Source organism: Xanthomonas sp. 3498, assembly GCF_014199795.1.
Lineage (GTDB): Bacteria > Pseudomonadota > Gammaproteobacteria > Xanthomonadales > Xanthomonadaceae > Xanthomonas_A > Xanthomonas_A rydalmerensis.
In genome coordinates this window covers 56,827-281,086 of sequence record NZ_JACHOH010000002.1, presented here as the reverse complement: position 1 = coordinate 281,086, position 224,260 = coordinate 56,827, and the positions used below count along the sequence as shown (strand labels likewise).

The following is a 224,260-nucleotide window of genomic DNA, read 5'->3' as shown; positions in this document are numbered from 1 at the left end:
CGCTGTGCGCTGCCGTTGCCGCATCCGCCGGGCTGCGCCGCAGCGCGCGCCGCACCAGCACGAAGAACAACGGCACCAGCAACACCGCCAGCACGGTGCCGGTGACCATGCCGCCGATCACGCACACGCCGATCTCGCGGCGGCTGGAGGCACCGGCGCCAGTGGACAGCGCCAGTGGCAGCACGCCGGCCACGAACGCCAGCGAGGTCATCACGATCGGCCGCAGGCGCAGCCGCGCGCCTTCCAGCGTCGCTTCCAGCAACGGCCGCCCGGCACGCTGTCGCGCCTCGGCGAATTCGACGATCAGGATCGCGTTCTTCGCCGACAGGCCGATCGTGGTCAGCAGGCCGACCTGGAAATAGATGTCGTTGACGAAGCCGGCCAGCGTGGTTGCCAGCACCGTGCCGACCACGCCCAGCGGAATCACCAGCAACACCGCCACCGGGATCGACCAGCTCTCGTACAGCGCCGCCAGGCACAGGAAAATGAACAGGATCGAGGCGGTGTACAGCCACAGCGTCTGGTTGCTGGACAACTGCTCCTGGTAGGACAGCCCGCTCCACTGCAGATCGAAGCCCTCCTGCTTGGCCACCAGCGCCTGCATGCGCTGCATCGCCTCGCCGGAACTGCTGCCGGCCGCCGCCCCGCCCTGGATCTGCGACGCCGGCAGGCCATTGAAACGCTGCTGCAGCTGCGGGCCGCGGGTCCAGTGGGTGCTGGCGAAACTGGCGAACGGCGCCATCTGCCCGCCGCTGCCGCGCACGTACCACTGCGCGATGTCCTCCGGCAGCGCGCGGTACGGCGCGTCGCCCTGCACGTACACGCGCTTGACCCGGCCGCGGTCGATGAAGTCGTTGACGTAGCTGCCGCCCCACGCAGTGGCCAGGGTCGTATTGATGTCGCTCTGCGCCAGGCCCAGCGCGCTGGCCTGGGCATGGTCGATGTCCACCTGCAGCTGCGCCTTGTCGCCCAGGCCGTTGAGCCGCACCGCGGTCAGCTGCGGATCGTCGCCGGCGGCCTTGAGCACCTGCTGCTGCGCCTTCAGCAGCGCTGCGCGGCCGGCGCCGTCGCTGTCGCGGATCCACAGCTCGAAGCCGCTGGACTGGCCCAGGCCGCGCACCGCCGGCGGCGACAGCACGCTGATCTTGGCGTCGCCGACGCCGCGGAAATGCGCGTTGGCGCGGTCGATGATGGCCTGCGCGGTGTTGTCGCGGTTGCGCTCGCCCCAGGGTCTGAGCGCCACGAACGCCTGGCCGGCGTTCTGCCCGGTGCCGGCGTTGTTGCGCCCCACCACCATGAAGATCGCGGTGAGATTGGCCTTCTCGTGGGTCATGAAGTAGTCGCTGATGCGCTTGCCCAGGGCCTGGGTCTTGGCCAGCGGCGTGCCTTCCGGGGTGGTGAACTGGATCTGCACCTGGCCCTGGTCCTCCACCGGCAGGAAGCCGGTGGGCATGCGCATGTACAGCACGACCATCGCCAGCACCACCAGCGCATACAGCGCCATCCAGCGCCGCGGCCGCTGCAGCACCGTGCCGAGGCGGCGCTGGTAGGCCTGCTGGCCGCGCTCGACGCTGCGGTTGAACCACTGGAAGAAGCGGCCGAGCTTGCGCTCCTGCTCCACTGGCTTGAGCAAGGTCGCGCACAGCGCCGGAGTCAGGGTCAGCGCGACCAGCGCCGACAGCGCCATCGCCGAGGCGATGGTGATGGAGAACTGCCGGTAGATGATGCCGGTGGAGCCGCCGAAGAACGCCATCGGCAGGAACACCGCGCCCAACACCACGGTGATGCCGATCAGCGCGCCGGTGATCTCGCCCATCGAGCGCTCGGTGGCCTCGCGCGGCGGCAGGTGTTCCTCGTGCATGATCCGCTCGACGTTCTCCACCACCACGATGGCGTCGTCCACCAGCAGGCCGATCGCCAGCACCATCGCGAACAGGGTCAGCGTGTTGATGGTGAAGCCGGCCGCGGCAAGGATGCCGAAGGTGCCCAGCAGCACCACCGGCACGGTGATCGCCGGAATCAACGTGGCGCGGGCGTTCTGCAGGAACAGGAACATCACCACCACCACCAGCACGATGGCCTCGGCCAGGGTGTGCACCACGTTCTCGATGGAGATGCGCACGAACGGCGTGCTGTCGCGCGGATAGGCCACGTCCAGGCCCGGCGGGAAGGTCGGCTTGAGCCGTTCGATGGTGGTGTGGATCGCGTCGGAGGTGGCGATCGCATTGGCGCCGGCGGACAGCGTCACCGAGAAGCCGGACGCCGGGTGGCCATTGAGCGTGGCGTTGTTCTGGTAGTTCTCCGCGCCGATCTCCACCCGCGCCACATCGCCCAGGCGCACGCTGGAGCCGTCCGCACGCGTGGCCAGGATGATCTGCCGGAACTGCTCGGGGGTCTGCAGCCGCGACTGCGCGGTGACCGTGGCGTTGAGTTCCTGTTCGGCGCCGGTGGGCAGCGCGCCGAGCTCGCCGGCGGTGACCTGGGTGTTCTGCGCCAGGATCGCGCTGCGCACGTCGCCGGGCATGAGTTGGTAGGCGTTGAGCTTGTGCGGGTCCAGCCACACCCGCATCGCGTACTGCGCGCCGAACACGTTGATCTCGCCAACGCCGTTGATGCGGCTGATCGGGTCCTGCAGGGTGCTGACCAGGTAGTCGGAGATGTCGACGTTGTCCATGCGGTCGGTGCGGTCGTAGATCGCCACCGCCATTAGGCTGTCGCCCTGCGACTTGGCCACGGTCACGCCCTGCTGCTGCACTTCCTGCGGCAGACGGTTGAGCGCCTGGTTGACCGCGTTCTGCACCTGCACCTGGGCGATGTCGGGATTGGCCGCCTGGTCGAAGGTGATGCTGATCCGCGCCTGTCCGGACGAAGAACTGGTCGAGGAGAAGTACAGCAGGTGGTCGATGCCCTTGATCTGCTGTTCGATCACCTGGGTGACGCTGTCCTCCACGGTCTGCGCCGAGGCACCGTTGTAGGTGGCGGTGACATTGACCGAGGGCGGCGCGATGTCCGGGTACTGCTCGATCGGCAGGGTGAACACGGCGATGGCGCCGGCGGCCATGATGCAGATGGCCAGGACCCAGGCGAAGATCGGGCGGTGGATGAAGAAACGCGGCAGCATGCGGCTCAGCCCTGGCTGGCGGCAGGCGCGGCCGCGGCGGCGGCCTTCACCGTCACCTTGGCACCATCGCTGAGGCCTTGCCGGCCCGCCACCACCACCCGTTCGCCGGGCTTCAGGCCATCGCCGACCAGCCAGCGATCGCCCACCGCGCGCAGCGTGGTGAACTCACGCTGGCGCACCACGTTGTCGGCACCCACCACCCAGGCGACGGCTTCGCCACGCGGGGTGCGGTCCACCGCCGCCTGCGGCACCAGCAGCGCCTGCTGGCGCACGCCCTGCCCCACCAGCGCGCGCACGTACATGCCCGGCAGCAGTTGCGCATCCGGATTGGGGAAACGCGCGCGCAGGGTCACCGCGCCGGTGGTTTCCTCCACGTCGAGGTCGGCGAACTCCAGCGTGCCCGGCAACGGGTACGCGGTGCCGTCGGACAGGGTCAGCCGCACCTGCGTGCTGGCCGGCTGCACGCCACCGGCGGCGATCGCCCGGCGCAGCGCCAGGAACTGGTTGCCGGACTGGGTGATGTCCACGTTCATCGGATCCAGCTGCTGGATCTTGGCGATGGCATCGGTCTGGTTGGCGGTGACCAGCGCGCCCGGGGTCACCCGCGCGCGGCCGATGCGCCCGCCGATCGGCGCCACGACCGTGGCGAAGCGCAGTTGCGTGCGTGCGGTGTCCAGCGCCGCGCGTTGCGCGTCGCGGCTGGCCAGCGCCTGCTTGTAGGCGGCCTGCGCATCGTCCACGTCCTGCTGCGCGGCCAGCCGGGTCTTGCCCAGCGTGCGGTAGCGCTCGGCACGCAGCGTGGCGGCGGCGAGCGTGGCCTCGGCGGTGGCCAGATTGGCCTGTGCCTGGTTGGCCGCGGCCTGGTACAGGGTCGGCTCGATCTGGAACAGCGGCTGCCCGGCCCGCACCGTGGCGCCCTCTTCGAACAGGCGCTGGCGCAGGATGCCGCTGACCTGCGGCCGCACCTCCGATTCTTCCGAGGCCACCGTGCGCCCGGCCAGTTCAACGCTCAGCGGCACGCTCTGCGGCTGCAGGGTCAGCACCTCCACCGTTTTCGGCGCCGGTGTCTGGGCGCTGCCCCCGCCCTTGCAGCCGGCGAACGCGAGCACGACGACGGTCAGCAGCAACGGCAGCGCGCGGCGGCGCTGGACGAGAGGCGCGGGCATGCGCTTGATCCTGGGGACGACGAAGGGGAGCGTCTAATTTATCAAAGACAAGAAGGCCCTGATGAAGGTGCCCTCACCCCTTCGCCGTCACGGCGCAAGGCGGGCATCAGGCGCGGGCCGGGCGTACGCCGGCGGGCGACGGGGGCGCGGTTGCGAGCCCCGCACGCTGGAAAACCTCACGCCTCGCCCGAATCGCGCGCCGGACCGCGCCATCAGCGCCCGGACCGACAGCCTGAGCGCACGCGCCGGCCCTGCTCAGGAACTGCAGGACAGCATCGAACAGCCGGCCCGGCTCCGCGCCCAGTCCGGCCGCTTCGCCGCGAAGGCCTCGCGCCCGGGCTGTTCGTCGTAGGGATGGCGCATCACCTCCAGCAGTTCGTCGATGCCGCCGGTGTCGCCCTGCTCGGCGCGGTCGATCGCCTGCTGCGCCAGGTAGTTGCGCAGCACGTAGCGCGGATTGGCCGCACGCATCCGTGCGACGCGGGCGGCGGCAGGCAACGGATCCTGCTGCAGGCGCTGCGCGTAGCGCGCCAGCCAGGCCTCGAACGCCGGCGCCTGCGTCGCCAGCCGGGCCGGGTCGTAGAAGGCCTCGGCCTGCGCCGCCAGGGCCTGCGCCGGCGTCCACGGCTGCAGCGGCAACGCACTCAGCCCGCGGAACCACAGGGTCATGTCGACCTCGCCCTGCTGCAGCAGGTCCAGCCCATCGCGCATCAGCGCCACATCGTCGTCGGCGCAGGTCGCCAGGCCGAGCTTGGCGGCGATGTTGTCGCGCTCGGCCTGCGCATACTCGGCGCGGAACCGCTCCAGGCCGTCGTGCAGCGGCGCGACGTCGTCGTCGAACAGCGGTGCCAGCGCCTGCGCCAGCCGCCCCAGATTCCAGTACGCGACCTGCGGCTGGGTGCCGAAGCGGTAGCGACGGCCCTGCGCATCGGTGGTGTTGGGTGTCCAGTCCGGGTCGTAGTCGTCGACCCAGCCATAGGGGCCATAGTCGATGGTCAGCCCCAGGATCGACATGTTGTCGGTGTTCATCACCCCGTGCACGAAGCCGACGCGCATCCAGTGCGCGACCATGCGCGCGGTGCGCGCGCAGATCTCGGCGAACCAGGCCGCGTCGCGCGCGCCAGCGGCACCCTGCAGGTGCGGGAAGTCGCGCGCGATCACCAGGTCGGCCAGGCGCCGCAGCAAGGCGGTGTCGCCGCGTGCGGCCGGCAATTCGAAACTGCCGAAGCGCACGAACGACGGCGCCACCCGACACACCACCGCGCCCGGTTCGGCGCGCGGATGGCCGTCGTAGAACATGTCGCGCACCACCGTCTCGCCGGTGCCGACCAGGCTCAGCGCGCGGGTGGTCGGCACGCCCAGGTGATGCATGGCCTCGCTGCACAGGAACTCGCGGATCGAGGAGCGCAGCACCGCGCGGCCATCGGCGCCACGCGAATACGGCGTGGGCCCGGCACCCTTGAGCTGCAGTTCCCAGCGCCGCCCGTCCGCGCCCAGGGCCTCGCCCAGGGAGATCGCGCGGCCGTCGCCGAGTTGCCCGGCCCAATGCCCGAACTGGTGGCCGCCGTAGTTCGCCGCATAGGGCTGCATGCCCGGATAGCGCGCATTGCCGGCGAACACGGCGGCGAACTCCGGCGACCGCACCTCCTGCTCTGACAGCCCGAGCAAGGTCGCCACCTCCGGCGAATACGCCAGCAGCTGAGGCGCGGCGACCGGCGTCGGCTCGACCGACGACCACAGCGCCCCCAGCACCTCGCGGCGCCGCGGCCCGGTTTCCGGATCGCCGGGCAATTCGGCGACGAAGCGATTGTCGAAACGCAAGGCAGTCATGAGCACAGCGTAGAAGGCACAACCTGGATTGGAAAGGCCGCGAGGTGAGCACACGGTGCAGGCCTGTCGCCGCGCGGGCCTGCAAAGCCCCTCTCCCGCCGGGAGAGGGGTTGGGGTGAGGGTCGGGGCGCGAAGCGCATGCTGTGTTTCAAGTGCACCGGGCTTCGCCGTACCCTCATCCGCCCCTCCGGGGCACCTTCTCCCGCAGGGAGAAGGGAGTACAAGCCCCTCTCCCCCCGGGAGAGGGGTTGGGGTGAGGGTACGGCGCCGCGAAAGCTCCACGGCGCCGACGCAGGCACCGCAAGCCCACGCTCTTGCCAATCCCCACTCCCGAATCCCCAATCCCCGCCCCACCTCCACTCGCCACCGACATGGGCATCCGGCATGCTCCGCGCTCCTCTCCGGGATCGCCCATGTCCGACCGTCCGTCTCCGCCCCGCTGGCCCCGCAACGCCCTGATCGCCCTGTCCTCGCTGCTGGTCTCGGCCTGCAGCAGCCTGTTCTTCGGCGGGCTCAACGCCGGTTCCTCGCGCCATGGCCTCAGCGAGCAGCGCGGGATCGTCTACGATGCGGCGCACGGCCTGGCGCTGGACGTGTACCGCCCGGCCGGGGTGCAGCACGCGCCGGTGGTGGTGTTCTTCCACGGCGGCACCTGGAAGACCGGCAACCGCCAGAACTACCGCTGGGCCGGCGAAGCGCTGGCGCGGCACGGCGTGGTCGCGATCGTGCCGGACTACCGCAAGTATCCGCAGGTGACCCTGGATGGGTTCATGCGCGACGCCGCCAGCGCCGTGGCCTGGAGCCAGCGCCATGCCGCCGAGTATGGCGGCGACCCGCAACGGCTGGTGCTGATGGGCCACTCCGCCGGCGCGCACATCGCCGCGCTGCTGGCCAGCGACGGCCACTGGCTGCAGGCGCAGGGCCTGTCGCCGCGGCAGTTGTGCGGCCTGGTCGGGCTGGCCGGCCCCTACGACTTCCTGCCGCTGACCGACCCGGACCTGATCGGCATGTTCGGCCAGGACCCGGCACAGCAGCGGCGCTCGCAGCCGGTGAACTTCGTCGACGGCGACGAGCCGCCGGCGCTGCTGCTGCACGGCGACGCCGACACGGTGGTGGAACCGCACAACAGCGAGTCGCTGCAGGCCGCGCTGCAGCGCGTCGGGGTGCCGGCCGAATTGAAGACCTATCCCGGCGTCGGCCACATGCGTCTGGTGCTGGCGCTGCGCAAGGACGACCCGGCGCTGCCGGTCATGGCCGACAGCATCGCCTTCGTGCGCGCGTGCCCGGCGCGTCCCGCCGGCCCCTGATCCGGCCGGCACCGCGAGCGGCGCGAACCGGGTTCAGCCGTCCGCGCTACCGAGCAGCTCGAACGGGCCGCCCTGCTGCAGCGCGCGCTGATAGGCCGGGCGCTGCTCGATCCGCTGCACGAACCCGGCCAGGTTCGGATGCGTCTGCAGGCCGATGCGCGCGGCCGCGGCCTGCACCGGGAAGCTCATCTGCACGTCCGCCGCGGTGAAGCGGTCGCCGGCGAACCAGCCGGTCTCGGCCAGCTCGCGCTCCATCCAGTCCAGGTGCAGGCGCACCTGCGGCCCGACGAAGCCCTGCATCGCCTTGTCGACGATGGCCTTGGCGATCGGCCGCGCAAAGAACGGCATCTTCGCCGAGCGGATCCGCCCGAACACCAGGCTCATCAGCAGCGGCGGCATCGCCGAGCCCTCGGCGTAGTGCATCCAGTAGCGGTAGCGCAGGCGCTCGGGCGAATCCAGCGGCTGCGGCGCCGGCGACAGCGTGCTGCCGGTGTCGTAGCGGTCCACCAGATAGTCGAGGATCGCCCCGGACTCGGCCAGGACGTGGCCGTCGTCCACCAGCACCGGCGACTTGCCCAGCGGATGGATCGCGCGCAGTTCCGGCGGCGCCAGCATGGTCTTGGGATCGCGCTGGTACTTGATCACCTGGTACGGCAGCGCCAGTTCCTCCAGCAACCACAACACGCGCTGCGACCTGGACTGGTTGAGGTGATGCACGGTGATCATGGCGACGGCTCCGGAGCTCGGGGGCCGCCATGGTAGCCGGATGCGGGTGTGAAGCCGCGCATGCAGGGCCCGTCGCTGCGCCTGGCGACCCGGCCGCAGCGCCGCCGTCGCGGCGCGCGCGATGCCCGAAAAACGATCGCCCAAACAAAAACGCCGGAAGCTTGCGCTTCCGGCGTCTGGCAACCTTGCGGTGGCGGGCGTCCTTAGACGGCCTGCACCTGGTCAGCCTGCATACCCTTCTGACCCTGCACGGCGACGAAGGTCACCTTCTGGCCTTCCTGCAGCGACTTGAAGCCGGTGCCCTGGATCGCGCGGAAATGCACGAACAGGTCCGGGCCGCTTTCCGGGGTGATGAAGCCGAAGCCCTTGGCATCGTTGAACCACTTCACGGTGCCGTTCTGACGCTCAGTCATTTTGCTAACTCCTGAAACATTGAATTGAAGAAATCGCAGCCATCGGAAATCGAGGCCGAGACTGAGTTGCAGGCGTTAGTAAAGCGAGCGGAACGATGAAGTGGATCGCGAGATCTACTGCACCAAGCCACGATTCACGGTGACTCTAGCAAACACAGTGGGGTCACCATACGCGGGTCGCGCTCAAAAAGCGACATGTTTGTGTAGACAAACCGGGATCCACCACAAGGAAGCTGAACCCAACCCTAAAGTTAGCGCCAGCGCGGCCGAACCCCCTGCCGGCCCGGGGAAATTGCGCAAATCCGCCCGCGTACCGTGCAACGGCGACTGAGCCCGAGGCCATGGCGAATGCGTCCACATCAGCCTGCGGCCCCTCGCCCGCCCCAGCCAAGGCGGCCGGCACCGATCCCCATGTCCCACGCACGTTCCGGGCCCGGCACCGCCGCACGCCGTATCCTATTGCGCCCTCGATCCCGGTAGCCGCATGGCCCTCACCGCCACCCTCCGCAAGGCGGAGCTGCAGATTTCCGACATGGACCGCGGCTACTACGCCGCCCATTCCCTGACCCTGGCGCAACACCCGTCCGAGACCGACCAGCGGCTGATGGCGCGCCTGCTGACCTTCGCCCTGTTCGCCGAGGAGCGCCTGCTGTTCGGCAAGGGCCTGAGCAGCGACGACGAGCCCGACCTGTGGCGGATGGACTACACCGGCGCGATCGAGCAATGGATCGAGGTCGGCCAGCCCGACGAGTCGCGGGTGCGCAAGGCCTGCGGCCGGGCGCGCTCGGTGGTGGTGGCCAACTACGGCGGCCGCGCCGCGGACATCTGGTGGGACAAGAATGCCTCCGCCCTGGCCAAGCTCAAGCAGGTGCAGGTGATCGACCTGCCGGCCGACGCCGTCGCCGCGGCGGCCGAGTTGATCCAGCGCAGCATGCGGTTCGACGTGATGATCCAGGACGGCGAAGTGCAGTGGCTGGGCGACAGCGGCAGCTTCGCCTTCACTCCCTCGGTGCGCAAAGCCGCGGCATGAGCGCCGGGAACGCCCCCATCCAGACCGACGTCGTGGTGATCGGTGCCGGCGCCGCCGGGCTGATGTGCGCGATCGTCGCCGGCCAGCGCGGACGCCGGGTGCGGGTGATCGACCATGCAAACAAGGTCGGCAAGAAGATCCTGATGTCCGGCGGCGGCCGCTGCAACTTCACCAATACCGGCACCGGGCCGGGCAACTTCCTGTCCGCCAATCCGCACTTCTGCAAGTCGGCGCTGGCCCGCTACCGCCCCGCCGACTTCATCGACCTGGTCGAACGCCACGCCATCGCCTACCACGAGAAGGAACTGGGGCAGCTGTTCTGCGATGTCTCCTCCAAGCAGATCGTGCGCATGCTGGTGGACGAGTGCGCCGCGGCCGGGGTAACCGTGCGCACCAGTTGCAGCGTGCGCGCGGTGGAACGCGGCAGCGAGGGCTTCCGCCTGGACACCGACGATGGCCCGGTGCATGCGACGTCGCTGGTGGTGGCCACCGGCGGCCTGTCGATTCCCAGCCTCGGCGCCAGCGGCTTCGGCTACGAACTGGCGCGACAGTTCGGCCACGCGGTGCTGCCGACCCGTGCCGGGCTGGTCCCGCTGACCCTGAGCGGCAAGCACCAGGAACGCCTGCACGACCTGTCCGGCCTCGCCTTGCCGGTCGAGGCCAGTTGCAACGGCGCGCGCTTCCGCAACTTCATGCTGATCACCCACCGCGGGGTCAGCGGCCCGGCGATCCTGCAGATCTCCTCGTACTGGCAACCGGGCGACGACCTGCGCCTGGACCTGCTGCCGGGGCAGGACGCGGCGACCTGGCTGCGCGACCAGAAACGCCTGCGCGGTGCCGCCGAGCTGCGCACGGTGCTGGGCGAGGCGCTGCCGCGCCGCTTCGCGCAACGCCTGTGCGAGGTGTGGCTGCCGGACAAACCGGTGCGCCAACTGGACGAACCGCAGTTGCGCGCGGCCGCCGAGCTACTCGGCGCCTGGCCGCTGGTGGCCAGCGGCACCGAAGGCTACCGCACTGCCGAAGTCACCCTGGGCGGCGTGGATACCGACCAGGTGTCGTCCTCGACCATGGAATCGCGGCGCGTGCCCGGCCTGTACTTCGTCGGCGAAGTGCTCGACGTCACCGGCTGGCTGGGCGGCTACAACTTCCAGTGGGCCTGGGCCTCGGGCCATGCGGCTGGCCTGGCGGCGTGACCCTGCCGCCGGGATTGGGGATTGGGGATTGGGGATTGGGGATTCGCCAAGGCGGGCTCATCACGGCTGTAGATACGCGAGCCAGCCCAGGCCGACCAACCCAACCCGGGCGGAGTTTGTCTTGACGAATCCCCAATCCCGAATCCCAAATCTCCGCTTCACCTCGAATCCCCACTCCCGAATCCCCAATCCCCGCCCCTCATTCATGGACGCCGCAGCGGCCATCGTGTATTAAACCCCGTCTCCGGGAGGCTTCATGCACACAGGCAAAGACATCACCCTCCGCCTGATGATCGTCGACGACAGCGGCGAAGACGCCGAGGCGATCGTCAGCAGCCTGCGCAACAGCGGCATCGCCGTGCGCCCGTCGCGGCCGCAGCACGCCGAGGAGTTGTCGGCGACGCTGGCCGCGCAGCCGATCGACCTGGTGCTCAGCGCGCAGGCCCAGTCGATCCCGCTGCCGCAGGTGCTGCAGCGGGTCGCGGCCAGCGGCAAGGACATCCCGGTCATCGTACTGGCCGAACGCATCGACGAACAGGAATGGCTGGAGGCCGTGGCCGGCGGCGCGCGCGCGATCGCGCTGCGGCAGCGCCCCGAACATCTGCTGGCGGTGGTCCGCACCACCTGGGCCGACCTGCAGGCACGACGCGGGCTGCGCCGGATCGAGGCGCAGATGCGCGAGACCGAACGCCGCTGCGACGCGCTGATCGCCTCCTCGCGCGACCCGATCGCCTACATCCACGAAGGCATGCACATCCGGGCCAACGACGCCTACCTGGAGATGTTCGGGTTCGCGTCGTTCGACGACGTCGAAGGCGTGTCGCTGCTGGACATGGTCGCCCCGCAACACGTGGAAGGCTTCAAGCAACTGCTGAAGTCGCTAAGCAAGGGCGAGCCGCCGCCGGCGCAGTATCAGGTGGACGCACGCACCCTGGAAGGCGACAGCTTTCCGGCGACGATGGAGTTCGCCACCGCCAGCTACGAGGGCGAAGCCTGCGTGCAGGTGGTGTTCCGCCGCCGCGAAGAGTTCGACCCGGAACTGGCGCGCGAGGTCGAGGACCTGCGCCAGCGCGACCAGGTCACCGGCCTGCTCAACCGCCCGACCTTCATGCTGGCGCTGGAAACCGCGGTGGCCCAGGTCGGCCGCGGCGAGGGCCAGTACGGCTTCCTGCTGGTCGAGCCGGACCACTACGCGCGGCTACTGGCCGACATCGGCCTGGATTCGGCCGACGCGCTGGTCGCGGCGCTGGCCCAGCACCTGGCCGCCGCCATCGACGGCGACGTACAGGCCGCGCGCTTCGGCGAGCACAACTTCGCGCTGCTGCTGGAAGGCGACTACGCGCGCACCGCGGCGCTGGCCGAACGCCTGCTGCAGGCCTACGCCAGCCACGTGTTCAGCGTCGGCGAGCGCTCGGCCACGGTCACCGTCAGCATCGGCGGCGTGCAGATCGGCGAGAAGATCGCCAGCGTCGGCCAGGTCCTGGCGCGCGCCAGCGAGAACGTGCAGGCGACCGTCGAACTCGGCGGCAATGCCTGCAAGATCTTCGACCCCGGCGCGGCCGACCGCCTCGAGGAGGAGCGCGTGCAGCGCTGGGTCCAGCACCTGCGCGAGGCCCTGGCGGGCGACGGCTTCCTGCTGCACTACCAGCCGGTGCTGAACCTGCAGGGCGAGCCGCACGAACTGTACGAGGCTTACCTGCGCCTGGAGCGCAACGACGAGCTGATCGGCCCGTCGACCTTCCTCGGCATCGCCGCCGAACACGGCCTGACCGCCGAGATCGACCGCTGGGTGGTCGCCCGCGCGATCGCGGTGATCGGTGAACGCCAGCGCGCCGGCCACGCCACCAGCCTGCTGGTCAAGGTCAGCCCGGAGGCCTTCGCCGACACGCAGATGGTCGATCTGATCCGGCGCGAACTGGCCGCGCACGGCGTGCCCGGCGACCGCCTGTGGCTGCAGACGCCGGAGGCCAAGGTGTTCACCCACCTGCGCAACGCGCAGCAGTTCCTGGCCGACGCCACCACCCTGGGCTGCAAGGTCGGGCTGGAACAGTTCGGCTCCGGCCTGGACTCGTTCCAGCTGCTGGCACACTTCCAGCCCTCGTTCCTGAAGCTGGACCGCGGCTTCACCCAGGACCTGACCCAGACCCGCGAACACCAGGACAAGATCCGCGAGATCACCGCGCGCGCGCAGTCGGCGAGCATCCGCACCATCGCCGAGTTCGTCTCCGACGCGACCTCGATGAGCCTGTTGTTCAGCGCCGGCGTCGACTACGTGCAGGGCGAGTTCGTGGGCCTGGCCACGCCGGGGATGACGTTCGATTTTGCCTGAGGGGCGGAGATTCGGGATTCGGGATTGGGGATTCGCAAAAGCGCCGACCGGCGAAGCCTGCGCTTCGCCGGTCGGCGTGTCGATCCCGCGGTGGCTCAGCTCACTGTCGCGTTGACGTGCGAGGCGCGCAGGGTGGCGATGCGCTCGGACAGCGGCGGGTGGCTCATGAACAACTTGCGTAGGCCCTGGCCCAGGCCGCCGGCGATGCCGAACGCCTGCACCTGCGACGGCAAGGTGCTCTGCCCATGGTTGAGTTCCAGCCGCTGCAGCGCCGCGATCATCTTGGCGCGGCCGGCCAGGCTGGCGCCGCCGGCGTCGGCACGGAACTCGCGGTAGCGCGAGAACCACATCGCGATCATCGTCGCGAACAGGCCGAACACCAGTTCCAGCACCATCACGATCGCGAAGTAGGCCAGGCCGCGGCGGCCGTCGCGGTTGCCCGACAGGTAGCTGTCGATCACGCCGCCGACCACGCGCGCCAGCACGATCACGAAGGTGTTGAGCACGCCCTGCAGCAGCGCCATGGTCACCATGTCGCCGTTGGCGATGTGGCTGATCTCATGGCCCAGCACCGCCTCGGCCTCGTCCTCGGTCATGTTCTGCAGCAGGCCGGTGGAGACCGCGACCAATGCGTTGTTGCGGTTGGCGCCGGTGGCGAAGGCGTTGATCTCGGGGCCGTCGTACACGGCCACTTCGGGCATGCCGATGCCGGCCGCCTGCGCCTGGCGCTGCACGGTCTGCAGCAACCAGCGCTCGGTGTGGTTGCGCGGCTCGGTGATCACCTGCGCGCCGGTGGCGCGCTTGGCCATGAACTTGGACAGCAGCAGCGACACCAGCGAGCCGCCGAAGCCGAAGATCGCGGCCATCACCAGCAGGCCGCCCATCTGGTTGGGATTGACCCCGAACACGGACATGACAATGCCGGCCAGCACCAGCACCGCCAGGTTGGTGATGAGGAACAGGGCGATACGATTGAACATGTGAGCGTGGGCTCCGCACAGATTAAATGGAAGGATTGGCTCGAATCTGCGGTGTCGGCCGCTTGAATTCAAGCGCGTACCTGACCGAGGATTCAGCTTGCCCATGTCCCCGCCTCCCTATCGCGGCCGCTTCGCGCCCTCGCCCACCGGCCCGCTGCACCTGGGTTCGCTGCTTGCCGCCTTCGGCAGCTGGCTGCTTGCCCGCCACGCCGGCGGCCAATGGCTGCTGCGCATCGAGGACGTGGACCGCCCGCGCAGCGTGCCCGGCGCCGCCGAGCGGCAACTGGCCAGCCTGCGCGCCTGCGGCCTGGAGGCCGACGGGCTGGTGCTGCGGCAGAGCGAGCGCGACCCGGTCTACCGCGACGCGCTGCAGCGGCTGCTGCAGGCCGGCCTCGCCTTTCCCTGCAGTTGCAGCCGTAGCGCGCTGGCGGCGCAGGGCGGCGTGCACCATGCCTGCGTCGCCGCCGCGCCGCGCGCGCAGCCGGCCATCCGCCTGCGCGTGCCGCCCGGCGTGGCCAGCGTGGTCGCCTTCGACGACGGCGTGCGCGGCCGGCTGAGCCAGGACGTCCATGCCGAGGTCGGCGATGTGGTGCTGCTGCGTGCCGACGGCTGCTGGGCCTACCAGTTGGCGGTGGTGGTCGACGATGCCGCACAAGGCATCACCGACGTGGTGCGCGGCGCCGACCTGCTGGAGTCCACGCCGCGGCAGATCCTGCTGCAGCGTGCGCTGGGTCTGCCGACGCCGCGCTACCTGCATCTGCCGCTGCTGCTCGACGCCGACGGCCGCAAGCTGTCCAAGTCGCACGCGGCGCTGCCGCTCGACGATGCCGACCCGCTGCCGGCGCTGCGCCTGGCCTGGGCCACGCTGGGCCAGCCGCCCGCAGCATTGGCAGGCGCCGGTTCGGTGCCGGGGCTGCTGGCCGCGGCGCTGCGGGCCTTCGATCCGGCCGGACTGCCGGCGCAGGACCGGAGCGTGGACGATGCCGCCGGTCAGCAGCGACATCCCCAGCGACATCAAGGCTGACTAGAATCGCACCTTCGGCCGCAGCACGGCCGCTCTTCCCTTTCCCTCTCTATCCGGAGCGACATCCATGACATCACGCGTTGCGCTGGTCACCGGCGGCACCGGCGGCATCGGAACCGCGATCTGCGAGCGGTTGGCCGCGCAGGGCCACCGCGTGGCCAGCAACTACCGCGACCAGGCCAAGGCCCTGGCCTGGCAGCAGCGCATGCGCGAGCGCGGCCATGACGTCGCCATCGTCCCCGGCGACGTCGCCTCGCCCGAGCACGCGCAGGCCCTGGTGCATGAGGTCGAACGCCAGCTCGGCCCGGTCGAGATCCTGGTCAACAACGCAGGCATTACCCGCGACACCACCTTCCACAAGATGACCGCCGAGCAATGGCACGAAGTCATCAACACCAACCTCAACTCGGTGTTCAACGTCACCCGACCGGTGATCGAGGGCATGCGCCAGCAGCGCTGGGGCCGGGTCATCCAGATCAGCTCGATCAACGGCCTCAAGGGCCAGTACGGCCAGGCCAACTACGCCGCCGCCAAGGCCGGCATGCACGGCTTCACCATTTCGCTGGCGCGCGAGAACGCCAGCTACGGCATCACCGTCAACACGGTCTCGCCGGGCTACGTCGCCACCGACATGGTGATGGCGGTGCCGGAGGAAGTGCGCGCCAAGATCGCCGCAGAGATCCCCACCGGGCGTCTCGGCAAGCCGGAGGAGATCGCCTACGCCGTGGCGTTCCTGGTCGCCGAGGAAGCCGCATGGATCACCGGTTCCAACCTGGACATCAACGGCGGCCACCATATGGGTTGGTGATCGACTGAACCGCTCAGTCGGCGGCTTTCGCGCGAGGTAACGCTACCCCAACCGGCGCGAAGCGCAGCGTGGCGGCCCTTGGCCGCTCCGCGAATGCTGCGCAGCATGATTTCTATGCTGCACCCGCGTGTTCAGGGAGTAACGGCGGTTGCAAGCCCTGCTGCGCTGCGCCATGCTGCGCGCCTACCGTCACAGAGCGATCGCTTCATGGCTGAGATTCGCATCATCAAGAAGTATCCCAATCGCCGCCTCTACGACACCGAGATCTCCAGTTACATCACCATCGAAGACGTTCGCCAGCTGATCATCGACGGCGAGGAATTCGAAGTCCGCGACGCCAAGACCGGCGAAGACCTCAGCCGCGCGGTCCTGCTGCAGATCATCGCCGACCAGGAACAGGACGGCGAGCCGATGCTGTCCACGCAGTTGCTCAGCCAGATCATCCGCTTCTATGGCGACTCGCTGCAGGGCTTCATGGGCAACTACCTGGAGCGCAGCATGCAGGTGTTTCTCGACCAGCAGCAGCAGTTCCGCCAGCAGATGGGCAATCTGCTGGGGCAGACCCCGTGGACCATGATGAACCAGCTCACCGAGCGCAACCTGGAGCTGTGGCAGGAGTTCCAGCGCAACCTCGGCGCCGGCTTCGGCCGCCCCGCCGCCGGCACGGGCACCGGCAAGCCCGGCGAGCCGCCGGCCGGCGCTGCGCCGAAGTCGCGTCCGCGCTGATCCCTGCGCGCGGGGCGAGGTTCGGCGGGGCGCTGCGCGCCCTACCCTCACCCCAACCCCTCTCCCGGCGGGAGAGGGGCTTTAGCCTCTCCCTTCTCCCACCGGGAGAAGGTGCCCCGAAGGGGCGGATGAGGGTCGGGCGAAGCCTCGCAGACTTGCTTCAGCGCGACCGCGCCGGCTTGCAGCTCGCGCAGATCCGCTCGACCTTGTAGCCGCGCGCGCGCAGGCCATCGACCACGCCGTCCGGCCCCAGCAGGTGCAGCGCGCCGACCACCACCATGGTGTCGCCGCCGCCGTCCTTCAGGCGTTGCTCCAGCCGCGGCAGCCAGGCCTGGTTGCGCTCCACGTCGATGCGCTGGTACAGCCGCGGGTAGTCGCGTTTCATCTGCGCGCCGATCTCCTGCCACAGCTGGCGCTCGTCGCCGCGGCGCCAGGCATCGTGCAGGCGCAGGGTCTGCGCCGCGCCCTGCTCGGCATCGTCCAGCGCCTCGGTCAGCATCTGCTTCTGCTCCACCGGGTCCATGCCGTCGAGCAGGTCGATCTGCGCCTGCGCGGTCTCCAGGCCCTCGGCGGTCTTGCCGTCCTGCAGGGCCAGGGTCATGAAGTGGCGGTCCAGCCCGGCATCGGCCTGCAGGCCCTGCGCCTTCATGTCGGCGATGCTGATGCTGAGGCCGACGAACCACGGCTCGAAGCCGCTCATCTGCGCCAGCGGCAGGCCGTGGCCGGCGGCATAGCGGCGCAGCCGCTCCCAGGTGACCGGGTCCAGGTCGTCCTGCAGGCGCTTGCCGTCATGGCGCTGCGCCGCCTGCAGCATCTGCGCACCCAGTTGCGGCGCGTCCACGTCCTTCGGCGACAATTCGAAAAGCAGCCGCGGCGACGCCGCGTAGGCCGCATCGACCTCGCGCGCCAGCGGGTAGTCGTCGGCCTTGAGCATGTGGAACGAACCCAGCAAGTACAGCGTGCCGCGCGGGCCGCTGACCTTCCACAACAGCGGCGTGGGCGGCGCCACGGCGGGCGCAGCGGCGGCCGGTGCGACGGGCGTCGCCGCCACCGGCGGCGGCGTGCGGGCCAAGGCCGGCAGCGCCAGGCACAGCGACAGGCCCAGCAGCAGGCGGCGCAACAGGCGCGGGAACGGGGTCATCGGCATCCTCGGTTCAATGGGTGGCGGCGTAGGTCTTCTCGCCGGCATCCACCGCCAGGTCGAGGCGGTTCTCCGGCGGCGGCAGCGGACAGGTGGCGAACGGGGTGAACGCGCATGGCGGATCGTAGGCGCGGTTGAAATCCAGCACCACGCTGCCGTCGGCTGCCGGTGCATCCACGTCCAGGAAGCGTCCGGCCGGGTAGCTGCCGTGGCCGCTGGTGCGGTCGGCGAACACCACGAACAGTTTCCCGTCCGGCTCGCCGACCGCCTGCAGGCGGAAGCGCTTGCCGCCGCGCTCGAATTCCAGCGCGCCGGGATTGGGCGATGGCGTGGTGACGCCGATGATGTCGACGATGGGCAGGGTCGTGCCCGGCGGATTGGGCACGAAACGCCCATGCACGCGCCAGGATTCGGCCAGCGGCCAGGACGGCACGCCGGTGAAACTGCGCCGGGTCGGCGCGTCGGCGTGCTTGACCCGCAGCGCATAGCGGCCGCCGCGTTCGATCAGGCTGAGCTTGCCCTTGCCGTCGTCGAAGTCGATCACCGTCGGCTGCGGGTCATGGTCGCTGTACAGGCGGATGCGCCCCTGCACCGGCGCACCGGCGACGCTGAGCGCGGCGCCACGTTCGGGGGTCAGGTAGACCTCGCGCTGCACCTGCGACACCAGCGCCATCCGAGCCGGCCCCACCGCCAGGCGGATGCCGCTGTCCGCGCCGCTGCCGATGTAGTGCTCTTTCAATTCCAGCCAGTGCAGGCCGACCAGGCTGGTCCAGCCATCCGGCGCCTGCAGCTCGCGCTGGCGCTGCGCACGCCAGGCCTGTTCGTCGGCCACGAAGCGCGCGTCCATCGCCTTCGGCGCGGCCGGTGCCGGCGCCTGTTTGCCGCAGCCCCCCAAGGCGACGATCGCCGCCAGCAACGCCGTCGTCCACACCCGCTTGCCCATCATCGCCCCCGCAAGAACCAACGATCGATCTCGCCCAGGGTGAACCGCGCCCAGGTCGGACGCCCATGATTGCATTGTCCGGAGCGCTCGGTGGCTTCCATGTCGCGCAGCAAGGCGTTCATTTCCGGCACGGTGAGGCGCCGGTTGGCGCGCACCGCGCCGTGGCAGGCCATGGTCGACAGCAGCGCGTCGCGCGCGCCGGCGACGCGGCCGCTGTGGCCGTGTTCGCGCAGGTCGGTGAGCACGTCGCGCAGCAAGGCCTCCGGCTCGGCCTGCGCCAGCAAGGCCGGGATGCTGCGCACGTGCAGCGATTGCGGTCCGCTGCGGGTGATCTCGAAACCGAGCGCGGCCAGCGTCTCCGCCTCGCGCTCGGCGGTGTCGGCATCGCGTTCGCCGACCGCCAGGGTGATCGGCACCAGCAGCGGCTGCGCATGCAGGCCGATGCCGTCGTGCGCGGTCTTCAGGCGCTCGTAGCCGATGCGTTCGTGCGCCGCGTGCATGTCCACCACGATCAAGCCGTCGGCGTTCTCGGCCAGGATGTAGATGCCGTGCAACTGCGCAATGGCGTAGCCGAGCGGTGGCACGCCACTGTCGGCGGACGTCGGTGGCAGGCCGCCGGCCGGGTCCTGGGTCTGCCGCGGCAGGCCGGTGGCACTTCCCGCCTCTGCGGCAGGCGCGTACAGCGCCGCATACGCCGCTGGCGCCTCTTCCACCCGCAAGCCCAGCGGCGATTGTGCCGGGCGCCACTGCGCACCGTAGCCGTAGCCCTGTCCGCCACCGCCCGCCCCACTGCCGCCGTTCGGCGCGCCTGCGGGTGCCCAGGCCGCAGCGCCCGCGGCAGACGCCGTTTCGGCACCGATCGCGCCGGGCAGGCTGCCGGCACGGGTCTGCGCCAGCGCGTCCTGCAACGTGCGATAGACGAAATCATGGATCAGCCGCGCATCGCGGAAGCGCACCTCGTGCTTGGCCGGATGCACGTTGACGTCGACCCGCGACGGCTCCAGTTCCAGGAACAGCACATAGGCCGGCTGGCGGCCATGGAACAGCACGTCGCCGTAGGCCATCTTCACCGCATGGGCGACGCTGCGATCGCGCACCGAGCGGCCGTTGACGTAGAGGTATTGCTGATCGGCACTGGCGCGCGAGTAATGCGGCTGCGCAATCCAGCCGTGCAGGCGCAGGCCGGCGCCGCTGTGGTCCACGCGCAGCGCCTGCCGCGCGAAGTCCTCGCCCAGGGTCTCGCCCAGGCGCGCATCCGAGTACAGATCGCCGGGCTTGTAGCGCCGCGACGGCTTGCCGTTGTGCGAGACGCGCAGCTCCACGTCCGGGCGCGCCAGCGCCAGCGAACGCAGCCACTCCTCGATGTGGCCCAGTTCGGTGCGCTCGGCGCGCAGGAACTTGCGCCGCGCCGGCACGTTGTAGAACAGCTCGCGGACCTCGACCAGGGTACCCGGCGGCAGCGCGCGCGGCTGCACCTCGCCGACCTTGCCGCCCTCGACCTGCAGCGCCGCGCCGTGTTCGTCGCCGGCACGGCGCGAGGCCAGGGTGAAGCGGCTGACCGAAGCGATCGACGGCAGCGCTTCGCCGCGGAAGCCGAGCGTGCCCACCGATTCCAGGTCGTCCAGCGAGGCGATCTTGCTGGTGGCATGTCGCGATATCGCCAGCGGCAGTTCCTCGGGCGCGATGCCGCCACCATCGTCGCGGATGCGGATCAGGCGCACGCCGCCTTCTTCCAGATCGATGTCGACGCGGTGCGCGCCGGCGTCCAGCGCGTTCTCCACCAATTCCTTGACGACCGAGGCCGGACGCTCGACCACTTCACCGGCGGCGATCTGGTTGATCAGGATCTCGGGCAGCTGACGAATGCTCATGCCGCCGTCGCTCCATGCACCCGCAGGCGCGCACCGGTCTTGGCGACAGGACGAAAACGACAGCAGGGAAAGGACATCGGCACGGCTCGCGGCGCGGACGCCGTCATCGAGGATCAGCCGTTAATGATAGCGCCTCAGCGGCTGCCGCCGGCCACGGTGCTGGCCGCTTCCGCCTCGGCCTGCGCACGCGCGGCGAACAGCGTGCCCGGCGGCGGCTGCCGGGTGAAGAAGGTGCTGACGCCGTCGAGCACCGCGCCGGCGATGCGGCGCTGGTAGGCCGGATCGGTCAGCCGGCGCTCTTCGTCCGGGTTGGAGATGAAGGCGGTCTCGACCAGCATCGCCGGCATGTCCGAGGTGCGCAGCACCGCGAAGTTGGCGCGCTCGATCTCGGGCTTGTGGTTGTTGCCGATCCGCTTCAGCCCGCCCAGCACATGGCCGGCCGCGTCTTCGGAAGCCTTCATGTGCCCGCTCTGGGCCAGGTCCAGCAACACGTTGGCCAGGGTGCTGTCGGTCTTCTGCAGGCGCACGCCGCCGATCAGGTCGGCGGCGTTTTCCTTGTCCGCCAGCCAGCGCGCGCGCTGCGAGGACGCGCCCTTGGTCGACAGCACGTACACCGAGGAACCGGTCGCGCTGCGGTTTTCCGCGGCGTCGGCGTGGATCGAGATGAAGATGTCGGCCTTGGCCGCGCGCGCCTTCTGTGCGCGCATCGGCAAGGGAATGAACACGTCCGTGGTGCGGGTCATGTAGGCCTTCATGCCCGGCGTGGCGTTGATCTGGCGCGCCAGTTCGCGGCCGATCGCCAGGGTCACGTCCTTCTCATGCTTGCCGCTCGGGCCGCTCGCGCCCGGATCCTGGCCGCCATGGCCCGGATCGATCGCCACGATCAACGGGCGCATGCCCGGCGCCATCTTCACCCGCGATGCCGCGCTCGGCATCACCGGCCGTGCTTCGGCGGCAGCGGCAACCGCTGCGTCGTCGTCCGCGTCGTCACGCTCGGAAGGATCGTTCGCCGGCGGCGCGACCGTCGCGGGCGCCGGCACCACGCCGGGCACGGGACGGCCGGGCACCGCCGCAGCAACGCTCGGCGCAGAGGCGACGATGGTCGGTGCGGGCGCGGGCGCCACTGGCGGCGGGACCGGGGTCGGCGCCGGCTGATTGGCACGCTGCACCACCGACGAGGTCAGCGCCGCAGTCGCGCGTGCTGCTTCGGCGCGCGCATCCACTGCGGGCTTCGGCGCCGGAACGGGCGGCGCGGCCTGCGGTACCGGGGTCGCGGCTGCCGGCGCGTCGCCAGCCACCGCACGACCCGACGGCGCCTCGCCCGGCCACTCGATCACCAGCACCGAACTGCCGCCGACGGTCTGCATCTGCGGCTTGAACGCCACCACCGAGCTGCTCAGGTCGAACACGATGCGCAAGGTGCCCGGCACCGGGTGTCCGGTGCGCACCGCGCTGACCACGCCGCCGCCGGCCGGCAGCTTCAGGCCCTTGGCGGCGGAGGAATCGGGAAGATCGACCACGAGGCGATTCGGATTGGCCAGCGACAGCGTGCTGAAGCCGCCACTGCCCTGCAGGCGGATCTCGGCGCGGGTGCCGGTGGCACCGTTGTCGAGCGAGACCGACTGTACCTGCCCGGCAAACGCCGTCTGCACCGCCAGGCACCAGCCTGCGGCAGCGGCAAGACTGGTGAAAAAACGGGTCCCCGGGCGCATAACGCGATTCAAACATCGCTGGGAGCCAAAGGCAAGCGGTTTTCCCTTAATAATCCATAACCTGCCTTCACTTTCTAGCGTCAGCCGGCAAAAAGTCCTTGCAAGTCGGCCTCCTCGGCCACCCGCGCCAGCCACGCGGCGCCCGCATCGGTACGCGCCTGCAGGGCGACGCTGCGCCCGCGATCGCGCACCGCCAGGCGCACGTCCAGGTCGGCCGGCGCCAGCACGTCCCCACCGCGCTCGGGCCATTCCACCAGCCACAGCGTGGCCCCGCCCTCGTCCAGCCCCAGGAAATCCAGTTCGCCGGCCGCGCCGATGCGGTACAGATCCAGGTGCCAGGCCTCGCCGTCGGCCAACGGGTAGCGCTCCACCAGGGTGTAGGTGGGGCTGCGGATCGCCCCCTGCACGCCGAGCGCGCGCAGCAGCGCCCGCGCCAGGGTCGATTTGCCGGCACCCAAATCCCCGTGCAGATGCACCGAGGCCTGCGCCGGACGGGTCATGGCCAGCGCGCGGCCGAGGCGTTCGGTGGCTTCGCTGTCGGGCAGGAACAAGGTGATGCTCATGGTTCGGATTCCGGATTGGACAGGCGCCGCAACGCCGGCAACAGGTCGGTGGGCAGCAGCCCGCGCTGGCCCGCGGCAGCGGTATGGTCGCCGGCGCCGGCATGCAGCAGGGCGCCGACGCTGGCCGCTTCGAATGCCGGCAGGCCTTGCGCGCGCAGCGCCGCGATCACCCCGGTCAACAGATCGCCCATGCCGCCGACCGCCATGCCCGGATTGCCGGCGGCGATCACCCGTGGCGTTTGCCCGGGCGCGGCAACCAGGCTGCCGGCGCCTTTCAGCACTACCGCGGCATGGTAGCGGTCGGCCAATGCCGCGGCAGCGGCGAAGCGATCGCGTTGCACCTCGGCGGTGGCGACGCCGAGCAGGCGCCCGGCCTCGCCCGGATGCGGGGTCAGCACCGCCTGCGGCACGGCACGCGGCGCCTGCGCCAGCAGATTCAATGCATCGGCATCCAGCACCAGCGCGCGGTCCTCGTCGGCCAGCACCGCCTGCCACAGCGCCTGCGCCCAGGCGTCCTGGCCCAGCCCGGGGCCGAGTGCGACCACGCTGGCCTTGCCCAGCAACGGCGCCAACGACGCCGCCTCGTCGACCGCATGCACCATCGCCTCCGGACAGCGCGCCAGCAACGGCGCCACGTGCACGCCGCGGGTCGCCACGCTGACCAGGCCGGCCCCGCTGCGCAGCGCCGATTCGGCGCTGAGCATCACCGCCCCACCGCTGCCGAGGTTGCCGCCGACGCACAGAACATGGCCGGAATCGCCCTTGTGGCTGTCCTGCCGACGCGACGCCAGACGGCTGCGCAAGGCGCCAACGGCCCAGGCCTGCGCGCGCGGCGCGCAGCCGGCGAACGCGGCCGCTGGCACCTCCAGCGTCGCCAGTGCCCGCTCGCCGACATGGTTCAAGGCCGCGCCGGTATGCAAGCCGGCGTGGGCCACGATGAACTGCAGCGTCAGCGTCGCCGGCAACACCGCGCCGGGCACGCTGCCGGACTCGGCGTCCACGCCGCTGGGCACGTCCAGCGCCAGCACCGGCGCGCCGAGTCCGCCCAGCGCGCCGAGCAGCGCGGCCAGTTCGGCGTCCGGTGCGCGATTGAGGCCGATGCCGAGCAGCGCATCGACCACCACATCGGCTGGCGCCAGCGCTGCGTCGAACTCCTCGATGCGACCGCCGACACCGATGTAGTCGGTGCAGGCGCGCTGCGCCAGCGGCGATTGCGGGCCGCGCCCGGGCAACTGCAGCACGCGCACCTGGCGCCCGGCGCGATGCGCCAGCCGGGCCAGCACGTAACCATCGCCGCCGTTGTTGCCGCTGCCGCAGGCCACCAGGATGCGCTGCGCCTGTGGCCAGCGCTGCAGCAGCGTCTGCCAGGCGGCCTGGCCGGCGCGCTGCATCAGCGTGTAGCCGTCGCCGCCGAGCAGCGCGGTGGCCTGCGCATCGATGCGGCGTGCGGCCGCGGTGGCATAAAGATCGAAGCAGTCGTACATGCACGGGATTCTATACTTGCGCGATGTCCGCCCGCCTCGACATCGCCGACCCCCACGCTGCGGCCGCGCGCATCCGCGCGTTGGCGCGCACGTTCGGCTTCCAGCGCTGCGGCATCGCCGGGATCGAACTGCAGCAGGACGAGGCGCATCTGCGCGACTGGCTGGCGCAGGGCCTGTACGGCACGATGCACTGGATGGCCCAGCACGGCGACAAGCGCGCGCGCCCGGCCGAACTCATTCCCGGCACGCTGCGGGTGATCTCGGTGGGCCTGGACTACGGCCGCAACGACGACGATTCGGCCTGGGACACGCTGCGCGACGGCGAGCGCGCCTACGTCGCGCGCTATGCGCTGGGCCGCGATTATCACAAGCTGATGCGCAACCGCCTGCAGAAGCTGGCCGAGCGCATTCAAGAGGAGATCGGCCCGTTCGGCCACCGCGTGTTCGTCGATTCGGCACCGGTGCTCGAACGCGCCCTGGCGCGCGACGCCGGCCTCGGCTGGATCGGCAAGCACACCTGCCTGATCGACCGCAACGGCGGCTCCTGGTTCTTTCTCGGCGAGATCTACGTCGATCTGCCGCTGCCGATCGATCCGCCGGCCACCGCGCACTGCGGCACCTGCACGCGCTGCATCGACGTCTGCCCGACCCAGGCGATCGTCGCGCCGTACCGGCTCGATGCGCGCCGCTGCATCGCCTACCTGACCATCGAGCACGACGGCGCAATCCCCGAAGACCTGCGTCCAGCGATCGGCAACCGTATCTTCGGCTGCGACGACTGCCAGCTGATCTGCCCCTGGAACAAGTTCGCCAAGCGCAGCGACGAGCCGGACTTCCGCGCCCGCAACGATCTGGACAAGGCCACGCTGGCGCAGTTGTTCGCCTGGGAGGAAGACGAATTCCTGCGCCGCACCGAAGGCAGCGCGATCCGCCGCAGCGGCCACGAACGCTGGCTGCGCAATCTGGCGGTGGCGCTGGGCAACGCCCCGACCACGCCGCAGGTGCTGGCCGCGCTGGCCGCGCGCGCGCAGCATCCCTCGCCGCTGGTGCGCGAGCACGTGCAATGGGCGCTGGCGCAGCATGCGCAGGCGCCGACCCGTGTGGCGGCAGCGCCGGCAGCGCCGATGCCGAAAGCGAACGTGCGAGGATAGGCGCCCGTACGCCCTGCACTGCCCGCATGCCCGATCGCGCCGACCAGATCCTCAGCCCCAGCCAGCTCAACACACTGGCCCGCGACCTGCTGGAGAGCACGTTCTCAGTGGCCTGGGTGGAAGGCGAACTGGGCAACGTCACCCGTCCCTCGTCCGGCCATCTGTACTTCACCCTGAAGGACGCGCGCGCACAGGTGCGTTGCGCCATGTTCAAGCCCAAGAGCCAGTGGCTGCGGTTCGTGCCGCGCGAAGGCCTGCGCGTGCTCGCGCGCGGGCGGCTGACCCTGTACGAAGCGCGCGGCGACTACCAGTTGGTGCTGGACCACCTGGAGGAGGCCGGCGAAGGCGCGTTGCGCCGCGCGTTCGAGGACCTCAAGGCCCGGCTCGCCGCCGAGGGCCTGTTCGCCAGCGAGCGCAAGCGCGCCCTGCCCGGGTTCGTGCGCCGCCTGGCGGTCATCACCTCGCCCAGCGGCGCCGCAGTGCGCGACGTGCTGAGCGTGCTCGGCCGGCGCATGCCGCTGCTGCAGGTGGACATTCTGCCGAGCCTGGTCCAGGGCGACAGCGCAGCGGCGCAGATCGCCGCATTGCTGCGCCAGGCCGACGCCAGCGGCCGCTACGACGCGATCCTGCTGACCCGCGGCGGCGGTTCGCTGGAGGACCTGTGGGCGTTCAACGACGAACACCTGGCCCGCACCATCGCCGCGGCCATCACCCCGGTGGTGTCGGCGGTCGGCCACGAAACCGACGTGACCCTGGCCGATTTCGCCGCCGACCTGCGTGCGCCGACGCCGTCGGTCGCCGCCGAGTTGCTGGTCCCCGACCAGCGCGATCTTAGTGCGCGCCTGCGTGCCCAGCATGCCGCGCTGCTGCGCTGGCAGCAGCACCGGCTGCGGCAAGCGCAGCAACGCGCCGACCGCGCCCTGCTGCGCCTGCAGGCGCAGAGTCCGCAAGCGCGCCTGCAATTGCTGCAGCGCCGCCAGCACGAGCTCGGACGACGGCTGAAGACAGTCTGGCGGCAACAGCAGGAACGCCGCCATGCGCAGTTGCGCCATGCCGCCGCAGTGCTGCGCGCCTCCCAACCGCAGCGTCGGCTGGCGATGCTGCGCGTGCGCCTGCTTGCGCTGGGCCGGCGCCCGCAGGCGGCGATGGCGCGGCAGCTGCAGGCCGATGCGCAGCGCCTGCGTGCGTTGGCCCGTGCACTGGAGACGGTCAGCCCGCTGGCCACGGTGGCGCGCGGCTACAGCATCCTGCGCCGCGCCGACGACGGCAGCGTGGTGCGCTCGGCAGCCCAGGTCGCGCCCGGCGATCGCCTGCGCGCACGCCTGGCCGACGGCGAATTGCACCTGCGTGCCGAGCGCACGGAGTGATCCCTTCGCCCCATCGCCCTTGCCGCCCATGACCGGCAACCCCCACGAAGAAAGGATCAAGGCGATCCTGCAGGGCATGCGCCGCGCCGAACGGCGCCGGGCCGCGCGCCGCGCCGACAGCAGCGACCTGCTGTCGCTGATCGACGGCGCCGCCTATGGCGCGCCGGAGGATGCGCAACGCGCGCTCGCCTGGCTTGCGCACGACGGCACCCTGGAGCACCTGAACCACGCCGACCTGCACAATGTCGGCGAGACCATCTGCGTGGCCTGGAACGGCTGCGGCAGCGACCTGGCGACGCTGTCGCAATGGCTGCGGGAGGTACGCCTCGCCGACGGTCGCAGCGCACTGCAGACCCTGCGCGACGGCGACAGCGCGGCGCTGCTGGACGCGGCGCTGACGGCGTTTCCCAGCTAGCGCGGATCACGCGATGCGCGCAGTGCGGCTCCTCGCCACGCGAATGCAACCGTCCGACACGCGCTGCGCGTGAGACACAAGCGGCAGTTCGTCGCTGGCGCATGTCATCGCATCGCGGCAAGGCGAAGCGCGCAGGCATGCCGGCCCGTTTGCCAAGCCCGCGGCCCACAACACCTACCGAGACGACACACGAGACATTCGGCACATGAGGCCGCGTGGCGAGGCGACCGGCGCCCCCAACGTCAATCCAGCGGCGCGACCACCAGCAGCGGATCGAGGTCATACCCCATCGCCAGCGCCTTGGCCTTGATCCCTTCGAACACCGTGCGCGACATGCGCGGCGAGCGCGACAGCACCCACAGGTACTTGCGCCCAGGTTCGCCGATCAACGCCCACTGATAATCCGGATCCAGCGCGATCACCCAGTAGTCGGCCCACACGAACGGTACCCAGCCCAGCCAGTCCGGCGCAAAGCGCACCTGCAACCGCCCGGGATGCCCCTCCACTCGCCGTGCCACGCCTTCGGCCGCCAGCCTGTCGCCGCTGGCAGTGCGACAGGCGTTACGCACGCCGATCTGGCCATCGTCGCGCAACACGTAGGCCGCGGTGACGTCGCCGACGCATTTCTTCTGGAAGGAGACCGGCAGGTGCGCGATCTCGTGCCACTGCCCGGCATAACGGCCGAGATCGAACTCGGCGACCGAGGTCACCGGCTGCGCGGCGCGCAGCGGCGGTGCGAGGCACAACAGGCACGCCAGCAACAGCAGCGCGATCGGCGAGAAGCGCATGCGCAGGTTCCGATGGACGGGAAGCAGCAGCTTATGCAGGAGCTGCGCAGCGATGTAAAGCGCGGCGCGGAACGCCGGCAATCATGGCACGGCCGGTCAGTTGCTCAGGTCGGCCATGGAGCGCTGGTCCGGCTGGCTGGCGCATTGCACCGGCTCGCGCAGCACCACGCGCTCGACCACCCCGTCGCGTCGCTGCAGATAGGTGTTGACCATCACGCACTCGGAGCCGACCTGCTCGATGTAAGGCGCATCGGCACCGGGACCGCCCTGCTCGCCCGCGTGCTCCGCCTGGTCGGCGGGGGCCGCCATCGCGGTGCCCGCCATGGCCCACAGCAGCACGACGCCGCCACATATCCGTCCGAATCCGCTGGTCATTGGCAGGTCCCCTGATTGCCCATGCCTATGATTACGACAGGCGGCGCCATTGATTGAGCGAAATATCCCGGAAAACCGTGAAAGGGGCGTATTTGTCTACAGAATTGGACACGCCTTCTTCACATGCGCTCGGTGTAGGCAGCCGTCAAAAGCCGCGGGCGCATGCGGAAGTCTGCATAGCGCACGGATGCGGCACAGAGTCCGGATGGCGACGCCGCGGCAACTCCGGCTACCGGGACCACCGGAACAACAACAAGCCGCAAAAGCCGGACAAACGCCGCAAAACCTTGCGGCAAAAGAAAAGGGCTTGCATTGCTGCAAGCCCTGAAAGAATGGTGGCCGAGGACGGAATCGAACCGCCGACACGGGGATTTTCAATCCGCAAGCTGAACTGTAACCATTTGATTTTAAAAGGTCGCAGCGAATCAATTAGCAGCACTACTAATCTACTGTAGCGCGTCGCAGCGGATGCAGAATCCCGCACTGGTGCAAATTCGGTGCAAGTTCAGTCAGCCGGATCGAGGGGTGCCAGCAGCCCATTCGGCCGCCGCCTCGAATGCCAGGGCGAGCGGCAGAGTCCGTGCTGGCTCCTGGTCCCCCTTGACGATCAGCACTCCGAATCCGCTCGGCGCGCCCCTCCGCTTGATCGAGGCGACCGTCTCGGCGTGGCCAGGCAGGATGCGGATTAGATTCCAAATGTCCCTGTCATGGTCGTTCCCGATGACAGGATTCAGCCAGTTCATGTTGTCGGGCAAGCTGGGCAGCGCCACACCCTCGGGAGGGATGACGCTGGGTTCCAGGGCGCGGCGGAGCGCGGCGCGATGTGCAGATCGGGAGGGCATGCAGCCATGCTACCCGCCGGCGTCGCAGGACCCGCGACGGGTTGGGGCCGCCCCCTGAAGACTTCAGCCGCGGCGTCAGGTGTTCGGCTTCGGGGTGCTCGGGGTGCGCTTGTCGATGACCACGGTCTGGATGTACTCGCCGTTGGCGCCGTAGATCACGACGATGCGGGTGGTGGCGTCGTCGTAGATTACCTGGGAGCTGCATGGGCACGTCGCCGCGGCGGTCACCATTCCCATGGGCTGCTGCTTGTCGTCGTTGACGACCGCCATGGTCGTTTCGGCGGCGCGTCCGATCGGCAGATTCGACTGGACGCCAGGCGTGACGATGGTGACCGACAGCACCTCGTCCTTCAACGAGTTGACCTGGACATAGTCCAGCCCGTCCTTGCTGAACTTGTACACCTTGAACTTCGGCGACAGGCTGATGTTCTTCGCGCCGGCCGGCACGCTTTCGCCCAAGCCGGGAATGAGGTCGGCCGGGTTCGGCTTCTTGTTGGCGGCGCCGGCCGCGCCCGCAGTGAGGGCAAGGAGAATCGCGGGGACAAGCAACTTCAGGCTGCGCATGGGAACACTCCGTGTTGGGTCGCAGCCGCGAAGCTAGGGCGAGAGATCCTGTCATACAACACGCCAAGACCCCGGAATAGCGGGTTGTCTACCAAAAGCACCGGAACCCCTTGCGCGTTAGGAACATATTGCCTAATTTACATCCATGCCAGCCACCCCGGCGCGGCGCTACAAGGAGAGGCTCATGGCCAAGATTGCCCAGCAGATTGCGCAGCAGCACAACGACACGACCACTGCTTCCGAGGCGGCCGAATCCCTAGCCATCGCGAAGGACCAGATCTGGAACGGCGAGGGTTACACGATCTACGTCTTCGACGACAACAGCTTTCTCGCGCAGTCGGGTCCGACGCAGGTTGCGGTCGATGCGGATGATCAGGCTAGCGTGGACGCTTACGTGAAGTGGCTGGGCGCGGATGCATCCCACGACCAGCAGCGAATCGATGAAATGCTCGCAGCGTTCGCATGAGCCCAGACGCTTCGAAGCATGACCCGCGCCCGGAGTATCTCCGGGCGCTGATTGAAAGCACGGGCCTGTCTCAGCGCCAGGCGGCCGCCCGCATTGGTATCAGCGAGCGGCAACTGCGCTACTACTTGGTGTCGCCTGACCACCCCACGTACAGGGCTGCCCCTTACCCAGTCCAGTTCGCCCTGGAGAGCCTGGCAAGCTGATTGCGGGCCTACTCCGCGTCACACTCGGTATTTGGAGGCCGGCTATCGTGGTGGACACCCACACCTTGGAGGCGCGGATGGACGAGTTGCTGGCCGAACTGCAAGACCTGATCGCCGAGTGGGATCAAGAGGCCGCAGACCGCCATCGCGATGGCATGGACGCATCAGCGGCCACGCTGCGGGCCTGCCGCGATGAGTTGCGGCGCCTGCTGAAGCGGCACGCTTCGTAGCCGGCCAGGCGCTGCTCAGGCGCCCGCGGGTTGAGCGGCCATGCTGGCCCCGCGTCCGGTAGCGATAGAGTCCCATGGCTGCCGGAGGCGCGGTATCGGGGCGCTCCCCACCAAGGTGTCGGCAAATTCCTACGTCGCCGGCCAGCCGAACTCCGTCGGCTGCGGCAGCAGCGCCAAGACCGCCTCCGGCGTTTCGACACCCTCCGGCGTGCTGGCCAGCAGTTCGTAGCCCTTGGCGTAGACGGCGTCGCGCCACGCGATCGCCGCCGCGGCTTCGGCCCGAAACTGCTCGTTGGTGCTGGCAGCATAGGATGCGCACGACACGATGCTGTCGTAGCCGCGCGATTGCGCGACCTGATCTAGCCACGCGCCGATACGGGCCCTGGTCTCCGCGACCAGGTCGGCGCGCGTCACCGGCACCGGGGCCGCCGCGTTGCCTGCCGCCAGCGATTCCTCGTACTCGCCCCACCAGCGGTGGCCGCGAGGGATGAACGCGCCATCGGCGAGGCGCATGACGACGTTCGGATCTTCGGTCAGTTGGTAGTCGGTCACAGCTCCGCCTCCGCCACCCAGTGGTGGCCGACATTCAATTGCGCCGGGGTCGAGGACGGCACGAAGTAATTCCGGAAGCCTGCCGGCCCCTGCCCCCCAACTCGCGCCTCCACGTCTGCGCCAGCCTGCACGTCGCGCACCTTGCCAGCGGCGCCGGTCTCGTGACTGTAGAGCGTCACCGCGGGGGTCCCAGCTTTATCTGCCTGAAAGGGCACCATGTAGGACATGCCGTAGCTGCTTAGATTGAAGAACCAATTCACGTAGCCCTCGGCCGTCACAGTGCCGGCCTTGACCGAAGCCGGGTAGGACTTCTCGTAGTAGCGCTTGCACAGCTGCATTTCCGTTGACTTCGGCCTGTACTCGAACGCGTTGGCCGCGCCGCCCCGCTCTAGCTGCGGAAGGCTGTAGGTCACGTTCGTGGCCGTCAGCTGCACAGTGAGGTTGCCGCTGCCACTGGACGGGATCGCCAGGGTGACGCCGCGGCGACCGCTGCCGGCGGTGATGGTGCCGGTGACGCCACCCACCGACACGTCGATTGAGCCGCTGGGATCCTGCACCGACAGCGTTACGTTACCCCCGTAGACGCCCGAGGGCGCCTCGACGATCTGCACCAGCGGGCCGCTGGTGTGGGTTATCACCCCTGAGCCGTTGACCGACACGTTGCAGCCACCGCTGCCGGCTTTCCACCTGTCGTAGCCATAGGCTCCGGCCGCGAGCGCGCCGCCGCCGAAAACGCGCTGGTTGATCTGCATGTCGGCATTGATCAGCAGGTTGCGGCCCTGCGGCGCCCAGCCGTTGAGCAGGATCTGCCCGTTGTTGAGCATCTGCAGCTGGCTCCAGCCGCCGCCCTTGTTGTTGACCAGGCTCAGGCCGGACGCGTTGGCGTAGATACCGCCCAGGCTGTTGCCGTCGGCGTCGAGCGTCTGCAGCAGCCAGCCCTCGGTCTGATCCGGCTGGCCGTCCTGCCCCTTGGCGAAACGCGCTTGGAACTGCTGGGCGTAGGCGGTCAGCACCGCCACCAGGTCACCGGACGAATAGACTTTGGGCGCGCTGAGTTGGCCCGTCATCGTGTCGCCGGCCCTGTTGACGTAGTCGCCCGAGCCGCCGCCCACAGCCACCCAGCCGCTGCTGCTCAAGCGCTTCAGGCCACCGCCGATGTCGGCGTACCAGCCCACGCGCGGCGTCAGGTAGGCCCACAGCGACGGCGCGGTGCACAGCGCCAACTGGCCTGCCCTCCCCGCCCAGGCGCCCGTGGGCGCACTGTCGATCAGGTAGACCTTGCCGACGTCGCCGGCGGTGGTGGTCGGCGGCGTGTTGGCCGTGGACGTGACCACGATCTGCGCGACGGCGTCCAGCAGCTGCATGGCCGTGTTGAACGGGATAGAGGGCTGCAGGACGTTGGGGTCCATCGTCGGCAAGCCGACGTTCGGGGTGTTGGCCATATCAGGTGCTCACGGGGTCGGAGTAGTCGCCGTCGCCGGCGAGGATGTTGATGCCGCAGACGCGGACGGTCGCGCCGGCCGGAACCGAGGCGCGGGTGATCGAGGTGTCGGTAGTGGTGGCCACGACTCCGTCGCTCCATGCGACCTTGTAGCCGCCGAAATACTGCGAGTTGCGCGCCGAGATCTCGGCGCCGATGCGGCCGCGGCCGATCCACGACACCGTCACCGCGTTAGCGCTGTCGCGCACCGCCTTGACCATCGCCGGCGGCCACTCGGTTTGCGAGCGGCGCAGGTTGCTGTAGCCGTGCCACTCGACGTCGTCGTCCGTCAAGCCGTTGCTGATCGCGCGCACATGCAGCGTCGCGGTAGCCATCCACGACTCCATCGGCAGGAAGTAGGTGTAGTCGTTGAGCAGCACGCACACCGCGCCGGCTGGGATGGCGCCGGTGGTGCTGTTGTAGCGGCCGCGGACCAGGCCACCCAGGGTGTAGGAGCCGTCGTCGTTGGTCACCACCTGGTCGAACTGCATGATCTCCCAGGCGCCGCTGGGTGTGCGCACGGCCATGCGGTTGCCATAGTTGAGCTTCGCGGCCTCGCTGATCGACTCAGGCGGGTCGCTCATCGTCACGGTCAGCGCCTGGCTCGACAGGTACGTCGGTCCCTGCTCGGCCAGCAGATCCGTCACCGTGAAGCCGACCGACGAGTCGATCGGCGCATCCACGCTCTGGTAGACCGAGGCGCCGCCGTCGGTTGAGATCTGGATCGACGCGCCGTTCCACCCCTCTCCGTTGCCGAGCAGCGCGACGTGCACACCCAGGACGTCCTGCGTGTCCTTGATCACCGGCAGATCCAGGACGTACACCGTGGTTGCGCCGACGGTGCCAGGCGTCGTGCTCGCCGGCGGGTACGCGTGCACGCCGGTGCCCTCGGCATCGTAGATGTAGGCGGCGGTGCGCTGACCCTCGAACGTCAGAACCCCGGAATCCTCCACCACCCGCGTCAGGCGCAGGCGGTGGAACTCGCCGTCCTCGTCCTCGACCCAGGCCTCGTCCGTAGGCGTGAGCCGCGAGTATTTCGTCGTCGTCCGGAACCCTGCCTTGTCCTTCTCGCCCCAGGCGATCTTGATGCGCCGCGCCGCCGTGGTGGCCAGCTCGTCCGGCGTCATCGTCAGCGGCAGCTCCTGGCTCGATTCACCGGTCGCCTGGATCGTGCTGATCGTGCGCTCGGCGAACTGGGTGTTGGTCTGGTACCCGATGGTGGGGTCGAAGGCCGTCAGCGACAGCTTGCGCAGCAGGGTCGTCTCTTCGACGCGGTCGAAGTCGAGCGGCGTGTCGTCGGCCGAAGCCGGCTCGACCAGGTCGTCGTAGGGAATGACCACGACCGGCGACTGGCCGCGCGGGACGAAGTGGATCCGCTTGTCGTAGTCGGCCACGTCGAAAAGGTAGGCCATCTGCAGCGGCTCGATCGCCTTCAGCGCCGTCGACTCCGACGCGAGGCGGAACCCGCGCAGTTGCGTGTTTGCCAGGCCCGAGAGGTCGAGCTGCTGCTGGTCCAGGCCCACCTGTTCCGCCAACTCCAGGATCTGCGCCGCGACCGACGAGATGCCCAGCCGGCCCTGCAGCCAGTGGCCGCGCGCGTAGTTGTCGTGGTCGGCCCAGTAGTAGCCGAGCGACTTCTTGCCATCCCAGCGCATCTCGTTCGGAAAGTGCGGGAACGGCCGCACGTCCCAAGTCCAGGCCACCATGTTGCGCGGCGACAGCATGTCGCCGCCGTTGGCGGTCCAGTATTCGAGCATCGCGCGCAGGTAGGCGTACTGCGCGCCGTCGTCGCGCACGCCGGTGGAGAAGTACGGCAGCGCCGATTCTGAGGACTTAGCGTCGTAGAACACGTTCGGCTGGTTCGGCCCCCGATTGATCGCCGGGCAACCGAACTCCGTGAACCAGATCGGCTTGGACTTGGCCACCCAGCCGGTGGAACTGGACTGCCGCACGCCGGCGAGCCGGTTGTGGTGCTCGTTCGACCAGAAGCTGCGAATGTCCTTCTGGCGGAACACCCACGGCTCGCCATAGCTGCCGTCGGTGATCGGCGCCTTGACGTTGTTCGGCCGATCGAGGTAGTACCAGTCGAAGTACTCGCCCCCCTCGATGTTGCGCTTGAGGTAGTCGATGTCGTAGATCAGGTTGCCGCTCTGCTCGCTCCGTACGTCCGCGATCGGCAAGTAGTTGTCGATGCCGACGAAGTCGATATTGGGGTCAGCCCACAGCGGGTCCAGCCCGAAGATCAGATCGTTGCCGTACTGGTGGCCCTTGTATTCCGTCCAGTCCGCGGCGTAGCCCACCTTGCAGCTCGGCATGGCCTGCTTGCAGTTGGCGGCCAGCGTGCGCAGGTGCGCGACCGCTGGGCAGTTGGTCTGCGAGTCGCGTACCTTCGTCAGGCCCACCATCTCCGAGCCGATCAGGAAAACGTCGACACCGCCGGCCTGCGCGCAGAGGTTGATGTAGTGGTTGATGAAGCGGTTGAACCCGTAGTCGCGGGTGAAGAAGGTATTGACCTGCGCGGCGGCAGCGCTGGTGCCATCGGGCGACCCGTCGACGCCGTAGGCGGGGTGGCAGGTGATGCGGCCACGCCACGGGTTTGCCGGCTGCGACGCGCTTGGGTTGTAGGGGTTCGGCTTCGAGTTCGAGCTCGGGATATCGAGCATGATGAACGGGTAGAAGATCACCCGCTTCCCTCGGGACTTCAGGAAGGCGATTGCCTCGACGATCGAGTTGTCGGAAGGCGTCGCGCCATAGACCGGCTCAGTGCCATAGGGGCCGGCCCCGGTGATGTACCAGACCCGGCCGCCGTCGCCGTCCCACTTCGACCCGTTGACCATCCACTGCGTGGAGTTGCCGCCATCCCAGTAGATCCGGCCCCAACCGTCGCCCTTGGCCCACCCCGGCAGGATCTCGCACTGGTCCGCCCGCAGATCCGTGCCGAACCACGAGGCAACGATGGCGACCGTGTCGCAGTTCGGCAGCGTCTGCGCAAGCAGATCCATCGAGTTCTCGATGTCGGACTTGCCGTTGTTCGCGAGGAAGTTGAAGTCGGCCTTCTCGAAGTACTGCACGCCGAGTTCCGCGCTGTGCTTCGTCGTGGCGTACAGGAATTCGCCGGTCGCAGGGATCAGCGTCACCGCCTTGATGCCATTGAGCACGGGGTCATTGGCCTTCCGGATCGTCCGGCTCACCACGAACTCATACTGCGGCACCGCGCCGAGTAGGTCGGTCAGGTCGTCGTCCTTGACCACGATGTAGGCCAGGCCGCGATACGCAGACACGTTGCCGGCGCCTTCGAGCGACTCGATGGTCGGATCCGGCATCTGGGTCTCGGAGCCGAGGTACATGCGCACCTTGGCCGCCCACTGCCTGGAGTAGCCCACGTCGTCCACAGACGCCGACGGATCGACCGTGTACACCACCTTGCCGTTGCGCTTGATCGTGATGAATTGGTCGATGTCGTGGAGGCACACGCCGATGGCGTAGCTGCGCGAATAGCGCCAGCTGGTCGTGGACGTGCCGCCACCACCCTTGCCGCCCGATTTCTTTTTGACCTTGGTTTCCTTGAGACCGGAGACCCAGATGAGGTTGCCGCTGCAAGGGAACGCGCCGGAGCCCTGGGCGATCGTGCCGCCCACCGTACTCGTCTGGTTGACGGCGTCGGTGAGCCGAGGGGTGGAGACGTTCGTCGTGATCGTCGACGCGCCGATGCCGGCACCGATCGAGAAACCCCAGGCGATGCCGGTCGGGTTGCCGCCGCTGACGAAGTAACCGATGACGGCGCCGACGACACCGCCGGCTATTTGTCTTGCAGAGCCGCCCATGGGCTGTAGACCTTGTGGATTTGAGTGACGGTGCCGCTGTCCAGCGCGCACTCGACGACGCAGCCGAGCGCTGAGTCGGTGTGGATGATCGAGGGGCCGCCGTGGACGTAGTCGGCGACCAGAGCAACATGGCGAGCCGTCCTGCCGCCGGGGCTGGTCATGGCCAGCACGTCACCAGGTCGGAGGCTATCGGCGGACACGCCGGGCTGCTCCAGGCGATGCGGGCCCAGTGCGCGCTCCAGGTGCTCCTCAAGCTGGCCGGCATGCGGATGGGTGGAGTAGCTCGTGTGGTCGTAGTCCAGGGCATAGGCCAGCACCAGCAGGCCCACGCAGTCGATGCCTACGCGAGGGTTGCGCCCCTGGTGCAACCACGGCACCTTGAGCAGCCCGCGCGCCGCCGCGATGGCCTCCTCCGGCCGCCTCACGACTGCACCTTGGCGTATGCGCCGGGCACCATGAGCGCGGCCTGGGCTACAGGCGTGAAGTCCTCGCCTCGGAACCGCAGCTTGTTGCCGCGCGCCTTGCAGGTCGACGCGAGCTTGTCGCAGTCGCGGCGGATTCGGAACCGGTCGCCCTTCTTGATCGCATAGGACATCGTGAGCGAAAGCTGTACGCGCGCCTGCGAGTACGCCTCGACTTCCATGTCGGCGCCGGCGTTGGCACCGGATAGCCACTCCACGACCCCTGGCGCGAAATAGCCGGCGTCCTGGGCAAGGCCGGCCGGCACGAAGATGCGCATCGGATCGTCACCGACTGCGCCGACGGTGCCCTCGAACCATTCAAGCGGCATCCCACAGCGAGAATCCCCCCACTGCGCCTTGCAGGTCAGCGACCATGTCGGGTTGATGGGTTGATCCATGAGCCGCAGCACGCTCTTGAACGCGACGCGCCACCCCTTTCCATTGGGCTTCTGCCGCCCCGTCTTGCCGTAGCCAATCACCTCGTGGCCCATCGACAGGTCCATGTAGTTCACGCGGTAGATGGTCACCTCGGCGTTGTCCAGCAGGCCGGCCTGCACCTCCCTCATGGTGATGCCGCTGTTGGTCGCGTAGCCGGCCACGTCGGTATTGTCCGGCGACAGCTCTGACGACGATTCGTAGGCCGACGGCACGAAGCCGTTGTCACGCGAGTAGCTGACGGTGTGCAGGCCGTCGTTGTAGACCAGCGTCTCGTCCAGGCTGGTGAACCCCAGCACGCGGCCGGCGAAGGAGCCTGCGCACACGACCTTGAGCAGCGTGCACGTGGTGGTGCACTCCTGCGCGAGGTGGTCGCGCAACTTGGTCGGGATCTCCTTCACCGGCGGACCTCCACCAGCTCAATGTCGGCCGTGGCCACGAACTCGTCGCCGCTGCGGTTGTTGATGGTGAAGGCGTTGTAGTCGCTGTCGAAGCGCACCCACAGGTCGAACTCGCCGCTCCAGGTGTACGGCGTGCTACCCCAGGCACTGGCCGGGGTGAACAACCCGAGCGACGCGTCGAGCGTTCCAGCCACCACGCCGGCGACGTTGTCGCGCACCGTCACGGTCTCAGCGACAGGCGCCTGGATTTTCCGGATCGTGGTGACGGCGCCCATGGTGTAGCTCTTGATGAGCTGTACCGGGTCACGGGTGCCGGCGATCGGGTAGATGCGCTCGCCACGCGCGAGGAAGTCGTTCCAGTCGCGAAACCGGAATGAGTAGAGCTGCCCGCGCGCCGCGTTGAACGCGGCCTGGATCTCGTCCCTGGCTGCCTCAAGCAGGTTGAGGTACTGCGCCTTGAAGCGGCTTTTCGGGTAGAGCCACTGCGCGTTGCGCTGCTCCTGGCCGTTGTTGAGCTGCACGATGCGCGTTCTCCACTCCGGGCCTCCGGAAAAGCCGAACGCGACGAGGTCCGACAGTCTCGCGTCGATGTAGTCCATGGTTATGCCAGTGCCCTTGCTGTCTCTCGCGCAGTCGCGCGCGCGAACTGGTCAGGTGTGCGGCCGTCGGGGCGGCCTTCGATCTTCACGTTGAGGGTCTGCTGCACGACCCTGCCCTGGCCGCCGCCGTGGTAGCGCGCGGCATCCTGCTGGGAAGGCACCCGGATCCGCGCGCCGCCGCTGACCACGCCGCCGGTGTCGTAGCCACGGTGGCCGCGGCGCATGGCCTCGACGACAGCGACGCCGCCGGCGCGGGCGATGTCGGGCTGGGACCACACCACCTCGCCCTTGTGCACGACACCCGCCGGCTCCTTCACGCCGCCGGGGCCGGTGTAGCCGCCGGTGTCGAAGTCCATGAAGCCGCCGGAGAAGAGGTCCAGAAGGCTGCCCGTGGTGCCGCCGCCTCCAGTGATAGCACCTGCGAGACCCATAACCGCCTTCTTCACCGCGATGCGCTGCAGATCGGCAAGGATCGAATCCGCAAGACTGGAGAAGGTCAGCTTCCCCGTCTTCGAGAAGCTGAGTGCCGACTCCTCCAGCCCCGAATACAGGCCGCTGACAAGCGTATTGGTTAGGTCGGCGGTGTTGGCGGCCTGAGCCGCATAGTCCTGAAACGCGCGAATCGCGCCGTTCGCCCAGTCGGCCTGATATGCCTTGCGCTGCTCTTGGTAGACCGCTTCCCGCTCAAGCGCAGATGCGTGGAAGCCGTCCAGCGCGTCGAGTTGTTCCTTGTACTGCTTGTCGGTGTACCCGGCGCCGTTGTTGGCCGTCGCGTTACGGTCGTTGAGGTCAGTCAGCCGGCGGTCGTAATCGTCCTTGAGCTGGATGCGCCGACGCATCTGCTCCACGTCGTCGCTGCCCCGGCCGATGCCGAGCAGATCGACCGCGTTGCCCTGCTCTTGGGTGCGCGCGGCTTCGTTGAGCTCCTTCTTGAGCCGCAGCAGATCCTCCGTCGCCTTCTTCGCCGACTGCTGCGCGGCCAGGGCCTTGCCCTGGGCGACCGCCTCGTCGAGCAGCGTGCGGACGCGCTTTTCCTCCTCGTCCGACAGCTTGCTCTTGGTGGAGGCGAGCTCGGTGGTCACCGCCACCTGCAGCTTCTGGGCGGCCGTCATGTTCTCGGTCTGGCCCATCTGCTCCTTGTCCAGGGCGATCTGCTTCTGGATGCGGTCGATGATCGAGGCGTACTGGCCCTCCTGCTGCTTCATCGCCGACGCGCTTTCGCGCGCGGCAGCAGTGTTCTCCTTCTGCTGGTCCTTCCACTCCTTCTCCGCGGCCACGTCCGCCTTCACGAACTCGCGCCGCTTGATGAAGTCCTGCTGCTGTTCGGGAGTCAGCACCTTCCAAGCCGAGGCGAAGTTGTTGGTGCCGGTGGCCTCCATGTACTTCTTGGCCTCGGTGGCCAGCCACGCCTGGTAGTCGCCCTGCTCGCGCTTCAGGCGCGCGACCTGGCGCGTCCAGATCTCGTCCGTGCCGGTCTGGCTGATCTTGCGCAGCGCGTCCGCGGCAAACAGCGCCTGGCGCTGGATGTCGCTCAGGCCGGCCAACACCTTTGCGAACTGGACGTCGTCGGCCTTGAGCGCCGCAGCGCGCAGCTTTTCGAACACGGCCGGGTCCAGCGACGAGCGCAGGGTCGACTCCAGCTCGACGAACTTCGCGCGTACCGGCGCGACCTGGTCCTGGAACTTCTGCAGTTCGGCCTGGGCCTTCTGCAGCCCCTCGTAGTCAGCGCTGATCCGCAGGCCCGAGCCCTCACGGGTCGAGGTCTGGGCCTCCTTGATCCGGCCCTGGTAGTTGTCGATGGCCGCCTGGAGCGCCTTGATGCGCTCCTCGTTCTTCTTCATGGCCTGGCCGGAGGTGTTCCATTCCTCGGCCAGGTCGGCGATCGACTTCTTGCCCTTGTTGTACTGCTCGACCGTGTCCTGCATCGACAGCCGCATCAGGTCCAGGGACTTGATCTGCTGCTGGTACTCGGCGCGCGCCTCTTCCGACTTGCGCACGAGGTCCGTGTAGGCCACCGCCACGCTGCCGATGGCGATCGCCGCGGCGCCCCAAGGGCCGCCGGCCAGCGCCAGCAGCCCCGAGCCGGCACTCTTCAGGCCGCTGGAGACCATGCTGCCCAAGCCTGCCGCCGACCCGGCGGCCGACTCCCGAATCCTGGCTGCGGCAAGTTCGTTCGTTGCGATGGCCGCTGCATCCTGAGCAGCCGTCAGACGCACCTTCGCAGCCGTGGACGCAGCATCAGCCTTGACCCCGGAGGCCACAGTGGCGTTGTATTCGAGTTGGGCGCGGTTGAGGTTGCGCTGGGCGACAACCATTGCCTCCTGCGCCTCACGCTGGGCGCGCAGATTTGCCGAGAGCGTTGCAGCGCCGGCCTGGTGATCGAGGGTTCGCTGAGCGGCCTCCTTGGCGGCGTACGCGACGCTCAATTCCTCGCGAGCCACTTCCTTGGCCGCCTCGGTCTGCGCTTTCCAAGCAGCGGTAGAGCGCACTGACACACGTGCCTGGTCCATCTGCGCCGTCGTCTCGCGCGTCCTCTGCAGGGCGAGGTTGGCCATCTCGCTGGCTTGCGTGGCGGCAGCGGATCGCTCGGCGATAGGCGCCGCGACGGCGCTGTATGCGGTCCTGGCCCCTGAGCCCAACAGGCGGCCGGCAACGACGCCAGCGGCGATCGTGGCGGCCCCGGCAACCTTGTCCAGGTTCTCGGCCATCAGACGGACGGACGCCGTCGCGGCCTCGCTGAAGACGCCACCGCTCGCGTCGACCTTGAGCTTGTACCAGGCCGAGGACAGGCGGTTGAGTTCGGCGTTGAGGCCCTTGGCCGCATCCTCCGCGCCACGGCCCGTCTGCCGCAGGGCCTCGATCATCGCCGGCAGGTACTTCTGCGCGTTGAGGTCCCCGTCCTGCAGCAGCTTGTCGAAGGACTTGCCGGCCAGCGCCGTGCCTTCGTTCATCTTGGCGACCGCCTGCATGAAGCGCGGCACGATGCCGGGGATCGCCTCGCCCAACTGCTGCCGTAGTTCCTCGGCTTGGAACTTACCCTTGCCGAACGACTGGCTCAGCGCGGTGGTAGCGCGCGAAACCTGATCGCTAGTCAGGTGCATCACCGTCGCCGAGCGCGACAGCTGGCGGAACAGCTCCTCCTGGTCGCGCAGTGCCACGCCGTTGGCGGTCGCAGAGGCCGACATGCTGGTGAAGCTCTTGGCCGCCGTCTCCAGGTCGAGGCCCAGCTCCTTCGCAGTTTGGGAGACGAACGCGTAAGCCTTCTCCGCCACGGCGGCCGAGCCGGTCGCGCCCTGCAGGCCGTAGTGGATCTGCTGGATCGACTTCTGCGCGTCGATCAGCGACCGCACGCCGGCAGCGACCGCCGTGAACCCGAGGAAGCCAGCCGCGGCGCGGTTGAGGTTGGCGATCGAGGTCGCCGTCTGCGCGGCATCCGCCTGAATCGCCTTCAGGCTCTGGGTCGTGACCCGAGCCGAGTTCACCATCTCCGCGCGATAGGCGGCCGTGTTGGCCCGCAACAACACGTCGATGGTTGCGGCGGTCGAAGTCACGCGGGAGGCTCCAGAAAGCAAAAAGACCGCCTGCAGCGGTCTCTGTTCGGGGGTTTTCGGGTGTGCGATAGTTCGCGGGCCAGCTCAGGGAACCGGCGACACACATGGACGTTTCGAAGCTGCTAGCGCGCCTGCGGCGCGCGGCCTCTGCAATTCAATTCATGCCGCGGCGCGATACCGCGGACATGCGACGCACATTCACGGATCGCGCCGAAATGCACCGGTTCTTCGATGCGCAGCACGACGCCGGCTACGACTGCTTCGTGCGGCCGCTAGATGCACCGCAACAGAACGATGCAGGCTACGAGTACTTCAAGCAGCAGCCTGACCGTTGGGAGGTCCGGTGCTATAAGCGCATGAAGTGACTTCATGCGGCCTGCGCCGCCGCATCGTTCTGACGTGCAGCGGCCTGGAACATCTCCAGCAGCTGCTGGGACCGCTGCCTGGCGTCCTCGACCGGCGACTGCACGCGGCGCACCAGCAGGAAGTCCTCGTGGGTCGTGTCGTTGCCATGCACGCGCGCCAGCACGTCGGTCAGCTGCGCGATCATGTTCTGCAGGGGCTGGTCCAGCGGCTCGATCGCCGCGAACGCGTAGATCTCCGAGAGCTGGCGGGAGGTCAGGCCTGCCAGCATCTGGTCCGGATGCGCGTAGCCGAGGCGCCAAGCGAGCCGAAACTGCAGCCGGCGCTCGGGCCGGCTCAGGATTTTTTTTCGGCGGCCTCGGCCTCGACCACGCCCAGGGCATTGATGCGCTGGGCGGCGCGGAATACCCTGTCCAGCGCCGCAGCCGACTTGCCGCCCAACTGGGCGACCTCCTTGTCGGTGAACAGGCGCGCACCTTTCTCGTTGACGAGGCAGAGCGACACGAAGCGGGCGCGGAAATCCTCGGTCTTGGTGGCTTCGCCGCCGTAGGTGTCCTGCTCCCACTTGTCGCGGTCGCTGGCCGACATGGTGGAGACGCGGACCGCGCCGCCCCATTCCTTGACTTCGATGTCTTCGACCGCGCGATCGTCGGCGGAAAGGATCTGCTGTTTCGTGAGGAGATTCATGGGGCTCAGGTTCCGGAAGACGCGGGAAGGGTGACGAGGGTGAAGTTGCGCGGCAACAGGTCGGCGGTGAAGGTCAGCACCGCGTTGACACCGGGGTTGACGTTGAAGCCGGAGACCTTGCCGACGAAGGTGGCGGCGTCGCCCGACGGGAGCACCATCAGGAAGTACAGGTCGTCCTTCGGGTTGGCCGCCTGCAGGATGTCCTGGCCTGCGGACTTGCCGGTGGGCCAGCGCTGGCCCGACACCTGGACTGCCTGGCCGCCCGACAGGCCGGCGATGTTCTCGATCTGCTTGGACCGCAGGTTGGTCGCGTCCAGGGTGTTGGCCTGGCCGCGACCGAACGGGAAGCCGGTGATGCCGTCCACCTCGGTGTACTTGGTGGGGTCGTTGAGTGCGGTCGGCGCGGTGCCGGCCTTGACGTAGAGCGCAGAGTCCTGCGCCGAGATTGCCTGGTTTTCGGCCATTGCTGTGTCCTCTTGCGGGAAAGAAAAAGGCCGCCTCGCGGCGGCCGTGGAGTAAAACGGTCTTGGCTCAGGCCCAGACCACTACGTCGAAGCTGGCCTTGTGCAACCCGGTGTCTTCCTCGTAGTCGTCCGGGTTGTCGGTGAGGTCGCCCACCTTCAGCATGCGCGGCAGCTGATCCTTGAGCTGGTCAGCCAGCAACCGGGTGGCGCCCTTGGCTGGCCCCCACACGTCGATCTGGAACGTCGCGCGCTCGGCGCCGAGGCCAGAGTTCAGCGTGGCGTGGCGGCGTCCCGCGGGGCGCTGGTAGGTCGCATAGAGCGCCGGAGGATTCTTGGCCGGCGCGGAGAACACGGCGGGCGTGACGACATTCATGGCTGCCACCAGCTTTTCGTCCAGCGTCATCGCCGAGCCCTCTGCATCTCCAGCGCCACCGCTTCGGCGATTGCGTCACGCATGGCGGTCACCGCCTCCTCTGTCTTGCTTTCGGCCGCCGGCCGCATGAACGGCCATGCCGCCATCTTGCTCGTGCCGTATTCGCCGAAGCGGCCATAGAAGGCCGAACGCGGTACCTCGATCGCGATTCGGATCCACCCCTGCTCGTCGCTGCGCTCCCGGCTCCGTATCGCCCGCCGCAACCGGCCGGAGGCCACGCGGACGCGGGCACGCGCGTCGTTGCGGATCACGATGGCGCCGCGGCGCATGCCTTTGCGGAGCGCGCGCCGCGCAGCCGGCTCAGCTAGCTGCAGCAACGACTGTTCCAGTTCAGCCAGGCCGAGCACCTGCAGATCGAAGTCAGCCATTGAGCGCCTGCGCGATCAGGAACATGCGGATGCCGTCGCCAGCATCCCGAACATCCTTGAGCGCCAGCTGCTGCCCATCCAACCGGCCGCCCACGAAGGCCAGGTGCCACTGCGTGGTCACGTCGGCCCGGTAGCGGATGGTGATGTAGCGCAGTCCGATAGCCGTCTCAGCGCCGCCCAGAATGGCGACCTTCGCACTGGCCATCCCCTTGAGCGACAGCGGCTCGTCCTTTGCCCAGACCTCGGCCACCTCCGCGAAGGTCTCGACGACGTCGCCGAAACCGTCCTTGACCTGGCTGGGCTTCAGCAGCTTGAGCCGTCGGTTCAGTTCGCCCGCCCTCATGGCGTTTGCACCAGGCGATACGGCCGCAGGATGGCCTTTGCCCCCATCGGCAGTTCAGTGGGTACCGCGCCAACGGAGACATCTTCCCGATTGGCCCAGAGGTGCCCGAGCGTCAGGCGAATCGCGGCCAGGATGCTCCCATTCGCGACGACGCCAAGGAGCCGGCGCCGCTCCGCGAGCTGGTAGGTCGCGAGTTTCTGCGTGGCGACAGATCGCATCGCGTCCGCCTTCGCGTGGTCTGCCTCCACCGAGGCCGCGGCCACTGCCGCAGCGTAGGCGGACGCCGCAGTAGCGCTGTCCGATGGCAGGGATGTCAGCGAGGCGTCCAGCGCCGTCTGGTCCGCATAGATCGTGCGGTTGAGGTAAGCCGCAGCTACATCCTCGGCCGACTGAAGCAACCACGCGAGCTCATCATCGGCATAGTCACCGTCGACGCGACACTGCGCGCGGCACTGGATGGGCGTCAGCAGCGCCACGGATCAGCCCTTCTTGCCAGCTTCCAGCGCGGCCTGAAGCTTGGCCAGGCCCCAGCGCTTGTCGTAGGTGATGCCGGCGGCTTCGAGCTGTTCCAGAACCGCGGCCTTCGCGGCCGCGTCCGGATCGACCGCCTCGATCGCACCAACCTCCAGCGCTCCGGCCTCCAACTCGGGTGGGCACTCATCGCCGGCGGCGAACTCGACGGGGTAGATCTGGCCATCCGGGACGCCCCGGAAAGGCTTGATGAGCTTGGTCATATTGCACCTTGATCAGGGAGGAAGAACCGGTGGCCGGCTTGCGCCGGCCACCCACAACGCTCGCTGCGGTTACGCGGCGGCGGCAACCTTCATCGCCCGCATCGGCTGCGGGTTGTGCACGCCGCCGCCCACGCGCTTGGTCGTGTAGAACAGAACGTAGGGCTTGGCGGTGTACGGGTCGCGCAGCACGCGCACGCCCATGCGGTCGAACACCGTGTAAGTGCGCGCGAAGTCGCCGAACAGGATCGGGGTCGAGTTCGCGGCCACGTCCGGCATGTCGGGCACCTCGGCGACCGGGAAGCCAGCCAGCGTGGCGGGCTGGCCTGCCACGTAGGACGGCTGCCACAGATAGTTGCCCTCGCCGTCCTTCAGCTTGCGCACCACTCCCTGCGTCTTCCGGTTCGACGCGAAGCGCGCATTGCCGGTGAAGGCCGACGGCAGGTCGTAGATCAGATCCAGCACGCCGTCGGACGTGATGGCCGCGGCGGCGCCACTGTTGACCGCGGTGATGGCGCCGAACGGGTGCTTGGCAGCATTCGCCCCGCCGGTGACGTAGGTCAGGATGCCGAACGGCTTGTTGACGCCATCGCCCGAAACGAAGGCCAGGCCCTCCTGCCCGGAGAACTCGGTCTCGACCTCGCCGGCCAGCCACGCCTCCAGGTTGATCTCGGCATCATCCAGCAGCTGCTGGGTCGCCGCCGGATTGGCGTAGATCTCGCCCCAGCCGAAGGCCAGCGACGCGAACTGGCCGGTCGCCGTCTGCGGTCGCGCGTCGGTCTCGCCGACCCAGCCCGACGCCGTGCCGCCCATGTTGAAGAGCTTGGTGAGGCCGGCGCCGCCCACGGACTGGACGGTGGCCAACTGCCGCATCGGCGAAACCAGCACCAGCTTGTCGGTGATGGTGCGGTCCCATTCGACCGGAGCCAGATAGCCGCCGTCCTGGGCGGCGCCCTTATTCAGCGCGGCCTGCACGTCGCCCTTCTTGAAGTGCGCGCGGAATGCATCGCTGTACTCGCGGTCCTTGACCTTCTCCGCGGCGCCGCCACCGACCTGCGCGGACGCCAACTGCATGTTGGCGTCGTCGACCGCCTTCTGCAGCCGGCTGATGTCGGCGTTGATGTTGTCGACCTTCAGCGCCTGCAGTGCGTCGGCGTTGCCCTTCTTGATCTCGTCGAGCTGCTTGTTGTGCTCGGCCTTGAACTCGTCGAAAGCCTTGTTCAGCGCCTCGACCAGGGCCTTGACCTCGGTCGGATTACCGCCATCGGCGCGCACGGCCATCAAGCCGCGCGGGACGCAGCTGTTCTTCATCGCGTTCATCTGTATTACCTCGTGGTGATGGTTTTCAGCAGGGTCTGCAGCAAGGCTGCGTCTTCGGAGCCAGCGCGCGGCGTGGCGGCTCCGGCAGCGCTCGGCGTGCCGGAAAAAAGGGACTTCAGGGTGTCTCGGCGCATGGAGCGCGAGTGGCCGGCCTGGGCCATGGCCGCCTCCACCAGCGCGAGTGCCTTGCGACCGCCGGCCGCCTTGCCGTCCTTCACGACGGACTCGCCCCCGAGCAGGCCATCGGCAAAGCCGCCGTCGACCGCATCGCTCGCGCCGATCCAGGTCTCTTGATCCATCATGCGGGCAGCCTCGGCCACCGGGATGCCCGCGCGGTCGGCGTAGACCCGTGCCATAGCGGCGTCGAAAGGCTCCAGTCGCGAAGCAGCGTCCGCCATGTCGTGGCGGTTGCCGATTGCGACCGCCCAGGCGTTGTGGATCATAAGAAACGCGCCATCGCCCATCAGTATCTCGTCGCCGGCCATGGCGATGACCGACGCGGCGGACGCCGCCAGGCCCATCACCTGCACGGTGACCTTGGCCTTGTGCTCGCGCAGCAGGTTGTAGATCGCGACCCCCTCGAAGAAGTCGCCACCCGGGGAATTGACGTTCACCACGACGTCCTGCTGGCCGATCGAGCGCAAAGCGGCGCTGATCCGCTTTGCGGTGACGCCGGTCCCTTCCCAGTTGTCGCCGATGGCGTCGTAGATCGAGATCGCGGTGTCGGAGGCGCCGGCTGCCCGCACCTCGGGCTCCCACCTCTCCAGCGCGTCGGGACGCATGTCGAACTGCGCCGCGCCCAAGCGTTGGTCGGCGCGGATCTCAGGCAGCTTGCGGAGGCTCATTGCTCGGTCCCTTCTGGGTCATCGGGTTTCGCAGGTCGTCGGTGCCGGGCTGCGTCGACTCGGGGTAATCCAAGAGGTCGCGCACCTCGTTCTGGGTGTGCCACGGCGATTGGCCGCCGGCGCCGAGCGCCTTGGCGAAGAACTCTGCTTGGTCTTTCAGGGTGCCGCGCATGAGCGCGCGCACGTTGTACTTGAACTGGTAGCGGTCCAGCTCCGAGTCGGTCAGGAACGAGCGCGCCGCGGCCTGCTCCCAGTTGGTGAAGCGCTCCAGCATCGTGTACTGCAGAAAGAAGATGCCGAGTTGCTCGATGCCAGAGCCCCAGCTCGTGTCGTCCATCATCAGGAGCGGGCGTGGCACGCCGAACGCTCGCGCCGCTTCCTCAACCTGCATGTTGCGGTTCTCGGTCTGCTGGGCATCGCGAGCGTTGCTGCCGAACTGGTTTGCCTTGCCGCCCTCTTCCACGATCATCCAGCGCTGGTTGCTCCTGACGCCGGCGAATTCGGTGTCCAGGCTGGCGCGCATGCGGTCATACGCTTGGTCGCTCAAGGCGTTCGGCACCTCGATCGCACCGCCAGCCATGTTGCCGGTGTTGAACAACCGGGAGGCGGCCTGCTCCGCGTCAAGTGCCAGTCGAATCGCCCGATCCGCCAGTCTCATTCTGGACAGGCCGCTGACCCCGTCTGCCGACAGGTCGCGCAGGTGAAAAACCTCTTCCTGCCGCAGCACTACCTCGCCGCGGTTCTTGGAGCTGTAGCGATAGACCATCCTCCAGTCATCGCCGAGGCTCGGGTCCATCGCCGTGCTGTCGAGCGGAATAACTGCGATCGGCCGGCCGGCCGACCAGACGATCCGGCCATAGGCGTTGCCATGCCGCAGCAGCGCCAGCTCCATCTGTCGCTTGAACTCCAGCGGCGTCTGGAACGGGTTGGGCTTCACCTTCAGCAGCCGGTGCGCAGGATGCTCGGAGGCAACACGCTTTTCCGGGCCGTCGTCGATGAGACTGATCGGCAGCATCCCGATCGTCCCGCAGATCAGCGAAACGCAGCGCAGGACGGCCATGTTGCGCAACTGCTCGCCGCCTGACTGTTCGCCGGACCCGGTGCGGATGAACTCCAAGAGCCGCGGATCGTCCAAGCCGTTGAAGCTCTGCGACTCGGCGCTGGCACGCGGCCGGCTCGGCGCGGCCTCGCCGCGCCAGATCGCGTCCAGCGCTTGCAGCGAAGCTGCATCGAAACGAGACATGGAATCCCTCAGAGGTAACGAAAGCCGCGCTCCTCGTACACCGAGGTCCGCCGCGCAACAGGGTTCAGGGCCATCAGGGACACCGCGTTGAATAGCGCCATCAGGGGGTCGATCTTTGCGGAGCCGCTGACCTGCTTGGTGATCGTGATGGCGTTGCCGACCGGCACCACCTTGGCATTGCCGACGCACCAGGCCATCAGTGCTTGGCCGCCATGGGTGAGGCTCCCGCCGGCCAGGGCGCGCTCCGTCGTCTTGATCGCGCCGTTTAGCTTCCAGCCCTGGGACACCGCCACGATCTGACCGATGTCGACGCCGCGGTCTTCCGCCGTCAGTTCATCGACGATCGCGCCGATCCCTGCGGGATCCACGCCGATGGCGTGTTGCTCCGGCAGCAGTCCTGCGTCCTTGATCTGGCATATCGCGTCGGCGACTTGCTGGACGTCGAGGCCGGGCAACTCGACGATGGTCAGATGCCCGTCGCGCTGGAAGTCGCGCAGGTGTGAGACCACGTCCTTGCGGCGCTCCAGTACGATTTCATGTGCCCACGCGTGGAACCATGCCAGCCATCGGCGGCTGTTCCGTTCGCGACCGACAGCGGCCAGACCAAGAAGATCGTCGAGACCACCGCCGTCGATGCCGACGGTCACAACCTCGCAGCGCTCAATCAAGTCCTCCAACGACAGGGCCGCGCCGGCGCGGGCCTGCCAGAAGTCGGCACCAGCCCAACGATCCGACCGCAGGTTCTGGCCGACCTCCACGTTTCCGTGCTTTGCCAAGAAACCGCGGAGCGCGTGCTCTCCCTCCTGGTCCGCCTTCGTGTACTCGCGCCGCAGATACTCCTCATCGACCGAGACGCCGAAGTTCGGATTGACGAGCTTCAGGTTCTCCAACTTCAGATGGTCGCCCGAAGCGATCATCTCCGGCGGGTGCTCGTAGAGCACCGGCAGCGAGGTCGCATCGACGATCAACCCGTCGCGGATCGAACGCATGCGCTGCAGGTCCGCCTTGAACACCCCTGCCGGCGGCTCGTCGGACTGGGTGCTGAGCTTGATCACGATCCCTTCCGGGCGCGAGGTCAGGCCGCCGGTGGCCTCCCGAAACATAGCCTCCGTGTTCGCCTTCTTGCCGAACAGCCATTCCTCGTCGATCAGCACCCAGCTGGCCTTGTTGCCGCCGACCGTGTCGCTGTCGGCGGCCAGTACGGTCAAGGTCGCCTTCGTCAGCCGGTGCGTGATCGTCCGGATGTGGTCCTGCACCTGGAACAGCTCGACCAGTTCCTCGTCGGCCTTGATCATGTCCCGCGCCGGCGCAAAGGCGTTGTTCGCGATCTTGATTGTCGGGGCCAAGATGATCATCTCGGCCGACATGCGCCAGTTCAGGATCATCGCGGTGACCATGATCCCGGCCGCGAGCGTGGACTTGCTGTTCTTCTTGGGGATGAGCATCAGCACCTCCCGAATGAGGCGCCGGCCCGTCTCCGCGTCGTAGGCGCCGAAGATGGCCGCCACGAAGTCGAACACCCACTGCTCGCAAGCCTCTCCGAACGTCGGGCTGCCAGGCGCATCGACGATGCGCAGCTCCCGGAACACCGCCAGTGCTTCAGCGGCGCGCTCCGGGAAGATCGGCCCGGGGATGATCGAAGCACCCGCGCGCAGTCGCGCCGCCCAGTCCGGGCAGGCGGTGGAGTAAGCCGGGGTCACCTCAGTTCATCCGGGGGCGCGGTGCCGGCGTGGCAGCGAACCGGCCACCCACCTTCTCTGCTGCCTTCTGTCTCTCCTCCTTCTTGCCGGCGTCGCCCTTCTTGGCATGCGTGTACTGCACCGCGACCGAGGCCGCCTTCACCTGTATCGCGCTGGCAGTGGTCCGGCCGAGTGCGATGTTCTGCAACAGGGTCAGCATGTCCTGATCGTCCTGCTGCACCGGCTGATCCTTCGATCGCTTCAGCGCCCCGCCGTGCGCTTGCGACTCCAGCTTCACCTCCACCGCCGATGCCGCTTTCGGCTTGGCCTTGGCCCTGCCATTTGCTGATTTCGGAGGCGCCGGCGGGGTCGCAGATTTCGGCTTCCGACCGGCGCCAGGCCTTGCGCCACCAGCGTTTTTACGCGGGCCGCCGCTCTTGCCCTTCACGCCTGCCATTTGCTGATTTCCTCGCCCAAAGGGGAATTTTTTCTGCGCGTGGGAGGGGGACCGGTCTAGGCCGCGATGCGACGGCAAACTTTCGACCACCCCCACCCCTTCGAGCCGCTTGGCTCCCGACCTCGTCGCGCCCGTTCAGCTTGTCTGTTCAGGTTCCGCGCTCGGCGCGCTGCTTTGCTCCGTCGTGGCAGTTCTTGCACAGCGCCTGGTGGTTCGTCGGATCCCAGAACAACCGCTTGTCGCCTCGGTGCGGGACCACGTGGTCGACGACTGTCGATGCCTCGACGCGCCCAGTCGCCTCGCACATCAAGCAAAGCGGATGCTCCTGCAGGTAGCGCTTGCGGTACTGCTGCCACCTGTAGTCGTAGCCGCGCGCGGTGCTGCTCTGCTTCCCCGCTCGCCAGCTGTCGGTGTTGATCGACGCTAGCCGGCTCTCAACCTGCTTCAGCCTGCTCGGTACCGTGCTGAGCCGACCCATGCGCCCTTCCTCTCTGATAGTCCAGGCCGCCCTATCGGGTCGGCAATCCCGGAAGTGGAACGGCCACGCCGTCCGGCGGAGAGTCCGCACCAGGCCGGCGGGGAATTTCGTGCCGTAAGGGATAGAGGAGCAGCCGGAGCGGACACCGTTGATTGCTCGCGAAGCCCTATCACACTGGCATTTCACTCAACCGGAGGGCAGTAACCACATGCAAGACCACATCGAATATCTGAACATGGCGCTGCAGGCGCTTTCATGCCTCTTCTGGGTCATTGACCGCTTTTCCCCGCGGAAGCCGACCCCTCCCGATCCGCCTTGATCACAGCCTGGGCGGCTCGTAGCTGGTCGTCGGCGTCCCGTCCGATTCGAACAATTCGTGCCGCAAACTCTTCTCGGTACTGGGTTGCCGCATCACGTTCGCGGGTGCTGGCGCTGGCTTCGGACAGACGTTGGGTTTCGCAACTTGCCCAACCGTCCCGCAGCTTGAGATTGCCAGCGCGCAGGTCAGCAACAACAGCAGCAGGGACGGCCGCGGCCGCTGTACGGTCTTCTTCATGCTTCGCTCCGATGTCGGCCATCGCCTGGCCCTGGGTGTGCTCGGTCTGGCGGGCGTCGGCCTGTGCCGCGGCCTCGCCCTTCGCGTCGCCGGCGTCGCGCGTCGCGGTCGCGCCCTGTGCGCGGTCGCCGCGCCAGGACCAGCCGGCACCGAACATGGCCGCCGACCACAGCAGGACGGCGCCGAGGATGAGCAGGATGCGATTCACGGTCGGTGCTCCATCAAGCCGGCTACTTGCCGGCTGCCAGTTCGTGGATCCGGTTCATCGCCCAGTTGTATGCCAGCTGGTCGGTGATCGAGATCCTTGTGATGTTCTTGCCGTTCCGCTTGGCCTGGATGACCTCGGTGCTCTCCACGAGCATCGCCACAGCCAGCAGCGCACTGCGCGTCACCGGGTCTGGCTCCTTCAGGATCTCGACCGCGTCCGACACCATCGAGCGCAGCGAGTCCAGCAGGCCGGCGGTGGGCCTGGCGTTTCGCGTGTCGATCAGTGCCAGCGCCTGCTGCAGGCCCTTGATCGCCTCCTTGTGGCTACGCGCGCGGGCCATCGCCGGCTCCTTCGTCCTGTGCGTCGGCCGGGTTTGGCTTCAGCGATTCGGGCCGGGCGCACGGCCATATGCGGTAGATCCAGCCCGCAGCGGTGGTCCACAGCCCCATCGCGGCGAAGCCACAGATCAGCGAGTACCAGAACCCGCGCGGCGTCGGTACGCGCGCCCAGCAGATGGCGATGGCCAGCAGGCAGGACCAGAACCGGATCCGCGCCTTTGTATGGTCTGCGGACCACACGGCGCGCATGCCGATTTGCTGCGGCAGGTGCGGCAGCACCAGGCCGACGCTGACACTGATCACCAGGCTCTGCCACATGGCCTCTGCCAGCGGCGTGGTCATGTACTCGCCCACGTCCACCAGGAAAAGCTTCACCGCCGGCCAGTTGTCGGCCATGGCCGCGATGCCGGCGACGACCGGCACCGCCGCGGCGGCCTGGGCCATGGTGATACGGGGCACGTCAGGCCACCGCGCCGCCGGCGCGCTTGTACGCGGCCAGCAGGTCATCGATTGAGTGCTCGTGCTGGCCGAAGCCGGCGCCCGGCAGGCTCGCCCAGATGTTGCTCACCTTGGCGATGGCCGACTTGATGTTGCCGGCCTGGATCAGCTTCAGCGCGCCGCGCTCCTTGATCTGCTGCAGGGCGATCAGATCCTGGCTCAGCGGCGAGAAGTCCCCCAGGCCGAGCGACTTGCTGTACGCGACGTAGTAGCGCTGCAGCAGCTGGTAGCGGCCCGCCGCCGTGGACTTGATGCCCAGCTTCGGCAGGTCCACCAGCACTCGCGGGTGGTCGGCGTAGCTCCGGAACAAGCCACCACCGACCAGCACGTCGTAGCCATGGTCCGCAGTGAGCTGCTTGCCGTTGTCCGTGCCCTCCGACCACGCCAGCATGTCGAGGAAGGCCACGACGTTGCGGCCGCCGGCCTGCTCGGGAGTGATGAAAGCCATGCTGCCTCCAGAAACGCGAAAGCCCCGCCGCGTGGCAGGGCCTCTGCTGGTGTGTCGTCGGGACTTCTTCGTGCGGGCGCGGTTGCACAGCTTCGCCCATGCTAGGCATTTGATGCCACTACCAGTTCCTGAGGCAACTTCTTCCTCATGAGGAGAAAAATCTCCTCATGAGGAAGTCGGCGGGCAAAAAAAAGCCCCGCAACGCGGGGCTCTTCTTTTACCTGACCAGTGGCTCAACCAACAGCCACCCTCATCTGTGGCACCTCTTCATCGCAGTCGGGACTGCCGCCGAAATCCGACAACGTAGGCGCAAGCTTACCGTGCGCTCTGTTTCGGAACTCAGCCGCCGCGAATCGCATCAGCACGCGACGAATCAGTGGCTGATAGCCCAAGCCTTCGGCCTCCGCAATGAGCTTCAGGTCAGCGATCAACTTCTTCTGTAGGCGGAGCGAGATCATCTGCAAGCCAAGCGCATCGTCCACTGCGCTTCCATGATCAGAGGGCGCGACGTATGCATGCGCGATCGAGGTGCCGAGTTCCCCTGTTTCCCAGGGGCACGGGCTCTCGGCGACAGCCTTGTCGACCATGTTGTTCATTTTTTGCTCCAAGAGTTAGCTGTGCTGAACGCACAGGGTTTCGTAGTCCGTGACCCACTTCTGCGTGGGCTCGAACGCTGATTTGATGGCGAAGAAATCAGGGTACTGAACGTACACGACCTTCAGTTTGCGGCCGTGATCAGTCTCTGCAATGAACCACTGGGTGGGGGGGTCGGTTTCATGGTCTTCTCGGTTGTCTCGGAAGGATGGGCCGTCTCTGTTCAGGAAGCATTGGTAGACCTCAAGCGGCGTGACACCATGCTTCAACTCAAGCTTTTCCCGCACTCGTGCAGAAATCCGAACATCCATCCTTGGCGTCTCCGGGGTACCGTTGAAGGATTGTATATACAGCGAGTCTGTATATACAACCATGCGCCTATCACGTTTTCGGCTTCAGTCATGCACCCTTTAGCCCTATGTGGCGACTGACACGATTCTCTTCAACCCTTGAGAATTAGTGAAACCAGCCTGAAACAGCTTTCCGCTGAAGCTGCGCCTGCCCAGGCTCAGGGCCTCTTGGAGCAACGCTAGAGCGCTGGCGTGTGCTTGCAAATAGGTACTTTTCCGCATCTTGGCCTCCTTGGCCAACTCGCCATGCGGCCTGCGCCGCTCCGGCCACACCAACTCTGTGGCTGCCGCGTGCACGACCAGTCGGAGCCTCCAACGGTCTGCCGGCAGCTTTAGAGACAACGGCCCGAAGCGCTCCGTGTGAAAGTGCTCGGCCACATGGCGGAATGCATGGTCAGCCAGCCTGGCAACTTCTGCGTCCCCTGCGCGGGTTGCCACCGCGAGGACTGTCGCCCGCTGAAGGGGATCCTTCATGTACGCCAGTGCTCCAGCGATGTCGGCGCTCGTCAGGGCTCCTTTGGTACCCCGCCCCTCTACGGGCACCCGGTAGCCACCGCCCACCAGCATGCGCGCCAGCAGCTCCAAGGGATCGCGGTCATCACCCTTTGCCGCCTCCTCTCCTCCTCGGACAGGCGCCGCTGGGCCGCCATAGCGGCTCGTGTCTCGGATCGGCCGCCCGTGTGCCCACGCATACTCTGCGAACCATACCGCCGACTCGCCAGTCGCCTCGGCGCCGCGTGCGCCGCAGCGCGTGCATTGCAGCCGTGCCCGCTCCCCTCGATCCCGGATCACCAACCGCACCCGCGCGCAGCCGCACTCGGCGCAAACCTTCACCGCGCCGTTCATCGTCTCTCCCGCCATGGTCACTCCCCTTTGCGTTCCGCCGCAGTGGCGATTCGTCGAAACTTCTGGATCTCTGCCGTGATCGTGGCAATCGCGGTCTGCTTGCGCCGCATGCCGGCGGCCGTGGCGTACTCGGCTTCCACCTTCGCCAGGTTGCGCTCCAGGTTGGCGATCTGGTCCCTGGCCCAATCCGACCGCTTCTTGAACGGCTTCGCGTCCTTTTGTGCCGGTGCCGCCGCCGACGCCCTGGCTGCCGGCGGCGGCTCAGCGCCGAGCCGGCGCGCCACCTCCGCGGCAAGGTCCACCGTCTGAAACGGCTTCAGGTCTTCTTCCAGCGTGCTCATGCCGTCTCGTGCTCCAGCACGTAGGTCTGCTGCTCGATCAGCTCGTCGTCCGATCCATACGTCTCGTGGAACAGCCGCGAGCCGTCCATCAGGCTCGGGCCGTAGCGCTCCCGCGTGTCAGCCAGCGTCCAGCCCTCTCGCGGGTGCCGACGGTGGTGCCAGGTGCACAGGGCATACCCGTACATGTGGCCGCGGCGGATGTTGCCGCTCTTGGTGTGGTTGTAGTCGCAGCCGATCACCACCTCCTGCGGCAGCATCAGCCCAGCAGCTGCCGCGCTCAGGCAGGCCATGCACGGCCCTTCTTTCGCCGCCACGATGCGGGCGGCCTCCGCCGGGGTGGGCGGCCTGGTGCTGGTACCGATCATACTGCCGCACTCCAGCGCCCGGCCGACCATCCGCTAGAATCGTCCGAGATGGAGCGCTGGAGCAGGGAATGAAGGTTCGCTGGAAGGTTCGGTTTGCGCCTATTCCGTCGGCAATTTGCTTCGCCGCGGGAGGACTCACCACAACATTGCTGCTCTGGCCTGCTCTCGGCAGCGTCCCTGTCGTCCTGAAGGACCCACTTGCTCCGTCCTGGATACAGGCGGTCGGCAGCCTTGCCGGCATCGGCGCCGTGATAGGAATTGCGGTTTGGACGCACCTGACGGCGAAGGCCGAGCGAGCCGAGCGAGAGTTGCTCGACAAGAAGGCCAGATACGTTCTGGCCAACCGCATCCTTGAGAGATTCCTTGTCACCATCAGGGACGTAATTGCTGTCGCGGAGAAGGGCGCTTCTACCGGAGCCAACTTCCACATGGTGATGCAGGAAGTCCCCCAGGAAGTACGGGACCTTGAATCCCAGCTTCACCTCATGGCCGACGCTGGGGGTCCCGGCTTCACGGCGATCAATGCCTATGAAGATGCTCGGCGCCTCCTGAAAACGGAAAGGCTCCGCTTCGAGGATCAGTCGACCTTCTTTCGTTGCATCAGGTACGCAGAGGAACGCTGCAGCGTTGCCGCTGTAGCCGTTCGCATCTTCCTCTTTGATGTCAATCCGTAGAGCTCGCACCCCGCTCTCAGCGGCCGCGAGCCGCGAGTTGGCTAGAATCCAGCCACCACAGGGGAGATCGACATGAAGGAACGGCCGTTCGGGCGAGACACAGTGGTTCTGCTGATCATGGCGTTTGGCTTCGGCGCGCTCTTCGCCTGGGGCCTCGTCACGCCACCCTCGGGCAAGGTCCATGTCGCCGCCGGCAAGCCGATTGACTGGCCGGCCTGGGTGCAGGCCGTTGGCTCCGTACTGGCGATCTGTGCTGCCGTCCTCATCGCGAGGTGGCAACGAATATCGGAACTGCTGGACACCAGGGACAGGGAGGCCCGCGCAGCCTTGAGTCTTGGAGCGGTGCTCCTCACGGATATCAAGCGCCTTCGCTCCAACCTGCAGGAGGCAGTATGGTCGGTCGAGTACCAGCATCCCGACTGCGGCACCGTGTCGTCGCGCCTTGTGCCAGAGCAACTTTGGAGAAACGTTGCCGAGCTCCACCGACTGGGCGAACCTGGATCCCAGCTGCTGCGTGCGGTCTTCCGCTATCAAGAAGCCATGGACGTGGCTGAAATCGGCATACTGCTGCCGGAGGAGTACCCGCAATATCTTGAGCACATGCGCGCTGCTCTCGCCCACTGTGATAGCGCTCTCGAAGGGATCCGCGGTATGCGTGACTGAGATTGCAAGACCAGGATCGCCATTTGCCTTGCGGCGGAGGTCCATGGAGTAGTTCATGTCCGTCCTTCAGGCCAGCAAAATGCGGATCGGGTAGTGGTGCTCCACCTCGCGCTTCTTCAGGCGGAACACGGCGGTCTCGCGGCCCTTCACGTCCACGAACTGCGCGCTGCCGTCGGTGAGGAACACGAGGAAGTCCAGGACGTAGCGCGTGCCTCCTGGCAGGTGGATCGGCACCTGGCGCAGCCAGAAATGCACTTCACCGGCGGATTGCCGGCGCTTGAGGTCTTCGTAGTAGCGCGCCTCCCGCTTGCTGTCGAAGCGGATGCCGTCCACCGTCGTGGCCACGTTGCCGTACTTGTTCCGCCGCCGCGGCGCCTCGGCCTCGATCTCCTCCGGGCGCAGCGCAGGCACCGCGGCGCGCTGCTGGCTCGCCTGCAGCAGCTTGCGCATGCCCTCCGGCATGTCCGCCTCGCTGTTGTAGCGGAGCGCGCGCTTGCTGGTGCTCATGCCGGCAGTTCTCCGGCCAGGCCCAGCACCCGCGCGGCGCGCGAGCGGAACGACTGCCACTCGCGCGCGGTGCGCGCCTGGAACTCCTCGAACTCCCGCGCCGTCCGCCCCTGCATGTCGTCGAACTCCATCTGCAGCAGCGCCAGCTTCTGGCCGACGGACAGACCGCCCTTTGTCTCGGTCCCATAGGCGGCCGGCGACGTGATGGTCAGCTGCGTCGCGCTGTGGCCTGGTGCCGGCGGCATGCTGACGGGGGCGCTGCCCTGGTCGCGCCACAATGGCTCCTGGCGCGCCTGCCGGGCGTTGTTGCGGGTGCCCTGTTGGCACAACTCCCCGCGGCCCGCCAGCGAGCGCACGATGCCAGCAACGGCTGCCACGGACAGGCCTGTGTAAACCTCCCGAGGATGCCCCTGCATCATCGCCGCGGTGCCCATGTGCTCCAGCAGCTCGGCCGCAGTGCACGCGCCGGTCTGCTGCAGGCAGTAGCGCGCCAGTTGCTCGTGGTACGCGCGGAGTTGGTCGGCAGGGATCATCGTGCCCCCTCCTGCGAGCCCGCTAGAGCGGCATCCAGCTCCTGGCCGGTGATCGGCCGCGACTCCATCTGTTCACGCACGCGGTCCAGTTCCGCGATGTAGTTCTCCGACGAGTGCTCGAACACCAGCGCCAGCTCCCTCGCAGCGCGCTCCATGCTCGCGCGTGCCCTGTCGCGGTCGCTGACCTGGTGCACGCGCGGCCGCTCGTAGCCGATGCTGGCCGCGGCCGGCTCCGGCACCTTCGCCTTGCCGTCCAGCACCGCCTGTAGCGCAGCGTCGTATGCGGAGCGCAGCATGCGCTGCTGGTCCCGGCCATCGGCACTGCGGTAGCGGTAGGCGTCGAGGAACTGCCATACCAGCACCGCGAAGCCGCTGCGGTCCTGGCCCGGCGCCAACTGCCGCTCGATCTCGGGCAGGAACGGCAGCCCCAGCGCCAGGACGCGGAAGCGGGCGGCGTTCGGCGGGAACTCGTGGCCGGTGCGCTGCGCCGCGGTGACGCCGGCGGCCAGTTGCCGAACCGTCAGCCCCTGCAGCGACTCGGACCACGCCTTGCCAGCCTGCGTGAGGTCACCGGTGGTCGGGTTGAACGGGCTGAAGCCGTACTGGCTCGACCACGTGTTGCCGTACACGCCGTTCATCGCCTCCCACAGGCCGGCCAGCGCGGTGACCAGGCGGTCAGACGGCCAACCACTCGACGTCGATCGGATCGGCTCCGGCTCCGCCTTGGCCGTGATCGCCGCCAGGTGCGCCGCCGCTTGCTGCCGCTCGTCGTGCGAGGGCTTCGCCGTTGAGGCGTGCGCTGCGGTCGGCGTGGGATTCGTGGCCGGATCGAAGAGTCGTTGCATGGCTGGCACCGTTGGCGGTTGGTTGCGGGGAGGCTTTCGCGGCGTGTTGCCGCCGGGCGGCGGCGATGAGGTAGCCGGCCGGCTTGTCGTGGTAGATCTCGGCCAGCTCCAGCACGTGATCGGCGGTAACGCCCTCGGCAACCGCTGCGATCAGGTCGGGGTTCTGGCTGGTGGTGCACTGGTGCCTGCGGCCGGCGGCCATGGCTGCACGGTTGAGCGCGACAGCGATCGGGCCTGGCGATGTTCCACACACACCCGGCGGCTCGGCCGCGCCTGTGCTGTGTGGTTCTATGACGGTTGCTTTAGGTTGCTCTTGGTTCGGGTGCAAAAGCTTTGCACCCTTTTCTGCTCCAATTTGCACCCTTTCTTGCGCCGTTTTGCACCCTTTCCTGTCGCGATTTGCACCCTTCAAGGGTGCAGAATTTGCACCCTTTGAATGTTCCACGGCGCCGTCGGCGATGGGTGCAAAATCTGCACCCTTCATCCATTCGGGGCTGATCCGGTACTGCCGCGTGCGGCCGCCTTCGTCGCGCCCACGGCGACGGCCGCCGATCCCGTCGTTGACCAGGATCAGCCAGCCGGACGCCTCCATCCGGCGCAGCTGGTACTGCACGGCCCGCTCGGACTGCCGCGTCTTGCGCGCCAGGTGCGCGATCGACGGGAAGATGTGAGTGCCGTCGTCATGCGCGTGGTCGGCCAGCGCCAGCGCCAACAGCATCTCGCCGCCGCCCACCGGATAGCGGTCAAACACCATGCCTGAGATCTTGCTGGCCACTACCAGACCCCCACAACGGCGCTGTCTACGCGTGCGCCCGGGCATCGCCGGTAAGCTGGCAAGCCGACAGGCGCAGCCCACAAGGAGGACTGGGGATGGGGGATCTTTTGATGCGGGAGCGCCAACGGGAGTTGCTGACTACCCTGATGCGACACTATCCGGGCTGGTTGCGCCCGAACCAGGTCAGCGACTTTCCTGGCGACAACTCCCTGCGAGTGAACATCGCATATCTCATGGAACACGGGCTCGTTGAGGCTCAGTTCGCTCACGACCTGAAGAACGATCCGCTGCTGCTCCAGGCGAAGATCACCGCGAAGGGTATAGATTTCCTGGCCGATGATGGTGGCCTCAGCGCCATACTCGGCGTGGTCACGATCAAGTTGCATGAGGAGGATCTCCGGCAACTGATCGAGGCGAAGATTCGCGAGTCGGATGAAGACCCTTCTCAAAAGCAGCGATTGCTTGATCAGCTGCGAGAGCTGCCTGCCGAGACCACAAAACACCTTGCGCTGCAGTTGGTGGATGCTGGGCTGAGGAATTGGCCAGTTGCACTGCAGCTACTTCAAAGGTTCCTGGGCTGAGCGCCATGCGACGCATCAGCAGCCAGGTGCTGCTGGTCAGCGCGATACGGAACTCGTCGACTTCGATACACGCGTTACGGTCCTCAACGAACAGGCCGGCGTGCGTGACGACAAGTGAATGGATCTGCAGCATTTCAGAAGACCTCAACTAGAAAGGAGACCCTGCATGGACCTCGGAGAAGCGCAGCAACTGATTGCGCACCTGCTTGGACGCTGCGTCGCGGCGGAGAAGGCTGTCCAAACCCTCATCGGCAGCCCCAACCCGAACGCTTCGATCGGGCAGGTGATGCGGACCAATCTGGTCATGCGCCGACAGAGCCTCGGAATGGACTTGGCAGCGGTGGGACTCCCCGCCGAGCTGCTGCCAGCGGCCTCGCAAGCGTTCGTGTCGCAGGAGGCCGCCGTGCATAACGGTTTGGCAGGCGGCAAGTACTTCCCGCCCGGGTGGCCGGCGAAGTAGCGCGCGGCGTCCACGCAGTCGCGACAAGAGGTCGCCGCGCCGCGGTGCTCTGCGGCTTCCACACACACAACCACCCCCGAGGAGGGCGAAATGAAAAAAGTGCCGATGCCGGACTTCAAGGCTCTGCTGATCGACTGGAAGATCGATGTGCTGGAGAGCTTGGATGGAGCGATCTTCACGTTCCTCGCCCTCCCGTGGGCGCCCGGCGGCGAGCCGCAGTCAGCGGCTCCCATGGCACCAGTCGGCCTGAACGAAGAGAGCATTCGAAGGCTGCACGCAGACCTTGGAGAGCTTGTGGCTCTAATGGATTCGCGTGGTCGCGGAAGCTCAGCACCGTCCGGCTCTTCGCCCACACACTGAGATCGCAAACCGGTTGAAGGGTCGAGTCGGACACGTCAGGCCCCCTCGACCGGCACGATCCTGCGCTCGTCGGGGTCGCTCGTCGCGCTTGCGGAGTCGGGCGCGCTCACCTGTTCGCGGAAGACCAGCGGCTCCTTCGGCACTCGCTCGGGGCCGATCAGCTCACTGTTCTTTTCGATCAGCTCGGCCAGCTCTGGACTGGCCCGCCGGCGGTTCGTGGCGATCTGGTACAGGTAGTGCGGATTGCAGTCGCACGCCTCAGCGAGGAGCTTTCGGCGCTGCATGCTGGAGATGTAGGTGATCAAGTCCATGCCGCACATCTAGCCACTTGCTAGATGTTTCGTCAAGCACTATGCTAGACATGACTAGCTTGGAGCTAGACGACATTTGTCTAGCTTAAAGCTAGTCTGTGCAGATGCTGACCATCGACGAAATCCGGCGTATCCGCCTCGCACAGCTTGTCCGGCAATACGGTAGCCAAGCCGCGTTGGGCCGCGCCGTGGAGAAGGACAAGAATCAGATCAATCAGTGGCTCGGGCGAGCGAATGCTCGTGCGATGGACAGTGACAACGCGAGAGCGTTTGAAGTCGCTTGCGGGAAGCCGAAGGGGTGGATGGACAACCTGCCCACGCTCGATCGGGTTCCGGCGCTCCTGGAGGCGGACGCAGGACTGGTCACCGCTCTAGAAGCGCACAACGACGAGATGCGCGCCGCGTATGCGGAGCTGCAAAGGCTACTTAACGAAAAGCCGAAAAGTGCCAGCAGAAAGAGGAAGGCGAGCTAGTTTTCTTGTCTACAAGATGCGCCTATCTCCTTTGTAAGCTGGCGCATCAGGAGGGGAGACAAGATGGGCCGCAGCACGTGGTATCCAGTGGCGAAGGGAATCGCTCTTTCCGTCACCTACGCAATTCTGTTTATCTTCCTCTGGCGGTCTTCGGTCTCCCAGTGGTATCTGCCTGCCGGCATCCGCATGGCCGGGCTCTTGTTTCTTCCGCGACGCCTCTGGCCATACCTGTTCCTGGGTGACGCCCTTGCGCTGTGGTGGCTTCGAATCCCTAAGGCTGAGCAATACTCCATGCAGTGGGCCTACCTGAGCCCTGCACTGCTGCTCCCCATCGTTTCGCTACTCCCTCGGTTCGCCCAACGGGTTGCACCCGCCCACTGGAGTAAGGAGGCTCTGGTCCCGGCGATCATGGCAGGGACGGCAATCTGGACTTCCGCCGTCAATGCGGGGCTGAACTTCTTCCTCGATGGGCCAAAGCAGGACGTCACGCTCGAGTTGTTCGTCCGGTTCGCCGTCGGCCACTATCTAGCCATGCTCAGCATCGCGCTTCCGCTGCTGCTGTGGGCACGGAAAGCGCCTTCCGACCAGCAGCCGCGTGGACTGCTTCGGGATTCGGTGCTGGCTGGTGCGTTCTTCGCTGTTTCCTTTTTGCTTGCGGCGGCGCTGAACGAAGACGTCGCCAAGCCCGGCATCCTTTCAATCATGCTGCTGCCACCTATCGCGCTGACTTTCCGCCACGGGTGGCGCGGCGCTGCAGTGGGAATCGCGGGCGCCGCGATAGCGATTGGTTTTAGCCTGCCGGATTTCACCGCGGTCGGCGCTCACGACGATTCCATTTTCGTCGCGCAGGAGGCGCTGGCGGTGCTGGCAACTGCGATGTTCGTCCTTGGCGTCAGCATCTCCAAGAACTTCTCCCGCGTAGCAAAGCTGCGAGCTGCCGAACTGCGCGCGATACAGGTTGCCCGCGAAACGCAGCGGCTGGCCGAACATGACCTCAGATCTTGTGCGAGAGCGCTTGCAACCTCCCAGATGTCTATCGCCTGGGGGTACAGAGGTTTCGTCGGATCGCTGAAAGAGAAAGGACAGTACGAGCTTGCGATGGACGCAACCAAGCAGAGCGTCGCCAATACGCAGATGCTCCTGGACCAGGTTTCCGCCATCTACCCTCTCGGCATCGAGACCGAGGGGCTCTACTGGACTTTGCGGTCTAGTGCGTTCGCTAATGCCTGCGGAACCGCCATCGACTATCGACTTCAGGGCGATGCGTCCGCACTGTCGACCGACATGAGCGTCCTTGCCTACAGATGCATCGTGGGCGCGGTCAGCACCCTGTCGGGCGTCGACCACCATCAGATTGTCGTGAAGACTGTGACCAGGAACCGCTCAACTAGGGTGCTGGTGAAGGTTCAAAGGTACCGCCCGCTCGGTACGGACTTCGATTTCGACGAAGAGGCTTGGTCGAGCCTGCAACTCCGTATCCAAACGAACGGCGGCGCCGTAAGGCGCCGCCATGACCACATCGTCTTCGTAGTCTGAAGGTGCTGCGCCGCCGAGACGCTACTGCGTCTTGGCCGGCGTCTGCACGTACCACTCGTCGCCGCTGCTGGACTGCACAACGAACACCACCACTTCGGCCGAACGGAACACCACCTTGCCATTGGCGGGAGCAGAGGTGACAAGCCGGACACGATCGACATCGCGTCCCATTGGCATCACCCAGGCCGTCGAGTCGACGCGGCCCACACCAGCTCGCACGTTGCCGGTGAGGTCGTTGATCTGTAGGTACGTGATGCCGTCCCGCGCGAACTGATAGACGTGCCAACTGGGATCCTGCGCCAGATCTAACGCGGCGGGCTGCGCATCGCCGAGACCCGTCTTGGCCACCGCTTTGGGTGACCCATTCCCGTCATTGGGACAGCATGCCGCCGCCTCGCCGGCCGCGGCCAATGCGCTCAATCCAGCGAACGCGGCGCACAGCGCCCGTCCCCGATTCCCTACGTTTGCCATAAGTCTCTCCTGGTGGTTTGAGCGAAGGCCGCCCGAGGCCATTCTGGACCAGGATATCAATGCCGGCAGCCTCCGCGATGCGGGCCGCACTCCTCGGGCGGCCCGCGCAGGAGCGTGCCGAAACGCAAAGCATCTTGCTAGACAAATCTAGCTTCATGCTTGACATTGACTAGCACAGTGCTAGACACTCTCTCTGCCCCAGGGAAATCGCCCATCGGCGACCGGGTCAGGAGAACTGAAATGGCTTTCGCAACCATCAGCACCGGCGGCGCAATCGCCGCCCGCGGCACCTGGATTCCCCTCGGGCGCGGCTCCAAGCCCGTCGTCGCCCTCCAGCTCGGCTGCATGGGCATCCACATCGATCCCGCCGAGGCCCGCTGGCTCAGCGACGAGCTGACCCGCGCCGCCGATGAAGCCGATTCCCTCGCCGCTCGGGCCGACGGGGTGTCCGAGTGAGCGCCCATGTCGCTGTGGATGTGCTTGCGGCGAAGCTCGCCGGCCGTTGCGCGAACGGCCTGGAGCGCGGACAGGGCAGCAACCTGCACGCAATCCCGTCCTCCCAGGTGCGCCGCCAAGGCGGATTCACCGAAGCCGCAGGTAAAGCGCTGTGTGGCGCGGAGCCGGGCCGGCGATCCGTGGGCTGGACTGTGTGCGAGCAGCAACCGGTGTCCTGCCCGCGCTGCCTGCGCGCCATCGCCCGCGTAGGCAGCGCGGCATGAGCACCACCACCATGGTAGTCCCCTTCAACGACACCGGCGACTTCGCCGCCCTGCGCGCCGCTGAGGCTTGGTGCCGCGAGCGCGGCGTCTCCTACGGCTCGCAGCAGCGCGGCGCGCCCATCGGGCTGCTGGTCGGCGACTACGCCATTGCGAAGTGGCGGAACCTGTCGAAGGCTGAGCGCGCGGCGCTGCACGGCACGATCACCGGCGACACGCGCAACGGCCCTGTGGTACTGCGCATCAAGATCAGCACGCTGCCCAGCGCCGCGACCGCGGGCGGTGCGCAATGAGCGCCCTCGCCTACCTCGCCCTCGGCATCCTCGCCGCCGCACTGGTGTCCGCCTTCCGCGTCAAGGACACCAGCGACGCGTCCGCCGTCTTCGCCAGCAAGACCAACGCGGTGCAGTACCAGCTGCAGCAGGAAGAGGCCGGCTATCACTGCTGGATGCGCCCTGCGCGTGGCGGCCTGATCCAGGTGCGGTGCTACCTCCGACAGGAGCGCCGGCCATGAGCCGCGCCGCTTCTGCACTGGAGGTGCTCGATTTCGAGATCAGCCAGATCGACGGCTCAGCGAACATCATCAATGCCGAGCGAGCGCTTCGCTTGGCGGAGGTGAAGTTGGGGCTCGTAGCGCTCATGGATGCCTGCGGCAAGCTTGAATTCCAGAAGCACCGCGATGGCTATCTGTTGCGTGCTGGGGACCTCACGGCAGTGGTCATAGCGCTCGACTTCCTGCGGGGTGGCCGATGAACGGCGCGGCCCTGAATCAGCCTCAGCCGCAGCCCAGCGATCGCGCCTGGGCCGCCTACGGCGCGGTCTACCTGGCCGCACGTCGCCTGCGCTACAGCCATCGCTGCTCGATCCGCGCCGCGCGTGCTGCGCGCGCCAAGGTGCTGGCCGGCAACTCCACCGCCGCCGGCGCCATCGCCGCCCTGCGCCGCGACCTGCGCGCATCCCGGAGCCAGTCATGACCGCCGAGAACCGCATCATCACCATCCGTTTCGGCAAGCCGAGCGAGGGCATCGCCAACGCTGGCGCCGTCGATATCCATGCAACCCCGGTTAGCGAGCATATCGCCGTCCATCCGACTCAGGACGCGTCGGTTCTCAAATGCGACCGGTGGACGGCAACGCACGTCCCGACTGGCCTGCGAATCTGCAGGGCGCCGACGAAGGAGGTTGCGATCGCGGCTGCAGAAGCGTTCGGTCGGCTCGATATCGATTGGAGCAGCGTCACGCCGGAGGCTGCAAAGGACTGGCCGGAAGATCTGCGCAACCAGGCCAGATCGGTTCAGTCGCTGGCAAGGCAGGGCGAGTTGGAAAAGCTCAAGGCGGCGTTCGCATGAAGCGCTACGACCCAACCCCGGAACAGCGCGCAGCCATGGACCGCGCCAAGAACCCTCGCCTCCACCCCTACCGCCGGCACATGGCGTCGCCGCGCGAAGAACGCACGCATGCGCCCCAGGCCGAGCGCGTTGTCCCAAAGCACACCCGGCTTGTCCGCCTCTGAGCACAAGGAGTTGCCATGGAACTTTCTTTCTACAAGAGCGTCGATGTTGATGTGGAGGTTTGCGTCGACGCTCACGACATCGCGAAACAGTTGCGTCGCATGGACCCTGATGACCGCGCGAAGTTCATTGCCACGGCGCTGAGCGAAGCGGGCGAGCGCGTCGTGCCGTTCGGCGCCGGCGATGGGGATCAGGCACGCATCGCTACAACCGTTGAGCGCGCCTTCCTTGCAGCCAAGGCCCTGCCGAGCTGCCCACCGGAAATCGCCGACCTGTTCTGGGTCGTCCACCAGAGGGCGATGGCATGAACGACGGCATCTACCTGCTGGGCTACGGCCTGGACGCCATCGTGCAGCGCGTGCTGCCCGAGCTGCCCACCGGTTCGCTCGCCCAGGAAGCCGCGCTGGCGGCGCACATGCTCGGAGAGCCGGCGATCTCTCCCGCGGCGCGGCTGAAGCGCTACGAGGAAGCCTGCAAGGCCGTGCGCGATCGCCACCACGACCTGCGCGTGCAGTTCGGCAACAACTACAAGCGCGCCTGGGCGAAGAAGAACCATCCGCCCCTACAGCAGGGCGCCCAGATCGTCTCCCTCATCGACCGGAAGCTCCGCCGATGCTGATCGTCACCGTCCACATCCCCGGCGTCGCCGAGCCGCAGATCGTCCGCGCCGAAACGCGCGAGGCCGGAATCTCCGACGCCCTCTACGCCCTGGGCCTGCACTTCGCGCCCGAGGGCACCACCGCCGACACGCAACCCATTGAGGACGCGCCATGTTCTTTCGCAACCTGACCCTCTTCCGCTTCCCCACGTCGATCGACTTCTCCGAGGTCGACGCCCTGCTGCCGGAAGCCCAGCTCAAGCCCGTCGGCCCGATGGAAATGAGTTCCCGCGGCTTCGTCTCGCCGTTCGGCGCCGGCGATGCGACGCTGTCGCACCGCGTCGGCGACTTCCTGTGGCTGACCGTCGGCGGCGAGGACAAGATCCTGCCCGGCTCGGTGGTCAACGACCTGCTCGCGCGCAAGGTCGCCGAGATCGAGGAGAAGGAAGGCCGGCGCCCCGGCGGCCGCGCGCGCAAGCGCCTGAAGGACGACCTGATCGCCGAGTTGCTGCCGCGCGCGTTCGTCCGGCCCTCGCGCACCGACCTGTTCCTCGACCTGGAGCACGGCTACGTGGCCGTGGATACGTCCAGCCGCAAGGCCGGCGAGAACGCGATGTCGGAGATCCGCAACCTGCTCGGCAGCTTCCCGGTCCTGCCGCTCAACGCCGAGGTGGCGCCGCGCTCGGTCCTCACCGCCTGGATCGCCGGCGAGCCGCTGCCCGAAGGGCTCAGCATCGGCGAGGAATGCCAGATGCAGGATCCCATCGAGGGCGGCGCGGTCGTGAAGTGCCAGAACCAGGAACTGCGCTCGGACGAGATCGGCAAGCATCTGGAGGCCGGCAAGCAGGTCGCGCGGCTGGCGCTGGTGCTCGACGACCACGTGTCATTCGTCCTGGGCGACGACCTGGTGATCCGCAAGCTGAAGTTCCTCGACGGCGCGCTCGATCAGCTCGAAGACGCCGGCCAGGACGGTGTGCGCGCAGAGATGGATGCGCGCTTCGCGCTCATGACCGGCGAAGTCCGCCGGCTGTTCCTGCTGCTGGAAGGCGCGCTGAAGCTCAGCAAGGCGGGTGCATGATGAGCGCGCCCTCCTTCAAACAGTTGGTCAAGGACGGCACGGCGCGGCGCGCCGACGCTCTGAAGTTCCGGATCGAGGACATCCACGAAGAGCCCGGATTCAACTTGCGCGACCCGCTAGGCATCGACGAGAACGGCGTCACGTTCGAGGAGAGCATTGAGCAGCTGAAGGAATACATTCTGGCGGGCGGCGTGCTGCCACCCTTGGAGGTTCGTCCCCGGCCAGGTGGCGGAGTCTTCGTCGTCGAAGGGCATAGGCGTCGGTTGGCCTATCTGCGCGCTGGCGATGCGATTCGCGACCCGAGCGGCGACCTGTGGATATCCGTCATCCCCTTCCTTGGCAACGATGTGCAGCGGACATCACGCATGTTGTCGAGCGCCAAGGGCCGGAAACTGGCACCGCTGGAAACTGCAAGGGGCTATGCACGTTTGGCCGCGTTCAACTGGTCACCTGAAGAAATCGCGCAGGACCAAGGTGTCAGCCGCGTACACGTGGACAACATGCTGATCTTGTGGCGCGCCAACGAGGACGTGAAGAACCAAGTCCGCAACGGCACTATCGCAGCGACTGCGGCGGTCGACCTGGTGCGCCACCGTGGTGAGGAGGCCGGCGAACTCATAGCCAGCGCAGCCGAGGCCGCCAAGGCCGCAGGCAAGAAGCGCGTCACGCCCAGGATGTTCAGGCCCAAGCCGCTACCCCGGAAGATCGTCACCGCCCTGGACGACGTCACCGCGCAGATCGACAAGGCCCTGCCCGAAGACGTCCGCGCCGCGCTGCAGGCCGGCGAGGTCGAGCACGTCACCCTGCCCGCCGAGATCATCAAGCAGCTGATCGAGATCCGCGAGCGCATCCCCAGCCGTGAGGAACCCAGCGCATGACCACGATCACCCCCGAGGCGCTGGAGCGCATTGCCGCAACTGCTGAAGCGGAACGCGAGCGAAGCCTGAAAGCAATCACGGCCTACGGCTCGGCCGGAGTCGATGAGCGCTACAGAATTGCGATGCAATCGGCCCTTCTCGCCGCCCTCCCCGAGCTACTTGCAGCGCAGCCGCAGTTGAACTACGAGCGCATGTTCGTAGATGCGTGCTCCGCGTTGGCAGAAGTGTCTCGCGAGCTTGGCTGCGATCCGGACCAGGGTGGTGCAGAGCCGATCCTGGCGGCAATTGCCGAACTGCGCGGCGCAGCGCAGCCGCAGGCCGAGCAGCAGGGCGCGGATGAGCGATTCCCGAAGGGCCTTGCCGATGCGGTGGCGTATGCCGATGCGATGGAGAGAGCGGCTGCGGCTCTGTTCGAGCAGGTCATCGGGTACGAAACGGACGGCAGCGACACTGGGCCGGACATGCTCGCTCGCGTCGCCGCCGCCATCGCAGCGCGCCAGCCTACGGACCATGCGCCCGCGATATGGGTCAGCCCGGAACAGATGCAGGCGCACGTAGACCCCGCGCGAGGTGAAGGCGGCCACTATCTCCCAGCGCGGAAGACGCCGGCCGGCAAGTTCACGCAGCCGCTCTACACCGCCCCGCCCGCGCAGGTGGACTTGCAAGCGCTCTGGGTAAGCGTCAAAGACCGCCTGCCGACTGAGACCGATTACGACGACTCTGGCGACGTGCTTGTGCGTTTCCGGTACACCGATACGCCTGGCCGCGCGTGGACGATCGGGGAAAGCTCGTACTTGCCCGGCGATCCGTGGAACAACGGGTGGCTGTTCGGTTCGTGTGACTACGCCGAGGTTTCGCACTGGGCGCGGAAGGACGATGTGCTGGCGCTGACCAACAGCCAGGGGAAGGCGCATGGCTGACACCGAACAGCGGGCGCGGGAGTTGCTGGCCGCGGAGTGGGACAGGCTCGGTGCCGCTGCACCGGCTCGCCAGTTGCGTGGCGGATGCCACGCTCCGCCACTGATCGCCGCGGCGCTGAACGCAATCTCGGCCGCCCTCGCCTCGCAGGCGAAGGTACAGGAGGATGTGCAGCGTTATGCGGATCGCTATCGCTTCATCGAGATGCTTGCGGCCGGAGAGCCTGAAGACTTTGCAGTCGTTGAGGATGCAGCGTTCGCTACTCATCGTGGCTGCGAGCACAACTTCGGACTGAACATCGACGCAGCCATGCTCGCCGCCGCGTCGGCGCCGGAGGGCGGCAGCCATGGCTGAGCGCCCCATCTTGTTCAATGGCCCCATGGTCCGCGCCATCCTCGACGGGCGCAAGACGCAGACGCGGCGCGCCGTGAAGCTGCGCCATCCGTGGGAGATCGAGGAGCGCGACGATGGGTCGTCGTGGCCCTGGTATCCCGACTACGTCACCGGTGGCGAGTGGGACGGTTGGGTGCCCTGCCCCTTCGGCCAGCCCGGCGACCGGCTGTGGGTGCGGGAGAACGGCCTGGAGCATCAGCGAACCCGGCTTTTCATCAGGAGGATCGACGATGGAGGCAAGTGAGGTTCTGACGCTGCCGGAAGCCGCGCGCCACATGAAGATGCACCCCGTGACGCTGCGCAACATGATGCATACCAAGTCCCACCCGCCAGGCCGAAAGGTCGGTGGTCGATGGAAGTTCAGCCGACCCGCGCTCGACGCGTATCTCGCAGGCGAAAAATGGCACGAAGCCCCTACACCCTTGTTGCCCGAGGCAAGAAAGGCACGCTCTACATCCGCTACACCGATCCAAGCGGAGAGCGCGTATTTCGCAGCACTGGGACTTCCGACCGCGCCCTCGCGACCGAATGGGCATCGAAACTCCATGCGGAAACGTACCGCACGAGTCGGCTAGGCGAGAAGCCGCGCCGGCGCTGGACCGAGGCCGTGACGCGGTGGCTGGGAGACAAGCAGGCCAAGCGCAGCCTGCGCAAGGATCTGCACAACCTGCGGTGGCTCGACCCGCACCTGCGCGGCTTGTACCTGGACGAGATCGATTCGGATCTGCTGGCGGACCTGCTCAGTAAGCGCATGGCCGAGCCGCGAGTGAAACGCGCCGGCGCCAAGGACGCAGCGCCAACGTCGCGCTCGACGGCCGAGAAGATGATGGCGCTCGTGCGCTCGATCCTGCGTGCCGCGCAGTCCTGGGGTTGGGTCGACCGCCTCCCCACGATCAAGCTCATCGAGAACGGCAAGCCGAAAGAGGACTACCGCTGGCTCACGCAGCGCGAGGCCGAGCGACTGCACGACGAACTGGCCGAGCATCTGCGCGGCCCCTACCTCTTCTCGCTGGCCACCGGCTGGCGCGAACAGAACGTGCTGCGCCTGGAGTGGTCGCGCGTCGACCTTGAGCGCCGTGTTGCGTGGTTCGGTGGCGGCCAGGCGAAAGGCAAGCGCGCGATCGGCGCCCCGCTGAGCGACGCGGCGATCGACGTGCTGAAGCAGCAGGCCGGCAAGCACAAGCGCTGGGTTTTCCCGAACGAGGATGGCGAGCCGTACACGCGCGGCAACAACCACGGTTTCAAGGCGGCGCAGCGCCGCGCGAAGATCGCGCCTCTGCGCTGGCACGACCTGCGGCACACCTGGGCGAGCTGGCACGTCATGGCCGGCACGTCGCTGCGCGCGCTCATGGATCTCGGCGGCTGGCGGTCGTATCAGTCGGTGCTGCGTTACGCACATCTCTCACCCGAGCATCTTGCAGCGGATGCCGCGCGACTGCCTGCCTTGAGGACTGGTGCAAATTCGGTGCAAGCCGAAAAAAAGAAAGGCTCTACATCGCTGTAGAGCCTTGATAAATATGGTGGCCGAGGACGGAATCGAACCGCCGACACGGGGATTTTCAATCCCCTGCTCTACCAACTGAGCTACTCGGCCACTGCGCAACGCGGCAGGACCGGTGCGAGGACGCGCATCATAGCGAGGCGATCGGAATTGGGCAAGCGCAATGTTGCAGAATTTTCCTACCGATCGCTGCGGGGTGCGCCGACGGCGTCCGACCCGAGGATGGCGCGATGCTGGACGCGTCCTCGGCATCCGGCCGGCGCACGGCAGGGACGCCTGGAGATGGCCGCCGGCCGGATTGCCGTGGACACTGCCCGAAAATCGAACAGCACGGGGGACCGCAGCACGCCCTGAACGGATTCAGCCACATGCAGGCCAACTGGCTCACCGGGACCTATTGGATGACTGGAACAGCGACGGCTGATGCTGGCCGCCTGATGAAACGTCTGACAAAAGCCGAGCCGCGCCGGCCACGCTGAGCCGAGCGCACCGACCGCGTTGGCGCGGCAACAGGCACACCGGATCCAGCCTCAGCAGACACGGCTCGACGCGCTGCAGGCCAGCCACTCCGCCTCCAGCTCCAGCCGCTGCTGCGCTGCACCCGCCGCACCGGTGCTTGAGAGAAGGAACCACAGGTGACGAACCGGCGCACTTGCACGCCCCTAGACAGCCAATCGGCGCCGGCACGCGCCAGCACATCGCCACGGCCTGATGCCTTTGGCGAGAGCGCGACATGAGGATGGCCATGGGTGATGTGTCTTCATCCATTTGGTCGCGACAACGCCCATTGGATATCGCCAGCCATAGCGCGCCAACCGCCCTCCCGCGGCGCCAGGTGTCGGCGCCGCGTAGCGGGATCCGCCAGCACCGCGCCACAACGTTAGACAGGGGTGTGGTGTAGTCTTCGCCGGTCTACCTACCCTGGGATCCGCCCATGCGTCACCCGCTCCGCCTCGGCTTGCTCGTGTTGTGCACCGCATTGCTCGGCGCCTGCAGCGACGGCATCGTGCGGCGTGTGTCCGACCCGGCCGCCAGCGTGCAGCAGCTGACGGTCAACATGGACGGCAGTTGGAAGGTGGAACTGCGCCTGCAGAACTACAGCAGCATCCCGATGCGCTACGACACCTTGCGCCTGGATCTGGGCGTGGGGGGCGAAGCCGCCGGCAGCCTGCAGGCTGCGCCTGGGATCTCGATCGGCCCGGAAACGGCGGACGTGGTGAGCGTCGCGCTGAAGCCCAGCTCGAGCGCGCGCATCGCCGTCGCCGACGCCCTGGCCGGCCGCCGCAGCCTGGAGTACACGCTGAAGGGCAGCATCGCCGCGACGCCGGAAGACAAGAAGCAGCGCAGCTTCGACATCGACACCCGCAACATGCTCTCGCCGGCGCCTGGCCTGGACGGCGTGCTGCGCTGACCATGCGACGGCGCTGACGCGCCACCCGCTCCGCTTTCTCGAACGCAACGTCCCGGACTCCGGGCGCAGGACGCGTCTGCGCGTCGACCTGCGCTTCACCGGACTCAGGCGCTTCCTCGACCCGCTCTTCGCGATGCTGACGGTAACCCGCGGCGCCTTGGCGCATGGCCGCGCGTGCGCTCGCCTCTCTACATGACCGTCTACCAAGGCGTTCGACCCGCTGCCACCTGCCGCGTTCAGCCAGCATTACTGTAAAATTAATACACAAATGTATTATTTACACATGTACGAAATGTCGAGCCAAGCATGAGCCGCTTCGCCGCCACCGAGCAGCGCCTGGATGTGACCGCCCGCAAGCATCCGCACTTCCCCCGCGAAGCCGCGCTGGTGCTGCGGCTGATCAAGCTGCTGCACAAGCTGAGCCTGGACCAGAGCAACGAGGTGTTGCGGCCCTACGGCCTGAGCTATGCCGAATACAACGTGCTGATGATGATCGACGCCAGCCCGGACGGGACCTTGAACCCGTCCCAGCTCGGCGACGCGGCCGGCGAGAAGTCGGCCAACATCACCCGCCTGACCACCCAACTGGTCGACAAGGGCCTGATCCAGCGCATGCCCAGCGCCCAGGACCGGCGCATGCTGCTGCTGCGCCTGACCGAGGCCGGCGAGCACCTGATCGAAGCGCTGATCCCCGACCTGTGCGCCCAGCTCGACACCTATGTGCGGCATCTGGATCCGGCGGCGCTGGCGCAGTTGCAGGCGCTGCTGAAGACCCTGCTGCGCGGGGTCGAGGACGCCGCATGAGCGCGCCGCAGCCCAATATCGACGCTGCAGCCGAGCCCGCGCCGGGCCTGCGCACCGTCCTGGCCGACGCGCTGCGCGGCGAAGGCGATGCTTGGCTGTTCGTGCTGCGCACGCTGCTGTCGATCTATCTGGCCGGCTGGATCGCGCTGCGCCTGGACCTGGCCTCGCCGATGACCGCGATGATCACCGTGGTGGTGGTGATGCACCGGCAGACCGGCATGGTCTTCGCCAAGGGCTTCTACCGGATACTGGGCACGCTGATCGGCAGCGTCGCCGCGCTGACGATGGTGGCGCTGTTCCCGCAGGAGCCGGTGCTGTTCGTGCTGGTGCTGTCGCTGTGGATCGGCGCCTGCACCGGCGGCGCGCTGCTGTACCGCAACTTCAAGGCCTATGCCTTCGTGCTGTCCGGTTACACGGTGGCGCTGATCGCGCTGCCGGCGGTGAACCAGCCGCAGAACGTGTTCAACCTGGTGGTGGCGCGGGTCACGGAAGTGGTGCTGGGCCTGCTGGTGACCGGTATCGTCAGCGACGCGGTGTTCCCCAGCCGGCTGCGCCAGACCCTGCGCGACACCGTGCGCCGCGCCTCCGACGGCTTCCTGGACTTCGTCCGCGACGCCACCGGCGGGCAGCTGCCGCGCGAGGCGATGGAGCAGGCGCACCTGCGCTTCGTGCGCGACGCGGTGACCATCGAGGACCTGCGCAGTTCGGTGGTGTTCGAGGATCCGGAGGCGCGGGCCCGCAGCGGCCGCCTGCGCCTGCTCAACCAGCGCTTCATGGCGGTGTCGACCAGCTTCCAGGCGCTACACCACTACATCAACCGGCTGCTGCGCAGCGGCGGCGCGGACGTGGCCGAGGCGCTGATCGGCCTGTACCGGCCGCTCAAGGCCGCGCTCAGCGACCGTGGCGGGCGCGAGGGTGCGGCCGCCACGGCGCGCAAGCTGGCCGCATGCCGCGATGCGCTGGCGACGCGTGCGGCCGAGGCGCGTGCGCCGCTGGCCGTCCCGCAGCACGAGGCGTTCGACACCGGCGTGTCTCTGCTGCGGCGCTTCTTCGCCGACCTGCACGACTACGTCGCCACCGAAGCGACCCTGGTCGCGCCGCAGCAGTGGCGCACGCCGCAGGACGGCGGCGGCGACACCGCGGTGTTCCTGCGCGGCAACGACTACGCCGCCGCCGCACTGACTGCGCTGCGCAGCGCGCTATTGGTGGCGACGATGTGCTGGCTGTGGATCCAGGCCGGCTGGATCAGCGGTGCCACCGCGGTGTTCCAGGCGGTGGCGCTGAGCGCGATCCTGTCGTCCAGCGCCAATGCCCCGGCTGCCGCGCGCTCGCTGTTCAACGGCTTCGTGTTCGGCATCGCGCTGGGCGTGATCTGCCAGCTTCTGGTGCTGCCGCAGATGGACGGCTACGGTCTGTTCATCGCAGGCACCTTGCCGTTCCTGCTGGTGACCCTGTACCTGGCCTCGAAACCGGCGTTGTACGGCTTCGCCACCGGCGCCAACCTCGCCTTCGTGTCGATCCTGGCGGTCCAGCCCACGCCCAGCTTCAACGCTGCGGCCACCTTCAACAGTGTGGTGCCCTTGCTGCTGGGGACGCTGGCGGTGAGCGCGACCTTCGTGTTCGTGCCGCCGGTGATCGGCACGCGCTGGCAGCGCCGGCGCCTGCTCGAGCGGTTGCGGCGGCAGACCACGCTGGCTGCGCGTGCGCCGCTGTCGGGGCTGGCGCTGCGCCTGGAGAGCGTCAACCGCGACCTGTTCCAGCAGATCGTCGCGCACACCCCGCCCCGCAGCGACGAACTGCGCGACCTGCTGGGCTGGGCGCTGTCGGTGCACGAAACCGGACGCACCCTGGTCGAGCTGCGCCGTGACGCGGCCGAAGGCACGCTGCCGCCGGCGCTGGCCGCCGAGGTGGATGCCGCGGTGCAGGCATTGGCGGATCTGTATCTCGACCCCGGCCCGCAGCGGCACCGCCAGGCGCTGCAGCGGGTGGAGGCCGCGCTGACCGCCAGCCAGGTGGAAGGCGCGGTCCCGCTGCGCTGGAAGGCCACCCGCGAACATCTGTTGCTGCTGCGCGGCGCGCTGCTCGACGCCGATTCCGTTCTCGCCGCGCTGGCCGACACGCCGGCGCCGACCACCGCCACGCCAGGAGCCGACGATGCTGCTGCCCGCTGAACTCTCGATCGCCGGAGTGTACGTGCCCGGTCTGCTGGTGCTGGGCCTGGCCCTGCTGCTGGTGGCCTGGGCACTGGACGCGGTCGCCGGTCGCGCCGGCCTGTACCGCTACGCCTGGCATCCCTCCCTGTTCCGTCTGGCCATCTACGTCGGCGCGTTCGCCGCGCTCGGCCTGCTCCTTTTGCCGTGAGTCCCGCCATGAAGACCCCTGCCCTGATCCGTTTCGCCCTGACCGCCATCGTGGTGCTGGTCGCCGCCCTGCTGGCGCATGCGCTGTGGCGCCACTACATGCTCTCGCCCTGGACCCGCGACGGCCGCGTGCGCGCAGAAGTCGTACGCATCGCACCCGACGTCTCCGGCCTGGTGGATGCGGTGGCGGTGCGCGACAACCAGCACGTCAAGCGTGGCGACCTGTTGTTCAGCGTGGACCGCAAGCGCTATGAGCTGGCCCTGGAAAAGGCCCGCGCCAACCTCGCGGTCGCGCAGGCGCAGGCGCGTGCGGCCGGCGCCAGCCTGTCGGCGGCGGCCGCCACTCAGGCGGCCAGCGAGGCGGAGTTCCAGATGCGCCGCGCCCAGGCCGAACGGCGCGCACGCGCCGCCGCGGTGATCTCCGCCGAGGCGCGCTCGGACGCCGAAGCCACCGCGCGTTCGGCCCAGGCCGACGTGCACCGCAGCGCGGCGCTACGCGGCCAGGCCACCGCGGCGCAGGCGCAGGCGGTGGCATCGGTGGAACAGGCGCAGGCCGCGCTCGATCTGGCCGAGCTGGATCTGCAGCGCACCCAGGTCCGTGCCACCGCCGACGGCTACATCACCAATCTGGAGGTGCGCGTGGGCGATTACGCCCAGGCCGGTGGCGCCCGTCTGGCGCTGGTGCGCGACGATGCGATGTGGGTCTACGGCTACTTCGAGGAAACCAAGCTGCCGCGCGTGCATGTCGGCGACCGTGCCGACATCCGGTTGATGAGCGGCGGACTGATGCTGCACGGCCAGGTCGAGGGCATCGCCCGCGGCATCGCCGACAGCGACAACCCGACCGGCACCTCGCTGCTGGCCGACGTCAGCCCCACCTTCAACTGGATCCGCCTGGCACAGCGCGTGCCGGTGCGCATCCGCATCGATCCGGCCAGCGTGCCGCAGGGCACCCTTCTCGCGGCCGGCATGACCGCGACGGTGAGCGTGCATCCGCGGCAGGACTGATGCGGCGCCCGTGGAGCTTCTGGTAATCAGGCAAGGCTTACGTGGCGCGTAGCAGCGACTTCAGCCGCAACGGGCGTTGCCGGTAACGTCCCTCGCGCGGTAAGACACGCCACTCGATCCAATGAACGCCGCGACCGCAGCGCAAACAGAACGCGTTCCAGGCAGCGGGGATCGACATGCGGCAACAACAGCATTCGGCAGCGGCGCGCCGGTCCGACGCAGTCCACGCCATGCTGCAAAAAAGAATGCGGGGACGTGCGGGGCCCTTCCGATTCCCGGACGCCATTCCGGGGAACGGTGGAACCCCGCACGCCCCAGCACGGGGGATCGCGGAGGCTGCCGACCACGCTGCCGAACGGCGACAGCGTGATCGAAGGCAACCGCGAGGAGGTCCTGACTGCATCGCAAGCGTCGACACGGCGGTCGACTGCGCCTGCGATGTCTCGGGCGGACGTTGGGCGTCCGCCCGAGACGGTCACTTCTTGCTGGCTTCGCGCAACGCCGAGTAGGCGTTGAGATAGCCGGCGCCCACTTCCCAGGAAGCACGTCCCGCCATCGGCGTGGCGGTGCGCTCGATCAGGTCCTTGACCTGGTCCGGGGTCAGGTTCGGATTGGCCTCCAGCACCAGCGCCACCACACCCGCCACATGCGGCGTGGCCATCGAGGTGCCGCTCATGGTGGTGTAGAACGGCAGCTGCGCCGGCGCGATCAGCTTGGCGTCCGTCTGCGCGGCCAGCGGCGGCAACAAGCCGGTGGAGGCGCGGGTGGAGATGATGTCCACGCCCGGCGCGGTGATGCTGGGTTCGTTGATGTGGGTCCAGCTCTTGCCGTCGGCGGTGGTGAAGGTATCGCGCTCGCCGGCCTTGCCGCGCGAGGAGAAGTCGGCCAGCGTACCGTCGACGTTGCCGGCGGCGACCGAGATCACCCACGGCGCCTGCGCGTACGGATTGTGGGTGTCCTCCTTCGGGCCGTCGTTGCCGGCGGCGAACACGCTGACGATGCCGCGCTTGTACAGCTCGTAGGTGGCGACGTTGACCGGATCGGCCGGATCGAACTTGCCGGACGTGCCCCAGGAGTTGCTGACGACGCGGATCGGATCCTTGAAGCTGTTCTGGTGCGCCGCCGCGTAGTCCAGGCCGCCCACCGCGTCCAGGATCAGCAGCACGCCACTGGAGCCGTAGCCGACCAGGCTGGCGCCGGTCGCCACGCCGCGGTACTTGCCGCCGGACTGCGCGCCATTGCCGCCGACCGTGCCGGCGCAGTGGGTACCGTGGCCGGAGCCGGCGTCGGTGTTCGGCACGCCTTCCAAGTAGGTGACCGGCAGCATCGAATTCAGATTGTGCAGGTTGGTGTTGGCCAGCACGTTCTGCACCACGCGGTCGCCATAGGCCAGATCGCGGTGGGTGGCGTCGATGCCCGAGTCGTTGATCAGCACGCCGACACCGCGGCCGGTGTACGGCACGGTGCGGCCGAAGTCGCCCGGATTGCTCTGCGCGCGGTCGACCCCGGTGGCCTGGCGCGCGTCCTGGTTGAAGTAGCGCAGCGGCGCGTTGTAGTAGATCGAGGCGACGTCGTCGCGCTCGGCCAGCGCCAGGATCTCTTCGGGCGTGGCCAGCGCACCGGCGATCGGCAGGGTCTGCATGCTGACGCCGCGGGTGATGCCCAGGTCGTGCAACACGGTCAGCTGCGCCGCCGAGACCGGCTTGGACTGCTTGTAGGTGATGACGATCTGCAGCTCGTCGGTCAGCGGCGTGCTGGCCAGCTTGGACTCCAGCAGGCTGTCCAGATGCGCGGCGGCTTCGGCCTTGCCACCAGCGAAGATACCGCTGGCGAGAACGGCGCAAATGCCGATGGCGAGTGCGGGACGACGGATGGGCATCTGGAATCTCCGGTTGGTGGCCCGGGACGGGCGGGTGACTGCAGCCTGACGCGGCGGCGCAGCGACGCCTATCCGGGATCGCCCCTAGCGGACGTGGGTGAAAACACCCAGGGCCGCGTGCATCGCCCGTACGGATGGGTATGATCGGATCGTAGGCCGCTGCCTCGCCGCGTCGTCGGGCGAAACGCGGGGTGCGGTGCGCGGTGCCGGCACATGCAACAGGGGGTTTCAGATGCACATGATGTTCGCAAGGGTTTGCCTGCTGTTCTGCGTCATGGCGGCGTCCAGCGGGCTGGCCGCACAACCGCTGCCGGTGCAGGTCGACGTGAGCGGCAACGTGGCGACGGCGACGATCGGCACCGGGCCGTATCCGCTGGCGGAGCTGACACTGGAGTTCGACGACGTCAGCGACCTCAACCCGGGCAGCCTGGGCCTGAGCGCGCAGTTGTTGACCCCGGCCCAGGTCGCGGCGCTGCTGCCGCGACTGCCCAGCGCGCAAGCCAGCCAAGCGCCATCGCAGTTGCCGCTGCTGGTCACGGTGACGCCACCGCCGAGCGGCGGCTTGGCGTTCCGGCGGCTCGTGCATGTGGAACTGCACACGCACGCGCTGGCCTACACCGCCGACAGCAACCTGCGTCTGTTCAAGGCCCCGGAAGGCGGCGATTTCCGCGACATCACCGACGACATCGCGCCCGGCAGCGTCCGTGCCCGCGGCACCACCGGCGGCTTCTCGCAGTTCATCGTGATCCACGACCTGCGCCCGACCGCGACAGTGGTGGCCGCCAAGCTGAGCCGCCTGCAGACATTGGTGGCGCAGCTGCCGGCCAGCGAGGCGGCGCCGCTGGCAGCCATGCTGAGCAGCGTGCAGAGCGCCCTGGCCAATGCCGACTACACCACCGCTACGGTGGCGCTGGACGGGTTCCGCGAGCAGGTGTCGGCGCGCGCCGGCCACGGCATCGCGCAGACCTGGAATGCCGGCATGAGCGAAGGCAACCCCGCCGGCGAACTGCTGGCCGGCGCGGCGACGCTGCGCTTCTCCATCGATTACCAACGCCTCTACGCGCCTTGAGCACTGCTGGACCGGTCACCCGCACCGCCATCGAGGACACTCCGCGATGCCCGCGCGCCTGACCGCCTACCTGCCCGACGCGCCGGCGCCGACGCTGCTGCTCGCCGCCGGGCAGACGCTGGCGATCGGCCGCGCGGCGGACAACGCGCTGGCACTGGAACATCCCTCGGTGTCGCGCTGGCACGCCCGGCTGCAGCCGCAGGCCGACGGCCACTGGCAGTTGCACGACCTCGGCAGCAAGAACGGCAGCTTCCGCGATGGCGTGCGCGTGGCCGCGCCGATCACGCTGGAGACCGCGACCTGGCTGCGCTTTGGCGACATCTACGCCGAGTTCGCCCCGCTCAGCCCGGCCGATGCGGAACTGGCCGAACGCCGCCAGCGCGCCCGCTGCGATCGCGCCACCGCGCTCACCCAGGGGCTCGCCCAGATCGGCGGACTCGACGATCTGCTCGGCGCCAGCCTGGACGCAGTGGTCGAACTGGCCCAGGCCGAGCGCGGCCTGCTGGTCCTGGCCGAGGCGCACGGCCAGCGCATCGCGGCCAGCCACGGCACCGGGCCGCTGCCGCTGCAGCGCGGGCTCGCCGGCAGCGAGGGTGCCCTGCAACGCGCCCTGCGCCACGGCCAGGCCACCGTGGCCCACGACGTCGGCGGTGTGCCGTGGCTGGCCGAGCGCGCCTCGGTCTGTGCCGCCGGCCTGCGCACGGTGCTGTGCCTGCCGCTGCGCGACGGCGCGCGCGTGCTCGGCGCGATCTACGCCGACAGCCGCCGCGCGGGCAGCGCCATCGGTGCGCTGGACATGCAGTTGCTCGAAGCCTTCTGCGAGCGCGCCGCGCTCTGGATCGCCGCGCGCCAGGCGCTGCGCGACACCGGCGCGGAGCCGGAGCCGGCATGAGCGACGCCGCCACCGCCACCGGCCTGTACGCGCAGGAAAGCCTGACCCCGGGGGACGTGCTGGCCGGCCGCTTCCGCATCGAGCGCCTGCTCGGCATCGGCGGCATGGGTCTGGTGTACCTGGCCCACGACCAGGCGCTGGGCATCGACGTCGCGGTCAAGCTGCTGCGCCCGGAACTGGCGCAGCGGCCGCAGGCCTTCGCCCGCTTCCGCCAGGAACTGCTGCTGGCGCGGCAGGTATCCAGTCCGCACGTGGTGCGGATCCACGACCTGGCCGAACACGCCGGGCGCTGGCTGATCAGCATGGACTACGTGGACGGCGAGTCGCTGGAGGCGCGGCTGCAGCGCGAGGAACGGCTGGACGTCGACACCGCGTTGCGCATCGCCGGCGACATCGCCCGCGGCCTGCAGGCGGCGCATGCGCGCGGCGTCGTGCACCGCGACCTCAAGCCGGCCAACATCCTGCTGCAACGCGGCGGCGATGCGCTGATCAGCGACTTCGGCGTGGCCTGCTCGATGGCCAGCAGCGGTCTGGGCGCTACTCTGGGCAACGTCATCGGCACGCCCGCCTACCTGTCGCCGGAACAGGCGCGCGGCGATGCGCTCGACCCGCGCAGCGACCTCTACGCCCTGGGCCTGATCCTGTACGAAGTGCTCGCCGGGCAGGTGCCGTTCGCCGGCGGCACCCTGTCCGAGACCCTGGCCCAACGCATGCTGCGCGAGCCGCCGCCGGTGGACCGGCTGCGCGCGGACGTGCCGGGCTGGCTGGTGCGGCTGCTGCAGCGGCTGCTGCGCCCGCAGCCGCGCGACCGCTTGCAGCACGCTGGCGAAGTCATCGTGGCGATCGAGCGCCGGCAACTGCCGCGCGATCGCCGGCGCTGGCGCCGGGTCGGCCTGGGCCTGGCCGCGACGCTCGCCGGTGTTGCCCTGCTTGGCGTCGGCGCCTGGCAGTGGCAGGCGCAACGCGCCAGCGCCCCGCCGCCGGTGGTCGCCGCGCAACCGCTGCCGCGCCTGCTGGTCTTGCCGCTGGCCGGGGAGCCTGGCAACGCCGAACAACGCCTAGCGCTCGGTGCGTGGCTGCGCGGCAGCCTCGGCGAAACGCTGACCGTGGTCGACGACGCGCGCACCCGGCAGGCGCTGCGCCAGTACGACCCCACCGGCCAGGCGCCGCTGGACGTGGCGGCGCTGCGCCGGCTCGCCTCCGCGCAACGCGTGCTGCAGCCGAGCCTGCAACGCCAGGGTGCCGGCTGGCGCCTGCAGGCGCTGCTGCATCCGGCCAGCGGCGCGGCGCAACGCCTCGACGGACCGGTCGCCGCCGATCCGGCCGCGGCCTACGCGGCGTGGTTGCCGGTCGCGTCCAGGGCGCTGCTCGGCGAGGGCGCCACCCTGCCCGACGACCTGCCGGCGCCCGCCGCGCTGCAGGCGTATGCGCGCGGCCTGGCGGCGCAGCAACGCGACGACAGCGCACAGGCGCTGCAGCAGTTCGCCGAGGCCAGCGCGCAGGCGCCGCAGTCCGCGCCGTTGCGCCTGGCCGAGGTAGTCGCGGCGCAGGCCATCGGCGAAGAACAGAAAGCGCGCGAAGCCTTGAGCGCGCGCGCGCCCACGGCGCCGGCGCGGCCGCACACCCTGGCGATGCTGGAGGCGCTGCGCCTGGAAGCGGAAGACGATCTCGCCGCCGCCGACCGCACCTGGCAGGCGCTGGCCACGGCCCGGCCCGACGACAGCGTGGTGCAACTGCAGTTCGCGCGGGTCCAGGCGCAGGCCGGCCATCTGGACGCGGCGCGAGATCGCCTGCGCGCGTTGTCGCAGCGCGATCCCGACGATCCGCGGCTGTGGCTGGCGCTGGGCAAGCTGGCGATCCTCAGCGGCAACGCCGCCACCGCGGTGGACGACGACCTGCTGCGCGCACAGTTGTTGTTCCGCCGCGGACGCGACCTCTATGGCGAGGCGGAAACGGTGAACGCACTGGGCGTGGGCTACGGTCGACTCGGCCTGGCCCAGCAGGCGCAGGCGCAGTACCTGCGCGCCGTGGAACTGCGCCGCCAGGTCGGCAATCGCCGTGGCGTCGCCACCAGCCTGCGCAACCTGGCCGGCACGCTCAGCATCGGCGGTGCCTTCGCCGAGGCCGAACAGCAGCTGCGCCAGGCGCAGGCGCTGTACGTCGAACTGGGCGACCGCGACGGCCAGGCCGCCGCCGCCAACGAACTCGGTCTGCTGGCCGAAGAGCGCGGCGACTACCCGCAGGCGCTGCAGGCGTTCCGCGGCGCGCTAACCGCCTGGCGCGCGCTCGGCGACGCGCACGGCGTGGCCGAGACGCTCAACAACATCGGCTTCGCGCATTTCCAGTTGGGCGACCTGGACAGTGCGCAGGCGTTCTGGGAACAGGCCGCGCGCGCCTATGCCGACCTCAACGACGCCACCGGCCGCGTGCGCACCGCGCAGAACCTCGGCCTGCTGGCCACCGCGCGCGGCCAGTGGGCGCAGGCGCAGACCCTGCTGACCCAGGCGCTGCGCGAGGCCGAGCGCCACCAGATGCTCGAGGAGGTGGCGGTGAGCCGGCGCAACCTGGCCGAACTGGCGTTCTGGCAGGGCCAGCGCGACGTGGCGCTGACCGAACTGGACCAGGCGCAGCGGCTGTTCCAGCAGAGCCGCGACCAGCGCGGCCAGACCGACATCGCCCTGCTGCGCGCGCAACTGTGGCTGGCGCTGGACGACCCGGCGCAGGCGCGGCTGGCGCTGCAGCAGGTGCAGCGCCAGGCCGCCGCCTCGGTGTCCAGCGAACAGCGCGCCGGTGCGGCGCTGCTGCAGGCGCAACTGGCCGAACGCGACGGCGACGACGCCGCGGCCGCCGCCGCGCTGCGCCAGGCCGAGGCACTGGCGCGCGCCAGCGGCACCCGCCTGCTGCAACTGCAGGTGCGGGTGCAGGCGGCGCACGACGAACCCGCCCTGGCCGCGCTGGAAGCCGATGTCGCACGCCTGGGCAACGCCGGGCTGCGCCTGCGCTACCTGCAGCAGGCGCTGCGTTACGGGGCGGCCGACCAGGTGGCGGCGCGCTACGCACAGCTGCAGACCCTGCTGCTGCGCGGCAGCCCGCTGTTCGCCGTCGCCCTGCACACGCAGGCCGCGCAGCGCCTGGACGCGCTCGGCGAGCACGCCGCCGCGCAACGCGCCCGCCGCGCCGCGGCGCAGGCCGCCGGCGGTGCCGATGTCGCAAGCGCACGGAGCACGCCATGAGCGACGCCACTGCCACCGCTGCCGAACGCTACCGCCTGCTGCTGCAGCGGCTGGAAGCGAACGAGCGCGAGTTCCGCCGGCTCGGACGCGCCGTGGTCAAGGTCCAGGAGGACGAGCGCCGGCGTCTGGCCCGCGAACTGCACGACGGCGTCGGCCAGAACCTCACCGTGCTCAAGCACCGGCTGGCGCAGTTGGGTGCGGCGCTCGGCACAGCCGACGCTGCGCTGCGCGCGCCGCTGGAGGAGGCCATCCATCTGTGCACGCAGGCGCTGGAAGACACCCGGCAGATGTCGCGCTTGCTGCGCCCACCGATTCTCGACGACCTGGGGCTGGAGGCGGCCTTGGGCTGGCTGGGCCGCAGCCAGTCCGCCGCCGGTGCCACCCCGGTCACGGTCGAGATCGGCCCGCTGCCGGCGCTGGACGAAGCGCTGCAGACCCTGCTGTTCCGCAGCGCACAGGAGGCGCTGACCAATGCGCTCAAGCACGCCGCGGCGCAGTCGGTGCTGCTGCGGCTGGTCGCGCGCGAGGGCTGGGCGCATCTGCAGGTGCTGGACGACGGCCGCGGCTGCGACCCGCAGCAGGCGCTGGCCGCCGGCGGCAGCGGCCTCAGCGGCCTGCGCGAACGACTGCGCCTGAGCGGCGGCAGCCTGCGCCTGCAGTCGTCCCCGGGCGAGGGCTGCTGCGTGCAGATCCGGGTGCCGCTGGAGGCCGATTGAACGTGCTCGCCCTGCCCCGCCCCGACACCCGCGCGGCGCTGCACACGCCGCGAGATCCCGCCTGTCAGCGCGATTGGAGCGCACCGGCATGAGCGCGCCGATCCGGGTCCTCATCGCCGACGACCACACCCTGGTGCGCGAAAGCCTGGTCGCCGTGCTCGACGCGATCGACGGCATCCAGGTGGTGGCGCAGGCCGCCGACGGCATCGAGGCGCTGGCCAAGGCCGAGGCGACCAGCCCGGACGTGGCGATCGTGGACATCTCGATGCCGCGGCTCAACGGCATCGACGTGATCAGACGATTGTGCGAGACCGTGCCGCTGGCGCGGATCCTGGTGCTGACCATGCACGAGGAACACGAGTATGTGCTGCACGCCGTGCGCGCCGGCGCCTCCGGCTACCTGCTCAAGGACAGCGCCAGCGCCGACCTGATCGCCGCGGTGCGCAACCTGTATGCCGGCCGCGGCCACTTCTCGCCGCAGGCCGCGCAGGCGCTGGTGACACAGATGCAGCAGCCGCAGGCGCTGCCGCCCGATCCCTACCGCAGCCTGACCGCACGCGAACGCGAGGTGTTCCACCTGATCGTGGAAGGCCGCACCACCAAGGAGATCGCGCGGGTGCTGCAGATCAGCGTCAAGACCGCCGAGAACCACCGCTTCCGCGTGCTCAACAAGTTGGGCATGCGCAATACCGCCGAACTGGTGCGCTACGCGGTCCGCCACGGCCTGCTCGACTGAACGGCGCCGCGCGGCGGTTCGTTCGGAGCCGGCTACGCTTACTCCATACGCCATAGTATCCTGGGGACCTCGGCCGCACCGCGGCCCTCGTCACGAGCGATCGCATGAGCACCTATCAAGCCCCGTTGACCGATCTCCGCTTCGCGCTGCACGACGTGCTGCAGGTGGAGGCGCTGTTCGCCCGCCTCGGCCATGCCGACGCCAACGCCGAACTGATCGACGCGGTGCTGGAGGAAGCGGCGCGCTTCACCGGCACCGTGCTGGCGCCGCTGAACCGGGTCGGCGACGAGCACGGCTGCACCCTGGACAAGGCCACCGGCGCGGTGACCACCGCGCCCGGCTTCCGCGAGGCCTACCGGCAGTTCGCCGAGGGCGGCTGGACCGGGCTGACCGCCGCCGCCGAGTTCGGCGGCCAGGGCCTGCCGCACACCCTGGGTGTGCCGCTCAACGAAATGGTCAACGCCGCCAACCTGGCCTGGGGCAACTTCCCGCTGCTGTCGCACGGCGCGGTCGAGGCGCTCAAGCAGCACGGCGAGGCCTGGCAGCAGGAGGTGTTCCTGAAGCCGCTGGTGGACGGCCGCTGGACCGGCACCATGTGCCTGACCGAGCCGCATTGCGGCACCGACCTGGGCCTGCTCAAGACCCGCGCCGAACCCAACGCCGACGGCAGTTGGTCGGTCAGCGGCACCAAGATCTTCATCACCGCCGGCGAGCACGACTTCACCGACAACATCGTGCACCTGGTGCTGGCGCGGCTGCCGGACGCGCCGGCCGGCGCCAAGGGCATCTCGCTGCTGGTGGTGCCGAAGTTCAAGGTCGCCCGCGACGGCAGCGTCGGCGAGCGCAACGCGCTGCGCTGCGGCTCGCTGGAGCACAAGATGGGCATCCACGGCTCGGCCACCTGCGTGATGAACTTCGACGGCGCCCAGGGCTATCTGGTCGGGCAGCCGCACAAGGGCCTGCAGGCCATGTTCACCATGATGAACACCGCGCGCCTGGGTGTCGGCCTGCAGGGCATCGGCCTGTCCGAGCGCGCCTACCAGAACGCGCTGCACTACGCCCGCGAGCGCCTGCAGTCGCGTTCGTTGAGCGGCGCCAAGCTGCCGGAGAAGCCGGCCGACCCGATCCTGGTGCACCCGGACGTGCGGCGCATGCTGCTGACGGTGAAGGCGCTGACCGAAGGCAGCCGCCTGCTGGCCCTGCACGCCGCGACTCTGATCGACATCGCGCACAGCGCGCAGGATCCGGCCGAACGCGAGCAGGCCGACGTGCTGGTCAGCTTCCTCACCCCGATCTCCAAGGCCTGCCAGACCGAGTGGGCGGTGGAGAACACCTACCACGCGCTGCAGTGCTTCGGCGGCCACGGCTACATCCACGAACACGGCATGGAGCAGTTGGCCCGCGACGCACGCATCACCACCCTCTACGAAGGCACCACCGGCATCCAGGCGCTGGACCTGATCGGCCGCAAGACCGCGTCCAGCCAGGGCGCGGGGCTGAAGCTGTTCCTGGCGCAGATCGAGGCCTTCCTGAGCGAGCACGCCGACAACCTGGCGGTGGCCGAATTCGTCGCGCCGCTGCGCGAGAAGGCCGCCGAGTGGGCGGCGCTGACCAAGCGCATCCTGCAGCGCGCCGCCGGCAATCCCGAGGAACTGGGCGCGGCCAGCTACGACTACGTGTTCTATTCCGGCTACGTGGTGCTGGCCTACTGGTGGGCGCGCAGCGTCGCCGCGGCCGAGGCCTCGGCGCACGGCGAGGCGTTCAAGCAGTCCAAGCGCGAGACCGCCCGCTTCTACTACGCCCGCCTGCTGCCGCGCACGCTGACCCACGCCGCGGCCATCGACAGCGGCGCCGCGCCGCTGATGGCGCTGGCAGACGCGCAGTTCTGAGACCGCGCACGCAGCCCCGGCACGCACGCCGTGCCGGGACTGCATGGCCCGCCGCGGCCGATACACAAACCGTCACCAATCGGGTATAAGCTGTTTTCCCGATGGAGACAGACACAACAACGCTTGGTCTGATCGATACCGGGGCCTGCGGCACTTCGGCCGCGGTCCCGTCGCCTGCGGCGTCCCCTTCCCACCTGCCTTCGGTCCGGCTGCTGTCGCTGGACGCGCACGGCCGCGTGCTGGACTGGATCAACTGGCAGGACGCCGCCTGCCTGTACGCGCGCGGCGCGGTCGCCTGGACCCTCGGCGAGCCGTGCCTGCACATCCATGGCGGCATCAGCCGCGCCAGTGGCGAGCGCAGCGTGCTGGAGTTGCACCCGATCATCGCCGCGCGCGGCCACGCGCATGCGCGTGCGCTCGACCCCACCCCGACCCTGACCAATACCGCGCTGTTCGCCCGCGATGCGCAGCTGTGCCTGTACTGCGGCCAGCAGTTCAGCCGCCCGCAGCTGACCCGCGATCACGTGCTGCCGGTGTCCAAGGGCGGCCGCGACATCTGGGAGAACGTGGTCACCGCGTGCTTCCACTGCAATTCGCGCAAGGGCAACCGCACCCCGCAGCAGGCCTCGATGCCACTGCTGGCGGTGCCGTACCGGCCGAGCTGGATCGAGCACCTGATCCTGTCCAACCGCAACATCCTGGCCGACCAGATGTCGTTCCTGAAGGCGCAGTTGCCGAAGCGCTCGAAGCTGTCGCGCTAGCCGCATCACATCATCTTCATGGGGCTGCGACGGATTGCCGCACCCGTGCCGAAACAGGCCATGCGCGCGCCCGCGACTGAACGGGTTGATTGCGTGTGCCCGGAATGGAGAGGAAAATGACAGGTCCGCTGAACCTCCATCCCGATGATCGACTCCACCCGCTATCCGCGCCTCTCGCGCATCCAGGTCCCCGCCGAACTGCGCCGCTTCGATGAATCGGAGCTGCCGGCCATCGCCGAGGAACTGCGTGCCTTTCTGATCGAGTGCGTCGGCAAGAGCGGCGGCCATTTCGGCGCCGGGCTGGGCGTGATCGAACTCACCGTCGCCCTGCATTACCTGTACGACACGCCGGTCGACCAACTGGTGTGGGATGTCGGCCACCAGACCTATCCGCACAAGATCCTCACCGGGCGCCGCGACCGCATCCACACGGTCAAGCAGGCCGACGGCGTGGCGCCGTTCCCCAAGCGCGAGGAAAGCGAGTACGACACCTTCGGTGTCGGCCATTCCTCCACCTCGATCTCGGCTGCGCTAGGCATGGCGGTGGCGCTGCAGCGCATGGGCGACGAGCGCAAGGTGGTGGCGGTGATCGGCGACGGCGCGATGACCGCCGGCATGGCCTATGAGGCGCTGAACCACGCCGGCGGCATGGACCCGGAACCGAACCTGCTGGTGATCCTCAACGACAACCGCATGTCGATCTCCGAGGCGGTCGGCGGGGTCACCAAGATGCTGGGGCGGATGAGCGGCAGCAAGACCCTCAACGCCATCCGCGAGGGCGGCAAGAAGATCCTCGGCGACAAGAAGAGCAACCCCACCGCGCGCTTCGTGCGGCGCTGGGAAGAGCACTGGAAGGGCATGTTCGTGCCGTCCACGCTGTTCGAGGAAATGGGCTTCCACTACACCGGCCCGATCGACGGCCACGACCTGCCGGCGCTGCTCGGCGCGCTGAAGACGCTCAAGACCCTCAAGGGTCCGCAGCTGCTGCACGTCATCACCACCAAGGGCAAGGGCTACGAACTGGCCGAGGGCGACCAGATCGGCTATCACGCAGTCGGCCCGTTCGATCCCAGCAAGGGCCTGGTGGCCAAGCCGGGCGCCAAGGCCCCGACCTACACCGACGTGTTCGGCGACTGGATCTGCGACATGGCCGCGGCCGAGCCGGCGCTGCTGGCGATCACCCCGGCGATGCGCGAAGGCTCGGGCCTGGTGCGCTTCAGCAAGGAGTACCCGCAGCGCTACTTCGACGTGGCCATCGCCGAGCAGCACGCGGTGACCCTGGCCGCGGGCATGGCCGTGCACGGCGCCAAGCCCGTCGTGGCGATCTACTCCACCTTCCTGCAGCGCGGCTACGACCAACTGGTGCACGACGTGGCGGTGCAGCAGCTCGACGTGCTGTTCGCGATCGACCGCGGCGGCGTGGTCGGCCCGGACGGCGCCACCCATGCCGGCAACCTGGACCTGAGTTTCCTGCGCTGCGTGCCGCACCTGGTGGTGATGGCGCCGGCCGACGAAGCCGAGTGCCGGCAACTGCTCAGCACCGGCCTGCGCCATGCCGGCCCGGCCGCGGTGCGCTACCCGCGCGGCACCGGCCCCGGGATCGCCCCCGGAACCACGCTGGAACCCTTGCCGATCGGTAAGGCGCAAGTGCGCGCGCAGGGCCACACGGTGGCGCTGCTGGCCTTCGGCGCGACCGTGGCGGCGGCCGAACAGGTCGGCCGCGAACTCGGCCTGAGCGTGGTCAACATGCGCTTCGTCAAGCCGCTGGACCGCGCCTTGCTGCTGGAACTTGCGCAGAGCCACGAGGGCTTCGTGACCATCGAGGACAACGTGGTGGCCGGCGGCGCCGGCTCCGGCGTGGCCGAGCTGTTCAACGCCGAAGGCGTGCTGCGCCCGGTGCTGCACCTGGGCCTGCCCGACGCGTTCCAGCACCACGCCAGCCGCGAGCAACTGCTGGCCGAAGCCGGCATCGACGCCGCCGGCATCCGCGCCGCAGTGCTGAAGCGCTGGCCGCAACTGGCCACCAGCGCCAGCGCACCGCGCACTGCGGCGGGCTGACCGCCGCGGTCGGCGGGTACGGCACGGCCTCAGCGCGTGCCGTGCCTGATGGCTTGCGCCACCGCGCGTGCATCTACATTCCGGACGCGCACAGAGGCCGCTCCGCGTGGGACACGGCCCCCAGCGCACGCCCTAAGGCGCGATCACCTCGTCACCGCGGGCACGCAGCCGGTCCAGCGGCCCGCCAGGGTCCTGCAGGGTCTGCATCGGCAACGCCGCGAAACTGGAGCGGTTCTGCGTCAGCGCCCGCTCGGCCGCCTGCAACCAGGCCGCCTGGGCCCGCTTGCGCACATCGCCCAGGCCCAGCTTGCGCGCGATCGCCGCTTCGCCGACCGCATCGAGGCAGACCCGGTACTGATCGTTGGCGGGCAACGTGGTCAGCGTCTCCAGATCGCCTTCGGACCAGGCGTTGGCGCGCTGGCGCATCGTCGCCAGGTCGCGATCGATGACCTGCAGGGTGCGCGCGAAGCAGGTGCTGTCGTTCAAGGTCGTTGCCCGGAATTCCTGCAGCGCGCGCTTGGCGTCGGGCACCTTGACCTCCACGACCACCGGCACGATCGGTACCTTGGCGCGCTTGGCCGTACGCTCGATCACCGGTTGCACGACGCTGCCCAGGCTCAGGCCAGATGTGCGCATCGCCGCCTCGTACAGTTCCTGCGCGGCGAACACTGGACGCCAGCGTTCCACGCTGCTGTCGCGGCCCAGGTAACGCGCCTTCAACGGCAGCCAGCGTGCATAGAGCTCGGGCGGCAGCACCTGTTGCAGGGTGCGGTCGTCGGGATTGCGCCGCGCCTTGAGCAAGGACGGCAGCAGCAACAGGCTGCGGAACATGCCCAGGCCCGAGTCCAGGGTGAGGGTCGGTGCCCCGATCACCTGTTGCGATTGGGCGATCACCCGCTCCACCTCGCCCGATTCCCACTGCATGCGCCTGGGCAGCGGCGAGACCGTGCCGAGGATCCACAGCACGTGGTCGCCGCGGCGGACCTGCCACAGCCCCGGGCCGGGCTGGCGCCCGCTCACCAGCACCGCGTCCAGGTCGACCACCGGGGGGCTGGCTGGCGCCGCGGCGCGTGGCGAGGAGGGCGCGGCTGGCGTCGCGGTCTGCGCCTGCACACCGGCCGGCGCCAGCAGCGCGGCCGCCAGGCACAGCAGCGTCCGCAACCGGCGCGCAACGCGTTCTTGTCTGGTCGTCGCGTGCAGTCCGCGTGCCCTGCTCCACCCCAGCCGCGGAGGCATGACTACCCGTCCAGTCTGGGCAGATGCGCGGCCAGCGGGTCGCTGTCTTCCAGCAATTCGAAGCGCTCCCAGAGAAAGCCCGGCGCCACCACGCAGCGCACCAGGCAATAGTCGGCCAGCGGACGCGCCGCCTGCCAGGTGCCGGCCGCAATCACCACCGAGGGCATGCCGCCGCGCTCGCTGGCATCCAGGCGGTAGCGCTGCAGGCCGTGGTGCGGGTCGAAGCCGAACAGCTCCAGCGCCCCGCCCTCTTCCCACTGCCAGGTCTCGTCGGCATCGATGCGGTGCCAGCGGCTGACCTCGCCCTGCTCCAGCAGGAAGCGGATCGCGGTACAGGCCGGGCGCAGCGTCTGCGCGTGCTGCACCATTACCGCCGAGGTATGCACGCGCGCATAGCGCCCGCCTTCCGGGTGCGGCAGCAGCGACAAGTCGCGCACCAGGGCGGCGATTCGGAAGGCGGCGGCACTGGACATGCCTCCAGTCTAATCCTGCCGCGCGGCCCCGCGCATGTCAGGCGCTGCGATCTGCGCGGCCGATGCGCGCCCCGTTCATGCCTGCGGCAGCGAGTCGCGGGCGGGCGCTGCTGCCAGCCGCCGGCCACGGCGCAGACACAGCGCGAAGAACACCAGCAGATCCCAGCTGTAGCGCTTGAGCAGGCGCCGCGGTTCGCGCAGCAGGCGGTAGATCCATTCCAGGCGCAGCCGGCGCACCCAGGCCGGCGCACGCCGGGCGGTACCGGACAGGAAGTCCAGCAGCGCGCCCACGCCGAACGCCAACGGCACCTGCAGCCGGCCGGCCTGCTGCAGCAGCCAGCGCTCCTGCAGCGGATTGCCGAAGGCCACCAGCAGCACGTCGGCGCCGCTGGCGTTGATGCGCGCGGCGAGGTCTTCGCCGGCCGCGGCGAACTCGGCGTAGCCGTCGCAGGTACCGACCACCTGCTGTCCCAGCGTCTGCCGCAAGGTCTGCGCCGCGGCCTCGGCCACGCCGGGACGGCCGCCGAGCAGGAAGAAGCGCAGCGGACGCGCGCTCTTCCGGCACAGCGCCGGAATCAGGTCGGTGCCGTTGAGGTTGCCGGCGAAGCGGCGGCCGTGCACCAGCAGCGCGCCCAGGTCCATGCCGATGCCGTCGTTGACGATGCACACGCCCGGCGCGGCCAGACGCTCGCGCAGGGCCTGGCACTGCACCACGAAGTTGGTGTTGGCGAAAAACACCTGGCGGCGCTCGCCGCGTGCCAGCGCCTGCAGCAGGGTGGCGACGAAATCGGCTTCGGTGCTGCGCAGGATCGGATAGCCGCCCAGCGCGAGCACCTCGCCCGTCGCGCGCTCACCAGAGGTCATGCGGAAAACTCTCCAGCAGGCCGCGCTGCACCGCCGCCAGGTCGAACACGGTATTGCCGCCCAGCGCCACGCATTCCTCCACCGTGTGTCCGGCGTGCCAGCGACTGCGGCCGGTGCCCGCGTAGTAGTCGTCGTACTTGAAACGGTCCTCGCCGTTGCCCCAGTCCAGGTATACCGAGGGCACGCCATAGGCTTCGGCCAGGATCAGCCCGTGCAAGGAACTGGACACGACCAGCTCGGCGCCGAGCAGTTGCCGCACGAACGCGGCCGGCTGGCGGTTCGGCAACACCAGGTGATCCTTGTAGCCGGCGTACTTGTCCAACGGTTCGTTGAAGTGCGGCACCACCAGGAACGGCCGCCGTGCCGGCGCCGGTGCCAACGCCTCGCGCGGGAAGAACAGCGGCATCAGCAAGCCCGGGTCGCCATACACCTCCGGCACCTGCAGGCCGCGCTCGCGCAGGAACGCGCGGGTCTTGGGTCCGCGCACGGCGCGCACGTCGAGCTGACGGAAACTGTGGCGGTCGGCGGGGATCTTGCCGTTGACCCCGCTGCCCCACACGGTGTCGCCGTCGCGGGCGAAATGCAGCACCGAGCCGATCGCGATCAGCCGCTGGCGCTTGTCGCGCTTGTCCAGCAAGGTGCGGTCGCGCTGGCCGAGCACGTTGGAGACGATGATCTTGGACAGGTGATCGCCGACGTTGATCTCGCCGTTCTTCGGCTTCCACCAGAACAGCGCCCGGCGCTCTTCGTAATCGATCCATTTTTGCAATGCGGACATCGGTCCTCCTTGGTTGCGCGGGGTGGACGGCGAACACGCCGACGGCGTGTGCTCAGACCGCGCCGTCGGCGAACAGACGTGTCTCCGGATAGGCGGCCGGATCCAGCACCCGATCGGTGGTGTCGGACCAGCTCAGGCACTGGCGATGGCGCACGTGCGGCGCCTGCAGCGCCTGCCCGATCGCGGCGACGATGGATGCCTCGTCGCCGGGGGTGTAGCCGAAGCGCGACGGATAGCGGCCGACGACGGCATGCGGGCACACCGCCGGCAGGCCGAAGAAGTCGTACTGCAGCAGCTTCATCGAACTGTCGGCCAGGTAGGCCGGTACCTGCTCGGAGGCGTAAGGCGCGATGCCGAAGCGCGCGTGCTTGATGTAGCGAATGGTCTCGGCATGCTTCATTTCACCGTACACCACCACATTGTCGCCATAGCCGGGCGCGCGGTCCATGCCCGAGCCGATGACATGGAAGGTGACCTGCGGGAAGGCGCGGCTGGCGGCCACGAAGAACGCCGGGTCGAACAGCATCGAGCCCACCGCCACCGCATGGATGCCCTCGCCGTACGGCGACGGGTCGCCGAGCGTGTGCAGGTCGTGGTCCACGCCGTGGCCGACGTGGTACACGTTGTGGCGGCTGGCGACCTCCTCGGCCATCGCCGGCGACACCAGGGCGATCACGTCCAGGCTCGGCGCCATGCGGTCGAACTCGCGCTCGATGTAGTCGGCGACGTTGATCGTGCTCAAGCCGTCGGAGGCGCGGTACACCTTGCGTGCGGTCGGGTTGATCCGCGCCGCCAGCGCGATGAAGGCCACTGCGATGCCGCTCTCGAACACGATCACGTCGGCCTCGCGCATCCAGCGCAGCAGCGTGGCCGGCGCGCGCGCCGCGTACAGCTTGAACATCAGGTCTTCCAGCGGCCGCAGCCAGCGCCGCCGGGTGTTGAACGGATGCAGCGGCGCGCGCCACAGGTAGCAGTCCACGCCGTTGTGGCGAACCACCTGGTTGGCGCTGGCGTCCAGCGGCAGGCGCAGGTCGCCCTTGAGCCGCGACAGCAGGCTGTAGCGCAGCGAGAAGAAGCGCGTGGTGCCGCGCTTGGCCAGCTCATCGGCGATGAAGTGGATGTTGGCGCGGCGCGGCGTGCGGTAGTCGTGCGCCGACAGCACCAGGTAGCACGGCGGGCGGCCGGTGGCGGCAGCGCTCGGCGCCGACGCGGGCAGCGCCGCTGCGGAAGAATCGCTCATGCGCTCGCTCCTAGGCGGGAGGAAGGGAAAGAAAGAGGCGGCAGGCCGGCGCTCATCGCGTGCTCCGCGCCTGGCGCAGCAGCGTGCGCATCTGCACGATCGCCAGCACGTCGCGGCGGAACGCCGGCCACAGCGCGAACACCAGCAGGCACGCGATCGCCATGGCCGCCGCACCCACGATGAGTTGCAGCCACAACGACGCGCCGCCCCACTGCTGCGCGGCGAAGTAGGCGGCGACGCCGCAGACGCCGTAGCCGAGCACGGCGCGCAAGGCGTTGTTGAACAGTTCCCAGGCCGGGATCTGCGGCGCGATCCGCGCGATCCAGATCACCGACAGCGGCCACATCACCAGCAAGCCCAGCGTGTAGCCCACGGTCACGCCCATCACGCCCCACAACGAGCCGGCGAAGATGCAGGCGATCAGCATCACCCGCCCCACCACCGAGTACACCAGCTGTTGGCGCATCAGGCCCAGCGCCAGGAACACCCAGTAGGTGGCGTAGGAGGCGGTCTGGAAGATGCCGCCGAGGGTCAGCACCTGGAACAGCGGCACCGCCGGCCGCCACTGTTCGCCCAGCACCAGCACGATCAGCGGCATCGCCAGCGCACAGGCGAAGGAGAACAGCGCCACGATCAGGTGCACCATCACCGTCTGCCCGCGCAGCAGGAAGTTGCCGAAGCGCGGCGGATCGTCCTGCAGCTGCGACAGCACCGGCAGCGCCACCGAGGTGGCCGGCGCGTTGATCTGGTTCAGCGGCATCATCAGCAGCTGGAACGCGCGGTTGTACAGGCCCAGCGCCTCGGCGCCGATGCGGTGGCCGATGATCACCTGGCCGACGTTGCGGCTGGCATAGCCGAGCAACTGCGCCGCCATCAGGTTCCAGCCGAAGCTCAGGAAGGTGCGCATCGGCGCGTCGCGCCGATAGCCGCGCGGCAGCCAGCGCGCGCAGGCACCGGCGATCAGCAGGTTGACCAGCGCCTGCACCACCTGCTGCCAGACCAGCGCCCAGTAGCCGTAGCCGGCCAGCGCCACGCCGACGCCGGCCAGCAGGCCCAGCACCTGCGCGCCGACATCGCTCAGCGAGACCTGGCCGAAGCGCAGCGCACGGCTCAGGTGCGCGCGGTACTGCGTGGTCATGCCATTGAGCAGGAAGGTCACCGCCAACGCCTGGGAAATGCCGAGCAAGGCCGGCTCGCGGTAGAAGTGCGCGATCCACGCCGAGGACAGGAACACCACGATCGCCAGCACCAGGCCGATGCCGCTGTTGATCCAGAACAGGTTGTCGCGCTGCTCGCGGCTGACGTGCTTGGCCTGGATCGCCGCCGAGGACAGGCCGAAATCGCGCAGGATCTCGGCCATGCCGACGATCGCCGTCACCATCGCCATCAGGCCGTAGTCGTAGGGCGTCAGCAGCCGCGCCAACAGAATGATGCCGCCGAACTGCACCACCATCTTGGCCAGCTGCCCGGCCATGGTCACCGCCGCACCGCCGGCCGCGCGCGCGCCCAGCCCGGGTTGCGGCGCCGCCGGCCGTGGGGTCTCGGTGCCGCTCATGCGTGCTCCCCGCGGCGCGCGGTCAACGCCTGCAGATAACTGCGGTAGTGCTGCAGACCGATCCCGTTCCAGTCGCGCCGCGACAGGTCCGGCACGGCGTCGGCCGGCAACTGCTGCGCCTGCGCCAGGGCCTGCGCCAGTTGCGCCGCGTCCAGCTCGCCCTGGTACAGCTGCACCCACTGCGCACCGACCTCCTCGGCGATGGCGGCATTGGCCTCGCTCCACGGCGCCAGCACCGGGCGCGCCAGCGACAGTGCCAGCAGCAGGGTGCCGGAGTTGTGCATCTGCCGATACGGCAGCACCACCAGTTCGGCTTCGCCGATTTCCTGTGCCAGCACCGCGTCTTCCACGTACTGCAGGCGTGCGCTGATCCGCGGATCCTCGCTGCAGGCGCGCTCGACCACGCCGCGGATCTGCGCATCGATCGGATTGCCGGCGATGCGCAGGCTCAGTTGCGGATCGGGCAGCGCACGCAGCGTGGCGACCAGCGTTTCCACGCCCTTGTACGGGCGCAACAGCCCGAAATGCAGCAGACGCCCGGGGACCCGCGGCGGTTGCGGCAGCGGCGCGTACCAGTCGCGGTAGTGGCCGTGCAGGATGGTGTCGGTGGCCGGGGCGCGCGTGGGCGTGGTCGCGTTGATGCGGATCCAGCGTGCGGTCTGGCGGTCGATCCAGCGCAGCAGCAGGCGTTCACGCCAGCCCTTGTCCTCGTGCGGCGCCACGTTGTGCAGGGTGCGCACAATCGGCACCCCGGCCAGGCGCAGGCGCAACAGCAACAGGGCCACGCAGACCTGCTTGGCCAGCGCGCCGAGCGCGGTGCGATGCCGCAGCAGGTACTCCGGCCAGTGCAGGTGCAGCACGTCGTAGCGCGACAGCAGTGCCGCACGCATCGAGAAGAAACGCAGTTGCACCTGCGGCGGCAGCGCCGCGTAGAGCTGGGTCAGGTAGGGATTGGTGGTCGCGGTCGGGCGTTCGGTGGACAGCAGCACGGTCACCGCCGGCGCAGCCTGCTGCGACGCGCCGTGGCGCTGACTCTCGCCGCTCATCGGCCGCCCTCCGCTCCGCCCAGCGCCAGGCGGTACTCGTCCAGATAGGCGCCGACCACGCGGTCCCAGTCGTAGCGATGCGCATAGGCCATCGCCGCTTCGCGCTGCGCGGCGAAGGCCGCATCGGTGCCGCTGGCAAAAGCACGCACCGTGGCCGCGGCGGCCTGCGCATCGGCCGGATCGACCAGCACGCCCTGCCCCGACTCGCGTTGCAGACGCGCGAACGGCGGGATGTCGCTGAGGATCGGCAACAGCCCGGCGCTCATCGCCTCCACCGCGGCCAGGCCAAAGCCCTCGTGCCGCGACAGGCACACGAAGTACTGCGCGCTGCCGAGCAACTGCGCCAGCTGCGCCTGGGTCGGCGCCACCTGCAGGCGCACCCGCTGCTGCAGGCCGCGCTCGGCGATGGCCCGCTGCAGGTCGGCCACGCTGAAGTCGTATTCGCGCCCGGCCACGATCAACTGCCAGGCCGGGTCCTGTGCGGCCAGCGCGCGCACCAGGTCCAGGGTCTCCAGCAGGCCCTTGTTGACCGACCAGCGCCCGAAGTAGATCAGCGTGCGTCCTGGGGTGGCGCTGCCCTGCCCGGCAAACTTGTCCACGTCCACGCCGTTCTCGATCACCCGCAGCCGCTGCGGCGCGACCACCTGCGAGAACAGTTGGCCGTCGTTCTCGCTGGTCGCCACCACCCGCGCATAGGCGAGCGCCGAGGCGCGGGTGAGGGTCTTGAACCAGAGCATCTTCAGGCGCGAGGCGTAGGTGGTATGGAAGAAACCGCCATGGGTGGAGACGATCATCGGCACACGGTGCAGCGGCCGGGTCAGGGCCAGGAAGTCGTAGAAGAAATCGATGCCATGCACGTGCAGCAGATCGGCGCCGCGCACCGCCGCCAGCACCGACGGCGCCAGCGGGTAGCGCGAGGAGCCGCGGTACGGCAAGCGCACGATCGGCACGCCCTGATGACTATCGCGCGGCGCCAGGCGCTGCTGCGAATCGGTGAACACCCGCTCCAGGCTCACCACCTCCACCTGGTCGCGTCCCTGCTGCAGATGGCGGCGGGCGATGTTCAGCACCACTTCCTCCATGCCGCCCACCGAGGGATGGAACTGGCGCACCACATGCACCACCTTCATGCCCGGCCTCCGTCGCGCCTGTGCGCGGTCCGCAGCGTCGCCATCATGCCGTCGCTCCTGCGACCGCGCTGCGCCGCACGCCGATCATCCACGGCGCGACCCGCACCAGCACCGCGCGGATCGGCACGCTGGCCAGCACCGCCAGCACGCTCACCGACACCGCCCAGGCCGGTCCCCAGGCATCGCCGCGAACCAGGCCGGTGCGGGCGGCGACGCCGGCCATCACCGAGAACAACAAGGTGTGCGTGCACAGGATCAGCAAGGTATTGCGTCCGATCCACTGCAGCCAGGCCCAGCGCTGCACCAGGCCGGCGATGCACAAGGCCATGGCGCTGCCGAGCAGGCTGGCGGCGAGGAAGCCCAGCGGCGAATCGCCGAACTTGAGCAGGTTCACGTCCACGCGGCCGTTGTGCCAGGCGATCGCGAACCAGGCCGCGCCCAGCAGCACCGCCGCCAGCGCATTGCCGGCCGGCCGTGCCGGCCACCACTGCGCGCGCGTCGCGGCGAGCGCGCCGATCGCGAAGAAACACAGCGCCACCGGCAGCACGTCCAGGGAGAACGGCAGGCGCATATCCTGCCCTGGGAACCAGCAGGCCCAGCCCCAGGCCAGCGGCAGCGACAGCCCGGCCAGGGCCTGCACCGACAGCGTCCGCCGCAGCGCCAGATACGCCAGCGTGGTCACGAACAGCGCCGGCAGGAACCACAGGGCCGGCATCACGTAGAGCTTGGGGCCGATGCCGCTGACCAGGCCCAGCAGCGGCTCCCACCACGGCCGGTCGCCCCACAGCTGCGCCTTGCTGCCGATATGCCGGGTCAGCGTCCAGTACGCGTAGGCGACAAAGAAGAACGCCACATACGGCAGCAACAGGCTGCGCGCCAGCTTGCCGACCGTGGCCAGGGTCAGTGGGCGATTGCCGAAGGCCTCGCCGACCCAGCCCGACAACAGGAAGAACATCGGCACGTGGAAGCTGTAGGCCAGGATCACGTAGGCATGCGGAATGCCCTTGGCATGGCCGAACACCACCAGCAGGATCGCAATCGCCTTGGCCGCGTCGATGCGCATGTCGCGCGGCACGCTCGCGCGTGCGCTGCGCGCCTGCGCCGGCACGGACGCGGAGACGGCCGTGGCCGGCGCGCTCATGCCGGCACCGCCGGAATCCGCGGGACCGGTGCCGGCCGCGGCGGCACCGCGGACGCATCGCGCAACTGCGGCGCCATCTGCCACAGACAGCCGCACACGAACCACCACAGCGCCGCGGTCTTGATCGAGAAGTAGCCGTTGGAGACCAGCAGACTCAGCGAGAACGCGAAGATCAGCAGGTTCTTGAACAACTGCCCTTCGATGGTGCGCATCAGCATCGCGAACGAATAGGCCAGCAGGAACGCCAGCACCAGCAGCACCGACTGCGAGGAGATGAAGTAGGCGATGCCGCTGTCGAAGTAGCGGTACGGCTGGTCCACGTCCAGCCCCATCCACGCATCGGCGCTCATCCTGCGGATCGAATCGACGGTGAAGAACACCCGCCCCAGCGTGGTGTCCTCATAGCTCTGGATGCCCGAGGCCCACACCAGCAGCCATGCACCGCCCATCACCGCGAAGAAGATCAGGAAGCCCAGGCGCTGATCCATGCGCAGCAGCAACGGACTCAGCAGCGCCATCATCACGCAGGTGCCGGCGGCCAGGCGTCCGTCCGAGGCCACGATCAGGAAGCCGATCATCGCCACCGAGGCGACGACCGCGAACGGCCGCATCCAGCGCCAGAAGGTCAGCAGGATGGCGGTGAAGAAGATGATGAAGTTGCCCATCGTCACCGGCTCGATGAACACCGAGGAGGCGCGCGGCAGGTTCGACGACGGCAGGAAGTTGCGCGCACCCGGTCGCGTCGCGCTGACGAACAGGTTGCTGTCCTGGTTCCAGAAGCTCGACGCGCTGGCGCCGCGTGCATTGACGAAATAGCTCTTGGGATTGACCACGTCGCCGTAGACCTTGGGCAGCGCCAGTTCGAACACCGCCACCAGCGACACCAGCAGCGCCATGCGCACGAACATGCGCGGCAGCGAGCCGGTATAGGCGGCGCCGAGCAGCAGGAAGGCGAACGGGATCAGCGCATCGCGGAAGAATTTCGGATCCAGCGACCACGCCAGGAACAGGCGCACCAGCATCAGCAGCGCCAACAGGGCGATGCCGGTGAACACCATCGCCAGGCGCTTGCGATCCAGCGCGCGCAGGCCGAGCAGGAAGCAGGCGGCATAGACCGCCAGTTCCACCGCATAGGTCATCGCCGGGCTGACCCGGAACACCTTGGCGTTGATCACCGCCAGCACGAAGTTGTAGCCGATGGCGAACAGCAACACCAGCTCGATCAGCAGGTTGCGGCGCTGCTCGCGCAGCGGCATGTCCGGTGCGCTCAGCATGCGCAGCTCCCTGCGGTGGCGATGCATCGCGCGCCAACGCGGCAGTGCGCCGCCGCCAGGCGCGGCACACGGGTGCCGCGCGCGACGTCATTCGGCGCAAGCGGGACAGAAACGACAGCGACGCGGCGGCGACGCCGGCGCTGCTCACGGTCGGCGGGAAGAAGACGCATCGGGCGCATCAGTAGGCGGTCTTCTGCCCGAGCACCTTGAACGCGGTCAGCACGATGATCCGCGTGTCCAGCCACAACGACCAACGGCGGATGTAGTCGAGGTCGTACTGGATGCGCTTCTTCATCGTGCGCAGCTCCGGCGTCTCGCCGCGGAAGCCGTTGACCTGCGCCCAGCCGGTGATGCCCGGCTTCACGTAGTGCCGCTGCATGTAGTGGTGGATCAGCTTTTCGTAGTGGGTGTTGTGCTGCGCCGCATGCGGACGCGGCCCCACCACCGACATGCTGCCGCCCAGGACGTTGAACAGTTGCGGCAGCTCGTCCAGGCTGGTCCGGCGCAGGAACGCACCGAAGCGGGTCACCCGGCTATCGCCGCGCGTGGCCTGCACCACCACCTCGCTGGGCTCCTGCTGCACGCGCATGGAGCGGAACTTGTACATGTAGAACTCGCGCCCGCCCAGGCCGTGGCGGCGCTGGCGGAAGAACACCGGACCCGGCGAGCTCAGCTTCACGCCCACCGCGATCGCCAGCATCAGTGGCCACAACACGGCCAGCGCGGCCAGGGCCACCAGCTTGTCCTGCAGCGCCTTGGCGACCACGAAGTAGGTGTTGCGGTCCACGCCGCCCTGGCGCAGGTTGATCACCGGCACGTTGCCGATCTGGTCGCCGGACTGGTTGAGCATGCCGAAGTCGAACAGGTCGGGGATCAGCCGGACCTGGATCGGATAGCGGTCCATGCGCTGCAGCAGTTGTTTGATGTGGTCGCGTTCGCCCAGCGGCAGCGAGATCCACACCTGCTCGACCTGGTGGTCGTCGAGGTAGTCGATCAGCGCGTCCGCGGTGCCTTCGCCCAGGCACTGCAGCTTCTGCGGATGGTCGGCCACCGACAGGTCGTAGTCGCTGCTGAAGTAGCCCATCACCTGCATGCCGACCCAGGGATTGCGGCTCAGGTAGTTGTGGATCTTCACCACCGGATGGCGCAGGCCGACCACCACCACCCGCTGCACGTCCACACCTTCGGAGCGCAGCCGGTTGAGCACGCCGCGCACCACCGTGCGCGAGAGCAGCAGCGTCGCCAGGCTGGTGACGAACCAGGTGCCGATCCACAGCCGCGAGACCTGCTGGCCGAACTGCACGACGAAGGCGTGCACCGCGAACAGCGCGAACACGCCACCGCAGGCCAGGCTCAACACCATCATTTCGCGCAGCAGGCCGCGCCCGCGCCAGCTGCGATACAGCGGGAACAGCGCGAAGCAGATCACTGCGTACAGCAGGGTGGTGCCGATCGCCACCCGATACGCCGGTTCCGGCATCCAGGTGCCGAACAGCAACCGATGGGTCAGCAAGGCGCCGCCGACCATGACGGTCAGGTCGGAGACGCGCAGCAGGATGTCTGCCGCGGCCGCGTACTTGGACAGCATGCGCGGCGAGGAGGTCGTATAGGTGGCGCTACTCAGGTCTGCCAAAAGCATGATCGGGATTCCTATCCAAACCCGGTCGATCGGCATGCGGGGGAACATGCGACGCCGCCGGGCCTCGATTTCGCCTGCCTATGGACCGCTGCGGCGCCTCCCTCGCCGACCCCAGGTCCACGGCAGCCCGTGACTACTTCAACAGAAGAACGTCTTCGTACAACCGCGCTGGAAAATAATGGAGCACCTCATTGCCTAGCTGAACCACGTATCACCTCACTGAAGACTGTGCGTCGAACCGATGCCGATGTGTGCGTTGCGGCACGCGCTCGCGCCATGCGCGGTGCGGCGCGCCATCGCGCTGCGACATCACGCCGAAGCCGCCGCCGCGGCTTCGGCCTCGCGGATGAAGTAGCGCACCAGCGCCACCGCCACCGCCAGGAACAAGCCGAACACGAAGGCCAGTGCCAGGCCGAGCAGCTTCTTCGGCGAACTCGGCTTGCCCGGCACATCGGCGCGGTCGACGATGGAAATGTTGTTGGTGCCCACGTTGCCGACCACGCCGATCTCCTTGTAGCGCTGCAGCAGCGCGTCGTAGAGCTGGCGGTTGGTGTCGGCCTCGCGGCGCAGCATGGTGTAGCGGATGCTGCGGGTCTGCAGGTCAAGTTCGTCGTTCTTCAGTGCGGCGATGCGGTCGGCGAGCAGCGTCTCCTGCTGCCGCGCCGCTTCGTAGTCGTTCTTCAGCGCACCGCGGATGTTGGCGATCTCGTCGGCGATCTGCCGCTTGGTCTCGGCGATCTGGTTCTGCAGGCGCTGCATTTCCGGATAGCCGGGCTGGAACGTGGCCAGCTTCTGCTGGTAGTCGGCGGTCAGCTTGGCCTGTTCGGTACGCAGGCTCTGGATCAACGGGTTGCTGACCACCTGCGGCAGGCCCATGCCGTCGCCGATGCCGGCCTGGCGCCAGGCCGCCTCGGCCTTGATCCGCGCGTCCTGCGCCGCGGCCAGGCGCACATTCAGCTCGCTCATGTTCTGTGTCGGCAGCGACGGCTTGTCCTCGCCCATCGACACGATCTGTTCCTGGCTGGAATAGTCGACCGCGTTCTTCTCCGACTCCTCGACCTTGTCGCGCAGTTGCGCCAGGCGCTCGGACAGGTAGCGCGCCGCGAACGAGGACGCCTGCAGCCGGCGTTCCTGGGTCGAGGCGATGAACATCTTGGCGTAGGTGTTGGCCACGCGCGTGGCCAGCACGCGATCGGGCGAATCGAAATTGATCCGCACCAGGCGCGAGTCGCGGACCGGCTCGATGGTCAACGCGTCCAGCACCCGTCCAACCAGCGCATTCTCGGCCGCGGCGGCACGCGCCTGCGGCGTCGGCGCACGCCCGTCGCCGTTGTCCTGCAGCTTCTCCAGGGCTTCGTCGACCAGCGGCTTGAACGCCGGCGCCTGGGTCAGCTTGGCCTCGCGGATCACCTGCCGCGCCAGCGAACGGCTGCCGAGCAGTTCGTACTGGGTCTGGTAGAAGTCGCGGTCCTGCGGCGACTCCACCGGCATCAGGTTGGCGACGTTGGCGACGTTGAGCGATTCGCGCTCGATCTGCAGCACGCTGGTGGCGCGGTACTTGGGCGTCATCAGCAGCATCACCAGCAGCGCCAGCAGCACCACGGCGGCGGTGATGCCGACGATCAGCCAACGCTGGCGGTACAGCGCATTCCAGTAATCCAGCAGGCCGATGTCGGCCGGGCTCAGCGGCGCGGCCACCGGGCGCGGACGCGGCGCGGAGGCGGGAGGCAAGGTGGAGGCGCTCATCGGTAGGCCCTCCAGACCATCACGAACGGGGTCAGTTGCACCACGGTACGCAGCAACACCAGCGCATCGGAGCGGTACACCACCACGATGTCGCCGCCGTAGATCGCCGGATCGGGCGCCGCGCCCTTCTGGATATCGCGCAGATCGAAACGGGCCAGCATCTTCTGCCCGCCGACGGTACGGAACACCACCACGTTGCCGCGGCTGGCCACGTCGCTGACGCCCTTGCCCAGCGACAGCGCCTGCTGCAGGGTCAGCGCGGAGCCCTGGATGGGATAGATGCCCGGCTCGCTGACTGCGCCGGTGACCGTGACCCGGTTGCCGGTGAACTCGTCCACCAGCACCGATACCTGCGGGTTCTGCAGATAGCCGTTGCGGTAGCGGTCGGCAATCTCCTTCTGCAGGGCATTGACGCTGGAGCCGGCGGCTTTGACGTCGCCGATCAGCGGCAGCGAGATGCGGCCCTCGTTGTCGACCCGCACCTGGCGCTCCAGATCGTCGACCTGGAACACCTTGACCGTGAGCAGGTCGCCCGGGCCGAGCAGGTATTCCGGCTTGCCCATGGACGCGGCAAGCGGATCGCCCGGCGGCAGGTCCGAACGCATCGCCGGCCCGCTGTTGCATGCCGACAGCAGCGCCAGGCAGAAAAGGGCCAGCGCCCAATGGAAGGTCACGGAGAGTTTACCCATGCGCGATGCTGATGCCCTCTGTCGAATGGTTTTCGAAGCGCCGCACTCGTCCAGCCGGCCAGGGTTCCCTCCCGGCCGGAGAATGATCACGGTGTCAATTCCTGCCTGGGACGAACGGCCCTGGCCAACAGCGAAGCTTCGTGTTGCAACGCACTATGGCACAGGCATCTGCCGTCACCAAGGCGTTACCCGACATTTTTTTGACGCAGTAACAGCAAGGTTCAACTACATGTCCGGCGATTCAGCCTGGCAAGGGCCCGTGAACGTTCCATCGACGCGGTGTTAACGTGACCAATGTCAATGCATTGACGCTGCATTGCTCCCAGTTCTGACGGGGCTTTCCGTTCCGGCTGGGCGACGGCGCGGCGCTGGAACGGCGCACTCCGGCGCTTTTTGTCTACGGCGACGTGCTCGCCGCCCCTCGCGGCGTTACAGATCGCCACGTGTGGCGACCCCGACACGCAACCGGCATGCGCGCCGGGCGTCCAAACGCCGCATCCCGATCAGCTCTCCAGCCAGCCCCAGCCTTCCTCGCGACCAAAACAAAAAGGCCCATGTCATGGACATGGGCCTTCGAAAGATGGTCGGGGTAGCCGGATTCGAACCGACGACCACTAGTCCCCCAGACTAGTGCGCTACCAGGCTGCGCTATACCCCGGTGTGTTGCGTCTCCGCCGTCATGGCGGACCCGCCTTGCGGCGAGCTGGCGATTATAGCGGGTTTGCGGCGGCCATTCCTAGCGTCAGCGAGCGCCGCGCCACCTCACCGCCGCAGCAACTGCAGGACTTCTTCCAGCTCCTGCCGCACCTGCTTGATGATCTGGTTGCTCAGCGCCGATTCCTGGCGGGCACCCTCGCCTTCCAGGCGCAGCCGCGCACCGCCGATGGTGTAGCCCTGTTCGTACAGCAGGCTGCGGATCTGCCGCACCATCAGCACGTCGTGGCGCTGGTAGTAGCGTCGGTTGCCGCGCCGCTTGACCGGTTCCAGGCTGGGGAATTCGGTTTCCCAGTAGCGCAGCACGTGCGGCTTGACGTCGCACAGCTCGCTGACCTCACCGATGGTGAAGTAGCGCTTGGCCGGAATCGGCGGAAGTTCGCGGTTACTGCCCGGGTCCAGCATAAGCCTCCACTCGCTCCTTGAGCTTCTGTCCAGGACGGAAGGTCACCACCGTCCGCGCCGAAATCGGGATCTCTTCGCCGGTCTTGGGATTGCGGCCGGGCCGTTGGTTCTTGCGGCGCAGGTCGAAGTTGCCAAAACCGGACAACTTCACCTGCCGCCCCTGCTCGAGCGCATCGCGCAGCACGTCGAAGAACGCATCGACGAATTCCTTGGCCTCGCGCTTGTTCAGCCCGACTTCGTCGAACAACCGCTCGGCCATTTCCGCTTTGGTCAACGCCATTGCCCTGCTATCCCCTGTACGTCTCAACCACGCATCCGCGCGTCGTGTTCGCGCGCCAGCGCGGCCACGGCATCGGCGACCACCGCCTCCACGTCGCGGTCTGTCAGAGTGCGCGTGTTGTCCTGCAAAATCAAGCCCATAGCGAGACTCTTGCAACCAGCCTCGACCCCCGCGCCGACGTAGCGGTCGAACAGCACCACCTCGCGCAGCAAGGGCCCCACCGCCGCACGCACGCTGCGCGCCAGCGCCGCCCAGCTCACCGCGTCCGGCACCACGAAGGCCAGGTCGCGACGCACCGACGGGAACCGCGACAGTTCGGCGGCGCGCGGCAGGGCGCGCGCGGCCAGCGGCGCCAGGTCCAGCTCGAACGCCAGCACGTCCACGTCGATCTGCATCGCCTGCAGCAGCCGCGGATGCAGCTGGCCGATCCAGCCGATCCGGGTTTCGTCGCGATAGACGTCGGCCGAACGGGTCGGGTGCGCGAACGGGTGCGTCGACGCCCGGTAGTCCAGGCGCGCGCCGGAGGCTGCGGCCAATGCGTCCAGGTCGCCCTTGAGATCGTGGAAATCCACCTTGCGCGCCGGCAGGCCCCACTGCAGGGCGTCGGCATCGCCGCACACGGCCGCCGCCACGCGCTGGGTCTCGGTCGGCGCCGCGCCGGCCTCCGCCGTCGCGGCGAACACCTTGCCCAGCTCGAACAGGCGCACGCGCCCGGCCTGGCGCGCGACGTTGCGGCCCAGCGCGGCGACCAGCCCCGGCAACAGCGACGGACGCATCACCGCCAGCTCGGCGCTGAGCGGATTGGCCAGGGCCACGCGCCCGTCGTGCAGGCCCCACTGGTCCAGCAGCGCGGCATCGACGAAGGCGTAGTTGATGGTTTCGAGCAGATCGCGCGCCAGCAACTGGCGGCGCACGCTGCGCTCGTCCAGTTGGATCTCGCTATCCATGGCGATGCGGGTGGCGCCGCCGGGCAAGGTGGTCGGCAGGCGGTCGTAGCCGTGGATGCGCGCCAGTTCCTCGATCAGGTCCTCTTCCAGGGCGATGTCGAAGCGACGGCTCGGCGCGGTGACCTGCCAGCCATCGGCCGAAGCGGCCACGTCCATGCCCAGCGCGCGCAGGATGCGCTCCACGTCGGCATCGGCGATCTCGATGCCGAGCACGCGCAGGATGCGCGCGCGGCGCAGCGCGATCGGCGCTGGCCTCGGCAGGAACTCCGGCAACTCGGCCTCGACCACCGGGCCGGCACGTCCGCCGGCCAGCTCCAGCACCAACCGCGTGGCCAACTCCAGCGCCTGCCGCGGCAATGCCGGGTCCACGCCGCGCTCGAAACGGTGACCGGCATCGGTGTGCAGGCCGAGCTTGCGGCCGCGGCCCATGATCGCCGCCGGGGCGAAATGCGCGGCCTCCAGGAACACGTGCCGGGTGGTCTCGGTGACACGAGTGGCCTGGCCGCCCATCAACCCAGCCAGCGCCACCGGCCGATCGGCATCGGTGACCAGCAGGAACCCCGGATCCAGCGCGGCCTCGCGGCCATCAAGCAAGGTCAGGGTCTCGCCGGCGCGCGCGTGACGCACACCGACCGGGCCCTGCAACGTGTCCAGGTCGAACGCATGCATCGGCTGGCCCAGTTCCAGCATCACGTACTGGGTGATGTCCACCAGCAGCGAGACCGGACGCACGCCGCTGCGGCGCAGGCGCTCGGCCATCCACAGCGGCGTCTTCGCCGCCGCATCCAGGTCCTCGACCACGCGGCCGCAGTAACGCGGCGCGTCGGCGCCCGCCGCCAGCGCGACCGGCAGCGTGCGCGCGCTGCTCACCGCGGCCGGCGCCACCACCAGCGGCAGCACGTCGCTGCCGCAGGCCGCGGCCACGTCGTAGGCGATGCCGCGCACGCCGAAGCAGTCGGCACGGTTGGGGGTGAGCTTGATCTCGATGCTGGCGTCGGGCAGGCCCAGATACTCGGTCAGCGCCTGGCCGATCGGCGCATCGTCGGGCAGTTCGAACAGGCCCGACGCGTCGCTGTCCAGGCCCAGCTCCTTGGCCGAGCAGAGCATGCCGTTGGATTCGACCCCGCGCAGCTTGGCAGGCTTGATCGCGATGCCGCCGACCTGGGCGCCGACCAGCGCCAACGGCGCAACCAGTCCGGCGCGCGCATTGGGCGCGCCGCAGACGATCTGCAGCAGCTCGCCCTGCCCGGCATCGACCCGGCACACCTGCAGCCGGTCGGCCTCGGGATGCGGCGCGGCCTCGACGATCCGCGCCACCACCACCTGCTGCAGGCCGTCGCCGAGCGACACGACCTCCTCGACCTCCAGGCCGATCGCGGTCAGGGTGGCCACAAGCTGCTCGCGCGTGGCCTGGGTCGGAACGTGGCTACGCAGCCAGTTTTCGCTGAATTTCATTGGGGAGCCGGGATTGGGGATTCGGGAGTGGGGATTCGTAAGAGCGGGTCAAGCGAGATCCGGAAGCCGCGTGGACCCGCTTTCGCGAATCCCCACTCCCGAATCCCGAATCCCCGCCCTCAAGCGAACTGCCGCAGGAACCGCACGTCGTTCTCGAAGAAGGCGCGCAGGTCGTTGACGCCGTAGCGCAGCATCGCGAAGCGCTCCACGCCCATGCCGAAGGCGAAGCCGGTGTAGCGCTCCGGGTCGATGCCGACGTTGCGCAGCACGTTCGGGTGCACCATGCCGCAGCCGAGCACCTCCAGCCAGCGGGTGCTGCCGTCGGGCTGCTGCCAGGCGATGTCGACCTCGGCGCCGGGTTCGACGAAGGGGAAGTAGCTGGGACGGAAGCGCATCTGGAAATCGCGCTCGAAGAACGCGCGCACGAACTCGGCCAGGGTGCCCTTGAGGTCGGCGAAGGTCGCGTGCTCGTCGACCAGCAGGCCTTCGACCTGGTGGAACATCGGCGAATGGGTCTGGTCGCTGTCGCTGCGGTAGACCTTGCCGGCGGCGATCATGCGCAGCGGCGGCGCATGCTCACCCATGTAGCGCACCTGCACGCCCGAGGTATGGGTGCGCAGCAGGCGGCCATCGCCGAAATAGAAGGTGTCGTGCATCGCCCGCGCCGGGTGGTGCGGCGGGAAGTTCAGCGCCTCGAAGTTGTGCCAGTCGTCCTCGATCTCGGGGCCGTCGGACAGTTCGTAGCCCAGCCGCGCGAAGATCTCGGTGATGCGCTCCAGGGTGCGGGTGACCGGATGCAGCCCGCCGCGTTCGCCGCGCCGGCCCGGCAGGGTCACGTCGATGCGCTCGGCGGCCAGGCGTGCGTCCAGGGCCGCGGTTTCCAGCAGCGCGCGGCGCTCGGCCAGCGCGGCGGATACCGTGTCGCGCGCGCGATTGATCGCCTCGCCGGTCAGCTTGCGCTGCTCCGGCGCCAGCGCGCCGAGCTGCTTGAGCTGGGCGGTGATGCTGCCGCTCTTGCCGAGCAGCGCGACCCGCAGTTGCTCCAGCGCCTCCGGACTCTGCGCCGCGGCGATGTCCGCCAGCGCCTGCCCGCTCAGGGAATCGATCTCACTCATTGCACTCGCGCCTCACTGCTCCGGCCGAACCCGTGGCCACCGTGTCCCGCCGATGCGGAACCTCCCTACCCGGCAGGCGCCCCGTCGCCGGGACGCCCAAAAACGCAAAAGGGGAAGGACTTGCGCCCTTCCCCTGCATGACTGCGATTGCTCCCGCCGAACACCCGCACATGGATGTGCGGGTTTCTGCGGGGACTCGCACTTATGCCGCCAGCGCGCCCTTCGCCTTCTCCGCCAGGGCGGCAAAGCCCTGCGCGTCGTGCACGGCGATGTCCGCCAGCACCTTGCGGTCGAGGGTGATGCCAGCCTTGAGCAGGCCGTTCATGAAACGGCTGTAGCTCATGCCGTTGATGCGGGCCGCCGCATTGATGCGGGTGATCCACAGCGAACGGAAATTGCGCTTCTTCTGCTTGCGGCCGATGTAGGCGTACTGCTGCGCCTTGATCACCGCCTGCTTGGCGACGCGGAAGACCTTGCGACGGGCGTTGTAATAGCCCTTGGCGAGGTTCAGAACTTTCTTGTGACGACGGCGCGCCTGGACGCCACGCTTGACTCGAGCCATGGTTCAGTCCTCAGAGGTAGGGAAGCATACGGTCAAGACGGCCTGCGTCCTCGGCACGGACGTGGTTCGTCTGCCGCAGGTTGCGCTTCCGCTTGGTCGCTTTCTTGGTGAGGATGTGGCTACGGTTGGCGTGGCCGGCCTTGTACTTGCCGGAGGCGGTCTTGCGGAAACGCTTGGCCGCCGCCCGGTTGGTCTTGATCTTGGGCATTGCAATGTCCTTGATGGTGTTTTGTCACTGGTCAGGGCGGTGGCTGCGCCACACTTTCCGTCCGTGCCCTTACCTGCTTGTAAGCCCTTGATCCACTGAGGATCCGGGCGGGTCCTATTGCCGCGCGAGCGGCAAACCCGATGAACTGGGCCGCGCATTATGCCAGGGCTTGGAATGCCTTGCAAATCATGCAGTTTGGGTGGCGCGCACTGGCACGCCGGGATTCCGGGAATGGAGCATCGGAAACGGCGCGCACGACGCAACCACGCAGCCTGCGTCGGGGCAAAAACGCCGGGATTACGATGCCAGTGGGCGCCGTGGGCGCCCGGTTGGTCGCGCGCCCGCGTTGGGCGGGGCGCGATCCTGGCCTGCGTCAGCGCTTCTTCGGCGCGATCATCATCACCATCTGCCGGCCTTCCAGGCGCGGACGCGATTCGATGACGATGTCTTCGCCCAGATCGGCCTCGATCCGCGCGGCCATTTCGCGGCCGAGCTCCTGATGGCTCATCTCGCGACCGCGGAAGCGGATGTTGACCTTGACCTTGTCGCCTTCCTCGATGAAGCGGCGCATGTTGCGCAGCTTGATCTGGTAATCGCCTTCGTCCGTGACCGGACGGAACTTGATTTCCTTGATCTCGACCTGCTTGGTCTTCTTCTTGGCTTCGTTGGCCTTTTTCTGCTGCTCGAACTTGAACTTGCCGAAGTCCATGATCTTGCAGACCGGCGGATCGGCCTGCGGCTGGATCTCGACCAGGTCGAGTCCGTCCTCTTCGGCCAGCGCCAGCGCTTCGTCGCGGGTCAACACGCCGACCATCTCGCCGTCCGCGCCGATCACGCGCACGCGCGGCACGCGGATCTCTTGGTTCTTGCGGTTCTGTTTGTTGTCAGGGGTACTGATGTTGCAATCTCCCAGGGGAATCGGACTGGTGCGGACGGAGGCTCCGTCCGCGCCAGGGTGGTGTCACGCCAACTGCTCTGCGCGCAGCCGTTCGGCGAAGGCGGCGACCGACATGGTGCCCAGATCCTCCCCCGATCGCGTACGGACCGCAATCGCGCCGTTTTCCGTCTCGCGGTCACCTGCGACCAACAGGTACGGCACCCGCTGCAGCGTGTGTTCGCGAATCTTATAACCGATTTTTTCGTTCCGCAAATCGGCCTCGATGCGGAAGCCTTGATTTGCAAGGAGTTTCCGCACGTTGTCTACATAGTCTGCCTGCGCGTCGGTGATGTTCATGACCACGGCCTGCACTGGCGCCAGCCAGGCCGGGAACATGCCGGCATGGTGCTCGATCAGGATGCCGATGAACCGCTCCATCGAGCCGACGATGGCCCGGTGCAGCATGACCGGATGTTTCTTCTGGCTATGCTCGTCCACGTACTCGGCGCCGAGGCGGCCGGGCATCATGAAATCCACCTGCATGGTGCCGAGCTGCCAGGTACGGCCGATCGCGTCCTTGAGGTGGTACTCGATCTTCGGGCCGTAGAAGGCGCCCTCGCCCGGCAGTTCCTGCCACTCCACCCCGCAGGCGCCGAGCGCGGCGCGCAGCGCGGCCTCGGCCTTGTCCCAGGTGGCGTCGTCGCCGAGACGCTTTTCCGGGCGCAAGGCGATCTTGATCTGGATGTCGTCGAAGCCGAAGTCGCCGTACACCTTCAACGCCTGCTGGTGGAAGGCGGTGACCTCGGCCTCGATCTGCTGCTCGGTGCAGAAGATGTGGCCGTCGTCCTGGGTGAAACCACGCACGCGCAGGATGCCGTGCAGCGCGCCGGACGGCTCGTTGCGGTGGCAGGCGCCGAACTCGCCGTAGCGGATCGGCAGGTCGCGGTAGCTGTGCAGGCCCTGGTTGAACACCTGCACGTGGCCCGGGCAGTTCATCGGCTTGACCGCGTAGGTGCGCTTCTCCGACTCGGTGAAGAACATGTTGTCCTGGTAGTTGTCCCAGTGGCCGGACTTCTGCCACAGCGACACGTCCAGGATCTGCGGGCAACGCACCTCGCCGTAGCCGCTGTCGCGGTAGACCTTGCGCATGTACTGCTCGACCACCTGCCAGATCGACCAGCCCTTCGGGTGCCAGAACACCAGGCCCGGGCCCTCTTCCTGCAGGTGGAACAGGTCCTGCTGCTTGCCGATCTTGCGGTGGTCGCGCTTGTCGGCTTCCTCCATGCGCAGGATGTAGGCCTCGAGTTGCTTCTTGTCGGCCCAGGCGGTGCCGTAGATGCGCTGCAGCTGCTCGTTCTTGGCGTCGCCGCGCCAGTAGGCGCCGGAGATGCGGGTCAGCTTGAAAGCCTTGAGGAAGCGCGTGTTCGGCACGTGCGGGCCGCGGCACATGTCCACGTATTCCTGGTGGTAGTACAGGCCCATCGCGGTGACGTCGTCGGGCATGTCCTCGATCAGGCGCAGCTTGTAGTCCTCGCCGCGCTGCTTGAACAGCTCGATCACCTCGGCGCGCGGAGTGACCTTCTTGATCACATCGTAGTCCTGCGCGATCAGTTCCTGCATGCGCTTCTCGATCGCCGCCATGTCCTCGGGGGTGAACGGGCGCTCGCTGTAGATGTCGTAGTAGAAGCCCTCGGCGATGACCGGGCCGATCACCATCTTGACCTCGGGATACAGCTGCTTGACCGCGTGGCCGACCAGGTGCGCGCAGGAGTGGCGGATGATCTCCACGCCCTCGGCGTCCTTGGCGGTAATCAGGCGCAGGCTGGCGTCATGGTCGATGAGGTCGCAGGCGTCGACCAGGCGGCCGTCGACCTGACCGGCGATGGTGGCCTTGGCCAGGCCGGGGCCGATGGACTGGGCCACGTCCATGGGGCTGACGGGATGTTCGAATTCGCGGCGGCTGCCGTCGGGGAGCGTAATCGTGATCATGGGAGTCGGCGAAAAGGGAAACGGGGGACGGCGTCCACGCCACCGTGGTGGCAGTCGAGGCAGGGCGCGGGACAGAAAGAAGGCGCCACAAGGGCGCCTGCTCGGACAGCCTTGGGCGGGAACTCAAGCGAGGGCGGTGGTAGTGCTCATGTCGCACGCTCGGCCGGCGTCGCCGCGGGCCACCCAGGTCCAGATCAGGTGATTGGGACGATGGTAAACCACTCTTTTTCAAAACGATACCTTTTGGCAACCGCCTGAGGCCCGCGAAGAAAGGACGCCACCACCCTTCTCGCTGCAGCGCAGCAAGAGCTGCAGCAGGCGCCATGGCATGCTTCGACCACGTTTTCTCCGCAACGGACGCGCCATCATCAAAGGCAAGGCCACATCGCTGGACATCGCCTACCTGGCAGGCGTATCGCAACCCACGGTCTCGCGCGCACTGCGCGGCAGCCCGGCGGTCAATGAGCAGACCCGGCGCAAGATCCTGGCGATCGCGCGCGAGCTGAACTACAAGGTCGACAAGCACGCCTCCAGCCTGCGCCTGCGCAATGCCGGCACCCTGGCGCTGCTGTTCTTCGAAGATCCGACCACCGACGACTCGCTGATCAACCCGTTCTTCCACTCGATGCTGGGCTCGATCACCCGCGCCTGCGCCCGCCATGGCTACGACCTGCTGGTGTCGTTCCAGCAGTTGTCGGACAACTGGCGCGCCGACTACGGCGACAGCCAGAAGGCCGACGGGCTGATCCTGCTCGGCTACGGCGACTACCTGCAGGCGCAACAACGGCTGCAGCACCTGGTCGACCAGGGCACCCATTTCGTGCGCTGGGGCGCGGTGCTGCCCGGGCAGCCCGGGGTGTCGATCGGCAGCGACAACTTCCAGGGCGGGCACGACATCACCGCGCACCTGCTGGCGCAGGGCCGCCGCCGCGTCGCCTTCCTCGGCGACGCCTCCAACCATTACCCCGAGTTCCTGGAGCGCTACCGCGGCCATCTGCAGGCGCTGCACGCGGCCGGCGCCGAGGCCACGCCGGCACTGCAGGTCGATGCGATCACTACCGAGCAGTCCGGCTACGAGGCCGCCCTGGCCCTGCTGGGGCGCGGCGAGCGCTTCGATGCGCTGTTCGCCGCCAGCGACCTGATCGCGATCGGCGCGCTGAAAGCCTTGCGCGAGCACGGCCTGCGCGTGCCCGAGGACGTGGCCCTGGCCGGCTTCGACGACATTCCTGTCGCCGCCAGCGTCGATCCGGCGCTGTCGACGGTGCAGCAGGACACCAAGCTGGCCGGTGCGGTGCTGGTGGACACCTTGCTGGCGCAGATCGCCGGGCAGCCGGTGAGCAGCCGCACCCTGCCGGTGACGCTGGCGCTGCGCGGTTCCTCGCTGCGCAGTTGACATTGCCGGCCTGCGTCACGGCAGCGCATCGGCCTGTCAGCTGCCTGAGACGGCCGGAACCCGACGCGAGGTGCCCACGCCGGGTCCTGCAGGCAGGCGCGACGACGCAACGCCTGCCACGTCGCGCTCAGGGCGTCGGCGCAACCCCGTCCTTGGCCGCCATCAGCCAGCGCAGCCGCGCACGCAGGTCCGGGCGCACGATCGGCGCATCGGACAGGAACACGCGCACGCCATGCGCCGGCACCTCGGCGCGCAGGACATCGGCGACCTAGAGCGCACTGCCGTCGAACCCGTCGCGCCAGAGACGGGACTGCAGGATGTCGTGCTCCTCGGTCACCCGCTGCAGCTAGGCCTGGAGCCGACGGATCTCGGCCGAGTCGCTCGGCGCAGGCGCCGGCCGCCGCCTTTCTTCGCTGCCTGCACCCAGCCGTACAGCGTGTGTGGGGGGCACCGATGCGAAAGGCGACGTCCACAACGCCGAAGCCGCACGCGATCACCTGCTTCACCGCCCCGGTACGGAACTCATCCGTGCACGGCCTGTTGTCGCCGCTCGTCAACACCTCGGCCATCGCCATCGACTATGCCGCCCCGCTGTCTACGGCAGGCCCGCCGGTCCGCGCTATACAGTCCATCTGCTCGGATGCTCCGCTCGGATGTGCAATTCCATTTCAGGGGGAATGAAAATGACTTTTGCCACCAGGCTCTTCAAGAGCGGATCGCGCATGCGCGCATTGGGATATGCCCTGTGCCGCGTCTCGTTCGCCACCGCAGTCGCGTTGCAAGGGGCTGTCGCTCAAGCCGATACGCCTCCGACCATCACCTACCTAAACACCTCCAGCAATCGCGGGATCACTCAAGACTGGGATTACGGCTACTACAAGGCCACTTGCGGCGTTACCGAAGCCTTGCTGGGGGTGAGCGAATTTACCGACACCGGCAACGGCAACCTTGCGTTGTGCGCGCCCTACTCTCAACCGGGATCCGTCAGTTCGCTCAGGGCCTACGTCACCACAAAGAGCGGCCCGGACAAGCGCGGCTATGCGCGTCATGGCGATTGGGCTCCGAGCTACACCAAGGTCGAATGCGGCCTCGATCAGTACGGCGTCGGGATCAGCCAGAGCACGGCCAGCCCCCGCGTCGCCCACGGCATTGCCTGCGTCCAAGGCGCGACCGGCACCGATACCTCGGGTATCACCACGGTGCGGCAGATGGACAACAACAGTTCGATGGGCAGCGCCACCTGGGGCGACTGGGATCCCGGGAAATACAAGGGGCAATGCATCGATGGCGAGAGCATCGTCGGAGCAAGTTTCAGCCCCACGACCGGCCGCCTTCACTCGATCCTGTGCCGAGGGCCGGCAACGCTGCAGATGCTCTACCAGACCTCAAGTGGTTCAGGTGTGGCCGTTGCGACGTTGAGCGAACGCGGGACGACGCCAACGGTCCGCAGCCTCGGCGGACTCAGCCCGGCAACTGGAACGGCACCGGTCGTTACCAACTTCCAAGGCGTTGTCTATGCGCTGTACGCAGCGTCGTCCAACCAGCTATGCCTGGCGCAATCCACCAATCGGGGGCTGACGTACGCCACCCCCAATTGCCTGTCGCAAGTCAGTATCGGTGATACGCCGGCAGTGGCGGTCAACAACGGCACGCTCTATGTGGCTTACTCATCCACTACCGGCCCGCACCGTCTCATGGTGGCGAGCTCGACTGACGGTGCCACTTTCAATGTGACATCGTATGACGCCATTACCCTTGACGCCAGCCCGGGGGTCGCTGTATTGGACGGCGTGCTGTATGCCGGTTATGTAAAGTCGAACAAGGTATGCGTCGCCTCGTTACAGTCAACCCAGCGGGTCACTAACGTCTGCCAGTATTCGGCCAAGAGCCAGCCGGTGGGCATGACTGCCGCCTTTGGCAAGCTGTTCGTCACGTACGCCAAGACCACAGGCAATGTCGCATTCATGGTGTCCGACGATCCGGCGAACGTTCCGTTCGATGGCTTCTATTGGAGCGAATATTCGACGGCCGATTTAATCGCACCGGTGTTCTATCACGGCAACCTCTATCTCCTGTTCAACGACGTGACGGCCGGCGCCAAGGCTTTGGTTTCGGTGGACGGAACGAAGCCCACGTGGGCCACGCAATCGACCACCGGCATGTCGGCAACCGGCCCGATCGGCGCGATCGGCACCAATGTCGCCGACACGGTGCGCGGGGTCCTGTTCGCCGTCTACGGCGACATGCCCTACAGCGACTCCGACGCGACGCTGCTCAGCTCGACAATCCTGCCCGGATTGAGCAGCAGCGCCAACGTGCCATTCATTCTGCACGTGGGGGACGCCGGGCGCCCGTATGATGGGACGGGAACCAATCCCTACGACTCCTGCAGCGATTCCTTCCGTTCCGCGACCGTGCAATCGTGGTGGGGCGTCAATCAGCAGCTCGTGTTCATGCCTGGCGACAACGACTGGACCGACTGCAACACGGAGCGCACCCCAAGGTCCCGGCTTGATCCGTTGAAGGAGTTTGCGAAGGTCCGGAGCATCTTCGCCGGCAACGTGTCCCTCGACGCGCCGCGCTACGCCACCGACGGCCTGAATGTCGGTCAGCCTGCCTTGGCCCAGACCTGGGTCTCCAACGGCGTGCTCTACCTTGGCCTGAACATCGTCGGATCCTACAACGGGTACGTACCGAGCACGGCAACCAATGCCGCCGCTCGCAATGCAGAAGCATCGACGCGCGAAGCGGAGACCTTGACCGCGATCACCAACGCTGGCGCAGCCATGGCGTCCAATCCAGGCCTCAACGCCCTGGTGGTGACCTTCCATGTCGATCCGTACACGAACGTCAACAGCAGCGGAGGCACTATCGTCGATTGGACCTGCGGCCTGACCGACAGCACGGGGCGGCAACCCTACAAGGGGATTTGCGCCAATCTGGCGTCGGTGGCAGGATCGATCGGCAAGCCGATGCTGGTCGTGCACGGCGATACCGTCGCTCACTGTTTCCGCCAGCATCCGACAAGTTCCAATCTCTGGGTATTGAACGCTCCCGGCGATTTCGTTCCTGGCGTGGATCTCGTCTCTTTCAACCAATCCAACGCTTCGGCTCCGTTCTCGGTCGTCACGATGACCAACAGCGCAGGAAGCGTTCCAAGCACGTGCAACTACACGCCTGCGAGTCCGTCCGAAGCCTCGCAGGAGCTGGTTTCAGGCTCGACGGGGACTACCGTGCAACCACAACACATCGAGCCCTGAAGCACTGACGGATCGCATTCGCGGAACAGCCATCTTCCAAGGGAAAGGCATCAAGCGATTCAAGACGGGTCAAGGAACCGCACAAAAACCGGCAATCATTGCCCCGGCTCCACGCCGTCCTTGGCCGCCATCAGCCAGCGCAGCCGCGCGCGCAGGTCCGGGCGCACGATCGGCGCATCGGACAGGAACACGCGCACGCCATGCGCCGGCACCTCGGCGCGCAGCGCATCGGTCACCTCGCTGGCGCTGCCGTCGAAGCCGTCGTGCCAGGTGCCGGGCTGCAGGTAGCGGCGCACCTCCAGCGTGCGTGGCGCGTCGCTCTTGTTCAGCAGCACCAGTGCGGTCTGGGTGCTGCCCGCGTGCTGGAACACCCGGTAGAACACCGCCTCGTCGCCGGATAACTGCAGGTTGAGCTGCAGGCCGCGCTGCAGCGCGGGGCTGCGCTGGCGCAGCGTGGCGATGCGTCGCAACGGCGCGAAGATCGGGCTGGATGGCGCGGCGTTCACCCGCGCCTGACCGAAGTAGTTGCGGTTGCCGGCGTGCTCGGCGCGGCCGCGCATGAAGCCGGTCTCCGAGCCGTAGTAGATCACCGGGATGCCGCGCGCGGTGAACAGCCAGTTGTGCGCGTCGATGAAGCCGGCGTCGCTGGCATCCAGCCGCGCCATGTCGTGGTTGTCGTAAAAGGTCATCAACTCGTACGGATTGGCGTACGGGCCACGCTCCAGATACAGCGCCGGCTGCAGCGTCTCGTAGCCGCGCTGGGCGTGGCCGAACGTCGCCGCCAGCGCCTGCTTGAGCGGGAAATCCAGCACGCTGACGCCGGCATTACTGGCCCAGGTGTGGCCGGCGATCTTGTGCGCGTTGTAGTCGAAGTCCTCGCCGAACATGAACATGCCCGGGCGCTGCGCACGGATGCGGCGCACGAACTCGTGCCAGAAGCTGTCCGGCATCCAGCCGATGGTGTCGATGCGGAACGCGTCGGCGCCCTGCCCCAGCCACTGCGAGTAAGCGCCGACCAGATACTCCATCACCGCCGGATTGCGCTCGTTGAAATCGGACAGTTGCGCCAGGTTGCCGCCGGTGTTGTAGAACGCGTGCAGCGGGTTGTGCGCCGGGTCCAGCTTGGACGGCGGCAGGTTCTGGTGGTCGGCAATGAGCTTGCCGTCGCGGTCGAACACCTGGCCGAACATCGGCTGCCGCTTGGGCATGGTCCAGGCCGGCGAGCCGTGATTGCCGACGATGTCCAGTACCACCTTCAGTTGCTGCGCGTGCATGGCCTGGGTGAAGCCGGCGAAATCCAGCCCCGGGCTCGGCAGATGCTCGTCGAGCTTGTAGAAGTTCACACCCCAGTAGCCGTGGTAGCCGGTCTTGCCGCGGTCGCTCAGCGAGCTGCCCCAGGTGATCGGCTTGCCGCCGGTGAAGGCCTCGTCCGGGTTGTCGACGATCGGGGTGATCCACACTGCGCCGAAGCCCAGGTCGCGGATGTAGCCGGCGTTGTCGACCACGCCCTTGAAGTCGCCGCCGAGGTAGCCGATGTTGTCGCTCTCGCCCGGCGGCGCCGGGATCGGGATGTCGAAGGTGCGGTGCGCGCCGCCCTGGTCGCGATGATCGTTGCCCGGGTCGCCGTTGACGAAGCGGTCGGTGACCACGAAGTACACCGCCTCGCTGGCGAACGGCTCCAGCGTGCCGTAGAACTCCTCCTGCGCAGGCGCCTGCGCCTGCGCCGACCCAGCGCAGGCACCCAGCAGGGCCAGCGCCAACAACGACATCCGATCGATCATGCGTTCGCTCCCGAATCCGACGGCACCCACAGCACGCACAGCGCCGCCACCAGCAGGCTGACGCCGCCGATCGCCAGCGCGTACAGCGGCCGGCCATCGAGCCAGTGCGTGAGCACGAAGCCCAGCACGCTGACCGCGACCAACTGCGGGATCACGATGAAGAAATTGAAGATGCCCATGTACACGCCCATCTTCGCCGCCGGCACGCTGTCCGACAGCAGCGCGTAGGGCAGCGACAGGATCGACGCCCAGGCGAAGCCCACCCCGACCATCGACAGCAGCAGCCACTGCGGGTCGCGGATCCACAGGAACGACAGCAGGCCGGCCGCGCCCAGGCACAGGTTGAGCAGGTGGCTCACGCGCAGCCCGCAGGCACGCACCAGCAGCGGGATCGCGATCGCCGCCAGGGCGGCGAAGCCGTTGTAGGCGGCGAACAGCACGCCGACCCAGTTTGCCCCCTCGTTGTACGCGGCCGAGGTCGCATCGTGGGTGCCGTAGTGGGTCTGGGTGACCGCGGCGGTGGTGTAGATCCACATCGCGAACAGCGCGAACCACGAGAAGAACTGCACCCAGGCCAGGCGCCGCATCGCCTGCGGCATGGTCTGCAGGTCGCAGACGATGGCCGCCAGCATGTGCCCGCGGCGCAGGCGTGGTGCCATGCCCTGCAGCACGCCGTAGCCGAGGCACAGCCCGGCCAGCACGTACAGCATCCTGTCGCCGCCGCTGAAAGCGATCGCCGCCGCCCCGGCGATGCCCGCGGCGCACCACAGCGTCGCGGCGACATCGGTGTGGCGCGGCTGCGTCGCCGTGGCGGTCGGCGTGGCGTCGTCGAAACCGTGCAGATCCTCGGGCGGATATTCGCGGGTGCGCAGCACGGTCCAGCCGATCGACATGAACAGCACCGCGCCGCCGAGATAGAACGCGTAGCGCACCGTCGCCGGCACCTCGCCGGAGCCCGCGGTGTTGCTCACCCCCCAGTGCGCCAGCAGCCACGGCAGCATGCTCGCCACCACCGCACCGACGCCGATGAAGAAGCTCTGCATGGCGTAGCCGCTGGCGCGCTGGCGCGCCGGCAACTGGTCGCCGACGAAGGCGCGGAACGGCTCCATCGAGATGTTGATCGAGGCGTCCAGCACCCACAGCGTCCCGGCCGCCACCCACAGCGCTGGCGAGTTCGGCATCACCAGCAACGCCAGCGTGGTGAGCAGCGCACCGACCATGAAATACGGCCGGCGCCGCCCGAAACGGTTCCAGGTGCGATCGGACAGGTAGCCGACGATGGGCTGCACGATCAGGCCGGTCAGCGGCGCAGCGATCCACAGCCCCGGCACCTGCTCCATGTCCGCGCCCAGGGTCTGGAAGATGCGGCTGGCATTGGCGTTCTGCAACGCGAAGCCGAACTGGATGCCCAGGAAACCGAAGCACATGTTCCAGATCTGCCAGAACGACAGCGCCGGCTTGGCGCGCGGCACGGCGCTCATGGGCGCTCCTCGATCGGGCCGGCCGGCGCGATCAGCAGCGCGGCGACGTCGGCGGCATTGACCACGCCATCGGCGCCGCCCTGGCCGCCGGTGTAGCGCGCGAAGTGCTGCAGCGCGCTCATGTTCTGCGCCGGCAGCAAGCGCGCGACGCACCGTTGCCCGGCCTGCAGCGCGAACACCGCCGCCGTGGAGGTCTGCTCGCCGACGCTGTGCGGCATCACCAGCGGCTGCGATTGCGGCGACGCCGCTCCGCACTGCACCTGCAGGCGCTTGACCGCCGCGGTGACACCGGTGTTGATCGGGCCATGCGCATTGACGTAGCGCAGGCTCAGCCGGTACGCGCCATCGTGCGGCACCGTCCAGGCCCAGTCATCGGCGCCCTCCACGCGCACCACGTCGCCGACGCAGACGGTAGGGCTATGCAACGACTCCCAACGCGCGCTCTGCCGGGTCAGGCTCAGGCATTGCACGCGCTCGGCCAGCGGCAAAAGCACGCCGTCGGCGCTGCCGGGTCGCGCCTGCCCATCGACGTACAGCACCGTGTCCGCGGCCGCCTGCACACGCCAGCCCTGCGCCTCGCGCCGCACCTGCGGTGCCGACGGCGCCAGCGGCGCGAAGGCGTCCGCGGCCGTGAGCATTTGCAATGGCGCGCTGCCGCTGCGGCGCGCGACCAGGTCGACGGTGGTCACACCGTCCTGGGTGCGGGTCTCGCCGGCGACCAACAGGTCGCCTTGCAGCTGCTGCGGCCTCCGCAGCACGATGCGTCGGTCCTTTAGCTGCAATGCGATCTCCTGGCGCTCGCCGAACAGCAGCGGCACCAGGCTGGTCGGCAGCTTGGGCAGCACGCGGCCATCGTCCTCGAGGCCGAACACGCCCTCGATCACCATCGCCAGGTAGCCCGCCACCGACCACAGCTGCCGCGGCGAATTGACCACCGGGCCGCTGAGCGGGCCGTCGTCGACATGCGCGGCCTGGCTCAGGAATTCGTAGTTCTCCATGTTCGAGCCGGCGAGCGCGGCGCCGCGCAGCAGCGAGCGCACTTCCAGATCGATGCGCGCGCTGTCGTCGGTATGCCGCGCCGCGCGCAGCGCATAGGCGCTGACGAACGGCCAGATCGCCCGATTGTGGTAGATCGGCACCTCGCGCTGCTGCGGCCACACCACCGGGCTGCCCGCCTCCACCGCGGGATAGCGGGCCAGCGCCTGGCGTGCGCGCTCGGCCGGCAGCACGTCGGCCAGCACCGCCAGCGACAGGCCCAGCAGATCGTAGCTTTCGTAGCGCACCGGATGCTCGGCCGTGCCGATGTAGCTGACGTAGGTGCCGCGGTCCTCGCGCCAGAAGCGCTGCGCGATCGCCTTTCGCAGCGCATCGGCCCAGCCGGCATAGCGCGCGGCCGCCTGCGTGTCGCCCTGCTCCCGGGCCAGGCGCTCGCCCAGACGCAGCGCCTGGTAGTGCAGCACGTTGGTCGACAGCGCGAAGGAGCTGGCGATGAAGCCGACGTCGTCGCGGGTCCAGGCCGGATAGGTCTGCTCGCGCCAGTCCAGGAAGGAAGTCTCGCCGCGGTACAGGCCGATGTGCGGGTCGAACGCGAACGCGCGGTCCTGCGCCAGCGTGGCGGTGAGCGCGGCACGGGTGTCGGCGGCGAAGCCCGGTTCGTCCAGCAAGTGACGCGCGGCCAGAAACCACACCACGCGGTCGCTGCTCACCGGCCAGCTGCCGCCGGAGCCGGTGTCCTGCGCCACGAATAGCCCCGGCAGCGCATCGGCGCCGCGCATCGGCGACAGCTTGAAGCGCAGCGAGCGCCGCGTGCGCTCGGGATCCAGCCGCGCCAGGGCCAGGTCGGCGGCATAGCTGACATCGCGGGTCCACACGTAGGGCCAGCGCTCGCCGGTCTGGTAGCAATCGCACGGCAACGGCTTGCCGTGATCGAACGCCGGGTCACGGATCGCCTGGACCTGATCGTCGCGCAGTTCCTGCTGCGCCAACGCGAACAGCGCATCGAACAACAGGCTGTCGGTCTCGCTGCGCAGCGGCTGCACCGGCAGCGTGCGCGTGCCCTGCGCCGCGTGCAGCACGAAGCCGCCGTCGGCGGTGGCCTCGGCCTGCGCGGTCTGACCGCGCCATTGCAATGACGTCTGTCCAGCAGACGCCGACGCCGCAGCACCCAAGGTGGCGGCCAAGCAGATCATCTTCAGCATCGAAGCGGCAGACCGGCTCGCACCGATCGACCTCCCTCCCTCTTTGCCTGCATGGTGGAAGCGCAGGCCGGCATGCCGGCGCTGCGGTCGCCGCCTCCGCATCGCGGGGCGCTGCGGACATGGTAGACGGGCAGCACCGCGGCGCGTGTAGTTGCATACGTATTCATCGCCGAGGCCTCCGGCTGCAACGAACCGCCTCGCTATAGTCGTTGCGGTGCCACGGTCGCCTTGGGAGGGGATATGCCGCTGCTTCACGCCTCATTGCGCCTGCGCCCGACGCAGCGCCTGCCATCGTGGCTGGCGACGCTGCTGCTGTGCATCGCCCCTGGACTGCAGGCCGCACCGCAGACCGTGGCCAGCATCGATTCGCCGGACAAGATCCTGCGCGTGTCCGTGCAACTGGACGACGGCCGCCCCAGCTATCGCGTGCAGCGCCTGGGCGAGCCGGTGATCGGCGAATCGCGGCTCGGCTTCCAGTTGCGCGATGGCAGCCTGGATCGCGACCTGGCGTTGCTGGACCAGCGCAGCCGCAGCGTCGACGAAACCTGGGAACAGCCCTGGGGCGAGCGCCGCTACGTACGCAATCACTACAACGAGCTGCGCGTGGACCTGGGCGAGCGCGGCGGCCGCCAGCGCCGCTTCGCGGTGGTGTTCCGCGTCTACGACGACGGGCTCGGCTTCCGCTACAGCTTTCCGCAGCAGGCGGGGATGCAGGAGGCGGTGATCGACGAGGAGCTCACCGAGTTCGATATCGTCCCCGACGCGACGGCCTGGTGGATTCCCGCCGGCGCTCCCATTCACTACGAATACCTGTACAGGCGCACGCCGCTGCGCGAAGTGCCGCTGGCGCACTCGCCGTTCACCCTGCGCAGCCAGGACGGCCTGCACCTGGCCATCCACGAGGCGGCCCTGGTCGACTACGCCGGCATGTGGCTGCGCCGCGGCGAAGGCCAGCGCCTGCATGCGCAACTCTCGCCGTCGGCGGAGGGCTGGAAGGTCCGCCGTCGCCTGCCCTTCGACACGCCGTGGCGCACGCTGCAGATCAGCGACACCGCCGGCGGCCTGGTCGATTCCAACCTGATCCTCAACCTCAACGAACCCAACGCACTGGGCGACGTGAGCTGGGTGCACCCGGCCAAGTACATCGGCGTGTGGTGGTCGATGCACTTGAACCAGGAAACCTGGGCGCGCGGCCCCAAGCATGCCGCCACCACCGCCAATACCCGCCGCTACATCGACTTCGCCGCGGCGCACGGCTTCCGTGGCGTGCTGGTCGAAGGCTGGAACCCCGGCTGGGACGGCAACTGGGTCGGCAATGGGTACGACTTCGACTTCACCCACGCCACCGCGGACTTCGACATCGCCGCGCTCAGCGCCTACGCGGCGAAAAAGGGCGTGCACCTGATCGGCCACCACGAGACCGGCTGCGCAGTGGAGCACTACGAAGACCAGCTCGATGCGGCGCTGGATCTGTACGCCCGGCTGGGCGTGGACACCTTCAAGACCGGCTACGTCTGCGACGACGGCCAGGTGGACCGGCGCAATCCGGCCGGCGGCCCGCTGTGGCGCGAATGGCACGACGGCCAGTTCATGGCCCGCCACCATCTCAAGGTGGTGCAGGAGGCGGCCAAGCGCCATCTGTCGGTCAATGCCCACGAGCCGATCAAGGACACCGGCCTGCGCCGCACCTACCCGAACTGGCTCTCGCGCGAAGGCGCACGTGGCATGGAGTACAACGCCTGGGGCGAGCCGCCGAATCCACCGGAGCACGAGGTCAATCTGGTGTTCACGCGGATGCTGGCCGGGCCGATGGACTACACGCCCGGCATCCTCAGCCTGAAGGGCCGCGGCGGACGCGCGATTCCGAGCACGCTGGCACGGCAGCTGGCACTGTATGTGACCCTGTACAGCCCGATCCAGATGGCGGCCGACCTGCCCGAACACTACCTGCAGCACCGCGACGCCTTCCGCTTCATCGAGGACGTGGCAGTGGACTGGGACGACAGTCGCGTGCTCGACGGCGAGATCGGCGATTACGTGACCATCGTGCGCAAGGACCGCCACAGCCGCGACTGGTTCCTCGGCAGCATCACCGACGAGCACGGCCGCGTGCTGCCGATCGCGCTGGGCTTTCTCGAACCGGGCGTGCGCTACCGCGCCGAGATCTACCGCGACGGCGACGCCGCCGACTACCAGCACAATCCGTTCGACTTCGCCCGCGAACAGCGCCAGGTCACCAGCCGCGACCAGTTGCAGCTGAAGCTGGCGCCTGGCGGCGGCCAGGCGATCCGTTTCGTCCCGCTGGATCCGGCGCCTGCATCTGCCGGCTCGGGTGCGCCGCGCTAACCGGGCATCTTGGCGGATGCAGTGCCGCCAGCGGTACACCGGCGGCGACTGCGCTCTTTGCTTGGCCCTCTTGCCTGGCCACTTCCTCGTGCGCCAGGCGTCGCGCCAGTGCGCACGAAAGGACAGCGCCGTTGCACGCGCCGTTGGCCTGGATCTGCCGCGCTATCAGCGCCATGGCCGGATAGGTCCACGCGTTCACGCAACCGCTACATCCCCTGCTCACGGCACCCGAGCATCCACGACAGTCGACATCGGCTGCAGAGCGCAATGCACGTACCCAACGGCACCGGCTTAGCGCCAAGCGCACGACATCGCGATCCTGAAAGCGCTTCCAATGCGATGCAGGCCAGTGAATACGTATGCAGCGGACGTTCGCGACGAAGCCGCGTGTCTACCATACAGCGCAATCGCGACACCGCCCTGCGGCTGCGCGACACGCATATCCGGCCGCCTCGCCGGTTCAGACATTCGCAAGACAACATTGCCTGGGAGGGGAAAATGTTGAACCACAAGCGCAACGCGCTGACGCTGGCGCTGGCCGTCGCGATGACGCCGATGCTGGCCGCCGCACAGTCCGATACCACCGCCGCCACGCCCAACAATCCGGTGACCGAACTGGACAAGGTCCAGGTGACCGGCATCCGCCGCGGCATCGAGAACGCCATCGCGATCAAGCAGGACTCGACGTCCATCGTCGAGGCGATCTCGGCCGAGGACATCGGCAAGCTGCCGGACGTGAGCATCGCCGAGTCGCTCGGCCGCCTGCCCGGCCTGGCCGCACAGCGCGTCGCCGGCCGTGCCCAGGTGATCAGCGTGCGTGGCCTGTCGCCCGACTTCGCCACCACCCTGCTCAACGGCCGCGAAGTGGTCAGCACCGGCGACAACCGCAGCGTCGAGTTCGACCAGTACCCCTCGGAACTGGTCAACGGCGTGACCGTGTACAAGACGCCCGATGCCGGCCTGGTCGGCCAGGGCCTGTCCGGCACCATCGACATGCAGACCGTGCGCCCGCTGAGCTTCCCGGATCGGGTGATCGCGATCAGCGGCCGCCTGCAGAAGAGCTCGCTCGGCAAGGCCGCCGACGTCGACGCCTTCGGCAATCGCTTCAGCGCCAGCTACATCGACCAGTTCCTGGACAACACCCTGGGCGTGTCGATCGGCTATGCCCACAGCGACATGCCGATCCAGGAGAACCAGGTCGGCCTGTATGAGCCGTGGACGACGCAGAACACCGACAGCGGCAGCCGTCCCGGCGTGGCCCCGGGCACCTACTTCTCCGACGGTATCAAGGCGCTGCGCCGCACCGGCAACAACAAGCGCGACGGCGTGATGGCGACCGTGCAGTTCCGTCCGTCCAGCAGCTGGACCAGCACCTTCGACGCGTTCCATACCGAAGCCGAGCAGATCGACACCGCCAATCAATTCGAGGTCAATCTCAGCAACTTCAATGGCGGCTACACGCCCGGCCTGCTGATCAGCAATCCGCAGGTCGACGCCAGCGGCAGCTTCACCGGCGGCACCGCCAGCGGCGTGTATCCGCTGGTGCGCGGCATGTACAACAAGCGCAAGGACAAGATCGACGCGTTCGGCTGGAACAACGAGTTCAACCTCGGCAGCGTGCGCCTGATGGCCGACCTCAACTACTCCAAGGCGACGCGCAAAGAGCTGAACCTGGAAAACAACCTGCAGCTGGTGCCGATGCCGCAGTTGGACACCGTCGGCCTCGTGGTCAAGCCCAATGGCTTCTCGCAGATCACGCCCGGCCGCGACTACTCCGACCCGAACAACCTGTTCCTGACCAACACCATCTACGGCTCCGGCTACGGCAAGGTGCCGGAGGTCGAGGACCGCCTGAAGGGCGGCCGCCTGGCGGCGACGCTACCGGCACCGCAGGCGCTGACCTGGTTCTCCGACATCGACGTGGGCGTCAACTACGCCGACCGGCGCAAGCAGAAGACCCAGGCCGAAGGCAACATCCTGCTCGGCGCGCAGGGCGACACCAACATCGCCAGCGACCTGCAGTACGACCCGGTCAACCTTGGCTTCGCCGGCATCGGCACCATCCCGGCCTGGAACGTCCCGGCGGCAGTCTCGCGCTACATGAGCTTCAACCCGGTCACCAACCTGGACTATCTGATCCCGAAGTCCTGGACCGTGCAGGAGAAGATCACCACGGCCTGGCTGCGCGCCAACATCAACACCGACATCGGCGAGGTCGGCGTGCGCGGCAACATCGGCGTGCAGTTGCAGCACGCCGACCAGAGCTCGCAGTCCAGCTACTTCGACCAATCGCGTCCCGCCGGCCAGAACGTGCTGCCGATCGATGCCGGCAAGACCTACAACGACTGGCTGCCGAGCCTCAACCTGGCCTTCCTGTTCCCGCACCAGCAGACGCTGCGCTTCGCCGCGGCCAAGCAGGTGGCGCGGCCGCGCGTGGACCAGATGCGCGCCGGCCTGGACTTCGGCGTGGATACCTCCACCGGCAAGCCCGGCGGCAGCGGCGGCAATCCCCTGCTCGATCCGTGGCGTGCCAACGCGCTGGACCTGTCGTACGAGAAGTACTTCGGCGAGAAGGCCTATGTGGCCGCCGCGGTGTTCTACAAGGACCTGAAGAGCTACATCTACACGCAGTCGCGCGACGATTACGACTTTTCCGCCCTGCTCGCCAGCTATGTGCCCCCGCCGGGGATGACCGTACCGGTGCAGACCACCGGCACCTTCTCCTCGCCGCAGAACGGCAAGGGCGGCACCCTGCGCGGCCTGGAGCTGACCGCCTCGCTGCCGCTGGACATGCTCAGCGACAGCCTGCGCGGCTTCGGCGTGCAAGCCAGCGCCACCTTCAACGACAGCGATATCAAGATCGTCGATCCCGAGAGCGCCTCCAGCGTCGGCTCGGCGCCGATCGACCTGCCGGGCCTGTCCAAGCGCGTGTACAACCTCACCGCGTATTACGAGCACAACGGCTTCGAGGCGCGTGTCAGCCAGCGGCGCCGCTCGGACTTCATCGGCGAGATCGGCAACTTCAACGGTAACCGCACGCTGCGCTACGTGGTCGGCGAAAACGTCACCGACGCGCAGGTCAGCTATACCTTCGCCGACGGCAGCACCCTGGCCGGGCTGAGCCTGCTGTTGCAGGCCAGCAACCTGACCAACTCGCCCTACCGCACGTATGCCGGCACCAAGGATCGCCCGCTGGAATACGTCGAATGGGGACGCACCTACATGCTGGGCGTGAACTACAAGTTCTGAGTCCCGCGTAAAAGGCTGTAGACGACGCCCGCCGGCGTACCCGGCGGGCGTTTTCATTGGGCGATTGTCGCTTGTATACGTCGAATGCCGCGGAGTCCCGGGAGGCACCACGATAAGGTCAGGGTCGCGCGGAGCGGCGGCGTTTTGTCGATTGCGATCAAACCGAGCGGTTTGGAGGGCCCCCGACCTTTTCGCCTGCGAGAAGATCCATACAAGGCGATCGTGCGTTAACTGATGGAGATCTCGCCTCCAACGAGGTTCCCAACAGAAAGCCGAGAGAGCGCGGAATGGCTCGCGTCGCAGGGAAAAGCTACATCTCGTGAAAGCATAGGCCAATCCTCCAGCATGCGAGGAAGCGTCATGCCTGGACAGTCAATGCTGAATTCCGAGCGACCGCCTGACCGCACCACAGGCGATGCATCCGCGTCGACTCGATGCTGCGGCAACTGATCGAGGTCAGCGCCCCCATCATCAACGACGGGCCTCAGCAGGGAGACCGCGAACCAAGAGCTGGTGGCCTCGCCGGAAAAAGCGGCGTTTCAGGCCACAAAGGTCGGCACGCAGACGTGGAGACCTTGCCGCGATTCCACCATCGCAGCGATGACGGCGGATTCGTAGCCGCGTAGCCCAGATCGGCAGTGCGGGGAGGAGGCGGCGGTCTGTCGTGTGGAGCACCAAGGCAAGCCTCTGAGCTGACGTTGGTGCCAGGACAGCGCCATTGTCGGCTCGGCGACGACGCGAGCGCTGACGACCGCACGCACCCGCTGCGAAAACGGCACGATCACCGCAACATGCCTACAGACACTGGAATTCCGAATCGATCAGTGTCGTTCAATCGAGCGCCAACGCTGCCTCGGCACGCATGAGGCCCTATCCGCGACGCGATGCACAACGGACTATCTCTTCGCAGATAAACATCGTTTGCAGTGCCGCAGCCGATCACCGGCGATGCGGCACCTCCCTAGCCAGCAACTACCGACCCGCTCACGCGCCCTGCAGGCACACCATCGCATAGCCGGGCAAATGCAGACGCTCGCCGACCGCGCCAGGCGCCACGCCCGGCACCTCCAGCACCTGCCAGGCTCCGTACGGCACCGCCACGTCGACGGCTTCCGCAGACAGATTGAACGCCAGCAGCAGGGTTTGCGCGGCGTGGCGACGCTCGAACATCAGCACGGGCTCAGCCGTCTCGTGAAACACGATGTCGCCCTCGCGCAGCGCCGAATGGTGCTTGCGCCAGGCCAGGAACTCGCGGATCGCACGCAGGACCGACTGTGGATCGGCCTCCTGGGCGGCAACCGACTGTGCGCGATGCGCTGGCGCGATCGGCAACCAGGGCGTCCCGGTGCTGAAGCCGGCCTGCTCGCCGGCATCCCACGGCAGCGGCGTCCGGCATCCATCGCGGCCCTTGAAGTTTGGCCAGAACGCGATGCCATAGGGATCCTGCAACGCCTCGAACGGCACCTCCGCCTCGCCCAGGCCCAACTCTTCGCCCTGGTAGACGCAGACCGAGCCACGCAGCGAGCACAGCATCGCGATCAGCAGGCGCGCGAAGGCCGGAGTCTCAGTGCCCTGCCCCCAACGCGTCACCGCGCGTTGCACGTCGTGATTGGAAATCGCCCAACACGGCCAGCCTTCGGTCATCGCCGCTTCCAGGCGCGACACCGTCTCGCGGATGTAGGCGGCGCTGAAATCGTCGGTCAGCAATTCGAAGCTGTAGCCCATGTGCAGGTGACCGGCCCGGGTGTACTCGGCCGTGGTCGCCAGCGAATCTTCCGACGAGATCTCGCCCAGACTCACTGTCCCCGGATAGCGGTCGAGCAGACTGCGCAGCTTCTGCAGGAACGGGAGATTCTCCGCCTGCGTATTGTTGTAGTAGTGGTATTGGAAGGCATAGGGATTGTCCGGGCTGAAGCCGCGGCCGACCCGCTTTTCCGGCGGCTTGGGCGGATTGTCGCGCAGCTGCGGATCGTGGAAGCAGAAATTGATCGCATCCAGCCGGAAGCCGTCCACGCCGCGCGCCAGCCAGAACTCCACGTTGTCCAGCGTCGCCTGCTGCACCTGCGGATTGTGGAAGTTCAGGTCGGGCTGCGAGGCCAGGAAGTTGTGCAGATAGTACTGACCGCGGCGCGGCTCCCACTGCCACGCCACACCACCGAAGATCGACAGCCAGTTGTTCGGCGGCGTCCCATCCTCGCGCGCATCGGCCCACACGTACCAATCGGCCTTTGGATTGTCGCGGCTCTGCCGGCTCTCCTTGAACCAGTCGTGCTCCACCGAGGTATGGCTGAGCACCTGGTCGATCATCACCTTCAGGCCCAGCGCATGCGCCTTGGCCAGCAGTGCATCGAAGTCGGCCATCGTGCCGAACAGCGGATCGACCTCGCGGTAATCGGCGATGTCGTAGCCGAAATCGGCCATCGGCGATTTGAAGAACGGCGAGATCCAGATCGCATCCACGCCCAATGCCGCGATGTAATCCAGCTTGCGCACGATGCCCGGCAGGTCGCCGATACCGTCGCCGTTGGCGTCGAGGAAGCTACGCGGGTAGATCTGATAGATGACGGCACCGCGCCACCATGGAGCCTGAGACATGCAACGCCCCCCTTCGGGCAGAGATCGCGCGTGCGACGGGCACGCGAAACGCTGCGCTAGAGTAGCGTTGATGCTTCATGTTCAGACGTGGATGCATACGTATTCACGTCAATGGGCACATAGACTCGCTAGAAGTTCGTGGCCGAAGCGCATTGCTTAATCGGAAAATCGCGAAAAAAGTCTAAATCACAAAATCAAGAAAGTTCAAAAATCCACACACTGAATTCAAAAATTATAATTCTCAATATTTTTTGAAAAACGGCACAGTGCACTCAGTGAACTTGACAAAACACTGAGATCCAGTTCTTTTGTTGCATGCCTCAGACGCAAGCTGCCCGGCCACTTTTTCGTCTTTCGCAGCAGTAATATCGCTTCCTACACCTCTAGATGGATTTGCAATAGCAACACATTGGTTGAAATATGTCATCTTGACAGAGCAATCCGTCACTCCCACTGCATGACATTTCTCCAAAGCATCCTGGACAGCATCATCCTTACTAAACTTTCCGACGGAGCTCCATCCTTCTTGCCCCGAATCAGACATCACTATTGCACCCCAGGTTTTAATCCATTCACCAGTAGGGCGCGCCGGAGAAGAATCTTCATCGGGGAGACATTGGGCGCTACCCGCTTGGACTCCCCCCGGGCATCGAGTCTGAGCAAAGCCGCTCCCAGAAACCACAAGAAAAAATAATGAAATAGCAAAAACAAGTTTCATAGCGCCCTCACACTCTATTGTCGTAAGCACCGCGACTGCCGGGCTGTGCCACGTTATTAACAGGCTCAGCACCCCTATTCATTGTATTTGCAGTAGAAACTGTCGAGTTCGTTACTACATTACTATTGCTTACAGGCGCCTGCGGGGTATAAGGCTGGCCAGACGCCGGATCCTTGCCGACCGCACCAAGTCCCGAGTACGGCGAGAACTGGCCCAGCGTGCCCTGGAAGAACGCAGCCGCCATCGGCGGTGCCGTGATGATCAGCGTGCTCAATACCAAGCCGATTCCTCCCTGTTGTAACGCCATGCTACTGACGCCTTCGCCTGTTCCGTTGGACGCCGCCCACGTGGCGAGAAAACCCGCACCTACTGCCGCAATGACCTTCGTTGCAAGACCAACGGTGAAGCTCAGGACCGCCAGCGAGAAGACCGTACCGATTCCGTACATCAGCCACTTCTGGAACAGGGACTTGGTGACATCAAATAGCAGGCACAGGATGAACAAGGGCCCAAAGCCGATGAACAGCGCCATGGCCAGCTTGTTCAGAAGCAATAGCGAACCACCGACAACACCAGGCCCGGCCATGCCTAGACCCGTGAAAAGCCGTGCGCGATCCTTCTCCTTTTCCCGTTCGGCGTCGCCGGCGGTGTTGATCTGATCGATGCTGGTCATGGCCACCTGCATCAACGCGAGATTCTTATCGATCGCGGCGTAGGGGCTCTCGGAACTGCCGGTCACCGTCTTCACGATCGCACTGCTGAGTCCGTCGGTTAGCCTCCAGTAGAGTCCGTCCATCGCCGCGTCACCGTTCGTCGCTCCCGGCCTGGCAGCGGACACCATGCTCATCGCCACGCCGATGATCAGCGCGGCGCGCAGCGAGGTCACCACCAGTTCCATGGCAGATTCGCGCGACTGCCCTGTCGCGACTCGATAGCCCTTCAACAGGATCCACAGCGTCAACGCGCTCATCGCGGTCACGGTGACCCACCATGACATGCGGATCAGCAGCGACCATTGGAAATAGTCGATCTCATCGCGCAGAAAGTTATTGATGAGCGTAAAAAACGCGTAGTTGCTGAAACTATCGAGAAATCCCATGACCGCTCCGTAACGCAGACGCTCATCGCTGAGCTGCTTTTTGCTGATCGATTCCGTTCAATGAATCGGGCAGCGTGGTTAATCTTCGATGCTCAATTGCTTGAGGCCATCAGGCCGCTTTGACTTGGCGAGTTGCAAGGCTCCGCCCATCACCGCGCCGCCGACCAGCTTGCTTGCGAAATCGCTCAACCCCGAGAACCCTTCGAACAAACCGCCGCCGCCCGTCGTCGTGGCCGACGGCGGCTTCTTGCCGTTCATTGCGGCCCAGGCACCGGCGGACTGCACCTGGGTCAGGTAAGACAAGCGCTTCTCGTAGGCGAACATCGCCGCTTCGGTCTGCTGGCGATCGATGTCCATCAGCGCCCGCAACGCGATCAGCTTGTTGGTGTTGTCTTCCAGCAAGCCGATCTGGTTCGTGTCGATTTTCGCCCGCTGTTGTTCCAGGTCGCGCAGACGCTGCAGTCGCTTCTCGGTGATGTCGTACATTGCCACCATGTAGTTGAACTGCGAATTGCGCGTGCGCTGGATCAATTCGCAAGTCTGCTGCTGTTCCTGCGACACGGGCGTTCCCGAGGTCTTGGCCGCGCAGTCGGAGACGCCGTAATTGTCGTCGACCTTGACAAGCTTCTCCTTCGGCTTCTCGACCTCGTCGCCGCTGGACTTTTCCTTTTCGGCCTTGCCGACCTCGTTGTCCCCGCGGATCTTGTCCAGCTTCTCATCCAGCGTCTTTGTATTGGTTTTGTTCTCGTCAATCTGTTTATTGTCGATCACTTTCCACTGCGCAAAAGCAGTCGCCGGCAACAGCATGAGCAGCGCAACTACACCAACGACACGAACGCGATTGGAGAATTTCATCGTCTTGTCCATAAACACCTCAACACAGATCTTGTAGAAACATTCCCATGCGTAACCTGGGCGAAGCAGTCAGGTGACCGCCGCTGCCCCCCGATTATCCGAAGACACCGACCTCGCTGGGCCCGATTTCCCGGACCCCTTGCGCCGTGCATAGAATTCGCTCAACCATTGTTCGGGCGTCAGGTCGTCCGGCGCGACACCGTGCTCCTTGGCCTTGCGCTCCAGCACCTGGTGCATGATTTCGATATTGTCGGTCGACGCCGAAATGACCGACAGCGCATCGTCCATGCCGCGCAGATTAAGCTGGCACACCGACGACCCATGCCCCTGCTTGACCAGGAAGCAGCGCGAGCGCTCGTCCAGGCTGACCACGACCTGGTACTCGGCGTCGGTGAGCTTGAGGCCGTCCATGTAGTCTTCCTTGCTGGCGTTGGGATTGGGCAGCAGGATCATGGTTGCGGTCTGTTCGACCAGCGCCGCGGAGATATCGCTGGCGAGCGCATCCTCCGGACTCTGGGTGGCGAAGATGCCCAGGCCATTCTGCTTACGGATGGTCTTCTGCTTGTTCTTGGCGAATTCCTTCAGGCCGCCCTTGCCGTCAAGAATCTTCCAGAACTCGTCCATCACATAGATCAACGGCCGGCCGTCGATCAGGGCCTCCAGCCGATGCAGCAGGTAGTTGATGACCGGAACGCGCACTTCCGGGTTGTCGATGACGTCGGTGTAGTCGAAGCCGATGATGCTGGCCTTTTCCAGATCGATCGTATCGACCGGGTTGTCGAACACCCAGCCGTGCGAGTTGCCGGCGGTCCACTTGCGCATACGCGCATACAGGCCGTCGTCGCCCATGTTGGGCAGGCTCTTGCGGAAGTTGGTCATGCTGCGCAGGTGCATGGGCGTATCGAGCATGCCTTCCACGCCGCGGAAGATGTCCTCCTCCTCGCGCGAGGTGTACTCGAGCTTGCCGGCCAGGACCTTGATCAGGTCAGCCAGGAACTGCACGTTCGCCTCGGTGCGCTCGCACTGGAACGGGTTGAAGCCGGTGGGCTTGCCGTTCTCCAGCGCCAGATAATTGCCGCCGCAGGCGCGTACGAAGATCTCGGCACCGCGATCCTTGTCGAAGAAGAAGATGGTCGGGATCGGATCGAACTTCTGCACCTGGCTGAGCAGGAAGTTGATCAACGCGGTCTTACCGGTACCCGACTTGCCGATCACCATGGTATTGGCGATGGCCTTCTCGCCCAGCGAGTTCTCCGCCGGATGCGTGGCGTGAAAATTGAAGTAGTACGGCTGGCCGTTGGTGGTCTGCAAGGTGGTGACGCACTCGCCCCACGGATTGTTCTCGCGCTTGCCCTGGGCGAAGTTGTGCAGCGGCGACAGGCCGAGAAAGTTCAGCGAGCTGACACTGGCGATACGCGTGCGGTAGCGCCAGTTGCCTGGCAGCTGGGCATAGAAGGAGGACGCGACCGCAAGATCCTCCTTGGTCGAGACGAAACCGGCGTTGGACAGCTCGGCGCGCGTGGTGGCCACCTGCTGCGCGAGCTTTTCCTGCGTCTCGGCGTAGACCGCGATGGTGAAGTGATACTCGCCCAAGACGAAATTGCCCGACGAGAGTTGATCCATCGCCAGGTCGAGTTCGTGGATCTGGCTGACAGCCTTGTCGCCCGAGGACACCATCATGCCCTTGGTGCGATCGAGCACCTTCAGCGCGTCGTGCCGGCCCATCGGACTGAAGGAGTGGGTCACCACGTACTCGAAGTCGAGATACTTCAAGCCATTGAGAATGCCGGGATAGGTCGCGTCGGTGTATTCCTTGATGTTCAGAATGGCACCGAAATGATTGACGCCCTCCGGAGTCTTGATCACGAAGTCGCCGGTCTTGTTGGCGAACATGTGCTTGCTGACCGGCAAATAGGCGGGTACCGGCGCCTGCAGCACCGGCACCGGCTCGTCGATGCGGTTGATCAGATAGCCGAAGAACTCCAGGGCCTCGGAAAACACCACACCATTGCTGGCTTCGTACATGCTCAGCCGGTAGGGCGAGTAGTCCTTCAGCACGGCTTCGACGTTGCCGGCAAGCTCGAGCACCTTGGCGATCGCCTGGTCCTGCTCGGACTGCAACTGCGCAATGTTCGACGACTTGTCCATGAGACGCTTACCCGTGACCACAGGGCGATAGATCATGGTCATGTACAGCTCGTTCTGCATGATCTTCTGCGAGGACAAGGTGCCGTAGTACTGGTCCGACAGCTCCTGGTTGAACGCCTGCTTGAACTTGCCGGCGTTCTTGATGCGGCGGCGGCGACGCACGTCGTGCACCCAGAACGCCACGTTGGCGAAATCCGGCGCGCGCAGCGTCTGCAACATGCGATTGAAGGTGTTGTGCCGGTGTTCGATCTCCCACTCTTCGCGGCCCACGAACGGAAGCCCGCCCAAGTGCCAGATCAGCATGAAATCTCCTCCCGTCGTCTTCAGCACGGACGGCGCCACATGCGTGGAGATGGAGATGAACTCGCTGATTGAAGTATCCGGGATGAACATAAGGGAATAACTCAGAATCCGTTTCGTCTTGCCAAGGCCCGGCGCGTATGCACCGGGAACCGCCGACTGCGCTCGCACCTGCAACGCGCGCCGACACGAAAAACCGAACAACCCCATGCACGACAGAGGTGTCGTGCATGGGGTCGAGACCCGGTGCCCGGTTCCAAGCTAGCGCTTGGCGCCCGGCACGTCTTTCCTGTACTCATTCGGCGAGAACACCCACATGCCGGAATAGCGCTGCAGGTTGCGCACGCGCATCCTCATCATCCAGCGCAACCCGAGCATGCGGAAGATCATCTCGTCCCGCTTGGTCATCTGCTGCATGACGAAGACGATGACCGGAATGAGCGCCAGCAGCCACATGTTGAAATAGATACCCATCAGGAAGCCGCCGCCCGCGCCGATGAAGAACGGGATGTACGGCACCCCGAAAAACATCGCAGGCCGGGTGCAGCCCCGGAAAAGTACGTTCTTATGCATAGTGCAGTACGTGCTGGATCATCTGAATGGCCGCAGTGGCCTTGCACTCGCTCTGACCGGTGTCGCCGATCAGCATCTTGGCCAACTGACCGGCCGCGCCGATCAACACGCCGCCGAGCAGCACGGGCGCCACTTCCGCAACGCGCTTGTGCGCGAACGCGATCTGGTAGCCGGCGAAGACAACCGCGATGGTCACCACGACGACCGACGCCATGTTCAGGATGTTGTTGGTCTTGCCGAGGAAGCCGCACACCTTCTGGTCCGCACCGGCATAGTCCTGCGCCATTGCGAAGCTGGACGCGAGCAGCGCCACGGTGAACACCGCCGCCTGCAGCGCCGCCGTACCGACGACCTTGGCGTTCGACTTCAGTTGATTGTTCTTGAACATCGTGAGTATCTCCTTGACTGGAAAACAGGGGGTGATCAAAAAGCCACTTGCATGGCCGCGCTACTGCATCTGGCTAGAATACGAAGGCCCCGTCGCCAGACGTCGGCGGCGGCGTACTTGTGCCAGGAACGGCCGCTCCCGCCACGGCCTGGGGCGCGTGTGCGGCAACGTGCGGAGCTGGGGGCGCTCCGCCACCTGCAGGAACCGCCACTCCTTTGCCGGCGCCTGTAGGTCGTATCACATAGAGATCGGAGTCTGCCGCGGTCGGCTGTGAAGGCGATGCCGCCACTGCGCCGGCTGCCTGCTGCGCCGGCGCCGCAACGGCAGCCTGGGGACGCACCGACAACTGGCTTTGCGCAGCGAGGCCGCTGGCGAGCTGACCCGCCGCGGCGTCGATACGCCGCGACACGATTGAATCGACTTCGCGCACCGCGGCCGCCTTCGCCGAGTCGGTGACCACGCGGCGCACGTTCCCTGCCGGGATGACCGGGATCGCGCCTGCGGTGGACACGGCGAGCGCCCTGCCCTGGTTGATCGACGCATAGACCTTCTGCACGTAGCCGTGCCGATATCCTGTCTCGAAGTTGCCGGAGTAGTAGCAACTGAACGACTTGCCCCAGTTGCCACCGGAGCGACTGTAGCACTCGGCCAGGATCTTGGACGCGGCCTGCAGATTCGGACAGGTCTTGAACGCCTTTTCGTAGCTATCCAGACCGTACTTGATCAGGTTGTAGCGATTGACCTGCCCCAGGCCGAGGGAAAAATTGTAGCCCTTCTCTTCCAGCATCCGCGCGGTGGCGACGGCTTCGGGCAGGTTCTGCGGCTGGCGCACCAAGCGTGCGCCGACCACACCGATCGCGAACGGATTGTGCGACGACTCCACGCGCACAACGTGCTGCATGACTTCAGCCGGAACTGCCATTTCGGGACAGCTCAGTAGTTCCATGCCTGGCAACATGCCGTGGTTACTCCTTATGCATCGACTTCCCGGCAACTCGTCCGGAACGCCGCAGATGTCGCAAATCAATCGTGTTGGAAGAAAAATTCAAAGTCAATCGGCGTGGTTTCGCCTTATCACTTCAATGAACATATTCACCCTCCACCCGAATGCATGCGCTCCGGATCGAAATCGATACCGGTGATATAGCGCCGGCCCGCATGCGATTTGATATGGACAACGATGTCGATGGTCATCATCAGCAACCGCTTGATGACGGCGAACTCCAGGCCCGAGCCCTCGGCCGACGCCTTGACCATCAACGCCAGCTGGTCCCAGGTCTGCCCGATGCTGCCAGCATGGCAACTGGTGATGGAACCCGGATGACCGGAGGCGCAGTTGCGGATGAAGTAGAACGACTCGTCGCCGCGCAACTCGGCCAGGATGATGCGGTCGGGCTTCATGCGCAGGCATGCTTCCATGCAGCTCTTCGCGGTGACGTTGCTCGTGCTTTGTCCACCTTTCGAATAGAGCAAATGCACGGAATTGGGCTGACTGATGAAGAGCTCGCGCGCATCTTCGATCGTCACCAGCCGCTCTTCGTGCGGGATGTGATTGACCAGCGACTTCATGAAGGTGGTCTTGCCGCTGCCGGTGGCGCCGGCGACGACGACGTTCTTCTTGAACAGCACCGCCTTCTTGAAGAATTCGGCGTAATCGCGCTGCCGACGCAGCTCGAGCAGTTCGCGATCCTGCTCGCTGAGCCCCGACTGCACCTCCAGGATCTCCTGGAAGAAGCCGTCGTCCTTGTACTGCTCCAGCGTCTTGGTGTGCTTGGACGGCAGCCGGATGGTGATCGACACCTTGCCGGCGTCGCAAGCCGGCGGAATCACGAACTGCGCGCGCTGCCCGGTGGGAAAGGTCAACGACACCACCGGATCGGCGTCGGTGATGCGTTGACCGGTATTGCTCTCGTTGACCACCGCCGTGCAGAACTGCCGCGCGCGGTCGAAGGTCAGCGACGGAATGTCCATCCGCTGCCAGCCGCGCAGCGTCTCCAGGTACAGCTCGCCGGGACGGTTGATGCAGATTTCCGTCACTTCCGGCGAGTTCAGGTAATCCAGGATGCCCAGCACCGAGTACTGGTAATCCAGGAAATCCGTGGAGATCTGCGCGGTCGGAGAGTCGTCGAAGGTCACGTCGCTGTCTCGTTCTCGGTCAACGCGGCAACACGGCCGTGAAGTCGACGTCCTTGGCCACGTAGACGTTCACGATGGTGCCCTGGTTGATGGTCACGGTGGCGGGGCGCCGGCGATCCAGTGCCTGGTCGGCCAGACGCTGGATGGACTGCGCCGTGTTGCTCTCGAACGGCTGCTCGGTGACCACGCCGGAGTTGATGCCGGTGGTCGTGGTCTTCGGGCCGTGCTCGGCCGCCGCCCACTTGAAGGCGTCGCTGAGCATGCTGATCATCAGCGCGGACGAAATCCGGCTCGCCCAGTGTGCACTGTACTGACCCGGATGGCCGGAACTGCCGAGATTGTCGACGCCAGGACCGACCAGCGTCACATCGATGCCGGTCGGGGTGGTGATGCGATCCCAGACCACCTGCATGCGCGGGCCGGTCGGTTCCGCGGAACCGTACTGGCCGAGGATCTTCGATCCCTTCGGCAGCAGCAGACGGCGGCCGTTGATGGAGTAGACCGGCTCGGTGATGATGCAGGAAGTGAAGCCCGGGAAGTCGGTGATGATCCGGGTCTCCAGCACACAGCGGATATAGGTGCCACGCACCAGCAGACCGTCCGGGTTGGCGATCGGCTTGGCGGAGGTTTCCTGCTCCTGCTGGATCGGCGCGCCGCCCTGCTCCTGGCCCGGCAGCATGCCACCAAGGCCCTGGCCGCCGGCGTCCTGTTGCAGGCCGGCCATGCGCCGCTCCAGCAAGGACGGCCCACGCTCTTGTCGCGGCGCCGACTGCATCTGCGCGTCGGGATCGGTGGGCATCGGCGGCAACGGCGGCAGGTTCGGCTGCTCGGCCAGTTGCACCGGCTCGGCCGGCTGCACCGGCGGCGGCGCGGCGGTCTGCGGCAACGCAGGCGCCACCACCGCCTCCTGGCGCGGCTTCGGCGCGGGTTCGGGCGTGCTGCTGCCGCTCACCAGCCAGAAGATCGCCAGGATCAGCAGCGCAGCGATACCGGCCAGGAACACCAGCGCCTTGCGATTGAGCTTCTTCAGGTCGCTGGACCGCAACACCGGCTCATTGGCGTCCAGATCCGGATCGGCAGTCTGCTGCTGGCGAGCGAAATAAGGATTCTCGCGCGGCGCATCGTCCGCATGCGGGGAACGCGGCTGACCGTTGTCGCGGCCGTAGTTTTCGTCAGACGGGGGTAGATTCGAGTTCACTTTTGCTTGTTCCTACGCAAGCCGACAACATTCTTGCCGTGGCGGATGACCAGGAAGGGATAGGTCCCGTGGACAATCAGGGTGTTGCCCTCGACTGTGGTGTTGACCAGGAAATCCTCATCGCTTTCCTTCTCGCGACCGAACACGGCCGGGAAGTTGCCAGTGGGGAAACGCGTCAGATCCATTTTGATGTAGGTGAACTTGCCATCGTCGTAGACGCTGCTCGGCACGATCCACATTTGCTTGGAACGCGTGGAGTAGTCGTAGTCGAAGTAGTAATGACGATCCTTGGTCAAACGGGTGTCGAGCTGCGACTCATCCTTCACTTCGTCGCTCGCGGCGGCAAAGCTGGTGTCCTTCGGATAGGTGAAGGTCACCTTGTACTGCACGCCGGCCTGCTTGGCCTGCTCCAGCCGCTGCCAGTCCGTCGCCACCACCTTCAATTCCAGGATGTAGGAATGGGTGGCGGTGCGGATCATCATGTTGGTGTCGACGTCGACGTTCTTCGGCTTCAGATAGAAGACGTTCTCGCGACGGCTGAGCTCCCAGCCACTGGTGAAACCGGTGCTGTAATCGAGGATCTTCTCGTTCGGGCTCAGTTCGATCTGGGTGGTGATGCCCAAGCCGGTACGTACCTGATAGATCTTGTCAGGCTCGTACTCGTACTGCTGGACCACCTGGGCCGACGCGATCGGCGCGAACAGGCCCAGAGCCAGCAACGCAATATGCGCCGCACCGGTTTTCGTCAGGAAACTCATCGAACGTTCGCTCCATTACCATTGTGCTGAGGTGCAACGTTGGGTGCAGGAGGCGCAGTAGCGGGCTGCGCCCCGGGGTAGACAGGTGCGCTGGTCGGGTTGGCCATCGGCTCCTGTTGCGGAACCGGCATCGTGCCGCCAGCGCCCGGTGCCATCGGCTGGCCCGGCATCTGCTGCACAGGCACTTGTCCCGCCGCTCCCGGCATCTGCTGAGCAGCCGCCGGCTGCTGAACCGCGCCGGCGGCAGGCGTCTGCACGGCGGACGACGGAGGCACCGGCATGGCCGAGTAGTCGTTGTCGACACGGTAATCGGTCACCTGGAACCCCAGCGGATTCTGCACCCGCAGTTCGTCTTCCATGGCCAGGTTGCTGTTGTAACGGAAGCCCATGATGGCGAACTTGTTGTCCAGAAGCGTGGACTGCCCGGTCTTCTTGTCGTAGATGCTGCGCTGGAAGCGCACATTCGCACCGGTATAGGGCTTGCCGCTGCCACCGAGCAGCGAGATGCTCAGAATCTTGACCCGAATCGAGCGTGCCTTGCCGTAGGTGTAGTACGGCGCCGACGGATTGTTGGGCGCATGCAGATTGAAATACTCGGCGCCCACCGCGGTATTCCGCGGCGCCATCGAGAACACCGTATTCCAGTCGTTGAGCCCCATCATCTCCGAGTCGTAAGACTCACGTGCAGTGATGAAGCGCGCCACATTGCTCCTGGCCAGTGCTTCGCTGCTGGTGACGCTCTGCACATCGCCGCTGTTGCGCAGGACCGAGATCGTGGAATTGCCGGTGTACGCATCCGCCATCACCAGGTACGGCACTTTCTCCTTCAACGGCAGCATGTAGTAATACCCGCCGCCGAGCAGCAGGCACATGATGATGGCGCCGAACGCGACCCACCACGCACGGCGCTCGCTGCGGCGCGCCAGATCAGCAATGCTGATTTCGTAGTTGACCGCCTTCGCTACCGCTTTGTTGACGTTTTCGCTTTCGACCGGCTTTTTACCGAACATCAGACTTCACCAGGTTTCGTAATGTGGCTGCGGGCGTACAGCGCGTATGCCCGCGGTGAGGTCACTTCGCGCTGCCGCTGGCCGCCGGCGCACCGCTCAGCGACGACGACGGCTGCACCAGGATGCGATTGCCCGCGGCGGTCACGCTCAGCCCTTCCTGCGCATAGACCACGCTCAGCTCGGCGACCGCCTGCTGGATGCTGGTGGTGTTGATCTTGGCGACCGGTGCGTACAACGTGTAATCGGACTGGATGCCGTAGGACAGCTGCATGTTCGAGTCCTTGGCCCAGCGCTCGAGCATCGTCTTCAGCGTGCCGTCCATCGGGATCGCCTGGTACACGTACGACGAGTACAGCGGGATCTCCATGGTCGACTCGGAGAAACGATTGACCGGCTTCCACTTGCCGCGGAAGTCGGGTGCCGGCCTGGTTGCGCAGGCGCTCAACAGCGCGACGGCACTCAACGTAGCGATGAGCCGAAACATATGCGTTCTTTTCACGCGAGCCTCTGAATTGCGGAAACGTATTGAGAGCGGACGGCGCACAGGCGGCCCGCTACTGGATGGCGAAGTTCGACGCGACGACGCCACGCGCGCATCGCGAGAAGGAAGGCGCCGGGAACGGCGCGGGCACAGATCTGCTGCGGGCAACGGAGGACTCCCGAGGCCGCGCGACCAGCGCCGAAGAAAACGGAATTTGACAGCAAACCTTCCATGTCACCCCTTACGTGCGCCTGTTCGGCCCACGCCCCTGTTCCTGTTTCTGTTACCAACGCGCCGCCATACTCGCGAGAATGTGCCGCAGGGGCATGCTCACGTCAAGCATTTGGCAAAAAAACGTTCAATTGATAAATACGCCCAAAAAATAAGTGTTTCTTGTCACACTTTCAGATCGAGAGCGTCGGGATATCGACTTTCGGAAGCAGCCGCGCGGTGAAGTGGCGATCCTTGTAGTACTTGATCTTGTCGCACTTCACCGGATGTGGAATGCCCTCGTACAAGAACACTTCCTGGTCGTTCCCCATCGCCTTCAACTCCTGCGGCAGCATCAGCGCCCGCTTCTCCTCCGACACGCTCCGGGTCACGTCCTTGCCGCGCGTGACGTTCTTCTTGCGGAAGGTGGTGTAGCCGAGCATCTCGGAGTAGTCGTTGGCGTCCTGCTGCTCGCGCGGAGCGTAAAGAATCTGCAGTGCATGATTCGTGATGATGGTCCGCGAGACGTCTTTGCCATAGGTGGCATCGAGCTGCGCCATGCTCTGGATGATCGGCAGAAGGCGGACATTGTAACCGGCCATATATGACACTGCCGAGGCGATGATGTCGACTTTGCCGATCGCGGTGAACTCGTCCATCAACAGCAGGCACTGGTACTTCAACTCAGGATTGCTCTTGGGCAGCTCCTTGGTGTTGAGGTTGATGATCTGGCTGAAGAACAGGTTGATGATCAGGCGACTCTCGGCCAGCTTGTTGGGCTGGATGCCGATGTAGATGGTCATCTTCTTCTTGCGCAGGTCGGTGAGCAGGAAGTCGTTGTCGCTGGTGGCCGCATCCAGCACCGGGTTGATCCAGGCATTGAGCGGCTCCTTCAGCGTGCCCATGATCGAGGCGAAGGTCTCGTCCGCCTGCGACAGCATATTGGAGAACGCCGACTTGGCATTGCCGCTGAGGAAGCGCCGCTCCGACAGCGACTTCAGATACTTCTTCAGGTCGGTGCCGTCGCCGGAAGACAGGCGGTAGATCGCGCCCAGTGTCGGCGTGCCGAGACCGCCGGGAAAGCCGATGTTGCGCTCGTCGTCCCAGTTCTCGAACAGGTACAGCGAGAACGCCATGAACGCGTTGCGCGCCTGGCTGACCCAGAACTTCTGATCGTCGGAGCCGTCCGGGTACAGCATGGCGGCAATGCTCATCAGGTCCGAGACGCGGAACGCCGGATCGTCGGAGACATAGCTGAGCGGATTCCAGCGATGGGTGCGGCGGTCCTCGGCAAAGGGATTGAACAGGAACACCTCCTGGCCCTGGCTGGCGCGCCAGCCGCTGGTCAGATCGAAGTTCTCCTGTTTGATGTCCAGCACCACCACCGATTCCTGGTACTCGAGCAGGTTCGGAATGACCACGCCGACGCCCTTGCCCGAGCGGGTCGGGGCGGCCAGGATCACGAACTGCTGACCGCTGAGGCGCACCAGCTTGCCGCGGAACTTGCCGACCACGATGCCGTCGCCGCTGGTCTTGAACAGCCCATGCTTGGACAGGTCGGCCGCGCCCGCGAAGCGCGCGTCGCCATGCAGGCTGCGCTTGGGCGGCTTGAACATCAGTACCAGGATCAGCAAGGCCAGCAGGCCGGGCAAGCCGAAACCGAGGTAGCCCGCCCATTTGATCTTGCCGACGTAGGGGGCCACCTCCGGCAAGCCGATGGCATGGACGTACTGGTAGTAGGTGCCGAGCCCGAACATCCGCGTGTCCAGCTTCAGCAGCAGCAGGACCAGGTAGCCGGACAGGAAATAGCCACAGACGGCCGTGAGCACGACGACGAGCGCCGCCGCAACGAGTTTACGATTCGACAAGTCCTATCCTCCCTGATCCAACCTGGCGAATATTCTAGAGCGAGTTACGCACTTTGAGACGACCTGCGTAGGCAGTCTGTGCGGCGAGATGGATGCGGGGTGAGGCGCCGGCGGGAGACGGCTCAGAGCCGTGCAGGCGCTCATCGCAACTGCCATGCCCCGGTGGCGCCATGGCCACGCCCATGGCGTCGGCACATCCTGCCCGAGCGTCCAGCGCGCTGCGCCCCTACCTCGACGCGCACACCGCGCCTCAGCGACGCTGCCGCGTGCTCGGCTTGTTCCGCGACGGCTTCTTTTCCGCGCTGACCGCGTCCCGATCGCGCTCGACCAGGGTATCCAGGAAGACCCGCGCCTCGTCCCAGGACATGTCGTGCGGATCCACGCGCGCGCCGCCGTCGGTGGTAACCGCATAGCCCACCACGTTGGCCGGGCTGTACTCCGGCTCCCGAGTCAACGCCACGAGTTGGTAGCGTCCTTTGACTTGCACCGTATGATGGTATTCCACCATGCGCCTGGCCTCCTCGCCTGATCGTCCGCTTGGATGCTAAAGCAAGCGTGGCCATGCGACCAGCGCTACCCCGCGGGCGCTACCCGGCGGCCGCAGCGCAGGCACAAAAAAGCCGGCTTTCGCCGGCTTCATCGTGTCCACGTCCGCTTCTTGGCGACGTGGTGGGCGGTACAGGGTTCGAACCTGTGACCCCTACCATGTCAAGGTAGTGCTCTACCGCTGAGCTAACCGCCCTTCTCTGCCGCGGCGCACCGCTGCAGGGGCGCGAATCTTAGCCCACCTGGCGGACAAGAACAATACCCGCCCCCATATCGGCCACTGCGGCCCGCCTAGCCGACCAGGCTGGCATCGCGCAGCTTCTTGATCTGGTCGCGCACCCGCGCCGCGTCCTCGAACTCCAGATCGCGTGCGTGCTGGTACATCTCCTGCTCCAGCGCCTTGAGCCGGGCGGCGATCTCCGCTGGCGCCAGCGTCCGGTAGTCGGCCGGCTCTTCCGCGATCCGGCGCGCCTTGCCCTTGCCTTTGCCCTTGCCCGACTTGGCCTCGGACGCGTCTTCGCGTGCCCCCTCCAGGATGTCCACGATCGGACGCGCCACCGACTTCGGGGTGATCCCATGTTCCAGGTTGTACTCCACCTGCTTCTCGCGGCGGCGCCCGGTCTCGTCGATCGCGGCCTGCATCGAGCGCGTCATCTTGTCCGCATACAGGATGGCCTTGCCGCGCAGGTTGCGTGCGGCGCGGCCGATGGTCTGGATCAGCGAGCCGGTGGAGCGCAGGAAACCTTCCTTGTCGGCATCGAGGATCGCGACCAGCGAGACCTCGGGCATGTCCAGCCCCTCGCGCAGCAGGTTGATACCGACGAGCACGTCGAACTTGCCAAGGCGCAGGTCGCGGATGATTTCCACGCGCTCGACCGTATCGATGTCCGAGTGCAGGTAGCGCACCTTCACGCCGTGCTCGCCCAGGTACTCGGTGAGGTTCTCGGCCATGCGCTTGGTCAGCGTGGTGACCAGCACGCGGTCGCCATCGGCCACGCGCAGGTTGATCTCCGACAGCAGGTCGTCGACCTGGGTCCCGACCGGCCGGATCTCCACCTCAGGATCGATCAGGCCGGTCGGGCGCACCACCAGTTCGGTGATCTCGCCGGCCGACTCGCGCAACTCGTACGGACCGGGCGTGGCCGACACGTAGATGCTGCGCGGCGAGCGCGCCTCCCATTCCTCGAAGCGCAGCGGCCGGTTGTCCAGCGCCGACGGCAGGCGGAAACCGAACTCCACCAGGGTTTCCTTGCGCGAGCGGTCGCCTTTGTACATCGCGCCGATCTGCGGCACGGTGACGTGCGACTCGTCCACCACCAGCAACGCGTCGGCCGGGAGGTAGTCGAACAGGGTCGGCGGCGGCTCGCCCGGCGCCTTGCCGGTGAGATGCCGCGAGTAGTTCTCGATGCCGTTGCAGAAGCCGACTTCGGCCATCATTTCCAGGTCGAACTGGGTGCGCTGCGCCAGCCGCTGCGCCTCGACCAGCTTGTTCTGCGCGTACAGCTGCTCGAGCCGGTCCTTCAGTTCCAGCTTGATCGTATCCACCGCACTGAGGGTGCGCTCGCGGGTGGTGGCGTAGTGGGTCTTCGGGTAGATCGTGTAGCGCTGCAGCTTGCGCAGGGTCTCGCCGGTCAGCGGATCGAACAGGGTCAGCTGCTCCACGTCGCCATCGAACAGCTCGATGCGCAAGGCTTCGCTGTCGGATTCGGCCGGGAACACGTCGATGACCTCGCCGCGCACGCGGAAGCTGCCGCGGTGCAGCTCGTACTCGTTGCGGGTGTACTGCAGATCGGTCAGGTGGCGGATCAACTGGCGCTGCTCGACATGCTCGCCGATCGACAGGATCAGCCGCAGCGACAGGTAGTCCTCCGGCGCGCCCAGGCCATAGATCGCCGAGACCGTGGCCACCACCAGCGCATCGCGCCGCGACAGCAGGGTCTTGGTCGCGGCCAGGCGCATCTGCTCGATGTGCTCGTTGATCGAACTGTCCTTCTCGATGAAGGTGTCCGAAGACGGCACGTAGGCCTCGGGCTGGTAGTAGTCGTAGTAGCTGACGAAGTACTCGACCGCGTTGTTGGGAAAGAACGCCTTGAACTCACCGTACAGCTGCGCCGCCAGGGTCTTGTTCGGCGCCATGACCAGGGTCGGCTTCTGGATCGCCTGGACCACGTTGGCGATGGTGTAGGTCTTGCCCGACCCGGTCACGCCAAGCAGGGTCTGCTTGGCCAGGCCGGCCTCGAAGCCGGCCACCAGCTTCTCGATCGCCTGCGGCTGGTCGCCGGCCGGCGAATACGGCGATACGAGTTGGAAACGGTCGGACATGCACAAGCCTCAAGGTGGAAAGCGCGGGCGACAGCGTCGGCCGACCCCGCGCCGGGGAGATTTCCTACATGGGAACGCACAACCCCCTCATTCAAGCCCTGCCGCCCCGCCGCGAGACTGGCGACCTCGCACCGGGAGACGACGGACATGCGCAACGCTGCGGTCAAAGGCTACACATTGCTCGAGGCGATGATCGTGATGGTGGTGATCTGCCTGGTCGCCGGCATCGGCCTGCCAGCATTCCGGGAAATGCTGGCAAACCAGCGCTTGACGGCCGCCACGCACCAACTGAGCGCACACCTCGCCCTGGCGCGCAGCAGCGCCATCAGCTCAGGCGTCCCGGTCAGCGCCTGCCCGTCCAACGGAGACGGCAGTTGCCGCAGCGACAGCGACTGGAGCCAGGGCTGGCTGGTGTTCCGCGACCCGGAACGGCAAGGCCAGCCCATCGCACCGGACAGCATCCTCAGCGAAGGCAGCGCACCGGGCGCCGGCACCCTGGTCCTGCGCTCCAACCGCGGCCGGCCCTCGATCCGCTTCCTGCCCGATGGCCGCAGCGCCGGCAGCAACCTGACCGTCAGCATCTGCGAGCGGGGGCAGCTACGCGCCGCGGTGGTGGTGAACAACACCGGACGCATCCGCACCCGGAAAACGACGGAACCGATGCCCTGCCGGACGCCGGACTAACACGCAAAAGCAAAGGCCGCGATCGCTCGCGGCCTTTGCGGATTTGGCGCCCGAAGTTGGACTCGAACCAACGACCCCCTGATTAACAGTCAAGTGCTCTAACCGGCTGAGCTATTCGGGCGGGGAGGCGCATTGTATAGAGGCCTCATGCCGACCGCAAGGGGTGACCGCGCGCCTCGCTGGTTGCAGCTGCGCCCTATCCGCCCAGCATCACCAGCAGGTGCCCTCGCCAGCGCCGGTGGACGTCGTCCGCGTCCCCTTCTGGTCGATGCTGAGCGCGCCGCACTGGGTGTCCTTTGCCTGAGGGCTGTCCGCGCGAGGCGTCGCCGTCAGCTTGAATGCATTCGCAGTGGGCGCAACGCTGAACGACAGATCATAGAACTGCACCGCATCGCTCGGGCAAGTCGGCAGCGGCACATTGGCGTACGACATGTTGGTCGTGTAGTACCGCTCGATGAGCTGCACGCCCTGCTGCAGACAGACGGACGCGGCCGAGCGACGCGATTTGATGACGTAGGATTGATAGCTGGCGAAGGCGATCGCCGCCAGAACGCCTACGATCGCGACCACGATCATCAGTTCGATCAGGGTGAAGCCGCGCTGACGACGGGCCGTGGAAGTGAGTGATCGCATCAATTGTTCCTCAGGAGTTCGCGCCAGGACACGCGCTTCATGCTGAGCGCGCTGCTATTGGTACCGAGCGTGGTCGTACTCGCGTTGTCCAACGCGATCTGCATCTGGTTGCCGATGAAGATCGGACTATTGGGACTGCTGTTCAGGCCGATGCCGGAGACGGGAGCGCCATTGAGTGTATCGCCGGTGCTGGATCCGCCGCTGCCGTCCAGGTCGAAGAAGGATTGAGACAGCCGGCCGCCGGTGAAGGGGTTGATCGCCATCACAAAGCCCTTGCCGCTGGGGCTGCACACATCGCCCGAATCCGGAATACGCGTGGTGCCGATCAGCGCAGTGCCCTGGAAGAAGTTGGACACCACCATGCGCTCGCCCTGCGGCGTGCCGGGAGGCGACAGCAAGTCCATGTACCAGCCGTCCTGTCCGGCGCTGGGCTTGTCCTCGATCACGCGCACGGCAAAGCCGTTGACGGTGCCTTCCTGCAGGATGTTGACCTTGTTCAGGGTGGTGCGATTGGAAGGAATGGTGCTGCCGCGGTCGATCAGGCCGTACCAGGACTGGACGTCCTTGTTGCCGATATCGCCACTGGAAAGATACTTGCCGGTGCCGAAGAACACCCAGGTCAAGCCCGTCGCCGGGTCCTTCGCCGCCGTGGGCGCCGCGGTGATCGGCTGCGCCTTCGCCCCATAGCTGGCGGAGAACAGCCTGCTCGCGGTACCGCTCGTGCCGGTCATGTTGAATCGCCAGACATTCCCGTTGAGATCCCCGGCATATAGGCGATCGACGATGAAATCGTTGTTGGACGACCAGGCCAATACAGCGGACAGGCCATTGTTGCCACTCGCCCCCGTCTGGATGCGGCTCGACGCGCCAGTGATGGCGTTCACCAAGATGAGATCCGCTGAATCGCCGCTGCTGTTGGGGCCATTGCCGAGCATCGCGTACCACTGCCCGTTGGCGAGCTGCCCGATGATCGGCTTGCCGAGATTGTTCCCCAGCCCGACGAGGTCGGTTGTCGTGGACGTCTTGTCCCACAGCAGCGTGATGTTGTTGGGGTCAGTGACATCCAGCGCGAACATACCCTTGCCGCCACGCCCCATAGTGCCGATCAGCACCGAGCGCCAGCCGCTCCCGGAGTAGACGTCCGACACGGTGAGTTCGCCATCCACGTAATACCGGTGCTGGTAGTTCGGATCGGTGTAATCGAGCAACCCGGTCATCGCCGCTTTCGGCACGAAGGCGAACTTCTCCGCGCCGGTGCTGGCATCGAACCCATGCAGCATGCCGTCATTGGCACCGACATAGATCATCGGCGCGCGTGTGGACTTGGCCGCGGCGAAGGAGGCATACGTGCTGGCGCCGTTGAACGTCGCCGTCGTGTAAAGACGCGGATTGGGCGCTCCCACATAGACCGGCTGCGAATTGACGATGTCGCCCAGGATGCCGGTACGGGTACGCAAGACGCCACCGTTGGCCTTCTCCTGCGAGCGATCGCCACGCAGATAGTTAATCTGGTTCTGCGTTGCGGACGACAACGGCGTTCCGGAGAGCTTGCCATAGGCGAAGTTGTCCAGATTCCCGTTCGAGTTGACGAACTTGATTGTCCGGGTATCCCATGCCGGGAACTGCGCGCTCGCGCTCCACGCCTGCGTCAGCGCGCCGGTGGTCTGGTTGACGTCGTACGCCACCACATCGCCACGCCAGGTACCGCTGTAGAACACCGACTGGTACGTCCGCGCCCCAGCCTCCAGCTTGGTCGTGTTACTGGCGAGGGACGCCGCGGACCCCTTCATCTCCTCCAGGATGCGCTCGAACGCCTGGCGCAGGCTGGCCACCATCTTTTCCGCGTCGGCGGCGAGGTAGTAATTGTCCGGCTTCTTGTAATTGGTATTGCCATTGACGTAGGAGCTGCCGTCCCACCAGGTGGAGTCCGCCAAGGCGCTGATATTGGTCTCCGGATCGTAGCCTTCCGGCACACGGAAACCGCCGTACTTCGTGGTCAGCCAATATTGGTTGGTGTTTGGCGACTTGTAATCGCCATACTCCACCACGTCGACCCAGTGTGTGGACAGGGTCTGTTTGCCGGCCAGACCGTCGCTGGCGTTGTCCGGGCGCAGATCCTTGGTATGCGCGTCGTAGGCGAGCGCCGCGATGTAGGCGGAGTTCTTGTCGCTATTGAACTGCGGCGTGACCGCGCTGGAGGCGGCGTCGGAGGCAGACTTGCCTTCCTTGCGCCAGATCTGCGTCATGCGGTCGATGACGCTGACCGAGGTATCGCGGGTCACTTCCGGCGGCGTGGCCGGCTCGCCACTCAAATTGGTGGTGTTGCCTGGCAGATTCTTGTCCAAATGCGTATTGGTGTCGCCGATTCCCAAGATCACATTGATCTGGCAGCGATAAGAAATCGGATCGTTCCACTGGGTGATGACCGGGAAACCATCGGTTTGCTGGTATCGCTGCTGCGCGTTCCCACTCAACGAAGAGTAGGCCGCGATATTGCCCTGGTGCTTGAAATAGCGGATTGCGGCGTAATAGAGCTCACTGACATCGTCGTACGACTTGACGTTCTTGCCGGTATTGAGTTGACCGAACTTGTTCAGATAATTGATGACGCCGCTGTTGACGACCTGATACCGGGGGTCTGTTCCGCCGATTGCCGACGTTGTCGCTGCGGCGTCGGAGGCATCGGGATTCTGGTAGATGACACCCGTCTGCGGATCCCACTCTCGCGCCGTATTCGCGAGCGTTCCCTGGTCGGGATTGTAGGTATAGGGGCCTACGAATTTCTGGTTGGCACGCAAGACACCGCTGTCCACGGAAGGATCATCCGTGTTCTTGTAGCCGAAGACGCTGTAACGGATCCGCTTGGCATACTGCTGGATCAAGCCCTCAGGCTTGTAATAGCCGCTCGGATAGGCAACGCAGTTGTCTTCAAGGTACCCCGCGCCCAAGCTGGCATCGCACACTTTGACCCGCACCGAGACCTGAAAGGTCAAGGTGGTGTCGCGCACGCAGCCTATGTTGAAAAGCGTGTTACACGGAGAACCGTCCGGCTTGAGAAAGCTGCCATTCAGGGCATGCTTGCTCGGATCGTAGGCGATTTGCTGATTCGAGGAGGGATCGACCAGGCTTCCGTTGGCAAAGAACATCTGGTTGCCCAGCCCGTCGATGCGCATATTGAAATTCTGCCACTGCGCACCCGTCCCCCCCGCGATCAGCGTGGCATTGTTGCTGATCGAACGACGCGGAAAATTGCTGGTCGCTGGGCGATCGGCGACCGCCTTTTCCAGCAGCGTCTCGCTCGCCGTGTCGCGCGAACGATAGCCACCGGTCAACGCCGAGCGGAACGGATCGATGGTCTGGGTCGCGGCCCAGTTGAGGAAGTTGCCCGCCCAGACGCCCGCACCGGTACAGGCATAGCTGCTCGGATTGTTACCGAGCAGGCTGACCGGGTAGAAGTAGCGGTCGCTCTCGGTGTCGCTGTAGTGGTATCTGTAGCACTTCTCGGAGTCGAAATAGCCGACGAACCTGCTCGTCACCGAATAGGTATCGGACAGATTCGCCTTGCTGATGACCGTCGGAAATTCCACCGACGGCACGAAGGCCAGGTTGCCCGGCACATCGCTACCGACATACAGCGGCGACTGCGAGACATCCACATCCGCACCGGCACCACCCACGGTACCGATGAACAGGCCTGCCACCACGGCAAGGAGCCAGTCCCGGTATGTCGTCTTCTTCGCTCGACTGGTCATAGAGGGCTCCATTACTTGACGGTGACGTTGGTCTGCAGCACGACAATGGCGCGGCCATTGGACGCGGACGGATCGCCGCTACGCGCGATCACCCGATAGTATTTTTCAAGCGACGTGCCGCCGGTACCGCCGTACTGGTTCTGGTTGATGCTCGACCCCAGGCCCAACTGATCCTCGCTGGTGCGCTGGCCCAGATACTGGATGTAGTACTGGGCCGGCACTGCCTGGCCCTTCGGCGCCACCGTGCCGTTCACCCAGCACTCCTGGGTGCCCAGCGCACAGCCGCTGGAGGCATTGCCGGTATACGTGTTACTGGGCACGGCCGGACATACCGTGGTGCCTGACGAGCAGTTGAAGCCGACGGTATTGCCGGCTGCAGCGGCGGTCTGAATGACCTTCTCCGCATCGCGCAAGGCGCTTTCGGCGGCCTGGAATCCCAGGCTGCGGTCGTACATGTTGGAGGACATGCGCTCCTGCAGCAGCGTGCCGCGCAGCACGGCCAGTCCCAGCAGGGTCATCACCAGCAACAGCAGCAGGACGACGATGAGCGAAATGCCGGCCTGCCGGCGGGGCGACGGAGACATGTTCACGGGTTCCGGTTCCTGATGCTCACGATCGTGCTGAAAGTCCGTGTCGCCGGCTGCTGGTTTGCGCCGGCCGCCGTGTTGGCGCTGACGGTCATGCTGATCTGCACCGCGATGACGTTGGCCCAATTGCCCACGCCGCTTGCATCGGCATAGGCGGTGCCGCCGGTGGACAGGTATTTGAACTGCAGGCCGGTGACGCCATCGGCGATTTCGTTCTTCTGACTCGTGCCGCCTGGCGCGATCACTTCCTGATACAGGGACGTGCCCCCCGCCCCGCCGCTGCTGGCGGCCACATACCAGCGTACGGCCCGCACTTCGGTCAGGATGGAGTTGATCTCGTATTGGTAATTGTTCGAACCAGCGACACACACGCCCGGCAGGCGCCCGAGCCGCGTGCAGGCGTTGAGCCCACCACTGGAGTAATTGGCAGTGGTGCCGGAAACGCTGTTCACCTGCAGCACCGCCAGTTGCTGGCGGTCGCACAGCAGCATGATCGCGTTGCTGTGCAGATCCGGCGCTGCCGCGTTGAGCGTCAGCGTCTGGTTCGCGGGGTTGTGCGCCGTCACGGTCGCACCGCCGGTACCAGCGGACAGGATCTGGATCGCGTCAGTGCCTGACGTGATGGAGAGGCCGGACGGGCTAGTGTTCTCGTAACCGGTCAGCGGCAACGCCCAATTCATCCACCAGCTCGCCGTCGGATTGTTCAGCACGTTCGCCACCGGCAATCCGGAATCGCAAGGATTGCCGCCGGCCTCGCGGATGTCCTGGGCCATCATCTCGAAGCCGGTCCGCGCCGACTCCTGGATCCGGCTCAGGCCCTCGGTCGCCGCATAGGTCTGGCGGTTGGACAGGAAGATGCCGATCGCCGCACCGACCACCAGCAGGCCGAGCAGCATCGAAATCATCAGCTCGATCAGGTTGAAGCCGGATTGGCGCCGCGGCGGCGTAAGCGCGATACGTATGTTCACAGTTGGGCCGTCGTGCTCAGGGTCTGGGTCGCGCTGCCGCTGATGTTGCCGTTAGCACTGGAGTTCATTCCGCGGCTGTCGTCCCATTGCACGGTGATCGTGCAATTGCCGTCGTTGCAGGCGATGGAACCGCAGGTCGTGGTCTTGTCGCCGCCAATCGCATCCTTCAAGCCGTTGAGCCAGACCGACTTGTCGGTCGCCACCAGATCGCCCGCCGCCGGCGCCGTGCACAGCATGCTGCCGGTGTTGTAGGCCCCGAGCATCGCCGCGCTGCGGTTGGCGCGCATCGCATCGAGGATCGTGTAGGTCTGCATGACGATCTGGCTGCGCTGCAGCGCGCTCTGGTTGTTGCGCAGCGCCGTGGTCTGCATCGCCGCCACGCCCAGCATCCCCACTCCCAGGATCAACACCGAGATCATCACCTCGATGAGGGTGACGCCTGCCATGTGTCTGCCGCTCTGGAACCGCTTCATGGTGTCTCCGCTTGCCGGAACCGGCTCAGCCGGTGGTGGTACAGCTGCCGCCGTCGGATGTCGATGTGACCTGGGCGCGGCTGCCGCCCATCAGCTTGACGCTCCGGACATTGTTGGAAGGGTTGGTAACCGCCATGCAGACCACGATGCCGCCTGTCACTGGCGTACCGCTGCTGTTGCGCGCAATGCCGTCGGCACCGAAGGTCAGCTTGTCGCCGAGGGCATCCAGGGTGCTACTGGTGACGACCAGGCCGGTGCGCAGGGTCGTGCTGCGCAGCACGGTGCCGTCGCGGGCCACGGTCAGGTAACGGGTCCAGTTGCCGCCGCTGGCGCAGGTGGCACCGTCGTCGCTACGGCAGAGGCTGACACCACCGTTCAGGCGCACCGCTTCCGAGCGCGTCAACTGCACCGCGGCGATCAGCTCGTTGGCGGCGCTGGTCAGGCGGTTGCTGCGGATCAGGCCGGTGAAGCTGGGCACTGCCAGCGCCATGATGATGGCCAGCACCGCCACGGTGACCATCAGCTCCACCAGCGTGAAGCCACGTTGCGTCCGCTCGGCAAGGCCACGCTCGCAAGGAACCGCCATAGTCTTCCCCAGATTCTCCCGCCGGCCACGCTAGCGGCCGGACCGCCCACGCGCCAGCCGTTGCCGACGGATGGCGGATATGGGGGAGTGGACGGACCGTGCGCGGCGCGGCGTCAGCCGGCATGATGCACCTCGGCCCTGCCCCACCGCCTTCCGCCCCGATGCCCGCCTCCGCCTATTCCAACGACCAGCTGCAGGTCCTCAAGCAACCCTCGACCCTGATCTGGATCGTGATGGCCGGCGAATGCATCGCCGCCATCCTGGCCCTGACCCCGGTCCCGGGTGCGGGCATGGCCGGAAGCCGCTGGGTCTACTTCGGGCTGGCATCGCTGGGCATCCAGTGGGTCGCGCTGCTGACCCTGGCCAGCCTGCTGCTGTTGCGCCGGGCGCTGGCCGGAGGCGGCTTCCTGTCCATCACCGTGGCCACGTTGGGCCTGATGCAGGCACTGACCTGGCTGATCAGCGGGGTGATCCTGTATGCCTTCGGCGACTACTGGCAGCTCTCCAGCCGCGCATGGCTGGCATTGTCGCTGCAGTTGTCCGGCATCGCCCTGCTGATTGGCCTGCTCGGCATGGCCGCGCTGCACAACCATGTGCGCATCAAGCAACTGGTCGAACGCGCCAAGCAGGCCGAGATCGACGCGCTGACCGCGCGCGTGCAGCCGCACTTCCTGTTCAACACGCTCAACACCGCGGTGATGCTGGTGCACCGGCAACCGCAGCAGGTGGAACAGCTGCTGATGGACCTGTCGGACCTGTTTCGCGCCGCGCTGGCGGCGCCGGACCTGGTCGACCTGCAGGACGAGATCGACCTGGCCAGGCGTTACCTGGACATCGAGGCGATCCGCTTCGGGCCGCGCCTGCGCGTGCAGTGGGATTTACCCGAGATGTCGGTACCGGTGCGGATTCCGCGGCTGTCGTTGCAACCGCTGCTGGAGAACGCCGTGCATCACGGCATCGAATGCACTGCCGAGGGCGGCGAGATCGGCATCGCCATCGGCGAACGCGACGGCGCCCTGGAGATCCGGGTGCGCAACGCAGTGCCGGCAGGCGGCCTGTCGCCGCACATCGGTCGCGGTCACCGCGTCGGCCTGTCGGCCCTGCGCACGCGCCTGGAAAGCATGGAAGGCGCCTCGCTGCACACCGCCAGCGATGGCGCCTGGTTCGTCGCGACGATCCGGATCGGACTCAGGCCATGACCCGGTAGCAGGGCCGGTACTCGCCGGAGATCTTCATGCGGCGCTGTTCGACGAAGGCGCGCAGCAGTTCGTCCAGCGCCTGCATCATGTCCGCATCGCCATGGATCTCGAACGGGCCATGCTGCTCGATGCGGCGCATGCCGTCTTCCTTGACGTTGCCGGCGACGATGCCGGAGAAGGCGCGACGCAGGTCAGCGGCCAATGCGTGCGGCGGACGGCCATGGTGCAGATCCAGCGCGGCCATCGCCTCGTGAGTCGGCTCGAACGGACGCTGATATTCCAGCGGGATGTCCACCGACCAGTTGAAGTAGAACGCGTCCCTCTGCTCCTTGCGGTGCGTGCGTACCTGCTGGATGCCGGCGGCCATCTTGCGCGCCACCGCCACCGGATCGCCGACCACGATCTCGTAGCGCGAGGTCGCCACTTCGCCCAGGGTCAGGCGCAGGAAGCGATCGATCTGCTCGAAATACGGCGCGGCGATGGTCGGGCCGGTGAGGATCAGCGGGAACGGCAGGTCGCGGTTCTCCTCGCGCAGCAGGATACCGAGCAGGTACAGGATCTCTTCGGCGGTACCGACGCCACCGGGGAACACGATGATGCCGTGACCGATGCGGACGAAGGCCTCCAGGCGCTTCTCGATGTCCGGCATGATCACCAGGTGGTTGACGATCGGGTTCGGCGACTCGGCGGCGATGATGCCCGGCTCGGTCACGCCGATGTAGCGGTTGTCGTGCTTGCGCTGCTTGGCGTGGGCGATGGTGGCGCCCTTCATCGGCCCCTTCATCGCACCCGGGCCGCAGCCGGTGCAGATGTCCAACCCGCGCAACCCCAGCTCGTAGCCGACCTGCTTGGTGTACAGGTACTCGTCGCGCGAGATCGAATGGCCGCCCCAGCACACCACCAGCTTGGGATCGTTCGGCTGCAGGATGCGCGCGTTGCGCAACTGGCCGAACACCGCGTTGGTGATGCCTTCGCTGGACTGCAGATCGGTGGTCGATTCCGGGCCGAGCTCGATGGCCATGTAGGCCAGGTCGCGGACCACGGCGAACAGCAGCTCGGCCACGCCGTTGATGATCTCGCCGTCGACGAAGGCCATCGCCGGCGCGTTGAGCAGATCGATGCGCACACCGCGGTCGCGCTGCACCACCTGGATGTCGAAGTCGGGATACAGGTCGCGCGCCGCGCGCGGGTCGTCGGACGCGCTGCCGCTGGTCAGCACCGCCAACGCGCAGCGCCGCAGCAGTTCGTGCAGGCCGCCGCTGGAGGCATCGCGCAGGCGCGCCACTTCCACGCGCGAGAGGATGTCCAGGCCGCCGCGCGGGTAGATCCGCGCATCCACTACCGGCAGCGCGCGCGCGGCCGTATTGCTGGTCGTCATATCGGATGTCTTGTCGGTGTCGTCAGCCGGCGACTTTAACGTCAGCCCCCACAAAAAGAAAACGGCCGGGTCGCCCCGGCCGTTCCCAACGCTTCAGCTAGCCTGCGCCGCGATCAGAACTGATAGCGGAAGCCCAACTGCAGCGACCACTGCGACACGCCGGTGTTGAAACCATCGGCGTCGGCGTTGGCGGCCGTCGGCTGGTCGGTGTACAGGGTGTTGTACACGTACTTGCCCTGATAGATGCCCTGCAGGTTGGCGACGCGGGCGTCGGCGTAGAAGCCGTAGTCGTAGATCCGGCCCCACTTCTTGTTCAGCAGGTTGCCCACGTTCTGGATGTCCAGCCAGACCTCGGACTTGTGACCCTTGAAGAAGCCGGGCAGCTGCTGGGTGATGCGCACGTCGAAGGTGTTGATCCAGCCGGAACGGAAGCCGTTGGCCGGGGCGTAGCTGCCGGCGTACTTGGCCAGCTGCGGGTTCTTGGCCAGCCAGTCGAAGAACTGCTGCTGCAGCGCCGGGTTGGCGGTGAACGCACCGGTGCTGCTCAGCGTGCCGAACAGCACATCGCCCGGGCCCTTCGGCACGTAGAACAGGTCGTTGGTCGAACGACCGTCGCCGTTGGCGTCGCCGTTGAACACGTAGCTGTACGGACGGCCGCTGCGGCCTTCGTAGACCAGGCCCACGCGGGTCTCGTAGTCGCCGAAGAACATGTGCTTCCAGTCCAGCGAACCGGAGATGCGGTCCTTGATCTCGTAGCGCGAGGTGTTCTCGGTTTCCGAGTTGGCGTTGAAGGCGTACTGGTAGCCCCAGCCCGAGCTGGCGGTGGAGCTGGTCAGCGAGCCGACTTCGGTGGCGTGGGTGTAGGTGTAGCCCAGGGTCCAGGACCAGTCGCCGCCTTCGCTGAACGGCTTGGACAGCGACACGGTGAACTGCTGGGTCTTGCCCTTGTCGGTGTTGTCGATCAGGTAGACGTCGCTATACGCCTGGTTGCGGTTGTAGCGGTTGTCGCCGGTCGCCCACGGACGGCCGGTACGGGCCGGGTTCCAGTACAGCGCACGGCCGTCCGGACCATAGTAGGCCGCACTCGGATCCTGGCCCTGGCCATTGACGCGACCGATGTTCAGGCTCTTGTAGTACAGGCCGTCCTTGACCTTGGTCACCAGCAGCTCGGCCGAGGCCACGATGCCGTACCACGGCAGTTCGTGATCCAGGGCCAGGTTGGCCTTGTACAGCGACGGCAGCTTGAAGTCATTGCCGACGAAGCTCACGCCCTGGGTCGCCGAACCCGGGGCGTTCGGTACCGGCTGGGTGTCCTTGTTCGGGCTGAACGGCAGCGCCGGGTTGTAGGCGGTATAGCTGTAGGCGTTGTAGTTGAAGCCGGTGTTGGAGTAGCTGTTGCCGATCCACACCTGCGGCGCATCGCCCTGGAACAGGCCCACGCCACCGCGCAACTGGGTCGGACGGTCGGTGTCGAAGGTGTAGTTGAAGCCGACGCGCGGCTGGATCAGGAAGTCGCCGTTGAAGACCTTGCTGTTGTCGTAGCCGAAGTAGGCCTGCGCCGCCGCGTTGTAGGTCGGATCCGGGCTCACCTTCGCACGATCGCCGCGCAGGCCCAGGGTCAGGGTCAGGTTGTTGTTGACGTACCAGGTGTCTTGCACGAACAGGCCGAGGTTGCTGTTCTTGTAGTCGGCCGCGATCGAACCCGGGCTACGCTCCTGGTTGAGCTGGTACGAGCTCCAGCGGCCGCTGGCGAAGTTGTCCAGGCCGAAGAAGGTGTACACGCCCCAGGTGTTGCGGCCGTACAGGTTGTAGATGTCGTTGGTGCTGTAGTCGACGCCGAACTTCAGGTTGTGGTTGTCCAGGGTCAGCGTGCCCGCACCGTAGTAGTTCCAGGTCTTGGTGGTGAGGATGTTGCCCTGCGAGTTGGTCTCGGTGCCCAGGTACAGCACGTCGCCGGTCGGGTTGGCGACCGAACCGTCGAAGTACACGGCGATGCTCGGCGCATTGGTCGGCACCACGCGGATCGCGGAGTAGTCGCGGTAGGACACCTTGAACTCGGTGGAGAAGTTCTCGGACCAGTCGCTGAACAGCTGGCCGACGTAGCTCTCGACCGACTTCTCGTGCTGGTACCAGTACGAGCTCAGCGAGGCCTGGCTGGAGCTGCCGGCGCCGTTGATGCGCAGCTTGCTCTGGTCGAGCTTGCTGTAGCGGAAGCTGGCGCGGTGGTTGTCGCTGATGTTCCAGTCGAGCTTGAGCGCGTATTCCTTCAGGTCGGTGTTGCCGTCGCTGTCCAGGGTGCCGGCGTCGAAGCCGTAGTTCTGGGCGATCTGCTGGGCGCGGGTCACGTCGGCCATGCCGTACTTGGCGTTGGCCTTGCCCAGCGCGGTGCTGCCCAGGTCGAGGCCCGGCGCGTCCTGCTGGAACTTCTCGTAGTTGGCGAAGAAGAACAGCTTGTCCTTGACGATCGGGCCGCCGAAGGTCGCGCCGTAGGTCTTCTCCTTGGTGAAGCCGTTGAACTTGCTGCCGTCCGGGTTGTCGCCGAACCAGTCGCCGTCGCGATAGCTGCCGTACACCGAACCGTGGAACTCGTTGGTACCGGACTTGGTCACCGCGTTGACGGTGGCGCCGGCGGCGCTGGCGATGCTGACGTCGTAGTTGGACAGGTTGACGTCGATGGCTTCGATGGCCTCCATCGACACCGGCTGGCGCCGGGTGGTCATGTTGTTGCCTTCCAGGCCGAAGGTGTCGCTGGCCGAGACGCCGTCGATGTTGATCGAGTTGTAGCGCGGGTTCAGGCCGCCGGCGCTGATCGTGCCCGAGGCGCGATCGACGAAGGCCACGCGCGGATCCAGGCGCATGTAGTCCTGGATGTTGCCGTTGATCGACGGCAGCGCTTCGATCTGCTCGCGGCCGACGTTGGTGCCCGAGCCCATCTTGGTGGCGCTGAACACTTCCGAGCCGCCGGCGATGGCGACGGCATTGACCGTCTCCAGCGTGGTCGGCGCGGCCATGTCGCCGGTCAGGTCGGCGTTGATGGTGGCGTTCTGGTTGACGCTCAGGTACACGCCGTCTTCGGTCTTGGTGCCGTCGCCCGACTTGGTGATGGTGATGCTGTACGGACCGCCGACGCGCAGGCCGCGCGCGTTGTAGCGACCGGCGGCATCGGTGGTGGCGCGGCTGACCGTACCCGACTCGACGTGGGTGATGGTCACCTCGGCGCCAGCGACCGGCTGGCCACCATGGGTCACCACACCGCCGACACCGGCGGAGGTGCTCTGGGCGAACACCGGCGCAGCGGCCAGCGCCGCAACGAGGCCCAGAGTGAGCTTGGACATCCGCAGACGGGGTTGAATCATTGCAATAGCCTCGATGGAGTTTGACGAAATGCGCATGGCAGTGCCGTGCGAGTAAGGGCGCACGGCCGCGGAATGGGGGCTGGTCACCCTTGCCGATTCCCCGCAAGGGTTAACATGAGTTTAACACCATAGGGCCAATTTGTTGCCAAATCGTGACAACCCGGCACAAGCGGACATCACAGGACCTGGATCCCAGTCCTGGCCGCTTTTGGCGACAAGGAGGAGACAGGATCACGGCCGGGATGTGGCGGCGATCGACCGGATGCCCTCCCATGACCTCACACGCTGGCCGGCGAGCGGCGCAGCGTGATGCGGCGAAACATTTGCCGGGACCGCGCCGTCCCCACGGCGCTCACCGCTCGGCCGCGGGCGGCCTCAGCCGGCGACCGGCAGCTTCAGATAGGCGCTGAGCCCGTCCAGGAACATCTGCACCGAGATCGCCACCAGCAGCATGCCCATCAGCCGCTCGACCGCGGTCAGCACGCGCATGCCGAGCAGCTTGTACAGCAGCGTGCCGGAGAACAGCAGCGCCGAGGTCCCCAGCCAGGCCAGGATCAGCGCCAGGCTCCACTCGCCCAGCCGGGTCGGCTCGTTGCTGCCCATCAGCATCACCGCGGCCATGCCGGAGGGACCGGCCACCAGCGGGATGGCCAGCGGCACGATGAAGGGCTCGCCGTCGGGGATCTCGCCCATCAGCCCTTCCGGGCGCGGGAAGATCATGCGGATGCCGATCAGGAACAGCACGATGCCGCCGGCGATGGCCACCGACTCCTGGCGCAGATGCATCACTTCCAGCGCGTATTTGCCGCCCCACAGGAAGCCCATCAGCACGCCCAGCGCGATCAGCAGTTCGCGTGCCAGCACGACGCGCTGGCGCCGCGCCGGCAGCGGCTTGAGCACGCTGAGGAACACCGGGATATTGCCCAGCGGGTCGAGGATCAGGAACAGCAGCAGCGCTGCCGACAGAATGGTCATGCCAGGGGATTCCAGATCGCGCCGCGGTGCGCGGCGCCGGCGGGCGACAACAGCTCGACGCAGGCGCCGGCGTAGCGCGCCGGGTCGACCGCATCGAGGTCTTCTTGATGGGTATAGGCGCGGGCGCGCAAGGCAGTGCGCATCGGCCCCGGCTGCAGGCCGGCCACGCGCACGCGCGAGGCGGCCAGTTCACCGTGCAGGCTCGCCAACAGGCCGCGGCGGCCATGCTGGGCCGCGCCGTAGCCACCCCAGTAGGCCTGGCCGACCCGCTCCGGATCGTCCACCGCGAACACGATCGCGGCATCCTCGGCCTGCCGCAGCAACGGCAGGCAAGCCTGGGTCAGCCAGGCCGCGGCGGTCAGGTTGACGTGGAGGGCGCGCGCGAACTGGGCCGGATCGGCATGCTCGAACGGAGTCAGCCCGGCGAAGTCGGCGGCGCAGTGCAGCAGCCCGTCCAGGCGGCCGAGTTCGCCCTGCAGGCGCTCGGCCAAGGTGGCGTAGTCCGGGGGAGTGGCGCCGAGCATGTCCAGCGGATACAGCAGCGGCGCGGCGCCGACCGCGGCGATCGCGTCGTAGACCCGGTTCAAGCGCGCCGGCTTGTGCCCCAGCAGGACCACCGTGGCCCCTGCCTGGGCGCAGGCCAGCGCCGCGGCGCTGCCGAGCCCGCCGGCGGCACCGCTGACCAGGATCACCCGCTGCGCCAGCGCGCCGGCCTGCGGCGACGCAGGCGCGCTCACGACTGGTAGGCCTCGGTCACGATGCGCTGCAGTTCGCCGGACTCGAACAGTTCCATGGTGATGTCGCAGCCGCCGATCAGCTCGCCGTGGATGAACAACTGCGGGTACGTCGGCCAGTTCGAGTAGCGCGGCAGGTTGGCCCGGATCTCCGGCTCGTCGAGCACGTTGACGGTGTGCAGGCGGTCGGCACCTGCGGCCAGCAGCGCCTGCAACGCGCGGCTGGAAAAGCCGCACATCGGGTACTGCGGCGTGCCCTTCATGAACAACACGATGGGATGGCGTTCGACGTCGGCCTGGATGCGCTCCATCACCTGCATGCGGGTTCTCTCCTGCTGGGGCGAAAGAACGACCTTGGCGGTCGGCTAGACTCTCGCGTAGCCGCATAGTGTAAGCCCTGCGCGCGGCAGTACCGCGACGCGCGCCCGAAACCGCCAGAGGATCCATGCCCATCGAACTCGCTCCCCTGCCCTACGCCGCTGCGGCGCTGGCCCCGCACCTGTCCGCTGCCGCGGTGGAACAGCACCACGGCCAGCATCAGCGCGCCCTGGTGGAGCGGCTCAATGCGCGACTGGCCGGCAGCGACCTGGCCGAGCTGGCGCTGCCGGACCTGCTGCGGCGCGCGCAGGGCCGGCTGTTCCAGGAGGCGGCCGAAGTCTGGAACCACGAGTTCTACTGGCGCGGCCTGCGCCCGCGCGGCGGCGGCGAACCCGGCGGTGCGCTCGGTGAACGCCTGGCCAAGAGCTTCGGCGACGTGGCCCGGTTCAAGGCCGAGTTCGAGCGCATGGCACTGGCCGTGTTCGGCTCCGGCTGGGTCTGGCTGGTGCAGCGTCCGGACGCCAGTCTGGCGGTCGTCAGCACGGCCAACGCCGGCACCCCGCTGACCGGCGACGACACACCGCTGCTGGCCTGCGATGTCTGGGAACACGCCTACTACACCGACTACCCTGGCGACCGCGCACGCTATCTGCAGGCGTTCTGGAAGCTGGTGAACTGGGAGTTCGCGGCGTCCAATTTGCGTTGAGCCGGGAGTGGGGAGTCGGGATTGGGGAGTCGCAGGAGCGGCGGCCGTGGCCGCCGATTGCTGGCCCAGGCGAGGCCTGGACCTGGCGCCTGATTCAGCGCTGGCCGCGCAGGGCGGCGATCACCGGGGCGACCTGGGCTTGGCGCTGCAGCTGCTCGCCTACCGCCTGCAGTGCGTGGGCCAGCGCCTCGGGCGTGTCCTCGCGCAAGGTGGCGTGCCCGACCTTGCGGCCATCGCGCGGTTCCTTGCCGTAGTCGTGCCAGTGTCCGCCGGGCTGCGCAAGCACCGCTGCGGCATCGGGCATCGTGCCGATCCAGTTGAGCATGCAGGCGTGGCCGCGCATGCGCGTGGAACCGAGCGGCAGCCCCAGCACCGCACGCAAGTGGTTCTCGAACTGCGAGGTTTCCGCGCCTTCGATGGTCCAGTGGCCGGAGTTGTGCACGCGCGGGGCCATCTCGTTGGCCAGCAGCTCGCCGTCGCGGCAGAACAGTTCCAGCGCGAACACGCCCACGTACTGCAGGCGCTCGGCCAGGGCACGCGCATGCGCCACCGCCGCCTGCTCCAGCGCGGCATCGGCCTGCGCCGGGGCCAGGCTGGCCGAGAGCACACCGTGCACATGCCAGTTCTCGGTGAGCGGCCAGGTGCGGAATTCGCCGTCGCGGCTGCGCACCGCCACCACGCTGACCTCGCGCTGGAACGGCACGAACGCCTCGGCGATCAGGCCCACGCTGGCCGCCTGCGCGCCCAGCGCCGCCCAGGCCGCATCGGCGTCGGCGGCGGAGGCGATGCGGAACTGGCCCTTGCCGTCGTAACCGAGCCGGCGGGTCTTGAGGATGCACGGCGTACCGACCTGCGCCAGCGCCGCGTCCAGATCGGCGCGGGTGTCGATCGCGGCGAATGCCGGCACCGGAATGCCGAGCTCGCGGAACAGGGTCTTCTCGGCCAGGCGGTCCTGCGCCACCGCCAGCGCATCCGGGCTCGGGAACACCGGCACCTGTCCGGCCAGGGCCGCGGCGCTGTCCGCCGGCACGTTCTCGAAATCGAAGGTCGCCACGTCGACCGCGTCCGCGAACGCCGCCAACGCGGCCTGGTCGGCATAGTCGCCGACCCGCAGCGGCGCCACCTGCCCGGCGCAGGCATCGGCCGCCGGATCCAGCAGCGCGAAGCGCAGGCCCAGCGGCACGCCGGCCACCGCCAGCATGCGCGCCAACTGCCCCGCCCCCAGAATGCCGACGGTGGTCATTGGCGCGGATCGTCCTTGGCCATCACCTCGTCGGTCTGTCGCTGGCGGAACTCGCCCAGCGCGGCGCCGATCTCGGCGTGGTCGTGAGCCAGCATCGCCGCGGCGAACAGCGCAGCGTTGGCCGCGCCGGCGACGCCGATCGCGAACGTGGCTACCGGGATGCCGGCCGGCATCTGCACGATCGACAGCAGCGAGTCCATGCCGTTGAGCGCCTTGGACTGCACCGGCACGCCCAGCACCGGCACCGCGGTCTTGGCCGCCAGCATGCCCGGCAGGTGCGCGGCGCCGCCGGCACCGGCCACGATCGCGCGCAGGCCGCGCGCGGCCGCTTGCTCGGCATAGGCGAACAGCACGTCCGGGGTGCGGTGCGCCGACACCACCTTCACTTCATAGGGCACACCCAGCGCATCGAGTTTCTGCGCCGCATGCTGCATGGTCTCCCAATCGGAGCGGGAACCCATCACGATGCCGACGAGCGGCGCGGTTTGCTTGGAGGTCATGGCCGTCCCCTGCCTTAAAGACGTATTCTAGCCGTCTTCCACGCAAGACGAAGACCGGATGGACCGCAAACTGCTCGACCTGCTCTGCTCGCCCGACACCCGCCAACCGCTGGCGCTGCTGGAGGCGCGCGGCCTGGAGGCGTTGAATCGCGCCATCGCCGCCGGCGGCGTGCAGCGCGCCGATGGCAGTGCGCAGGCGCAACCGCTGCGCGAAGCCCTGATCACCCGCGACCGCAAGCAGGTGTTCCGCGTCGACGACGGCATTCCAGTGCTGCTGGCCGAGGAAGCCATCGGCACCGCCCAACTCGCCGACTTCCCGGCCAAATGAGCCGCGACCCGGCGCCGCCGCAGGCGCCTGCAGCGGAGCTGATCGCCGCCGACGTGGCGCGCGCACTGGCCGAGGACCTCGGCAGCGGCGACGTCACCGCCGCGCTGCTGCCCGACCGTGCCGACAGCGCCTACCTGCTGTGCAAGCAGGACGCGGTGATCGCCGGCCGCCCCTGGTTCGACGCCTGCCACCAGGCGCTGGATCCGCAGGTACGGATCGACTGGCAGGTGGCCGAAGGCCAGCGCGTGGCCGCCGGCACCGTGCTCGCCCTGCTGCACGGGCGCAGTCGCGCCCTGGTCAGCGCCGAGCGCGCCTCGTTGAACTTCCTGCAGACTCTGTCGGCCACCGCTACCGCCACCGCCGCCTACGTGGCTGCAGTCGCCGGCACCGGCGCGCGCATCCTGGATACGCGCAAGACCCTGCCCGGCCTGCGCCTGGCGCAGAAGTACGCGGTGCGTTGCGGCGGCGGCAGCAACCACCGCATCGGCCTGTACGACACGGTGATGCTCAAGGAAAACCACATCCACGCCGCCGGCTCGCTGCCCGCCGCGGTGGCCGCCGCGCGCGCGCAGTGGCCCGCGCTGCCGCTGGTGGTCGAGGTGGAAACCCTGGAGCAGCTGCGCGAGGCGCTAGAGGCCGGCTGCGACCGCATCCTGATCGACGACTTCACCGCGGAGCAGCGCCGCGACGCGGTGGCGATCGCCGCAGCCGCACCGTTCCACCGCGCGATCCCGCTGGAAGTCTCCGGCGGTGTCGACCTGGACGCGGTGCGCGCGATCGCCGCCGACGGCGTCGACTGCATCTCCATCGGCGCCCTGACCAAACACGTGCAGGCGGTGGATCTATCGCTGAAACTCGGCCCGCCCCCGCGGTAGCGGCAAGACCTGCACGTGGCGAGGCGACCGCTGTGGCGAAAGGCGAACGCGGACCCACGCTCGCAAGCGTGCATGTCTGCACGCATGCCTCGGTCCCGAGATTGATCGCTTCAGTCCTCGCTGGATGAGTCACGCCACGCGCCAGGGCAAGCTGCAAGGCGCCTGATCGCCAGCGAACGCATCAGCCAGCACGGTGCGACCTGCCTACATCGCACGACACGCCCTACACTTCACGGCCTCGCCAACGCCGCTCTGCGACGCTGCACGCTTTCCCCTCCCCGCCGAGTTCGCCGATGTTCCGCCCCTGGTTCGCGCTGCTGTGTGTCGCCGCCCTGTTTCCCGCCGGCCGCGCCGCGGCCGCGGAAGTCTGCGATCTGCCGCCGCGCTTCGGCCTGACTCCGGCGGCAGTGGCGATCGTGCGCACCGCCTGCAACGAACACCGGCTGTGGTGGCGCCCGTTCATCGATCGCGACGGCCGCCTGGCCGGCCTGCGCGTCACCGAGGCAGAGCGCGCCGACCTTGCCGACGATGGCATCGAAGCCTGGCAGCGCGTCGCCACGTACTGGCGCGACAGCGGCACGCTGGGCGCGATGGGCCGCTTCGACGGCGCCGAGAGCTGCCAGCAACTGGACGGGTCGCGCTATCGCGAGAACGACTGCCGCGCCTTCATCGTCGACAACCCGTGGTCGGCGGCCTTCGTGTCCTACGTGATGGTGCGCGCTGGCGTGGCCGGCTTCCACACCTCGATCCGCCATATCGACTACATCCGCGCCGCTTACCAGGCCGGCGCCGACGGCCTGCCCTATCGCCTTGCCGACCCGCAGCAGGAAAAACCCGCGCCCGGCGACCTGCTGTGCTTCCTGCGCGGCCGTCGGCAGCCGGTCGGCGCTGCCGGCCTGCGCGAGGCGCTGGCGCGCGGCCGCCCGCTGCCGTGGGAATCGCATTGCGACATCGTAGTCGCGGCCAATGTCGGCGGCGACCAGACCCTGTATCTGATCGGCGGCAACGTGTTCAACGCGGTGACCATGCGCAAGCTCAAGCTGGACCGCAGCGGGCGCCTGCAACTGGATGCGCCGCTGGCGCAGGACCAGAACGACGAAGGCGCCGCGCTCGAATGCACGCCCGGCCACGAGGAACTGTGCGACTTCAACCGCCAGGACTGGTCCGCCCTGCTGAAGCTGCAACCGCAGGCGCAGATGCTGCTGCCGACCGCGCCGACCGATCCCGCCACCGCGCCGATGGCGACGCCAGCCGCGCCCGCGGCCAGCGCGGCGGCCCCCGGCACGCCCGCCACCCCGCCGGCACCACTCACACCACCCACGATCCCGAACACGCCGGCGGCGGCATCACCCGTCCCCATCGCGGTACCAGCACCGCCGCAACCCACCGCGCCCACCGGCAACCAGGCACCCAAGACCGAACCTCAGCCACAGCCACAGCCACAGCGCTAAGGCGTGTTCGCCCAATCGTGACACCAGGGCACCTCGAAACACCGGGACTCCGGTGGACGCACACCTCGCGTGATCAATGCAATGCAGGCGCCTCGCTCAGGACCATGGTGGGGGCTGGAGGCGCCCGTCAGCCAAGGCACCTCGCCCCAGACATCTGCAAGCAGCGCGCGACGCGGCCCAAGGGCGCGGCTCTTGCAAATCCCCAATCCCCAATCCCCAATCCCCAATCCCCGCCCCAAGATTGCCCGCCTACCGCCGCCTCGCTACAGTGGCGCCATGCCCAGCCTGATCCTGTTGATGATCGCCGGCGCCGCGGTGTTCGCGTTCTGGAACGCCGCGCGCGCCGCCGCCGAACGCGCCGAAATCCTCGGCCGCAATGCCTGCAAGGCCGCCGACGTGCAGTGGCTGGACCAGAGCGTGCACGGCACCGGCCTGCGCCTGCGGCGTCTGCCCAACGGCTGGCTCGGCTTCGAGCGCAGCTTCCGTTTCGACTATTCCTACGACGGCACCGACCGCCACAGCGGGCGTCTGGTGCTGCTCGGCGACCAGCTGATCGCCTTCAGCGGGCCGTCGGTGGCCAGCGTGAGCAGCCTGCAGGAAGCGCGCGCGCAGCGCGACTGAGCCGAGTTATCACGACTGCGCACCGATGGCGTGCGGCCTCTTGGGCGGCAGCAAAGGTGGGTCAACACCGCTTCGCGTGCCACCTGGAATGGACGGCGACCGTCCTCGATCCTCGACACCGGCGCGTCCAGCGGGCATTCGCAGGGATTCGCCCCGCCTGTTGTAGGAGCGGCTTCAGCCGCGATCGGCTTTACCGGTAACGCCCGTCGCGGCTGAAGCCGCTCCTACGACGGAACGCGGTGCGTGCGATGCGCGCACACTGAAAAACACCAGCTCGCGGGGCCAGCGCGCGGCCACCGGGGCCGCACATCCACTGCTTACTTGACCACGCGCAGACGCGGACGCTTGCTGGCGTCGTCGGAACCGCCCGGCCGCGGCGGCGGCGGAGTGTCGTCGCCCGGCGGCTCGCTGGCGCCGTGGATGTCGTCCGGCAGCGCCATGCCCTGCCCGGTTTCGCGCGCATAGACCGCCAGCACCGCGGACATCGGCACCTGCACCGGGTAGCTGACGCCCCCGAAGCGGGCGGTGAAGCTGACCCCGTCGTTGTCGATCTGCAACCGCACCACCGCGCGCTCGGCGATGTTCAGTACCACCCGCCCGTCCTTGACCGCGCTCGGCGGCACCTGGACGCCGGGCAGTCCCGCATCCACCAGGATGTGCGGGGTCATGCCGTTGTCGTTGATCCATTCCACCAGCGCCCGCAGCAGGTACGGGCGATGGCTGGTCATGCGGGAAGTGTCGTCGCTCATGCGCCCATTCTACGTGCCGGCGCGCAACGCCGGTACAGCTCGGAAGTCAGCGGGGACGGCGCGGCGGACAGCATCATGCCGGCAGGTCGCGCAGTTTCTTTTCCTGGTCGGTCAGGCTGCGGATGAATCCCGGGTTGCGGAAGATGCGGTTGCCGTAATCCTCGATCGCCTTGCCGTCCTTCGGCAGCGGGATGTCCAGCGCCTGCAGGCGCCAGATGATCGGCGCCATCGCGCAATCGGCCAGGCTCATCTCCGGATTGAGGAAGAACTTGCTGGCCTTGAACAGCGGCACCGACGCGGTCAGCAGTTCCTTCAGGCGCTTGCGCCCGGCTTCGGCCTGGGCCTTGTTGCCGAGCTGGATCGCCTGCACCTGCGGCACCCAGTCGTGCTCGATGCGCAGCATCGCCAGGCGCAGGCGCGCGCGCGAAAGCGGGTCCACCGGCATCAGCGGCGGATGCGGATAGCGCTCGTCCAGGTACTCGCTGACCACCGAGGCGGCGTACAGCACCAGCTCGCGCTCCACCAGGGTCGGCACCGAGTGGTAGGGATTCAGGTCGATCAGGTCTTCCGGCGGATTCTGCGGATCCACCGCCACGAAATCGTAGGTCACGCCCTTGGCCGCGAGCACCAGGCGGACGCGGTGGCACAGGACATCATCCGTGGAGGAAAACAACGTCAAGGTATTTCGCATGCGCAAACTCGCCGCCATTCAAGGCTCTCCGACGGCCGGAATCCGCCGGCCGCATCGACGCCGCCCGCACATTGCGGACGGTCGTCACGGCCCCTGAGTGTGCAACCCTCGCTCACAAAAGCCAATAGGATGAACAGGGGATCGGCTCAGCAACGGTGCAGCCGGGATGCGGCCGAGACGGCCGCCGCTCAATGCACGTCCTTCCAGTATTCCTTCTTCAGCAGATAGGCCAGGAAGGTCAGCAGCGCCAGGAACAGCACCACCCACACGCCCAGGCTCTGCCGCTTCAACGCCGCCGGCTCGCCGGCGTATTCGAGGAAATTGCTGATGTCGCGCACCGTCTGGTCGAACTCGACCGGGCTCTGCTTGCCCGGTGTCGCCAGCTGCAGCCGCTCCACCGGCTTGTCCACGCCCGGCTGCTCGGCCTTGCCGTAGACCGGCTGCTGCAGGCCCTGCAGATCCCACAGCGGATTGGGCATGGAGGCATTGGCGAACAGCTTGTTGTTCCAGCCCAGCGGCCGCGACTGGTCGAGATAGAACGACTTGAGGTAGGTGTAGACCCAGTCGGTTCCGCGCACGCGGGCGATCAGGCTCAGGTCCGGCGGCGCCTTGCCGAACCACTTGGTCGCCGCATCGTGCGGCATCGCCGTCTCGATGTGTTCGCCGATCTTGGCGCCGGTGAAGTTGAGGTTGTGCATCACCTCGTCCTCGCTCAGACCCAGATCCTCGGCCATGCGCTGGTAGCGCAGGTACTTCAGCGAGTGGCAGCCGGAACAGTAGTTCATGAACAGCTTGGCGCCACGCTGCAGCGAGGCGCGGTCGCCCAGGTCGTTGCCGGCCTGCAGGGTGGCGGCGCCCTCGGCGGCCATGGCCGAGACGGACAGCAGCAGCGCCGAGGCGAAGCCGGCGAGCACAGCGATCAGGCGCTTAGTCATGGCTGCTCACCCGCTCCGGCACCGGCTTGGTTCGATCCAGCGAGGTCCATATCGGCATCGTCAGGAAGAAGGCGAAATACAGCACGGTCAGCACGCGGCCGATATAGGTCTCGATGATCTCGGTACCGGGGCCGGAACCGATCACGCCGAGCCAGACGAAGCACACCACCAGGATTCCCAGCATCACCCGCGAGATCCAGCCGCGGTAGCGGATCGACTTGACCTTGGCGCGGTCCAGCCAGGGCACCAGGAACAGGATCGCGATCGCCGAGAACATCACCAGCACGCCACCGAGCTTGTTCGGCACCACCCGCAACATCGCGTAGTACGGGGTGTAGTACCAGACCGGCTTGATGTGCTCCGGCGTCACCAGGCGGTTGGCCTCGGTGAAGTTGTCGTGCTCCAGGAACAGGCCGCCGAAGCCGGGCACGAAGAAGATGATGAAGGCGCCGATCATCAGCAGGAAGCCGACGCCGACCAGATCCTTGACCGTGTAGTACGGATGGAACGGGATGCCGTCGGCGGGCTTGTTCGGGCTCCAGCGATTGCCCTTGGGGCCCTTCTTGATCTCCACGCCGTCGGGATTGTTGGAGCCGACCTCGTGCAGCGCGCCCAGGTGCAGCACCACCAGCAGCAACAGCACCAGCGGCAGCGCGATCACGTGCAGGGCGAAGAAGCGGTTGAGGGTGGCGTCGGACGGCAGGTAATCGCCCATGATCCACTCGGTCAGGCCGTTGCCGATCACCGGGATGGCACCGAACAGCGAGATGATCACCTTCGCGCCCCAGAACGACATCTGCCCCCAGGGCAGCACGTAGCCCATGAAGGCTTCGGCCATCAGCACCAGGTAGATCAGCATGCCCAGGATCCACACCAGCTCGCGCGGCTTCTTGTAGCTGCCGTACATCAGCCCGCGGAACATGTGCAGGTACACCACGATGAAGAACAGCGAGGCGCCGGTGGAGTGCATGTAGCGGATCAGCCAGCCCCACTCGACGTCGCGCATGATGTACTCGACCGAGTTGAACGCCTCGGCCGCGCTGGTCTTGTAGTGCATCGTCAGGAAGATGCCGGTGACGATCTGGTTGACCAGCACCACCATCGCCAACGAGCCGAAGTAGTACCAGAGGTTGAAGTTCTTCGGCGCGTAGTACTCGGTGACGTGCTTGCGGTAGAACGGCATCAGCCCGGGGGCGCGCTCGTTGACCCAGTCGAACACGTTGCCCGCGGTGCGGGTGAGGATGTTGTCGGCCATGACTTACGCCCCTCCCTTCGCGGACCCGGCCGGGTCGACGCCGATCACCAGGGTGTTGTCGTCCTGGTAATGGTGCGGCGGCACCAGCAGGTTGATCGGCGCCGGCACACCCTGGAACACGCGGCCGGACATGTCGAAGCGCGACTTGTGGCAAGGGCAGAAGTAACCGCCCTTCCAATCGGCGTCGTAGGGTTCGGGGCGGATCTCGGCGACCATTTCCGGCGAGCAGCCCAGATGGGTGCACAGGCCGACCAGCACCGAGACGTCGGGCTTGATCGAGCGGTACTCCGGATTCTTCAGCACGTAGTCCGGCTGCTGGTCCTTGTTGGTAGACTCCGGATCCTTGAGCCGGCCGTCCAGCGACGGCAACGCATCGAGCATCGCCTTGGAGCGCTTGACGATCCAGATCGGCTGGCCGCGCCACTCCAGGATCAGGCGCTGGCCTTCCTGCAGGGCGCTGATGTCGGCGGTGACCGGCGCGCCGGCCAGCTTGGCCTTTGCGCTCGGATTCCAGGACTTGATGAAAGGAACCGCGACGAACCCCGCACCGACCGCGCCCACGACGGACGTGGTGGCGGTGAGAAAGCGGCGGCGTCCTACGTTTACAGAATCGTTGACCCCATCGTTGGCCATCCGGCACTCCGATCTGTGATTGGGTAGCGTGAGGCTGCCAGCAGCTCGGTGGGGGTCGAGCCGCACTGAATCCACTGCAGTGTAGCGGAACCCTTAACGCGCCGACAATGGACGCGCAACGCCTCCTGCCGGGCCGCGGCGACGGCTCAATGCGCGGTCGCCAGCACGCCGCGGTAGCGCTCGGCGAGCACGCCCACCCGTTGCACGTAGCGTTGGGTCTCGCTGTACGGCGGCACGCCGCCGTGTTTGTCTACGGCGCCCTCGCCGGCGTTGTAGCCGGCCGCGGCCAGGCTGAGGTTGCCGTTGAAGCGCTTCAGCAGCCACGCCAGGTACTGCACGCCGCCTCGAATATTTTGCGCTGCATCATACGAATCGCTGACGCCGAAGCGGCGTGCGGTGGGCGGCATCAACTGCATCAGCCCCTGCGCGCCGGCACGACTGAGCGCCATCGGGTTGTAGGCGGACTCGGCATGGATGATGGCGCGCACCACCGCCTCGTCGACCCCATATTCGCGCGCGGCGGCGGCGATCTCGCTCTGGTAGGCGGTGGTGTTCAGCCGCACCGCACCGAAGTTCACCCCCGGGTTGGCGCAGGCGTAGCAGGTCTCCATGAAGCTGTAGCGGATCGTGCGCACCGCGCCGAGATTGGCGACCTGGGTCGGGCGCGCACTGGTGTAGTGGCGCACGCCGTCCTTCATGTACGAGTACAGCTGGCCACTGACCAGGCGCCGTGGCGTACCGCTGCTGCTGGGCGGCACCGGCGCCACGCGATTGGGCATGGCATTGGCAGTGACCGGCGTAGGAGCCGCGACCGGCGCGCTGATCAGGGTGGCCGGCGCCACGGTGCCGGCGTTGGCGATGACGCCGCGGCTGGGCGGCCGCTCGGTGCTGGCCCTGGCCGGCGCTGGCGCCGGGGCGGTATGCGCGGCGCGGCGGTCAGGGGTGTAGCGGCCGATCACGCTGCAGTTGGCGCCGGATACGCGCTTGCTGCCGTAGCTGGGCACGCCGTCGCCGCCGGTGCACTTGTACAGGGTGCCGGCGCTGGCCGGCGCAGCCGTCAACGTGGCGAGTCCCAGCCCCAGGAGCCACAGCTTCCCCTTCATGGCGGCGAGTGTCCCAACTTCCCTGGCGCTTGCCAAGTCCAGGCCGCTCGAGGCCGCGACGCGGCCGAGCGGTCAGTGTGCCCTCCCTGGCCGTAGCACCTATCCCACCGGAACCGACTCCGGCACCTGCTCCAGCAACGCGTTCAGCGCCTCGCGCAGCGCCGCACGCACCTCGGGCGTAGCCTCCAGCCCGGCGAACGGCACGCCGAGGGTTAGCAACTGCGCCGCCAGCCACGGTATCGCGTCGGCCAGCAGCGACAGCCGACAGTGGCCGTCGGCTTCGTCCTGCAGGGTGCCGCACCACAGCGGAATGCGCGCGCCCAACTCGGCGGCGCTACCGCGCAGCCGTACGCTGAGGGCGAAGCCCAGCGCCTGCGGGCTGTAGCGGATCGCCGCATCGACCATGGCCGCCGGTTCCTGCGGCGGCAGGCGCAACGCCACCGCCGCGCCGAGCTGCAAGGGCGGCGCGATGCGCTCGGCGCGGAAGGTACGCCAGTCGGCACGGTCGCGGTCCCAGGCCAGCAGGTACCAGCGGCGGCCAGCATTGACCAGGCGCAACGGCTCCACCAGGCGCTGGCTGGCGCGGCCGCCGTGGTCGCGGTAGGCGAAGCCGAGCAGGCGCCGATCGCGGCAGGCGCTGGCGACACCGATCAGCACCCGCGTGTCCGGCCGCAGGGGGTCCTGGCCCAGCGCCAGGGTCGCTCCCTGCAGGGCCTCGGCGCGCTGCCGCACCCGCGCCGGCAGCAGCGGTTCGAGCTTGGCCAGCACCCGCACCGCGGTGTCCTCGAGCCCGGCCATGCTGGCGCAGGCCGCGCGCAGCGCCACTGCGACCGCCACCGCTTCGTCCTCCTCGAACAGCAGCGGCAGCATCTGCGCGCCCGCCGCCAGCCGGTAGCCGCCGCCGACGCCGGCCGACGCCTCCACCGCATAGCCCAGCGCGCGCAGCCGCTCCACGTCGCGGCGCAGGCTGCGCCGGTCCACCCCCAGCCGCGCCGCCAGTTCGGCGCCGGACCACAGGCGGCGGGTCTGCAGCAAGGCGATCAGGCGCAACAGGCGGGCGGCGGGCGATGACATCTGTGCACGCTATTGCGGACAAAAGCTGTCCGCAATGGGGTCTAGGCTGTCCGCACCGACCACCCAGGAGCCGCCCATGACCGCCGACCGCCACGTCACCCTGTTCCATAACCCGCATTCACGCTCGCGCGGCGTGCTGATCCTGCTCGAGGAGCTCGGCGCCGACTACGCCATCGAGCGCATCGACTTCGATCGGCAGGGACAACTGGCGCCGGAGTACCTGGCGATCAACCCGATGGGCAAGGTGCCGGCCATCGTGCATGCCGGCGCGGTGGTCACCGAACAGGGCGCGATCTACCCCTACCTGGCCGACCTGTATCCCGAGGCCGGCTTGGCGCCGCCGATCGGCGACCCGCTGCGCGGCCCCTACCTGCGCTGGCTGGCGTTCTACGGCGCCTGCTTCGAACCGGCACTGGTCGATCGCGCGCTCAAGCGCGCCCCGCCGCCGCGGGCGATGTCGCCGTATGCCGACTGCGACACCGTACTGGCGGTGGTGGACGCGCAACTGGCGCGCGGCGACTACCTGCTCGGCGACCGCTGCAGCGCCGCCGACGTGCTGTGGGGCAGCGCACTGGGCTGGATGCTGGGGTTCGGCCTGCTCGATCCGCCGGCGCCGACCCGCGCGTACGCCGAACGCATGACGGCGCGGCCGGCGGTACAGCGCGCGCTGGCGGTGGACGCCGCCGCCTGAGCCCTGCCAGCGACGCCGCAGCTTTCCTGCAGAGAGTCTGCACCGTACCATTCGCGTTGCGTGTGCTCCGCGCACGGACTCGCCATCGACGCCAAGGAAGACATCGCCATGCAAAAGATCTTGATCGCAATTCTGCTGTTCGCGTTGCTGGCGGTCAGCGGCGCCTGGGGATACAGCACCTGGAAGGCGCAACAGGCCGCCCCGACGGCGGCAGCGCCGGTGGCGGCAACCGCGGCCAAGCCAGCCGACCCCAAGCAGGCCGCGCCCGCCGAGGCCGACAAGGCCGCCGGGGCTCCGCCGGCGCCGGCCGCGGATGCAGTGGCCGCGGAAGGGGTCAAGTTCACCTACGAGTATGTCGCGCCGAAGAATCCCGACCTGAAGGAGGCGCACGACTTCGCCGTCGACATCGACATCCTGCATCGCCTGCCCGAGATCAACGCGATGGACGGGATGCTGATGCTGCCGGGGCCGCTGCATCTGATCGCGGCCGAATGCGGCCAGATCAATGCCTTTTACTCGCCCGCCAAGCACGAATTGGTGATGTGCTATGAAATGGTGGACATGCTGGTCAAGGTCGGCGCCGGCCTCGGCGAACAGAACCAGGATCAAAACTTCAGCGCACGCTTCCTGCTCGCCAACGCACGCTTCATCATGCTGCACGAATTCGGCCACGCGCTGATCGACATGCTGAAGCTGCCCAGCACCGGCCGTGAAGAGGATGCTGCCGATCAGTTGGCCTCATCGCTCATGCTGATGTTCATGGCCCCCAACGAGTCGCCGAGCATTCTGGCTGAGAACCTGCGCCTGGCCGGTCTGTTCTTCATGCTGAACACCAAGGAACAGTACGGCGCGGCCGACTTCGCCGACGAGCATTCGCTCGGTCAGCAACGCTTCTACAACCTGATGTGCATGCTGTACGGGCACGACCCGGCCAAATACCTGCGCCTGGTCACCAGCGGCATGCTGCCCGAGGACCGTGCCCTGCGCTGCCAGACCGAAAGCGAACGCATCACTACCGCCTGGGCCAAGTTGCTGCTGCCGCATCTCGCACCCAAGTACCGGATGAGCGGCGAAGAGGCGCAGCGGCGCTACGACGAGGCCAAGCGCAAGCAGGAAGAGAACGCCGAATCCCCCTACGTGCGCTGAGCCGCACCCGGGCGGCCGGCGACAACGCCGGCCGTCTGCGCCTTCCGTGCCGGACTGGCCACCGCGCAACGTCCTGGCGCGGTTCCCGATACACTATGTGGCTCACCGCAGCCGTCGCCGGCTGCCCGCCCGCAACCCGTCTGGAATAAGCGCCATGCCCGGGACGCCCGCCCCTGTTTCGCCGACCGCGACCGCCGCCGCGGACGTCCCCGCCCTGCTGCCGCTGCCGAGCGCACGGCCGGCACCACCGACCGTGGTGCGCGGCAAGCTGTACATCAAGACCCACGGTTGCCAGATGAACGAGTACGACTCGGCCAAGATGGCCGACGTGCTCGCCGCGTCCGAGGGCCTGGAGCTGACCGACAACCCGGAAGAAGCGGACGTGGTCCTGGTCAACACCTGCTCGATCCGCGAGAAGGCGCAGGAGAAGGTGTTCAGCCAGCTCGGTCGCTGGAAGGCGCTGAAGGCCGGCGGCAAGCCGGTGATCATCGGCGTCGGCGGCTGCGTGGCGTCGCAGGAAGGCGAGGCCATCGTCAAGCGCGCGCCCTACGTGGACCTGGTGTTCGGCCCGCAGACCCTGCACCGGCTGCCGGAACTGATCCGCGCGCGGCGCGAATCGGGCAAGTCGCAGGTGGACATCAGCTTCCCCGAAGTCGAGAAGTTCGACCGCCTGCCGGAGCCGCGCGCCGAAGGCCCGTCGGCCTTCGTGTCGATCATGGAAGGCTGCTCCAAGTACTGCTCGTTCTGCGTGGTGCCCTACACCCGCGGCGAGGAGATCAGCCGGCCGTTCGAGGACGTGCTGGTGGAAGTGGCGCAACTGGCGGCGCAGGGCGTGCGCGAGATCAACCTGCTCGGCCAGAACGTCAACGCCTACCGCGGCCCCTACGCCGACGCCGAGGCCGGCGAGGACCTGCAGCATGCCGACCTGGGCCTGCTGATCCGCAGCATCGCGCAGATCGAGGGCATCGGCCGCATCCGCTTCACCACCTCGCATCCGCTGGAGTTCAGCGACTCGCTGGTGGAGGCCTACCGCGACGTGCCGCAGCTGGCCAACTACCTGCACCTGCCGGTGCAGGCCGGCAGCGACCGCATCCTCAGCGCGATGAAGCGCGGCTACACCGCGCTGGAATTCAAGCAGAAGATCCGCAAGCTGCGCGCGGTGCGCCCGGACATCTCGATCAGCTCGGACTTCATCGTCGGCTTCCCCGGCGAGACCGATGCCGACTTCGACAAGACCATGAAGCTGATCGAGGACGTGGGCTTCGACCAGAGCTTCTCCTTCATCTATTCGCGGCGCCCCGGCACGCCCGCCGCCGACCTGGAAGACGACACCCCCGAGGCGGTCAAGCATGCGCGGCTGGCGCGGCTGCAGGCGCACATCAATGCGCATGCGCAGCAGATCTCGCAAAGCATGGTCGGCAGCGTGCAGACCGTGCTGGTGGAAGGGCCGTCGAAGAAGAACCCGGCCGAGCTGACCGGCAAGACCGAGAACATGCGCTCGGTGAACTTCCCCGGCCACCCGCGCCTGATCGGCCAGTTCGTCGAGGTGACGATCACCGAAGCGCTGAGCAATTCGCTGCGCGGCCGCCTGCACCTGGCCGAGGACGACGCCGCGGCCTGAGCGGCGGCGGGCACGCCCTAGTCGAGCGCGCTGAGGAACGCCTCGCCGCGCGCGCCGATCTGCACCACCCGCGAATCCGGCACGCGCCGGGCCAGGCCGGTGTCGAAGAGGTACTTGAGCACGGCGCTGCCCAGCGCACCGGCGACGTGGTCGCGGCGCTCGCTCCAGTCCAGGCACGGCCGGCACAACGGCCGGCGCGACGCACGCAGCGCCACGACGTCGATGCCGATCGCCGCGCACCAGGCCGCGCCGGACGCGCTCAGGGCCATGCCGTCGCTGCACAGCAGGTGCCCGCGCACTTCCATCTGCTGGCGCCAGGCGATCGCCAGTTCGCCGGCGAGGTGGTCATAGCACACCCGCGCCCGGCGCAAGGCGGGATCCGCCGGGCCGACCCGCCGCGTCATCGGTGGAAGCGCCAGCCCCATCATCGCCTCGACCGCCGCCGCGACCTGCGCGCCGGCCAAGCGGAAATAGCGGTGCCGGCCCTGTTGCGCCACCTCGATCAAGCCGGCATCGACCAGTTGCGCCAGATGCCGGCTGGCGGTCGACGGCGCGACCTCACCGTCCAGCGCCAGTTCGCTGGCGGTGCGCGCCTGCCCACTCATCAACGCCGCCAGCATGCGGCTGCGCGCCGCATCACCGAGCAGGAATGCGGCGCGCGCAAGCAGGGTGTCTTCGCTCATGCTTCGATTCTAGACGAAGCATGGCGCCGCGCCGGCGCCTACCGTGCCCGCTCTCCACACGAGGCAGGCGCATGACCGACACGCTCCACCACTACGCATCGCAGTTGCACTGGACCGGCAACCGCGGCGACGGCACCGCCGACTACAGCGGCTACGGCCGCGACTACGCGTTGAACGTGCCAGGCAAGCCGACCCTGACTGGCAGCGCCGACCCATGCTTCCGCGGCGACCCGACGCTGCACAATCCGGAGGATCTGCTGGTTGGCGCGCTGGCTGCCTGCCACATGCTCACCTACCTGGCGCTATGCGCGCATGCCGGCATCCGGGTGCTGGCCTACGAGGACCAGGCCCAGGGCTGGCTGGAGATGGTTCCAGGCCAGGGCGGACGCTTTCGCGAGGTGGCACTGGCGCCACGGGTGACCATCGCGGCGGACGGCGATGCGCGCCGCGCGCAGGCCTTGCACGCGCAGGCCCACGCGCAGTGCTTCGTCGCCAACAGCTGCGCCATGCCGGTGCGTTGCGAAGCGACGATCGTGTGCCTGGACGGTTCGCCGGAGGCAGGCCGATGAAGGACGTCGAAATCCGCCTCGAAGACCGCCCCGGCGCCCTGTCCGCCATGGCCCAGGCACTCGGCGCGGCCGGCATCAGCATCGAAGGCGGTGGCGTGTGGCGCGTGGACGGACGCGCGGTCGCGCACTTCCTGTTCGACGCCGCCGCACCGGCAAGCGAGACCCTGCGCGCGCGCGGTTTCCACGTGGCCGCCGAACACCCGGTGGTGAGCCTGCGCCTGGACCAGGAAACGCCGGGGCAGCTCGGCCTGCTGACCGGCATGCTCGGCGCCGCCGGCATCAACATCGCCGTGCAGTACAGCGACCACCACGGGCAACTGATCCTGGTCGTGGACGACCGTGCCGGTGCATGCGCGATTGCGGACGCATGGATGCAGGCCCGCGAGGCGCGCTGCGAAGGCGACACCGACGCTGGCGATCGTCGATAAGACGCGCCGCAACCGATTCCGCGGGACCAGCGCCGCCGTCATGCAGGCGCTGCCGGGCGGATCGGTGCGATTTTTTCGCCAGCACAGGCCGGGGCCTTGCGCAGCGAGGTATTCGCGCGGTTGTCCACAGGCTTTTGGACAATCGATCCACATCCATTGTGGACAACGTTGCCATCGCCGCGGCGCCAAGGTCGCGGCGGTGACGCCGCGCCTGCGCGCGCCGATCCGCACGGCGCACCTCCACCGCGGCGGCCTGCGCACCACGACGGCGCCGCCGCGCGCCCTTCACTGGCCCGGCTACGCGCTGCGCGCTACCCTTTGCGCCCCTCGTTTCTTCGACGCCGCCGCTGGCGGTGTGCGCCCGCCATGACCACCCCTGCGCAACGCGACTTCACCCTGGATCCCGCCGACACCGAGCGCCTGGCCAACCTGGCCGGCCCGTTCGACGCGCACCTGCGGCAGATCGAACTGCGCCTGGGCGTGGAGATCTCCAACCGCGGCAATGTGTACCGGGTGACCGGACCGGAGCAGGCGGTGGCGGCGGCCGAGCGGCTGCTGCAGGCGCTGTATGTCGAGGCCGACCACGTCACCTTCGACGACCAGGAAATCCACCTGCGGCTCAATCAGTCCAACGTCGACCAGGTGGCGCAGCGCGCATACCAGCCGCAAGAAGTGGCGATCAAGGTCAGGCGCGGCACGGTGCGCGGCCGCGGTGCCAACCAGGCCAAGTACCTGCACCAGATCGCCACCCACGACATCAATTTCGGCATCGGCCCGGCCGGTACCGGCAAGACCTTCCTGGCCGTGGCCAGCGCGGTGGAGGCGCTGAACGAATCGCGGGTGCAGCGCCTGATCCTGGTGCGCCCGGCGGTGGAGGCCGGCGAGAAGCTGGGCTTCCTGCCCGGCGACCTCACCCAGAAGGTCGATCCCTACCTGCGCCCGCTGTACGACGCGCTGTACGAAATGCTCGGCGTGGAGAAGGTGGTCAAGCTGCTGGAGAAGAACGTCATCGAGATCGCGCCGCTGGCGTACATGCGCGGACGCACCCTCAACGACGCCTACGTGATCCTGGACGAGGCGCAGAACACCACCATCGAGCAGATGAAGATGTTCCTGACCCGGCTGGGCTTCGGCAGCACCGCGGTGGTCACCGGCGATTTGACCCAGATCGACCTGCCCAAGCACGTCAAGTCCGGCCTGCGCGATGCCGTCGAAGTGCTGCACGAGGTGGACGGGGTCAGCTTCACCTTCTTCGAGGCGCGCGACGTAGTCCGGCATCCGCTGGTGGCGCGCATCGTCAACGCCTACGAGAAGCGCGACGTCGTCGACCGCGCCACCGGACCCGCCGCATGATCCGGCCCTGGCCCGGCCTGCTGGCAGCGCTGCTCGGCGTGACCGGCAGTGCCGGCGGCCAACCGTCGGAGCCGACGCCAGCGCAGGACGCGGCGCCGCAACGCATTGCCCTGGCGCAATCGCTGACCCCGCCTTGCGTGTCGATCGTGCAGGACACGGCCAGCATCGGCCTGCCGCGCGACGTCCTCGAGCGCGCCGCGGCGATCGCCCGCACCTCGCCGACCGCACCGCGCGGCGACGAAGCGCAACGCCTGGCCTGGATCGCCGGCACCCGCGCGCAAGCACTGCTCGATGCGGCCGAAACCGCCGGCGTGACACGAGATCGCTTCGGCTGCAACGCGCTGGCCTACGCCAAGGTGCCAGCGGACAGCCTCTACCTGGTCGGCCACCTGCTCGAACGCGGCCAGGCCGCCGTATGGCTCTCTGCTTCGGGGCGCTTCGCCGCCACGGTGAAGATCCGGCACGACAATCCGCAATGCCAGCAAGGCCCGATGGGCAGCGTGGCGTACCGCATCGACGCCGAAAAAAAGCCCGTGCTGTTCCTGGTCGAATGCGTCACCTGAGTCTGTAGTGGCGCGTCTGCCGCTCCAGGACAAGGCGTGCATTACCGGAACTGCGCAGCGGACGCCGGCATCGACCGCACGACAGTGATCGAGATCGCCTACGACGCCGGCGACGGGGCGTCGCCCTGAGCGCGCGTTAGCGCGATACTGTGGCCCCCACCGCTGCACCCGGCCGTTCCGCCATGACCAAAGGTCCCGTCCGCCTCGATGTCGGCGTCAGCTACGCCCTGCCCCGTGCCGGGCTGCCGGCGGCGCCGAGCTTCCGCAAATGGGTCGCCGCGGCGCTGAAGGGCCGCATCCGCGAGGCCGATCTGGCGATCCGCCTGGTCGACGACCGCGAAGGCCGCGCCCTCAACCAGCACTACCGCGGCAAGGACTACGCCACCAATGTGCTCAGCTTTCCGGCGGAACTGCCGGAGGGGCTGCCGAAGGGCGTCAAGCTGCCGCTGCTCGGCGATCTGGTGATCTGCGCACCGGTGGTGGCGCGCGAAGCCGCCGAACAGGACAAGCCGCTGAACGCGCATTACGCGCACCTGACCGTGCACGGCGTGCTGCACCTGCTCGGCTGGGACCACGAGGACGACAAGGAAGCCGAGGCGATGGAGCAACTGGAGCGCGAGATCCTCGCCGACCTCGGCGTGTCCGACCCCTACGCCGGCGAGCGTTGATCCGATATCCCGCGCGCTCTGCCGCGACCGACCCTCACCCCAACCCCTCTCCCGGGGGAGAGGGGCTCGGTGTGTCGCCCACCTCTCCCACGCTGGTCAAGCGCAGGCGCCGGCGGTAACGTGGCCGCGCGGCGATCGCCGCCCCGTTTTCCTTCGAGGTTCCGTGCGTTGATCCGTCCCTCGCTCGTCCTGCTCGCGCTCGCCTGCGCCGCTCCAGCGGTCGCCGCACCTGCCGTGCCGCCGCCGGCAGCGCCTGCCGCCACCACGGCCGCCGATCCGGCCATCGACCTGCCGGCACTGCTGGAATGCCGCCAGCACGTGGCCGACTTCAGTGCGCTGGCGCCGCTGCTAGCCGATCCGCTGAAGGCGGTGGCGCACGGCTGGCGACCGCTGCCGCAGTCCAACCTGTTCATGAGCGAGTACGCGCTGACCCGGCCGATCCAGGTGTTCGGCTACAGCAGCGAGCGCATCGCCTTCTCCGGCGCCAGCGTGATGGCGATCCTGGACCTGCCCGACCCGCGGCCGCTGGCCAAGCGCCTGAACCTGGAAGCGGCGGTGGACACCCCGGAGAAGGCCATGTTCGGCCGCGAGGTGCTCAGCCGCGACGTCCACGACCCCAAGACCGGCGAGCCGATGATCGAGTCGATCATCCTCAGCGTGTCCACGGTGAAATCGCACCCCGGCAAGACCCTGGCCGGCTGCAGCTACAGCCTGGACCTGCCCGAGGAACCGGGCGCGGCACCGGCACCCGACGCGCTGCATACTCCGCCCCCCGGCGGCTGAACCCGGGCCGGCGCGCCGCCGATGGCCCGCCGCCGGCGTCGCGATGCTGTCGCGACCGCCCTGTTAGACTTGCCCTTACCGCCCGTTCGATCGGCGCCTACCCACAGAACATGTCAGAAGACGGACCGAGTAGCTCCTCCCCGGAATCCCACGAAAAACGTCGCGGCTGGCTGGAACGCCTGACCTCGGTGTTCTCCGGCGACCCGCACACCCGCGACGATCTGGTCGAGGTGCTGCGCGACGCGCAGCACGATGGCCTGATCGCCGCCGACACGCTGCGCATGATGGAGGGCGCGCTGTCGGTCTCCGAACTCACCGTCGGCGATGTGATGATCTCGCGCGCGCAGATGGTGTCGCTGCCGGTGGAGGCGCGTTTCCTCGACCTGATGAAGCAGGTGGTCGAATCCGGCCATTCGCGCTTCCCGGTGCACGGCGAGAACAAGGACGACATCCTCGGCATCCTGCTGGCCAAGGACCTGTTGCGCGGCGTGGTCGCCGATGACGGTCCGGGCACGGTGCGCGAACTGCTGCGCCCGGCGGTGCTGATTCCCGAGTCGAAGAAGCTCAACGTGCTGCTCAAGGAGTTCCGGCTCTCGCGCAACCACATGGCGATCGTGGTCGACGAGTACGGCGGCGTGGCCGGGCTGGTGACCATCGAGGATGTGCTCGAGCAGATCGTCGGCGACATCGACGACGAGCACGACGACGCCGAGGACGAGGCGTCGCTGATCGCCGCGCAGGCCGACGGCCAGTACGTGGTGGATGCGCTGACCCCCATCGAGGATTTCAACGAACGCTTCGGCGCCGACTTCCCCGACGACGACTACGACACCGTCGGCGGGCTGGTCACCGAGGCGATCGGCCACCTGCCCGAGACCGGCGAGGAACTGACCCTTGGGCGGTTCGCATTCCGTGTGGCGCGGGCCGACGCGCGCCGGGTGCAGGCCTTCCACGTGACCATCCTGCCGCCGCCTGCGCAGGACGGCGCTTGAGCACGCACGCCGTGCCGCGCAGACGCGCGGCCTGCTGGCTGGCAATGCTGCTGGCCCTGTGGGCCGGGCTGGCCTTCGCGCAGACCACGTCCGCGGATCCGGCATCACCGCCGCCGCTGGCCGCACCGGTGCCCGCGGCGCCCGTTGCGGCTGCGCCCGCCGCGGCCGATGCCAGCGACCCGGCGCCGCGCATCGGCGTAGCCACGATGCAGCCCGGCGAAGTGTTCTTCGAGCGCTTCGGCCACGACGCCATCGTGGTGCTGGATCCGCGCACGGGCCAGGCCACCTCGTACAACTTCGGGTTCTTCGACCCCAGCGAACCGGGCTTCGTCGGCCGCTTCGCCGCCGGCGACATGCGCTACTACCTGGTCGCACTGCCGCTGCAGGAGGACCTGCAGCAGTACCGCGAGGCGGGCCGGGGCGTGGACATCCAGTGGCTGGACCTGACGCCGGCACAGGCACGCGCGCTCGAGCAGGCGCTGGCCTGGCGCGCACGCCCGGAGAATGCCCGCTACCGCTACGACTACTACACCGCCAACTGCGCCACGATGGTCCGCGACGCGCTGGACCGGGCCATGGGCGGGGCGCTGCATGCGCAACTGTCGGGCCGCTCGCGCGGCAACACCTACCGCAGCGAATCGGTGCGCCTGGCCTCGCCGGCGCCGTGGATGTGGCTCGGCTTCGACCTGGGCCTGGGCCCGTACGCCGACAAGCCGCTGTCGCGCTGGGAAGAAGCCTTCGTGCCGATGCGCCTGGCCGAGAGCCTGAACGAGGTTCACAACAGCGCCGGCCGCCCGCTGGTGCAGGCGCGCCAGCAGTTGCTGCCGCAACGGCTGCCGCCGGAACCGCCGGAACAGCTGCGGCACTGGTGGCCGTGGCTGCTAGTCGGGCTGGCCGCGGCGGCCGGTGTGCTGGCGCTGGGCCGCCGCCCACGCTGGCTGGCCGCGCTGGCGCTGCCGTTCTGGCTGCTGTGCGCGCTGGGCGGCTTGGTCCTGCTGTCCCTGTGGGGCTTCAGCGAGCATCGCGCCGCCTGGGGCAACCGCAACCTGCTGCTGCTGGATCCACTGTGCCTGCCGCTGCTGGTCGGCGGCGTGGCGCTGCTGCGCGGCCGTCGCCCCGGGCGCTGGTTCGACGTGCTGCTGTGGCTGGTGGTGGCGCTGGCCGGCGCCGCGCTGCTGATCCACTGGCTGTCGATGCTGCAGCCGCAGTTCAACCTGCAGTGGATCGCGCTGCTGCTGCCGGTGCACGCGGCGCTGGCCTGGGCGCTCACCCGCCCTCGCCCGCAGCCCTGATACCGTCGCGCCACCTCGCCACGCGCGTCTCCGCCGAACCCGATCCCGCCATGGCCTCCGCCACCGCCAATCCCGCCTGCGTCATCAACTGCGTGCACTACGACGGCCACGGCCGCCGCCACGACATCGCCCTGGAGCAGATCAGCGATGTGCTGGCCGGGCATGACGACGGCTTCGTCTGGGTCGGCATGTACGAGCCCGGCGACGCCGTGTTGCAGCAGCTCAAGGAAGAGTTCCAGCTGCACGAACTGGCGATCGAGGACACCCGCAAGGCGCACCAGCGGCCCAAGGTCGAGGCCTTCGGCAATTCGCTGTTCCTGGCGGTGCACACCGCGCAGGTGATCGACGCGCGCATCGTCTACGGCGAGACCCACGCCTTCCTCGGCGAGCGCTTCCTGCTGACCGTGCGCCATGGCGCCTCGCTGCCCTACGCGCCGGTGCGCGAGCGGCTGGAACGCGAGGCCTCGCTGATGAAACTGGGGCCGTCGTATGCGCTGTACGCGGTGCTGGACTACATCGTCGACAACTACCAGCCGATCCTCGACGACTTCCGGCAGAGCCTGGAACGCCTGGAGACGGACATCTTCGCCGAGGCCTATCGGCGCGACACCGCGATCCGCCTGTACGAACTCAAGCGCGAACTCAACCAGATGCGCCTGGGCGTGGCGCCGCTGCAGGACGTGCTGGCGCACCTCAAGCGCCACCCCGGCCCGCTGATCGCCGAGGAAGTGCGGCTGTACGTGCGCGACGTGCTCGACCATGCGGTGCGTACCAACGACGCCATCGACACCCTGCGCGAAATGCTCGGCACCGCGCTGAGCGTGAACCTGTCGCTGGTCACCCTGGCCCAGGGCGAGACGGTCAAGCGCCTCGGCGCCTGGGCCGCCCTGCTCGCCGCCCCGACCCTGATCACCAGCTGGTACGGCATGAACTTCAAGCAGATGCCGGAACTGGAATGGCCCTGGGCCTACCCGCTGATGGTCGGCGGCGTCGCCGCGGTGTGCGTGGCGCTGTATGTGGCGTTCAAGCGGGCAAGGTGGCTGTGAAGCCGGGATTGGAGAGTCGGGATTGGGGATTCGTTGAAGCGGTGCGCTGCGCCTGATGGTTTAAAGCCTGGGTTGCACGGGATGCATCAGCGGAGGGGATCCGCATTTGCGAATCCCCAATCCCGACTCCCCAATCCCCGCCCTCAAGCCACATACACCGTCTTGATGTTCATGAACTCGTGGATGCCATGCTCGGCCAGTTCGCGGCCGAAGCCGGAACGTTTGATGCCGCCGAACGGGAGGCGCACGTCGCTCTTGACGATGGCGTTGACGAAGGCGGCGCCGCACTCGAGTTGACAGGCCACGCGTTCGCCGCGGGCGCGGTCGCCGGTCCACACGCTGCCGCCGAGGCCGAACGTGGTGTCGTTGGCCACGCGTACGGCTTCGGCTTCGTCGGCCACGCGCAGGATCGCCGCGACCGGGCCGAACAGTTCTTCGTCGTAGGCCGGCATGCCCGGCGCCACGTGGTCGAGGATCGACGCCGGATAGCCGGCGTGGCTGCCGCGCTCGGGCTCGCAACCGAGCAGCGGCTTGGCCCCCTTGGCGATGCTGGCCTGCACCTGCTTGTGCAGTTCGTCGCGCAGGTCCTGGCGCGCCATCGGCGCCAGCGTGGTCGCCTCGTCCTGCGGATCGCCGAGGCGACGCTCGGCGGCGGCGGCCACGAAGCGACGCACGAACTCGTCGGCGATCGCCTCCACCACCACGAAGCGCTTGGCGGCGATGCAGGTCTGCCCGGCGTTGTCGAAACGCGACTTCACCGCCGCGGCCACGGTGACGTCCAGATCGGCGTCGTCCAGCACCACGAAGGCGTCGCTGCCGCCCAGTTCCATCACGCACTTCTTCAGCTGCCCACCGGCGTTGGCGGCGATGGAGCGGCCAGCGCGCTCGCTGCCGGTCAGGGTGACCGCGGCCACCCGTGCATCGCGCAGCACCTCGGCGGCCTGGTCGTTATCGATGTGCAGCACGTCGAACACGCCGGTCGGCAGGCCGGCGTCGGCCAGCACCTTGGCGATCGCGTCGGCGCAGCGCGGCACGTTGCTGGCGTGCTTGAGCAGAGCGACGTTGCCGGCCATCAGCGCCGGTGCCAGGAAACGGAACACCTGCCAGATCGGGAAGTTCCACGGCATCACCGCCAGCACGCAGCCCAGCGGTTCGTAGCGCACATAGCTGCGCTGCGCATCGGTGGCCACCGCCTGCTCGCGCAGGTACTCGGCCGCGTGCTCGGCGTAGTAGTCGCAGGCCGCGGCGCACTTGTCGAGTTCGGCCAGGGCTTCCTTGCGCAGCTTGCCCATTTCCGCGGTCATCACCCGCTGGATCGCGTCGCGCTGGTCGCGCAACTGCGCACCGACCTTGCGCACCAGCGCGCCGCGCTGCTCCAGCGGCGTCGCCGCCCAGCCCGGGAACGCCTGCGCCGCGGCGGCCAGGCGCTGCTCGACGGCAGCGGCATCCATCAGTTCGAGACTGTATTCGACCTGGCCGTTGGCCGGGTTGACGGTGTCGTAAGGCATCGCGCGGACTCCTCGAAAAAATGTCCGGTCAGCCTAGCGCGGCGGAAGTTGCGGCGGCGTGGCGATGGTGCCGAGTGCGATGGCTCACAGTGTTCCGCAAGGCCCGTAGGAGCGGCTCTCGGTCCCCTTTTCGGGATTAGCCGCGACGGGGCCGTTACCGGCAATGCCCAGTCGCGGCTGAAGCCGCTCCTACGTGGAGCAACGCAACACCCTAGCCGGCTTGCTGCTGAGCCAGTTGGATATCGCGCTGACGCCGCTTCTCGCTGCGCGCCATCAACCACCAGCCGACGACGGCGGCGATCGACACCGCCAGCACCATCAGCGTGGCGAGCGCGTTGATCTTGGGCTTCAGGCCCATGCGCACCGAGGAGAACACGGTCATCGGCAGCGTGGTCGAATCCGGGCCGGCGACGAAGTTGGCGATCACCACGTCGTCCAGCGACAGGGTGAACGCCAGCAGCCAGCCCGACACCAGCGCCGGCGCGATGATCGGCACGGTGATCAGGAAGAACACCTTGAGCCGGTTGGCGCCCAGGTCCATCGCAGCCTCTTCCAGCGAGCGGTCCAGCTCCTGCAGGCGCGAGGACACCACCACGGTGACGAAGGACAGGGTGAAGGTGACGTGCGCGGCCCAGATCGCCATCACCCCCTTGGGCGGGATGCCGAGCACGCCGCCCATCGACACCAGCATCATCATGATCGACAGGCCGATGATCACCTCGGGCATCACCAGCGGCGCGGTCACCAGCGCGCCGAACAGGCTCTTGCTGGGAAAGCGGCGGAAGCGGGTCATCGCCATCGCCGCCAGCGTGCCGAGCACCATCGACGCGGTGGCGGTCCAGAACGCCACCTTCAGGCTGATCCACGCCGCCTGCAGGATCTGCCGGTCGCGCAGCAACTCGCCGTACCACTTGGTGGAGAAACCGGCCCACACCGTCGCCAGCTTGGAGGCGTTGAACGAATACACCATCAACAGCAGGATCGGCAGGTACAGGAACGCGAAGCCGGCGCCCAGCACCGTCCAGCGCAGCACCGTGCCCATGCCGCCGCGCGCGCCGCTCATGCCTGCCCGCCTTCGAGCTGGCGCTGCTGGTAGCGGTTGAAGATCAGGATCGGCACCATCAACAGCGCCAGCATCGCGATCGCCACCGCCGAGGCGGTCGGCCAGTCGCGATTGTTGAAGAACTCGCCCCACAGCACCCGGCCGATCATCAGCGTGTCCGGGCCGCCGAGCATCTCCGGGATCACGAACTCGCCCACCGCCGGGATCATCACCAGCATGCAGCCGGCGACGATGCCCGGCCGCGACAGCGGCAGGGTCACGGTCAGGAACGCCTTCCACGGCGGCGCGCCGAGATCGTAGGCGGCCTCGAGCAGGCGCTGGTCGAGCTTGACCAGGGTGGCGTACAGCGGCAGCACCATGAACGGCAGGTAGCAGTAGACGATGCCGATGTAGGCCGCGACCGGGGTATACAGGATGTGCAGCGGCGCATCGATCACGCCCAGCGCCAGCAGCGCCCGGTTGAGCACGCCGTTGCTGTCGAGGATGCCGATCCAGGCATAGACGCGGATCAGGAACGAGGTCCACGACGGCAGCACCACCAGCATCATCGCGATGTTGCGCGCCGACGGCGACAGCCGTGCGATCGCGTAGGCCATCGGGTAGCCGATCAGCAGGGTCAGCACGGTGGAGATGCCGGCGATCTTGATCGAGCCCCAGTAGGCCTCGATGTACTGGTGGTCGCGCAGCAGCGCCAGGTAGTTCTGCAGGGTCAGCTTCAGCGTCAGCACGCCGTCGCGGACCTCCAGCAGCTCGCTGTACGGCGGGCTGCGGATCGCCTGTTCGGCGAAGGAAATGCGCAGCACGATCAGGAACGGGATCGCGAAGAACAGCAGCAGCCACAGGTACGGCGCGGCGATCACCAGCCAGCGCATCGCCGGCAGGGAGCGCAGGCGCAAGCGCTGCTGCAGGCGCAGCCGCAGTGTCGAGTCGGGCGGCACCGGCACGACGGGCGCACTCATGCGGTCAGCACCACGCCGTCGTTGTCGTCCCACGACACCCACACCGTGTCGCCCCAGGTCATGCCTTCGCTGTCCCAGCGCTTCTGGTTGGCGAAGTTGGATTGCACGCGGATGCCGCTGGGCAGGCGCACGTGGAAGATCGAGTGGCTGCCGAAATAGGCGATGTCCTCGATGGTGCCACGCGCCTTGTTGTAGGTCTGCTCGGGTTCGCCCTTGGTGATCCAGACCTTCTCAGGACGCACCGCGAACGCCACCTCCTGCCCTTCCACGCCGGTGATGCCGTGGCTGATGTAGATGGGCACCGGGAACTGCGGGCAGAGCACGGTCACGTGGCCGGGGTGGTCTTCGCCGATGCGGCCCTCGAACATGTTCACCGAGCCGATGAACTCGGCAACGAAACGGCTGTTCGGCGACTCGTAGATGTCGCCCGGGGTACCGACCTGGCGGATGCGCCCCTGCTCCATCAGCGCGATGCGCGTGGCCATGGTCATCGCCTCCTCCTGGTCGTGGGTGACCATCACGCAGGTCACCCCCGAGGTCTCGATGATGGACACCAGCTCCAGTTGCATCTGCGAGCGCAGCTTCTTGTCCAGCGCGCCCATCGGTTCGTCCAGCAGCAGCAATTTTGGCCGCTTGGCCAACGAGCGCGCCAGCGCCACGCGCTGCTGCTGGCCGCCGGAAAGTTGGTGCGGCTTGCGCTTGCCGAGCGTGCCCAGCCGCACCAGCTCCAGCATCTCGCCGACGCGGCTGGCGATGGCGGTGCGCGACAGCCCGTCCTGCTTCAGCCCGAAGGCGATGTTCTGCTCCACGCTCATGTGCGGGAACAGCGCGTAGGACTGGAACATCATGTTGAGCGGCCGCTGGTACGGCGGCAGCCCATCCAGCGGCTGGCCGTCGAGCACGATGCGGCCGCGGCTGGGCTGCTCGAACCCGCCCAGGCAGCGCAGCAGCGTCGACTTGCCGCTGCCGGAGCCGCCGAGCAGCGCGAAGATCTCGCCCTGGCCGATGTCCAGATCGATGTCGTCCAGCGCGACGAACCCGTCGAACTCCTTGCGCAGGCCGGCGATGGACACATAACCGGCCCCCTTGGCCGGCGGCGGCGCCGGCAGATGGTCGGTTCTCGCTTCGCTCAACGCCATTGGTGATTCCCCGTGAAACACGCCGTCGTGCGGAGCGCCGATGCAGTGGCGACCGCGGCGCGGTGAACCGCAGTGTAGCTGCGACGGCGCGGGATTCGGGAGTCGGGATTGGGGATTGGTAAAAGCAGCGCGCGCTCAGTGCGCCGTGGCTGGCGCTGGCGCTGGCGCGGACGACGTGGCCTCCGGTGCCGCCCAGCCCAGGCCCAGACTCTTCTGCAACGCGACGTAGCGCAGCAGCACCTGGGTGTGCGCCTGCAGCGCGCTGTCCTGCGCGGAGGCTTGCTGGCGCTGCACGTCCAGCGCATCGATCAGCGACGAGGCGCCGGCGGCATAGCGCTGCTGCAGCAACGCGGCGGAACGATCCGCCGAGGCCGCGGCCTTGTCCGCCGCCAGCGCCTGCTGGCGCGCGGCGCCGAACCGCGCCAGCGCGCCGTTGGCATCCTGCAGCGCGGCCAGCACCGTGCCCTCGTAGGCGGCCAGCCGCGCGGCATTGCCGGCACGGGCCTGCTCGACCTTGGCGCGGGTGCCGCCGAAGTCGAAGATCGACCAGCGCAGGAACGGCGCCACCACGCTGTTGACCGCGTCGCGGCCGAGATCGCCCGGCGAGGTCGCGGCCATGCCGATGTTGCCCAGCAACGTGACCTGCGGGAAATACGCGGTCAGCGCTTCGCCGATCTTCGCCGACGAGGCGGCCAGCTGGCGCTCGGCACGGCGCACGTCCGGGCGCCGCCGGATCAGCGCACCGGCATCGTCCACCGGCACGCTGGCCGGCAGCGTCGGCAACGGGCGGTCGGCGGCCAGTTCGGCGTCGAGCGCCCCGGGCTCGCGGCCGATCATCAGCGCCAGTTGGTCCAGCGCCACCTGCGCCTGGGCCTGCAGGTCCGGCAGCACCGCTTCCTGCTGCTGCAGTTGGGCCTGCGCGCGTTCCACCTGCAGGTCGGCGTCGGCGCCGCGCTCGCGGCGCTGCCGGGTCAATTGCAGGGTCTGCCGGGCGGCCTCCAGATTACGCTGGGCCACGGCCATGCGCGCACGGGTGCTGCGGTAGCCCAGGTAGGCCTGCCCCACTTCGGCGGCGATCTGCACCTGGGTATCGGCGAGGTCGGCCTCGTCGGCCTGGGCATCGGCCAGTGCGCCCTCGCTGGCGCGGCGGCGGCGGCCGAAGAAATCCAGTTCCCAGCTGGCATCGATGCCGACGCTGTAGAGCTGCGCGCGCGGATCGATCTCCACCGGCTGGCCGGTGCCGGCGGCGATGCTGCCCAGGCGGTCGGTCAGCGCATCCGGCGCGTGCGCGTTGAGATAGGCCGCGTTGGCGCCGACGCTGGGCAACTGCTCGGCGTGGCGCTGGTCCACCAGCGCGCGCGAAGCGCGCAGGCGCGCCTGTGCCACCCGCAGGTTCGGGCTGTGCTGCAGAGCCTGCTCGACCAGCGTGTTCAACTGCGGGTCGTGCAGGGTTTCCCACCAACGCTGCGGCGGCGGTGCCGGCACCACCCCGGCGGCGGCGGCCGTGGCATTGGCGCGATGCAGCCGAGGCTGTGCCAGCGCCGCCTCGGCCACCGGCGGCGGCTTCACGTAGTCCGGGCCGAGCATGCAGGCCGACAGCAGCGACGGCAGCGCGGCGGCGACAAGAACGCGGGAGAAACGCTGGGCCATGGAATCCTCAATGCATCGCGAGCGGAGCGCCGCCCTTGGGCAGCGGCTTGAGCAGGAACGCCAGCGGGATCGTGCAGACCACGATCACCCCGAAGATCCAGAACAGGTCGTTGTAGGTCATCACCAGCGCCTGCTGCTGCGCCAGCCGCGCCAGTTGCGCCAGCGACTGCATCGCCGCGCCGGCACCGGAGACCGATTGCAGTTGCGCGCTGATGCCGTGCAGGTAGTCCTGCGCCAATGGAGAGTTGGCGGTGGTGCCGCTGCCGAGCATCTGCGTATGGAACACCATGCGCCGCTCCTGGAAGGTGGAGATCAGCGCCAGGCCGATCGAGCCACCCATGTTGCGCGCGGCATTGAACAGGCCCGACGCGTCGCCGGCCAGGTCCGGCGGCACCGAGGAGATCGCCGCCTGGTTCAGCGACATCATCGCCAGCGCCAGCCCGCAGCCCTGCAGCAGCTGTCCGGCGACGAAGTGCATGCCGACCGACTCGGCGGTGAGATGCATGTTGACGAAGCAGGCGCTGGCGAAACAGGTCAGTCCGCCGAGCACCAGCAGGCGCACGTCCACCGTGGTCAGCAGCTTGGGCATCATCGGCATCAGCAACACCGTGGGAATGCCCGACAACAGCACCACGTAGCCCGACTGCTCGGTGTTGTAGCCGGAGATCACCGCCAGGAACTGCGGGATCATGTACATGACCCCGAACAGGATCATGCCCACCGCCATCACCATCACGAACACCGCGCCGAAACTGCGCTGCAGCAGGATCGACAGGCGGATCACCGGCTGCCGGCTGAAGAACTGCGAGGCCACCAGGGCGATGAAGCCGACCAGGGAGACCACGCTCAGCAGCACGATCTCGGTGGATTCGAACCAGCGCTCGCGCTGGCCTTCTTCCAGCACCACGGTCAACGCGCCCAGCCCCGCGGTCAGGCCGAAGATGCCGAGCCAGTCGGCATCCAGCAGCCCGCGCAGGTACATGCGCTCGTGCGGCAAGCCGAGCAGCAGCAGCGCCACCAGGCCGGCGCAGACCGGCACGTTGAGGAAGAACGCGTAATGCCAGCTGACGTTCTCGGTGAGCCAGCCGCCCAGCAGCGGCCCGATCACCGGACCCAGGATCACGGTCATGCCGAACAGCGCCGTGCCCAGGGTCTGCTGCGCTGGCGGCAGGCGCGTGGCGACGATGGTCAGCGCGGTGGGGATCAACGCGCCGCCGGCGAAGCCCTGGCCGACGCGGCCGAGGATCATCATGGTCAGGCTGTTGGACAGCCCGCACACCACCGAGAAGAAGGTGAACAACAGCGCGCAGATCAGCAGGAAATTGCGCAGCCCGAGGGTGCGCACGAACCAGCCGGTCAGCGGGATCATCACGATCTCGGCGACCAGGTAGGAGGTCGAGATCCAGGTGCCCTCGGTGCCGCTGGCGCCGACCTCGCCCTGGATGGTCGGCAGCGCGGCGTTGACGATGGAGATGTCCAGCGTCGCCATGAACGAACCGATGGTGCCGGCGGCGACCGCCAGCCAGGCGCCGCTGTCGGCCTTGCGCGGCGCCTGCGCGCCAGCCGCCGCGGCCGCTTCGCTCACGGGTTGCGCCCGCGCGGGGCGACCGCATCCTGGCCCTGCGCGTCTTCCTGCTTCACGCGCTCCTTGGCGTCCTTGGCGCCGCGCGTATCGACGGTCACGGTGACCGACATGCCCGGCACCAGCACCTTGCGCGCTTCCGCGTCGGCCTTGAGCCGGATCCGCACCGGCACCCGCTGCACCACCTTGGTGAAGTTGCCGGTGGCGTTCTCCGGCGGCAGCAGCGCGAACTGCGAGCCGGTGCCCGGCGCGATGCTCTCGACCACGCCGTCCAGTTCCACGCCCGACAGCGCATCGACCTCGATCCGCGCCGGCTGCCCGGGCCGCATCAGCCCGACCTGGGTTTCCTTGAAGTTGGCGCTCAGGTAGAGCGCGTCCACCGGCACCACGCTCATCAGCCGGGTGCCGGCGGCGACGAACTGGCCGACCTGCACGGTCTTGTCGCCGATGCGCCCGGCGATGCGCGCGGTCAGGCGGGTGTCCTCCACCGCCACCTGCGCCTGGTCGGCATCGGCCTGCGCCTGCACCAGCGCGGCGCGCGCCTGGTCGAGCTGGGCACTGGTGCCCTGCACCTGGCTCTCGGCGGCGACCACCTGGGCCTTGGCCGCGTCGAACTGCGCCTGCGCACGGTCGCGGTCGTGCAGGATGCTTTCGTAGTGCTCGTGGGTGTCGGCACCGGAGGCGGCCAACGGCCCGAAGCGCTTGGCCTCACCCTGGGCGAAGCGCAGACTGGCTGCGGCCGCGGTGACCTGGGTACGCGCCTGCAGCAGGGTCGCGCGCTGCGCCTGCAGCCCGGCCTCGGCGGCGGCGATGTTGGCCTGGCGTACCGCAATGGCGGCCTGCGCCTGCTCCAGCGTGGCGCGGTAGGTGCGCGGGTCGATCTCCAGCAGCGGCTGCCCGGCGGCGACGGTCTGGTTGTCGCGCACGTACACCGCGGTCACGTAGCCGTTGACCCGCGGCGCCACCGCAACCGTGTCGGCCTGCAGGTAGGCGTTGTTGGTCTCCTGCAGGTAGCGGCCGGTGGTGAGGTAGTAGATCAGCCACACCACCAGGCCGATCACCACCACCAGGCCGATCAGCAGCAGGGTCCATTTGACCTTCGGGTTCTTCAGCGGCGACGGGGTGTCGGCATTGCCGGCGTCGTCGCCGCCCGCGTCGTCCCGGCGCTTGCCGGCCTGGCCCTGGTCGGCGTGGGCGTCGTGCGCGGCGGCCTGCCGCGGCGCCTGCGAGGAGTCTGGGTCGTGGTTGCTCAAGTCGCTGATTCCTGGGGAGAGGAAGAACGTCGCCGGGTCGGGACGGCGACACCACCAAACGGTAGCGTACGCCGGCCGGCGCATTATTTGTACCGGCGAGTACAGAGTATGTGAGCATCGCGTGGCGATGGCCCTGCGGCGTCTACGCGATTGCGGACGCTTGGTCAGCGCCAGACCCGGTCGCTCGCGTCGAGGGAGCGATGTCCCGGTCTCTCATCCCGATGGGGGACCGATGCTTCGGGGCGCCCTTCAGCCGCGCGACGAGGCGCTATCGGGAAGGCCCGTCGCGACTGAAGCCGCTTCTACGGGAGCGGTTCCTGCCTGTCCGATCTCAACCGGGAGAGCCCGCCGGCGCGGTACCTGCGTGCGCCAGCAAACCTTGTAGGAGCGGCTTCAGCCGCGACGAGCGAAGACGCCAGATGTCCCGGGCGGCATGGCGTCGGGACTGATGTCCCTCCCACAACAGCCTCTTACCCTCACCCTGGTCGCTTGGGCAAGCGCAGTGCGATAGCTGTCCGGGTCAAACCGCAAAGCGTTACCCGGACCGCGAACGCCAGCGGCTCAGCGGCCGGTCTTGATCTCCGTCCACAGGCGGGTGTACAGCTTGTCCACCTCGGGCGGGTTGATCGAATAGGTGAACATCTTCGCGGCCACGTCCGGCGGCGGATAGATGGTGGGGTCGTTGCGGATCGCCGCGTCCACCAGCGGGGTCGCCTGCGGCACCGGGTTGGCGTAATGGATGAAGTCGGTGTTGGCCGCGGCCACCTTCGGCGTCAGCAGGTAGTTGATGAACGCGTAGGCGTTCTCCGGATGCTTGGCGTCCTTGGGGATGGCCAGCATGTCGAACCATTGCGGTGCGCCTTCCTTGGGGATCGAATAGGCCACGTGCACGCCGTTCTTGGCTTCTTCGGCGCGGTCGCGCGCCTGGATGATGTCGCCGGACCAGCCCACCGCCAGGCAGGTGCTGCCGTTGGCCAGCGAGGTCACGTACTGCGAGGAGTGGAAGTTCTGCACGTACGGGCGGATGCGCTTGATCAGCGCCGCGGCCTGCTCGATCTTGGCGGGATCGGTGCTGTGCGGATCCTCGCCCAGGTAGTGCAGCGCGATCGGGATCAGGTCCGAGGGCGTGTCCAGCAGGGTCACGCCGCAGTCCTTGAGCTTGGACAGGTTCTCGGGCTTGAACACCAGGTCCCAGCTGTTGGCGATGTCGGTGCTGCCGAACGCGGCCTTGACCTTGTCCACGTTGTAGCCGATGCCGGTGGTGCCGACCATGTACGGCACGCCGTACTTGTTGCCCGGATCCTGCTGCGCGATGCGCTGCATGATCTGCGGGTCGAGATTGCCCAGGTTGGGGATCTTGCTCTTGTCCAGCGGCAGGAACACGCCGGCCTGGATCTGCCGGCCGAAGAAGTTCAGCGTCGGCACCACCACGTCGTAGCCGCTGCCGCCGGCCAGCAGCTTGGTCTCCACCATCTCGTCGCTGTCGAAGACGTCGTAGGTGACCTTGATGCCGGTCTGCTTTTCGAAGTCGGGAATCGTGTTCTCGGCGATGTAGTCCGAGTAGTTGTACACGTTGAGCACCTTCGCCTCGCCCTGCCCCGCCTTGTCCGCATCGCTGCCGGAGCCGCCGCAGCCGGCGAGCAGCGCCGTGGCCAGGGAAAGAGTGAGCAGTCGCAAGGTCATGGCAGGTCTCCGCAGGTCCATGGGCAAGAGGGGGAGGATCGGCGAGGCGCGCCGGATCCGGGGTCGACGTTCCAGACTACCCAGCGCCGGGCTATTTGCCCAGGGCCTGCGCCGTGTCCTCCAGCGCCAGCCAGGCCTTGTCGAACAGTTCGTCGACCTGGGCGCGGCTGAGGATCAGCGGCGGCGACAGCAGCATCGCGTCGTTGGTGGCGCGCAGGATCAGGCCGCGGCGCAGCGCATTGTCGCGGCACAGCGCGCCGACCTTGCCGCGCTCGGGGAAGTAGTGCCGGCGTGGCTTGTCCGGCACCAGTTCCAGCGCACCGATCATGCCGACGATGCGCGCCTCGCCGACCAGCCGATGCTCGCCCAGCTCGGCCCAGCGCTGCGCCAGGTACGGCGCGATCTCGCTGCGCGCGTGTGCGACGATGCCCCCGTCCTGCAGCAGGCGCAGGTTCTCCAGCGCCACCGCCGCGCACACCGGGTGGCCGGAATAGGTGCAGCCGTGCGCCAACTCGCCGCCCTGCTCCTTCAGCACCGTGGCCACGCGCGTGCCGAACATCGCCGCGCCGAGCGGGATGTAGCCGGAGGTGATGCCCTTGGCGATGGTCATCACGTCCGGCTGGAAGCCGAAGTGCTGCGACCCGAACCATTCGCCGGTCCGGCCGAAGCCGCAGATCACCTCGTCAGCGACCAGCAGCACGTCGTAGCGGCGGCAGATGCGCTCGATCTCCGGCCAATAGCTGCGCGGCGGGATGTACACGCCGATCGCGCCCATGATCGGTTCGCCGATGAACGCGGCCACCCGCTCCGGCCCCAGCTCCAGGATCTTGTCTTCCAGCCGCCGCGCGGCCAGCAGCCCGTACTCGTCCGGATCCATGTCACCGCCGTCGCCAAAACCGTACGGCGGATCGATGTGGTGGATGTCCGGGATCGGCAGGCCGCCCTGGCGGTGCATGCCCTTCATCCCGCCGAGGCTGGCGCCGGCCATGGTGGTGCCGTGGTAGCCGTCGTGGCGGCCGATGAAGATGGTTTTCTGCGGCTGGTCCTGCACTGCCCAGAAGTGCCGCACCAGGCGCAGGATGGTGTCATTGGCCTCGGAGCCGGAGTTGGTGAAGAAGGCATGGTCGAGGTCGCCTGGCGCCAGTTCGGCGAGCTTGGCGGCCAGGCGGATGGTGGGTTCGGTGGTGCACTGGAAGAAGCTGTTGTAGTACGCCAGCTGCTCCATCTGCCGCGCGGCGGCCTGACCGAGTTCCTTGCGCCCGTAGCCGACGTTGACGCACCACAGGCCGGCAAAGGCGTCGAGCAATTGATTGCCGTCGGCATCCCAGACGTAGGCGCCGTCGCCGCGGGTGAGGATGCGGGTGCCTTTCTGCGCCAGGGCGGCGTTGTCGTTGAACGGGTGCAGGTGGTGCGCGGCATCCAGGTCCTGCAGCGCACGCGTGTCGATCCGGTCCATGTCCACTCCAATGTCGGTGCCAAGGCCGCCGCCGCGGCCAAGCTTTGCTGTTGCTGTTGCTGTTGCTGGTACTGGTGCTCTTGTTGTTGCCGTTGCTCTTGTTGCCGTTGCTGTTGCCGTTGCTCTTGCTGTTGCCCTTGCCTTACCGGGTTCCCTTCCGAAGCGGCGGCCAGCCCGGGGAAAAACCCGAAGGGCGGCGTACATGGATGTACGCCGTTCGCGGCAGGGGCAGGATGCCCCTTCCGCGAATCCCCGGGGTGGACGCGGACCCGGAGCGCGTTAGCGCGGAGGGCGCGAGGCAGGGTGTGCTTTCTTTTGGTTACTTTTCTTTGCACAAGCAAAGAAAAGTGACTCGCCGCCAGGCGAAAGCTTTGCTCTTGAAGATGCTGCCGCCATGGCTGAATTGTAGGAGCGGCTTCAGCCGCGACAGGTATGACCAATTACGTTGGTCGCGGCTAAAGCCGCTCCTACAGTCTTTCTCATCCGACACTCAAGCCTGAAGCAACAGCAAAGGCTTTCGCCCTTGCGGGCGAGTTACTTTTCTTTGCTCGCGCAAAGAAAAGGTAACCAAAAGAAAGCGCGCCCTGCCTGCGCGCCCTCCGCGCTGCGCGCTCCGGGTCCGCGAACCAGACGGGATCCGCGGAAGGGGCATCCTGCCCCTGCCGCGGACGGCGCACGTCCCTGTGCGCCGCCCTTCGGGTTTTTCCCGCCTGGTTCGCCGCTTCGGAAGGGAACCCGGTAAATCAAAAGCCAAAGACAACAGCCGAAGCAACAGCAGAAGCGTAAGCCGAAGCCGAGCCGAAGCCGAAGCCGAAGCACCGACGATGAGTACGAACAAACCTGAAGCAGCCCAACCAGAGCGTCCGCAAGCAGCTCACACGTTCAACAACAAGAACTCCCGCTCCCACGAACTGATCACCCGGAAGAACGTCTCGTACTCCTTGCGCTTGACCGAAATGTACGCCCGCACGAAGCGCGGCCCCAGCAACTCCTGCAACGGCGCACACCGCTCCAACTCGTCCAGCGCCTCGCCCAGCGAGCGCGGCAACTGATAGCCCAACTCCTTGCCGTTGCCGCTGATCGGCGCGGTCGGCTCCAGCTTCTCGCGGATGCCCAGCAGGCCACAGGCCAGCGTCGCCGCCATCGCCAAGTACGGGTTGGCGTCGGAACCGGCGAAGCGGCTCTCCACCCGCATGTTCTCGATCGTGTCGATCGGCACGCGCAGGCCGCAGGTCCGGTTGTCGAAGCCCCACAGCACGTTGCTCGGCGACACCTCGCCGAACATCAGCCGGCGGTAGGAATTGACGTTCGGCGCCAGCACCGCCATTGCCATCGGCACGTACTTCTGCAGGCCCGCCAGGTAATGGGCGAAGGTGCGGCTGTACTCGCCGGCGCGGCGGCCGCTGAAGACGTTCTTGCCGTGCTTGTCCACCAGGCTCTGGTGGATGTGCATCGCGCTGCCCGGCTCGTTCTCCATCGGCTTGGCCAGGAAGGTGGCGTACACGCCGTGGCGTAGCGCCGCCTCGCGCATGGTGCGCTTGAATAGGAACACCTGGTCGGCGCGCGACAGCGCGTCGTCGTGGGTGAAGTTGACCTCCAGCTGCGCCGCGCCAGATTCGTGGATCAGCGTGTCCACGTCCAGTTCCATCGCGTCGCAATAGTCGTACATCAGGTCCAGGATCGGGTCGAACTCGTTGACCGCGTCGATCGAATACGACTGCCGCGCCGTCTCCGGACGGCCCGAGCGACCGGCCGGCGGCAGCAACGGGAAGTCCGGGTCGGTGTTCTTCTGCACCAGGAAGAACTCCAGCTCCGGCGCCACCACCGGCTTGTAGCCGATCGCCGCATACGCCGCCAGCACCCCGCGCAGCACGTTGCGCGGCGCCAGTTCGTGCGGCTGGCCTTCCTTGGTGTAGCAATCGTGGATCACCTGCGCGGTGGGGTCGGCGGCCCACGGCACCATCCGCACCGTGTCCGGGTCCGGGCGCAGTTGCATGTCCGAATCCGAGGGCGAGGTCAGGTCGTAGTAGTCGTCCGGGTAGTCGCCGGTGACGGTGGTGGCGAAGATGCCCTCGGGCAGCCGCGTGCCGTAGTCGTGCGAGAACTTGGCGGCGGGAATGATCTTGCCGCGGGCGTTGCCGGTGATGTCCGGCACCAGGCACTCGACCTCGGTGATGTGGCGTTCCTTGAGCCAGCGCCGCAGCGAGCTTTCCTGCTGTTCCGGGGTGTGCTTGCGCGATCGGGGTCGACTGGCCATGGGAATCAGTGCCTGCGGGTGGCCGCATAGTGGCGACAGGCGTCGCCGAAGGATTGGAAGATGCCGAGATAGAACGCGTCGTCCAGCACCCGCCACTCCGGATGCCATTGCACGCCCAGCAGGAAGCCGGGGCCGATGCCGCGAAAGGCCTCGATCAGCCCGTCCGGCGCCAGCGCCTCGACGATCAGGTCGCCGCCGAGCCGGGCCACGCCCTGCCCGTGCAGCGAGTTGACCCGCACCCGGTCGCGGCCGGCGATCTCCTCCAGCCAGCCGCCGTGGCTCAGCGTCACCTCGTGCGCCGGCGCGTACTGGGCCTCCAGCGACGCCTGCGGATCCTCGCGGTGATCGGACAACCCCGGCTGCGCATGCACCTTCTGATGCAGCGTGCCGCCGAGGGCGACGTTGACTTCCTGGAAGCCGCGGCAGATCGCCAGGATCGGCAGGCCCAGCGAAATCGCCTGCGGAATCAGGTCCAGGGTGTTGGCGTCGCGCGCCGGGTCGTGAATGTTGCCGAGCCAGCTCGGCTCGTCGCTGTAGTGATGCGGCTCGATGTTGCTGACCGCGCCGGTCAGCAGCAGGCCGTCGAGGCGCGTCAGCCAGGCGCGGGCATCCACCGGCGGCTGCAGCGACGGCAGCAACACCGGGGTCACCCCGGCTCCATCGACGGCGGCGCGCAGATACTTTTCGCCTGCCGCCAGGAACGGATGGTGGCCGATGAGCTTGCGGTCGGTCGGCACGCCGACCAGGGGCGATACGGCCATGCGAAGAACTCGTGCGGCGTCGCCGCAACTTACCGCGGGCGTTTTATTTTTACAACACGACGCACTGCGGAACGCAACACAGAGCGCGCGCGCGCAGCGATTGCAGTACCTGTGCAATGCGTGCATTGCGCCTGCAACTCGGCAAAACCGCGCAACCGCCGCGCAACCGCTTGATTGAACGCCGGCACATCGCGCCGGGCACCTGTTGAGTATTCTTGACGCCATGGCGCTCTGCTAAGCTCGAAGCACTCCCGCAGTCCGCCGCGATGACCCGCATGCACGATGCCCCGCTGCTGCCCCCGGACGACGCCCAGACCCTGCAGCGCATCGCCGGCTGCGAGCAGATCGACCTGTTGCTGCCGGACTGCAACGGCCTGCTGCGCGGCAAGCGCATCGCCCGCGACGCGCTGGACAAGGTCTACCGCGACGGCGTGTGCCTGCCGATGTCGCTGATCGCCACCGACATCACCGGCAACACCGTCGAGGAAACCGGGCTGGGCTACGACATCGGCGACGAGGACCGGCTGTGCTTCCCGGTGCCGGGCAGCCTGCGGCCGGTGCCGTGGGCGCCGGTGCCCTCGGCGCAACTGCTGCTGGCGATGCAGGACGGCGCCGGCGGCGCACTCGACTTCGCCCCGCGCCAGGTGCTGGCGCAGGTGTTGGCACGCCTGCAAGCGCGCGGACTGACGCCGGTGATCGCGGTGGAACTGGAGTTCTACCTGTTCGACCCGCATGCCGACGCGCATGGTCGCCCGCAGCCGCCGCTGCACGCCCACAGCGGGCTGCGCAACGACAGCACCCAGGTCTATTACATGCAGGAACTGGACGACCAGCGTGGCTTCACCGATGCGGTCGCGCAGGCCTGCCGCGCGCAGGGCATTCCGGCCGACACCGCGGTGGCCGAGTACGCGCCCGGCCAGTTCGAGATCAACCTCAAGCATCGCGCCGATGCGCTGGCCGCCTGCGACGATGCGGTGCTGCTCAAGCGCGCGATCAAGGCGATCGCGCAGCAGCAGGGACTGCTCGCCAGCTTCATGGCCAAGCCGTTCGCCGCGCAGTCCGGTAGCGGCCTGCATGTGCACGTGAGCCTGCTCGACGACGCCGGCCACAACGTGTTCGCCTGCACCCCGCAGGCGCCGGCCGCGCCGCTGCGCCATGCCATCGGCGGTTTGCAGCGCAGCGCCGAGGACTGCCTGCTACTGTTCGCGCCGCACGCCAACAGCTACCGGCGTTTCGTCGCCAATGCCTTCGTTCCGCTCAACGACAGTTGGGGCTTCAACAACCGCACCGTGGCGATGCGGGTGCCGCATAGCGACCCGGCCAACACCCGCATCGAACACCGCATCGCCGGCGCCGACGCCAATCCCTACCTGGTCGCCGCGGCGGTGCTGGCCGGCATCGAACACGGCCTGGCGCAGGGCCTCGATCCGGGCCCGCCGACCCAGGGCAACGCCTACGCGCAGCACGCCGCACGCGAACCGGACTGGCGCGGCGCAATCGCCCGCTTCCTGGACAGCGACTTCGCCGCCGCCCATTTCGGCACACGCTTCCGGCATATCTACGGCCAGCAGAAGCGCCGCGAGCTGCTGGATTTCCAGGCGCAGGTCAGCGATGTGGACTATCGCTGGTATCTGCGGACGGTGTGAGGTGCGGGGATTGGGCATTCGGGATTGGGGATTCGTAACGGCAGCACGACGGCCCTCTTCTGGTCCGATGAACCCAGTTCCCAGCAGCGCGACTCCCAATCTCTAATTCCCAATCCCGAATCCCCATTCGCATGCCCTCCCACTCCCGCAACTGGTATACCCAAAGCGCCACGCCGTTCCCGGCGCAGGAGCCGTTGCGTGGGCAGGTGCGCGCCGACGTGTGCATCCTTGGCGCGGGCTACACCGGGCTGAGTGCGGCGCTGGCCCTGGCCGAGGCCGGGTATCGGGTGGTGGTGCTGGAGGCGCAGCGCGTCGGCTGGGGCGCGTCCGGGCGCAACGGCGGGCAGGCCATCGTCGGCTACGGCTGCGAGCAGCACACCCTGGAAGCCCTGCTCGGCCAGGACGATGCGCGGCGGCTGTTCGATTTCTCCCGCGACGGCATGCAGCTGCTGCGCACCCGCATCGCCCGCCACGGCATCGCCTGCGACTGGCGCGACGGCCATGCGCACGTGGCGATCAAACCGCGTCAGGAGCGCGCGCTGCGCGCTGGCATCATCGAGATGGCGCAGCGCTACGACTATCCGCTGCAATGGTGGGACCGCGCGCAGTTGCAGTCGCAGCTGCGCAGCCCGCGTTACCTGGGGGCGATGTACGACGCGGCCAGCGGCCACCTGCACCCGCTGGAGTACGCGCGCGGCCTGGCGCGGGCGGCGCTGGCCGCCGGCGTGCGCATCTACGAGCAGACCCCGGTCACGCAACTGGTGCGCGGGGCGCGACCGATCCTGCGCAGCGCGCACGGCGAGGTCGAAGGCGAATTCGCCATCCTCGCCGGCAACGCCTGGCTGCGCGGCATCGCCCCGGAACTGGAATCGCGGATCATGCCGGTCGGCACCTACATCGGCGCCAGCGCGCCGCTGGGCGAGGCGTTGGCCCGCGAGCTGATCGGCAACGACATGGCGGTGGCCGACGTCAACTGGGCGCTGGACTACTTCCGCCTCAGCCGCGACCACCGGCTGCTGTTCGGCGGCCGTGCCAGCTATTCGTCGCTGCCGCCGCCGGGCCTGCGCGGGGTGATGACCCGGCGCATGCGGCGGGTGTTCCCGCAATTGCGCCAGGTCGAGATGGCGTCGGTGTGGGGCGGCTACGTCGACATCACCCGCAACCGCGCCCCGCACTGGGGCCGGCTGACCCCGAACGTGTACTTCGCGCAGGGGTTTTCCGGCCATGGCGTGGCTGCGACCGGCCTGGCCGGCGCGGTCATCGCCGCGGCGATCGCCGGGCAGGCGCAGCGGCTGGACGTGTTCGCGCGGATCCCACACGCCCCCTTCCCTGGCGGCCGCCTGCTGCGCACGCCGCTGCTGGTGGCGGCGATGTCCTGGTACAAGCTGCGCGACGCGCTGTGGTGACCGCCGGCGCGACCGCGCCGCCCTCAAGTTCGCGCGCGCGCGGCCGCTAACCGGGGTTCCACCCCTGGATTGCCGCCCGCGAGGCACGCATGTCGCACCCGCTGCCGATCTCCCCGATCGCCCCCGACGGCAGCCCTGCACAGCAGCGCATCCTGCTGGTGGAAAACTCGCGCACCTTCACCGACCTGCTGCGCGCGGCGATCGAGCAACGGGTCGAACTGCCGGTGGTCGTGGTCTCCACCCTGGCCGAGGCCGCCGCCGCCCTGGATGACGGCGGCCCCTGGTTCCTGGCGCTGACCGGACTGGTGCTGGCCGACGGCGACCGCGACACGGTGGTGGATTTCTTCGTCGCACGCGGACTGCCGACGGTGGTGGTCAGCGGCGTCTACGACGAAAGCCTGCGCAAGCGCATCCTGACCCAGCAGATCATCGACTTCGTGCTGAAGAACGCACCGGACAGCATCGACTACCTGGCCTGGCTGGTGCAGCGGCTGGCGCGCAACCGGTCCATCACCGCGCTGGTGGTGGACGACTCGCCGTCGGCGCGCGCCTATGCCGCCTGCTTGCTGTCGATGTACGGCTACCGCGTGGTCGAGGCCGCCGACGGCGCTGCGGGGCTGCGCGCGATCGAGGCCAACCCGTCGATCCGCCTGGCGGTGGTGGACCAGGAGATGCCGGGCATGGAAGGCGTGGAATTCACCCGCAGGCTGCGTGCGTTGCGCGCGCGCGACATGCTGGCGGTGATCGGCCTGTCTGGCAACAACGATCCGTCGCTGGTGCCGCGCTTCCTCAAGAACGGCGCCAACGACTTCCTGCGCAAGCCCTTTTCGCGCGAGGAATTCTTCTGCCGGGTCTCGCAGAACGTGGATCAGCTGGAACTGATCGGCACCTTGCAGGACCTGGCGACGCGGGACTTCCTCACCAGCCTGCCCAACCGCCGGCACTTCCTCGAACAGAGCCAGCGCGTGCTGGCGAAGTGGCTGGCGCGGCAGGAGCCGGTCGCCGTGGCGATGCTCGACATCGACCACTTCAAGCACATCAACGACACGTTCGGCCACGAGGCCGGCGACGAAGCGCTACGCGCGGTCGCCGCAGCCCTGGCCGCGCACGCGAGGCCGCAGGACATGGTGGCGCGCTTCGGCGGCGAGGAATTCTGCATGCTGGTGCCGGGCCTGGACGCCACCGCGGCGGCCGACTACTTCGAAACCCTGCGCGCGCGCATCGCCGACCTCAAAATCCCGCTGGGCGCGCAGATCCTGCGCCTCACCATCAGCATCGGCGTCAGCAGCAGCGGCGCACAACGCCAGACCCTGCATCCGCTACTGACCGAGGCCGACAAGTACCTGTACCTGGCCAAGGCCGGCGGCCGCAACCGGGTCGAACACGCGCCGCCGGCGGAGCCGGCGCTCAGCGACGCGGCCGCCTGATCGCCAGCAGTGCCAGCACGGTCAGCAGCGCCGCCGCGCTGAGGTAGTAGCCCACCCACGGCAGGCCATGGTGCGTGGCCAGCCACACCGCCACATACGGCGCCGGCGCCGCGCCGACGATGCCGGCCAGGTTGAACGCCAGCGAGGCGCCGGTGTAGCGCACCGGCACCGGATACAGTTCGGCCAGCAGCGTGCCGCACGGGCCGTAGGTCAGGCCCATGAAGAAGAACCCGAGCGCCAGGAAGGCCAGCACCTGCCAGGGCTGCCCGGCCTGGAACAGCGGCGCGAACAGCAGCCCGAACGCGATGATGGCCACGCTGGCCACCAGCATCGCCGGGCGCGTGCCGCGGCGGTCGCCGTACCACGCCGACAACGGGATGCCGGCGGCGAAGAACAGGATGCCGACCATCTGCAGCAGCAGGAACTGCTCGCGGCTGTAGTGCAGCGTGGTGGTGCCGTAGCCCAGCGCGAACACCGTCATCAGGTAGAACAGCACGAAGGTCGCCAGCACCGCGAACGTGCCCAGCACCGTCGCGCCCGCGTGCTGCGACAGCACCGTCTGCATCGGCAGGCGCACGCGCTCGTTGCGGTCCAGCGCGCGCTGGAAGTCCGGGGTCTCGTGGATGCGCAGGCGCACCCACAGCCCGGTGATCACCAACAGGGCGCTGGCGACGAACGGGATGCGCCAGCCCCAGCGCAGGAACTGCGCATCGTCCAGCACCGCGCCCAGGAGCAGGAAGATGCCCGAACACAGCAGGAAGCCCAGCGGCGCGCCCAGCTGCGGGAACATCCCGTACCAGGCGCGCTTGCCCGGCGGCGCGTTCTCGGTGGCCAGCAGCACCGCCCCGCCCCACTCCCCGCCCAGGCCCAGGCCCTGGCCGAAGCGGCACAGCACCAGCAGCGCAGGCGCCCACAGGCCGATCCGGTCGTAGCTGGGCAACAGGCCGATCAGCACGGTGGACAGGCCCATGGTCAGCAGCGCCGCCACCAGGGTGGCCTTGCGCCCGACACGATCGCCGAAATGGCCGAACAGCGCCGACCCCAACGGCCGCGCGATGAAGGCCACCGCAAAGGTCGCCAGCGACTGCAGCTGCGCCGCATCGGCGTCGCCCTTGGGGAAGAACAGCTTGGGGAACACCAACACCGCAGCGGTGGCGTAGATGTAGAAGTCGAAGAACTCGATGGTGGTGCCGACCAGGCTGGCCAGCAGCACGCGACGCGGCGAGTTGACGGGCGGAACGGCGGACGCGGCAGCGGTCATGGAGGCGGTATCGACGGGCAACCGGCCGATTCTGGCAGATCGCCCTCCCTTTCGCAGCGTGGCGCAGCCGTTCCGTGCCGCGCTGCCGCTGCCTGGAATCCCTCGTGCACCATGCCGCAAGTGACATCAGCTGTCCGGAAGCGGACGACGGCCGCAACGGTTGCAACCGGCGAAGGGCACAACGCAAAAGCGTGTCGCACGACACCCACCACACCGCGACGATCGACCACGGATGTGCCCGTGCGCGCCTCGCACGAGCACATCCGGGAGCGGCCGGAAAACTAGGCAATCGAACTACGCACGCAACCGGGCGGCTTCGAACGCATCCAGAGTCCCGTTGCGACCACGACCTGCGCCGTCACCTCGCACCTCAGGCGTCGCGCGCGTCCTTTAAGGCATCTGGATCACGGTCCGAGGGCACGCACGGCACCAGCTCCAGCACCTCGGCGGCATCGGCCCTTCCGACGAGGTTGCCTTGCTCGTCGACCTGATACGGCATATCGGCTTCCACGCCTTGCTCGCCGGTCGTGACCACGAGGTTGGTGTAGCGCTCGCCGTCCCAGCAGCGGAAAATGAGCGTCGAATTCTCCCCGCCGGTCAGCGTCGAACCCAGACTGCCGATGAGCCTGCTGCGAGCGCCGGCGGTCAAGACGCTGTTCTTGCCAGCAGTCAGCTTGCTGCGGTCGCCGGCCATCAGCGTGCTGTCGTCCCCGGCGGTGAGCTTGCTCCTGTCGCCGGCGGTGAGATGGCTGTTGCGTCCGGCCAACAGTTTGCTGCGATCGCCGGCGGTTTGGGTACTGTCGGCACCGGCGATCAGCTTGCTGCGGTCGCCAGCGGTCTGCACGCTTTCGGCACCGGCAATCAGGGTGCTGCGAGACCCCGCCGTCTGAGAGCTGCCTTTTCCTGCGATCAGCATGCTCTTGTGGCCGGCGATCTGGATACAGTCATGGCCGGCGATCAGCGAGCTACCGTAGCTGGCGATCAAGTTGCTGCCATAGCCCGCCGTCAGGAAGCTGCGCACGCCACTGGTCAGGTTGCTGCCGTAGCCGGCGATCAGCGAGCTGTCCTGCCCGGCGATGCCGGTGCTGCCGTAGCCCGCCGTCAGCGAACTGCTGTGTTCGGCCATCTGGGTACTGCCGTAGCCGGCGGTCAGGGTGCTCTCGTACCCGGCGGTCTGGGAGCTGCCGTAGCCGGCGATCAGCGTGCTGGCGTAGCCGGCGATCTCGGTACTCCCGTAGCCGGCGGTCAGCGAACTGTTCTGCTGCGCGGTCAGCGAACTGCCGTATCCCGCGGTCAACGTGCTCTCATAGCCGGCGGTTTGGGTACTGCCATAACCGGCAATCAACGAACTGTCGTGGCCGGCGGTCGAGTTGCTGCCATAGCCCGCGGTCAGCGTACTGTTGTAGCCGGCGGTTTGCGTGCTTCCATAGCCCGCGGTCAACGTGCTGTCGTAGCCCGCCATCGAGGTGCTACCGTAGCCGGCGGTGAGGGAACTGCTCTCCCGAGCGGTCTGGGTGCTGCCGTAGCCCGTGGTCAGGCTACTGTTGTGGCCCGCGGTCTGGGTGCTGCCGTAGCCGGCGATCAGCGAACTGTCGGCGCCGGCAGTGCCGGTACTTCCATAGCCGGCAGTGATATCGCTGCCATGCCGCGCCGTTTGCGTGCTGCCGTAACCGGCCGTCAACGAGCTGTCGCTGCCGGCGGTCTGCGTGCTGCCATAGCCGGCGATCAGCGTGCTGTCCGCACCTGCAGTGCCGGTACTGCCGTAGCCGGCGGTGACGTCGCTGCCCTGGCGCGCTGTCTGCGTGCTGCCATAACCGGCCGTCAGCGAGCTGTCGCTGCCGGCGGTCTGCGTGCTGCCATAGCCGGCAATGAGCGTGCTATCCGCACCCGCGGTGCCAGTACTGCCATAGCCGGCGGTCACGTCGCTGCCCTGCCGAGCGGTCTGGGTGCTGCCGTAACCCGCCGTCAGCGAACTGTCGCTGCCGGCGGTCTGCGTGCTGCCATAGCCGGCGATCAGCGCGCTGTCCGCGCCCGCGGTGCCGGTGCTGCCGTAGCCGGCGGTGACGTCGCTGCCCTGCCGCGCGGTCTGGGTGCTGCCGTAACCGGCCGTCAACGAGCTGTTGCTGCCTGCGGTTTGCGTGCTGCCATAGCCGGCAATCAGCGTGCTGTCCGCGCCAGCGGTGCCAGTACTTCCATAGCCGGCGGTCACGTCGCTGCCATGCCGCGCCGTTTGCGTGCTGCCGTAACCGGCCGTCAACGAGCTGTCGCTGCCGGCGGTCTGCGTGCTGCCATAGCCAGCGATCAGCGCGCTGTCCGCGCCCGCGGTGCCGGTACTGCCGTAGCCGGCGGTCACGTCGCTGCCATGCCGCGCCGTTTGCGTGCTGCCGTAACCGGCCGTCAGCGAACTGTCGCTGCCTGCGGTCTGCGTGCTGCCATAGCCGGCAATCAACGAACTGTCGGCGCCTGCGGTGCCGGTACTGCCGTAGCCAGCGGTGACGTCACTGCCCTGCCGCGCGGTCTGGGTGCTGCCGTAACCGGCCGTCAGCGAACTGTCGCCGCCTGCGGTCTGCGTGCTGCCATAGCCCGCGATCAACGTGCTGTCCGCGCCAGCGGTGCCGGTGCTGCCATAGCCGGCAGTGACGTCGCTGCCCTGCCGCGCCGTCTGCGTGCTGCCGTAACCGGCCGTCAGCGAGCTGTCGCTACCGGCGGTCTGAGTGCTGCCGTAGCCGGCGATCAACGTGCTGTCCGCGCCAGCAGTGCCGGTGCTGCCATAGCCGGCGGTAATGTCGCTGCCTTGCTGTGCAGTCTGCGTACTGCCGTAACCGGCCGTCAGCGAACTGTCGCTACCCGAGGTCTGCGTACTGCCGTAGCCGGAGATCACGGCGCTGTCGGCACCCGTGGTCGCGGTACTGCCATAACCGGACGTCAGGCGGCTGCCTTCCTGCGCCGTCTGGGTACTGCCATAGCCCGCAATGAGCGTGCTCCTGACGGCGGCGGTCTGGGTGCTGCCGTATCCGGCAAGGATGGAACTGTCGGATCCCGCGGTTCCGGTGCTGCCATAGCCGGCGATCAGATCGCTGTGGTCGCCGGCGGTTTCGGTACTGCCGTAGCCAGCGATCAGCCGGCTTTGGTCGGAGCCGGTGAGCGTACTGCCATAGACACCTGTTTCGGTCTTCCTTGCGACGGCGTCGTGGCGCGATGCACCAGGATTCGCCGCGATGACCGCCGCAACCGGGGCGACCGGTGTTGCAAAGGGCGGCGGGGTGGGCCAGTTGGGCTGGGTTCCCTGGGTTGCCTGGGTCGCCCGTGCAGACAGCGCCACCCCTGGGCTCGGCACGTCCGGCGATTCGGCGGACACCGCTGCCTGACTTGCCATCTCATAGAACTGGATGTTGTGCGCAATATAGTCCAGCGCCTCGTTCCGATTCCCGACAAGCAGCACGGCCGCACGCGGGAACTTGATCATCCCCTCCTCTGGCAACTGCAGCGCGTCGCCGGCGTCGACTTCACAGACGACCCAGTGGGCATCGGCATGCGCGCTCAGATGTGCCCAGTCCCCTCTTCCCCACAACAGGCCCGTCAGGCCGTTCTCGTGCAATCTGGACGGTTTCCAGTATCTGCATTCCACATAACCCGATATCGGCCAGATCAAGCCACAGTGATCGGCCATATTATTGGCACATGTGCGCAACGCCAAAATCTTTCCAGTGATCATCGCATCATCCTCTTATGGGCATGAAAAACAGGATGTTTTCCCAGGACGAATCCGTGACCTGCAACGGAAAACGCTGCTGCATCGCATCCACTCCGGCTGCGATGGTCATGGGCATGGCCACCGCCAGAGACGCCTGGCGAGGTAACTGCCGCATTTCCACGAAAGGGGTGGGTCGTAACCGCAAAGCCACGCCGCCGCCTGGCAGAATCCGGATCTTGGCCTGGCCGCATGTTCGATCGGCTGCGCCGGCCCACTTCGTGGAAACAACCTGCAGCGTCGAATCCGGAATTCTCACGGATTGAGACAGGGAAAGACTTCCGCGCGCCAAAAGCACTAAATCGCGACTGGATCACTTACCACGGGAAAGTATTAAAATTATATTTCCACGCGACGAGAATTGATTATCAATTTCCGCGTGCTTCCGTTAACACAAAAAGGGCGACCTACTCGTTGCCGGAGCGACGGAGCTGGAGGCGCACAAGCGCAACGCGCTTTTCCAGATGGTGCGATGACCGCCCGCTGCAGACATGCCGGCAGTGCACGCGTACCGATGTCGATATCCAAAGCCGATCGCCCGGTCGGGAGCGGGCCGCAGCACGCCCGCAGCGGAGCCGGCGGCGCAGCGTGCAGGTATTGGGAGGTATCTGAAGTAGCTGCCGCTTCGTGCTCAATGCGGCAGTTGTGCGCGACCTGCGGCAGTCAGCACCGCCAGCTCGCGTTCGCCCGCCCGTTCCACCCGCACCCAGCCCGGCCCCGCCTGCCCGGCGAGTTCGGCATCGCCCAGCCAGGCCAGGGTGCGCAACAACACGCTCATGCGCACGTCCAGGCGCTTGCACACGCGGGCCAGCGCCATGCCCTCCGGCGCTTCGGCCAGCAAGGGCAGCAGGCGCGCGGTCAGCAGCGGATCAGCGGACAAGCGCCACACCGATGTCGCGCGGGGCGGCCGCGGCGGCATCGGCCAGATGCGCGGTGACCACCACCGGAATCGACTTGGAGGTGGGCGTGCGCGCCTCGTCGGCGAAGCTGGACAGGGGCACCAGCGCATTGGTCTCCGGGTAGTAGGCGGCCAGGCAGCCGCGCGGGATGTTGTACTCGACCAGCATGAAGCGCTTGGCCTGGCGCGGCACGCCGTCCTCGCACAGGCTGTGCAGGTCCACCCAGTCGCCCGCCCGCATGCCCAGGTCGGCGATGTCGGCGGCGTTGATGAACAGCACCCGGCGCTCGCCGAACACGCCGCGGTAGCGGTCGTCCAGGCCGTAGATGGTGGTGTTGTACTGGTCGTGCGAGCGCGTGGTGGCCAGGGTGAACACCAGCTCGCCCGGATGCTGCCGGCGCGCGCGGTGGATCGGGTTGTCGGTGGGCACCGCATGCGGCTTGAACACCGCGCGGCCCTCGGGCGTGTCCCACACGCGATCGCGTGCGCCATTGGACAGGCGGAAGCCGCCCGGCACCCGCACTCGCGCGTTGAAGTCGGCGAAGTCGTCGAACATCTGCGCGATCAGGTCGCGGATGCGATCGTAGTCGGCCACCAGCCAGCGCCAGCGTATCGTGCTGCGCGCACCGAGCGTGGCCTCGGCGAGGCCCGCCACGATCGCCGGCTCGGACAGCAACTGCGGCGAGGCCGGCGGATTGATGCCGCCGGACAGGTGCACCATGCTCATCGAATCCTCGACGCTGACGTGCTGCGGTCCGCCCTCCTGGATGTCGATCTCGGTGCGGCCCAGGCACGGCAGGATCAGCGCGTCGCGCCCGTGCACCAGGTGGCTGCGGTTGAGCTTGGTGGTGACGTGCACGGTCAATTCGCAACGGCGCAGCGCGCGATGGGTGGCATCGGTATCGGGCGTGGCGGTGGCGAAATTGCCGCCCATGGCGAAGAACACCTTGGCGCGGCCGTCGGCCATCGCCTCGATCGCACCGACCGTGTCGTAGCCGGGCGCGCGCGGCGGGGCGAAGCCGAACACCTTCTGCAGCCGGTCCAGGAACGCCTGAGGCGGCTGCTCGTAGATCATCATGGTGCGGTCGCCCTGCACGTTGCTGTGGCCGCGCACCGGGCACAGGCCGGCGCCGGGGCGGCCGAGGTGGCCGCGCAGCAGCAGCAGGTTGGCGATCATCTGGATGGTCGCCACCGAATGCTTGTGCTGGGTGATGCCCATGCCCCAGCAGGCGATCAGCCGCTCGGCCTTGAGGTAGATCTCGCCGGCCTTGCGCAGTGCGGGCTCGCTCAGCCCGGATTCCTCGACGATGGTGTCCCACGGCTCGGCCGCGACCTCGGCGGCGAAGGCCTCGAAGCCGGCGGTGTGGCGGTCGATGAACTCCATGTCCAGCAGCCGCGGCTGGCCGCCACTGGCCGCCTCGGCATCGCGCTCCAGCACATGCTTGATGATGCCCTTGACCGCGGCCAGGTCGCCGCCGATCTTCAGCTGGAAATAGTCCGAGGAGATGCGCGTGGAGCCGTTGTGCAGCATCTCCAGCTTGTCCTGCGGATCGGCGAATTTCTCCAGGCCACGTTCGCGCAACGGGTTGAACGAGACGATCGCCGCGCCACGCTTGGCCGCCTGGCGCAGTTCGCCGAGCATGCGCGGATGGTTGGTGCCCGGGTTCTGGCCGAAGATGAAGATCGCATCGGCCAGCTCGAAATCCTGCAGCGAGACGGTGCCCTTGCCGACCCCGATCTGCGCCTTGAGCGCAGTGCCGGACGGCTCGTGGCACATGTTGGAGCAGTCCGGGAAGTTGTTGGTGCCGAACTCGCGCACGAACAGTTGGTACAGGAACGCGGCTTCGTTGCTGGTGCGGCCGGAGGTGTAGAAGATCGCCTCGTCCGGCGAGGCCAAGCCATTGAGGTGCTGGGCGATCAGCGCGAACGCCGCATCCCAGTCGATCGGCACGTAGTGATCGGTGTCGGCGTCGTAGCGCAGCGGCTGTGTCAGCCGGCCCTGCCCTTCCAGCCAGTAGTCGCTGTAGCGCGCCAGTTGCGCGACGCTGTGCTGGGCGAACAGCTCCGGGGTGGCGCGGCGTGCAGTGGATTCGGCGGCTACCGCCTTGGCGCCGTTCTCGCAGAACTCGAACGTGGAGGTGTGGTCGCGGTCGGGCCAGGCGCAACCGGGGCAGTCGAAGCCGTCGGGCTGGTTGGCGTGCAGCAGGGTCTTGGCCCCCTGCACCGCCACGTCCTGCTCCATCAGGTGCTTGGCCACGGCGCGCAGCGCGCCCCAACCGCCGGCCGGTTGCGTGTACGGCTGGATGGTCTTCTTGCTCATGCGGGCTCTCCGGCGGGTTCGGTCTGCGCTAGGCGCTGCGGATGGCTGTAGACGACGTAATCGTGATCGCGGGCGAAGCCGATCAGGGTCAGGCCAGCGCTGTCGGCGAGCGTGACGGCCAGCGCAGTGGGTGCGGAAATGGCGGCCAGCAGCGGGATGCCGGCCTGGGTCGCCTTCAGCGCCATCTCGTAGCTGGCGCGGCTGGTCACCACGGCAAAGCCGGCGCCGGGATCGAGACCGGCGCCGACCAAGGCGCCGATCAGCTTGTCCAGCGCGTTATGGCGGCCGACGTCTTCGCGGATCAGTTGCAGGTCGCCCTGCGCATCGGCCCAGGCGGCGGCATGGGTGGCGCCGGTCAGCGCGTTGAGGGTCTGCCGCGCACGCAAGGCACGCAAGGCGCGGGCCAGCGCCGCGGCCACGATGGGCGCGCCGGCCGGCACCGGCCGCGGCGTGCGCAGCACCGCCTCCAGCGACTCGCTGCCGCACACCCCGCAGCCGCTGCGCCCATCAAGGTTGCGGCGCCGCGCCTGCAACGCCGCGGCCTGCGCCGGCGGGATCCGCAGGCGCAGCGACACGCCCTCCAGATAGGTCTCCACCGCCTCGATGCGCAACTGCGCCGGCGTCTCGACGATGCCCTCGCTGAGCGAGAAGCCCAGCGCGAAATCCTCCAGGTCTTCCGGCGTGGCCATCATCACCACGAACGGCGTGTCGTTGTAGGCGAACGCCACCGGCACCTCGGCCGCCACCAGATCCTGGGCAATGGCCGTGCGCCCGTCGCGATGGCGGTGCACGCCGCGCGCGACCGCACCTGGCCTGGATGACGCACCCGACTGCATGGCGACCCTCCGACTCAGTGAAACAGCACGAACGCTTTCTTCAGGGTGACCCAGATGCCCCACAGCATCGGCAGCCCGACCGCCAGCCAGGCCAGCACCAGCAGCAGCGGATTGCCGCCGCGGCCGACCAGCGCCAGCTGCGCCGCATCCGGCGACGCCTGCCCGCTGCGGCCGACCCGCTCGTGGGCCAGCAGCTTCTCCGCGGCCAGCTCCTCCGGGGTCATGAAGTGCCTGGCCGCCACCGGCCGTACCAGCAGGTTGCAGATCAGGCCCAGCACCAGCATCCCCGCCAGGATGTACATGGTGGTGTTGTACACCTGTGAGGGCGGCACGCCCATGCCCAACTGGTACTCGCGCATGTAGCCGACCACCACCGGGCCGAGGATGCCGGCGGTGGCCCAGGCGGTCAGCAGGCGGCCGTGGATGGCGCCGACCATCTGCGTGCCGAACAGGTCGGCCAGGTACGCGGGGATGGTGGCGAAGCCGCCGCCGTACATCGACACGATCACGCAGAAGATGCCCACGAACAGCGCAGTGCCGCCGAGCTTGCCGGCCCACGGCGCCGCCGCGTACAGGGCGATGCCGAGCACGAAGAACAGCGAGTAGGTGTGCTTGCGGCCGAGCTTGTCGGACATGCTGGCCCAGAAGAAGCGCCCGCCGATGTTGAACAGGCTGAGCAGGCCGGTGAAGCCGGCGGCGATGGCGGCAATGGCGGCCAGTTGCGTGGGATCGAGGCTGGCGAAGCCGGCGTTCACGCCGATCAGGCGGCCGCCGAACACCTCCTGCAGCATCGGCGAGGCCATGCCGATCACGCCGATGCCGGCCGACACGTTCAGGCACAGCACGCCCCACAGCAGCCAGAACTGCGGGATGCCCCAGACCTTGCGCACGTGCACGTGGTTCGCGGTGATCATGGCGTTGGCACTGGCGGTCGGCGCGCTCCAGCCGGCCGGGGTCCAGCCGCTGGGCGGCACCCGGTAACCGAACGCGCCGGCCATCATGAACACGAAGTACAGGCCAGCCATGACCAGGAAGGTTTCCTTCACCCCCACCGAGTCCGGGCCGGCGAAATGCCGCATCAGCGCGTCGGCCAGCGGGCTGCCGATCATCGCGCCGCCGCCGAAGCCCATGATCGCCATGCCGGTGGCCATGCCGCGGCGGTCCGGGAACCATTTGATCAGCGTGGACACCGGCGAGATGTAGCCCAGCCCCAGGCCGATGCCGCCGATCACGCCCGAGCCCAGCCACAGCAGCCAGATCTGGTGCAGGTGGATGCCCAGCGCCGAGATCACCAGCCCGCCACACCAGCACAGCGCCGCGACCACGCCGGCCTTGCGCGGGCCGGCGCGTTCCAGCCAGCCGCCCCACAGCGCCGCCGAGCAACCCAGCAACACGAAGAACAGCGTGTACATCCACTGCAGTTCGCTGATCTTCCAGTCGCAACTGGCCGAGACGATGCGCGCCAGGAAGCCCATGTCGGCCGGGCAGGCCACCGCCTCAGTGATGCCCAGCGCCTTGGACAGCGGCAGCCAGAACACGCTGAAGCCATAGGCCATGCCGATGCACAGGTGGATCGCCAATGCCGCAGGCGGCACCAGCCAGCGGTTGAAGCCCGGCCCGGCAACGATGCGTTCCTTCGAGAGCAGGCCGGCACGATCGGTCGGCGCGGAACCGGCAACGCGGTGCAAGTCGTTCATCTGGTGTCCCCTCGGATGCGTCGGCGCCCTGGGTGCGGATGACGTGCCGGCGGCCTCTGCACGATGCCGCCTGCGAACGGCCCGCCGACGCGCGACCGCACGCGCCGAGCGTAGTACAAAACGCGCAGTGGTGCCGCGCCATCGGCCGGAAGTGTGCGGCTCGCCAATCCTTGTGCGGCGCACGACCGCCGGGCGCGGCCCCCGCCGATCCGCCAGCGCACGCGACGCCGGCCAATGCGCGATTCCGCCGGAGCCTGCCCGGTCGGTTAGGCTTGCGCCCCCTTGCCTGCGAAATCGTCCCATGCCCCTTCCCTACCGCTTCGGCCTCGCCGCCAGTCTGCTGCTCGCCAGCCACCTCGCCCACGCCGCCGCACTGCCCGCCGATGTACTGCACCAGCTACCGGCCGGCTACCAGCCGCTGACGCAGTTGCAGGCCGATCTCGATGGCGACGGCCGTGCCGACTACCTGGTCGCGTTGCAGCAGCGCGGCGAAGCGCAGCGCGATCCGGCCCCGGCACGACCGCTGCTGATCTTCGTGCAGCAGGCCGACGGCCACTACCGGCTGGCGGCGCGCAACGACCACGTGATCCTCAAGCGCGACCAGGGCGGCCAGTGCGATCCGTTCGATCCCGACGAGGATCCGTTCGCCGCCAAGGGCCGCTACTTCACCGTGCAGAACGGGGTGTCCTGCGGCCAGCACTGGACCGACTTCATCACCTTCCGCTACGACCCGCAGCGCAAGCAGTGGCTGTTCCACAAGCGCATCCAGCAGCGCTGGGAAATGAACCCCAATCCCACGCCCGACGCCGAGGCGCTGGTCAAGGATGGCGACAAGGTGCAGGCGGCCGATCCGAAGCATCCGGTCGGCTTCGCCGACTACGTCCCGCGCTGAGGCGGGAACGCGCCATCGGCAGGCCGCGCCGTCGTTATCGACACGCGCGGCCTGCCCAAGTACCGAGCGGCAACGCACCGCCACGGTGGCGCGTCATCGCCCTCCGTGCATGCGGCTTGCCCCGATGCTGTGTCACGCGCCGGTCCCGGCGCCGAACGAATGCCGCGTCCGAATGCGGCCAGCGCGCCGTCGCGGTGACCGGCACGCTGCGCGCTCCAATCCGTTCCTGGAGCGCCCATGTCCAGCTTCCGTTGTGTCGGCCTGCCGGCCGCGCCGTTCGCCGCCCTGTTCGACCTCGACGACGCCCAACTGCAGGCACGCCACGCGCAACGGCTCCACGCCGACAGCGCGCTGGGTTATCCCTGCAGGATCAGCCTGGAGGACGCACGGCCCGGCGAGGAACTGCTGTTGCTGCACTATCTGCATCAACCCGCGCAGACGCCGTACCGCGCCGCCGGCCCGATCTACGTGCGCCGCCATGTCGTCACCGCCGCACCGGCGCCGGGCGAGGTGCCCGATGCCATCGTCCGCCGCTTGATCTCGCTGCGCGGCTACAATGCCCGCGACATGCTGATCACCGCCGACGTGCAACCGGGCGAACGCATCGCCACCGCGATCGCCTGCGCCTTCGCCGACCCGCAGGTGCGTTACCTGCACCTGCATCATGCGCGGCAAGGCTGTTTTGCGTGCCGGGTGGAGCGGGAGCCGGGATTGGGGAGTCGGGATTGGGGATGATTGGCTGTACTGCGACCTGGAGCACCGCTGTCGTTTCGGGAACACCGCCGTCGTTGTAGGAGCGGCTTCAGCCGCGATGGCGTTACCAGAAACGCCTGTCGCGGCTGAAGCCGCTCCTACGACATCCGCGCCCGCAGCTGCGCTTTTGACCAATCCCCAATCCCGACTCCCCAATCCCCGCTACCCACCCAGATTGATCCAGGTCGCCTTCATCTCCGTGTACTTGTCGAAGGCATGCAGCGACTTGTCGCGGCCGTTGCCCGATTGCTTGTAGCCGCCGAACGGGGCGGTCATGTCGCCGCCGTCCCAGTAGTTCACCCACACGCTGCCGGCGCGCAGCTTGCGCGCCACGCGGTGCGCGCGGCCGATGTCGCGGGTCCACACGCCCGCCGCCAGGCCGTAGTCACTGTCGTTGGCCATGCGCAGGGCGTGCGCCTCGTCGTCGAAGGCGATCACCGACAGCACCGGGCCGAAGATCTCCTCGCGGGCGATGGTGTGCTCATGGCCGACCTCGTCGAAGATGGTCGGCTCCACGTAGCAGCCGCCGGGCACCACCTCCACGCGCTTGCCACCGAGCAGCAGGCGCGCGCCTTCGGCGTTGCCGCGGGCGATGTAGTCGAGCACGCGGTGGGTCTGGGTCTCGTCCACCAACGCGCCCATGGCCGCGTCGTCGTCGAACGGATGCCGCGGCTGCAGCGCGCGGCCGGCGGCGACCACGCACTCGACGAAGTTGTCCTTGATCGAGCGCTCCACCAGCAGACGCGAGGCCGCGGTGCAGACTTCGCCCTGGTTGTAGAAGATCGCCGCGGCCGCCGCCTGCGCCGCCTGCTCCAGGTCCGGCGCATCGGCGAACACCAGGTTCGGGCTCTTGCCGCCGCATTCCATGTAGGCGCGCTTCATGTTCGACAGCCCGGCGCACTGCAGCAGGCGCTTGCCCACCGTGGTGGACCCGGTGAATACCAGCCCGTCCACGTCCATGTGCAGCGCCAGCGGCTCGCCAGCGCCCTTGCCGAAGCCCGGCACCACGTTGAACACGCCGTCGGGTATGCCGGCTTCGGCCACCAGCTCGGCCAGGCGCAGCGCGCTCAACGGCGATTTTTCCGACGGTTTGAGCACCACCGAGTTGCCCGCGGCCAGCGCCGGCGCGATCTTCCACGCCGCCATCAGCAACGGGAAATTCCACGGCACGATCGCGCCGACCACGCCCAGCGGCTCGCGGGTGATCAAGCCCAGTTCGTCCTGCCCGGTCGGCGCCACTTCGCCGTACAGCTTGTCCACCGCCTCGGCGGTCCAGGACAGGCAGCGCACCGTCGCCGCCAGGTCGACCCGGCGCGCATCGCGCACCGGCTTGCCCATGTCCAGCGACTCCAGCAAGGCCAGTTCGTCGGCGTGGCGTTCGACCAACTGGGCCAGCGCCAGCAGGGTCTTCTTGCGCTGCGCCGGCTTGGCCTGCGACCAGTGCCCGGCCTCGAAGCTGCGCCGTGCCGCGGCGACCGCGCGGTCGATGTCCTCGGCCTCGCCCTCGGCGACGCGGCCGAGCAGGCGGCCATCGATCGGGCTGATGCAGTCGAAGGTCTTGCCGCTGGCGGCATCGACGTAGCGGCCGTCGATGAAGGCCTGGGTCCGCGGACGCAGCGTGTCGGCCAGCGCCTGCCAGGCGTCGCGGGTGCGGGGTGCGGTCATCGGGAACTCCTGCTGCGAAGGAAGGATCGGAAGAACGCGACGGCCAGCGGCGGCGCGGTGCGCATGCGGCTCAGAACGTGGCCGGCGTATTGGCGCTGACCAGCACCGCGGTCTCGCTGCCGACGTTGCGGAACCGGTGCGGCACCCGGCTCTCGAAATAGTAGCCCTCGCCGGCGCGCAGCACCCGCACCTGGCTGCCGACGGTGATCTCCACTTCGCCGGCCACCACCACCCCGCCCTCTTCGCCGTCGTGCACCAGCATCGCACTGCCGGTGTCGCTGCCGGGCGGCATCACCTCGCGCAGGATGCACATCTGCCGCTGCGGGCGATGCCGCCCGACCAGGTAGTAGTGGATACCGTCGCTGCCGACGTCGGGCAATTCGTCGGCGCGGTAGAACGGCGCATCGGCCGCGCCGGCGTCCAGGTCCAGGGTGAAGAATTCGGCCAGCGAGATCGGGATGCCGTCCAGCACCTTCTTCAGCGAACTGACCGACGGGCTGACCTTGTTCTGCTCGATCAACGAGATGGTGCTGTTGGTCACGCCCACCCGCTTGGCCAGCTCGCGCTGGCTCAGGCCGTGGGCGGTGCGAACCCGGTGCAGGCGGGCGCCGATATCCATCGCGAATGGGAATCGCCAGTGGCGGTGTTGCCGGATACTTTACACAGCCGTCCCAGGCGGTCAATTTCGCACGCCGCGCCCGTGCTGCGGCGCAACCGGGAAACGCCTGCAGCAATCGCGCGAACGGCGACACGCCGAGTCACACCGGGCGCGCCGGCATGGTGTAAAGTTTTTTCAACATCCCTCGCGTGGAGCCTGCGATGCGCCCTCAGCCGCCCCTCTCGCCCCAGGCGCTGTCCGACCACTACGCCGCGCAGGCCACCCGCGAGCCGGACACGCTGGAGGCGTTCTGGATGCCGTTCACCGCCAACCGCCAGTTCAAGGCGCGGCCGCGGTTGCTGGCCTCGGCCGAGGGCATGCACTACCGCAGCGTGGACGGGCGCCAGATCCTCGACGGCACCGCCGGGCTGTGGTGCTGCAACGCCGGCCACGCGCGACCGCGCATCGTCGAGGCGGTGGCGCGGCAGGTCGCCACGCTGGATTTCGCCCCCACCTTCCAGATGGGTTCGCCGTTGCCGTTCGTGCTCGCCGAACGACTGGTGGAACTGTCGCCACCGGGCCTGGACCACGTGTTCTACACCAACTCCGGCTCCGAGTCGGTGGACACCGCGCTGAAGATCGCACTGGCCTACCACCGCGCCCGTGGCGAGGGCCAGCGTACCCGCTTCATCGGCCGCGAGAAGGGCTACCACGGGGTCGGCTTCGGCGGCATATCGGTCGGCGGCCTGCCGAACAATCGCAAGGCGTTCGGTCCGCTGCTGCCCGGCGTGGACCATCTGCGACACACGCTTGATCTGGAGCGCAACGCATTCTCGCGCGGCCTGCCGACGCATGGCGCCGAACTGGCCGAGGATCTGGAGCGGCTGGTGACGCTGCACGATGCGTCCACCATCGCCGCGGTGATCATCGAGCCGATCTCCGGCTCGGCCGGGGTGGTGCTGCCGCCGCACGGCTACCTGCAGCGCATCCGCGAACTGTGCGACAAGCACGGCATCGTGCTGATCTTCGACGAGGTCATCACCGGCTACGGCCGCGTCGGCCACGCCTTCGCCGCGCAACGCTTCGGGGTGACCCCGGACATGATCACCACCGCCAAGGGGCTGACCAACGGCTGCGTGCCGATGGGCGCGGTGTTCGTGTCCCATGCCATCCACGCGGCGTTCGCGCATGGCCCGGCCAACGCCATCGACCTGTTCCACGGCTACACCTACTCCGGCCATCCGCTGGCCTGCGCCGC

General features: G+C 67.7%; 213 protein-coding genes and 4 tRNA genes (2 of these 217 running past the window's edge). 81 read left to right on the top strand and 136 right to left on the bottom strand.

The genetic code is table 11. The features are described 5' to 3' along the window. From GGR66_RS06305 to GGR66_RS06295, 3 genes are all read right to left on the bottom strand, one after another. A protein-coding gene (locus GGR66_RS06305; protein WP_184447672.1) for an efflux RND transporter permease subunit crosses the window boundary here: on the bottom strand, window positions 1–3,121 show its 5' portion. Its footprint begins 5 nt before the window's first position; the window shows 3,121 of its 3,126 coding nt (coding positions 1–3,121); the start codon lies at window positions 3,119–3,121; its stop codon lies off the left edge, out of view. Window positions 3,122–3,126: 5 nt separating this feature from the next. After that, entirely contained in the window at window positions 3,127–4,287 is a 1,161-nt protein-coding gene (locus GGR66_RS06300) for an efflux RND transporter periplasmic adaptor subunit (RefSeq protein ID WP_160970735.1), read from the bottom strand. A gap of 255 nt (window positions 4,288–4,542) precedes the next feature. Beyond that, complete coding sequence (locus GGR66_RS06295; RefSeq protein ID WP_184447671.1) at window positions 4,543–6,117, bottom strand: YdiU family protein; 1,575 nt, start codon at window positions 6,115–6,117, stop codon at window positions 4,543–4,545. Window positions 6,118–6,530: 413 nt separating this feature from the next. On the opposite strand from GGR66_RS06295, the gene GGR66_RS06290 reads away from it, so the two are divergent. Continuing rightward, window positions 6,531–7,424, top strand: a complete 894-nt coding sequence (locus GGR66_RS06290; RefSeq protein ID WP_184447670.1) for an alpha/beta hydrolase — start codon at window positions 6,531–6,533, stop codon at window positions 7,422–7,424. A 33-nt stretch (window positions 7,425–7,457) separates the two neighbouring features. On the opposite strand, the gene GGR66_RS06285 is transcribed toward GGR66_RS06290, so the two are convergent. Both GGR66_RS06285 and GGR66_RS06280 read right to left on the bottom strand, forming a co-directional pair. Continuing rightward, window positions 7,458–8,150: a glutathione S-transferase gene (locus tag GGR66_RS06285; RefSeq protein ID WP_160971081.1), complete on the bottom strand. Its 693-nt coding sequence runs from the start codon at window positions 8,148–8,150 to the stop codon at window positions 7,458–7,460. Window positions 8,151–8,353: 203 nt separating this feature from the next. Further along, entirely contained in the window at window positions 8,354–8,563 is a 210-nt protein-coding gene (locus GGR66_RS06280; RefSeq protein WP_160971083.1) for a cold-shock protein, read from the bottom strand. A gap of 484 nt (window positions 8,564–9,047) precedes the next feature. Here GGR66_RS06280 and GGR66_RS06275 point away from each other — a divergent pair, with 484 nt between their 5' ends. The 3 genes from GGR66_RS06275 (at window position 9,048) to GGR66_RS06265 (ending at window position 13,115) form a co-directional block, all read left to right on the top strand. Next, window positions 9,048–9,593, top strand: a complete 546-nt coding sequence (locus GGR66_RS06275; protein ID WP_160971085.1) for a YaeQ family protein — start codon at window positions 9,048–9,050, stop codon at window positions 9,591–9,593. Further along, window positions 9,590–10,786: an NAD(P)/FAD-dependent oxidoreductase gene (locus tag GGR66_RS06270; RefSeq protein ID WP_184447669.1), complete on the top strand. Its 1,197-nt coding sequence runs from the start codon at window positions 9,590–9,592 to the stop codon at window positions 10,784–10,786. Before GGR66_RS06275 ends, GGR66_RS06270 begins: the two co-directional genes overlap by 4 nt. 256 nt (window positions 10,787–11,042) lie before the next feature. Next, window positions 11,043–13,115, top strand: coding sequence for an EAL domain-containing protein (locus tag GGR66_RS06265; RefSeq protein WP_160967413.1), 2,073 nt, complete (start codon window positions 11,043–11,045; stop codon window positions 13,113–13,115). 95 nt (window positions 13,116–13,210) lie between these two features. On the opposite strand, the gene htpX is transcribed toward GGR66_RS06265, so the two are convergent. Beyond that, window positions 13,211–14,095, bottom strand: a complete 885-nt coding sequence (htpX, locus tag GGR66_RS06260) for a protease HtpX (protein WP_160967411.1) — start codon at window positions 14,093–14,095, stop codon at window positions 13,211–13,213. Window positions 14,096–14,198: 103 nt separating this feature from the next. On the opposite strand from htpX, the gene gluQRS reads away from it, so the two are divergent. The 3 genes from gluQRS (at window position 14,199) to phaR (ending at window position 16,653) form a co-directional block, all read left to right on the top strand. Next, window positions 14,199–15,119 carry a tRNA glutamyl-Q(34) synthetase GluQRS gene (gene gluQRS, locus GGR66_RS06255; RefSeq protein ID WP_184447668.1) on the top strand — a complete coding sequence of 307 codons (921 nt, stop codon included), beginning with the start codon at window positions 14,199–14,201 and terminating at the stop codon, window positions 15,117–15,119. 67 nt (window positions 15,120–15,186) lie between these two features. Continuing rightward, entirely contained in the window at window positions 15,187–15,927 is a 741-nt protein-coding gene (locus tag GGR66_RS06250; RefSeq protein WP_160967408.1) for a beta-ketoacyl-ACP reductase, read from the top strand. 207 nt (window positions 15,928–16,134) lie between these two features. Further along, window positions 16,135–16,653, top strand: a complete 519-nt coding sequence (gene phaR / locus GGR66_RS06245) for a polyhydroxyalkanoate synthesis repressor PhaR (RefSeq protein ID WP_184447667.1) — start codon at window positions 16,135–16,137, stop codon at window positions 16,651–16,653. A 160-nt stretch (window positions 16,654–16,813) separates the two neighbouring features. Here the strand turns inward: phaR and GGR66_RS06240 are convergent, their stop codons facing one another. The 6 genes from GGR66_RS06240 to GGR66_RS06215 all read right to left on the bottom strand — a co-directional run bounded on the left by GGR66_RS06240 (window position 16,814) and on the right by GGR66_RS06215 (window position 24,367). Next, window positions 16,814–17,794, bottom strand: coding sequence for a TraB/GumN family protein (locus tag GGR66_RS06240; protein ID WP_184447666.1), 981 nt, complete (start codon window positions 17,792–17,794; stop codon window positions 16,814–16,816). 13 nt (window positions 17,795–17,807) lie between these two features. Then, entirely contained in the window at window positions 17,808–18,737 is a 930-nt protein-coding gene (locus GGR66_RS06235) for a DUF1684 domain-containing protein (RefSeq protein WP_184448079.1), read from the bottom strand. Continuing rightward, window positions 18,737–20,608, bottom strand: a complete 1,872-nt coding sequence (gene mutL, locus GGR66_RS06230) for a DNA mismatch repair endonuclease MutL (RefSeq protein ID WP_184447665.1) — start codon at window positions 20,606–20,608, stop codon at window positions 18,737–18,739. The genes GGR66_RS06235 and mutL overlap by 1 nt, the downstream gene beginning before the upstream one ends. Window positions 20,609–20,742: 134 nt before the next feature. Continuing rightward, window positions 20,743–22,320 carry an N-acetylmuramoyl-L-alanine amidase gene (locus tag GGR66_RS06225; protein WP_184447664.1) on the bottom strand — a complete coding sequence of 526 codons (1,578 nt, stop codon included), beginning with the start codon at window positions 22,318–22,320 and terminating at the stop codon, window positions 20,743–20,745. An 80-nt stretch (window positions 22,321–22,400) separates the two neighbouring features. Then, entirely contained in the window at window positions 22,401–22,883 is a 483-nt protein-coding gene (gene tsaE / locus GGR66_RS06220) for a tRNA (adenosine(37)-N6)-threonylcarbamoyltransferase complex ATPase subunit type 1 TsaE (protein ID WP_184447663.1), read from the bottom strand. After that, on the bottom strand, window positions 22,880–24,367 hold the full coding sequence (locus GGR66_RS06215) for an NAD(P)H-hydrate dehydratase (RefSeq protein ID WP_184447662.1): 1,488 nt from the start codon (window positions 24,365–24,367) through the stop codon (window positions 22,880–22,882). The genes tsaE and GGR66_RS06215 overlap by 4 nt, the downstream gene beginning before the upstream one ends. 23 nt (window positions 24,368–24,390) lie before the next feature. On the opposite strand from GGR66_RS06215, the gene queG reads away from it, so the two are divergent. The 3 genes from queG to GGR66_RS06200 are packed head-to-tail and all read left to right on the top strand — an operon-like array spanning window position 24,391 to window position 27,300. Further along, window positions 24,391–25,518 (top strand): tRNA epoxyqueuosine(34) reductase QueG, encoded by a 1,128-nt coding sequence (queG, locus tag GGR66_RS06210; RefSeq protein WP_184447661.1) that lies wholly within the window; start codon window positions 24,391–24,393, stop codon window positions 25,516–25,518. A gap of 26 nt (window positions 25,519–25,544) precedes the next feature. Continuing rightward, window positions 25,545–26,885 carry an exodeoxyribonuclease VII large subunit gene (gene xseA, locus GGR66_RS06205; RefSeq protein WP_184447660.1) on the top strand — a complete coding sequence of 447 codons (1,341 nt, stop codon included), beginning with the start codon at window positions 25,545–25,547 and terminating at the stop codon, window positions 26,883–26,885. Window positions 26,886–26,913: 28 nt separating this feature from the next. Continuing rightward, window positions 26,914–27,300 (top strand): hypothetical protein, encoded by a 387-nt coding sequence (locus tag GGR66_RS06200; protein ID WP_184447659.1) that lies wholly within the window; start codon window positions 26,914–26,916, stop codon window positions 27,298–27,300. Window positions 27,301–27,542: 242 nt separating this feature from the next. Here GGR66_RS06200 and GGR66_RS06195 read toward each other — a convergent pair whose 3' ends face one another. Next, complete coding sequence (locus tag GGR66_RS06195; RefSeq protein ID WP_184447658.1) at window positions 27,543–28,088, bottom strand: lipocalin family protein; 546 nt, start codon at window positions 28,086–28,088, stop codon at window positions 27,543–27,545. Window positions 28,089–28,184: 96 nt separating this feature from the next. Further along, window positions 28,185–28,463, bottom strand: coding sequence for a hypothetical protein (locus GGR66_RS06190; protein ID WP_160967387.1), 279 nt, complete (start codon window positions 28,461–28,463; stop codon window positions 28,185–28,187). A 53-nt stretch (window positions 28,464–28,516) separates the two neighbouring features. On the opposite strand from GGR66_RS06190, the gene GGR66_RS06185 reads away from it, so the two are divergent. Continuing rightward, window positions 28,517–28,918 (top strand): hypothetical protein, encoded by a 402-nt coding sequence (locus GGR66_RS06185; RefSeq protein ID WP_184447657.1) that lies wholly within the window; start codon window positions 28,517–28,519, stop codon window positions 28,916–28,918. A 54-nt stretch (window positions 28,919–28,972) separates the two neighbouring features. On the opposite strand, the gene GGR66_RS06180 is transcribed toward GGR66_RS06185, so the two are convergent. Together GGR66_RS06180 and GGR66_RS06175 are read right to left on the bottom strand one after the other, a co-directional pair. Beyond that, the gene (locus tag GGR66_RS06180; RefSeq protein WP_184447656.1) at window positions 28,973–29,305 is read right to left on the bottom strand and encodes a hypothetical protein; all 333 of its coding nucleotides are present in this window, start codon (window positions 29,303–29,305) and stop codon (window positions 28,973–28,975) included. A 75-nt stretch (window positions 29,306–29,380) separates the two neighbouring features. Continuing rightward, window positions 29,381–29,869 carry a hypothetical protein gene (locus GGR66_RS06175; RefSeq protein WP_184447655.1) on the bottom strand — a complete coding sequence of 163 codons (489 nt, stop codon included), beginning with the start codon at window positions 29,867–29,869 and terminating at the stop codon, window positions 29,381–29,383. Window positions 29,870–30,053: 184 nt separating this feature from the next. On the opposite strand from GGR66_RS06175, the gene GGR66_RS06170 reads away from it, so the two are divergent. From GGR66_RS06170 to GGR66_RS06165, 3 genes are all read left to right on the top strand, one after another. Continuing rightward, window positions 30,054–30,335 carry a hypothetical protein gene (locus GGR66_RS06170; RefSeq protein WP_304942325.1) on the top strand — a complete coding sequence of 94 codons (282 nt, stop codon included), beginning with the start codon at window positions 30,054–30,056 and terminating at the stop codon, window positions 30,333–30,335. Further along, window positions 30,332–30,538 carry a helix-turn-helix transcriptional regulator gene (locus GGR66_RS21360; RefSeq protein ID WP_326520945.1) on the top strand — a complete coding sequence of 69 codons (207 nt, stop codon included), beginning with the start codon at window positions 30,332–30,334 and terminating at the stop codon, window positions 30,536–30,538. Before GGR66_RS06170 ends, GGR66_RS21360 begins: the two co-directional genes overlap by 4 nt. Window positions 30,539–30,615: 77 nt before the next feature. Further along, window positions 30,616–30,768, top strand: a complete 153-nt coding sequence (locus GGR66_RS06165) for a hypothetical protein (RefSeq protein WP_184447654.1) — start codon at window positions 30,616–30,618, stop codon at window positions 30,766–30,768. A 129-nt stretch (window positions 30,769–30,897) separates the two neighbouring features. Here the strand turns inward: GGR66_RS06165 and GGR66_RS06160 are convergent, their stop codons facing one another. From GGR66_RS06160 to GGR66_RS06130, 7 genes are read right to left on the bottom strand one after another with little or no spacing between them, the layout of a single operon-like run. Further along, on the bottom strand, window positions 30,898–31,320 hold the full coding sequence (locus GGR66_RS06160; RefSeq protein ID WP_184447653.1) for a hypothetical protein: 423 nt from the start codon (window positions 31,318–31,320) through the stop codon (window positions 30,898–30,900). Continuing rightward, the gene (locus tag GGR66_RS06155; RefSeq protein WP_184447652.1) at window positions 31,317–32,762 is read right to left on the bottom strand and encodes a DUF2793 domain-containing protein; all 1,446 of its coding nucleotides are present in this window, start codon (window positions 32,760–32,762) and stop codon (window positions 31,317–31,319) included. The genes GGR66_RS06160 and GGR66_RS06155 overlap by 4 nt, the downstream gene beginning before the upstream one ends. Before the next feature lies 1 nt (window position 32,763). Then, a complete protein-coding gene (locus GGR66_RS06150) occupies window positions 32,764–36,624 on the bottom strand; it encodes a glycoside hydrolase TIM-barrel-like domain-containing protein (protein WP_184447651.1) in 3,861 nt (1,286 codons plus the stop codon). Then, window positions 36,600–37,049: an NlpC/P60 family protein gene (locus tag GGR66_RS06145; RefSeq protein WP_184447650.1), complete on the bottom strand. Its 450-nt coding sequence runs from the start codon at window positions 37,047–37,049 to the stop codon at window positions 36,600–36,602. Before GGR66_RS06145 ends, GGR66_RS06150 begins: the two co-directional genes overlap by 25 nt. Then, entirely contained in the window at window positions 37,046–37,921 is an 876-nt protein-coding gene (locus GGR66_RS06140; protein WP_184447649.1) for a DUF2163 domain-containing protein, read from the bottom strand. Before GGR66_RS06140 ends, GGR66_RS06145 begins: the two co-directional genes overlap by 4 nt. Continuing rightward, complete coding sequence (locus tag GGR66_RS06135) at window positions 37,918–38,520, bottom strand: DUF2460 domain-containing protein (protein WP_184447648.1); 603 nt, start codon at window positions 38,518–38,520, stop codon at window positions 37,918–37,920. The genes GGR66_RS06140 and GGR66_RS06135 overlap by 4 nt, the downstream gene beginning before the upstream one ends. A gap of 2 nt (window positions 38,521–38,522) precedes the next feature. Further along, window positions 38,523–42,071: a phage tail tape measure protein gene (locus GGR66_RS06130; RefSeq protein ID WP_184447647.1), complete on the bottom strand. Its 3,549-nt coding sequence runs from the start codon at window positions 42,069–42,071 to the stop codon at window positions 38,523–38,525. Window positions 42,072–42,175: 104 nt separating this feature from the next. On the opposite strand from GGR66_RS06130, the gene GGR66_RS06125 reads away from it, so the two are divergent. Next, window positions 42,176–42,436 carry a hypothetical protein gene (locus GGR66_RS06125; protein ID WP_184448137.1) on the top strand — a complete coding sequence of 87 codons (261 nt, stop codon included), beginning with the start codon at window positions 42,176–42,178 and terminating at the stop codon, window positions 42,434–42,436. Window positions 42,437–42,438: 2 nt separating this feature from the next. On the opposite strand, the gene GGR66_RS06120 is transcribed toward GGR66_RS06125, so the two are convergent. The 22 genes from GGR66_RS06120 to GGR66_RS06015 form a co-directional block, all read right to left on the bottom strand. Continuing rightward, a complete protein-coding gene (locus GGR66_RS06120; RefSeq protein WP_221236361.1) occupies window positions 42,439–42,705 on the bottom strand; it encodes a hypothetical protein in 267 nt (88 codons plus the stop codon). A gap of 65 nt (window positions 42,706–42,770) precedes the next feature. After that, window positions 42,771–43,121: a hypothetical protein gene (locus GGR66_RS06115; RefSeq protein ID WP_184447646.1), complete on the bottom strand. Its 351-nt coding sequence runs from the start codon at window positions 43,119–43,121 to the stop codon at window positions 42,771–42,773. 5 nt (window positions 43,122–43,126) lie between these two features. Then, window positions 43,127–43,585 (bottom strand): phage tail protein, encoded by a 459-nt coding sequence (locus GGR66_RS06110; protein ID WP_184447645.1) that lies wholly within the window; start codon window positions 43,583–43,585, stop codon window positions 43,127–43,129. Between the two features lie 67 nt (window positions 43,586–43,652). Then, window positions 43,653–43,988: a DUF3168 domain-containing protein gene (locus GGR66_RS06105; RefSeq protein WP_184447644.1), complete on the bottom strand. Its 336-nt coding sequence runs from the start codon at window positions 43,986–43,988 to the stop codon at window positions 43,653–43,655. Next, on the bottom strand, window positions 43,985–44,386 hold the full coding sequence (locus tag GGR66_RS06100; protein ID WP_184447643.1) for an HK97-gp10 family putative phage morphogenesis protein: 402 nt from the start codon (window positions 44,384–44,386) through the stop codon (window positions 43,985–43,987). Before GGR66_RS06100 ends, GGR66_RS06105 begins: the two co-directional genes overlap by 4 nt. Further along, entirely contained in the window at window positions 44,379–44,729 is a 351-nt protein-coding gene (locus GGR66_RS06095; RefSeq protein WP_184447642.1) for a phage head closure protein, read from the bottom strand. Before GGR66_RS06095 ends, GGR66_RS06100 begins: the two co-directional genes overlap by 8 nt. Next, complete coding sequence (locus GGR66_RS06090; RefSeq protein WP_184447641.1) at window positions 44,726–45,205, bottom strand: head-tail connector protein; 480 nt, start codon at window positions 45,203–45,205, stop codon at window positions 44,726–44,728. The genes GGR66_RS06095 and GGR66_RS06090 overlap by 4 nt, the downstream gene beginning before the upstream one ends. Window positions 45,206–45,208: 3 nt before the next feature. Then, window positions 45,209–45,463: a hypothetical protein gene (locus tag GGR66_RS06085; protein ID WP_184448136.1), complete on the bottom strand. Its 255-nt coding sequence runs from the start codon at window positions 45,461–45,463 to the stop codon at window positions 45,209–45,211. 69 nt (window positions 45,464–45,532) lie between these two features. Next, complete coding sequence (locus GGR66_RS06080) at window positions 45,533–46,780, bottom strand: phage major capsid protein (RefSeq protein ID WP_184447640.1); 1,248 nt, start codon at window positions 46,778–46,780, stop codon at window positions 45,533–45,535. 5 nt (window positions 46,781–46,785) lie between these two features. Beyond that, entirely contained in the window at window positions 46,786–47,625 is an 840-nt protein-coding gene (locus GGR66_RS06075; protein ID WP_184447639.1) for a head maturation protease, ClpP-related, read from the bottom strand. Next, window positions 47,603–48,868 carry a phage portal protein gene (locus tag GGR66_RS06070; protein ID WP_184447638.1) on the bottom strand — a complete coding sequence of 422 codons (1,266 nt, stop codon included), beginning with the start codon at window positions 48,866–48,868 and terminating at the stop codon, window positions 47,603–47,605. The genes GGR66_RS06075 and GGR66_RS06070 overlap by 23 nt, the downstream gene beginning before the upstream one ends. A gap of 8 nt (window positions 48,869–48,876) precedes the next feature. Then, window positions 48,877–50,568, bottom strand: coding sequence for a terminase large subunit (locus GGR66_RS06065; protein WP_184447637.1), 1,692 nt, complete (start codon window positions 50,566–50,568; stop codon window positions 48,877–48,879). Between the two features lies 1 nt (window position 50,569). Further along, on the bottom strand, window positions 50,570–51,004 hold the full coding sequence (locus GGR66_RS06060) for a hypothetical protein (RefSeq protein ID WP_184447636.1): 435 nt from the start codon (window positions 51,002–51,004) through the stop codon (window positions 50,570–50,572). A 148-nt stretch (window positions 51,005–51,152) separates the two neighbouring features. Then, the gene (locus GGR66_RS06055; RefSeq protein ID WP_184447635.1) at window positions 51,153–51,482 is read right to left on the bottom strand and encodes an HNH endonuclease signature motif containing protein; all 330 of its coding nucleotides are present in this window, start codon (window positions 51,480–51,482) and stop codon (window positions 51,153–51,155) included. 269 nt (window positions 51,483–51,751) lie between these two features. After that, window positions 51,752–52,246 carry a hypothetical protein gene (locus GGR66_RS06050; protein ID WP_184447634.1) on the bottom strand — a complete coding sequence of 165 codons (495 nt, stop codon included), beginning with the start codon at window positions 52,244–52,246 and terminating at the stop codon, window positions 51,752–51,754. Window positions 52,247–52,268: 22 nt separating this feature from the next. Continuing rightward, on the bottom strand, window positions 52,269–52,586 hold the full coding sequence (locus GGR66_RS06045) for a hypothetical protein (RefSeq protein WP_184447633.1): 318 nt from the start codon (window positions 52,584–52,586) through the stop codon (window positions 52,269–52,271). Next, window positions 52,570–53,028: a hypothetical protein gene (locus GGR66_RS06040; protein WP_184447632.1), complete on the bottom strand. Its 459-nt coding sequence runs from the start codon at window positions 53,026–53,028 to the stop codon at window positions 52,570–52,572. Before GGR66_RS06040 ends, GGR66_RS06045 begins: the two co-directional genes overlap by 17 nt. A 16-nt stretch (window positions 53,029–53,044) precedes the next feature. Continuing rightward, window positions 53,045–53,530, bottom strand: coding sequence for a glycoside hydrolase family 104 protein (locus GGR66_RS06035; RefSeq protein WP_184447631.1), 486 nt, complete (start codon window positions 53,528–53,530; stop codon window positions 53,045–53,047). Window positions 53,531–53,763: 233 nt separating this feature from the next. After that, on the bottom strand, window positions 53,764–54,126 hold the full coding sequence (locus tag GGR66_RS06030; RefSeq protein ID WP_184447630.1) for a hypothetical protein: 363 nt from the start codon (window positions 54,124–54,126) through the stop codon (window positions 53,764–53,766). A 15-nt stretch (window positions 54,127–54,141) separates the two neighbouring features. Further along, window positions 54,142–54,435 carry an ADP-ribosyl-(dinitrogen reductase) hydrolase gene (locus GGR66_RS06025; protein ID WP_184447629.1) on the bottom strand — a complete coding sequence of 98 codons (294 nt, stop codon included), beginning with the start codon at window positions 54,433–54,435 and terminating at the stop codon, window positions 54,142–54,144. A gap of 902 nt (window positions 54,436–55,337) precedes the next feature. Then, entirely contained in the window at window positions 55,338–55,661 is a 324-nt protein-coding gene (locus GGR66_RS06020) for a hypothetical protein (RefSeq protein ID WP_184447628.1), read from the bottom strand. Beyond that, window positions 55,658–56,026, bottom strand: coding sequence for a Ref family recombination enhancement nuclease (locus tag GGR66_RS06015; RefSeq protein WP_184447627.1), 369 nt, complete (start codon window positions 56,024–56,026; stop codon window positions 55,658–55,660). Before GGR66_RS06015 ends, GGR66_RS06020 begins: the two co-directional genes overlap by 4 nt. A 68-nt stretch (window positions 56,027–56,094) precedes the next feature. On the opposite strand from GGR66_RS06015, the gene GGR66_RS06010 reads away from it, so the two are divergent. Both GGR66_RS06010 and GGR66_RS06005 read left to right on the top strand, forming a co-directional pair. Continuing rightward, window positions 56,095–56,700, top strand: coding sequence for a hypothetical protein (locus GGR66_RS06010; protein WP_184447626.1), 606 nt, complete (start codon window positions 56,095–56,097; stop codon window positions 56,698–56,700). A 72-nt stretch (window positions 56,701–56,772) separates the two neighbouring features. Next, entirely contained in the window at window positions 56,773–57,363 is a 591-nt protein-coding gene (locus tag GGR66_RS06005) for a hypothetical protein (RefSeq protein WP_184447625.1), read from the top strand. A gap of 66 nt (window positions 57,364–57,429) precedes the next feature. Here GGR66_RS06005 and GGR66_RS06000 read toward each other — a convergent pair whose 3' ends face one another. Genes GGR66_RS06000 through GGR66_RS05985 form a run of 4 tightly spaced genes read right to left on the bottom strand, consistent with a single transcriptional unit; the run spans window position 57,430 to window position 60,023 of the window. Beyond that, entirely contained in the window at window positions 57,430–57,870 is a 441-nt protein-coding gene (locus tag GGR66_RS06000) for a DUF1064 domain-containing protein (RefSeq protein WP_184447624.1), read from the bottom strand. Beyond that, complete coding sequence (locus GGR66_RS05995) at window positions 57,867–58,403, bottom strand: hypothetical protein (RefSeq protein WP_184447623.1); 537 nt, start codon at window positions 58,401–58,403, stop codon at window positions 57,867–57,869. The genes GGR66_RS06000 and GGR66_RS05995 overlap by 4 nt, the downstream gene beginning before the upstream one ends. Further along, the gene (locus GGR66_RS05990; protein ID WP_184447622.1) at window positions 58,400–59,041 is read right to left on the bottom strand and encodes a hypothetical protein; all 642 of its coding nucleotides are present in this window, start codon (window positions 59,039–59,041) and stop codon (window positions 58,400–58,402) included. The genes GGR66_RS05995 and GGR66_RS05990 overlap by 4 nt, the downstream gene beginning before the upstream one ends. Before the next feature lie 37 nt (window positions 59,042–59,078). After that, the gene (locus GGR66_RS05985) at window positions 59,079–60,023 is read right to left on the bottom strand and encodes a helix-turn-helix domain-containing protein (RefSeq protein WP_184447621.1); all 945 of its coding nucleotides are present in this window, start codon (window positions 60,021–60,023) and stop codon (window positions 59,079–59,081) included. A gap of 95 nt (window positions 60,024–60,118) precedes the next feature. On the opposite strand from GGR66_RS05985, the gene GGR66_RS05980 reads away from it, so the two are divergent. The 3 genes from GGR66_RS05980 (at window position 60,119) to GGR66_RS05970 (ending at window position 61,424) form a co-directional block, all read left to right on the top strand. Beyond that, window positions 60,119–60,604 (top strand): hypothetical protein, encoded by a 486-nt coding sequence (locus GGR66_RS05980; RefSeq protein WP_184447620.1) that lies wholly within the window; start codon window positions 60,119–60,121, stop codon window positions 60,602–60,604. A gap of 166 nt (window positions 60,605–60,770) precedes the next feature. Beyond that, entirely contained in the window at window positions 60,771–61,064 is a 294-nt protein-coding gene (locus tag GGR66_RS05975; RefSeq protein WP_184447619.1) for a hypothetical protein, read from the top strand. 90 nt (window positions 61,065–61,154) lie between these two features. Continuing rightward, complete coding sequence (locus tag GGR66_RS05970; RefSeq protein WP_184447618.1) at window positions 61,155–61,424, top strand: hypothetical protein; 270 nt, start codon at window positions 61,155–61,157, stop codon at window positions 61,422–61,424. 35 nt (window positions 61,425–61,459) lie between these two features. On the opposite strand, the gene GGR66_RS05965 is transcribed toward GGR66_RS05970, so the two are convergent. After that, the gene (locus GGR66_RS05965; RefSeq protein WP_184447617.1) at window positions 61,460–61,735 is read right to left on the bottom strand and encodes a hypothetical protein; all 276 of its coding nucleotides are present in this window, start codon (window positions 61,733–61,735) and stop codon (window positions 61,460–61,462) included. A gap of 104 nt (window positions 61,736–61,839) precedes the next feature. On the opposite strand from GGR66_RS05965, the gene GGR66_RS05960 reads away from it, so the two are divergent. Next, window positions 61,840–62,208, top strand: a complete 369-nt coding sequence (locus tag GGR66_RS05960) for a hypothetical protein (protein WP_184447616.1) — start codon at window positions 61,840–61,842, stop codon at window positions 62,206–62,208. A gap of 63 nt (window positions 62,209–62,271) precedes the next feature. Continuing rightward, window positions 62,272–63,744, top strand: coding sequence for an MASE1 domain-containing protein (locus GGR66_RS05955; protein WP_184447615.1), 1,473 nt, complete (start codon window positions 62,272–62,274; stop codon window positions 63,742–63,744). 21 nt (window positions 63,745–63,765) lie between these two features. Here the strand turns inward: GGR66_RS05955 and GGR66_RS05950 are convergent, their stop codons facing one another. After that, window positions 63,766–64,215 carry a hypothetical protein gene (locus GGR66_RS05950; RefSeq protein ID WP_184447614.1) on the bottom strand — a complete coding sequence of 150 codons (450 nt, stop codon included), beginning with the start codon at window positions 64,213–64,215 and terminating at the stop codon, window positions 63,766–63,768. A gap of 240 nt (window positions 64,216–64,455) precedes the next feature. Between GGR66_RS05950 and GGR66_RS05945 the strand changes: the two genes are divergently transcribed. From GGR66_RS05945 to GGR66_RS05865, 16 genes are all read left to right on the top strand, one after another. Next, on the top strand, window positions 64,456–64,671 hold the full coding sequence (locus GGR66_RS05945; protein ID WP_184447613.1) for a hypothetical protein: 216 nt from the start codon (window positions 64,456–64,458) through the stop codon (window positions 64,669–64,671). A gap of 259 nt (window positions 64,672–64,930) precedes the next feature. Next, a complete protein-coding gene (locus tag GGR66_RS05940; protein ID WP_221236360.1) occupies window positions 64,931–65,224 on the top strand; it encodes a hypothetical protein in 294 nt (97 codons plus the stop codon). Continuing rightward, on the top strand, window positions 65,221–65,445 hold the full coding sequence (locus GGR66_RS05935) for a hypothetical protein (protein ID WP_184447612.1): 225 nt from the start codon (window positions 65,221–65,223) through the stop codon (window positions 65,443–65,445). Before GGR66_RS05940 ends, GGR66_RS05935 begins: the two co-directional genes overlap by 4 nt. Then, window positions 65,442–65,684 carry a hypothetical protein gene (locus tag GGR66_RS05930; protein WP_184447611.1) on the top strand — a complete coding sequence of 81 codons (243 nt, stop codon included), beginning with the start codon at window positions 65,442–65,444 and terminating at the stop codon, window positions 65,682–65,684. Before GGR66_RS05935 ends, GGR66_RS05930 begins: the two co-directional genes overlap by 4 nt. Beyond that, window positions 65,681–65,905: a hypothetical protein gene (locus GGR66_RS05925; protein ID WP_184447610.1), complete on the top strand. Its 225-nt coding sequence runs from the start codon at window positions 65,681–65,683 to the stop codon at window positions 65,903–65,905. Before GGR66_RS05930 ends, GGR66_RS05925 begins: the two co-directional genes overlap by 4 nt. Beyond that, window positions 65,902–66,279: a hypothetical protein gene (locus GGR66_RS05920; RefSeq protein ID WP_184447609.1), complete on the top strand. Its 378-nt coding sequence runs from the start codon at window positions 65,902–65,904 to the stop codon at window positions 66,277–66,279. Before GGR66_RS05925 ends, GGR66_RS05920 begins: the two co-directional genes overlap by 4 nt. Continuing rightward, entirely contained in the window at window positions 66,276–66,443 is a 168-nt protein-coding gene (locus GGR66_RS05915; protein WP_184447608.1) for a hypothetical protein, read from the top strand. Before GGR66_RS05920 ends, GGR66_RS05915 begins: the two co-directional genes overlap by 4 nt. A 15-nt stretch (window positions 66,444–66,458) precedes the next feature. Then, window positions 66,459–66,749: a hypothetical protein gene (locus GGR66_RS05910; protein ID WP_184447607.1), complete on the top strand. Its 291-nt coding sequence runs from the start codon at window positions 66,459–66,461 to the stop codon at window positions 66,747–66,749. Further along, entirely contained in the window at window positions 66,746–67,060 is a 315-nt protein-coding gene (locus GGR66_RS05905) for a hypothetical protein (protein ID WP_184447606.1), read from the top strand. The genes GGR66_RS05910 and GGR66_RS05905 overlap by 4 nt, the downstream gene beginning before the upstream one ends. Beyond that, window positions 67,054–67,230: a hypothetical protein gene (locus GGR66_RS05900; protein ID WP_184447605.1), complete on the top strand. Its 177-nt coding sequence runs from the start codon at window positions 67,054–67,056 to the stop codon at window positions 67,228–67,230. The genes GGR66_RS05905 and GGR66_RS05900 overlap by 7 nt, the downstream gene beginning before the upstream one ends. Continuing rightward, window positions 67,212–68,117: a recombination-associated protein RdgC gene (locus GGR66_RS05895; protein ID WP_184447604.1), complete on the top strand. Its 906-nt coding sequence runs from the start codon at window positions 67,212–67,214 to the stop codon at window positions 68,115–68,117. The genes GGR66_RS05900 and GGR66_RS05895 overlap by 19 nt, the downstream gene beginning before the upstream one ends. Further along, entirely contained in the window at window positions 68,117–68,995 is an 879-nt protein-coding gene (locus GGR66_RS05890) for a ParB N-terminal domain-containing protein (RefSeq protein WP_184447603.1), read from the top strand. The genes GGR66_RS05895 and GGR66_RS05890 overlap by 1 nt, the downstream gene beginning before the upstream one ends. Continuing rightward, window positions 68,992–69,915 carry a hypothetical protein gene (locus tag GGR66_RS05885; RefSeq protein ID WP_184447602.1) on the top strand — a complete coding sequence of 308 codons (924 nt, stop codon included), beginning with the start codon at window positions 68,992–68,994 and terminating at the stop codon, window positions 69,913–69,915. The genes GGR66_RS05890 and GGR66_RS05885 overlap by 4 nt, the downstream gene beginning before the upstream one ends. Then, on the top strand, window positions 69,908–70,267 hold the full coding sequence (locus GGR66_RS05880; protein WP_184447601.1) for a hypothetical protein: 360 nt from the start codon (window positions 69,908–69,910) through the stop codon (window positions 70,265–70,267). The genes GGR66_RS05885 and GGR66_RS05880 overlap by 8 nt, the downstream gene beginning before the upstream one ends. After that, window positions 70,260–70,550: a hypothetical protein gene (locus GGR66_RS05875; RefSeq protein WP_184447600.1), complete on the top strand. Its 291-nt coding sequence runs from the start codon at window positions 70,260–70,262 to the stop codon at window positions 70,548–70,550. The genes GGR66_RS05880 and GGR66_RS05875 overlap by 8 nt, the downstream gene beginning before the upstream one ends. Window positions 70,551–70,706: 156 nt before the next feature. Beyond that, window positions 70,707–71,810, top strand: coding sequence for a site-specific integrase (locus tag GGR66_RS05865; protein ID WP_255421600.1), 1,104 nt, complete (start codon window positions 70,707–70,709; stop codon window positions 71,808–71,810). 14 nt (window positions 71,811–71,824) lie between these two features. On the opposite strand, the gene GGR66_RS05860 is transcribed toward GGR66_RS05865, so the two are convergent. Then, a tRNA-Phe gene (locus GGR66_RS05860) sits at window positions 71,825–71,900 on the bottom strand. Window positions 71,901–72,741: 841 nt separating this feature from the next. Between GGR66_RS05860 and GGR66_RS05855 the strand changes: the two genes are divergently transcribed. From GGR66_RS05855 to GGR66_RS05835, 5 genes are all read left to right on the top strand, one after another. Next, entirely contained in the window at window positions 72,742–73,218 is a 477-nt protein-coding gene (locus GGR66_RS05855; RefSeq protein ID WP_184447597.1) for an LEA type 2 family protein, read from the top strand. Window positions 73,219–73,524: 306 nt separating this feature from the next. Continuing rightward, a complete protein-coding gene (locus GGR66_RS05850) occupies window positions 73,525–74,022 on the top strand; it encodes a MarR family transcriptional regulator (protein WP_184447596.1) in 498 nt (165 codons plus the stop codon). Next, window positions 74,019–76,193 carry an FUSC family protein gene (locus GGR66_RS05845; protein WP_184447595.1) on the top strand — a complete coding sequence of 725 codons (2,175 nt, stop codon included), beginning with the start codon at window positions 74,019–74,021 and terminating at the stop codon, window positions 76,191–76,193. The genes GGR66_RS05850 and GGR66_RS05845 overlap by 4 nt, the downstream gene beginning before the upstream one ends. Next, entirely contained in the window at window positions 76,177–76,383 is a 207-nt protein-coding gene (locus tag GGR66_RS05840) for a DUF1656 domain-containing protein (protein WP_017916033.1), read from the top strand. The genes GGR66_RS05845 and GGR66_RS05840 overlap by 17 nt, the downstream gene beginning before the upstream one ends. 8 nt (window positions 76,384–76,391) lie before the next feature. Continuing rightward, window positions 76,392–77,390 carry an HlyD family secretion protein gene (locus tag GGR66_RS05835; protein ID WP_160967380.1) on the top strand — a complete coding sequence of 333 codons (999 nt, stop codon included), beginning with the start codon at window positions 76,392–76,394 and terminating at the stop codon, window positions 77,388–77,390. A 475-nt stretch (window positions 77,391–77,865) separates the two neighbouring features. On the opposite strand, the gene GGR66_RS05830 is transcribed toward GGR66_RS05835, so the two are convergent. After that, window positions 77,866–79,269 carry a S8 family serine peptidase gene (locus GGR66_RS05830; RefSeq protein ID WP_184447594.1) on the bottom strand — a complete coding sequence of 468 codons (1,404 nt, stop codon included), beginning with the start codon at window positions 79,267–79,269 and terminating at the stop codon, window positions 77,866–77,868. Window positions 79,270–79,501: 232 nt separating this feature from the next. On the opposite strand from GGR66_RS05830, the gene GGR66_RS05825 reads away from it, so the two are divergent. From GGR66_RS05825 to dxs, 8 genes are all read left to right on the top strand, one after another. Further along, a complete protein-coding gene (locus tag GGR66_RS05825) occupies window positions 79,502–80,338 on the top strand; it encodes a DUF6689 family protein (RefSeq protein ID WP_184447593.1) in 837 nt (278 codons plus the stop codon). A 46-nt stretch (window positions 80,339–80,384) separates the two neighbouring features. Continuing rightward, window positions 80,385–81,230 carry an FHA domain-containing protein gene (locus tag GGR66_RS05820; protein WP_184447592.1) on the top strand — a complete coding sequence of 282 codons (846 nt, stop codon included), beginning with the start codon at window positions 80,385–80,387 and terminating at the stop codon, window positions 81,228–81,230. After that, on the top strand, window positions 81,227–84,463 hold the full coding sequence (locus tag GGR66_RS05815; protein ID WP_184447591.1) for a serine/threonine-protein kinase: 3,237 nt from the start codon (window positions 81,227–81,229) through the stop codon (window positions 84,461–84,463). The genes GGR66_RS05820 and GGR66_RS05815 overlap by 4 nt, the downstream gene beginning before the upstream one ends. After that, window positions 84,460–85,179 (top strand): sensor histidine kinase, encoded by a 720-nt coding sequence (locus GGR66_RS05810; protein ID WP_184447590.1) that lies wholly within the window; start codon window positions 84,460–84,462, stop codon window positions 85,177–85,179. Before GGR66_RS05815 ends, GGR66_RS05810 begins: the two co-directional genes overlap by 4 nt. An 88-nt stretch (window positions 85,180–85,267) precedes the next feature. Next, on the top strand, window positions 85,268–85,915 hold the full coding sequence (locus GGR66_RS05805) for a response regulator transcription factor (RefSeq protein WP_184447589.1): 648 nt from the start codon (window positions 85,268–85,270) through the stop codon (window positions 85,913–85,915). Window positions 85,916–86,019: 104 nt separating this feature from the next. After that, window positions 86,020–87,804 carry an acyl-CoA dehydrogenase C-terminal domain-containing protein gene (locus GGR66_RS05800; RefSeq protein ID WP_184447588.1) on the top strand — a complete coding sequence of 595 codons (1,785 nt, stop codon included), beginning with the start codon at window positions 86,020–86,022 and terminating at the stop codon, window positions 87,802–87,804. A gap of 101 nt (window positions 87,805–87,905) precedes the next feature. Next, window positions 87,906–88,565: an HNH endonuclease gene (locus GGR66_RS05795; protein ID WP_184447587.1), complete on the top strand. Its 660-nt coding sequence runs from the start codon at window positions 87,906–87,908 to the stop codon at window positions 88,563–88,565. Window positions 88,566–88,709: 144 nt separating this feature from the next. Then, window positions 88,710–90,623, top strand: a complete 1,914-nt coding sequence (gene dxs, locus GGR66_RS05790; RefSeq protein WP_184447586.1) for a 1-deoxy-D-xylulose-5-phosphate synthase — start codon at window positions 88,710–88,712, stop codon at window positions 90,621–90,623. A 132-nt stretch (window positions 90,624–90,755) separates the two neighbouring features. Here dxs and GGR66_RS05785 read toward each other — a convergent pair whose 3' ends face one another. The 22 genes from GGR66_RS05785 to thrS all read right to left on the bottom strand — a co-directional run bounded on the left by GGR66_RS05785 (window position 90,756) and on the right by thrS (window position 113,986). After that, entirely contained in the window at window positions 90,756–91,784 is a 1,029-nt protein-coding gene (locus GGR66_RS05785) for a TraB/GumN family protein (RefSeq protein ID WP_326520941.1), read from the bottom strand. 77 nt (window positions 91,785–91,861) lie between these two features. Beyond that, a complete protein-coding gene (locus GGR66_RS05780) occupies window positions 91,862–92,332 on the bottom strand; it encodes a cupin domain-containing protein (protein WP_160967358.1) in 471 nt (156 codons plus the stop codon). A 75-nt stretch (window positions 92,333–92,407) separates the two neighbouring features. Beyond that, window positions 92,408–93,196, bottom strand: coding sequence for a WecB/TagA/CpsF family glycosyltransferase (locus GGR66_RS05775; protein WP_184447584.1), 789 nt, complete (start codon window positions 93,194–93,196; stop codon window positions 92,408–92,410). After that, window positions 93,183–93,974, bottom strand: a complete 792-nt coding sequence (locus GGR66_RS05770; protein WP_184447583.1) for a polysaccharide pyruvyl transferase family protein — start codon at window positions 93,972–93,974, stop codon at window positions 93,183–93,185. Before GGR66_RS05770 ends, GGR66_RS05775 begins: the two co-directional genes overlap by 14 nt. Window positions 93,975–94,026: 52 nt before the next feature. Next, entirely contained in the window at window positions 94,027–95,214 is a 1,188-nt protein-coding gene (locus GGR66_RS05765) for a glycosyltransferase (protein WP_160967352.1), read from the bottom strand. A gap of 52 nt (window positions 95,215–95,266) precedes the next feature. Next, window positions 95,267–96,769, bottom strand: coding sequence for a lipopolysaccharide biosynthesis protein (locus GGR66_RS05760; protein WP_184447582.1), 1,503 nt, complete (start codon window positions 96,767–96,769; stop codon window positions 95,267–95,269). After that, complete coding sequence (locus GGR66_RS05755) at window positions 96,766–97,815, bottom strand: GDP-mannose--glycolipid 4-beta-D-mannosyltransferase (protein WP_184447581.1); 1,050 nt, start codon at window positions 97,813–97,815, stop codon at window positions 96,766–96,768. Before GGR66_RS05755 ends, GGR66_RS05760 begins: the two co-directional genes overlap by 4 nt. Continuing rightward, complete coding sequence (locus GGR66_RS05750) at window positions 97,812–98,945, bottom strand: glycosyltransferase family 4 protein (RefSeq protein WP_184447580.1); 1,134 nt, start codon at window positions 98,943–98,945, stop codon at window positions 97,812–97,814. Before GGR66_RS05750 ends, GGR66_RS05755 begins: the two co-directional genes overlap by 4 nt. A gap of 43 nt (window positions 98,946–98,988) precedes the next feature. Next, window positions 98,989–100,086: an acyltransferase family protein gene (locus GGR66_RS05745; RefSeq protein ID WP_184447579.1), complete on the bottom strand. Its 1,098-nt coding sequence runs from the start codon at window positions 100,084–100,086 to the stop codon at window positions 98,989–98,991. Next, on the bottom strand, window positions 100,083–101,360 hold the full coding sequence (locus GGR66_RS05740; protein WP_184447578.1) for a polysaccharide biosynthesis protein GumE: 1,278 nt from the start codon (window positions 101,358–101,360) through the stop codon (window positions 100,083–100,085). Before GGR66_RS05740 ends, GGR66_RS05745 begins: the two co-directional genes overlap by 4 nt. Window positions 101,361–101,538: 178 nt before the next feature. After that, window positions 101,539–102,999: an undecaprenyl-phosphate glucose phosphotransferase gene (locus tag GGR66_RS05735; protein WP_160967341.1), complete on the bottom strand. Its 1,461-nt coding sequence runs from the start codon at window positions 102,997–102,999 to the stop codon at window positions 101,539–101,541. Window positions 103,000–103,308: 309 nt separating this feature from the next. Further along, window positions 103,309–104,745, bottom strand: coding sequence for a GumC family protein (locus GGR66_RS05730; RefSeq protein WP_184447577.1), 1,437 nt, complete (start codon window positions 104,743–104,745; stop codon window positions 103,309–103,311). Beyond that, window positions 104,742–105,434: a polysaccharide biosynthesis/export family protein gene (locus tag GGR66_RS05725; protein WP_048489932.1), complete on the bottom strand. Its 693-nt coding sequence runs from the start codon at window positions 105,432–105,434 to the stop codon at window positions 104,742–104,744. Before GGR66_RS05725 ends, GGR66_RS05730 begins: the two co-directional genes overlap by 4 nt. A 581-nt stretch (window positions 105,435–106,015) precedes the next feature. After that, window positions 106,016–106,092, bottom strand: a tRNA-Pro gene (locus tag GGR66_RS05720). Between the two features lie 104 nt (window positions 106,093–106,196). Beyond that, entirely contained in the window at window positions 106,197–106,553 is a 357-nt protein-coding gene (locus GGR66_RS05715) for a MerR family transcriptional regulator (protein ID WP_009597860.1), read from the bottom strand. Next, complete coding sequence (locus tag GGR66_RS05710; RefSeq protein WP_003466661.1) at window positions 106,534–106,833, bottom strand: integration host factor subunit alpha; 300 nt, start codon at window positions 106,831–106,833, stop codon at window positions 106,534–106,536. The genes GGR66_RS05715 and GGR66_RS05710 overlap by 20 nt, the downstream gene beginning before the upstream one ends. A gap of 23 nt (window positions 106,834–106,856) precedes the next feature. Continuing rightward, window positions 106,857–109,235, bottom strand: a complete 2,379-nt coding sequence (gene pheT, locus GGR66_RS05705) for a phenylalanine--tRNA ligase subunit beta (protein ID WP_184447576.1) — start codon at window positions 109,233–109,235, stop codon at window positions 106,857–106,859. 119 nt (window positions 109,236–109,354) lie between these two features. Beyond that, window positions 109,355–110,350 carry a phenylalanine--tRNA ligase subunit alpha gene (gene pheS / locus GGR66_RS05700; RefSeq protein ID WP_184447575.1) on the bottom strand — a complete coding sequence of 332 codons (996 nt, stop codon included), beginning with the start codon at window positions 110,348–110,350 and terminating at the stop codon, window positions 109,355–109,357. 202 nt (window positions 110,351–110,552) lie between these two features. Continuing rightward, on the bottom strand, window positions 110,553–110,912 hold the full coding sequence (rplT, locus tag GGR66_RS05695; RefSeq protein WP_010342859.1) for a 50S ribosomal protein L20: 360 nt from the start codon (window positions 110,910–110,912) through the stop codon (window positions 110,553–110,555). Window positions 110,913–110,922: 10 nt separating this feature from the next. Further along, window positions 110,923–111,120, bottom strand: coding sequence for a 50S ribosomal protein L35 (gene rpmI / locus GGR66_RS05690; RefSeq protein ID WP_010342861.1), 198 nt, complete (start codon window positions 111,118–111,120; stop codon window positions 110,923–110,925). Between the two features lie 373 nt (window positions 111,121–111,493). Further along, on the bottom strand, window positions 111,494–112,018 hold the full coding sequence (infC, locus tag GGR66_RS05685) for a translation initiation factor IF-3 (RefSeq protein ID WP_304412340.1): 525 nt from the start codon (window positions 112,016–112,018) through the stop codon (window positions 111,494–111,496). Window positions 112,019–112,081: 63 nt separating this feature from the next. Next, the gene (gene thrS / locus GGR66_RS05680; protein WP_017911219.1) at window positions 112,082–113,986 is read right to left on the bottom strand and encodes a threonine--tRNA ligase; all 1,905 of its coding nucleotides are present in this window, start codon (window positions 113,984–113,986) and stop codon (window positions 112,082–112,084) included. 328 nt (window positions 113,987–114,314) lie between these two features. Here thrS and GGR66_RS05675 point away from each other — a divergent pair, with 328 nt between their 5' ends. Together GGR66_RS05675 and GGR66_RS05670 are read left to right on the top strand one after the other, a co-directional pair. Next, window positions 114,315–115,379, top strand: a complete 1,065-nt coding sequence (locus GGR66_RS05675; RefSeq protein ID WP_160967332.1) for a LacI family DNA-binding transcriptional regulator — start codon at window positions 114,315–114,317, stop codon at window positions 115,377–115,379. A gap of 683 nt (window positions 115,380–116,062) precedes the next feature. After that, window positions 116,063–118,639 (top strand): hypothetical protein, encoded by a 2,577-nt coding sequence (locus GGR66_RS05670; RefSeq protein WP_184447574.1) that lies wholly within the window; start codon window positions 116,063–116,065, stop codon window positions 118,637–118,639. A gap of 95 nt (window positions 118,640–118,734) precedes the next feature. Here GGR66_RS05670 and GGR66_RS05665 read toward each other — a convergent pair whose 3' ends face one another. Genes GGR66_RS05665 through GGR66_RS05655 form a run of 3 tightly spaced genes read right to left on the bottom strand, consistent with a single transcriptional unit; the run spans window position 118,735 to window position 124,099 of the window. Then, complete coding sequence (locus GGR66_RS05665; protein ID WP_184448076.1) at window positions 118,735–120,408, bottom strand: alpha-amylase family glycosyl hydrolase; 1,674 nt, start codon at window positions 120,406–120,408, stop codon at window positions 118,735–118,737. An 8-nt stretch (window positions 120,409–120,416) separates the two neighbouring features. Continuing rightward, window positions 120,417–121,901, bottom strand: a complete 1,485-nt coding sequence (locus GGR66_RS05660; protein WP_184447573.1) for an MFS transporter — start codon at window positions 121,899–121,901, stop codon at window positions 120,417–120,419. After that, the gene (locus tag GGR66_RS05655) at window positions 121,898–124,099 is read right to left on the bottom strand and encodes a Six-hairpin glycosidase-like protein (RefSeq protein WP_184447572.1); all 2,202 of its coding nucleotides are present in this window, start codon (window positions 124,097–124,099) and stop codon (window positions 121,898–121,900) included. Before GGR66_RS05655 ends, GGR66_RS05660 begins: the two co-directional genes overlap by 4 nt. A gap of 240 nt (window positions 124,100–124,339) precedes the next feature. On the opposite strand from GGR66_RS05655, the gene GGR66_RS05650 reads away from it, so the two are divergent. Both GGR66_RS05650 and GGR66_RS05645 read left to right on the top strand, forming a co-directional pair. Next, on the top strand, window positions 124,340–126,445 hold the full coding sequence (locus GGR66_RS05650; RefSeq protein WP_184447571.1) for a glycoside hydrolase family 97 protein: 2,106 nt from the start codon (window positions 124,340–124,342) through the stop codon (window positions 126,443–126,445). A 498-nt stretch (window positions 126,446–126,943) separates the two neighbouring features. Further along, window positions 126,944–129,694, top strand: coding sequence for a TonB-dependent receptor (locus GGR66_RS05645; protein WP_184447570.1), 2,751 nt, complete (start codon window positions 126,944–126,946; stop codon window positions 129,692–129,694). A 984-nt stretch (window positions 129,695–130,678) separates the two neighbouring features. On the opposite strand, the gene GGR66_RS05640 is transcribed toward GGR66_RS05645, so the two are convergent. From GGR66_RS05640 to GGR66_RS05580, 13 genes are all read right to left on the bottom strand, one after another. Next, on the bottom strand, window positions 130,679–132,289 hold the full coding sequence (locus GGR66_RS05640; protein ID WP_184447569.1) for an alpha-glucosidase: 1,611 nt from the start codon (window positions 132,287–132,289) through the stop codon (window positions 130,679–130,681). A gap of 241 nt (window positions 132,290–132,530) precedes the next feature. Beyond that, on the bottom strand, window positions 132,531–133,007 hold the full coding sequence (locus tag GGR66_RS05635) for a DUF4189 domain-containing protein (protein ID WP_184447568.1): 477 nt from the start codon (window positions 133,005–133,007) through the stop codon (window positions 132,531–132,533). 7 nt (window positions 133,008–133,014) lie between these two features. Beyond that, window positions 133,015–134,106, bottom strand: a complete 1,092-nt coding sequence (locus GGR66_RS05630; RefSeq protein ID WP_184447567.1) for a type IV secretion system protein — start codon at window positions 134,104–134,106, stop codon at window positions 133,015–133,017. A 78-nt stretch (window positions 134,107–134,184) separates the two neighbouring features. Further along, entirely contained in the window at window positions 134,185–134,961 is a 777-nt protein-coding gene (locus tag GGR66_RS05625) for a hypothetical protein (protein ID WP_255421598.1), read from the bottom strand. A gap of 69 nt (window positions 134,962–135,030) precedes the next feature. Beyond that, window positions 135,031–137,502, bottom strand: coding sequence for a VirB4 family type IV secretion/conjugal transfer ATPase (locus GGR66_RS05620; protein ID WP_184447566.1), 2,472 nt, complete (start codon window positions 137,500–137,502; stop codon window positions 135,031–135,033). 168 nt (window positions 137,503–137,670) lie between these two features. Then, entirely contained in the window at window positions 137,671–137,982 is a 312-nt protein-coding gene (locus tag GGR66_RS05615; protein ID WP_184447565.1) for a VirB3 family type IV secretion system protein, read from the bottom strand. Beyond that, window positions 137,975–138,370 carry a TrbC/VirB2 family protein gene (locus GGR66_RS05610; RefSeq protein WP_184447564.1) on the bottom strand — a complete coding sequence of 132 codons (396 nt, stop codon included), beginning with the start codon at window positions 138,368–138,370 and terminating at the stop codon, window positions 137,975–137,977. The genes GGR66_RS05615 and GGR66_RS05610 overlap by 8 nt, the downstream gene beginning before the upstream one ends. Before the next feature lie 73 nt (window positions 138,371–138,443). Beyond that, window positions 138,444–139,316, bottom strand: a complete 873-nt coding sequence (locus GGR66_RS05605) for a lytic transglycosylase domain-containing protein (protein WP_184447563.1) — start codon at window positions 139,314–139,316, stop codon at window positions 138,444–138,446. Between the two features lie 146 nt (window positions 139,317–139,462). Beyond that, window positions 139,463–140,506, bottom strand: coding sequence for a P-type DNA transfer ATPase VirB11 (virB11, locus tag GGR66_RS05600; RefSeq protein WP_184447562.1), 1,044 nt, complete (start codon window positions 140,504–140,506; stop codon window positions 139,463–139,465). Between the two features lie 19 nt (window positions 140,507–140,525). Continuing rightward, window positions 140,526–141,704: a TrbI/VirB10 family protein gene (locus GGR66_RS05595; protein WP_184447561.1), complete on the bottom strand. Its 1,179-nt coding sequence runs from the start codon at window positions 141,702–141,704 to the stop codon at window positions 140,526–140,528. Then, a complete protein-coding gene (locus GGR66_RS05590; protein WP_043084564.1) occupies window positions 141,701–142,462 on the bottom strand; it encodes a TrbG/VirB9 family P-type conjugative transfer protein in 762 nt (253 codons plus the stop codon). The genes GGR66_RS05595 and GGR66_RS05590 overlap by 4 nt, the downstream gene beginning before the upstream one ends. Beyond that, window positions 142,459–143,472: a type IV secretion system protein gene (locus GGR66_RS05585; protein WP_184447560.1), complete on the bottom strand. Its 1,014-nt coding sequence runs from the start codon at window positions 143,470–143,472 to the stop codon at window positions 142,459–142,461. The genes GGR66_RS05590 and GGR66_RS05585 overlap by 4 nt, the downstream gene beginning before the upstream one ends. A gap of 61 nt (window positions 143,473–143,533) precedes the next feature. After that, on the bottom strand, window positions 143,534–143,956 hold the full coding sequence (locus tag GGR66_RS05580) for a hypothetical protein (RefSeq protein WP_017916128.1): 423 nt from the start codon (window positions 143,954–143,956) through the stop codon (window positions 143,534–143,536). Window positions 143,957–144,033: 77 nt separating this feature from the next. Here GGR66_RS05580 and GGR66_RS05575 point away from each other — a divergent pair, with 77 nt between their 5' ends. Next, window positions 144,034–144,171: a hypothetical protein gene (locus GGR66_RS05575; RefSeq protein WP_160967310.1), complete on the top strand. Its 138-nt coding sequence runs from the start codon at window positions 144,034–144,036 to the stop codon at window positions 144,169–144,171. Window positions 144,172–144,357: 186 nt separating this feature from the next. Here GGR66_RS05575 and GGR66_RS05570 read toward each other — a convergent pair whose 3' ends face one another. From GGR66_RS05570 to uvrB, 4 genes are all read right to left on the bottom strand, one after another. Then, window positions 144,358–146,031, bottom strand: a complete 1,674-nt coding sequence (locus tag GGR66_RS05570) for a type IV secretory system conjugative DNA transfer family protein (RefSeq protein WP_160967309.1) — start codon at window positions 146,029–146,031, stop codon at window positions 144,358–144,360. 250 nt (window positions 146,032–146,281) lie between these two features. Further along, window positions 146,282–146,539, bottom strand: coding sequence for a hypothetical protein (locus GGR66_RS05565; RefSeq protein WP_048489910.1), 258 nt, complete (start codon window positions 146,537–146,539; stop codon window positions 146,282–146,284). A 159-nt stretch (window positions 146,540–146,698) separates the two neighbouring features. After that, a tRNA-Val gene (locus GGR66_RS05560) sits at window positions 146,699–146,773 on the bottom strand. A 95-nt stretch (window positions 146,774–146,868) separates the two neighbouring features. Continuing rightward, on the bottom strand, window positions 146,869–148,899 hold the full coding sequence (gene uvrB / locus GGR66_RS05555; RefSeq protein ID WP_160967307.1) for an excinuclease ABC subunit UvrB: 2,031 nt from the start codon (window positions 148,897–148,899) through the stop codon (window positions 146,869–146,871). A 147-nt stretch (window positions 148,900–149,046) separates the two neighbouring features. Between uvrB and GGR66_RS05550 the strand changes: the two genes are divergently transcribed. Beyond that, window positions 149,047–149,583, top strand: a complete 537-nt coding sequence (locus tag GGR66_RS05550; RefSeq protein WP_160967306.1) for a Tfp pilus assembly protein FimT/FimU — start codon at window positions 149,047–149,049, stop codon at window positions 149,581–149,583. A gap of 44 nt (window positions 149,584–149,627) precedes the next feature. On the opposite strand, the gene GGR66_RS05545 is transcribed toward GGR66_RS05550, so the two are convergent. From GGR66_RS05545 to GGR66_RS05515, 7 genes are all read right to left on the bottom strand, one after another. Continuing rightward, a tRNA-Asn gene (locus tag GGR66_RS05545) sits at window positions 149,628–149,704 on the bottom strand. An 89-nt stretch (window positions 149,705–149,793) separates the two neighbouring features. After that, on the bottom strand, window positions 149,794–150,216 hold the full coding sequence (locus tag GGR66_RS05540) for a type IV pilin protein (RefSeq protein WP_184447559.1): 423 nt from the start codon (window positions 150,214–150,216) through the stop codon (window positions 149,794–149,796). Then, window positions 150,216–153,968: a pilus assembly protein gene (locus GGR66_RS05535; protein ID WP_184447558.1), complete on the bottom strand. Its 3,753-nt coding sequence runs from the start codon at window positions 153,966–153,968 to the stop codon at window positions 150,216–150,218. The genes GGR66_RS05540 and GGR66_RS05535 overlap by 1 nt, the downstream gene beginning before the upstream one ends. Window positions 153,969–153,979: 11 nt before the next feature. After that, on the bottom strand, window positions 153,980–154,552 hold the full coding sequence (locus GGR66_RS05530) for a PilX N-terminal domain-containing pilus assembly protein (RefSeq protein ID WP_160967304.1): 573 nt from the start codon (window positions 154,550–154,552) through the stop codon (window positions 153,980–153,982). Between the two features lie 2 nt (window positions 154,553–154,554). Continuing rightward, complete coding sequence (locus tag GGR66_RS05525) at window positions 154,555–155,523, bottom strand: PilW family protein (RefSeq protein WP_184447557.1); 969 nt, start codon at window positions 155,521–155,523, stop codon at window positions 154,555–154,557. Further along, the gene (pilV, locus tag GGR66_RS05520) at window positions 155,520–155,996 is read right to left on the bottom strand and encodes a type IV pilus modification protein PilV (protein ID WP_160967302.1); all 477 of its coding nucleotides are present in this window, start codon (window positions 155,994–155,996) and stop codon (window positions 155,520–155,522) included. The genes GGR66_RS05525 and pilV overlap by 4 nt, the downstream gene beginning before the upstream one ends. A 25-nt stretch (window positions 155,997–156,021) precedes the next feature. Next, window positions 156,022–156,516 carry a GspH/FimT family pseudopilin gene (locus GGR66_RS05515; protein ID WP_255421638.1) on the bottom strand — a complete coding sequence of 165 codons (495 nt, stop codon included), beginning with the start codon at window positions 156,514–156,516 and terminating at the stop codon, window positions 156,022–156,024. A gap of 227 nt (window positions 156,517–156,743) precedes the next feature. On the opposite strand from GGR66_RS05515, the gene GGR66_RS05510 reads away from it, so the two are divergent. After that, window positions 156,744–157,781: a histidine kinase gene (locus GGR66_RS05510; protein ID WP_160967300.1), complete on the top strand. Its 1,038-nt coding sequence runs from the start codon at window positions 156,744–156,746 to the stop codon at window positions 157,779–157,781. Here GGR66_RS05510 and ppnN read toward each other — a convergent pair. The 5 genes from ppnN to grxD form a co-directional block, all read right to left on the bottom strand. After that, window positions 157,771–159,159 (bottom strand): nucleotide 5'-monophosphate nucleosidase PpnN, encoded by a 1,389-nt coding sequence (gene ppnN, locus GGR66_RS05505; protein ID WP_184447555.1) that lies wholly within the window; start codon window positions 159,157–159,159, stop codon window positions 157,771–157,773. The two genes, GGR66_RS05510 and ppnN, sit on opposite strands and share 11 nt — an antisense overlap. 113 nt (window positions 159,160–159,272) lie before the next feature. After that, window positions 159,273–162,494, bottom strand: a complete 3,222-nt coding sequence (locus tag GGR66_RS05500; protein WP_160967298.1) for a TonB-dependent receptor — start codon at window positions 162,492–162,494, stop codon at window positions 159,273–159,275. Window positions 162,495–162,890: 396 nt separating this feature from the next. Continuing rightward, on the bottom strand, window positions 162,891–163,490 hold the full coding sequence (locus tag GGR66_RS05495; protein WP_160967296.1) for a MarC family protein: 600 nt from the start codon (window positions 163,488–163,490) through the stop codon (window positions 162,891–162,893). Further along, window positions 163,487–164,227, bottom strand: a complete 741-nt coding sequence (locus tag GGR66_RS05490) for an SDR family NAD(P)-dependent oxidoreductase (protein ID WP_184447554.1) — start codon at window positions 164,225–164,227, stop codon at window positions 163,487–163,489. Before GGR66_RS05490 ends, GGR66_RS05495 begins: the two co-directional genes overlap by 4 nt. Further along, the gene (gene grxD / locus GGR66_RS05485; protein ID WP_048489897.1) at window positions 164,224–164,544 is read right to left on the bottom strand and encodes a Grx4 family monothiol glutaredoxin; all 321 of its coding nucleotides are present in this window, start codon (window positions 164,542–164,544) and stop codon (window positions 164,224–164,226) included. Before grxD ends, GGR66_RS05490 begins: the two co-directional genes overlap by 4 nt. Window positions 164,545–164,669: 125 nt before the next feature. Between grxD and GGR66_RS05480 the strand changes: the two genes are divergently transcribed. Then, window positions 164,670–165,248, top strand: coding sequence for a Fe-Mn family superoxide dismutase (locus GGR66_RS05480; RefSeq protein WP_184447553.1), 579 nt, complete (start codon window positions 164,670–164,672; stop codon window positions 165,246–165,248). Between the two features lie 94 nt (window positions 165,249–165,342). Here the strand turns inward: GGR66_RS05480 and GGR66_RS05475 are convergent, their stop codons facing one another. Both GGR66_RS05475 and purE read right to left on the bottom strand, forming a co-directional pair. Next, entirely contained in the window at window positions 165,343–166,491 is a 1,149-nt protein-coding gene (locus GGR66_RS05475; protein WP_184447552.1) for a 5-(carboxyamino)imidazole ribonucleotide synthase, read from the bottom strand. Beyond that, window positions 166,488–166,991 (bottom strand): 5-(carboxyamino)imidazole ribonucleotide mutase, encoded by a 504-nt coding sequence (purE, locus tag GGR66_RS05470; RefSeq protein WP_160957090.1) that lies wholly within the window; start codon window positions 166,989–166,991, stop codon window positions 166,488–166,490. The genes GGR66_RS05475 and purE overlap by 4 nt, the downstream gene beginning before the upstream one ends. 58 nt (window positions 166,992–167,049) lie before the next feature. On the opposite strand from purE, the gene GGR66_RS05465 reads away from it, so the two are divergent. From GGR66_RS05465 to GGR66_RS05450, 4 genes are all read left to right on the top strand, one after another. Then, entirely contained in the window at window positions 167,050–167,319 is a 270-nt protein-coding gene (locus GGR66_RS05465) for a Trm112 family protein (protein ID WP_010342118.1), read from the top strand. Further along, complete coding sequence (nadC, locus tag GGR66_RS05460) at window positions 167,316–168,194, top strand: carboxylating nicotinate-nucleotide diphosphorylase (protein ID WP_184447551.1); 879 nt, start codon at window positions 167,316–167,318, stop codon at window positions 168,192–168,194. The genes GGR66_RS05465 and nadC overlap by 4 nt, the downstream gene beginning before the upstream one ends. Window positions 168,195–168,487: 293 nt before the next feature. After that, entirely contained in the window at window positions 168,488–169,645 is a 1,158-nt protein-coding gene (locus GGR66_RS05455; protein WP_184447550.1) for a DUF2272 domain-containing protein, read from the top strand. A gap of 276 nt (window positions 169,646–169,921) precedes the next feature. Continuing rightward, on the top strand, window positions 169,922–170,266 hold the full coding sequence (locus GGR66_RS05450) for a DUF3301 domain-containing protein (RefSeq protein WP_184447549.1): 345 nt from the start codon (window positions 169,922–169,924) through the stop codon (window positions 170,264–170,266). 317 nt (window positions 170,267–170,583) lie between these two features. Here GGR66_RS05450 and GGR66_RS05445 read toward each other — a convergent pair whose 3' ends face one another. From GGR66_RS05445 to GGR66_RS05415, 7 genes are all read right to left on the bottom strand, one after another. Next, window positions 170,584–171,015 carry a ClpXP protease specificity-enhancing factor gene (locus GGR66_RS05445; RefSeq protein ID WP_184447548.1) on the bottom strand — a complete coding sequence of 144 codons (432 nt, stop codon included), beginning with the start codon at window positions 171,013–171,015 and terminating at the stop codon, window positions 170,584–170,586. Window positions 171,016–171,088: 73 nt separating this feature from the next. Further along, the gene (locus GGR66_RS05440) at window positions 171,089–171,724 is read right to left on the bottom strand and encodes a glutathione S-transferase N-terminal domain-containing protein (RefSeq protein ID WP_010342124.1); all 636 of its coding nucleotides are present in this window, start codon (window positions 171,722–171,724) and stop codon (window positions 171,089–171,091) included. 170 nt (window positions 171,725–171,894) lie between these two features. Then, window positions 171,895–172,641, bottom strand: a complete 747-nt coding sequence (locus tag GGR66_RS05435) for a cytochrome c1 (RefSeq protein WP_184447547.1) — start codon at window positions 172,639–172,641, stop codon at window positions 171,895–171,897. After that, on the bottom strand, window positions 172,634–173,896 hold the full coding sequence (locus GGR66_RS05430; protein WP_184447546.1) for a cytochrome bc complex cytochrome b subunit: 1,263 nt from the start codon (window positions 173,894–173,896) through the stop codon (window positions 172,634–172,636). The genes GGR66_RS05435 and GGR66_RS05430 overlap by 8 nt, the downstream gene beginning before the upstream one ends. Window positions 173,897–173,899: 3 nt before the next feature. After that, window positions 173,900–174,529, bottom strand: a complete 630-nt coding sequence (gene petA, locus GGR66_RS05425) for a ubiquinol-cytochrome c reductase iron-sulfur subunit (protein WP_160965873.1) — start codon at window positions 174,527–174,529, stop codon at window positions 173,900–173,902. Window positions 174,530–174,675: 146 nt separating this feature from the next. Beyond that, on the bottom strand, window positions 174,676–175,632 hold the full coding sequence (locus tag GGR66_RS05420; protein WP_160965871.1) for a lytic transglycosylase domain-containing protein: 957 nt from the start codon (window positions 175,630–175,632) through the stop codon (window positions 174,676–174,678). Window positions 175,633–175,731: 99 nt separating this feature from the next. Further along, window positions 175,732–176,706: a WYL domain-containing protein gene (locus GGR66_RS05415; RefSeq protein ID WP_184447545.1), complete on the bottom strand. Its 975-nt coding sequence runs from the start codon at window positions 176,704–176,706 to the stop codon at window positions 175,732–175,734. Window positions 176,707–176,782: 76 nt separating this feature from the next. On the opposite strand from GGR66_RS05415, the gene GGR66_RS05410 reads away from it, so the two are divergent. The 3 genes from GGR66_RS05410 (at window position 176,783) to miaB (ending at window position 180,164) form a co-directional block, all read left to right on the top strand. Further along, the gene (locus tag GGR66_RS05410; RefSeq protein WP_184447544.1) at window positions 176,783–177,397 is read left to right on the top strand and encodes a glutathione S-transferase family protein; all 615 of its coding nucleotides are present in this window, start codon (window positions 176,783–176,785) and stop codon (window positions 177,395–177,397) included. A gap of 108 nt (window positions 177,398–177,505) precedes the next feature. Next, the gene (locus tag GGR66_RS05405) at window positions 177,506–178,543 is read left to right on the top strand and encodes a DUF4344 domain-containing metallopeptidase (RefSeq protein ID WP_167087791.1); all 1,038 of its coding nucleotides are present in this window, start codon (window positions 177,506–177,508) and stop codon (window positions 178,541–178,543) included. Between the two features lie 154 nt (window positions 178,544–178,697). Continuing rightward, entirely contained in the window at window positions 178,698–180,164 is a 1,467-nt protein-coding gene (gene miaB, locus GGR66_RS05400; RefSeq protein ID WP_184447543.1) for a tRNA (N6-isopentenyl adenosine(37)-C2)-methylthiotransferase MiaB, read from the top strand. Window positions 180,165–180,181: 17 nt separating this feature from the next. Here the strand turns inward: miaB and GGR66_RS05395 are convergent, their stop codons facing one another. Next, window positions 180,182–180,847, bottom strand: coding sequence for a winged helix-turn-helix domain-containing protein (locus tag GGR66_RS05395; protein WP_184447542.1), 666 nt, complete (start codon window positions 180,845–180,847; stop codon window positions 180,182–180,184). A 71-nt stretch (window positions 180,848–180,918) separates the two neighbouring features. Here GGR66_RS05395 and GGR66_RS05390 point away from each other — a divergent pair, with 71 nt between their 5' ends. The 9 genes from GGR66_RS05390 to GGR66_RS05350 all read left to right on the top strand — a co-directional run bounded on the left by GGR66_RS05390 (window position 180,919) and on the right by GGR66_RS05350 (window position 188,541). After that, window positions 180,919–181,416 (top strand): OsmC family protein, encoded by a 498-nt coding sequence (locus GGR66_RS05390; RefSeq protein ID WP_184447541.1) that lies wholly within the window; start codon window positions 180,919–180,921, stop codon window positions 181,414–181,416. After that, a complete protein-coding gene (locus tag GGR66_RS05385) occupies window positions 181,413–181,844 on the top strand; it encodes an ACT domain-containing protein (protein ID WP_184447540.1) in 432 nt (143 codons plus the stop codon). Before GGR66_RS05390 ends, GGR66_RS05385 begins: the two co-directional genes overlap by 4 nt. A gap of 366 nt (window positions 181,845–182,210) precedes the next feature. Then, window positions 182,211–183,197: a PhoH family protein gene (locus GGR66_RS05380; protein ID WP_184447539.1), complete on the top strand. Its 987-nt coding sequence runs from the start codon at window positions 182,211–182,213 to the stop codon at window positions 183,195–183,197. Then, complete coding sequence (locus GGR66_RS05375; RefSeq protein ID WP_184447538.1) at window positions 183,194–183,760, top strand: hypothetical protein; 567 nt, start codon at window positions 183,194–183,196, stop codon at window positions 183,758–183,760. The genes GGR66_RS05380 and GGR66_RS05375 overlap by 4 nt, the downstream gene beginning before the upstream one ends. A 182-nt stretch (window positions 183,761–183,942) precedes the next feature. Beyond that, on the top strand, window positions 183,943–184,428 hold the full coding sequence (ybeY, locus tag GGR66_RS05370) for an rRNA maturation RNase YbeY (protein WP_017908182.1): 486 nt from the start codon (window positions 183,943–183,945) through the stop codon (window positions 184,426–184,428). Window positions 184,429–184,596: 168 nt separating this feature from the next. Next, window positions 184,597–185,211, top strand: coding sequence for a hypothetical protein (locus tag GGR66_RS05365; protein ID WP_184447537.1), 615 nt, complete (start codon window positions 184,597–184,599; stop codon window positions 185,209–185,211). Window positions 185,212–185,321: 110 nt separating this feature from the next. Continuing rightward, window positions 185,322–186,203: a transporter associated domain-containing protein gene (locus GGR66_RS05360; RefSeq protein ID WP_160965847.1), complete on the top strand. Its 882-nt coding sequence runs from the start codon at window positions 185,322–185,324 to the stop codon at window positions 186,201–186,203. 44 nt (window positions 186,204–186,247) lie between these two features. Then, the gene (locus GGR66_RS05355) at window positions 186,248–187,495 is read left to right on the top strand and encodes a DUF4105 domain-containing protein (RefSeq protein ID WP_255421636.1); all 1,248 of its coding nucleotides are present in this window, start codon (window positions 186,248–186,250) and stop codon (window positions 187,493–187,495) included. A gap of 50 nt (window positions 187,496–187,545) precedes the next feature. Beyond that, window positions 187,546–188,541, top strand: coding sequence for a magnesium and cobalt transport protein CorA (locus GGR66_RS05350; RefSeq protein ID WP_160965899.1), 996 nt, complete (start codon window positions 187,546–187,548; stop codon window positions 188,539–188,541). Window positions 188,542–188,684: 143 nt separating this feature from the next. Here the strand turns inward: GGR66_RS05350 and GGR66_RS05345 are convergent, their stop codons facing one another. The 11 genes from GGR66_RS05345 to GGR66_RS05295 all read right to left on the bottom strand — a co-directional run bounded on the left by GGR66_RS05345 (window position 188,685) and on the right by GGR66_RS05295 (window position 203,852). Beyond that, window positions 188,685–190,049: an NAD-dependent succinate-semialdehyde dehydrogenase gene (locus GGR66_RS05345; protein WP_160965845.1), complete on the bottom strand. Its 1,365-nt coding sequence runs from the start codon at window positions 190,047–190,049 to the stop codon at window positions 188,685–188,687. 211 nt (window positions 190,050–190,260) lie between these two features. Then, window positions 190,261–191,112, bottom strand: a complete 852-nt coding sequence (locus GGR66_RS05340; RefSeq protein ID WP_048489875.1) for an ABC transporter permease subunit — start codon at window positions 191,110–191,112, stop codon at window positions 190,261–190,263. Continuing rightward, the gene (locus GGR66_RS05335; protein WP_184447535.1) at window positions 191,109–192,071 is read right to left on the bottom strand and encodes an ABC transporter permease subunit; all 963 of its coding nucleotides are present in this window, start codon (window positions 192,069–192,071) and stop codon (window positions 191,109–191,111) included. The genes GGR66_RS05340 and GGR66_RS05335 overlap by 4 nt, the downstream gene beginning before the upstream one ends. Beyond that, window positions 192,068–193,210 carry a polyamine ABC transporter ATP-binding protein gene (gene potA / locus GGR66_RS05330; RefSeq protein WP_184447534.1) on the bottom strand — a complete coding sequence of 381 codons (1,143 nt, stop codon included), beginning with the start codon at window positions 193,208–193,210 and terminating at the stop codon, window positions 192,068–192,070. Before potA ends, GGR66_RS05335 begins: the two co-directional genes overlap by 4 nt. Before the next feature lie 135 nt (window positions 193,211–193,345). Then, window positions 193,346–194,860: an efflux transporter outer membrane subunit gene (locus GGR66_RS05325; protein ID WP_184447533.1), complete on the bottom strand. Its 1,515-nt coding sequence runs from the start codon at window positions 194,858–194,860 to the stop codon at window positions 193,346–193,348. A 7-nt stretch (window positions 194,861–194,867) separates the two neighbouring features. Beyond that, a complete protein-coding gene (locus GGR66_RS05320; protein ID WP_184447532.1) occupies window positions 194,868–196,445 on the bottom strand; it encodes a DHA2 family efflux MFS transporter permease subunit in 1,578 nt (525 codons plus the stop codon). Continuing rightward, complete coding sequence (locus GGR66_RS05315; RefSeq protein WP_184447531.1) at window positions 196,442–197,695, bottom strand: HlyD family secretion protein; 1,254 nt, start codon at window positions 197,693–197,695, stop codon at window positions 196,442–196,444. Before GGR66_RS05315 ends, GGR66_RS05320 begins: the two co-directional genes overlap by 4 nt. A gap of 561 nt (window positions 197,696–198,256) precedes the next feature. Beyond that, window positions 198,257–199,378: a polyamine ABC transporter substrate-binding protein gene (locus tag GGR66_RS05310; protein WP_184447530.1), complete on the bottom strand. Its 1,122-nt coding sequence runs from the start codon at window positions 199,376–199,378 to the stop codon at window positions 198,257–198,259. A 91-nt stretch (window positions 199,379–199,469) separates the two neighbouring features. Beyond that, the gene (locus tag GGR66_RS05305; RefSeq protein WP_184447529.1) at window positions 199,470–200,834 is read right to left on the bottom strand and encodes an aspartate aminotransferase family protein; all 1,365 of its coding nucleotides are present in this window, start codon (window positions 200,832–200,834) and stop codon (window positions 199,470–199,472) included. A gap of 874 nt (window positions 200,835–201,708) precedes the next feature. Further along, on the bottom strand, window positions 201,709–203,091 hold the full coding sequence (locus GGR66_RS05300) for a glutamine synthetase family protein (RefSeq protein WP_160965829.1): 1,383 nt from the start codon (window positions 203,089–203,091) through the stop codon (window positions 201,709–201,711). Window positions 203,092–203,096: 5 nt separating this feature from the next. After that, window positions 203,097–203,852, bottom strand: a complete 756-nt coding sequence (locus GGR66_RS05295) for a gamma-glutamyl-gamma-aminobutyrate hydrolase family protein (RefSeq protein ID WP_160965827.1) — start codon at window positions 203,850–203,852, stop codon at window positions 203,097–203,099. Window positions 203,853–204,118: 266 nt separating this feature from the next. Between GGR66_RS05295 and GGR66_RS05290 the strand changes: the two genes are divergently transcribed. The 3 genes from GGR66_RS05290 (at window position 204,119) to GGR66_RS05280 (ending at window position 208,331) form a co-directional block, all read left to right on the top strand. Then, the gene (locus GGR66_RS05290) at window positions 204,119–205,498 is read left to right on the top strand and encodes a glutamine synthetase family protein (RefSeq protein WP_184447528.1); all 1,380 of its coding nucleotides are present in this window, start codon (window positions 204,119–204,121) and stop codon (window positions 205,496–205,498) included. 131 nt (window positions 205,499–205,629) lie between these two features. After that, window positions 205,630–206,904: an FAD-binding oxidoreductase gene (locus GGR66_RS05285; protein ID WP_184447527.1), complete on the top strand. Its 1,275-nt coding sequence runs from the start codon at window positions 205,630–205,632 to the stop codon at window positions 206,902–206,904. A gap of 89 nt (window positions 206,905–206,993) precedes the next feature. Continuing rightward, window positions 206,994–208,331, top strand: a complete 1,338-nt coding sequence (locus tag GGR66_RS05280; RefSeq protein WP_184447526.1) for a diguanylate cyclase — start codon at window positions 206,994–206,996, stop codon at window positions 208,329–208,331. Here GGR66_RS05280 and GGR66_RS05275 read toward each other — a convergent pair. The 6 genes from GGR66_RS05275 to GGR66_RS05250 form a co-directional block, all read right to left on the bottom strand. Continuing rightward, window positions 208,312–209,592, bottom strand: a complete 1,281-nt coding sequence (locus GGR66_RS05275; protein WP_160965821.1) for an MFS transporter — start codon at window positions 209,590–209,592, stop codon at window positions 208,312–208,314. The genes GGR66_RS05280 and GGR66_RS05275 overlap by 20 nt on opposite strands. A gap of 370 nt (window positions 209,593–209,962) precedes the next feature. Continuing rightward, window positions 209,963–213,307: an Ice nucleation protein gene (locus tag GGR66_RS05270; protein ID WP_184447525.1), complete on the bottom strand. Its 3,345-nt coding sequence runs from the start codon at window positions 213,305–213,307 to the stop codon at window positions 209,963–209,965. A 667-nt stretch (window positions 213,308–213,974) separates the two neighbouring features. Then, window positions 213,975–214,223, bottom strand: a complete 249-nt coding sequence (locus GGR66_RS05265; RefSeq protein ID WP_184447524.1) for a hypothetical protein — start codon at window positions 214,221–214,223, stop codon at window positions 213,975–213,977. Beyond that, entirely contained in the window at window positions 214,213–216,561 is a 2,349-nt protein-coding gene (locus GGR66_RS05260) for an FdhF/YdeP family oxidoreductase (protein WP_184447523.1), read from the bottom strand. Before GGR66_RS05260 ends, GGR66_RS05265 begins: the two co-directional genes overlap by 11 nt. Beyond that, on the bottom strand, window positions 216,558–217,397 hold the full coding sequence (gene fdhD / locus GGR66_RS05255) for a formate dehydrogenase accessory sulfurtransferase FdhD (RefSeq protein WP_184447522.1): 840 nt from the start codon (window positions 217,395–217,397) through the stop codon (window positions 216,558–216,560). The genes GGR66_RS05260 and fdhD overlap by 4 nt, the downstream gene beginning before the upstream one ends. Window positions 217,398–217,411: 14 nt before the next feature. Further along, window positions 217,412–219,094, bottom strand: a complete 1,683-nt coding sequence (locus GGR66_RS05250; protein WP_184447521.1) for an OFA family MFS transporter — start codon at window positions 219,092–219,094, stop codon at window positions 217,412–217,414. 301 nt (window positions 219,095–219,395) lie between these two features. Between GGR66_RS05250 and GGR66_RS05245 the strand changes: the two genes are divergently transcribed. Next, a complete protein-coding gene (locus GGR66_RS05245) occupies window positions 219,396–219,986 on the top strand; it encodes a hypothetical protein (protein ID WP_184447520.1) in 591 nt (196 codons plus the stop codon). A 237-nt stretch (window positions 219,987–220,223) separates the two neighbouring features. Beyond that, a complete protein-coding gene (locus tag GGR66_RS05240) occupies window positions 220,224–220,721 on the top strand; it encodes a DUF1203 domain-containing protein (protein ID WP_184447519.1) in 498 nt (165 codons plus the stop codon). A gap of 180 nt (window positions 220,722–220,901) precedes the next feature. Here the strand turns inward: GGR66_RS05240 and GGR66_RS05235 are convergent, their stop codons facing one another. Together GGR66_RS05235 and GGR66_RS05230 are read right to left on the bottom strand one after the other, a co-directional pair. Beyond that, window positions 220,902–222,404, bottom strand: a complete 1,503-nt coding sequence (locus GGR66_RS05235) for an aldehyde dehydrogenase (protein ID WP_184447518.1) — start codon at window positions 222,402–222,404, stop codon at window positions 220,902–220,904. A gap of 70 nt (window positions 222,405–222,474) precedes the next feature. Next, a complete protein-coding gene (locus GGR66_RS05230) occupies window positions 222,475–223,023 on the bottom strand; it encodes a cupin domain-containing protein (RefSeq protein ID WP_184447517.1) in 549 nt (182 codons plus the stop codon). 200 nt (window positions 223,024–223,223) lie between these two features. Here GGR66_RS05230 and GGR66_RS05225 point away from each other — a divergent pair, with 200 nt between their 5' ends. Further along, on the top strand, window positions 223,224–224,260 hold the 5' portion of the coding sequence (locus GGR66_RS05225) for an aspartate aminotransferase family protein (RefSeq protein WP_255421597.1). It continues 340 nt past the right edge of the window; the window shows 1,037 of its 1,377 coding nt (coding positions 1–1,037); it begins with the start codon at window positions 223,224–223,226; its stop codon lies beyond the right edge, outside the window.

Bases quoted from the DNA above. Each gene is read 5' to 3' on its own strand.
- GGR66_RS05660 (WP_184447573.1), bottom strand. From the start codon at position 121,901: ATGAGCGCCGTGCCGCGCGCCAAGCCGGCGCTGTCGTTCTGGCAGATC.
- GGR66_RS05905 (WP_184447606.1), top strand. From the start codon at position 66,746: ATGAACGACGGCATCTACCTGCTGGGCTACGGCCTGGACGCCATCGTG.
- GGR66_RS05945 (WP_184447613.1), top strand. From the start codon at position 64,456: ATGGCTTTCGCAACCATCAGCACCGGCGGCGCAATCGCCGCCCGCGGC.
- GGR66_RS05240 (WP_184447519.1), top strand. From the start codon at position 220,224: ATGTCCAGCTTCCGTTGTGTCGGCCTGCCGGCCGCGCCGTTCGCCGCC.
- GGR66_RS05625 (WP_255421598.1), bottom strand. From the start codon at position 134,961: ATGAAATTCTCCAATCGCGTTCGTGTCGTTGGTGTAGTTGCGCTGCTC.
- GGR66_RS05335 (WP_184447535.1), bottom strand. From the start codon at position 192,071: ATGAGTGCGCCCGTCGTGCCGGTGCCGCCCGACTCGACACTGCGGCTG.
- GGR66_RS06195 (WP_184447658.1), bottom strand. From the start codon at position 28,088: ATGCGCTTCTCGCCGATCGCGCTGCTGTTGCTGGCGTGCCTGTTGTGC.
- GGR66_RS06005 (WP_184447625.1), top strand. From the start codon at position 56,773: ATGAAGGAACGGCCGTTCGGGCGAGACACAGTGGTTCTGCTGATCATG.
- uvrB (WP_160967307.1), bottom strand. From the start codon at position 148,899: ATGTCCGACCGTTTCCAACTCGTATCGCCGTATTCGCCGGCCGGCGAC.
- nadC (WP_184447551.1), top strand. From the start codon at position 167,316: ATGAGCCGCGACCCGGCGCCGCCGCAGGCGCCTGCAGCGGAGCTGATC.
- GGR66_RS05610 (WP_184447564.1), bottom strand. From the start codon at position 138,370: ATGTTCAAGAACAATCAACTGAAGTCGAACGCCAAGGTCGTCGGTACG.
- fdhD (WP_184447522.1), bottom strand. From the start codon at position 217,397: ATGCAGTCGGGTGCGTCATCCAGGCCAGGTGCGGTCGCGCGCGGCGTG.
- GGR66_RS05250 (WP_184447521.1), bottom strand. From the start codon at position 219,094: ATGAACGACTTGCACCGCGTTGCCGGTTCCGCGCCGACCGATCGTGCC.
- GGR66_RS06105 (WP_184447644.1), bottom strand. From the start codon at position 43,988: ATGACGCTGGACGAAAAGCTGGTGGCAGCCATGAATGTCGTCACGCCC.
- GGR66_RS06035 (WP_184447631.1), bottom strand. From the start codon at position 53,530: ATGGCTTTCATCACTCCCGAGCAGGCCGGCGGCCGCAACGTCGTGGCC.
- GGR66_RS05670 (WP_184447574.1), top strand. From the start codon at position 116,063: ATGACTTTTGCCACCAGGCTCTTCAAGAGCGGATCGCGCATGCGCGCA.
- GGR66_RS05980 (WP_184447620.1), top strand. From the start codon at position 60,119: ATGGGGGATCTTTTGATGCGGGAGCGCCAACGGGAGTTGCTGACTACC.
- miaB (WP_184447543.1), top strand. From the start codon at position 178,698: ATGCCCGGGACGCCCGCCCCTGTTTCGCCGACCGCGACCGCCGCCGCG.
- GGR66_RS05795 (WP_184447587.1), top strand. From the start codon at position 87,906: ATGGAGACAGACACAACAACGCTTGGTCTGATCGATACCGGGGCCTGC.
- GGR66_RS05810 (WP_184447590.1), top strand. From the start codon at position 84,460: ATGAGCGACGCCACTGCCACCGCTGCCGAACGCTACCGCCTGCTGCTG.
- GGR66_RS05455 (WP_184447550.1), top strand. From the start codon at position 168,488: ATGTTCCGCCCCTGGTTCGCGCTGCTGTGTGTCGCCGCCCTGTTTCCC.
- GGR66_RS06060 (WP_184447636.1), bottom strand. From the start codon at position 51,004: ATGGCAGGCGTGAAGGGCAAGAGCGGCGGCCCGCGTAAAAACGCTGGT.
- GGR66_RS05955 (WP_184447615.1), top strand. From the start codon at position 62,272: ATGGGCCGCAGCACGTGGTATCCAGTGGCGAAGGGAATCGCTCTTTCC.
- GGR66_RS05590 (WP_043084564.1), bottom strand. From the start codon at position 142,462: ATGAGTTTCCTGACGAAAACCGGTGCGGCGCATATTGCGTTGCTGGCT.
- GGR66_RS06235 (WP_184448079.1), bottom strand. From the start codon at position 18,737: ATGGGCAAGCGGGTGTGGACGACGGCGTTGCTGGCGGCGATCGTCGCC.
- GGR66_RS06300 (WP_160970735.1), bottom strand. From the start codon at position 4,287: ATGCCCGCGCCTCTCGTCCAGCGCCGCCGCGCGCTGCCGTTGCTGCTG.
- GGR66_RS05345 (WP_160965845.1), bottom strand. From the start codon at position 190,049: ATGCCTTACGACACCGTCAACCCGGCCAACGGCCAGGTCGAATACAGT.
- GGR66_RS05465 (WP_010342118.1), top strand. From the start codon at position 167,050: ATGGACCGCAAACTGCTCGACCTGCTCTGCTCGCCCGACACCCGCCAA.
- GGR66_RS05975 (WP_184447619.1), top strand. From the start codon at position 60,771: ATGGACCTCGGAGAAGCGCAGCAACTGATTGCGCACCTGCTTGGACGC.
- GGR66_RS05875 (WP_184447600.1), top strand. From the start codon at position 70,260: ATGGCTGAGCGCCCCATCTTGTTCAATGGCCCCATGGTCCGCGCCATC.
- GGR66_RS05740 (WP_184447578.1), bottom strand. From the start codon at position 101,360: ATGCTGAGCGCACCGGACATGCCGCTGCGCGAGCAGCGCCGCAACCTG.
- GGR66_RS06285 (WP_160971081.1), bottom strand. From the start codon at position 8,150: ATGATCACCGTGCATCACCTCAACCAGTCCAGGTCGCAGCGCGTGTTG.
- GGR66_RS05285 (WP_184447527.1), top strand. From the start codon at position 205,630: ATGCCCTCCCACTCCCGCAACTGGTATACCCAAAGCGCCACGCCGTTC.
- GGR66_RS05530 (WP_160967304.1), bottom strand. From the start codon at position 154,552: ATGTCTCCGTCGCCCCGCCGGCAGGCCGGCATTTCGCTCATCGTCGTC.
- GGR66_RS05440 (WP_010342124.1), bottom strand. From the start codon at position 171,724: ATGGCGGCGAGTTTGCGCATGCGAAATACCTTGACGTTGTTTTCCTCC.
- GGR66_RS06135 (WP_184447648.1), bottom strand. From the start codon at position 38,520: ATGGACTACATCGACGCGAGACTGTCGGACCTCGTCGCGTTCGGCTTT.
- GGR66_RS05930 (WP_184447611.1), top strand. From the start codon at position 65,442: ATGAGCCGCGCCGCTTCTGCACTGGAGGTGCTCGATTTCGAGATCAGC.
- GGR66_RS05435 (WP_184447547.1), bottom strand. From the start codon at position 172,641: ATGACTAAGCGCCTGATCGCTGTGCTCGCCGGCTTCGCCTCGGCGCTG.
- GGR66_RS05880 (WP_184447601.1), top strand. From the start codon at position 69,908: ATGGCTGACACCGAACAGCGGGCGCGGGAGTTGCTGGCCGCGGAGTGG.
- GGR66_RS05765 (WP_160967352.1), bottom strand. From the start codon at position 95,214: ATGAGCGATTCTTCCGCAGCGGCGCTGCCCGCGTCGGCGCCGAGCGCT.
- GGR66_RS05995 (WP_184447623.1), bottom strand. From the start codon at position 58,403: ATGATCCCTGCCGACCAACTCCGCGCGTACCACGAGCAACTGGCGCGC.
- potA (WP_184447534.1), bottom strand. From the start codon at position 193,210: ATGGCGTTGAGCGAAGCGAGAACCGACCATCTGCCGGCGCCGCCGCCG.
- GGR66_RS05480 (WP_184447553.1), top strand. From the start codon at position 164,670: ATGCCCATCGAACTCGCTCCCCTGCCCTACGCCGCTGCGGCGCTGGCC.
- grxD (WP_048489897.1), bottom strand. From the start codon at position 164,544: ATGCAGGTGATGGAGCGCATCCAGGCCGACGTCGAACGCCATCCCATC.
- GGR66_RS05415 (WP_184447545.1), bottom strand. From the start codon at position 176,706: ATGTCATCGCCCGCCGCCCGCCTGTTGCGCCTGATCGCCTTGCTGCAG.
- GGR66_RS05575 (WP_160967310.1), top strand. From the start codon at position 144,034: ATGGCGAAGTTCGACGCGACGACGCCACGCGCGCATCGCGAGAAGGAA.
- GGR66_RS06080 (WP_184447640.1), bottom strand. From the start codon at position 46,780: ATGAACGCGATGAAGAACAGCTGCGTCCCGCGCGGCTTGATGGCCGTG.
- GGR66_RS06275 (WP_160971085.1), top strand. From the start codon at position 9,048: ATGGCCCTCACCGCCACCCTCCGCAAGGCGGAGCTGCAGATTTCCGAC.
- GGR66_RS05300 (WP_160965829.1), bottom strand. From the start codon at position 203,091: ATGGCCAGTCGACCCCGATCGCGCAAGCACACCCCGGAACAGCAGGAA.
- GGR66_RS05635 (WP_184447568.1), bottom strand. From the start codon at position 133,007: ATGAAACTTGTTTTTGCTATTTCATTATTTTTTCTTGTGGTTTCTGGG.
- ppnN (WP_184447555.1), bottom strand. From the start codon at position 159,159: ATGACGACCAGCAATACGGCCGCGCGCGCGCTGCCGGTAGTGGATGCG.
- GGR66_RS06070 (WP_184447638.1), bottom strand. From the start codon at position 48,868: ATGTCTCGTTTCGATGCAGCTTCGCTGCAAGCGCTGGACGCGATCTGG.
- GGR66_RS05970 (WP_184447618.1), top strand. From the start codon at position 61,155: ATGAAAAAAGTGCCGATGCCGGACTTCAAGGCTCTGCTGATCGACTGG.
- GGR66_RS05245 (WP_184447520.1), top strand. From the start codon at position 219,396: ATGCCCCTTCCCTACCGCTTCGGCCTCGCCGCCAGTCTGCTGCTCGCC.
- GGR66_RS06215 (WP_184447662.1), bottom strand. From the start codon at position 24,367: ATGTACGACTGCTTCGATCTTTATGCCACCGCGGCCGCACGCCGCATC.
- GGR66_RS05410 (WP_184447544.1), top strand. From the start codon at position 176,783: ATGACCGCCGACCGCCACGTCACCCTGTTCCATAACCCGCATTCACGC.
- GGR66_RS06250 (WP_160967408.1), top strand. From the start codon at position 15,187: ATGACATCACGCGTTGCGCTGGTCACCGGCGGCACCGGCGGCATCGGA.
- GGR66_RS06010 (WP_184447626.1), top strand. From the start codon at position 56,095: ATGAAGGTTCGCTGGAAGGTTCGGTTTGCGCCTATTCCGTCGGCAATT.
- GGR66_RS05920 (WP_184447609.1), top strand. From the start codon at position 65,902: ATGACCGCCGAGAACCGCATCATCACCATCCGTTTCGGCAAGCCGAGC.
- GGR66_RS21360 (WP_326520945.1), top strand. From the start codon at position 30,332: ATGAGCCCAGACGCTTCGAAGCATGACCCGCGCCCGGAGTATCTCCGG.
- GGR66_RS05380 (WP_184447539.1), top strand. From the start codon at position 182,211: ATGACCACCCCTGCGCAACGCGACTTCACCCTGGATCCCGCCGACACC.
- GGR66_RS05430 (WP_184447546.1), bottom strand. From the start codon at position 173,896: ATGGCCGACAACATCCTCACCCGCACCGCGGGCAACGTGTTCGACTGG.
- petA (WP_160965873.1), bottom strand. From the start codon at position 174,529: ATGGCCAACGATGGGGTCAACGATTCTGTAAACGTAGGACGCCGCCGC.
- GGR66_RS05295 (WP_160965827.1), bottom strand. From the start codon at position 203,852: ATGGCCGTATCGCCCCTGGTCGGCGTGCCGACCGACCGCAAGCTCATC.
- GGR66_RS06075 (WP_184447639.1), bottom strand. From the start codon at position 47,625: ATGAGCCTCCGCAAGCTGCCTGAGATCCGCGCCGACCAACGCTTGGGC.
- gluQRS (WP_184447668.1), top strand. From the start codon at position 14,199: ATGTCCCCGCCTCCCTATCGCGGCCGCTTCGCGCCCTCGCCCACCGGC.
- GGR66_RS06045 (WP_184447633.1), bottom strand. From the start codon at position 52,586: ATGGCCCGCGCGCGTAGCCACAAGGAGGCGATCAAGGGCCTGCAGCAG.
- GGR66_RS05770 (WP_184447583.1), bottom strand. From the start codon at position 93,974: ATGTCCGCATTGCAAAAATGGATCGATTACGAAGAGCGCCGGGCGCTG.
- GGR66_RS05230 (WP_184447517.1), bottom strand. From the start codon at position 223,023: ATGGATATCGGCGCCCGCCTGCACCGGGTTCGCACCGCCCACGGCCTG.
- GGR66_RS05915 (WP_184447608.1), top strand. From the start codon at position 66,276: ATGAAGCGCTACGACCCAACCCCGGAACAGCGCGCAGCCATGGACCGC.
- GGR66_RS05650 (WP_184447571.1), top strand. From the start codon at position 124,340: ATGCCGCTGCTTCACGCCTCATTGCGCCTGCGCCCGACGCAGCGCCTG.
- GGR66_RS06120 (WP_221236361.1), bottom strand. From the start codon at position 42,705: ATGCTGGCAGGCCTGACCTCCCGCCAGCTCTCGGAGATCTACGCGTTC.
- dxs (WP_184447586.1), top strand. From the start codon at position 88,710: ATGATCGACTCCACCCGCTATCCGCGCCTCTCGCGCATCCAGGTCCCC.
- GGR66_RS05950 (WP_184447614.1), bottom strand. From the start codon at position 64,215: ATGGCAAACGTAGGGAATCGGGGACGGGCGCTGTGCGCCGCGTTCGCT.
- GGR66_RS05890 (WP_184447603.1), top strand. From the start codon at position 68,117: ATGAGCGCGCCCTCCTTCAAACAGTTGGTCAAGGACGGCACGGCGCGG.
- GGR66_RS05925 (WP_184447610.1), top strand. From the start codon at position 65,681: ATGAACGGCGCGGCCCTGAATCAGCCTCAGCCGCAGCCCAGCGATCGC.
- GGR66_RS05910 (WP_184447607.1), top strand. From the start codon at position 66,459: ATGGAACTTTCTTTCTACAAGAGCGTCGATGTTGATGTGGAGGTTTGC.
- GGR66_RS05840 (WP_017916033.1), top strand. From the start codon at position 76,177: ATGCTGCTGCCCGCTGAACTCTCGATCGCCGGAGTGTACGTGCCCGGT.
- GGR66_RS05510 (WP_160967300.1), top strand. From the start codon at position 156,744: ATGCCCGCCTCCGCCTATTCCAACGACCAGCTGCAGGTCCTCAAGCAA.
- GGR66_RS05885 (WP_184447602.1), top strand. From the start codon at position 68,992: ATGACCACGATCACCCCCGAGGCGCTGGAGCGCATTGCCGCAACTGCT.
- htpX (WP_160967411.1), bottom strand. From the start codon at position 14,095: ATGTTCAATCGTATCGCCCTGTTCCTCATCACCAACCTGGCGGTGCTG.
- GGR66_RS05800 (WP_184447588.1), top strand. From the start codon at position 86,020: ATGAGCACCTATCAAGCCCCGTTGACCGATCTCCGCTTCGCGCTGCAC.
- GGR66_RS05585 (WP_184447560.1), bottom strand. From the start codon at position 143,472: ATGTTCGGTAAAAAGCCGGTCGAAAGCGAAAACGTCAACAAAGCGGTA.
- GGR66_RS05325 (WP_184447533.1), bottom strand. From the start codon at position 194,860: ATGGCCCAGCGTTTCTCCCGCGTTCTTGTCGCCGCCGCGCTGCCGTCG.
- GGR66_RS06265 (WP_160967413.1), top strand. From the start codon at position 11,043: ATGCACACAGGCAAAGACATCACCCTCCGCCTGATGATCGTCGACGAC.
- GGR66_RS05645 (WP_184447570.1), top strand. From the start codon at position 126,944: ATGTTGAACCACAAGCGCAACGCGCTGACGCTGGCGCTGGCCGTCGCG.
- GGR66_RS05580 (WP_017916128.1), bottom strand. From the start codon at position 143,956: ATGTTTCGGCTCATCGCTACGTTGAGTGCCGTCGCGCTGTTGAGCGCC.
- GGR66_RS06015 (WP_184447627.1), bottom strand. From the start codon at position 56,026: ATGATCGGTACCAGCACCAGGCCGCCCACCCCGGCGGAGGCCGCCCGC.
- GGR66_RS05350 (WP_160965899.1), top strand. From the start codon at position 187,546: ATGGCCTCCGCCACCGCCAATCCCGCCTGCGTCATCAACTGCGTGCAC.
- GGR66_RS05355 (WP_255421636.1), top strand. From the start codon at position 186,248: ATGCTGCTGGCCCTGTGGGCCGGGCTGGCCTTCGCGCAGACCACGTCC.
- GGR66_RS05750 (WP_184447580.1), bottom strand. From the start codon at position 98,945: ATGAAGGTGGTGCATGTGGTGCGCCAGTTCCATCCCTCGGTGGGCGGC.
- GGR66_RS06110 (WP_184447645.1), bottom strand. From the start codon at position 43,585: ATGGCCGAAAACCAGGCAATCTCGGCGCAGGACTCTGCGCTCTACGTC.
- GGR66_RS05275 (WP_160965821.1), bottom strand. From the start codon at position 209,592: ATGACCGCTGCCGCGTCCGCCGTTCCGCCCGTCAACTCGCCGCGTCGC.
- GGR66_RS05515 (WP_255421638.1), bottom strand. From the start codon at position 156,516: ATGGTCACCGTGGCGGTGCTGGCCATCATCATGGCGCTGGCAGTGCCC.
- GGR66_RS05865 (WP_255421600.1), top strand. From the start codon at position 70,707: ATGGCACGAAGCCCCTACACCCTTGTTGCCCGAGGCAAGAAAGGCACG.
- GGR66_RS06085 (WP_184448136.1), bottom strand. From the start codon at position 45,463: ATGACCAAGCTCATCAAGCCTTTCCGGGGCGTCCCGGATGGCCAGATC.
- GGR66_RS06190 (WP_160967387.1), bottom strand. From the start codon at position 28,463: ATGACCAGCGGATTCGGACGGATATGTGGCGGCGTCGTGCTGCTGTGG.
- GGR66_RS05725 (WP_048489932.1), bottom strand. From the start codon at position 105,434: ATGGGTAAACTCTCCGTGACCTTCCATTGGGCGCTGGCCCTTTTCTGC.
- GGR66_RS05615 (WP_184447565.1), bottom strand. From the start codon at position 137,982: ATGCATAAGAACGTACTTTTCCGGGGCTGCACCCGGCCTGCGATGTTT.
- GGR66_RS05960 (WP_184447616.1), top strand. From the start codon at position 61,840: ATGCTGACCATCGACGAAATCCGGCGTATCCGCCTCGCACAGCTTGTC.
- GGR66_RS06020 (WP_184447628.1), bottom strand. From the start codon at position 55,661: ATGAGCACGCTGGAAGAAGACCTGAAGCCGTTTCAGACGGTGGACCTT.
- GGR66_RS05745 (WP_184447579.1), bottom strand. From the start codon at position 100,086: ATGAGCGCGCCGGCCACGGCCGTCTCCGCGTCCGTGCCGGCGCAGGCG.
- GGR66_RS05270 (WP_184447525.1), bottom strand. From the start codon at position 213,307: ATGATCACTGGAAAGATTTTGGCGTTGCGCACATGTGCCAATAATATG.
- GGR66_RS05805 (WP_184447589.1), top strand. From the start codon at position 85,268: ATGAGCGCGCCGATCCGGGTCCTCATCGCCGACGACCACACCCTGGTG.
- GGR66_RS06000 (WP_184447624.1), bottom strand. From the start codon at position 57,870: ATGAGCACCAGCAAGCGCGCGCTCCGCTACAACAGCGAGGCGGACATG.
- GGR66_RS06100 (WP_184447643.1), bottom strand. From the start codon at position 44,386: ATGGCTGACTTCGATCTGCAGGTGCTCGGCCTGGCTGAACTGGAACAG.
- GGR66_RS06200 (WP_184447659.1), top strand. From the start codon at position 26,914: ATGACCGGCAACCCCCACGAAGAAAGGATCAAGGCGATCCTGCAGGGC.
- GGR66_RS05715 (WP_009597860.1), bottom strand. From the start codon at position 106,553: ATGCTGGACCCGGGCAGTAACCGCGAACTTCCGCCGATTCCGGCCAAG.
- GGR66_RS05760 (WP_184447582.1), bottom strand. From the start codon at position 96,769: ATGAGCGGCACCGAGACCCCACGGCCGGCGGCGCCGCAACCCGGGCTG.
- tsaE (WP_184447663.1), bottom strand. From the start codon at position 22,883: ATGAGCATCACCTTGTTCCTGCCCGACAGCGAAGCCACCGAACGCCTC.
- GGR66_RS05375 (WP_184447538.1), top strand. From the start codon at position 183,194: ATGATCCGGCCCTGGCCCGGCCTGCTGGCAGCGCTGCTCGGCGTGACC.
- GGR66_RS06170 (WP_304942325.1), top strand. From the start codon at position 30,054: ATGGCCAAGATTGCCCAGCAGATTGCGCAGCAGCACAACGACACGACC.
- rplT (WP_010342859.1), bottom strand. From the start codon at position 110,912: ATGGCTCGAGTCAAGCGTGGCGTCCAGGCGCGCCGTCGTCACAAGAAA.
- queG (WP_184447661.1), top strand. From the start codon at position 24,391: ATGTCCGCCCGCCTCGACATCGCCGACCCCCACGCTGCGGCCGCGCGC.
- GGR66_RS05640 (WP_184447569.1), bottom strand. From the start codon at position 132,289: ATGTCTCAGGCTCCATGGTGGCGCGGTGCCGTCATCTATCAGATCTAC.
- GGR66_RS05965 (WP_184447617.1), bottom strand. From the start codon at position 61,735: ATGGACTTGATCACCTACATCTCCAGCATGCAGCGCCGAAAGCTCCTC.
- GGR66_RS06095 (WP_184447642.1), bottom strand. From the start codon at position 44,729: ATGAGGGCGGGCGAACTGAACCGACGGCTCAAGCTGCTGAAGCCCAGC.
- GGR66_RS06150 (WP_184447651.1), bottom strand. From the start codon at position 36,624: ATGGGCGGCTCTGCAAGACAAATAGCCGGCGGTGTCGTCGGCGCCGTC.
- GGR66_RS05405 (WP_167087791.1), top strand. From the start codon at position 177,506: ATGCAAAAGATCTTGATCGCAATTCTGCTGTTCGCGTTGCTGGCGGTC.
- GGR66_RS06295 (WP_184447671.1), bottom strand. From the start codon at position 6,117: ATGACTGCCTTGCGTTTCGACAATCGCTTCGTCGCCGAATTGCCCGGC.
- GGR66_RS05665 (WP_184448076.1), bottom strand. From the start codon at position 120,408: ATGTCGTTGTTGGCGCTGGCCCTGCTGGGTGCCTGCGCTGGGTCGGCG.
- pheT (WP_184447576.1), bottom strand. From the start codon at position 109,235: ATGAAATTCAGCGAAAACTGGCTGCGTAGCCACGTTCCGACCCAGGCC.
- GGR66_RS06270 (WP_184447669.1), top strand. From the start codon at position 9,590: ATGAGCGCCGGGAACGCCCCCATCCAGACCGACGTCGTGGTGATCGGT.
- GGR66_RS05710 (WP_003466661.1), bottom strand. From the start codon at position 106,833: ATGGCGTTGACCAAAGCGGAAATGGCCGAGCGGTTGTTCGACGAAGTC.
- GGR66_RS06025 (WP_184447629.1), bottom strand. From the start codon at position 54,435: ATGGATGTTCGGATTTCTGCACGAGTGCGGGAAAAGCTTGAGTTGAAG.
- GGR66_RS05395 (WP_184447542.1), bottom strand. From the start codon at position 180,847: ATGAGCGAAGACACCCTGCTTGCGCGCGCCGCATTCCTGCTCGGTGAT.
- GGR66_RS05825 (WP_184447593.1), top strand. From the start codon at position 79,502: ATGCACATGATGTTCGCAAGGGTTTGCCTGCTGTTCTGCGTCATGGCG.
- GGR66_RS05630 (WP_184447567.1), bottom strand. From the start codon at position 134,106: ATGGGATTTCTCGATAGTTTCAGCAACTACGCGTTTTTTACGCTCATC.
- pilV (WP_160967302.1), bottom strand. From the start codon at position 155,996: ATGAAGCGGTTCCAGAGCGGCAGACACATGGCAGGCGTCACCCTCATC.
- GGR66_RS05290 (WP_184447528.1), top strand. From the start codon at position 204,119: ATGACCCGCATGCACGATGCCCCGCTGCTGCCCCCGGACGACGCCCAG.
- GGR66_RS06030 (WP_184447630.1), bottom strand. From the start codon at position 54,126: ATGAACAACATGGTCGACAAGGCTGTCGCCGAGAGCCCGTGCCCCTGG.
- GGR66_RS05850 (WP_184447596.1), top strand. From the start codon at position 73,525: ATGAGCCGCTTCGCCGCCACCGAGCAGCGCCTGGATGTGACCGCCCGC.
- GGR66_RS06280 (WP_160971083.1), bottom strand. From the start codon at position 8,563: ATGACTGAGCGTCAGAACGGCACCGTGAAGTGGTTCAACGATGCCAAG.
- GGR66_RS06125 (WP_184448137.1), top strand. From the start codon at position 42,176: ATGGACGTTTCGAAGCTGCTAGCGCGCCTGCGGCGCGCGGCCTCTGCA.
- GGR66_RS05835 (WP_160967380.1), top strand. From the start codon at position 76,392: ATGAAGACCCCTGCCCTGATCCGTTTCGCCCTGACCGCCATCGTGGTG.
- thrS (WP_017911219.1), bottom strand. From the start codon at position 113,986: ATGATCACGATTACGCTCCCCGACGGCAGCCGCCGCGAATTCGAACAT.
- GGR66_RS06055 (WP_184447635.1), bottom strand. From the start codon at position 51,482: ATGGGTCGGCTCAGCACGGTACCGAGCAGGCTGAAGCAGGTTGAGAGC.
- xseA (WP_184447660.1), top strand. From the start codon at position 25,545: ATGCCCGATCGCGCCGACCAGATCCTCAGCCCCAGCCAGCTCAACACA.
- GGR66_RS05900 (WP_184447605.1), top strand. From the start codon at position 67,054: ATGCTGATCGTCACCGTCCACATCCCCGGCGTCGCCGAGCCGCAGATC.
- GGR66_RS05360 (WP_160965847.1), top strand. From the start codon at position 185,322: ATGTCAGAAGACGGACCGAGTAGCTCCTCCCCGGAATCCCACGAAAAA.
- purE (WP_160957090.1), bottom strand. From the start codon at position 166,991: ATGACCTCCAAGCAAACCGCGCCGCTCGTCGGCATCGTGATGGGTTCC.
- GGR66_RS05730 (WP_184447577.1), bottom strand. From the start codon at position 104,745: ATGAGCGCCTCCACCTTGCCTCCCGCCTCCGCGCCGCGTCCGCGCCCG.
- GGR66_RS05855 (WP_184447597.1), top strand. From the start codon at position 72,742: ATGCGTCACCCGCTCCGCCTCGGCTTGCTCGTGTTGTGCACCGCATTG.
- GGR66_RS05775 (WP_184447584.1), bottom strand. From the start codon at position 93,196: ATGACCTCTGGTGAGCGCGCGACGGGCGAGGTGCTCGCGCTGGGCGGC.
- GGR66_RS06165 (WP_184447654.1), top strand. From the start codon at position 30,616: ATGGACGAGTTGCTGGCCGAACTGCAAGACCTGATCGCCGAGTGGGAT.
- GGR66_RS06180 (WP_184447656.1), bottom strand. From the start codon at position 29,305: ATGCCCTCCCGATCTGCACATCGCGCCGCGCTCCGCCGCGCCCTGGAA.
- GGR66_RS05565 (WP_048489910.1), bottom strand. From the start codon at position 146,539: ATGGTGGAATACCATCATACGGTGCAAGTCAAAGGACGCTACCAACTC.
- GGR66_RS05260 (WP_184447523.1), bottom strand. From the start codon at position 216,561: ATGAGCAAGAAGACCATCCAGCCGTACACGCAACCGGCCGGCGGTTGG.
- GGR66_RS05475 (WP_184447552.1), bottom strand. From the start codon at position 166,491: ATGACCACCGTCGGCATTCTGGGGGCGGGGCAGTTGGCGCGCATGCTG.
- GGR66_RS06240 (WP_184447666.1), bottom strand. From the start codon at position 17,794: ATGACCCCGTTCCCGCGCCTGTTGCGCCGCCTGCTGCTGGGCCTGTCG.
- GGR66_RS05780 (WP_160967358.1), bottom strand. From the start codon at position 92,332: ATGTCCAGTGCCGCCGCCTTCCGAATCGCCGCCCTGGTGCGCGACTTG.
- GGR66_RS05620 (WP_184447566.1), bottom strand. From the start codon at position 137,502: ATGTTCATCCCGGATACTTCAATCAGCGAGTTCATCTCCATCTCCACG.
- phaR (WP_184447667.1), top strand. From the start codon at position 16,135: ATGGCTGAGATTCGCATCATCAAGAAGTATCCCAATCGCCGCCTCTAC.
- GGR66_RS05755 (WP_184447581.1), bottom strand. From the start codon at position 97,815: ATGAGCGGCGAGAGTCAGCGCCACGGCGCGTCGCAGCAGGCTGCGCCG.
- GGR66_RS05420 (WP_160965871.1), bottom strand. From the start codon at position 175,632: ATGAAGGGGAAGCTGTGGCTCCTGGGGCTGGGACTCGCCACGTTGACG.
- GGR66_RS05735 (WP_160967341.1), bottom strand. From the start codon at position 102,999: ATGCTTTTGGCAGACCTGAGTAGCGCCACCTATACGACCTCCTCGCCG.
- rpmI (WP_010342861.1), bottom strand. From the start codon at position 111,120: ATGCCCAAGATCAAGACCAACCGGGCGGCGGCCAAGCGTTTCCGCAAG.
- GGR66_RS05305 (WP_184447529.1), bottom strand. From the start codon at position 200,834: ATGGACCGGATCGACACGCGTGCGCTGCAGGACCTGGATGCCGCGCAC.
- GGR66_RS05535 (WP_184447558.1), bottom strand. From the start codon at position 153,968: ATGACCAGTCGAGCGAAGAAGACGACATACCGGGACTGGCTCCTTGCC.
- ybeY (WP_017908182.1), top strand. From the start codon at position 183,943: ATGACCAAAGGTCCCGTCCGCCTCGATGTCGGCGTCAGCTACGCCCTG.
- GGR66_RS05310 (WP_184447530.1), bottom strand. From the start codon at position 199,378: ATGACCTTGCGACTGCTCACTCTTTCCCTGGCCACGGCGCTGCTCGCC.
- GGR66_RS05990 (WP_184447622.1), bottom strand. From the start codon at position 59,041: ATGAACGGCGTGTACGGCAACACGTGGTCGAGCCAGTACGGCTTCAGC.
- mutL (WP_184447665.1), bottom strand. From the start codon at position 20,608: ATGAGCATTCGTCAGCTGCCCGAGATCCTGATCAACCAGATCGCCGCC.
- GGR66_RS06290 (WP_184447670.1), top strand. From the start codon at position 6,531: ATGTCCGACCGTCCGTCTCCGCCCCGCTGGCCCCGCAACGCCCTGATC.
- GGR66_RS05340 (WP_048489875.1), bottom strand. From the start codon at position 191,112: ATGAGCGGCGCGCGCGGCGGCATGGGCACGGTGCTGCGCTGGACGGTG.
- GGR66_RS05495 (WP_160967296.1), bottom strand. From the start codon at position 163,490: ATGACCATTCTGTCGGCAGCGCTGCTGCTGTTCCTGATCCTCGACCCG.
- GGR66_RS05940 (WP_221236360.1), top strand. From the start codon at position 64,931: ATGAGCACCACCACCATGGTAGTCCCCTTCAACGACACCGGCGACTTC.
- GGR66_RS05845 (WP_184447595.1), top strand. From the start codon at position 74,019: ATGAGCGCGCCGCAGCCCAATATCGACGCTGCAGCCGAGCCCGCGCCG.
- GGR66_RS05390 (WP_184447541.1), top strand. From the start codon at position 180,919: ATGACCGACACGCTCCACCACTACGCATCGCAGTTGCACTGGACCGGC.
- GGR66_RS05815 (WP_184447591.1), top strand. From the start codon at position 81,227: ATGAGCGACGCCGCCACCGCCACCGGCCTGTACGCGCAGGAAAGCCTG.
- GGR66_RS05385 (WP_184447540.1), top strand. From the start codon at position 181,413: ATGAAGGACGTCGAAATCCGCCTCGAAGACCGCCCCGGCGCCCTGTCC.
- GGR66_RS05895 (WP_184447604.1), top strand. From the start codon at position 67,212: ATGTTCTTTCGCAACCTGACCCTCTTCCGCTTCCCCACGTCGATCGAC.
- pheS (WP_184447575.1), bottom strand. From the start codon at position 110,350: ATGAGTGAGATCGATTCCCTGAGCGGGCAGGCGCTGGCGGACATCGCC.
- GGR66_RS06040 (WP_184447632.1), bottom strand. From the start codon at position 53,028: ATGGCCCAGGCCGCCGCGGCGGTGCCGGTCGTCGCCGGCATCGCGGCC.
- GGR66_RS06225 (WP_184447664.1), bottom strand. From the start codon at position 22,320: ATGCGCCCGGGGACCCGTTTTTTCACCAGTCTTGCCGCTGCCGCAGGC.
- GGR66_RS05280 (WP_184447526.1), top strand. From the start codon at position 206,994: ATGTCGCACCCGCTGCCGATCTCCCCGATCGCCCCCGACGGCAGCCCT.
- GGR66_RS05830 (WP_184447594.1), bottom strand. From the start codon at position 79,269: ATGCCCATCCGTCGTCCCGCACTCGCCATCGGCATTTGCGCCGTTCTC.
- GGR66_RS05820 (WP_184447592.1), top strand. From the start codon at position 80,385: ATGCCCGCGCGCCTGACCGCCTACCTGCCCGACGCGCCGGCGCCGACG.
- GGR66_RS05445 (WP_184447548.1), bottom strand. From the start codon at position 171,015: ATGAGCGACGACACTTCCCGCATGACCAGCCATCGCCCGTACCTGCTG.
- GGR66_RS05675 (WP_160967332.1), top strand. From the start codon at position 114,315: ATGCTTCGACCACGTTTTCTCCGCAACGGACGCGCCATCATCAAAGGC.
- GGR66_RS06175 (WP_184447655.1), bottom strand. From the start codon at position 29,869: ATGCGCAGCCTGAAGTTGCTTGTCCCCGCGATTCTCCTTGCCCTCACT.
- GGR66_RS05550 (WP_160967306.1), top strand. From the start codon at position 149,047: ATGCGCAACGCTGCGGTCAAAGGCTACACATTGCTCGAGGCGATGATC.
- GGR66_RS06155 (WP_184447652.1), bottom strand. From the start codon at position 32,762: ATGGCCAACACCCCGAACGTCGGCTTGCCGACGATGGACCCCAACGTC.
- GGR66_RS05540 (WP_184447559.1), bottom strand. From the start codon at position 150,216: ATGCGATCACTCACTTCCACGGCCCGTCGTCAGCGCGGCTTCACCCTG.
- GGR66_RS05235 (WP_184447518.1), bottom strand. From the start codon at position 222,404: ATGACCGCACCCCGCACCCGCGACGCCTGGCAGGCGCTGGCCGACACG.
- GGR66_RS05450 (WP_184447549.1), top strand. From the start codon at position 169,922: ATGCCCAGCCTGATCCTGTTGATGATCGCCGGCGCCGCGGTGTTCGCG.
- GGR66_RS05935 (WP_184447612.1), top strand. From the start codon at position 65,221: ATGAGCGCCCTCGCCTACCTCGCCCTCGGCATCCTCGCCGCCGCACTG.
- GGR66_RS05655 (WP_184447572.1), bottom strand. From the start codon at position 124,099: ATGCTGAAGATGATCTGCTTGGCCGCCACCTTGGGTGCTGCGGCGTCG.
- GGR66_RS05500 (WP_160967298.1), bottom strand. From the start codon at position 162,494: ATGTCCAAGCTCACTCTGGGCCTCGTTGCGGCGCTGGCCGCTGCGCCG.
- GGR66_RS05605 (WP_184447563.1), bottom strand. From the start codon at position 139,316: ATGGAACTACTGAGCTGTCCCGAAATGGCAGTTCCGGCTGAAGTCATG.
- GGR66_RS06115 (WP_184447646.1), bottom strand. From the start codon at position 43,121: ATGAATCTCCTCACGAAACAGCAGATCCTTTCCGCCGACGATCGCGCG.